We start from the raw sequence: 226,753 nt of genomic DNA on the forward strand, positions 1-226,753 counted from the left end.
GCGCGCCCGGTCCAGGCTGCCGGTGCAGAGCGCCAGCACGCCCAGCTCGTGGTGGAAGTAGGCCTCTTCGGCGACCTCCCCGGCCAGCCGTGCGGCCTCCTGGCCGTGCCGCAGGCTGCGCTCCCACGCGTTCCACTGCAGGGCGGCGGCGAACGCCGGGGCGGCCGTACGGGCGAGCAGCACGGCCGCGCTGGCGTGCCCGCTCTCCCGGCTCCCGGTCAGTGCGCCCATGGCTGCCAGTGCCACATCGGATTCGGCGGCGGCCCGCTCGGGCGTGACCGAGGGGTGACCGGCCCACCAGGCGTAGTGCTGAGCGGTGGTGTGCGCCCGTGCGGCCGCGCCCTCCGCGTAGCCGGCCGCCTCCAACTGCTCCTGGACGGTGGCGGCGAGCCGGTAGTGGCCGCCGACCGGGGTGATCAGGCCGCAGGCCAGCAGCTCGCCGAGGGCGGCGTCGGCGTGGGTGTCCTGGGTGAGGGCCGGCAGATGCGCCTGGTGGGGCAGCTCACCGCCGAGCGCGACGGCGAAGCGCAGCGTCTCCTGGGCGGCGTCGCCCAGCCGCGACGCGAGCAGCGGGGCGGGCGCGGCGGCCTCGCCGAGGGACGGCAAGGGCACCTCGGCCTGCTCGCCGGGCTCGGTGTCGGCGTCGTCGGCCGCAGTACGGGTATCGGCGGGGGTGCCGGTGTCGGTGCCGGCCGCCCCCTCCTCGGGGAAGAGGCCGTAGCCGTTGTCGAGGGCGCCCGGTGCACCCCGCATCCGGTCACGCTGCCGCAGCAGGGCGGCGGCCTGGACGAAGCGCAGCGGCAGCCCCTCGGACTCGAACCAGAGGTCGGCGGACCAGGCCTCCTCGTCGTCGGTCAGCGGCCGGTCCACGGCGCGCTCCAGCAGCCGGGCGCAGCCGGCCCGGCCGAGACCGCCGAGGAAGACCTCTTCGAGGTGCGAGCCGGGGCTGGGGGCCGCGACGTCGGGAGTGGCGGCGATCAGGAAGGCGCATTCGGGGGTGGCGTCGAGCAGTTCGTCGAGCGCGGCGCCGCCGAATTCCAGGTCGTCCAGGACGACGATGGCGCCGATCTCGGCGATCATGCGCAGCAGTTCGGGCCGGTCGGGGCGGTGCTGCGGGGCCCGGTACACGGCGGCGAACAGCGCGTACAGCAGGTCGGTGGCGGTGCGGTGGTAGCCGGAGAGCCGGATGACGCCGTCGGGGGCGAGGTCGGCGCAGGCGGTGGCGACGGCGTCCAGCAGCCGGGTGCGGCCCGAGCCGGAGGGGCCGGTGACGCGTACCGAGCGGCCGCGGGAGAGCAGCCGGACCAGGCGTTCGGTGTCCTCGGTGCGCTCTTCGAGCACGCCCTCGTGACCGGCGGCCCCGGGCAGGCCCGCGGGCACCGGGGGCGCGGCGGCGCGGGCGGCCGCGGCGCGCTCCTGCGGGTCGAGCCTGCTGGGGGCCTCGGGGCGCTCCCCGGGCGGGCAGGGTTCTATTTCGCTGCCGTCGACGGGGTTGACGGTGACGAGGTAGGGGCCCGAGACGAGCCGGGCGACGCGGGCGGGCCCGCCGGAGCCGCTGCGCGCGCCGCCGAACGCGGGGGCCGGCGGCTCGGCAGGGCTGCCCTGCTCGCCGAATTCCTCAGGTCCCCGGTGGCTGTTCGGGTCCATGCTGCAAGCTCCCAGATCTGGCGTGCCGACTGCGCTTCCGGCCGTCCGCACTCCCCCGGCTCCGGCAGGTCGTCCTCAGCCGTCGCGTCTGGTCCGGTGCCGCCGCGGATGATGACATACGGGCGGGAACCGAACCTTAGCCCCGGAGAGCGGGCAGGCGCACCGCCGGGGGGCGGCTCTGACCAGAACTTCCTGGATTGGTCGGTATCGCGCGGTTTACGACATTTCCGTGGCCCTGCTCTTCAGTTTTCGTCATGCTTCGGGCGCGATCCTGATCGCCCGGGGGACGCCTCGGACCCGGGTGCGGGAGGCCGGACCCGGGCGCGGGAGGCCGGACCCGGGCGCGGGACACCGGGCCCCTGCACGGGACGCCGGGCGGCCCGCCGCGCCCGCCTCACACCCGGGGAAGCGATTCCGCCTCGATGCCGCCCTCGATGGCCAGGATGCGGTGCAGCCGGGTGGCGACGAGCAGGCGCTGCATCTGGGGCGGCACTCCGCGCAGCACCAGCCTGCGGCCCACCCGGCCGGCGCGGCGGTGCGCACCCATGATCACCCCGAGGCCGGTGGCATCCCAGGAATCCAACTCGGTCAGGTCCAGCACGAGATCGCCCCGACCGGAGTCGACGGCGGCGTGCAGGGCCGTACGGGCGTCCGCCGCGCTGCGGACGTCGAGGCGGCCCCCGACAACCAGCTCGGCGTGGTCGCCCCTGATGTGCATATGCGCTCCCCGATGTCATGGGTGGTGACGCCTGAACGTCTACAGAACTGACTGCCTCTCATGCGGCGAAGTTGCCGCCTGTAAGCGAACCGATACCGAATTCACCCCTCGGGGCGACACCGCCGGCCCGAGGGGGCTGACGCGGCCTCAGTGCTCGTAGAAGCCCTGCCCACTCTTGCGACCGATATCGCCCGCATCGACCATTCGCCGCATGATCTCCGGCGGTGCGAACTTCTCGTCCTGGGACTCGGTGTAGATGTTGTCGGTGGCGTGCAGCAGGATGTCGACGCCCGTCAGGTCGGCGGTGGCCAGCGGTCCCATCGCATGGCCGAAGCCCAACTTGCAGGCGGTGTCGATGTCCTCGGCGCTGGCGACGCCCGATTCGTAGAGCTTGGCGGCCTCGACGACCAGCGCCGAGATCAGGCGCGTGGTGACGAAGCCGGCCACATCGCGGTTGACGACCACGCAGGTCTTGCCGACCGACTCGGCGAACTGCCGGGCGGTGGCCAGGGTTTCGTCGCTGGTCTTGTAGCCGCGGACCAGCTCGCACAGCTGCATCATCGGCACCGGCGAGAAGAAGTGCGTACCGACGACCCACTCGGGACGGGAGGTGACCGCGGCGATCTTGGTGATCGGGATGGCCGAGGTGTTGGAGGCCAGCACCGCCTCGTCCTTGACGAGCTTGTCCAGCGACTGGAAGATCTCGCGCTTGACGTCGATCCGCTCGAAGACGGCCTCGACGACGATATCGGCGTCGGCGGCGGCCTCCAGGTCGGTCGTGGTGGTGATGCGGGCCAGCGCCTGCTCGGCGTCGGCCGCCGACAGCTTGCCCTTGGCGACGAACTTCTCGAACGAGGCCTCGATACCGCCCTTGCCCCGGGCCAGCGCCCCGTCCGTCACATCGCGGAGAACCACGTCCCAGCCCGCCTGGGCGGAGACCTGCGCGATACCGGACCCCATGAGTCCGGCCCCGATGACGGCGAGCTTCTTTGCCACTGCTGTCCCCTCACACCCTGTGCATTTGACGGTCCTGAGTGACGTTAGCGCCCGTGAGCGATCGTTTGGAGGGTAAGAGATGCGCGTCACGCCCGCCCGTCACCCGACCACCGCCCCGTAACGAGGCCCTTCGGGCCACGGCGCCGACTATCCATGACGGACGTCACACCGCCGGGACCTGCGGGCGGCGCACGGAGGGGGACAGCCCGCCGTCAGCCGGACGCCCGTACGGCGTAGTTGAGGACCTTCTCCCCCAGCAGCTCCGCCATCTCGTCGAGGAGGACCAGAGCCTCGCGGGAGGCCTCGGCGGGCTTGCGGCCGGCGAGCATCTGGTGCGTGATCCAGCCCATCAGGCTCTGGTGCACCCAGCCGATCTGGCCCGCCATCAGGCCCGGCAGCGGATCGTCGGCCGTGGCGCCGGTCTCCTCCCGGAGCGTTTCCTCCAGGTTGAGGTGGGTCTCCTGCTGCATGTACCAGAGGCGGGCCTTGAGGGTGGGCGCCCCGTGCACCACCCTCATGAACTGGTCGTAACCCTCCATCAGACCCACCCGCGGCGAGACCGCCTCGACCTCCTCGCGCAGCTCCCGCAGCACGGCGGCGGCCGCCGACTCCCCGGCCGCCCGGCCGCGTACAAAGCGCGAGAGCCGGTCCACGACGCCCTCGCTCCGGTCGAAGAAGAGGTCTTCCTTGGCCGGGAAGTAGTTGTAGACGGTGTTCACGGAGACGTCCGCGGCCCCGGCGACCTCCGCAATGGTCACCGCGTCGAAACCGCGCGCCAGGAACAGGCCGGTGGCCACGTCCGAGATGTACTGGCGGGTCTGCCGCTTCTTCCGCTCCCTGAGCCCCTCTGCCATGCCCTCACCCTACCCTTCCCTGGGCACGATGAAATTTTGGAGGCATTGCAATTTTTCAGTCGCCCTGTTTTTCTATGGGCATGTCCGTCATCCACACGTCCGGACTCGCCCGGACCTTCACCACCCCACGCGGCACCGTCGAAGCGGTACGCGGGATCGATCTCACCGCCGAGCGCGGCGAGATCCTCGGCTTCCTCGGCCCCAACGGCGCCGGGAAGACCACGACCCTGCGGATGCTCACGACCCTGCTGGCGCCCACCGGAGGCACCGCGACCGTCGCCGGCTGCGACCTCGTCCGCGACCCGGCGGGCGTACGCCGCGCCGTCGGCTACGTCGCCCAGTCCGGCGGCGTCGACCCCCACGTCTCGCTGCGCGAAGAGCTGGTCACCCAGGCCCGCCTCTACCGTCTCGGCAAGGCCGAAGCCCTCGCCCGCGCCGAGGAGTTGGCCGCAGGCCTGGGCCTGGACGAACTGCTCGACCGCAAGACCGCCACGCTCTCCGGCGGCCAGCGGCGCCGGCTCGACCTCGCCATGGGCCTCACCCACCGCCCCCAGGTGCTGTTCCTCGACGAGCCCACCACCGGGCTCGACCCGGGCAGCCGCGCCGACCTGTGGGACCTCGTCCGCCGGATCCGCACCGAACACGGCACCACCGTCTTCCTGACCACCCACTACCTCGACGAGGCCGATGCACTGGCCGACCGGCTGGTGATCGTCGACAAGGGCGTGGTGGTCGCGGAGGGCACTCCGGACGCCCTCAAGCGCGCCCATGCCGGCTCCCCCGACGCACCCTTGCAGGACGCCTTCCTCGCTCTCACCGGGCGCGGCGCCACGCCCCACGACCCGGCCCCCGTCGCCGTCTAGGAGCCCCCTTGTCCTCCTCGCCCTCCTCGCCCTCCTCGTCTCCCGTGCCCCCCTCATCCCCTTCCTCCCCCTCGCCGTCCTTCTCGTCCTCCTCGCCCCTCTCCTCCTTCCTCTCCGACACCGCGCTGATCTTCGGGAGGTACGCCCGCCAGACCCTGCGCTCCAGGCTCCAGATGCTCTTCGGCGTGCTGATGCCGCTGCTGTATCTGCTCTTCTTCGGGCCGCTGCTGACCGATCTGCCGCTGTCCTCGCCCGGCAGCTCCTGGCAGGTGCTGGTACCCGGGCTGCTGCTCCAACTCGCCCTCTTCGGGGCCTCGTTCTGCGGCTTCGGCATCATCGTCGAGAAGCAGTACGGGGTCGTGGAGCGGATGCGGGTGACGCCGGTGAGCCGGCTGGCCCTGCTGCTGGGGCGGGTGCTGCGGGACGCCGCGCTGTTCGTCTTCCAGGCGGTGCTGCTGGTGCTGGCCGCGCTGGCCATGGGGCTGCGGGCACCGCTGCCCGGCATCCTCATCGGCTTTGCGTTCGTCGCCGTGCTGACCGTGGCGCTGGCTTCGCTGTCGTACGCGCTGGCGCTGAAGGTCAGCACACCGCAGGAGTTCGGACCGGTCATCAACTCCGTCACCATGCCCTCGATGCTGCTGTCCGGGCTGATGCTGCCGATGGCGCTGGGGCCCAAGTGGCTCGATGTGCTGTCGCACTTCATGCCGTTCCGCTATCTCGTGGACGCGATGCGGGCGGCTTTCGTCGGCTCCTACGCCTCCTCCGCCGTGCTCTACGGCGTGCTGGTGGCGGCCGCCTTCGCCACCCTGTCCGTGAGCTACTGCACCCGGGTCTTCCGCAGGTCCGCGGCGTAGGCTCGCCCTATGGTGAATCTGACGCGCATCTACACCCGCACCGGCGACAAGGGCACCACCGCCCTGGGCGATATGAGCCGTACCGCCAAGACGGATTCGCGGATCTCGGCCTACGCGGACGCCAATGAGGCCAACGCGGCGATCGGCGTCGCCCTGGCGCTCGGCTCGCTCCCCGAGGACGTCGCGGCGGTGCTGCTGCGGGTGCAGAACGACCTGTTCGACGTCGGCGCCGACCTGTCGACGCCGGTGGTGGAGAACCCGGAATTCCCGCCGCTGCGCGTCGAGCAGAGCTATATCGACAAGCTGGAGGCGGACTGCGACCGCTTCCTGGCGGAGCTGGAGAAGCTGCGCAGCTTCATCCTTCCCGGCGGGACGGCCGGCGCCGCGCTGCTGCACCAGGCGTGCACGGTCGTCCGCCGCGCGGAGCGCGCGACCTGGGCCGCCTTCGAGGAGCACGGCGAGACCATGAACCCGCTGACGGCCACCTACCTCAACCGCCTCTCCGACCTCCTGTTCATCCTGGCCCGTACGGCCAACAAGGAGGTCGGGGACGTGCTGTGGGTGCCCGGCGGAGAGCGCTGAGCGGCGGCGGCCGGGCAGGCGGGCCGGCGGGCCGACAGACAGCAGGCGGGCCGACGGACAAGGGGGCAGGCGGCGGGGACGCGTCCTAGCGGAGCGTCTTCTGCTGCGGCCGAGGCGCTTCCTCGGTGCCCCCGGTCCGGCCGCGCGGGTCCTTCTTCTGCCAGATGAGGTAGGTCAGCGCGATCACCGCGTGGATGCTGACGATCTTCAGCGAGGTGCCCTGCCACTCGTGCAGCGAGGTCGTGTCACCGCCGTCGCCGACGTACACGATCGCGGCCTGCAGCAACCCGCACGCGACCACGGCCATCAGCACCGTACGCAGCCACAGCTTCCCCTCGTGCTTGGCATAGTCGAGTCCGTACCGCTTCACCGGCGGCGGGCCGCCCGCGAACCGGTGCGCGAAGTGCCCGTCGACCCACTTGATCGTGTAGTGGCCGTACGCGACCGTGAAGCCGATGTAGACGGCGGCCAGGCCGTGCTTCCAGTCCGCCGGTGCACCGTTCTTCAGGTCGATCGCCGTGACGATCAGCAGGATCAGCTCCAGCAGCGGCTCCATCAGGAGCACCGCCGCTCCGGTCCGCGGCATCTTGGCCAGGTAACGCAGCGCCAGGCCGAGGGCCAGCAGCACCCAGAAGCCGACCTCGCAGGCGATGATCAGCACGACGATCACGGCTGTCTCCTTTCAGGGTTCTCCACCGAACACCTCAAGCCTTCCAGCGGCCGCCGCCCGCCACGTCGTCGCGCGCGATGATCCGGGACTGCATCTTTCGATGTAGCGCACGGCTCACGGGGATGCCCCGGACATGGAGGCATCAGGCCCCGGCGCCGTGTTTGATGGGGGCGTGACCGCCAGATCCCCCGCCGCCCCCGGCCGGCCGCACCGTCTCGATGTGCTCATCGCGGGCGGCGGGCTGCTCGGCGGGCTGCTGCTCTGGGCGATGAATCTGCACGGCGGTCCCTCGCCCCTGGGACTGTCCCCCTCGCTCACCCTGGTCGCGCTCACCGTGATGTCGGTGGCGGCGCTGATGCGCCGCACGGCCCCGATGGCGGCGCTGGCCCTCGCGGTGCCGGCCCTGGCGCTCGACATCGGTGCCGGCACCCTGGTCGCCACCGTCCTGATGTTCACGGACGTGGTCTATGCGGCGGTGCTGTACGGACCGGCGAACGCGGCCCGCCGGATCCCGCTGCACTCCGTCCTGGTCACCGTACTGGCGGCCATCGCACTGACCGCGGCCTGGCAGGACCCGCAGGTCGTGATGGTCATCATCAGCATCGCCCTGATCACCATCGCCCCGGCCTGGACAGGCTTCATCATCCGTAATCACCGCGACGCCGCGCAGGCCGCACAGCTGCGGGCCGAGCAGATCGCACTGCTGGCCGAGATCGACCGGACGCAGGCCGTGGTCGGCGAGCGGGCCCGGATGGCACGCGAGCTGCACGACATGGTCGCCAACCATCTGTCCGCCATCGCGATCCACTCCACCGCCGCGCAGTCCATCGACGACCCGTCGGCGACCCGCGAAGCGCTGGGGGTGATCCGTGAGAACAGTGTGCAAGGTCTGGCCGAAATGCGCCGTCTGATCGGGCTGTTGCGGGACCCCAAGACGGCCGACGGGGACGAGGAACCCGCGGCGACCCCCACACTCGACGGGCTGGACGCCCTGATCGACCAGGCCCGTACGAGCGGCGGCAGCAGCGGACTGACCTTCGAGCTGGAGGACGCCCGCAGCCCGGACGGGCCCGGAGCCGGGCCGAAGCCGACGGCGCCGGTCGCACTGGCCGCGTACCGCATCGTCCAGGAGTCGCTGACCAACGCGCTCAAGCACGCCGCGCCCGGCGAAGTGCGGGTGCGTCTCGCCCATGACCGCGGCGGGGCGCTCACCGTCGCCGTCCGCAGCCCGTTCGCCGACCGCCACGGCCCCCGTGCGCCCGGTTCCGGCAGCGGCCTGGTCGGGATGCGCGAGCGGACCGCCCTGCTGGGCGGGGCATTCGAGGCCGGCCCGGAGAGCGGGCCGGCCGGCAGAGTCTGGCTGGTGCGGGCAGCGCTGCCCGCCGCCGAGGAGGAAGAACAACGATGACAGGCGCCGACGCGCAGCCGATCCGGGTTCTCGTCGCCGAGGACCAGTCCGCCGTACGGGCCGGGCTGGTCCTCATCCTGCGCTCCGCCCCCGACATCGAGGTGGTCGGGGAGGCCGAGGACGGCGAGGAGGCGGTACGGCTCGCCCGCGAGCTGCGCCCCGCCCTCGTCCTCATGGACATCCAGATGCCCCGCCTCGACGGGGTCTCCGCCACCCGGCAGGTGGTCTCCGAAAAGCTGGCGGACGTGTTGGTGCTGACCACCTTCGACCTGGACGAATACGTCTTCGGGGCGCTACGGGCGGGGGCGGCGGGCTTTCTCCTCAAGGACAGCGACGCGGCCGCGCTGCTGACCGCGGTGCGCACCGTGGCGTCCGGCGAGGGGCTGATCGCTCCGGCGGTGACCCGGCGGCTGATCGCGGAGTTCGCCAGTCCGCGTACGGCCCTCCGGCGGCCTGCACGGGACGGCGGGACACCGGATCCGGCGGTCCTGGACGCACTGACGCCACGCGAGCGGGAAGTGCTGGGGTGCCTGGGGCGGGGGCTCTCGAACGCCGATATCGCGCTGCGGCTGGCCATGGCGGAGGCCACCGTGAAGACACATGTCAGCCGGCTGCTGGCAAAGCTGGATCTGCGCAGCCGGGTACAAGCGGCCGTACTGGCGCAGGAGTTGGGGGTGGACGGGCCGTAGAGGGCGGGGCGGGCCCGGGAGGGGTGGCGACGGGCCGAGGGGGCGGCGCGGCGGCGACGACGCACAAGGCCGCGGCGGCGGACGCCGTAGGGGCCGGCCGAACGCATCCCGTAAGGGACGCACGGCCCCCCTGCGGGGCCACAATCCGGCAGCGACCGAGGATATTCCCCGGGCCGCCCGAATCAAGCCACGTTCACCCTCCCCCAGACTCCGTCCGGGGGCACCCCCATCCAGCGAGGCGCTTTTTTCTAGGCCACATTGACCCTCCCCCAGACTCCGTCCGGGGGCACCCCCATCCAGCGAGGCGCTTTTTTCTAGGCCACATTGACTCGCTGGCCGGGTGGTGCCGCCTCCAGCCAGGCGAGGAAGCCGGTGAGCGCGTCCTCGCTCATCGCCAGTTCCAGGCGGGTGCCGCGGTGCCGGCAGGCGAGCACGATGGAGTCGGAGAGCAGCGCCAGCTCTTCCTCACCCTGCGGGGTGCGGCGCTCCAGGACCTCGATGGCGGAGCGCTCCAGGAGTCGGCGCGGCCGGGGCGCGTACGAGAACACCCGGAACCATTCGACCCGGTCGCCGTTGTAGCGCGACACACCGTAGATCCAGCCCTTGCCACCGGTCTCGTTCTCCGGCACGTGCCAGCGCAGACTGCAGTCGAAGGTGCCACCGGACCGCTGGATCAGCCGCCGCCTCAGTCCGAAGACGAACAGCCCCAGCAGCACCAGTACCACGACCACGCCGCTCACAAGCAGAGCGAGGACCATCTCGACCGACCTCCTCGCCTCGATGGGGGTTCCCCCGCGCCGGTCGGGCGTGGAGGAGAGTAACGCATCTGCATTGCCTCAGCCGCGGGCCGCTCCGGACAACTCCGGGCAGCCCGCGGCTGAGGATCGATCTCGTCGGCGACGGGGCTCAGTGAACGCCCGTCACCGAACGCAGCCGGACATCGGCGCGACGCTCGGCGGCCGCGTCAGCGTCCGACTTCGCTCGCTCCAGGGCCCGCTCCGCGCGCTGGACATCGATCTCATCCGACAGTTCCGCGATCTCCGCGAGCAGAGACAGCTTGTTGTCGGCGAACGAAATGAAGCCGCCGTGCACCGCGGCGACGACGGTGCCGTCCCCGCTCTCGCCGGTCGTACGAATCGTCACCGGGCCCGACTGCAGCACGCCGAGCAGCGGCTGGTGTCCGGGCATGACGCCGATGTCGCCCGACGAGGTGCGCGCGACGACCAGGCTGGCCTCGCCGGACCAGACCTGACGGTCCGCGGCGACCAACTCGACGTGCAGCTCAGCCACGATGGCTCCTCGGGTCTCCACCTGCCTGGCTCGGCAGATGTTGGGTCAAATACTAGTGGTCGTACGGGCCGGGGGCGGCCAGGGCCGCCCCCGGGACCGGTGCCGGGGTCAGGAGACGCCCAGCTCCTTCGCATTGGCCTTCAGGTCCTCGATGCCACCGCACATGAAGAACGCCTGCTCGGGGAAGTGGTCGTAGTCGCCGTCCGCGATCGCGTTGAACGCGGTGATCGACTCGTCGAGCGAGACGTCCGAGCCGTCGACACCGGTGAACTGCTTCGCCACGTGGGTGTTCTGCGACAGGAACCGCTCGATACGACGGGCGCGGTGGACGGTGAGCTTGTCCTCCTCGCCGAGCTCGTCGATACCCAGAATCGCGATGATGTCCTGGAGGTCCTTGTACTTCTGCAGGATCGTCTTGACGCGCGAGGCGCAGTCGTAGTGCTCCTGCGTGATGTAGCGGGGGTCCAGGATCCGGGACGTCGAGTCCAGCGGGTCGACCGCCGGGTAGATGCCCTTCTCCGAGATCGGGCGCGACAGAACGGTCGTCGCGTCCAGGTGGGCGAAGGTGGTGGCCGGCGCCGGGTCGGTCAGGTCGTCCGCGGGGACGTAGATCGCCTGCATCGAGGTGATCGAGTGACCACGGGTCGAGGTGATGCGCTCCTGCAGCAGACCCATCTCGTCCGCCAGGTTCGGCTGGTAACCCACCGCGGACGGCATACGGCCGAGCAGCGTGGAGACCTCGGAACCCGCCTGGGTGTAGCGGAAGATGTTGTCGATGAAGAAGAGCACGTCCTGCTTCTGCACATCGCGGAAGTACTCCGCCATGGTCAGACCGGCCAGGGCGACGCGCAGACGGGTGCCCGGGGGCTCGTCCATCTGACCGAAGACCAGCGCGGTCTTGTCGATGACGCCGGAGTCCGTCATTTCCTCGATGAGGTCGTTGCCCTCACGGGTGCGCTCGCCGACACCGGCGAACACCGACACACCGTCGTGGTTGTTGGCCACGCGGTAGATCATTTCCTGGATCAGAACGGTCTTGCCGACACCGGCACCACCGAACAGACCGATCTTGCCGCCCTTGACGTACGGGGTCAGCAGGTCGATGACCTTGACGCCGGTCTCGAACATCTCGGTCTTGGACTCGAGCTGGTCGAAGGTCGGGGCCTTGCGGTGGATCGCCCAGCGCTCGGTGACCTCGGACGCCGCCTCCGGCTTGTTCAGGATCTCACCGAGGGTGTTGAACACCTTGCCCTTGGTGATGTCGCCGACGGGGACGGTGATCCCGGTGCCGGTGTTGGTCACCGTGGCCTGGCGGACCAGACCGTCGGTGGGCTGCATGGAGATCGCACGGACCAGGCCGTCACCCAGGTGCTGGGCGACCTCGAGGGTCAGGGTCTTGAGCTTGCCCTGCTCGGCCGGGTCGGCGACCTCGACGGTCAGCGCGTTGTAGATGTCCGGCATCGCGTCGACGGGGAACTCCACGTCGACGACCGGGCCGATGACCCGGGCGACGCGGCCCGTTGCCGTGGCCGTTTCAACAGTGGTGGTCATAGTGGTCAGTCACTCCCCGCGGTCGCGTCGGCCAGAGCACTGGCGCCACCGACGATCTCGCTGATTTCCTGGGTGATTTCGGCCTGTCGGGCCGCGTTGGCAAGCCGCGAGAGCGACTTGATGAGCTCTTCCGCGTTGTCGGTCGCCGACTTCATCGCACGACGCGTGGCGGCGTGCTTGGAGGCGGCGGCCTGCAGAAGCGCGTTGTAGATCCGCGACTCGACGTACCGCGGAAGCAGGGCGTCGAGGACGTCCTCGGCCGACGGCTCGAATTCGAACAGCGGAAGGATCTCGCCCTTGGCCGACTCGTCCGACTCCGCCACCGCCTTGTCGAGGCTGAGCGGCAGCAGCCGGTCGTCGAGCGCCGTCTGCGTCATCATCGAGATGAACTCGGTGAAGACGATGTGGAGTTCGTCCACGCCGCCCTCGGCGGTGTCCTGCTGGACAGCGCCGATCAGCGGTGCGGCGATCGCCTTGGCGTCCGCGTACGTCGGGTTGTCGGTGAAGCCGGTCCACGACTCCACGACCTTGCGCTCGCGGAAGCTGTAGTACGACACGCCCTTGCGCCCGACGATGTAGGCGTCGACCTCCTTGCCCTCGGCCTTGAGCCGCTCGGTGAGCTGCTCGCCGGCCTTGAGGACGTTGGAGGAGTAGCCGCCGGCCAGACCACGGTCGCTCGTGATGAGCAGCAGCGCGGCCCGCGAGGGACGCTCCACCTCCGTCGTCAGCGGGTGCTGGGTGTTCGAGCCCGTGGCAACCGCTGTCACCGCGCGGGTCAGTTCACTCGCGTACGGCGTCGACGCCGCCACCTGGCGCTGCGCCTTGACGACGCGCGAGGCGGCGATCATCTCCATCGCCTTGGTGATCTTCTTGGTCGCGGTGACGGAGCGGATGCGACGCTTGTAGACCCGGAGCTTGGCTCCCATGGATCAGGTCCCTTCCGTCGTCACTTGCTGGTGCCGGCCGGGGCGTCCTCGCCGAGCAGCTTGCCGTCCGAGGTCTCGAACTGCCGCTTGAAGCCGTCGACGGCCTCGGAGATCGCACCGATGGTGTCGTCGGACATCTTGCCGCCCTCGACGATGCTGGTCAGGAGGTCCTTCTTCTCCCGGTGCAGGTGGTCGAGGAGCTCCCGCTCGAAGCGGCGGATGTCCTGGACCGGAACGTCGTCCATCTTGCCGTTGGTGCCGGCCCAGACGGAGACGACCTGGTCCTCGGTGGGGTACGGGGCGTACTGACCCTGCTTGAGCAGCTCGGTCATCCGCTTGCCGCGCTCCAGCTGCTGCTTGGAGGCCGCGTCCAGGTCGGAACCGAAGGCGGCGAACGCCTCCAGCTCGCGGTACTGGGCGAGGTCCACACGGAGGCGGCCGGAGACCTGCTTCATGGCCTTGTGCTGGGCCGAGCCACCGACACGGGAGACCGAGATACCGACGTTCAGCGCCGGGCGCTGGCCCGCGTTGAAGAGGTCCGACTCCAGGAAGCACTGGCCGTCGGTGATGGAGATGACGTTGGTCGGAATGAACGCCGACACGTCGTTCGCCTTGGTCTCGACGATCGGGAGGCCGGTCATCGAGCCGGCGCCCATCTCGTCGGAGAGCTTGGCGCAGCGCTCCAGCAGACGCGAGTGCAGGTAGAAGACGTCGCCCGGGTAGGCCTCACGGCCCGGCGGACGGCGCAGCAGCAGGGACACGGCGCGGTAGGCGTCGGCCTGCTTCGAGAGGTCGTCGAAGATGATCAGGACGTGCTTGCCCTGGTACATCCAGTGCTGGCCGATGGCCGAGCCGGTGTAGGGCGCCAGGTACTTGAAGCCCGCCGGGTCGGACGCCGGGGCGGCGACGATGGTGGTGTACTCCAGGGCGCCGGCCTCCTCCAGCGCACCGCGCACGGACGCGATGGTGGAGCCCTTCTGGCCGATGGCGACGTAGATGCAGCGGACCTGCTTCTTCGGGTCGCCCGAGCGCCAGTTGTCGCGCTGGTTGATGATCGTGTCGACGGCCAGGGCGGTCTTGCCGGTCTGGCGGTCACCAATGATCAGCTGACGCTGGCCACGGCCGATCGGCACCATCGAGTCGACGGCCTTGTAGCCGGTCTCCATCGGCTCGTGGACCGACTTACGGACCATGACGCCCGGGGCCTGCAGCTCCAGGGCGCGGCGGTCCTCGGACTCGATCTCGCCGAGGCCGTCGATCGGGTTGCCCAGCGGGTCGACGACGCGGCCGAGGTAGCCCTCGCCCACGGCGACCGAGAGCACCTCACCGGTGCGCTGCACCGGCTGGCCCTCCTCGATGCCGCTGAACTCACCGAGGACCACCGCACCGATCTCGCGCTCTTCCAGGTTCAGCGCAAGACCGAGCGTGCCGTCCTCGAACTTCAGCAGCTCGTTCGCCATTGCCGAGGGAAGGCCCTCGACCTTCGCGATGCCGTCTCCGGCCTCGCTTACCGTGCCGACCTCCTCGCGCGAGGCCGCGTCCGGCTTGTACGCCTGGACGAAGTTCTCCAGCGCGTCCCGGATCTCCTCCGGCCGGATCGTGAGCTCCGCCATCTGGGTTCCCTGCTCTCCTTGTTGGGCCCGAAGTTACTTGCGGGTGTCCGGGGGTCTGTCCCCCGGGGGGTTTCCGCTTACGGCCCAACTCGGGCCGCCGTCATGCTTGTGCTGGTCCCCGGGGCTTCGTCCGGACCGCAAGCCGGACCGCGTGGTCCGGCCGGCTGGTCCGGCGTCCGACCGCCGGTTGTGCAGCTCTTGAGTTGGTGTGGCTGGGTCAGCCGGCCATCCGCCGGTCCGCCTCTTCGAGGCGCGCCGCGATGGTTCCGTTGATGACCTCGTCGCCGATCCGGACCTGGACTCCGCCGAGGACCTCGGGGTCCACGTCGAGGTTCAGGTGGACCTGCCGTCCGTACAGCTGCGCCAGGGAAGCGCCCAGGCGCTGCCGCTGCCCTTCACTGAGGGGCACCGCGGAGGTGACCACCGCGACCATCCGGTCCCGGCGGCTCGCCGCCAGCTTGGAGAGGGCGTCGAGCCCCGCTTCCAGGCTACGGCCCCGCGGCTGTACGACAAGACGGATCACGATGCGCTCGGTGACCGGGTTGGCCCGGCCGCCCAGCAGCGCACGCAGCAGCTCCGTCTTGGCGGCAACCGTCGCGTTCCGGTCGGTCAGCGCACCGCGCAGCTCACCGTTGGAGCTGACGATGCGGCCGAACCGGAAGAGCTCGTCCTCGACGTCGTCGAGCTGGCCGGCCCGCTGCGCGGCGACGAGGTCGGCGCTGTAGGCCAGCTCCTCGAGCGAGTCGGTCAGGTCACGCGAACGCGACCAGCGGGCGCGGACCATGCCGGACACCAGGTCGACGGCCGGGCCGCCCACCTGGTTGCCCAACAGGCGTCCGGCCAGTTCGGCGCGCGCCTCGGCGGCCTGCGCCGGGTCGGTCAGGACCCGACGCAGCGACACCTCGCGGTCGAGCAGAGCGGTGACGGCAGCCAGCTCCTCGGCGAGCTTCGCGGCGTCGACGGAGGTGTCATCCGTCAGCGCGTTGAACTGCTCGCGTGCGGAGGCGAGTGCCTCGCGGCTCGCTCCGTTCATCGTCCGGCCTCAGCCTTCGTCGCGTCCGACGCCGCCTTGGCCTCGACGTCGTCGAGGAAGCGGTCGATGGTCCGGCTCTGCCGGGCGTGGTCCTCGAGGGACTCCCCGACGAGCTTGCCGGCCAGGTCGACGGCGAGCTTGCCCACGTCCTGGCGCAGCGCCTGCGCAGCCTGCTTACGGTCCGCCTCGATCTGGGCGTGACCGGCAGCGATGATCTCCTCGCGCTGCCGCTGGCCCTCGGCGCGCATCTCAGCGATGAGCGTCGCGCCCTGCTCCTGCGCCTCCTGGCGCAGTCGCGCGGCCTCGTGGCGGGCGTCGGCCAGCTGTGCACGGTAGTCCGCGAGCACCTGCTGAGCCTCGGCCTGATTCGCCTCGGCTTCCTCCATGCGGCCTTCGATGAGCGTCCGGCGCTCTTCCAGAACCTTGTTGATGTTCGGGAGGAGCTTCTTGGCCAGGAAGCCGAAGACGATGAAGAAAGCGATCAGGCCGATGACCAGCTCTGGAATCGGCGGGATCAGAGGGTTCTCAGGAACCTCCGTCGCCATGTTGAAGCCCAGGGCGTTCACATCAATGCCTTCCGTCGGTGATTGCAGCAGTCCGTCAGGCCTTGAAGAGGAAGCCCATGACGATGCCAATCAGGGCGAGCGCCTCACAGAAGGCGAAACCCATGATCTGGTTGGTGCGGATGAGGCCGGCGGCCTCGGGCTGACGGGCCAGGGCCTGGGTGCCGTTACCGAAGATGATGCCGACGCCGACGCCGGGGCCGATCGCGGCGAGGCCGTAACCGATCGAGCCGAGGTTGCCGGTGACGCCGGCGGCGAGGTTGACAGTCTCGAGAGCAGCGGACATGCCGTTACTTCCTTCTCTTTCACGGACCGGTGGGGGTTGGCCACCGGGCGTCTATAGGGGCTGGGAAAGCGGGGGCTCAGTGGTGCTCGGCGAGCGCGCCCTGGAGGTAGTTCGCGGTCAGGAGCACGAAGACGTACGCCTGCACGGCCTGGATGAACAGCTCGAACGCGGTCAGCAGGACGGTCATGACGAACGAGGCGCCGGCGTAGACGATGCCGATGCCGTTCAGCAGGTACCAGGTGCCGATGGTGAACATCAGCAGCAGCAGGTGACCGGCGAACATGTTCGCGAAGAGCCGGACCGCGTGAGTGAAGGGCCGGATGATCAGGTTCGAGAGGAGCTCGATGACGATCAGCATCGGCAGGACCGGGCCGAGCGACTTGTCGTAGCCGCTGAAGTTCTTCAGCGCACCCACGAAGCCGTGCCGCTTGAAGGTCAGAGTGACCCACGTGATGTAGACGATGGCGGCGAGACCGGCCGGGAAGGCGATGACCGACGTCACCGGGAACTGGGCGACCGGCACGATCGACCACAGGTTCATGATCCAGACGAAGAAGAACAGCGAGACGATGAAGGGGACGTACTTCTCGCCCTCCTTCTTCCCGAGAGCGTCATAGACGATCCCCCGGCGTACGAAGTCATAGCCCGCTTCGCCGATCATCTGCAGCTTGCCCGGGACCACCTTGGCCTTGCCGAACGCCGCCCAGAAGAACCACACGACCACGACGGTGCTGAGCAGCGCCAGCAGCATGATCTTGTTGAACTCGAAGCCGTTGATGGTGAACAGCGGCTTGAAGACGAACGAATGAAGCCCGGGAGCTGGGAAGCCGCACCCGGAAAAGATGTGGCAGTCGGTCTCGAAGGCGAGCATCGTTTCAGCACTCACCGCGAGCTCCTTCAGCGTGGCGCATGGGTACGGCAACCTCGTTGTGTCGGCGCGGCGTTGAGCCACGGAGCGGCACTGGACTGGTCTTACGGATTAGGGGGCGGCTGGCGGGCATGGGGCCCGGCCACATCACAGGCATCGGCCGCGAGAACTTCCCGTTCCATCGAGTGGAACCCGGGAGCTCAGCCGCCTGCGCCAACTGTGCCGCAGTTGAAACCGGACGATAGCAGGCCCGCAAGTGGGCATTTATCTCGGCCCTACGTGTCACGTCGGCGACCCCGCCGTCTCCGCCTTCTTCTGCTCGGCGGAGTCGGGTTCCACGTACAGAATCTTCGCCTTCATATGCCCGCGGGTCTGCGCCGCGATCCATACGAGGGTGGCGCCGAGCAACGTGAACGCAAATGCCTTGGTGTCGAAGAACGTGGTGTTCTTGAACGCGATCAGGAAGACCGCCACGAAAAGGATCTGCACCGTGTACAGCAGCAGTCCCATCATCTGGAACAGCTGCGGGTGGTTCTTCGCCGTCTTCTGCAGCACGAGCAGGCCGGCTCCCATGACGAGCAGCACCAGCACCGTGCCGACGACGGCGCCGAGCGCTCCCGGCACGCCCGCGACCACACCGCTCACGGCAACGGCGACAACGCCGGTGGCGAGGGTGGGCACAACGGCGTGAAGGAGTAGTCGGGCGTCATTCGACTGCATGGCGGCGCTCCGGCAAAAGATGTGGGGTGTGTCGTCATGGACGAGCGTAGACCCGGCCTGAGGCGGAACCTGCGGCCCAAGGGCAGTCGCACTACGGCCCTTCGGCTCTATCGCCGGGTTTCGTGAACGGTATCACAAACTATTTGATGAGGTCTTTACCTGGTTCGTGTGGACCCTGTCACACCTGAGCGTGAACCTGCGCGTTGGTGCACTGACAGCCAGCTTTTTGTCTGGTATGGGGTCAACGATCCCGATTCTCGTCGCACGTTCGGGCGATCAAAACCGTGGATCAGTGGTGACTGTCCGCCCTGCGGTGTTCCACGAAGCGTGAGCGGTCGCCGATCGCCGTGGCCCCGTTGATGCCCGCGGGGACCGGTTCCCGTTCCTCCTGCGGCCCGGCGACGCCCTCCTCGTCCCACTCCGCGGCCGGCGCCTCCGGAGCCGTTGCACGGGAGACCCGGCGGTAGCGCGGCGGCACCATCCACTCCGCCCAGCGCGGCGTGCGCGGGGTGAAGCGCGGCAGCAGAAGCAGCACCAGCCCGACCGCGCTCAGCAGCACGATGCCCAGCACGATCCACATGCTGGCGTTGTTCACCGAGTAGGCGACCGCGCCGAACGCGATCAGGGCCGACCAGAAGTACATGATCAGCACGGCCCGGCTGTGCGAGTGCCCGATCTCCAGCAGCCGGTGGTGCAGGTGCCCGCGGTCGGCCGCGAACGGCGACTGGCCCTTCCACGTACGCCGCACGATCGCCAGGACCAGGTCGGCCACCGGCACCGCGATGATCGTCAGCGGCAGCAGCAGCGGGATGTAGACCGGCACCATCGCGTGGGTCGCCTCACGCAGACCGCCCGCCTTCACATTGAGCAGGTCCGGGTCGACCTGGCCGGTCACCGAGACCGCGCCCGCGGCCATCACCAGGCCGATCAGCATCGAGCCCGAGTCCCCCATGAAGATCCGCGCCGGGTGCATGTTGTGCGGCAGGAAGCCCAGGCACATGCCCATCAGGACGACCGAGAACAGGGTGGCCGGCGCGGCCGCCTCGATGCCGTAGCCGAACCACATCCGGTACGCGTACATGAAGAACGCCGCGGCGGCGATGCAGACCATGCCGGAGGCGAGGCCGTCCAGGCCGTCGACGAAGTTCACCGCGTTGATGGTGATCACGACGAGGGCGACCGTCAGCAGGGTGCCCTGCATCGGGGTCAGCGAGACCGTGCCGACGCCGGGGATCGGGATCCAGAGGATCGTCAGGCCCTGGAGGACCATCACGCCCGCGGCGATCATCTGGCCGCCGAGCTTGACCAGTGCGTCCACGCCCCACTTGTCGTCCAGGACGCCGAGGAGCCAGATCAGGGCGGCGCCGGAGAGCAGCGCCCGGGGCTCGTCGGAGTTCTCGAAGACGCTCTGGAGGTTGGTCAGGTGCGAGGCCACCAGCAGACCGGCGCACAGCCCGCCGAACATGGCGATACCGCCGAGCCGCGGTGTCGGCTCGCGGTGCACATCGCGGGCGCGGATCTCCGGCATCGCACCGGCCGCGATCGCGAACTTCCGTACCGGCCCGGTCAGCAGGTAGGTCACCGCGGCCGTGACGCACAGCGTCAGCAGGTATTCACGCACGGGCTGCCCCATCGGTATAGCTGGCCATCACAGCCCCACACCCTATGCGTGTCAGCCCCCTGGCCGTGAATACAGGAATAGACGCCTGGCGTCAGCGGATGGTTCCACCGTCACCCGCGATCGGGATAAGGCGGAAAGCCATGGACCAGAGCGACGGTCCTGGAGCGGGCCGTCCCGTCCTCCTCCAGTGCCGCCACGATCAGCTCGGCGACCGCTGTCATCTCCGCCTCGCCCATCCCCTGCGTGGTCACCGCGGCGGTGCCCAGCCGCAGGCCGGTCCGGCGGGCCGCCACCTCGTCGGGGGCCTCGGCACACGGCAGCGCGCAGGTGTCCAGCACGATCCCGGCGGCGGCCAGCCGCCCCCGGGCGGTGCGGGCGTCCAGGCCGCGGGGAGCGGTATCGGCGGTGATCAGATGGGTGTCGGTGCCACCGGTGGTGACCGTCAGGCCCTGTGCGGCCAGTGCCCCGGCGAGCACGCGGGCATTGGCGGTGACCTGATGGGTGTACGCGGCGAAGGCGGGTGTGGCGGCCTCCCCGAAGGCGACGGCCTTGGCCGCGACCGCGTTCATCTGGGCGCCGCCCTGGGTGAAGGGGAACACCGCGCGGTCGATGCGCTCGGCCAGCTTCTCGCCGCACAGGATCAGCCCGCCGCGCGGTCCGCGCAGCACCTTGTGTGTGGTTGCGCACACCACATGCGCGTACGGGACGGGACTGGGCGCCGCTCCCCCGGCGATCAGCCCGAGCGGATGCGCGACATCCGCGATCAGATAGGCGCCGGTCTCGTCGGCGATATCGCGGAAGGCGGCGTAGTCGATGTGCCGGGGGTAGGAGATCGAACCGCAGACGATGGCCTTGGGCCGGCGGGTACGGGCCAGCTCCCGGATCGCGTCGTAGTCCAGCAGTCCGGTCTCCTCGTCGACGCCGTAGCCGGCGAAGTCGAACCAGCGGCCGGAGAAGTTGGCGGGCGAGCCGTGGGTGAGGTGTCCGCCGTGCGGGAGGGACATGGCCAGGACGGTGTCACCGGGGCGCAGCAGGGCGGCGTAGGCGGCCAGTACGGCCGAAGACCCGGAGTGTGCCTGGACGTTGGCGTGTTCGGCGCCGAAAAGAGCCTTGGCGCGTTCCACCGCGATCCGTTCGGCGAGGTCGACGATCTCGCAGCCGCCGTGGTGGCGGGCCCCCGGGTAGCCCTCGGCGTATTTGTTGCCCAGGGGGGAGCCGAGGGCCGCGAGGACGGCCGGTGAGGTGAAGTTCTCCGCGGCGATCAGCTGCAGCCCGTCGCTCTGCCGGGCGCTCTCACCGAGCAGTACGCCGGCGATCTCGGGGTCCTGGTGCAGCAGGGCGGCGAAGTCCGGGGCGCCGGCCGGCCGGGCGGCGGCGTCACGGGCGGCGGCCCGTGCGCGGTCCTCGGCGGTCTCGGCCGCCCCGGCGGTCTCGGCGGCCCGGGAGGGGCCGGCCGGGGTCTCGTGACGGGGTGACGCGGTGGTGGCAGGCATCGCTTGCTCCGGGCCTCGTACGGGGACGTAGTCCCAATGTAGGCGCGGCGGGGCGTTCGGGCGCGGTGTGCGGGCCGACCGGGTCCAGCCGCCCGCACAGGGCCCCTGAGGGCCGCTCTCCCCGGTCTGTGGGCAGCCGGGCCTCAGGCCCGCGCCGGGACCCCGGTGAGGGCGGTGACGACCGGGTCGAGCGCCTGGTTGATCTCGTCGCCGATGGAGCGGAAGAAGGTGATGGGCGCCCCGTAGGGGTCGTAGACCTCGTCGGACTCCGGGTTGGGCGCCAGCAGCCAGCCGCGCAGCGCCGCGGCGGCGCCGACCAGCGCACGGGCGCGCTCGACCAGCCCGCCGTCCGGCAGATCCGGGTCGGGCTCGGGCAGCGTGGCCGGATCTATGGCCCGCACCAGCCGGTTGAACTCCTTGAGCGTGAAGGTGCGCAGCCCCGCGGAGTGCCCCATCGAGATGACCTGGGCGCGGTGGTCGCGGGTGGCGGTGAGCACCAGGTCGGCGCGGATGACGTGCTCGTCGAGCAGCTCACGGCCGAGGAAGCCGTCCGCGTCGGCGCCGTAGTCGGTGAGCACCGTCGCGGCGTGGGTCTCCATCGGCGCGCCTTCGTGGCCCCACGTGCCGGCGCTCTCCACGAGCAGCCCGCCGCTGCGGGAGTCGCCCAGCCGCAGCTCCAGGGCACGGCGGTGCAGCCGCTCGGTGATCGGCGAGCGGCAGACGTTGCCGGTGCTGACGTGGAGGATCCGAAAAGGGGGTGAGGGGGGTACAGGGGGGTGGGTACCGGTGCCTGGTCCCGCTATGCCACGCCCCGGGGGCGCCATCAATTGGCCACCTCGAGCTCGGGTACCACCTTGCGCAGCTCCTCCGCGCTGAGCGCGCCCTCGCGCAGCAGCACCGGGATCTTGCCGGTGACATCGACGATCGAGGAGGGCACGGCGGCGGGCGTCGGACCGCCGTCGAGGTAGACGGAGACCGAGTCGCCGAGCATTTCCTGTGCGGCGTCGCAGTCCTGCGGGGACGGGTGGCCGGTGAGGTTGGCGCTGGAGACGGCCATCGGGCCGAACTCGGTCAGCAGCTCGATCGCGACGGGGTGCAGCGGCATCCGCACCGCGACCGTGCCCCGGGTCTCGCCCAGGTCCCAGGTCAGGGACGGCTGGTGCTTGGCGACGAGGGTGAGCGCCCCGGGCCAGAAGGCGTCGACCAGCTCCCAGGCCTGCTCGGAGAAGTCGGTGACCAGCCCGTGCAGGGTGTTGGGGGACCCGACGAGGACCGGGGAGGGCATACCGCGGCCGCGGCCCTTGGCCTCCAGCAGGTCGCCGACGGCCTCGGCGCTGAAGGCGTCCGCACCGATGCCGTAGACGGTGTCGGTGGGCAGCACGACCAGCTCACCGCGGCGGACGGCCGAGGCGGCCTCGCGCAGACCGGTGGTGCGGTCGGTCGCGTCGCTGCAGTCGTATCGCCGTGCCATTACGGGACCTCCTCGTGCGAAACGAATACTTCGGATGCATCGGCTGCATCAGGCGCCGAAGCGGAACGCGTCATGGCGTCGCCCGGCGCGCGGTGGCGAAACGGGGCCTGTTGTTGAGGTCCGGGTGGTCGGCCGCATCGGCCCAGCCCCGCTCCTCGGTGAAGATCCACGGCACCTGCCCGCCCTGGGTGTCGGCATGCTCGATGACGACCACGCCGCCGGGGCGCAGCAGGCGGTGTGCGGTCCGCTCGATGCCCCGGATGGTGTCCAGGCCGTCCTGGCCCGAGAACAGCGCGAGCTCGGGGTCGTGGTCGCGTGCCTCGGGTGCGACGTACTCCCACTCGGTCAGCGGGATGTACGGCGGGTTGGAGACGACCAGGTCGACCTGCCCGTCCAGTTCGGGAAGCGCGGTCAGCGCGTCGCCCTGATGGAGAACGACGCGGGACCCCTCGACGTTCTTGCGGGCGTAGTCCAGCGCCTGTTCGGACAGCTCCACGGCGTGCACCCGCGAGCGGGGCACCTCCTGGGCCAGGGCCAGCGCGATGGCCCCCGAGCCGGTGCACAGGTCGACGATCAGCGGCTCGACGACGTCCATGGCCCGTACGGCGTCTATCGCCCAGCCGACCACCGACTCGGTCTCCGGGCGGGGCACGAACACCCCGGGCCCGACGGCGAGTTCGAGGTAGCGGAAGAACGCCCGGCCGGTGATGTGCTGGAGCGGTTCACGCGCCTCGCGGCGGGCGACGGCCTCCCAGTAGCGGGCGTCGAAGTCCGCGTCCTTGACGTGGTGCAGCTCCCCCCGCTTGACGCCGTGCACGGACGCGGCGAGTTCCTCGGCGTCGAAGCGCGGCGAGGGCACACCGGCGTCGGCCAGCCGCTGGGTGGCCTGGGCCACCTCGGCGAGCAGAAGGTTCACGGGGCCTTCCTCCTAGTGCGCTGCGTCTTCATTGTGCGGTGCCGGGGCCTGCGGCGCCCCGGTGACGGGGCCCGGGGCCGGGGCCGGGGTCCTGCGGGCCTACTGGGCGGCGGCGAGCTTGGCGGCCGAGTCGGCGTCGACACACGCCTGGATGACCGGGTCGAGTTCGCCGTCGAGCACCTGGTCCAAGTTGTACGCCTTGAAGCCGACCCGGTGGTCCGAGATGCGGTTTTCCGGGAAGTTGTACGTACGGATGCGCTCGGAGCGGTCAACCGTGCGGACCTGGCTGCGCCGGGCGTCCGACGCCTCCCGCTCGGCCTCTTCCTGGGCGGCGGCCAGCAGCCGGGAGCGCAGGATGCGCAGCGCCTGCTCCTTGTTCTGGAGCTGGCTCTTCTCGTTCTGGCAGGAGACGACGATGCCGGTGGGCAGGTGGGTGATGCGCACCGCGGAGTCGGTGGTGTTGACGGACTGGCCGCCGGGCCCGGAGGAGCGGTAGACGTCGATCCGCAGGTCGTTGGGGCCGATCTCGACCTCGACCTCCTCGGCCTCGGGCGTGACCAGCACGCCGGCCGCGGAGGTGTGGATGCGGCCCTGCGATTCGGTGGCGGGCACGCGCTGGACGCGGTGCACCCCGCCCTCGTACTTCAGCCGCGCCCAGACGCCCTGCCCCGGCTCGGTGGCGCCGCCCCCGCCCTTGGTCTTCACGGCGACCTGGACGTCCTTGTAGCCGCCGAGGTCGGACTCGTTGGCCTCCAGGATCTCGGTCTTCCAGCCGGCCCGCTCGGCGTAGCGCAGGTACATCCGCAGCAGGTCACCGGCGAACAGCGCGGACTCCTCGCCGCCCTCACCGGCCTTGACCTCGAGGATGACGTCCTTGTCGTCGCTGGGGTCGCGCGGGACGAGCAGCAGCCGCAGCTTTTCGGTCAGCTCCTCGCGCCGGGCGTCGAGCTCCTTGACCTCGTCGGCGAAGTCCGGGTCGTCCGCGGCGAGTTCGCGCGCGGTCTCCGTGTCGTCGCCGGTCTGCTTCCAGTCGCGGTACGTCGCGATGATCGGGGTGAGCTCCGCGTAGCGCTTGTTGAGCCGCATGGCCTCGCGCTGGTCGGCGTGGACCGCGGGGTCGGCCAGCCGCTTCTCGAGATCGGCGTGCTCGCCGATCAGTTCCTCGACCGCCTCGAACATCGTGGGTTCCTCTACTGGCTGCTGTGGTGACCCGGGTACCGGGGCGCTGGCACATCTGCGGCTGCGCCGCGGGCCCCGGCCCCCCGTACGGGAGCCAAGGGCCAGGACGACAAAACGCCGGTCCGGTCACCCCTGGGCAGGGGCGACCGGAGACCGGCGCCGTGCGGGTCGCTACTTCTTGGCGGCTGCAGCGCCCTTGCCGAAGCGGGCCTCGAAGCGGGCCACGCGGCCGCCCGTGTCCATGATCTTCTGCTTGCCCGTGTAGAACGGGTGGCACTCGGAGCAGATGTCGGCGCGGATGGTGCCGCCGGCGACCGTGCTACGGGTGGTGAAGGACGCGCCACAGGTGCAGCTGACCTGGGTCTCGACGTACTCCGGGTGGATGTCGCGCTTCAAGGGATTCTCCTAGGTTCGGGAGTGCACCGGGTCGTGCTGCGGGTTGCGTCACGTGAACCGGGGCCGACGGTCCAGTCTGCCAGGACTAGCCGTATCTCCCAAAACCGGGGTACGGCCGCAGCTATTCCCCGGGCCGGTTCCGGGGCCGCCGGGCCCCGGAACTCCCGCCTTCCGGCTACTTCACGTACTTGTCCGTGCCGCCCTGGTCACCGGCCGAGCCCTTGATCGCGGACTGGGGGATCTCCTGGTCCTGGCGCAGCGCGTCCCAGACCTGCCCGCTCTTCTTCATCAGCGGCACCACACGGTCGGGGTTGGCCGGGTCGTACGTCACCGGCAGCGTCACCATGTTGATGTGCTCCGACCCGATGCCGCCCAGGCTCTTGGCCAGGCCGGTCAGTTCGCTGACCGAGTTGAGGTCGGTGTCGGTGGTGATGGCCTTGGTGGCCGTGTCGGCGATGTCGTAGAGCTTGGTGGGGTTGGTGAGCACCCCGACGTTCTTGACCTGGTTCATCAGGGCCTTGATGAACGTCTGCTGCAGCTGGATGCGGCCCAGGTCGCTGCCGTCGCCGCCGGGCACCCCGTGCCGGGTGCGGACCAGGCCGAGTGACTGCTCGCCGTTGAGGGTGTGCTTGCCGGGCTGCAGATGCAGATGGCTGTGGTCGTCGTCGATCGCCTTGCTGGTGGTGATGTCCACCCCGCCCAGCGCGTCGATGAGCTTCTTGAAGCCGGTGAAGTCGACCTCGATGAAGTGGTCCATACGGACATCGCTGATCGACTCGACGGTCTTGACCGCGCAGGCCGGCCCGCCGACCTCGAACGCCGTGTTGAACATCGCCCGCTGCGCGCCGGGGGCGTCCTTGCCGTCCTTGGTGGTGCAGTCGGGGCGCTTGATCATGGTGTCCCGGGGGACGCTGACCACGCTGGCCTTCTTGTGCCCCTTGTACACGTGCACGATCATCGCCGTGTCCGAGCGGGCGCCGCCCTCGTCCTTGCCGTACTCACCGTTCTTGCCCGCGCGGGAGTCGGACCCCATCACGAGGATGTTCATCGAGCCGTCGTCGATGTTCTTCGGCCGGTCGTGTCCGAGGGCGGCGTTGATGTCGACGCCCTTCAGATTGCCGTTGAGCTTGAAGTAGACGTAGCCGAGTCCGGCCCCACCCAGCAGTACGACGCTGGTCAGCGTGCACAGGGTGATGGTCACTGCTCGGCGGCGTCGGGTCGGGCCCCTGCGCCGGCGGCCCGTGGCACGTATGCCGCGGGCACGGCTTTCGGCCGTCTTCGCGGTCCCGTTGCTGTCCGCCATCTGCTCCTCAGTCCTCATTCGCTCGGCTGCCCCTCGCCGCCGCCGTGCTGTGTGCTGACACGGCCCGTTGCTCCTTGTCAGACGGGAGGTCGACGGGAAGGGTTGCACAGCGAGTCATGAGCGATTTCTTAGAAATGCGCGGCGGTCCGCTCCGCAGGCCCGGGACCTTGGTCCTTCCCACCTGGGCTTTCGGCCGTTTTCCCAGCTTGGCTGAAACCATGCGGCTTACACGGATCTGTGCGGAAGGTCTCAAGCGCGGCATGTGTAGGCCCGCGGAGCGCGGGCACTCACCCGGCGCCGTACCGCGGCACGCGCCGCCCAGCACACAGCCCCCCTCACCCACAGAAGGGTGAGGGGGGCTGTGCGGTACGGCGCCGTGCGCCCTACGGGCGTCAGTCGTTGCCGTTGCCCGCGGTCGGCGTCGTCTTCTGGATCTGCAGCAGGAACTCCGCGTTGGACTTCGTCTGCTTCATCTTGTCCAGCAGCAGCTCGATGGCCTGCTGCTGGTCCAGTGCGTGCAGCACCCGGCGCAGCTTCCACACGACGGCGAGCTCGTCGCTGCCCATGAGGATCTCTTCCTTACGGGTGCTGGACGCGTCGACGTCCACCGCCGGGAAGATGCGCTTGTCCGAGAGCTTGCGGTCGAGCTTGAGCTCCAGGTTGCCGGTGCCCTTGAACTCCTCGAAGATCACCTCGTCCATCCGCGAGCCGGTCTCGACCAGCGCGGTGGCCAGGATGGTCAGCGAACCGCCGTCCTCGATGTTGCGCGCCGCACCGAAGAAGCGCTTCGGCGGGTAGAGCGCGGTCGAGTCGACACCACCGGACAGGATGCGGCCGGAGGCCGGGGCGGCGAGGTTGTACGCACGGCCCAGACGGGTGATCGAGTCCAGCAGGACGACCACGTCGTGACCCAGCTCGACGAGGCGCTTGGCACGCTCGATGGCCAGCTCGGCGACGGTGGTGTGGTCCTCGGCCGGGCGGTCGAAGGTCGAGGAGATGACCTCGCCCTTCACCGACCGCTGCATGTCGGTGACCTCTTCCGGACGCTCGTCGACCAGGACGACCATCAGGTGGCACTCGGGGTTGTTGCGGGTGATCGAGTTGGCGACCGCCTGCATGATCATGGTCTTGCCGGTCTTCGGCGGGGCCACGATCAGACCGCGCTGGCCCTTGCCGATCGGCGTGACCAGGTCGATGATCCGGGTCGTCAGACCGCCCGACTCCCCCTCCAGGCGCAGTCGCTCCTGCGGGTAAAGGGGCGTCAGCTTCCCGAACTCCGGCCGTCCGCGGCCCTGTTCGGGCGCCACGCTGTTGACGGTGTCGAGCCGGACCAGCGCGTTGAACTTCTCGCGCCGCTCGCCGTCCTTGGGCTGGCGGACCGCGCCGGTGACGTGGTCGCCCTTGCGCAGGCCGTTCTTGCGGACCTGGGCGAGCGAGACGTACACGTCGTTCGGACCGGGCAGGTAGCCGGAGGTCCGGATGAACGCGTAGTTGTCGAGGATGTCGAGGATGCCCGCGACGGGGATCAGGACGTCGTCCTCGGAGACCTGCGGCTCGTTGCCGAAGTCCTCGCGGCCCCCGCGGCGGCCACGGCGGTCGCGGTAGCGGCCGCGACGGCCCCGGCGTCCGCCCTCGAAGTCGTCGTCGTCATCGGTACGGCGGTCGCGCTGGCGCTGGCCGCCCTGACCGCCCTGGCCGCCGCCGTCACCGGCGTCGCCCTTGCGGCGGTCACCGCGGTCACCGCGGTCACCGCGGTCGCCGCGGTCGCGCTGGCGCTGGCCACGGTCGCCGCGGTCGCCCTTCTGGCCGCGGTCCTGGCGGTCGCCGCGGTCCTGACGCTCGCCGCCCTTGCTCGGCCGGCCCTCGCCGGACTCCTGCGGGGCGGTCGCGGTGTCGGTCTTGGCGTCCGCCTTGACCTCGGTCTTCGTCTCGACCCTGGTCTCGGTCTTGACGTCGCCCGAGGCGCCCTCGGGGCTGCCCGCGGCGGCGGTGGCACGGCGCCGGCGGCGCTCACCGGCCGGCTGCTCGGCGATGGGGGCACCTCCCTGGTCGAGCGAAGCCGAGACCTCGGGGGACGGCTGGCCGGGGATGTCGATCTGCTGCTGGGCGCCGGACTTGTCCGCGGCCTTGCCGCCCTTGGCGGCCTTGCCCGCGGTCCGCTCTGCGCTGTCCTCGCCGGTACGGGCCTTGGAGGTCGTACGGCGCTTGGGCTTGGTCTCGGTGTCGGCGGGCGCGTCGGCCTTGGCCGCGGAGCCCTGGCCGGAGGCCTGCTTCTCCTTGATGACCTCGATCAGCTGGCTCTTGCGCATCCGCGCGGTGCCCTTGATACCGAGGCCGGAGGCGACCTGCTGCAGCTCCGCCAGGACCATGCCGTCAAGGCCGGTGCCGGAACGGCGGCGCCGTGCGGTAGCAGGAGCGGCGGGAGCGTCCGCGGCGGGCTCGGTGGCACTGCCATCGGTGCGCGCGCCCATCAGATCGGTGGTGTCGCTCACGAAGGGTCCTTCCCTGGAGCGGGCGTCGGCCTGTCTGGCTCGGCGACCGGTTGTGCTGTCCGGCTGGGTCCTTGGTCTTGTGGACCGGGCCGGGGCGGTGGTCCCGCCGGAAGTGGCGGAGAGAATCAGTTCATGGCTCCGGCGTGAAGAGATGCAGACTGGCCATGTCGTCACGCCGATTCCGGAGCGTGCTCACTCCTGCTCAGGCCATGGCTCCAAGCAGTTTGGGAGGCTCCCGGAAGAAGGTGGTCCCTATGGGGGACACGAAGCACCGCGCCGCTCAGGCGTCGAGTACTGACTTGAGGTTAACACTACCGGGTCCAACAAACATTCCCCCTCTCCAAGACCGGCAATCGTCGATCACCCGCGTGATCACCCGGCGAGCGGCAGCACGCAGGTGCCCGCCGCGTCGAGGGTCAGCCGGTTGGCCGCCCACCCCTCTCCCGCCAGCGCCGCGACCTTGTCGGCCGCCGCTTCCTCGACCAGCGCGAGCACCGTCGGGCCCGCACCGGACACGACTGCAGGGACGCCGTCCGCACGCAGTCGGTTCACCAGGGCCACGCTCTCCGGCATCGCGGGAGCGCGGTATTCCTGGTGGAGTCGGTCCTCGGTCGCGGCGAGCAGCAGCTCGGGGCGCCTGGTCAGGGCCTCGACGAGCAGTGCGGCGCGGCCGGCGTTGGCCGCGGCGTCCACATGGGGGACGGTGCGCGGCAGCAGTCCACGGGCGGTCTCGGTCAGCACCGGCTTTCCGGGGACGAAGACCACCGGAACGATGGAATCGGCGGGATCCATCCGGATCGCGCGGGCGGTGCCGGTGTCCGTCCAGGCGAGCGTGAAACCGCCCAGCAGACAGGCGGCGACATTGTCGGGGTGGCCCTCGATCTCGTTGGCCAGCTCCAGCAGCGCGGTGTCGTCGAGCTTTTGCTCACCACCTATCGTCACCGCGCGGGCGGCGACGATGCCCGCGCAGATGGCGGCGGAGGAGGACCCCAGGCCGCGGCCGTGCGGGATGCGGTTGGCACAGACGATTTCCAGGCCGCGCGGCTGTCCGCCGAGCAGCTCGAAGGCGGTGCGCATCGACCGGACGAGCAGATGACTCTCGTCGCGCGGCAGGGAGTCGGCGCCCTCACCTGCGATGTCGATGTGCAGGCCGGAGTCGGCGACGCGCACCACGACATCGTCGTACAGGCCCAGGGAAAGACCCAGGGCATCGAAGCCGGGACCGAGATTGGCGCTGGTAGCGGGGGTGCGCACCCGGACGGCGGCGGCGCGGAACGCGGGACCGGCCATCGCTCGATGACTCTCCTTGATTGATACTGCGGCACTGCCCCACACAGCGCCGCGGCACCGAAGTGCCCGGCCGGCTCGTGGGGTCTGTTCTGACCTGCCCTGAACGCCACTGCGTTATGCCGTGGGGAGGGGAGTTGGCTCCAGCCTATCGAAGGAAGGTTCTGTCGCGACATAGGGCGCACAGGAGGCGCACGATGCGTGTCGCGCGCCTTCCTGTGCCCCGACGCTGCCTTCCCGGGCTTTGCAGCCTTTGCACACTTTGCTGCGAGGGGCGACGGGACCTCCGCGGCCCCGTCCCCGGCCGCCGTACGCACAGGTCCTGCCGTACGGCTGCGCCCCCGCGCGGGGGCGCCGGTCCGCCTAGACGAGGCCGAGGCGCTCCGCCGCGGCGTCCGCGTCGATCGGAACCGTGACCGGCTGCGGCGCTCCGGCCACCGCCCAGTCCGGGTCCTTGAGACCGTTGCCGGTCACCGTGCAGACGATGCGCTGGCCGGGGTCGACCTTGCCCTCCTCGGCGGCCTTGAGCAGACCGGCGACGGACGCGGCCGAGGCGGGCTCCACGAAGACTCCCTCCTGCGCAGCCAACAGGCGGTAGGCAGACAGGATTTGACGGTCGGTCACGGAGTCGATGAAGCCGCCGGACTCATCCCGCGCCCGCTCCGCGAACGACCACGAGGCAGGGTTGCCGATACGGATGGCGGTGGCAATGGTCTGCGGGTCCTTGACGACCTCACCGCGCACGATCGGCGCGCTGCCGGCGGCCTGGAAGCCCCACATCCGCGGGGTGTGCGAGGCGATGCCGTCGGCCGCGTACTCCTGGTAGCCCCGCCAGTACGCCGTGATGTTGCCGGCGTTGCCGACGGGCAGCACATGGATGTCGGGCGCGTCGCGGAGCATGTCGACGATTTCGAAGGCCGCGGTCTTCTGACCCTCGATCCGCACCGGGTTCACGGAGTTCACAAGTGCGACCGGGTAGTTGTCGGACAGCCGCCGGGCCAGCGTCAGACAGTCGTCGAAATTACCCTCGACCTGCAGAATCTTCGCGCCGTGGACCAGCGCCTGGCCCATCTTGCCGAGCGCGATCTTGCCCTGCGGGACGAGCACCGCGCAGACCATCCCGGCCCGGACCGCGTAGGCGGCGGCCGAGGCGGAGGTGTTGCCGGTGGAGGCGCAGATGACCGCCTTGGCGCCCTCCTCCTTGGCGCGGGTGATGGCCATCGTCATGCCACGGTCCTTGAAGGAGCCGGTGGGGTTGGCGCCCTCGACCTTGAGGTGCACCTCGCAGCCGGTGCGCTCGGAGAGCACCTGGGCCGGTACGAGAGGCGTGCCGCCCTCGCGGAGGGTGACGACCTCGGTCGTGTCGCTGACCGGAAGCCGGTCGCGGTACTCCTCGATGATTCCGCGCCACTGGCTGCTTGCCGTGGTCACAGTGGAATTGGCAGACATGGGTTCCTTTACTCCCCTTCGACCCGCATGATGCTGGCGACACCACGAACGGTGTCGAGCTCGCGCAGAGCCCCGACGGTCGACGACAGGGCCGCGTCCGCCGCTCGGTGGGTGACGATGACGAGGGATGCCTCGCCGTCCTTGCCCGACTGACGGACCGTATCGATCGATACGCCGTGTTCCGCGAAGATCGTGGCGACCTGAGCGAGAACACCGGGCTTGTCGGCCACGTCGAGGCTGATGTGGTACCGCGTGACGACCGCGCCCATGGGGCTGACGGGCAGCCGGGTGTAAGCGGACTCACCCGGCCCGGTGGCACCGGCGAGCTTGTTGCGGCAGACCGCGACGAGGTCGCCGAGGACCGCGGAGGCGGTCGGCGCGCCGCCCGCGCCCGGCCCGTAGAACATCAGCCGGCCGGCCGCCTCGGCCTCGACGAAGACCGCGTTGTACGCCTCGCGGACGGAGGCGAGCGGATGCGTCAGCGGAATCATCGCGGGGTGCACCCGCGCGGTCACGGACGCCCCGTCCGCGGCCCGCTCGCAGATGGCCAGCAGCTTGACCGTGCACCCCATCCGCTTGGCGGAGGCGATATCGGCCGCGGTGACCTCCGTCAGGCCCTCGCGGTGCACATCGTCGATGGTCACGCGGGTGTGGAAGGCGATACCGGCCAGGATCGCGGCCTTGGCGGCGGCGTCGAAGCCCTCGACGTCGGCGGTCGGGTCGGCCTCGGCGTATCCGAGCGCGGTCGCCTCGTCCAGCGCCTCGCTGTAGCCGGCCCCGGTCGAGTCCATCTTGTCGAGGATGAAGTTGGTGGTGCCGTTGACGATGCCGAGCACCCGGTTGACCGTGTCGCCGGCCAGGGACTCGCGCAGCGGCCGTACCAGCGGGATCGCCCCCGCGACGGCGGCCTCGTAGTAGAGGTCCGCGCCATTGGCCTCGGCCGCCGCATGCAGCGCCGCACCGTCCGCCGCGACCAGCGCCTTGTTGGCGGAGACCACACTCGCGCCGTGCTCGAAGGCGGTGGTGATCAGCGTACGGGCCGGCTCGATACCGCCGATGACCTCGATCACGACATCAATATCGCCCCGTTTGACGAGTGCGGTCGCGTCGGTGGTGACCAGCTCGGCCGGGACGCCCTCGCGCACCTTGTCGGGGCGGCGGACGGCGATCCCGGCGAGCTCCACGGGCGCACCGATCCGGGCGGCGAGGTCATCGGCGTGCGTCGTCATGATGCGCGTCACCTCTGAGCCGACCACACCACAGCCCAGGAGCGCCACCTTCAGCGGACGCGTACGCATCATTTGACCTCTGCTTCTCATCGATCAGCGAATTCCAGCTTGCTCATGCATAAGTCTCACGCACCGGACGGCGGTTTCCGCCTTACGTCCAGATGCCGAGACATTTATTTCATCCGGGTCCGGGACCCGGCGATCCGGCCCTACCCGACATCCAACCGCAGGAGATCTTCCTCCGTCTCCCGCCGGACGATCACCCTGGCCCGACCATTCTTTACCGCGACGACGGGCGGCCGCAGCGAGTGGTTGTAGTTGCTCGCCATGGAACGGCAGTACGCACCGGTGGCCGGCACCGCGAGCAGATCCCCGGGCGCCACATCGGCCGGCAGGAAGGCATCGCGTACGACGATGTCCCCGCTCTCACAGTGCTTGCCCACCACGCGCGAGAGCATCGGCGCGGCATCGGAGGTCCGCGACACCAGCGCCACGCTGTACTCCGCGTCGTAGAGCGCCGTGCGGATGTTGTCCGACATCCCGCCGTCCACGGACACGTACGTCCGCAGGCCTTCCAGCTCCTTGACCGTGCCGACCTCGTACAACGTGAAGGCCGTGGGGCCCACGATCGCCCGTCCCGGCTCGACCGACAGCCGCGGCACGCCCAGCCCCGCCGCCGCACACTCCTTGCTCACGATGTCGCCCAGCGCCGACGCGATCTCGTGCGGCTCCCGCGGATCGTCGTCCGAGGTGTACGCGATGCCGAGCCCGCCGCCCAGATCGATCTCGGGCAGCTCGATTCCGTGCTCGTCGCGCACTTCGGTCAGCAGCTGCACCACGCGGCGCGCGGACACCTCGAATCCCGCCATATCGAAAATCTGCGACCCGATATGGCTGTGAATCCCGATGAGTTCGAGCCCGTCCAGCTTGAGCGCACGGCGCACGGCCTCCGCGGCCTGCCCGTCCGCCAGCGCAATTCCGAACTTCTGGTCCTCGTGCGCGGTCGCGATGAACTCATGCGTATGCGCCTCGACACCGACCGTGACCCGGATCTGTACGCGCTGCCGCTTGCCCAGCCGCTGCGCGATATGGGCGACCCGCACAATTTCCTGGAACGAGTCGAGCACGATCCGCCCGACCCCCGCCTCCACGGCCCGGGTGATTTCCTCGGTGCTCTTGTTGTTCCCGTGCAGGGCGATCCGCTCGGCCGGCATTCCGGCCGCCAGCGCCGTGGCCAGTTCACCGCCGGAGCAGACGTCGAGATTCAGCCCTTCCTCGTGCAGCCAGCGGACGATGGCCCGCGACAGGAAGGCCTTCCCGGCGTAGAACACATCCGCCCCCGGCCCGAAGGCGTCCTTCCACGCCCGGCAGCGGGCCCGGAAGTCGTCCTCGTCCAGGAAGTACGCCGGAGTGCCGAACTCCGCGGCGAGCGCGGTGACATCCAGGCCGCCGACGGTGACCACACCGTCGGCATTGCGGGAGACCGTACGGGACCAGACCCGCGGGTCGAGGGTATTGAGATCGGCGGGCGGCCCGGCGTAGTGCCCCTCGGGCAGTACGTCAGCGTGCCGGGGCCCTGCAGGGTGCGCGGAGCGGCTCATGGCTGTGGAGATCCCATCGAAGTCGTTCAGAGGTGGGCGGGAGCGGAGACGCCGAGCAGACGCAGGCCGTTGGCGAGCACCGTCCCGCCGGCCTCGGCAAGGGCCAGGCGGGCACGGTGCACGGCCAAGGGTTTCTGCTCCCCGACGGGCAGCGGCGGAAAGTCGTCATGCCACCGGAAGAACGCGTCGGCCGTCGACTCCAGATGCCGCACCACACGGTCCGGTGCCCGCAGCCGCGCGGCGACGTCGATGACGGAGGGATAGGTGGCCAGCAGGGTCTGCAGAGCGTGCAGGCTTCGCGAGGGCGCAGGGGCGGCTGTGGTGTGCCGTGGCGACGGCTGCGATGCGTGCCGCGCGCCGGCCGGGACCGCGTCACCCGCCGCCGGATGCCCCACATCCCCCGGCTCGCTCACCAACCCCAGCTCACCCGCGTTCCGCACCAGCGCCCGCGCCCTCGCGTAGGCGTACTGCACCCGGAAGCGCGGGTTGCTCTCGCGCTGCACGGGCCGCTCGGGCACCCGCACCGGATCATGCGCGGCCGGCCGCAACAGCACCCAGCGCGCCTCGTCGGAGCCGAGCCGGGCGGTGAGGGTGGCGAGGTCGTACGGAACGGGCGCGAGGGCGGGGCGGCCACCGTCCCGGCGGCCGCCGAGCCCGGCCGCCGCGTCGATCCGCCCCAGCACCTCGCCGACCACGGCCTCACGGGCACCGCCCGCCGGGGAACCGGCCACCGGACCGAAGACTCCGTCGAAGGCATCACCGGAGACCTCGCCGAAGCCATCAGGGCTCTGCGCCGCCCACGTCCCGCCGTAGCCGTCCCCCTGCGCCAGCACGTCCCGTACGAGCGCGATCAGCGCCCCGTCCCCCAGGGTGAAGTTCAAAAAACCCGGCCCGGCGATCTCGACCCGGACGATCCCGGCGCTCCCGGCCAGCCGCTTCCGCAGAATCTCGGCGACCTCGCGGGCCGGCTTCCCCGCCGGCCCTGCGAGCTGCAACGCGACATTGGAGGCGTAGTCCCCACACCCGGGCCGCGGCGGCGGCTCGACAACGATCCGCGCCGGCACCGGCACGGAGAGCTCCTGCTCCTCCACCGCACCACGCACGGAGCGCAAGACGGTACGGGAGAGCTCAGCGGGGGTCACAGGACAAGCGTATGGGAGACCAGGGGGAGGTCTGCGACCCGGTTTCGCCCTGTGGACACTCCGCGCGACGATCCAGGGCGGGTCCGGCACACACCTGAGCACGGCCCCCCGGGCTCACAACCCGCGGACCGCGCTACTCCCCACCCGCATCCACCATGCCGACCCCACCGGACGCTGCGACTCCGCCGGACACCGGAACCCCACCGGACGCCGCGACCCTGCCGGACGGAGCACCACGCTCCGCCGCACGCCCGCCCCCGTCGCTCTCCCCGTCCTCGTCCTCGGCCCCGCCCTCGGGCCCACGCGCCCGCTGGCGCCTCTCACGCACCAGCATCCTCACGGTCCGCACCAGCTCCGCCGGCTCGAACGGCTTCGCAAGAAACGCGTCCACCCCCACCGACTCGCCGTTGTCCACCTCGCCCTGGGTGCACGCGCTGACGATGGCGATCGGGATGTCCCACGTCCGCGGATCGGAACGCAACCGCGCCGCGGCGTGCAGCCCGTTGAGCCGCGGCATCACGACATCGAGGGTCACGACATCAGGTCTCACGTGGTGCACCACGTCCAGACATTCGGCACCATCAGCCGCGGTCACGACCTCGAAGCCCTCCAGCTCGAGATTGACCCTGATCAACTGCCGGATCACCTTGTTGTCATCGACAACGAGGATCCGACCGGACAAGCCAGGCACACCATGAGACTAGGACCACGCCTGAGACTGCGTCCCGGTTTTCCCCACTTCCGCCCCCGTGTGAGGGACCTTTCCGCGACCGCCACCGCCACCTCCCCGCGATGCGCTACAAGCTCCGGCACACGGCCCCGCGACCCCTCCCGCCCCCTCCCCCGCCACCCACGAAACCTGTTCATGAACACCCCATCAGAGCTGGTAGGGTTCTACCCGTCGCCACAAGAACACAGGCGGCAACGCCCCCGTAGCTCAGGGGATAGAGCAACGGCCTCCGGAGCCGTGTGCGCAGGTTCGAATCCTGCCGGGGGCACTCCAGCCAGACCAGCGTGATCAATCCGCTGAGCCGCTGAAGTGCCAGACTTCAAGAGCCGGACCCAGTCCCACTGGGTCCGGTTCTTTGTCGTTGCTACGCACTGATCACGAGTGAGCGGCGAGTGAAGGCTCAGATGCCGGCCGTCACCTCCAGTCGGCCCCAACTGCGCGTCGACAAGCAGACGTTCCCCCTTCCAGCCGAGTCTCGGCATTTCGGCAACACCGCCTAGCGGGGCATGGTGAGATGGCACCGCCCCTTGCCGTCCCTGACGCAAGCGTCTACGCCAGAGACCTATCGGATGGTGCATAAGTGAGCGGAATCAACTCGGACGAACTCGACAAGGATCAGCTCGATCAACTGCATGCGGCGACATTAAAGGCATCCGAAGCTTGCCTTGAGCTTAAAAAGCTCTGCGCTGTGATCCTCATCCCTGTCGGGACCCTCCTGGCTTCGTTCGGCGATAAAAAACCTGGCACTTCCGTATTCATTGCGGGATTACTTGTCATCATTGCCTTCTGGATGGCAGACAGCTTCAGCTACTTCTTTCAGCGGAAGCTCAGAGGCGTCATGATCCCAATCTGGCAGCGTCGAGCCGCCCGTTGCCCCGGCGGGTATCTCCATGTCCCCACTTCAGGAGCCGTCAGCCCGCTACGCGCGGCATTCAACGCTTCAATGGCCTACTATCTGATCCTGGGGTTGCTCGTCGGGATCGCAGCCTGGGCATATTCGAATGGCTGGCTCGACAGTTAGGCTTCGCAGATGCGCTACTTTGTAAGTTACGCAAGGCAAGACCATACACTTGATCAACTGCGAATCATGGGGGAACGCCTGCAGGGCGCGAGCTCCGTTTACATCGATGACCTAGAAAACCACGGAAAGGCCACAGACCGAGTTCGAATTGTCGTCGATGCACTTACTCGAGCTGATATTTTCCTAGCCGTACATTCAACGCACTACCTCAGAACTGAGTGGACCCGCTGGGAACTCGATAAAGCATTGAGTGAGGGCCTGGAAGTTGTCGCTCTGCTGCCCAGCGGAGAACAGGTGCGCTGGGGGAGCCCTCAATGGCCTTGGCCGGTCAGCCGGGTCGATTCAGACGCTGCCGTTGCTTCGTAACGGGAGCAGGGCCTGCTGCCGTAACCAGCAGAACTGCCAACCTGATCGCTGACCCTCCAGCAGCCGGAGGTCCCTGGTACACCGCCGCTCTCGTTGGCGAAGAGCCTGCCGTCCTTGGCCGTACCGAACTCCTTGATGTGCTCCTGGAGCATCGCGACCAACATCGGTTCCGCCCCCGCAGCCGCGTGGTCCAGCCCGCGCTCCGCCCAGGTAAGGGCTTCGTCGACGCGGCCCGCCGCGTCCAGTTCTCCGGCGATCAGCAGGTGGGTACAGCCGTTGCGGTGGAGGTCCGCAGCGTGGATGGCGATCAGTTCGCGGGCGGCACGCAGCGAAAGCGCCTGCTTGAAGTCCGGGTCCTCGGCCAGCCGTTCTTGCAGCAGAGCGGTTCCGGCGGAAGCCGGGCACCGGGCCCCTCGGCCGGGTGCCCGGTCGGATCCGGGACGCGGGGCAGGGGTTGCGGTCAGCCGTCCAGCCGGACCGGGAGGGATTCGATTCCGTAGACGATCGAGAGTTTGCGGAATTCCAGTTCCTCCGGTGTGGCGGCGAGGCGCATGTTCGGGAAGCGGCGCACCAAAGCGGGGTAGGCGGCGCGGAGTTCCATGCGGGCCAACTCAGCGCCTACGCAGCGGTGGATTCCGTAACCGAAGGCGAGGTGGGAGGGGACATTGCGGGTGGGGTCGAACTGTTCCATTTCCGGGCCCAGTTTGCCGTCCCGGTCCGCGCCGCTCAGGGAGCACAGCACCACATCTCCGGAGGCGATCCGGACACCGCCGATTTCCAGGTCCTCACGGGCGAAGCGCGGGAAAGCGACCTGGACGACGGTCAGGTACCGGAGAAGTTCCTCGACGTAGCCGTCGACGACGTCGTCGCCGTCGAGGAGGGCCGCGAAGTGCTTGGGGTCCTGGAGGAGGACCAGGGCACCGAGGGCCAGCATGCTGGCGGTGGTTTCGAAGCCGCCGGTGAGGACGCCGTCGGCGAGGCCCGCGAGTTCTTCGTCGCTGACCGAGTCGCCGTGTTCCTTCACGATCATCCCGAGCAGGCCGTCGCCCGGATTTTCGCGCTGCTTTTTGACGATGTCCCGGAAATAGGAAAGGGATTCGGATATGGCACCGAAGGAGGCGTTTGCGCCACTGAAAAGGTCGAAGCGGGCGGCACTGAGGCGTTCGAAGTCGGCGCGGTCTTCATAGGGGACGCCGAGGAGTTCACAAATAACGAGGGACGGGATGGGGAGGGCGAAAGAGTGGACGATGTCGACCGGATCTCCGTTTTTCCCCTCCTTTTCCATGGCGTCGAGGCGTTCCTCGACGATCTCGTGGATACGGGGGGTGAGCCGGCTGAGGCGGCGCATGGTGAATTCGGGCGTCAGGAGACGACGGAGCCGGGTGTGCACCGGCGGGTCGGCGAATCCGAGTCCACCGGGGTTCTGTTCGGCACCGGCGCCGGCCTTGCCGACGAGGTTGGTGAAGTCCGAACTGAAGGCATTGGCCTTCCCCAGGACGGCCTTGACCTCGTCGTAGCCGGTGACCAGCCAGACGTTGGCGGCAATCGGCACGGGGAGCTTGCTGACGGGCTCCCGCTCCCGGACGGCGGCCAGATCGCCCACAGGGTCGAGCCCATCGCGTCGCAAGGGCATCAGGACGGACTCGGGCAAGAAAGACATCCGAGACAGGTCGAAGCCTTTCTTCCGGGTTCTCGCCAGATACATACGGCCGGCCCAGGCGATGATCCGGGAACGGAGAGTCGTCATGACGCTAATACTGCCTTTCGTCGAGGGGGACGGTCCCCCGCGCTCCGCGACCCAAGGCGGCCGGGGCGGCACGGAACCTCCACTCGGCGTGCACCGGTGTGACGTACGCCATAGCCCCTCGCTTACGGTGGTCATGGCACTGGTCCATGCCATCGACCGATGTCTTCGGTCGCCCGCATCAGCGTGACGAGCTCGGCCTCGGCCTTCTTCTTCTATTCGGTCTGGACGAGTTTACAAAGTGCCATTGGGCGCGTTCACGGAACAACCCGGAATGACCCCGAGTGGGCCCTGAGGTGCCCCTGAGATACCCCCGATGTGCCCCCGGGACGCCCTTGAGATGCCCTTGAGGCGTCCTTGATTCCTTCTCGGGCACACCCCTCCGCAGCCCCCGCGGCCGCCACCCTCCTTCATTGGCCTGCACCCGTCGCCGCCGCGCCCCCCCTGCCGGCCCCGGGGGGGCAATCCGTGGTTCCGGGCGGCGGGTTCGCAGTGGCGGGTGCGACAAGGGTGCTGCCCTGAGGGCTCGTTGGGGCATGGAGGGAGAAGGAGCGGAGGCAGGCAAGAAAGGGGAGGGAGGGGGCGATTCCGGTGTCCGGTGAGAGCGACCGGAGCCGAGTGGGTGAGACCTGCCAACTCGCATCATTACGGATTGTGATGAGTTGCGGACCCTCCGGAGCCTGCTTAGCGTGAGGAGGGAACGAAAGTGAGCGGCGGGACCGGCGTGGCGCCAGAGAGCGGCGCGGTAGCGGGAAGCCGCACTCACAGCCGGGGAAGGGTGCGACAGGCACCGCACCGGCGGGGCACAGGCCCCGACCCGTCCGTCAGGCGACGCCCGGCAGCTTCGCTCATCTCGTCCCGCAGGGAATCCCTCCCCGGGGACTCTCCCCTTCGCAGGAGGAAGCGCATGTTTCCGCAGTCGAAGTCCGGCAAGTGCGGCCTGTTCGGCCTGTTCGCCCTGTGTGTTCTTTCCGGTGTGCCGGCCGGAGTCGTCGCGGCCGGCCCGGCCCTGGCGTCCGACGGGAGCGAGGGCGACAACTTCGCCGTACACGAGGGCCATGTCGTCGCCGAGGACGGGCTGGTGGTGCGCATCGGCCCGAGCACCCGCTACCGCGTGGTCGGTTCGAAGGAGTACGGGTCCAGGGTGGGGATCGTCTGCCGGGTCAAGGCGGAGCGCATCGAGGGGAACCCCGTCTGGTACAAGCTCTCCGATGCGTCGTACGCCTGGTCCTCCCGGCGGGACATCGTGAGCGACGGGGAGGCCCCTCGCTGGTGTTGAGGCCGAGGCCCGATCTTGCGGCCCGGAACACCAAGACCCCGAGTCGCGCCTCAGCTCACCGCGAACTGGGCGACGTACTCGTCGAAGGGCTCGATACCCACCTCGCCTCGCAGGACGTCCATGCGCTCGGGGTCTTCGCAGGGCCACGGGACGGGTGCGCCCCCGACGATGCCCGCGATCTGTGTGCCGTAGATCTGTTTGCGGCCCTCGTTCACCAGCGTCCGGTCGCGCAGGAAGGCCAGCTCGCGCGGGCTTGCCGAGCCCGCCTCCACCGCCTGCTCCATGAGCCGGAGCGCACGCCGCTGCACATCGAGCTGACGGTCGGCGTGCTGCGCCACCAGCCAGGCGCCGCGAGCGGCATCGGCACCGACGCGTTCCGCCGTCGGCCAGCCGTACTCGTCCATGATCTGGTGGAGCCGGTCGCCGTGCTGCGCGGTGAGGCGGCGCCAGGCCAGTTGCTCCGCGGGGTTCTCGCTGTTCGCGCCGGGTGAAGCGCTCTGGTCCGCCTGAGCCATGCGGATGAGTTCCGCCGACAGGGCCGCCGTGTTGTTGTCGTGTGTCACGTTCGCTCCTCGGTCCGTGCACGCGGTCTGCGTGCACGGTCTTCGCCTGGGGTCGGCGCCCGTGGTCTGCGCCTGTTCCGGTCCACCACGCTAGGGGCCTTTCGCGGCGCGAAGATCATTCCGGAGAACGGTGACGGAGAGGGCCGGATCGGGGGATACTGGATCTACGCCGGAAAGAGTGCCGGAACGAGTGCGGCCCTGTCCGGTGCGGTGAGGTGGCCCGCAGCCGCGGCGACACATGGGCGACCCACAGACGCGACACACAGGCGACCCACAGACGTAAGCGCCCACGGGGAGCCGTCTACGCGCGGACGCCCGAACGTCGTATCCGACATAACGGAAATAGCGGCCGCCGCTTGCTACGTTGCCAGGCATGACGGCAATGGCAAGGGCGACGGCTGCCGCGCGCCCGGCGGACACTCCCCCACCCTTGCCGTCACTCCCCAAGCGGCGGGGCGTCGAACTGGCCCTCCTCTTAGGCGCCGTCCTCATCAGCGTCTGCGGATATGTGGCGGTGGGGCTGGCCCGGTGGCATGCCCTGCCGGGTGGTGCGGTCCGCTATGGCGCGGGGCTCGGCGGGCTCGCGCTGCTCGCGCATCTCGCCGTACGCTTCCGCGCCCCGTACGCCGATCCGCTGCTGCTTCCCACTGCCGTGCTGCTCAACGGCGTCGGGCTGGTGCTGATCTTCCGGCTCGACCAGGAGACGCCCCGCAACCACGCCGCACCCACCCAGCTGCTGTGGTCGGCCGTCGGCGTCGCACTGTTCACGGCGGTGGTGGTGCTGCTGCGGGACCACCGCATGCTGCAGCGGTACGCCTATGTGTGCGCGGCACTGGCGCTCGTGCTCATGGCGGCGCCGATTCTCTTTCCCGCCGTCAACGGGGCGAAGATCTGGATCCGTTTCGCCGGATTTTCCCTGCAGCCGGGCGAGTTCGCCAAGGTGCTGATCACCGTCTTCTTCGCGGGCTACCTCGCCGCCAATCACGGCGCGCTGGCGCACACCGGGCGCCGGATGTGGCGGCTACGGCTCCCGACCGGCCGGGTGCTCGGGCCGATCGTCGCGATCTGGCTGGTCAGCGTCGCCGTGCTGGTGCTCGAACGCGACCTGGGGACCTCGCTGCTGTTCTTCGGGATCTTTGTCGTCCTGCTGTACGTGGCGACCGGGCGGACCGGCTGGATCGCGATCGGGCTGTTCCTGGCGGGCATCGGGGCGGCCGCCGTCGGCACGCTGGAGCCGCATGTGCACAGCCGGGTCGAGGACTGGCAGCACCCGTTCGCCGGTATCGCGGCGGGCAAGGGGCCCGGTCAGCTCGCCCAGTCGCTGTTCGCGTTCGCCGCCGGCGGGATGTTCGGCACCGGCCTCGGCCAGGGCCACTCGTATCTGATCGGCTTCGCCATGAAGTCCGATTTCATCCTGGCGACCTATGGCGAGGAGCTGGGGCTGGCCGGGCTGACCGCGCTGTTCCTGCTGTACGCGCTGCTCGTGGCGTGCGGTTACCGTGCCGCGGTCGCCGTGCGGGACCCGTTCGGCAGCCTGCTCGCCGTGGGCCTCGCGGCGCTGCCCGCCATCCAGGTCTTTGTGATCGCGGGCGGGGTGATGGGGCTGATTCCGCTCACGGGGATGGCGATGCCGTTCCTGGCGCAGGGCGGGTCGTCCGTCGTCACGAACTGGATCATCATCGCGCTGCTGCTGCGGATCAGTAACAGGGCGCGGATGCCGGCGGGTGCGGAGGGGGAGGGGACCGGCCGTGGGAGGAGGGGCGGGAGGAGGAGCCGGAGGGCGGGGAGTGCTGCCGGGCCTCCCTCGGCGGGCGGCAGCGCGGCGGCCGGGCCGGCGGGCGAGTCCACGGACGAGACGGCGGACGAGACGGCGGACGAGGCCAGGAGCGGTGTGGCGCATGCCGCCGAGACTGCGGGCGCCAGCGGCGGCAGGAGCGCGGGCCGGTACGAGGGCAGGAGTGCGGGTGTGCACGACGGCAGGAGTGCGGGTGTGCACGACGGCAGGAGTGCGGGTGTGCACGACGGCAGAAGTGCGGGCACGCAGGGCGGCAGGAGCAGTGCGGCGAGCCTTCCCGGGAGCGGCGCGGGACTCGGGGCCGGGAGTTGGGTGGCCGGTTTTCTGAAGCCGGCCAAGCCGCAGGTGCCGGAGGCGGTGAGCGGGGCCGCGGAGCAGAGGGGGGCCAAGGAGCAGAGAGTTTCCGGGGAGCAAAGGGGGTCCGGGGAGCGGAGAGGGGCCGAGGAGAAGAGCGCGTCGCGGGCGCAGGGCCGGCCGCCGGCCGCCCCGTCGCCGGCGCCCGTCGAGGACGCTCGCTCCCCGGAGGCCGGCCGTTGATCCGCTGTATTCGCCTCACCGCGGCCTTCTCCTTCCTCCTCCTCGTGGCGCTGCTGGTCAACGCCACCCGGGTACAGGTCGTCGACGCGGAACGCTTCAGCGCCAGTCCGGCCAACCGCCGGGGGCCGATCGTCCGTTACGCACAGCCGCGCGGTGCCGTGCTCGTCGCCGGCCGCGCGGTCACCGGTTCCCGGGACAGCGGGGGGCGGCTGCGCTACGAGCGCACCTATACCGACGGGCCGCTGTACGCGCCGGTCACCGGCTACTCCTCGCAGACCTACGGGACCTCCCTGCTGGAGAGCGCCGAGGACGGCGTCCTCTCCGGGGCCGACGACCGGCTCGCCACCTTCCCCTGGTGGGACCGGCTGACCCACGCCCACCGGCCGGGCGGCAGCGTCCACACCACCATCAACCCACGGATGCAGCGCGCCGCGTTCGACGGGCTGGGGGACAAGAAGGGCGCGGTGGCCGCGATCGAGCCGCGTACCGGACGGATCCTGGCGCTGGTCAGCACACCGTCGTACGACCCGGGCGAGCTGTCCGGCAACGGCGCCGGGGTCACCGAGGCCTGGCACCGGCTGAACGGCGCCGAGCAGCAGCCGATGCTCAACCGGGCGCTGCGCCAGACCTATCCGCCCGGCTCCACGTTCAAGGTCGTCACCGCGGCGGCGGCGCTGGAGAGCGGCAAGGTCACCGATATCGACGCGCCCACCGATTCGCCCGACCCCTACCCGCTGCCCGGCACCGACACCCGGCTCGGCAATGCCGCGAAGGGCTGCGAGGACGCGTCGCTCAAGGACGCCTTCCGGGCCTCGTGCAACACCGTCTTCGCGCGGCTGGGCGCGCAGATCGGACTGCGCCGCATGGCCGATACGGCCCGGAGGTTCGGCTTCAACGACCGGCGGCTGTCCATCCCCGCGCCCGTCGCGCCGAGCAACTTCGATACGCGGATGGACGCCTCGCAGGTCGCGCTCTCCGCCATCGGGCAGTACGACACCGCCGCCACACCGCTCCAGATGGCGATGGTCGCGGCGGCGGTCGCCGACGGGGGCCAGCTGACGGCGCCCTCGCTCATCGACAAGGTGACCGATGCCAGGGGTGTGGTGGTCGCGGGCGATCCGCACCGCCCCACCCGCCAGGTGACCAATCCGGTCACGGCGCAGCAGCTCCAGGACATGATGGTCGACGTCGTCGAGCACGGCAGCGGGCGGCTCGCCGCGATCAAGGGCGTCACGGTCGGCGGCAAGACCGGCACCGCGCAGCACGGCGTGCACAACGAGGGCACGCCGTACGCCTGGTTCATCTCCTGGGCGCGGCAGAAGGACGGCTACGAGCCGGCCGTGGCCGTGGCCGTGGTGGTCGAGGACGCGGCCGCCGACCGTGCGGACATCAGCGGCGGGGGGAGCGCGGCGCCGATCGCACGGGCGGTGATGGCGGCCGCTCTGGGCTGAGGTTCTTCGCGGTGTGACCCCTTGCCCGTCCCGGCGTCACAATGGCCGTATGGCTGATGCGATCCCGTCCATGGAACCTGCTCCGCCCCCGCTGTTGTCCCTGGCCGAGGTGGCGGCGCTGGCCCGGCGCGCGCACTCGGGTCAGACCGACAAGGCGGGCCGCCCGTATGCCGAACACCTGGCCGCGGTCGCGGCGGGGGTACGCGAGCGGGGCGGCAGCGATGAGCAGATCGCCGCGGCCTGGCTGCACGACGCGGTCGAGGACGGGGCGCTGAGCCGGGAGTGGCTGGCCGGTGCGGCGCTGGGCGAGACGACCAAGGCGATGATCCTGGCCGTCACCAAGCGGGTGGACGAACCGGTCGAGGAGTACACCGCGCGCATCCTGGCCACGCCCGGGGCGCTGCTGGTCAAGGAGTCCGATCTCGCGCACAACGCCGACCCGGAGCGGCTGGCCGCGCTGGACGCGCCGACGCGGGAGCGGCTGACGGCGAAGTACGCGCGGGTGCGGGAGCTGTTGGGGCTGCCCCGGCGGTAACGGGCGCCGGGCTATGCCCCTTTGCCGGTTTCCGTTGCGATTTCCGTCGCCGGTTTCCGTTTTCGGCTTCCGTTGCCGGTTTGCGTTGCCGGTTTGCGTTGCGGCGGTGGGGTCCACACATCGGACACCTCCGCAGAAAGGTGTCGTACGCAGCTAGTCTGCGGCGATGAGCTCTACGCAGCCTTCGACACAGCCGTCGCAGCCGCCGCAGCCCCGGGAGTCCGTGCCGTCCGCGTCGTCCCCGGCGCGGCCCGCTCCGCAGCCGACCGCCGGAGAAGCCCGCGTGATCGCCGCCCTGGAGGGCGTCGGCGTCCGGCGGTACACCACCGGCCAGGTCATCCTCGACGCCGTCGACTGGAGCGTACGGTCCGGTGAGCACTGGGCACTGCTCGGTGCGAACGGCGCGGGCAAGACCACCATCCTGCGGCTCGTCGGGGCGCTGATGTTCCCGACCGTCGGCAGCGTCGAGGTGCTGGGGCACCGGCTCGGCTCGGTGGACGTCCGCGAGCTGCGCGCCGTCATCGGACTGGTCTCCGGCGCACAGAAGGTTCCGCAGGACGCCACGGGCCACACGGTCGTCCTGACCGGGGCGACCGGCACCGTGCAGCCGTTGTGGCGCAAGTACGACGAGGCGACCCGTGAGCGCGCCCATGAGCTGCTTGCCGAGCTGGACTGCAAGGAGCTGGCGGAGCGGCCGTTCGGGGTGTGCTCGGGCGGCCAGCGGGCCAGGATCCTGATCGCCCGCGCCCTGATGGCCGACCCCCGGCTGCTGCTGCTCGACGAGCCGTTCAACGCGCTCGATCTGCCCTCCCGCGAGGATCTGATCGATGCGCTGCACCGGCTGGCCCTGGCGCGGCCGGAGTTGGCGACCGTGACGGTCACCCACCATCTGGAGGAGCTGTCGCCGTCCATCGGCCACGCCCTGCTGCTGCGCGAGGGCCGGGTGCAGGCGCGCGGCCCGGTGGACGAGGTGCTGACAGGAGCGCGGATGACCGCGTGCTTCGGCCGTCCGATCGAGGTGTCCCGGCACGAGGGGCGGTGGCTGGCCCGGTCCGGCAGGCGGTAGTCCTCTCTCCCTCCGCCCGCCACCCTCCCGGCGGGCGCCTCCTACCCTTCCCCGGCCGCGTCCCGCACCCCGCTCAGGAACCGCCGGATCGCCGCCTGTTCCCCGGCCTCGAAGGTGGCGAGCAGGTCGATCGTGCGGTCGATCAGCGGGCCGAAGAACGACTGGACCCGTTCAGCGAGATACTTGCCGAACGAGGGGTTGGCGAGGCTCTCGTTCGCCGCTCCCGACCGTTTCCGGGGGTGCCCCATGACTGCAGCCCGCGCCACACGCTCTCCCGCGCACTCCCCCTCCGCCGCCTTTCGCGCCGCCTACGAGCAGGCCATGGCGCTCTGGCCGGTCCCGGTGGAACGGCTCGATCTGCCATCGGAGTTCGGCAGCACCCGGGTCAATGTCTGCGGGCCGGCCGATGCCCCGCCGCTGGTCCTGCTGCACGGCGGCGGCACGACCTCGGCCCTCTGGTACGCCCAGGCCGCCGAGCTCGCCCGTACACACCGGGTCCATGCGGTGGACCAGATCGGCGCGCCGGGACTCAGCGTGCACTCCGGACGGGCGCTGCGGCGGCCGGAGGATCTGTTCGCCTGGCTCGACGGTGTGCTCAGCGGCCTCGGCCTGGAGTCGGCCGCGCTGCTCGGGCACTCGTACGGCGGCTGGCTCGCGCTGAGTTATGCGGCGCACGCCGCCGGGCGACATCCCTCCCGCTCCCCCGGGACGCCGAACAAGGTGGAGCGGCTGGTGCTGCTCGATCCCACCCAGTGTTTCGCCGGGTTCCGGCCGTCGTATCTGCTGCATGCGCTGCCGCTGTTCGTACGGCCCGGCGAGCGGAGCACCCGGCGGTTCCTGGAGTGGGAGACGGGGGGTGCGCCGCCCGCCCCGGAATTGGTGCGGCTGATGGGCCTGGGCGGCGCCGAGTTCCGCACCGCGAAGGTGGTCACGGGGCCGCGCCCGGACATCGCCGGGCCGGGCGGAGCGCCGGTGCCGACCCTGGTGCTGCTGGCGGAGCAGAGCCGGGCACACTCCCTGCGCCGGGTCGCCGCACAGGCCGAACGGACGCCGGGCGTACGGATCGGGACCGTGACGGGCGTGGGCCACCACTCCATGCCGTACGGCCAGGCCGCCGAACTCGGCCGCCGGGTGCGGGACTTCCTGCAGGACCGGCTCCCGGACGGCACGGCCCCGTAGGCACGGCTCCCGGACGGCCGGGCCCCGTAGGCACGGCTCCCGCTCAGCCCTCGTCCGCGCCCTCCGCGATGGCCGCCGCGACCTCCGCCGTACGGGCCTCCTCCTCGGCCGCGAAGCGCTCCGCGTCGAGCTTTTCGGCGATTTCTTCGTCCTCGGCCATGAGCAGATCGAGATTGGAGTCGCCCATCTCGAAGACACCCATGTCCACATAGGCGCGCTGGAGACGTTCGCCCCACAGGCCGATGTCCTTCACACAGGGCACGATCCGGCTGAAGAGCAGCTTGCGGAAGAGGTGCAGGAATTCGGAGTTCTCGGTGAATTCGGCCGCTTCGTCGTGCGGAATGCCGAAGTTTTCGAGGACTTCCAGGCCGCGCAGGCGGTCGCGCATCAAGTAGCAGCCCTCGATGACGAACTCCTCGCGTTCGCGCAGTTCGGCGTCGGTGAGCTGCTTGTAGTAGTCGCGCAGCGCCATGCGGCCGAAGGCGACATGGCGCGCCTCGTCCTGCATGACGTAGGCGAGGATCTGCTTCGGCAGGGGCTTGGTGGTGGTGTCGCGGATCATGCCGAAGGCGGCCAGCGCCAGGCCCTCGATCAGCACCTGCATGCCGAGGTACGGCATGTCCCAGCGGGAGTCCTTGAGGGTGTCGGAGAGCAGCGCCTGGAGATTGTCGTTGATCGGGTAGAGCATCCCGATCTTCTCCCGGAGGAAGCGGCTGTAGATCTCGGCGTGCCGCGCCTCGTCCATGGTCTGGGTGGCGGAGTAGAACTTCGCGTCGAGGTCCGGGACGGATTCCACGATCCGTGCCGCGCAGACCATGGCGCCCTGTTCGCCGTGCAGGAACTGGCTGAACTGCCAGGAGGTGTAGTGCTGACGCAGTTCACCACGGTCCTTATCGGTCATTTTGTCCCAGTACCTGGTGCCGTACAGGGACATGGACTCGTCCGGGGTGCCGAGCGGGTCACCGGGGTCGACCTCCTGGTCCCAGTCGATCCGCAAGGTGGCGTCCCACTGCTTGTCCTTGCCCTTCTGGTAGAGGGCCAGCAGCCGGTCGCGCCCGTCGTCGTAGTCCCAGCTGAAGCGTGCCGCGCCGGAGGCGGGCACCTTCCACACGGGGTCGCCAGGGCCTTGTACGTAGAGATCTCGGGTCGACACGGACGCCTCCTCGGCTCGCCAAACGCCTTGTCATGGGCGGTCGTTGGCAGGCTCACACGTTTCTTACCGACGGGTCAATAAGTCGCGCACAGGGGATTGACGCCCTTACTGACACGGAGTCTCATAAGAGGTGACCGCAGGCCGGCCCTGATCCACCAGCGAGGTAGCCACAGCCATGACGAGCGCACCCACCGAGATGACCGCGAAGGACACCGGGCTCCTGCGGGACGCCCTCGGCCTGCTCAAGGACCGGGAGCAGGTCGCCGAGCGGCTGCTCGACTCCTCCACCAAGCACTCCTTCGACCCCGACACCGCACTCGACTGGGACGCCCCCCTCGAAGAGGGCAAGTGGTTCTGGCCGCCGGAGCTGGTCTCGCTCTACGACACCCCGCTGTGGAAGCGGATGTCGCTCGAACAGCAGCAGGACCTCTCCCGGCACGAGGCCGCCTCGCTCGCCTCGCTGGGCATCTGGTTCGAGATCATCCTGATGCAGCTGCTCGTCCGGCACATCTACGACAAGCCGGTGACCAGCGCGCATGTCCGCTACGCCCTCACCGAGATCGCCGACGAGTGCCGGCACTCCAAGATGTTCGCGCGCATGATCCAGAAGGGCGGCGCGCCGGCGTACCCGGTCTCCCGGCTCAACCACCAGCTCGCCCGCGTCCTCAAGACCGTCTCCACCACCCCGGGCTCGTTCGCCTGCACCCTGCTCGGCGAGGAGATCCTGGACTGGATGCAGCGGCTGACGTTCCCGGACGAGCGGGTGCAGACGATCGTGCGCGGAGTGACCCGCATCCATGTCGTCGAGGAGGCCCGGCATGTGCGCTACGCCCGTGAGGAGCTGCGCCGCCAGATGGTCACCGCGCCGCGCTGGGAGCGCGAGTTGACCCGCATCAGCTCCGGCGAGGCGGCCCGGGTCTTCTCCGTCGCCTTCGTCAACCCGGCCGTCTACACCCACGTGGGCCTGGACCGGCGCGAGGCCGTCGCCCAGGTCAAGGCCAGTGGCCACCGCCGCGAGGTGATGCAGTCCGGCGCCCGGCGGCTGACCGATTTCCTGGACGAGATCGGCGTACTGCGCGGTGTGGGCCGCAGGCTGTGGCGCAGCTCGGGACTGCTGGCCTGAGGCCCCGGCATGGACCCCGTACACCCCGAGCACCTGTGCGAGCCCGAACCCGGGGCGGTTACGCTGCTGTTCATGAACGGCAGCGGCACCGCCCCAGCAGTACCCCGACCCGCCTACCGCAGGCTGAGCGTCGAGCAGCGCCGCAGCCAACTGCTCACCGCCGCGCTGGGCCTGTTCGCGCACCGCGCGCCCGAGGACGTCTCGCTGGACGATGTCGCCACCGCCGCCGAGGTCTCGCGCCCGCTGGTCTACCGCTACTTCCCCGGCGGCAAGCAGCAGTTGTACGAGGCCGCGCTGCGCAGCGCGGCCGATGTCCTGGAGCGCTGCTTCGCCGAACCGGACACCGGACCGCTGACCCGTCGGCTCTCGCGCGCTCTGGACCGCTATCTGGCCTTCGTCGACGAGCACGACGCGGGGTTCAGCGCGCTGCTGCAGGGCGGCAGCGTCGTGGAGACCACCCGTACGTCCGCGATCGTGGACGAGGTACGGCGCGCCGCCGCCGACCAGATCCTGCGGCATCTGGGCGAGCCGGAGCCGGGCCTGCGGCTGCGGATGACCGTGCGTATGTGGATCACCGCTGTCGAGGCCGCCTCGCTGATCTGGCTGGACGAGGACAAGCAGCCGGCCCTCGACGAGCTGCGGGACTGGCTGGTCGACCACTTCATCGCGCTGCTGACCGCCACCGCGGCCACGGACCCGCAGACCGCGCGGGTGACCCGGGCGGCGCTGAAGCTGGAGACCGCCGACGGCCCGGCCGGTGACCTGGCCCGCCGCATCCTGCCCGTCGTGAGCGACGCCGCGCATCTGCTGTGACCGGCGCCTGCGCGGCGGCGGTGTGACACTGAGGGCGTGAGAAGCGAGAACACCCTCTTCGTCGGGGGCCCGCTGGACGGCCGGGTACTGCCCGTCCTGGTCGGCGCGACCGGCCAGCCGCCGAAGACGTACGAGGTCCCGGTGCCGCACGACGACGGCCGGCCGCCGACGGTGCACGTCTACCGCCGCGTCCCGGCACGGGTGGGCCGCCTGGGCCTGCCCAGCGGATGGAAGTACGAGTACGCCCCGGAGGGCAAGGCGCCGGACGACGGGCCCAAGTGGCCCTGGCGCAAGCCCCGTTGAACCGGCAGCCGCCCTGCCGCAACCCCGCTGAACGGCCCCGCGCCCGAGCGAGAACCGCATCCCTTCCCCACGGACAGCCGCCGCCCCACGCGAGGTGATGGGCCGGAGGCGGTGGGTTGCGGGACGTAAAGCGCAGCAGTCCCGCAACCCACCGCCGGAGGCCCGTCACCGCCACCACGATGAAACACGCGCCGCGGCGACAGCCCGCAAAAAACACCCCTCCCCACCGAAGGTGGGGAGGGGAAAGCACGGCGGTGCACACGCCCACGTGGGAAGACAGCCCCCGCCGCAGGCGGTTATCAGCCGGTCAAAGACGCCAGATACGCATTCGTCTTCTCCGGCTCGTAGAAGAAGTTCTCGAAGTCGGACGGGTCGTTGAACCCGTTGGCGAAGCGGTCGGCGACGGGCTGCAGCTGGCCGGCCGCGCCGATGAGGTTCAGGATGTGCTCCGGCGGCGGGGCCAGCATCGCGTTGGTCCACTTGGTGACGTGCTGGGCGGTGTTCCAGTAGCGCTCGAAGGTGCTCTGCATCCACTCCCCGTCGAACGGCCGGTCGCCGCGCTCGACGATGGAGGCCAGGTAGGAGGCGGCGCACTTGGAGGCCGAGTTGGAGCCCTGGCCGGTGATCGGGTCGTTGGCGACCACGACGTCCGCGACGCCGAGCACCAGACCGCCGGAGGGCAGCCGGCCGACGGGGTTGCGCACGGTGGGGGCGTAGCGGCCGGCCAGCGTGCCGTTGGCGTCGGTCAGTTCGGCCTTGGTGGCGCGGGCGTACTCCCAGGGCAGGAACTTCTTCATCAGCTCCAGCGTCAGGGCGAGGTGCTCGTTGGGGTCCTTGACGCCCTGGAAGGCGTCCAGCGGACCGCCGGGTATGCCCTCCCAGAAGAGGATGTCGGCGCGGCCCGAGGTGGTGTACGTCGGCATGACGAACAGCTCGCCGACGCCGGGCACCAGGTTGCAGCGCACCGCGTCGAACTCGGGGTGCTCGGGGCGCGGGCCCATGCCGTGGACGTAGGAGACGGCGAGCGCGCGCTGCGGGGTGTCGTACGGCGAGCGGGAGGCGTCCCGGCCGAACATCGACACCAGCTCGCCCTTGCCGGCCGAGACCAGCGTCAGGTCGTAGCGGCTCGCGAAGAAGTCCAGGTCGGAGACGGAAGCGCCGTGGATGACGAGCTGGCCGCCGCGCTGCGCGAAGGTCTCCATCCAGCCGGCCATCTTCACCCGCTGGTCGACGGACTGGGCGTAGCCGTCCAGCATGCCGACCCAGTCGATGGCGCGCTGCGAGCCCTCGGGCGCCTCATGGCTGCCGGGGGCGGCGACCGAGACGCCAAGGCCCTCGATGCGGGGGGCCTGGCTCTCCCAGAAGTTGATCTGGAGGTCGCGCTCGTGCTGGAGCGCGGTGTGGAACATGCACTGCGTCGACATGACACGGCCGGCGCGGATCTCGTCGGCGGTGCGGTTGGACATGAGGGTGACCTCGTAGCCCTGGGACTGGAGGCCGAGGGCAAGCTGGAGACCGGACTGGCCGGCTCCGATGACGAGTATTTTCCGCATGGCGGCACTCTTCTCTAGCTACTGCTGGTGTTCTGAGGGGGGACGTGGGGGTGAGGGTGGCCCGTACGGGGCCGTGGCCCCGTACGGGGGCCGGTTACTCGGGCGCGGTCTCCAGAGCGTGGCCGACCAGCACGAGCAGCGACTCGATCACCGTGACCCGCTTCCGCGCGTCCATGATCACGACGGGCACGTGCGACGGCACGGTCAGTGCATCGCGCACATGCTCGACGGCGAAGCTCTCGGTCCCCTCGAAGTGGTTGACCGCGACGACATACGGCAGTCCGCAGCTCTCGAAGTAGTCGAGTGCCGGGAAACAGTCCTCCAGACGCCGGGTGTCGGCCATCACGATCGCACCGATCGCGCCGCGCACCAGGTCGTCCCACATGAACCAGAACCGCTGCTGTCCGGGCGTGCCGAACAGGTACAGCACCAGCTCCTGGTCGAGGGTGATCCGCCCGAAGTCCATCGCGACCGTGGTCGTGGTCTTGTCCGGGGTGGCGGTCAGATCGTCCGTGTCCGCGCTGGCCTGGGTCATCACCGCCTCGGTCTGGAGCGGGGTGATCTCCGAGACCGATCCGACGAAGGTGGTCTTTCCGACGCCGAAACCGCCCGCCACCACGATCTTGGTGGAGATCGGCGCCCGCGAACGGTCCGTCTGCCAGCTCTGCAGTCCCGCGTCGGCGGCCGGGTCGGACGGGCTCACGGAACCGGGGGTCGCCGTCGGCCCGGCCGATATCGTGTCAGAGCCTGTGAAGTCCACTCAGCACCCTTTCGAGCAGCGCGCGGTCGGGCCGGCCGGAGCCGTGCCCGGTGCCGTAGACGCGAATCTTTCCCTGGTCGGCGAGGTCGCTGAGCAGTACACGTACCACGCCCAGCGGCATCTTGAGGAGCGCGGAGATCTCCGCGACCGAGCGCATCCGGCGGCACAGCTCGACGATCGCGCGCATCTCCGGCATCACCCGGTCGCCCCAGCCGCCGGAGGTCAGCTCGCGCCGCTCCTCGGGCGCCTCCAGCGCGGCCACGAACGTCTCGACGAGCAGGACATGGCCGAACCGCGTCCGGCCGCCGGTGAGCGAGTACGGCCGCACGCGCGAGGGTTTCCGCTCCCCGCCGCGTACGGGGAGCTTGCGGGAACTGCTCATGCCGAAACCTCGCTTCGTCCGCCCTCGCACTCGCTCGGGGCGCACCTCTCCATGGTTCGCTCACTACGTTCGCTCACTGGGGGCTCTCCATCGACTTACGCAATTCACTGCGGAGTTCGGGGGTGAGGACATGGCCGGCCCGGCCGACGAACAGCGCCATGTGGTAGGCGATGACGCTCATATCGCAGTCCGGGGTGGTATGCACCCCGAGCAGCGAGCCGTCGCTGATCGACATGACGAACAGGCTGCCCTCGTCCATCGTGACCATCGTCTGCTTGACCGCCCCGGCGTCCATCAGCTTCGCGGCCCCCTGGGTGAGGCTGCCCAGCCCGGACACGATGGTGGCCAGGTCCGCGCTGGATCCCCGCGGACCGCCTCCTCCGCCCGGCCGGGCCGCCTCCTCCGCCCGGCCGGGGTCGGACGACAGCAGCAGCAGGCCGTCGGAGGAGACCACCGCGACCGAGTGGATGCCCGGTACCTCGTCGACCAGGTTGGTCAGCAGCCAATGCAGATTCCTTGCCTGACTGCTCAGACCTTGTCCGTAAGCAGTGGGTGCTTGCGCCTTCAATCGCGTGCCTCCTCGACAACGTGGCTCTCTCCCGGGGCCCCCGCTCCGTCGGTGTCCGTCTGTGGGATGGTCAGCTCCGCTGTACGTTCCGCGATCTCGGCTTCGACGTCACGCCGGCCGCTTCGCGCTCCCGCCTGAAATCCGCCGAGGCGGCGCCGCAGCGCCTCGGCATTGGCCGCACCGCTCTTGCGCGGTGCGGTCGGCGCCTGTTGCTGCGCCACGACCTTGGGGGTGCGCTTGGGCAGCCCCATGGAGGTCGTCCGCCGCTCCCCCGCGGGCGGGGCGGCGGCGGTCTGTGGGTCGGCCGGTGTCCCGGCCGGGGACACGTCGGCGGGTGCCGCGTCCGTGTCCGTGGGTGCCGCGTCCGTGGGTGCCGCGTCCGTGCCGGGGCCCGTGTGCTGGTCCGGACCGATCGCGTAAGGGTCGGACGAGGGCGCGCCGGCTCCGGAGGGCTCGCGGGGCGGGGCGGCGTGGCGGCCGGTGCCGGCCGGCGCCTGGTCCGCGGAGCGGCGCGCGGCCGGGTCCGCCGCCGGGGTGGCGGCCGGGGCGGCGTCGTCCTCGGGCCGGCGGTGCTCGCCGGCGCCGCTGGTGGTGGCGGCATAGGGGCCGGGCGACTGCGGGCCGTACGGGCTCTGCTCGGAACCGGAGTACGTGGTGGGGCCCGCGGGCTGCGGTTCGGTGGGTGCCGGCCCGTCCGGCACCCCGAGTCCGGCCGCGTCGATCGCGCGCTCCGCGGCGGCGACGAGCGGGTCGGTGGCGGGGGCCGCGTCCGGGGCACCCTGGGCCGGGCCCTGGCCGGGCTCATGGGCCGGGGCCGCGGCGGCAGCCGGCGGGCCGGCCACGGCTGCCGGGTCCCTGCGGGCCCCCCGGGTCGGCAGCGCGTTGGAGTTCGCCTCGGCGACCGAGCCGGGCAGGCCCGGGGTGTGCGCCACGTCCTGGTGCGCACTCGCCGCGGAGGCCGACGGTGCCGGTCGGGTCGGCAGGATCGAGCCGGGCAGGACGACGACGGCCGTGACGCCGCCCTGCTTCGCGTCCCGCAGCTGGACCCGGACACCGTGCCGGGCGGCCAGCCGCACCACGACGTACAGGCCCAGGCCCAGCGCCTCGTCGACGGTCTCGGAGGACGAGGCGGCCTCGGCGTCGGTCAGCCGCTCGTTGAGCTCGGCCATCCGCTCCGAGGTCATCCCTATGCCCTCGTCCTGGACGGAGAGCATGACCTCGCCGCTCTCCAGCAGCCAGCCGGAGAGCTCGACATGGGCGTCCGGCGGCGAGAAGGCGGTGGCGTTCTCCAGGAGTTCGGCGACCAGATGGCTGAGGTCGTCCGCGGCGAATCCGGCGACCTGGGAGTGCGGCGGCAGCGACTGGATACGCACCCGCTCGTAGCGCTCGATCTCACTGATCGAGGCGCGCAGCACGTCCAGCAGCGGTACCGGACCCGGGTGGTTGTTGCTGTACTGCTCGGCGCCCGCCAGCACGAGCAGGTTCTCGCTGTTGCGGCGCATCCGCGCGGCGAAGTGGTCCAGCTTGAAGAGGGTTTCCAGCCGCTCCGGGTCCTGCTCGCTCTCCTCCAGCGACTCGATGACGCCGAGCTGGCGCTCCACGAGGCCGAGGGTGCGCAGCGAGAGGTTGACGAACCGGCCGTGCACACCGGCGTGCAGGGCCGCCAGCCGCTCGGTGAGATCGGCGATCTCCTCCTTCAGGCCCTCGCCCTGCTCCTGCAGCACCTCGCGCTCGGCGACCAGCCGCTGGCGGCCGCTGATCAGCCGCTTGCGCTCGCTCTCCATCTCGGCGGTGCGCCGCGCCAGCTCGCCGACCTGGGCGTGCAGCGCATTGACGGACCGCACGGTGGTGGCGAATTCGTCGTTGCGGCCCTTGTAGGTGAGGGGGTCCTCGTGCGCGGGGTCGGCGGCCAGCCGCTTGGCGCCGATCCGCAGCGCGGCCAGCGGCTGGGTCAGGGAGCGGGCGGCCCAGATGCCGGCGCCGACGGCCAGCAGCAGGCACAGCCCTTCCAGGCCGATGCGGATCTCCAGCTCCGTGACGTCGTCGTCGCGCAGCGCGCCGAGGTGCTGGATGTCGGCGGTGGCCATGGCGGATTCGACGCCGCGCATCAGTCCGATGCGGCTGGTGAGCGTGGCCTGGACCCGCTGGCGGCTGAGCCGCAGGTCGAGGGCGTCCAGCCGGGGCTGGTCGGTCAGCCGGGCCAGATAGCGCTCGGCGGTGTTGACGTCCTCGCCGTTGACGGTGCGGACGTAACGGTCCCTGGCGCCCTGGCTCGCGGCCTGCTGGAAGTCGCCGAGCGCGCCCTGCTCGCGCAGGTGCGCGACCTGGGCGAGGTTCGTCAGCCGGGGCTGGCTGCCGCCCGCCTTGAGCGCGGCGAGCAGCAGGGCCCGGGTGCCCGCGGCCTGTTCGACGGCACGGCCGAGGGCGGGCAGCGCATGGATGTCGGCGTCGGCGGAGTTCGCGCGGGCGGGCAGTTCACGGGCGATGTCGTCGCTGATCGCACCGAGCGCCTGGATCGTCTCGGTGTAGGCGTTATAGGTCTGCTCGGCCGATCCGCCCGCGGACAGCACCTTTTGACGGATGTGCGGCAGCGTGCCCAGGAGCTTGGCGGCGGCCTTGTACACCGCGGTGTCGCCCGAGGCGTCCTGGGCCTCGGAGCGCAGTTCGCCGATCTGCCGGTCCACGCGGGCCCGCTGGGCCCGCAGGGCCGCGGCGTCGTTCGTCCGGGCGGCCCGGGCTCCGTTGACCGCGGAGTTCACCGGTCCCGCGGCCGTACGGCTGCCGTGCCCGGTGGCGACGTAGGCGGTCATACCGTCGCGTTCGTCGGCAAGGGAGTGCGCCAGCGCGATGGCCTGCGCGTTCAGCTCGGCCAGATCGACCAGTTGCTGACTGTGGTTGGCGTCGTCGGCCGTGGCCGTCAACCCGGGGACACCGGAGCCGAGGACGGCCGCGGCCACTACGGCCACCGCCCCGACAAGCCGGTTGCGCACCCGCGCGGGACGCCGGCCCGCACGGTCCTCGCCGCCGTCCGTCATACCCGGACCCTGGCCAGGACCCGAGCCCGTATTCGGTCCCGAGACCGAACCGGCCGGTGATCCCGGCTTCCTTGCGCCGCCTCGAAGCCGCATCTTCCGCACCGCTGCTCGCATTCCTGTCTCGCCTGTCCACGCCATATGGCGTCGCGGACCCGGCTCGCTCTCCGCTCACGGGGGCGGACCTGCGCGAAGACGCAGCAGCACACACTTCCGCGAGGGGAAACAGCCCGGCTCTGCGCGTCGCGACGAACGTCCTGGCCCCGCCCCATGACCGGGCAACGACCATTCCACCGGCGCCGCGCAGTGGCTCGGCAACACATGCCCGGCCACCTGAAGGAGTGAACATCAATCGGAGTTTGACCATCAACTTCCGTGCGCCAACGTTTTCGGCCGCACCCTGGGCCCGCCCCCGAACGGGTTTGGAGATGCGTCCGGCTCCTGGAAGGATGCGCGCCCGCACGCCGCCGCCCCGGCGGTCCTTACCTCCGGTACGCCGCCGCCCGGCCGCCCTCCGGCGCCGCTGTCAGCGACTGCCACCGGGGGCGGAGCCGGGGCCTCCGGCAGACTGGCGGCCATGCGCATCGAACTCGCCACCGAGCCGGGCGACCCCCAACGCCCAAACGAGGACTACGCATCGGTCGCCCTGCCGGCCGCCGGCCAGGGCGGAGCTCTCGTCCTGCTGGACGGGGTGACGCCCCCCGAGGAGGACTACGGCTGCCGCCACACGGTGCCGTGGTTCACCGCGCGCCTCGGTGGCGCAATGCTCGAACTGTCGGTTTCACACCGGGATATGACGCTCGCTGAGGTTCTCTCCTCGGCCATCTCCCGGACGGCCGATAACCACCGGGCGACCTGTGACCTTTCTCACGCCCGCACTCCGCAGGCAACCGTGATCGCCGCACGGTGGTCGGGGGACACCGTCGAATACCTCGTCCTGTCCGACTCGGTGCTGCTCCTGGAGCGGGCGGACGGCTCGGTGCAGCCGGTGCTCGACCCGCGGCTGGACGAACTGCCGCCCGCGGTCCAAGGCCGGCGCGCGGCCGTACGGGCACTGCCCCGCGGCTCGGCGGAACGGGCCGCGGCGGGCCGGAAGTACGCCCGCGCGGTCGAGGCGCTGCGCAACGCGGAGGGGGGCTTCTTCACCGCGGCCGCCGATCCGGCGGTGGCCGCCCGTGCGGTGTCCGGCACCGTGCCGCGCTCCGGGCTGCGTTCGCTGACCGCGCTCAGCGACGGTGCGAGCCGCTGGACGGAGGTCTTCCACGAGGGCTCCTGGGCCGACTGCGTGGCGCTGGTGGCCGGGCAGGGCCCGCAGGCGCTGATCGACCGGGTCCGGGCGGCGGAGGCGGCGGACCCGGAGGGCGCGGCGTATCCGCGCGGCAAGGCACGGGACGACGCGGCGGTGATCTTTGTGGCGCCGTGACGCCATGGCATGTAATGCCGTGATGCCGTGATTGATGTGGTGCGGTGGGGTTTCCGGCGCCCGGCTTCGGGGGTTGCCGGGCATTTTGCGGCGCCGGATTTTTTGTGACGTCGTGACAATCACCGGCGGGGCGGGAAAATTCTCCCGGCGCCGGGGAACGGCACCATGGCGGCATGGGTCCGGGGGGGGCGAGGCGGGCCACTCCCCCGCCGTGAAAGACGACGCCCCCAGGGGAGACCCCCTAGAGCCTGTCTTCAAAGTCCCGTCGTTCGCCCGCAGGGCGGGCCTCGCGGTGTCTGGTGCACTTCACTCGCTCCGCTCGCTCCGTCTCGGCTCCTTATGAAGTCCGTGGATGCCGAGCGCGATCGCAAGGCGGAGGGTCTTCCCGGTACTGGGTGTACCGGGGAGATCCCGACAACGCGGCGAGCGCGCGTGCCAGGCGCCGCGAGGCAGGCGGGACTTTGAAGACAGGCTCTAGACCCAACGCCGTTCAGTTAGGCGCGGAGGTCGTTCGTCAAGGCTGGTGAACGAGGCAGCGGAGCTGCTGTAGAAGAGGGCTGTCCTCCAAGACATCCTCACTACGGGAGCTCCGCTGTTGGAACAGGCTGCCATCACCAGGACGGCCCGGGTAGCGGCCGGGGTGTTCGCGCCGGGGCATATCGGTGAGCTGACCCGGATCGTGCCGTTCGAGATGGTCGATGCGGTGCTGGCGGAGACCGGTGCGGTGCAGCGCAGGGTCCGGCTGGTGCCGGCGCGGGTCACGGTGTACCTGCTGCTGGCCGCGGCACTCTTCAACGGGCTGGGCTACCAGCAGGTCTTCGACCGGCTGTGCGCCGGGCTGGCGGGCCTGCCGCTGCTCCGGCCCAGCGGCAGTGCTCTTCGCCAAGCCCGCCAGCGGCTGGGTCCGGCACCGATGAAGGCGCTGTTCAACCTGGTGAGCGGACCCGCGGCCACGACCGCTGCCGCCGGGCGGTGGCGGGGACTGAGGGTCGTCGCGGTTGACGGCACCCTGCTGCCGGTCCCGGACTGCCCGGCCAACCTCGCGGTGTTCACCCGGCAGCGGCTCGGCAACGGGACCTCGGGCTACCCGCAACTGCGTCTGGCCGCGCTGGTGGCCTGCGGCACCCGGTCGGTGATCGGGGCCGTGTTCGGCCCGGCCACGCATGGCGAGCTGGAATACGCCCGCTGCCTGGCAGACAGCCTGCGGCCCGGAATGCTGCTGCTGGGCGACCGGAACTTCTCCTCCGCCGCCCTGCTGAACCAACTGGCCGCCACCGGCACCCATCTGCTCGTCCGCTGCAAGGCCAACCGGAAACTGCCCGCGGTGGCCCGCTGCCACGACGGCTCGGTACTGACCCGGATCGGACCGCTGACCATGCGCGTCATCGACGCCGAGATCACCATCCGCACTGCCCAGGGCACCCGCACCGGCCACTACCGGCTGCTGACCACCCTTACCGACCCGGCCACCCACCCGGCTGGTGAACTCGTCCGGCTCTACCACGAGCGCTGGGAGATCGAGACCGCCTACGCCGAGCTGAAGTCGACGACTCTGGGCGGACGTGTCCTGCGGGCCCGCACTCCCGACGGCATCGAACAGGAAGTCTGGGCCCTGCTGACCGCCTACCAGGCATTACGCACTGCGATGACCGACGCCACCGACAGCGCCCCGGGCACCGACCCGGACCGGGCCGGCTTCACCACGGCCCTCGCCGCTGCCCGAGACCAACTTGTCCTGGCCGCGGGCGTCATCACCGGCACCGACATCGATCTCGTCGGCACCATCGGCCGTCACGTCCTGGCTCACCTCCTGCCGGCCAGGCGGGTCCGCACCAAAGACCGCATCGTCAAACGCGCAATCTCCAAATACAACGCACGCGGACCCGCCATCGACCGCACCACCTACAAGGCCACCATCAGCATCACCATGCTCACAAGCAGCCCTTGACACCACCGAGCCCGCCCTAACTGAACGGCGTTGGCTCTAGACCTCGTCCCCCTCCTGCTCGGCGTTCAGCCGGTGCAGCAGGCGGGCGAGTTCGGCGACCTCCATGCGGTCCCAGGAGGCGAGGCGGCGGGCGTACTGGGCGCGGCGGCCGGTGCGGACGCGGGTGAAGCGGTCGCTGCCCTCGTCGGTGAGGCGGACCAGGACCGCACGGCCGTCGGCCGGATCCGGCTCGCGGGCGATAAGTCCGAGCTTTTCCAGGGCGTGCAGCTGGCGGCTCATCGTGGCCTTGCCGACGCCGAAGAAGCCGGCGAGGCCGGTGGCCCGCTGGGTACCGGCGTCGGCCAGCCGCATGAGGAGGCCGTACGCGGAGGGCTCCAGGTCGGGATGTACCTCTCGTGCCAGTTCGCCGGACGAGGCACGGGCCCGGCGGAGAAATACCGCCAATTCGCGTTCCAGGGCCAGAAATACGTGGTCCACACCAATCGGTTCGCCGTCCGCCGTCGTACCGTCGGCTCCGGTGTTGTGCACGTCAGCGCCCCTTCTCGCTTTCCCTCACCTGAAAGTTTCCGCCATCGGCGGCTGAAGCCGCAGCTCGGCCAGTATTTCGCAGGAGTAGACCAACGGCAGCACGGTGCCCCTCTTTTGTCACGTCGTTCTACGCGCGTACGGTGCTTCTGGCATGGGCATAACAAGAGCCCGGGCTGTCAACGGTCCGCCGCGCGTCCTGCCCGTCGCACCGCCGCGCCCGCACGCCTGCGCCATGCCGTCAGTTCCCCCCTCAGTTCCCCCCCCAGTTCCTCCCCCCCTCAGTTCCTCCCCCCTCAGGTCACCCACCGAGATCTTCGGAGGCACGTATGTCCGTGCTCAGATCCGGCTTCCCCCACCGGCCCGCGCGTTCCCTCACGGCCCTGGCCGGGGTCCTTCTCGCGGTCCTCTCCCTCCTCCTCGGGCTGCCGGGCACCGCCGGCGCCACGGCCGGCCGGCGCGCGCCGGAGCCCCGCCACCCCGGCCAGGACTGGGCCGGTTCCCAGATCGCCCGGCACGAGGGCACCGCGGCCGGCACCGCACCGCCGGCGTCGTCGCTCGCGTCCGTCGAGGGCGTGGACGTCAGCAGTCACAACGGCAGCGTCGCCTGGTCGACGCTCTGGAACAGCGGCGTCCGCTTCGCCTATGTCAAGGCGACCGAGTCCACCAGCTACACCAACCCGTCCTTCGCGCAGCAGTACAACGGCTCCTACACCACCGGCATGATCCGGGGCGCGTACCACTTCGCCACACCCGACACCTCCAGCGGTGCCGCGCAGGCCGCCTACTTCGTGAACCACGGCGGCGGCTGGTCCAGGGACGGCAAGACACTGCCCGGCGCGCTCGACATGGAGTACAACCCCTATGGCGCCACCTGTTACGGGCTGAGCGCGGCCGGCCTGGTGAACTGGATGAAGGACTGGTTCGCCACCTACAAGGCGCGTACCGGCCGGGACGCCGTCATCTACACCTCCACCGGCTGGTGGAAGCAGTGCACCGGCAACTCCGCCGCCTTCGGTGCCGTCAACCCGCTGTGGATACCGCGCTACGGTTCGTCGGCCGGCGAACTCCCGGCCGGCTGGGGCTTCCACACCCTCTGGCAGTACACCTCGTCCGGCGCGACGGTCGGGGACCACAACCGCTTCAACGGCGCGCTGGACCGTCTCAAGGCCCTCGCCAACGGCTGATACGCGGGCGTGCGGCCCCTCTCCACGCCCGGGCCGTACGCACGAGCGGGCCCCTGCCGCACACCGGGTGCGGCAGGGGCCCGTACCGTTTCCGCCCGCCGTCAGGCCGCGCCGTCAGGCCGCGACCTGCATCTCCGGGGCGGCCCCGTTCGCGGCCGGGGTCAGCGCCAGTTCCAGCACCTGGCGGACGTCGGCGACCGGATGGACCTCCAGGGAGTCCAGGATCTCGGCCGGTACGTCGTCCAGGTCCGGTTCATTGCGCCGCGGGATGATGACGGTGGTGATACCGGCCCGGTGCGCCGCCAGCAGCTTCTGCTTGACGCCGCCGATCGGCAGCACCCGCCCGGTCAGCGAGACCTCACCGGTCATCGCCACGTCCGGCCGGACGTGCCGGCCCGACAGCAGCGACGCCAGCGCCGTCGTCATCGTCACGCCCGCGCTCGGCCCGTCCTTGGGGACGGCGCCCGCCGGTACGTGCAGATGCACACCGCGCTCCTTCAGGTCGGCGACCGGAAGCTCCAGTTCGGCGCCGTGGGAGCGCAGGAACGACAGCGCGATGTGCGCGGACTCCTTCATCACGTCACCGAGCTGGCCGGTCAGCTGGAGCCCGGAAGCGCCGGTCTCCGGATCGGCGAGCGAGGCCTCCACATAGAGGACATCGCCGCCGGCGCCGGTGACCGCGAGTCCGGTGACCACCCCGGGGACCGCGGTGCGCCGCTCGGCCGGGTCCTGTGCCGACTCGGGGGTGTGGTGCGGCCGCCCGATCAGCGGGCGCAGCTGGTCCACGCCGACCGTGAACGGCAGCTCCCGCTCGCCCAGTTCGTGCTGTGCGGTGACCTTCCGCAGCAGCCTGGCGACGGCGCGCTCCAGGTTCCGTACGCCCGCCTCGCGGGTGTACTCCCCCGCCAGCTTGCGCAGCGCGTCGTCCTCCAGGGTCACCTCGCCGGTCTCCAGACCGGCCCGCTCCAGCTGGCGCGGCAGCAGGTGGTCCCGGGCGATGACGACCTTCTCGTCCTCGGTGTAGCCGTCCAGACGCACCAGCTCCATCCGGTCGAGCAGCGGCCCGGGGATGGCTTCGAGGACATTGGCGGTGGCCAGGAAGACCACATCGCTGAGGTCGAGTTCAACCTCCAGGTAGTGGTCACGGAAGGTGTGGTTCTGCGCCGGGTCCAGGACCTCCAGGAGGGCGGCGGCGGGGTCGCCCCGGAAGTCGGAGCCCACCTTGTCGATCTCGTCGAGCAGCACCACCGGGTTCATCGACCCGGCCTCCTTGATCGCGCGGACGATCCGGCCGGGCAGTGCGCCGACGTAGGTGCGCCGGTGGCCGCGGATCTCCGCCTCGTCCCGGACGCCGCCGAGCGCGACCCGGACGAACTTGCGGCCCATGGCCCGCGCGACGGACTCGCCGAGCGAGGTCTTGCCGACCCCGGGCGCCCCGACGAGCGCCAGAACGGCGCCGCCCGCCCGCCGCCCGCCGCTGCCCCGGCCCGCATCGCCGCGCGACGTCCCCTCCGACGGCCCGCCGACCGGCCCGAGGCCCCGCTCGGCCCGTCGCTTGCGGACGGCCAGGTATTCGGTGATCCGCTCCTTGACGTCGTCCAGACCGAAGTGGTCGGCGTCCAGCACCTCCCTGGCGCCGGTGATGTCGTAGGCGTCCTCGGTGCGTTCGTTCCAGGGCAGTTCCAGGACGGTGTCCAGCCAGGTGCGGATCCAGGAACCCTCGGGGCTCTGGTCGCTGGACCGCTCCAGCTTGTCGACCTCCTTGAGGGCGGCCTTGCGGACGTCCTCGGGCAGGTCGGCGGCCTCGACCCGGGCGCGGTAGTCATCGCCCTCGTCCTCCGGATCGCCGTTCAGCCCGGCGAGTTCCTTGCGGACCGCCTCCAGCTGCCGCCGCAGCAGGAACTCCCGCTGCTGCTTGTCGACGCCTTCCTGGACGTCCTTGGCGATGGATTCGGCGACGTCCTGCTCGGCCAGATGCTCGCGCAGCGTCTCGGTGGCGTACTTCAGCCGGGCGACCGGATCGGCGGTCTCCAGCAGGTGGACCTTCTGTTCGGTGGTCAGGAACGGCGAGTAGCCGGAATTGTCGGCCAGCGTCGGGACGTCCTCGATCTGCTGGACGCGGTCGACGACCTGCCAGGCGCCGCGCTTGCGCAGCCAGCTGGTGGCCAGCGCCTTGTACTCCGTGACGAGTTCGGTCACCGCGCCGGGCAGCGGGTCGGGGACCGTCTCCTCGACGGTCGTGCCCTCCACCCAGAGCGCGGCCCCGGGCCCGGTCGTGCCGGAACCGATCCGTACCCGCCCCAGGCCCCGGATCAGCGCGCCGGGGTCGCCGTCGGACAGCCGCCCGACCTGCTCGATCCGCCCGAGCGTGCCGATGCCGGCGTAGGCGCCGTCGACGCGGGGAACGAGCAGCACCCGCGGTTTGTTACCCGGGGTGGCGGCGGCCTGCGCGGCCTCCACCGCTGCCCGTACATCCGCGTCGGACAGGTCCAGGGGCACCACCATGCCGGGGAGCACGACCTCGTCATCGAGGGGCAGCACGGGCAGAGTGAGCGGTGTGGACGTCGAAGCCATGATCTCCCCTTCGGCAAGCAAGTTGAGCTTTACCCACTCAATGCAGCCGGGCCGGGAGATGTTCCCCGCTGTGCGTTCGCTGTGAGCGATCAGACGCGGCGCGCTACCAGTGGGCAGGGCGGGACAAGCCCTGCGGCAGCTTGGTCGCCGTGTCGCCCCTGGCCGCGTTGAGCTGCGCCTGGGTCAGGAAGAGGGCGCCGGTGAGATCGGCACCGCCGAGGTCGGCGTCCCGCAGATCGGCGCCGATCAGGTCCGCCGTGCGCAGATCGGCGCCCTTGAGGTCGGCGGCGATGAGGCAGGCACCGCGGAGACTGGCGCCCCGCAGATGCGCCCCCTTGAGGCGCGCCCCCATGAGATCGGCCCCCCGCCGCTCCTTCTTGCGGCCCGGCACCCCGGCCCGTACGAGTTCGCTGGTGCGCAGCAGCAGGGTGTTGACCTCGCCCCGGTGGGCCGGCACATCGAGCGCCGTGAGCTCCTGGGCGCCGGCGCGGGTGAGGCCTTCGGTCTTCTCCAGCGCGGCCCGCAGCTCGGCGTGCACCGGACGGGCCGCAGGGCGGGACAGCGCCTCGGCCAGGTACCGGAGGAGTTCGTGCAGCTGCCGCATGACGGGGAAGACGTCGAACATCTGCCGGGCGGTCTCCGGTGCCTGCCGCCAGTCCCGACCGCCGAAGGTGACCTGGGAGACCTTCTGTCCGGCGCCGAAGCAGTCGAAGACGGTGCAGCCGGAGAAGCCGCGCGGGCGGAGGTCGGTGTGGATGCCGCAGCGGAAGTCCGTCTGCAGGTTCGGGCAGGGCCGGCCGGCGTCCTTGTCGATCGCGAAGTCCGCCGAGGCCGCGAACGGCAGCGCCACACAGCAGAGCCCGAAGCAGCTGCCGCAGTCGGACTGCAGGCCGAGTTCGGCGGTGTCCGGAATCGGTTGCTCGTGGTCGGTCGATGGCATGCGCTCTGGGGACAAGGCGGGTGCACTCCTGCGGGACGGCAAGCGCCGCACGAGGCCGCGCTCGGAAGGAGCCGCCATTCTCCCAGGCGGCCACGGCACAGCGCGCCTGACCGGATGCGCTCGCCGCGGAAGGGCAACGGCCCCTTCGCCGACCTGCGTTGTCAGTGGTCGCCTCTAGCCTCGGGACCATGAGCATGATCGGTGAGTACGCACGTGTCACCCCTGCCGAACTCGACCGCGCCCTGGGCGATCCCGAGTGGGCGCTGGAGCTGGTCGGCGGGTGGATGGAGGCGGAGGCGGAAGCGGCCGGGGCTGCGCAGTCCGCGCCGGCCCGCTGCATGGACGTCGACAAGGCCTGGGACGCGCTCGGATTCCTGCTGCGCCGGGCGGCCTTCCCGGTGGACATCGTCCACGGCGAGGAGGCCGTCCCGGATGCCGACGACTGGGGCTACGGCCCGCCCCGCTACCTCACCCCCGAGCGGGTGCGGGCCGCCGCCGCGGCGCTGGCGGAGATATCCGGTGAGCGGCTGACGGCCGGCGTCGGCCCGGAGGATCTGGCCGCGGCGGAGGTGTACCCGGCGATCGTCTGGGAGCGGGGCGAGTCCCTGGACTATGTGCGCGAGCATTACGAGCAGCTGCGGCCGTTCTTCCGCACGGCGGCGGACCAGGGGGACGGCATGCTCGTGTGGCTGGGTTAGCGGGGCGGCCGGGTCCGGGTACCGCTCGGGCAGGGCGTCGGCCGCAGCCGGGGCGGACCGCACGGAAAATCCCGGCGTCTGCGTCCTCACACCCCGTCATGACTGCTACCTTCACCGCATGTTGCAGCGGATGTCCGGAGTCTTCATCGGCGCATTCTTCGGCACGGTCTTCGTGGTCGCCAATGCACACGCCCCGCTGAATCCCACGCTCGGCATCGCCCTGCGGGTGCTCGCGGTGCTCACCTTCGCCGGGCTGCTGACGCTGGCGCTGCGGACCGGGCGCCTCGGGCAGCCCGCCGACGGCGCCGGGAGTCCCCGGGCGGACTGGTTCCGGGGGCGGTTCGCGTTCGTCGTGGGGGCCGAGGTCGTGCTGCTGATCGGCGGCAATCTCGCGCTGCGCGCCGCGGGCGCCCCCGAGCCGACCGCCGTGGCCTGGACCGCGCTGATCGTCGGTCTGCACTTCGTGGCGCTGTCGGCGGTCTGGCAGCGGCGCAGCATCGCCGTCCCCGGAATCGCACTGACCGCGCTCGGGGTGACCGGGCTGGTCATGGCGGCGACCTCCGCCGTGGCATGGGTGCCGTTCGTCAGCGGTGTGCTGTCCGGCGTGACGCTGCTGGGCGGCTGCGCCTACGCCATCACCCATACATACCGCTCGGCCGTGAGCCCGCGGCCGCCGGGCGCTCAGTAGGTGCGCACACCCCGCAGCGCCGGATGCCCCAGGTCGCCCAGGAGCGGCGCGGGCCGGGCGTGCCGGGTGCGCCAGCGGCGCAGCAGCGGCCAGCTCGCCATCCCCAGGGTGAGCGAGAGCAGATGGCCCCAGTCGGTCATCGGGTCGATATAGGCGAGCAGATCGGTCACGGCCACGTATCCGACGCCGGCCAGCACGGGCCAGCGCAACCAGGCGGGCAACAGGCCCGCGAGGGCTCCGATGCTGGTCATCACGCCGAAGCTGATGCCGTAGTCGAGACGGTGCAGCGAGCTCTCCGGCAGCCGGCCGGCGGCGACCGAGAAGGCGACGGGCAGCTCGGTGGCGAGGGTGGCCAGCGCATGGCCGCCGAAGAAGACGGCGGCGGTGCGCAGCCCGCCGATCCGCCGCTCCAGCGCCGTCAGGACGAAGAGGAAGCCGATGGCGTACGCGGAGGTCATACCGCCCGCGATCCACAGTGCGCTGGCGACGAGCACCAGCAGCGGGGCCTGTGCCAGGTGGACGACGTCCGTACTGGAGCCCTGGAGCAGGTCGGAGACCAGCGCCGGGTCGGCGTACTCGGCGAAGAGCGAGGTGGCCACGAGGAGGAGGGCGTAGCCGAAGGTGAAGGGGGTGCCGGCGGGCGTGGGCAGCAGCCGCCACGGCCGTCGGCGCGGGGGCGCCGGAAGGGCTGCCTGCTCCTCGTCCACGAGGGCCGGCCGGGGTGCGCGCTGCCGGGGGATGCCCGGCAGCAGGCCCGGCGGGACGGCCGGTGCCGCACCCGGCCCGTCACCCGTCCCCGGTATGGCGGACGGCCCGCGATCGACCCGTGCTCTCGCGGCGGTTCCCAGCCAGCTCACTTGTCCGAGGCCCCTTCCGTCCCTGGCGCATCCGGTCAGCCACGCCCGTCCCCCCGGCCGTGATTCCCCTGCCTTGCCCTACGTCGCGGACCAGCCTGCATGCTCAACCCATGAAGAAGCTGTGTGAGTGACATCCCTCACATAAGGCAACCGTCCGAAGGGGCGTCACGTCCGTGCCGCCGGCGGCGGAATCCTCCACCCTGGCGTTGGACCGGCGCGGCCCGTATTGGCCACCATGGCGCCATGGCTCCCGTTACTCCGACGCAGGCAACGACCGGCCTCCCCGAGGCGCCGCGCACCGTCGACCGCCGCGAGGGCCCGTACGGCGAAGTGGTGCTGCGACAGCGGGGCGGACCCCCCGCAGGCCCCGGAGTTGAGGCCTCCGGCGCCCCCGCCGCGCCCGCGGTCTACGAAATCATCGCCAACGGCTGCTTCCTGATGGACACCTCCGACGGCCGGTCCGAGCGGCTGCTGATCGACGCCGCACTGGCCGCGCTGCCGGCCGGCCGCGCACGGCCTTCCGTACTGATCGGCGGCCTCGGCGTCGGGTTCTCCCTGGCCCGAGCGGCCGAAGTGCCGCGCTGGGGCCGGATCGTCGTGGTCGAGCGCGAGGAGGCGGTCATCGACTGGCACCGCACGGGCCCGCTCTCGGCGGTCTCGGCGGCCGCGCTGGCCGATCCGCGCAGCGAGATCCTGCACACCGACCTGGTCGCCCACCTGCGGACCCCGGCGGGCCAAGACACCTACGACGCCCTGTGTTTGGACATCGACAACGGCCCCGACTGGACCGTCACCGAGGACAACCACAGCCTCTACTCCCCCGGCGGACTCGCCGCCTGCCGGGACCGTCTGACACCCGGCGGGGTGCTCGCCGTCTGGTCCGCGCAGCCCTCGCCGGCCTTCGAGGAAGCCTTGCGAAATGCCGGATTCAGCGGGGTACATACGGAAGAGATCCCCGTTGTCCGAGGCGTCCCTGACGTGGTCCATCTCGCGCGGAAGGGCGCGTAGCCGACACTCACACCATGCCCGTACGCTGCTGCCCAGCAATACGCGACCACGCAGGGGATGCAGGGGCGGGCGATGGACCAGACTCAGACAACGCAGGGCGGCGCCGCCGCCACGCCGGGCGCCCAGCGCCGGGTACTGGTCGTGGAGGACGACCCGACGATCGTCGAGGCGATCGCGGCCCGGCTGCGCGCCGAGGGCTTCCAGGTGCAGACGGCGACCGACGGCCCGGCCGCGGTGGAGACCGCGGAGGCCTGGCAGCCGGATCTGCTGGTCCTCGATGTGATGCTGCCGGGCTTCGACGGCCTGGAGGTGTGCCGCCGGGTCCAGGCCCAGCGGCCGGTGCCCGTGATGATGCTCACCGCCCGGGACGACGAGACCGACATGCTCGTCGGCCTCGGCGTCGGCGCCGACGACTACATGACCAAGCCGTTCTCGATGCGGGAACTGGCCGCCCGGGTGCACGTCCTGCTGCGGCGGGTCGAGCGCGCGGCGCTGGCCGCGCACACCCCGCGCACCGGCATCCTCCGGCTGGGCGAGCTGGAGATCGACCACGCCCAGCGCCGGGTGCGGGTGCGCGGCGCGGACGTCCATCTGACGCCCACCGAGTTCGATCTGCTGGTCTGCCTGGCGAACACCCCGCGCGCGGTGCTCTCCCGTGAGCAGCTGCTGGCCGAGGTGTGGGACTGGGCGGACGCCTCCGGGACCCGCACGGTCGACAGCCACATCAAGGCGCTGCGCCGCAAGATCGGCGCCGAGCGCATCCGTACGGTCCACGGCGTCGGCTATGCCCTGGAGACCCCGGCCGCATGACGCGGCGCTGGTGGCACACGCCCGTACGCGAGCTGGGGCGGCGGGTCTGGGAGGGCCTGCGCCCGCTCGACCCCTACCGCTCGGTGAAGGCCGCGCTCGGCGCGCTGGTCAGCGTCTCGGTGATCATCACCACGCTGCTGGTCTTCGTCGCGATGCACTCGGCGACCGAGCTGCGGGTGATCACGATCTTCTCGGTGATCGCCTCGCTGCTGATCACCCAGTTCGTGGCCAACAGCCTGACCGCTCCGCTCGACGAGATGACGGACGTCACCCGGTCGATGGCGCACGGTAACTACAGCCGCCGGGTCCGCTCGGAGCGCCGCGACGAGTTCGGCGATCTGGCGAACGCCTTCAACCGGATGGCGGCCGATCTGGAGGCGGTGGACACCCACCGCAAGGAGCTGGTGGCGAATGTCTCGCACGAGCTGCGCACCCCGATCGCCGCACTCCGTGCCGTGCTGGAGAACGTGGTCGACGGGGTCAGCGAGCCGGACCCGGAGACCATGCGGACGGCGCTGCAGCAGACCGAGCGGCTGGGGCGCCTCGTCGAGCACCTCCTCGACCTGTCCCGGCTGGACAACGGGGTGGTGCCGCTGCACGCCCGGCGCTTCGAGGTCTGGCCGTATCTGTCCGGGGTGCTCAAGGAGGCCAATATGAGCCGCGGCGCCTCCACGCTGTCGGGGCCGTCGGGGGTCGCCGGCTCCGGTACCCACACCCGTACGGATGTCCATCTCCACCTCGATGTCTCGCCGCCCGAGCTGACCGCGCACGCGGACGCCGAGCGGCTGCACCAGGTCGTGGCCAATCTCATCGACAACGCGATCAAGCACAGTCCGCGGCACGGCCGGGTCACGGTGCACGCGCGCCGTGGCGAGGGCCCCGAGAGCCTGGAGCTGGACGTGCAGGACGAGGGGCCCGGCATCCCCGAGTCGGAGCGCTACCGGGTCTTCGAGCGCTTCAACCGCGGCGGCCCCGCCCCCTCCGGCCCCGGCTCGGACGGGGGGACGGGCCTGGGCCTGGCCATCGCGCGCTGGGCCGTCGACCTGCACGGCGGGCGCATCGGCGTGGCCGAATCCCCCCGCGGTTGCCGGATCCGGGTCACTCTTCCGGGGTTGGAGTCAGCTCGAAGCTGACGGCCGCTGACGTAGGGTCGGTGGTGGGAGCACTCCGGCGCGGGTCTCACGGTGATCAGCCCTACCCGCATACAGGCAAACCCCGTGTGTTTCCCGCCAAGTCCTGCCCCGAAACCCGTCCGGGAATGTGACGTACGCGACGAGTGACCCTCCCGGCCTGCATCCTGGGTCCCAACAGGCGTAGCCTTTATTCCCGCTGTCCACCACCTTAGGAAGCGGAAGAGGGCGGTTGCCGCCGTGTCGCTACAGTCCCCCAACAGCTCGAGCATCTCGACCGACCAGGAGGGGCAGGGTAAGAACCCTGCCGCTGCGTTCGGTCCCAATGAGTGGCTCGTCGACGAGATCTACCAGCAGTACCTCCAGGACCCGAACTCGGTAGACCGAGCCTGGTGGGACTTCTTCGCCGACTACAAGCCGGGCGGCGCCACCGCGCCGGGCCAGCCGGCGGAGGGCTCCGCCCCCGCTCCGGCCGCCCCGGCGCAGTCGTCCCCGGCGGCGCCCGCCGCCGCCGAGCCCAAGCCTTCGGCCGCCGCGCCGGCCACCCCGGCGAAGCCGGCCGCGAGCGCGCCGGCCCCGGCCAAGGCCGCTCCGGCGAAGGCCGCCCCGGCCAAGCCGGCCGCCAAGGCCGCCACACAGAAGGCCGACGGCGAGGTCACTGCCGGTCCCGAGTTCGTCACCCTGCGCGGCCCGTCGGCCGCCGTTGCGAAGAACATGAACGCCTCCCTGGAGCTGCCGACGGCCACGTCCGTCCGCGCGGTCCCGGTGAAGCTGCTCTTCGACAACCGCATCGTGATCAACAACCACCTCAAGCGCGCCCGCGGTGGGAAGGTCTCCTTCACCCACCTCATCGGGTACGCGATGGTGCAGGCCCTCAAGGCCATGCCGTCGATGAACCACTCCTTCGCGGAGAAGGACGGCAAGCCGACGCTGGTCAAGCCCGAGCACGTCAACCTCGGTCTGGCCATCGACCTGGTGAAGCCGAACGGCGACCGCCAGCTCGTCGTCGCCGCCATCAAGAAGGCCGAGACGCTGACCTTCTTCGAGTTCTGGCAGGCCTACGAGGACATCGTCCGCCGGGCCCGCGACAACAAGCTGACGATGGACGACTTCACCGGAGTCACCGCGTCGCTGACGAACCCGGGCGGCATCGGCACCGTGCACTCCGTGCCGCGTCTGATGCCCGGCCAGTCCATGATCATGGGCGTCGGCGCGATGGACTACCCCGCGGAGTTCCAGGGCACCTCCCAGGACGCCCTGAACAAGCTGGGTGTCTCCAAGGTCATGACGCTGACCAGCACCTATGACCACCGCGTGATCCAGGGCGCCGCCTCCGGCGAGTTCCTGCGCATCATGAGCCAGCTGCTGCTCGGCGAGAACGGCTTCTTCGACGACATCTTCAAGTCGCTGCGGATCCCGTACGAGCCGGTCCGCTGGCTGCGGGACATCGACGTCTCGCACGACGACGACGTCACCAAGGCCGCGCGGGTCTTCGAGCTGATCCACTCCTACCGGGTCCGCGGCCACGTCATGGCCGACACCGACCCGCTGGAGTACCACCAGCGCAAGCACCCCGACCTCGACATCACCGAGCACGGCCTCACCCTGTGGGACCTGGAGCGCGAGTTCGCGGTCGGCGGCTTCTCCGGCAAGTCCATGATGAAGCTGCGCGACATCCTGGGCGTGCTGCGCGACTCGTACTGCCGCACCACCGGCATCGAGTTCATGCACATCCAGGACCCCAAGCAGCGCCAGTGGATCCAGGACCGGGTCGAGCGCTCGCACAAGTCGCCCGAGCGCGAGGAGCAGCTGCGCATCCTGCGCCGGCTGAACTCCGCCGAGGCGTTCGAGACGTTCCTGCAGACGAAGTACGTCGGCCAGAAGCGCTTCTCGCTGGAGGGCGGCGAGTCCGTCATCCCGCTGCTGGACGCGGTCATCGACTCCGCGGCCGAGTCGCGCCTGGACGAGGTCGTCATCGGCATGGCCCACCGCGGCCGCCTCAACGTCCTCGCCAACATCGTCGGCAAGTCCTACGCGCAGATCTTCCGGGAGTTCGAGGGCAACCTCGACCCGAAGTCGATGCACGGCTCCGGCGACGTGAAGTACCACCTGGGCCAGGAGGGCGTCTTCACCGGTCTGGACGGCGAGCAGATCAAGGTCTCGCTGGCCGCGAACCCCTCCCACCTGGAGGCCGTCGACCCGATCGTCGAGGGCATCGCGCGCGCCAAGCAGGACCTCATCAACAAGGGCGGCACGGACTTCACCGTCCTGCCGATCCAGCTGCACGGTGACGCGGCGTTCGCCGGCCAGGGTGTGGTCGCCGAGACGCTGAACATGTCCCAGCTGCGCGGCTACCGCACCGGCGGCACGGTGCACGTGGTCATCAACAACCAGGTCGGCTTCACCGCCGCTCCGGAGTCGTCGCGTTCGTCCATGTACGCCACCGACGTGGCCCGCATGATCGAGGCGCCGATCTTCCACGTGAACGGCGACGACCCCGAGGCCGTCGTCCGGGTGGCCCGTCTGGCCTTCGAGTTCCGCCAGGCGTTCAACAAGGACGTGGTCATCGACCTCATCTGCTACCGCCGCCGCGGTCACAACGAGTCGGACAACCCGGCCTTCACCCAGCCGCTGATGTACGACCTGATCGACAAGAAGCGCTCGGTGCGCAAGCTCTACACCGAGTCCCTGATCGGTCGCGGCGACATCACGCTGGAAGAGGCCGAGCAGGCGCTGCAGGACTTCCAGGGCCAGCTGGAGAAGGTCTTCACCGAGGTCCGCGACGCCACGACGACGCCGGCCGCCCCCGAGGTGCCGCAGCCGAAGGCCGAGTTCCCGGTCTACGTCGACACCGCGATCTCCCAGGAGGTCGTCAAGCGGATCGCCGAGTCGCAGGTCAACATCCCCGAGCGGGTCACCGTCCACCCGCGTCTGCTGCCCCAGCTGCAGCGCCGCGCGGCCCAGGTCGAGGACGACACCATCGACTGGGGCATGGGCGAGACCCTGGCCATCGGCTCGCTGCTGATGGAGGGCACCCCGGTCCGGCTCGCCGGCCAGGACTCCCGCCGCGGCACCTTCGGCCAGCGCCACGCGGTGCTGATCGACCGCGCGACCGGCGACGACTTCACCCCGCTGCTCTACCTCTCCGAGGACCAGGCCCGCTTCAACGTCTACGACTCGCTGCTGAGCGAGTACGCGGCGATGGGCTTCGAGTACGGCTACTCCCTGGCCCGCCCGGAGGCGCTGGTCATGTGGGAGGCGCAGTTCGGTGACTTCGTCAACGGCGCCCAGACCGTCGTCGACGAGTTCATCTCCTCGGCGGAGCAGAAGTGGGGCCAGACGTCCGGCGTCACCCTGCTGCTGCCGCACGGCTACGAGGGCCAGGGCCCGGACCACTCCTCGGCCCGGATCGAGCGCTTCCTCCAGCTGTGCGCGCAGAACAACATGACGGTCGCCGCGCCGACCCTGCCGTCGAACTACTTCCACCTGCTGCGCTGGCAGGTCCACAACCCGCACCACAAGCCGCTGGTCGTCTTCACCCCGAAGTCGATGCTGCGTCTGAAGGCCGCGGCGTCGAAGACGGAAGAGTTCACGACGGGCGGCTTCCGCCCCGTCATCGGTGACTCCACGGTCAAGGCCGAGGATGTCCGCAAGGTCATCTTCTGCTCCGGCAAGGTCTACTACGACCTGGAGGCCGAGCGCGAGAAGCGCGGCGCGAACGACACCGCGATCGTCCGCATCGAGCGCCTTTACCCGCTTCCCGGCAAGGAGCTCCAGGCGGAGATCGCCAAGTTCCCGAACGCCGAGAAGTACCTGTGGACCCAGGAAGAGCCGGCGAACCAGGGTGCGTGGCCGTTCCTCGGCCTCAACCTGATCGACCACCTCGACCTGGCCGTCGGTGCCGATGTCCCGCACGGCGAGCGCCTGCGCCGCATCTCGCGGCCGCACTCCTCGTCGCCGGCCGTCGGCTCCGCCAAGCGCCACCAGGCGGAGCAGGCACAGCTGGTCGCGGAGGCCTTCGACGCCTGAGGCGTCGGGCCGCCGGGGTGACCGGTGGTGAAACAGCGGAAGGGCCCGTCCCCGGTGGGGGCGGGCCCTTCCGCTGTCCGGGTCCCGACGCTCTGACGCCTGGGGCTAGGGGGTGTCGTTCGGATCATGGCGGGCTCGCGGGGTCTGGCACGCACTCCCCCAGGCCTGAACGGCGCGGGGGGACCCCCATCCGCGTTGTCGTCACTCGCCGACGCTCCGCGTCGACTCCCTCCTCCGCCTTGCGATCGCACGCACCAGACCCCGCTCCCTGATCCACCATGATCCGAACGACACCCCCTAGACCGGCTGCGGTTCGAAGTCCCAGTACGGACGGCGGCGGCGCCGGGCGGAGAGGGTGTGCGGGTGCTCGGCGCCCAGCGTCCCGGAGAGCTGCCCGATCGCCTCTTGCTCCAGCTTCGCCGCCTCCTGGCCACGGCGCAGCGCCCGCAGGTCCTCGGCCAGTGCGGTCTTGGCGGAGAGGGTCAGCGGGTGGGTGTCGCCCAGCGTCGCCCTGGCCCGCTCCAGTGTGGCGCGGCCCAGCTGCACGGCGCCCTCCTCGTCGTCCATCCGGTTACGGGCGGCACCGGCGTTCAGCGCACAGCCCAGCGTCCAGGGATGGTCGGGGCCCATTGCCTCGGTCATCCCGCCGAGCGCCCGGTCCGCGAGGTCCAGCGCCTGTGCCGGGTCGCCGAACTCGGCGCGGACCAGCCCGACGTTGCCCAGGGCGCCGACGGTGTACGGGTGGCGCTCGCCGGCCAGCGCCCGGTAGCGCTCGGCGACCTCCTCGGCGAGGTCGCGGGCGTGCCCGAGGTCGCCGTGCTCCCGCAGGAAGGTGGCGTGGTCGGCACGCACCATCAGCGTCTCGGGGTGGCGGGGGCCCTGCACCCGGCGGGAGCGCTCGACCAGGTCGGCGAGCAGCGTGGCGGCGCGGGCGGTGTCGCCGGAGCGGCGCAGGCACAGCGCGAGGTTGTGCTCGGCGCGCAGCGTCTGCGGGGTGTGCGGGCCCATCACCTGCAGATGCAGCCGGGCGTTGAGCTCCTGGGCGGAGGTGGCGTCGCGGTAGCGGCCGAGCAGGCGCAGCGTACGGGCGTATGCGGTGCCCGCGTTGAGCGTGAGGTGGTGCCGGGCGCGCAGCTCGCGCTCCCTGAAGGCCAGCACCTCGCGGTGGGTGACCAGCGCTTCCTCGTAGCGGCCGAGCAGCGCCAGGACCGTGCCGAGGTTGTGCCGCGAGGAGAGGGTGCGGGGCGCCTCCGGGCCGAGCAGGTCGGTGTAGGCCCGCCAGACGGCGTCGAAGAGGTCATAGGCCTGTGCGTACGAGCCCAGCGCGATCAGGGTGCCGGCCAGGCCGTCCTGCGCCCGCAGCAGGTCGGCGTCGGCCGCGTCCCGCTCGGCGGCGAGCTGGTCGACGACGGCGCTGCCGACCGCCTCGGCCTCGCGGTAGCGGCCGAGCCTGCGCAGCATGTTGGCGTGCTGGTGGGTGAGCACCAGCATGGTGCGCTGGGTGGCCGCGAGCCGGGTGCGCCAGCGGGACATGAACTGTTCGCACAGGCGCAGGCCCATGCGGTACTCACCGCGGACCCGGAGGTATTCGACGCAGTTGAGCAGCAGCTGCTGGACCGCGGGCTCGGGGCTGTCGAGAACTCCGGCCGGCTCCAGATGCGGGATGAGTTCGGCGTAGCGCTCCCAGCAGCGGGTGTCGGCGGGGTTCTGCGGGTCGGCGGTGACCAGCACCCGGCAGGCGGTCGCCGCCATCAGGTCGCGCTCGTCCTCGGTCATGTCACTGCGCAGGAACCGGTGGTAGAGCCGGTGCATCAGCGCGGTTTCCACGGCCGGGTCGGCGTCTTCGGAGACCTGGTAGTCGAGGCGTACGGCGGTGGATTCGGTCAGCCGGCGCAGGGCGGTGTTCCAGCTGATCGGCTCGGCGGCCAGGTCGGCGAGGTGTTCGGGCAGGTCGCCGCGGCGGGCCTGGGCGAGCATCGGGACGGGGATGGTGTCCGGGGCGAAGAACGCGAACAGCTTGAGGAGTTCGACCGCGGCGGGGCTGCGTTCGCGCAGGGTGTTGAGGGTTATGGCCCAGCTGGTCTGGAAGGCCATGGGGTAGTCGGAGGAGATCCGGATGCCGACGAGGCTGGGCTCGCCGCGGCGGATCAGCTCGATGTACTCCTTGGGCGACATCGGGTTGGCGTCGAGCCAGGCGGCGGTCTGGGCGAGCAGCAGCGGCAGGTCCTGGACGGCGTCGGAGAGCAGATCGGCCTCCATCGGCGTCAGCCGCGGTGCCCGCCGCCGGGCGTAGGCGACGCTCTCGACGCGCTGGAAGGGCAGTACCTCGATCTCCTGGGCGCTGCCGGAGCCCGACCAGTCGCGGGTGAGGGTGGTGATCAGGACATGGCCGCGGCCGTCGGGCACCAGGTCCTCGATCTGCTCCATGTCGTCGGCGCTGTCGAAGATCAGCAGCCAGCGGCGGTAGGGGCGGCCGACGCGGAGCGCTTCGTGGACGGCGCGGATGCGGTCGCCCAGCTCCCGGCCGACGGGCAGGCCGAGCCGGGTGGCGAGTTCGGCGAGCTGTTCGCGGGCGGCGCCGCGGTTGGTGGCGCTGATCCACCACACCACGTCGTAGTCGTTGCCGAAGCGGTGGGCGTATTCGGCGGCGATCTGGCTCTTGCCGACGCCGGAGGTGCCGTAGAGCGCGATACGGGTCTCCAGCGGCGGGCCGGCGCCGGCCCCGGAGCCGGCCAGCTTGCCGTGCAGCTCTTCGAGGACGTTGTCGCGGCCGGTGAAGCGGTTGTTGCGGCGCGGGATGTTCCACACCTCGGGCGGGTTGTTCGGGAAGCGGGGCGCGCCGGGCGCCTCCTCGTCCACGGCCCGGCCCTGCCCGGCGATGCCGAGCCGTTGCAGCACCCGGCGGTTGGCCTCGCGGGCGTCCAGGTCGCGCAGGTCGGCGGGCCGCAGCAGGGACGCGGTGGCGGGCAGGGACTGGGTGGCCACGCTCACCGCGGCGAACCGGTCGGCGTGCGGGGAGACCACCTCGCGCAGCGCCGTCGTCCACTCCTCCTGCGTCTTGGGACCCAGCCGGAAGTACCAGTCGTCGAGCACGATCAGCAGCCGGCCCTCGGCCTCCAGCAGCCCCGACAGCTCCGCCACCAGCGCGGTGTCCGCCCGGGGGTCCCAGCGCAGCAGGGTGGTGCCGTGGCCCTGCGCTTCCAGCTGGTGGGAGATCCACGCCGCCCAGGGCCGGGTGAAGCCCGCATAGCTGATGGTGATGTGCTCGCCCGAGCCGGTGGGACCGGAAAAGGTGGCCTGATCGACCATGCGACCGTCTCCCTGGGATGCGATGGTGCGCGCTGCAGAGGCTGTCTCATCCGGCACGCCCTGGCTGTTCGGCACGATAGCCCAAGTGTCCCCCCATATGACGACAGTGCGTCAGGACATGTGGACGGCACGTCAGTTGAGGGCGATCGTGGCGTCCAGCCGGGCCGCGATATGCCGTATCAGGCGTTCCAGATCGGCACAGTAGACGGACGGGTGGGCGAATCCGCCGGTGTCCGCGCGGTAGCGGTGCGCGTAGTTGCCGCCGCCGCACACCTCCACCAGGGCGCAGCCGCGGCACTGCGCCCCGAGGCCGTCCCGGCCGCTGCGGCGGGCGGCCATGCCGGGGTGGGCCAGGGCCTCGTCGAAGGTGTGGTGGAAGACGTCGAGGCCAGTGGCGGCGGCGCCCTCGTAGGCGGACTTGAGCGAGTCCACCTGTTCGATGGCACCGTCGGTGTCGACGACCAGGGCGACGACGGGGGAGAGACCGACCGCCTCGCTGGAGCTCGGGCGGCCCAGGAGGAGGCCGAGGATTTCGGTGAACACCCGCACCCGGGGTCCGGGGCCGCCATCCCACCACAGGTCGAAGACGGTGCACAGCCAGTCGCCGTACGGGGTGCGGCCGGCCGCGGGCCAGGGGCCTCTCCCGGTGCCGGCAGGGGGAGGGCTGGACCAGTTGGCGTGCGGGAGGAGGAAGTCGACCATCGGGGGGTCCAGGGCGCGCAGCGAGTCGTGGACCTCGGCGGGGTCGGCGGTGATGTCGATGGTGCACAGGATGCCCGCGAACACCTCGGGCCGGTCGCGGAGCAGGCGTACGGCGCGGGAGACCGCGGGCCAGGAGGGCCGCCCCGCGTGGTCGGTCCGGCGGCGGTTGAGGCCGGGGGTGCCGCCGTCCAGGCTGAGGCCGAGCCGGAAGCCCGCGGCCGCGAGGGTGTCGATCCGCTCCCGGGTGAGGAGCGTGCCGTTGGTCTGCAGGCCGAACTCGGCGGTGCAGCCGCCGGGCAGCGCGGCGCGGATCGCGGCGGCCTGTTCCAGGAGCGGGCCGGGGCCGGTGAGCAGCGGCTCGCCGCCGTGCAGGTCGATACGGACCTCACGCAGCCGGTGGGTGCGGGCGTGTTCGGCGATGCGCAGGGCGGTCTGCCGGACGGTGGCGGCCGGGACGGTCGGCGGGCGGGAGCGCCAGCTGCGGTCGGGGCCGGTGTAGATGTAGCAATAGGTGCAGGCGAGGTTGCAGCGGCTGTGGACCTTCAGGACGAACTGCCGGAAGGGTACGACGGCCGTCCGGCCGGTCTTCTCCCCCGCCACGGCATCGCCCCCTGCACTCGGCCTGCACTCGTCTGCCTGCGTCGAGGTGCGGGACCGACAGCTCCCGCCCGCTGACTGGTACTTGGCTCGGCCCTCGGCCGGGGAACCGGATTCCCTCGGCAACTGGCCGGTTCCCTTGCACGTTTGCCCAAAAACCGTCGTTCCTGCCTGTCAATGCAAGGCTTTTTCCGGGCCGTCCTCGTAGTACGCCACAGCCTCGTCCGCCGACGGCCAGTTGCGCAGCAGCAGTGCCGCCACCTCTCCCAGCACCGCATGATCCGTCCGCGCCGCCAGAACGCCCACGTCAACCCCGGCGAAATCCGGCAGCCGTTCGGCCGTCGGCCCCGGCCGGGCGGCCACCACCGGTTCGGTGCGGGGGGTAGTCGCCACGCTGCTCTCCTCTGGCCGGCTGGACGGGTGTGTTCCCGGACTCCCGTCCACAGAAACACGTTCCGGTGCGGACGGCCAGGCAGCCGGACGGGCGCTCGGGGGCGGTCAGGCGGTGGATTCCAGGGCGCGCATCCGGGCGCGGGTGCGCTGGGCCTCGGCGCCGGTCTCCCCCGCGGCGCGCTGCCACTGCTCCCAGCTCTCGCGGTAGGCGTGCAGCGCGGAACGGGGACCGGCCGTGACCTCCAGGACCTCGCCGCGGCGGTGGTGGGCCCGGGCGGCCAGCAGGGGGCTGCCGGCCCGCCGGGCGGCCGCGGCGGCGCGGCGGAAGCAGGCGGCGGCCCGGTCATGGCGCTCGCGGGAATCGAAGCGGCGGTCCAGCAGCAGCTGGATGTCGCCCACTTCGAGCCAGGCCTCGGCCGACACCGCATCCGGTACGTCCACCCCGCGGGCGGCCAGCTCCAGGATCCAGTCGGCCTCGTGCAGATCGGCGAGGGAGGGCTGGCGTTCGTAGCGCAGGCGCAGGGCGCGGCCGAACAGCAGGCGGTGGTGGCCGAGGTCGGGGTCCTGCGGCCCGGCCCGGCCCAGCGCCTCGCGCAGGACGTGCACCGCCTCGTTGGCGAGGCGTTTGCCCGGTCCGCCGGCCGGCTCCTGCCGGGCGCGCAGCAGCAGCGCCGCGCCGCGCTCGGCCAGCAGCGCGCTGTGCTCGGGCGAATCGGGGGTGGCCAGGCGGAGCGCGGCGGCCAGTGCGGCGAGCGCGGCGTCGAGGGCGGTCAGGTCGCCGGTGCGGGTGTGCACGGCGCGCTGGACGGCGGCCGTACGGCGCAGGGCGGCCGCTTCCAGCGCCGGGTCGTCGAGGGCACGGGCCATCTCCCGGGCGCGTTCGAGGAGGGGCAGCGCGGACGGCAGGCCCGCGCCGTCGTGCAGTTGGCGGGCCGCCGCCAGATCGAGCAGCGTCTCGCAGACCAGCCGGTCGGCGGCGCTGCCGCGGCGGCGCAGCAGGACGGTGGCGGTGTCGAGGTCGTCGGCGGCCCGCACCGCGAGCGCCTGGGCGGGGTGCGGCCCGGCCTCGTGGCCGCGGGCGGCCCGGCGGGCCTGGTCGAGCAGGACACCGCCCCGGGCGGCGTAGACCTCGCCGGGCACCTGCTCGCCGCTGGGCCACTGGTCGAGCAGGGTGGTCAGGCAGCGTTCCGCCTCGTCGAGGGGGTCGTCGGCGGCCAGGTCGTCGGCTCCCGGCAGTTCGTCGGTCCCCGGCACGGCGTCGGGGGCGGGCAGGGCGGCGAGGCGGCGCAGGACCTCGGTGCGCAGCACCATGCACTCCAGGACGCGGGGGTCGAGCAGGCTCATCAGCCCGCAGGCGGCGTGCAGCCGGCGGGCGGCGTCGGCGAGCGCGCCGCGTTCCTCGTCCGGTGTGCCGGCGCTGTGCCGTTCCCGGGCACGGGCGTGGCCGACCCGGCCGAGCACGATCAGCGCCCGGGTGCGCTCGGCCTCGCGGGCGGCGGTGGCCTCCTGGTCGCCGGCGGCCCCCTCGGCCGTGGCCCGCTCCGCGGCGCGTGCCGCGCGCTCCGCCTCCTCCAGGGCGTCCGGCTGGCGCCACTTCGCCCAGGCGTGCAGCAGGGCGCGGGCGAGGTCGGTACCGGCCACGGGCAGCCGCTCGGTGGCGGCGCGCAGCAGCCGGACGGCCTCGATCAGGTCCCGGACGGCGCGGTCTTGTTCGTAGCGCTCCAGGAGGGCTGCGCCCTCCGCTGCGGGACCGTCGGGCGCATACGGCCGCCGGGCGGGCGGGCGCAGGGCCGGTTCGAAGCGGCGCAGTACGCGCTCGGAGACCCGGGCGAAGGGTTCGGGGACGGCGCGCTGGCCGGTCTCGGGCTCACGGCCGCTGCCGGAGAGCATGGCGACCGCGACGGCCGGGAAGTTGCGGGCGCTGCGGCCGAAGGTGCGCTCGATGTAGAGCGAGCAGTGCTTGAGGACCAGGGCGGCCTCGCCCGCACTGAGCCGGCCGAGGAGTTCGTCGCGTACGCCGGGCACGAAGTCGTACCACGGACCGCTCACCCCGGCCTGCTCCCCCGACGTCCCCCCGTCCGCGGGAAGTTGGGTGACCAGGCCGCTGAGCAGCACCTCCGCCAGCTCGGCCGGGCCGGTCTGGGGCAGCATCGCGCGCTGGACGAGCTGGATGACGGGCAGCGCGAGCGGGACGGCCGAGAGGTGGACGGCGAGCAGCCGGGCGGCGGGCGAGGCCTGCTGGTCGAACGCGCGGACCATACGGGCGGGTGCGGCGCGCTCGGGCTCGGGCGGCGGCGGGGCCGGCTGCCCGGCGCCGTGGTCGGCCCGTACGACACAGGCCGCGCCGCGCAGGGAGAGACCGGCGTCGGCGGCGGCCAGCCGGGCCCAGGAGCCGAGGGCGGAGGGGGTGGCGGAGAGGACCGGGATGGCGCGTTCGCGGGGCGCTTCGTGCGGGGCGCCCGGTGCCGCGGCGGGGCGCCGGCGACGGCGGGACGGGCGGAAGCCGAGGGCTTGGTAGGGGCCCTGGCGGCGGACGAGGGTGCCGGCCACGGCGGGCAGGAGGGTACGCGCCCACATCCGCTGCGGCAGCGGCTGGACCACGGCGAGCGGGGCGTCGGCCGCCCAGCGGTAGAGCAGCCGCTGCATCCGGCCGTCCCGCCACAGCGGGCCCGCGCAGTCGCTGACCACGAGGGTGAGGTGATGGCCCGTCGGGTCGTGCAGCTGGTCGGCGGGGCGCAGCGGGCGGCCGGGTCCCGGGGCCGCGGCGACGCCGATGTCCTGGCCGTGCGGATGGAGGTAGTGCACCGTCACATCGCGGAAGGCGCCGACCCGTTCGCAGACCTGGCGCAGGTCGTGCAGCATCTGCTCCCAGACGGCCATCGAGGACGAGCCGTCCATCAGCAGCCGCAGCGCGGCCGCCCGGCGGTGCACCCCGCGCAGCACCGGGATGATCATTTCGGCGTGGGCGGAGAGTTCGGCGGTGGCGGGCTCGTCCAGCTTGCGGCGGGCCGGGGCGACCGGCGGGCGGTAGCGCTGGATGGGCCGCAGCGCCCGCTGCAGCGGCAGCAGCCCCGGGAACGCGGAGGCGATCGGGACCGCGACCTCGCCCAGGCGCTGCCGGTCCGGGTCGGGGAGCCGTTCGTCCCGGGTGGGCAGCAGCTCCGCGACCCGGCGCCGGGCGCCGTCCCGCAGGACGGACGAGGACGGGTCCGCGTCCGCGGGGCCGGGGCCGTCGCCGCCCGGCGGGGTCCCGCGGGCGTCCCCGGGGTCCGTGGAGACGGCCGGTCCCACCCGGAAAGTGGCCGGATCCGGACCACCGGGCTCCCGAGTGCGGGCGGGTCCGGCCGCCGCGGGGCCGTCGGCCCGTGTGGCGTCCGGGGTGATCCACTGGGCGAGCCAGAGGGCGTCGGCCATCGAGCGGGCGTCGGCCGGCACCCCCGCCGCGGTCAGCCGGGCGACGAGTTCGTCGAGGGGGCCCGGGCCGGGCTCCCCGAGGGGCACCGCACTCACCTCGTCCGATCGAGAGGCCGCATCAGCTCCGCCGTCAGACGCCGCCGGGTCTCCTCCTCGTCCTCGTCCGTCCAGCCGGCCTTCTGGGTGAGGTGGATGGCGTTGAAGAGCTGGTCGACGGCGCGGACATCGCCGGGCTCGCGGTCCAGGAAGCCGTCGATCACCGCTTCGTAGCGCTCGGCCGCGCCCTCGCCGAAGTGGGCCCGCACCATGGCGGCCAGCCGTTCCTTGTCGGGCACCGGGATGTGGAGGTGGATACAGCGGCGCAGCAGGGGCGCCGGGAAGTCGCGTTCGCCGTTGCTGGTGAGGACGATGAAGGGGAAGGCGTGGCAGCGCACCCGGCCGTCGCGCACCGTCACCCGCGCGCCGTCGTCGCTCAGCACCTCCACCTCGGGGGCGGATCCGGCCAGCCGCTCCAGCTCCGGAATCCGGAACTCCCCTTCCTCCAGCACATTGAGGAGGTCATTGGGCAGGTCGATATCGCTCTTGTCGAGCTCGTCGACGAGCAGGACGCGGGGCCGGGCGGCGGGCAGCAGGGCCGTGCCCAGCGGGCCGAGGCGGATATAGCGGCCGATGCCGCCGCCGGGTTCGTCGGTGGGGTCCGCGTCGGCCGCCGCGTCGCCGTCCGCGGCGGTCGGCGCCGCGCGGGCGATCTGGAGGTCCTGGAGCCGGCCGATGGCGTCGTAGTCGTACAGGCCGTCGCGCAGGGTGCTGCGGCTGACGACCGGCCAGCCGAGCACCCGGCCGAGGCCGAGTTCGTAGGCGACCGAATGCGCCAGGGTGCTCTTGCCGCTGCCCGGCGCGCCGGTCACCAGCAGCGGACGGCGCAGATAGAGGGCGGCGTTGACCAGCTCGCGCTCGGTCTCGCCGGGGCGGTGGTGGCTGGCTTCGCGGTGCTGCACGCCGAGCCTGCGCTCGGAGGAGGGGTCGAGGGCGGCCGGCGGCGCCACCAGAGGGCCACCGTCGAAATCGCGCCATGGGGGTGGCGGCGGAAGGTGCTCAATTCCGTCGTGCGGTGCCCCCGCGCCACGGTAGATGAGCCAGTCGCTCACGTCGGAACTCCTCGTCGCCGGCCAGGCCTCGGTCAGGAGCGATGGTCATGGCGGAGCGCCGGAGACGTCGGCATCGTCCACCCCGGCCTCCCCCACGTCCGCCACCCGCCATCACGCAGGTGCGCCTCACGGACAAGTCTTCCACGACGCTATGACAGTACTCAGCCGGACGGAAGCGCACGGGGCGGTTTCCGGTCTCCCGCAGGGGCATCGCGGGCGTTCAAGTGCCGTGCACAGGGCGCTACTTGCCGCGAGAGGGGCGGACGCGGCAGGGGCGGGCACCGGGCGCGTGCGAGGCGCAGGGGGGCGTGCGCGGCGCCCGGAGGGCCGAGGGGGCGGCTCCGTGCCCCGTTCATCGGGGGGACAGCTGGGGGCGCTCGGTGAAGAGCGGCGGAATCGGGTCCTCCGGGTCGTCGTACAGGAGCACCAGATCGCGGGCCCAGTGCATGCCCTCCGCGGCGGCGCCGGCGGCCTTGGCGCGCAGCTGCCGGACCAGCTCGGGGAGCCGGGCCAGCCCGCCCGAGCCCTGCAGCAACTCCCTCACCCCGCGGTGGAATTCCTCGCATCCGGCATCGCAGTCCCGCTCCTCGCCGTGGCCGCCGGCCGGCCACAGCCCGGCGGGGAAGCCGGTGTCCAGGACGGCGCCGACCGCATCCCGCCCGAAGCCGTCGGCGACCGTATGGCACAGTGCGGGCAGCGCGCCCTCGGCGGCCGTCTCCAGCAGCCGCCAGACCGCCTCGTCGGAGCCGCGCGCCGCGCCGCCGCCCGGGTGCGGCGCAATACGCAGCGCCTGCAGTTCAGGGGCGGCGGCCAGGCCCTGCCAGCGGCGCAGCCAGGCCGGGTCGACCTGTTCGCGCCGTCCCTGGTCCCGCAGGATCACGGCGCGTCCGGAACCCACCGGCCGCAGCCGGGCGGTGCGCCGGGTCGAGGCCGCGACCTCCCACTGGCCGGCGGCGGTGTGCCAGTGGCCTTCAGGGACGGCGACCTCCAGACGTACCCGGGCGCCCGGCCCGGCGTCACCGTCGGCCCGCAGCAGCCGCCCGCCGAGCCGCCGCAGCACCTGCTCCCGTGCCTGCTCGAACGGCACCCCGCCGGCCGACTCCTGGACGTCCACCCGCAGCCACTGCCCCTGGCCGTAGCCCTCGCTGACCGACCAGTTGAAGAGCTCCGGCCCGCCCTCGTCGTAGAACAGCGGCTCGAACTCGACGAGTACGGAGCGCGGGCGGCGGCGTACCGGCCCTATCCTGCGGCGGTCCTGGGGCTGCAGCACCACCGCCTTGGCCTGGACGAACTCCGCGAGGCGGAGCGCCTGTCCGCGTACCGCGGCGGCCTGTTCGCCCGGTACGTCGCGCACCTCGTCGGCGGTCAGCTGCGCCACGATCCGCAGGTAGTGCACAAAGGCGCGCAGCTCCGTGTACGGGTCGCTGCCCTGGTAGAGCGCGCCGTGGCCGTCCCGCCAGGTACGCAGCGCCCAGGCCCCGGGCCCCTGCCCGCGGTCCAGCACCTCGCCGACCGCGGCCTCCACGAGCAGCGGATCGCGCGGCGCGGGCAGCCGGGCGAGCAGGTCCAGCGCCTGCAGCCGCTCCTGTACGCCCCACAGGCGGCCCCGGCCCGACATGATCGCGTGCTGGGCGTCGAACCAGGTCGGCCCGGCAGCACGGCCGAGCTCCTGACCGGCCCAGTGCCAGCGGTCGTGCAGGCTCATCAGCGCGTGGTACGGGTCGGGTCCCAGGCCCTCGGCGCCCGGGACCAGGTGTTCGGGCCCCAGCCCGCGCAGCGCGGTGACCGGTACCGCGAGCCCGACGTGGTCCTGCTGGTGGCGGCCCTTGACGATGCCGACCACCTCGCCGCGGTCACAGTCGATCAGCGGCCCGCCGGAGGCGCCCGGGGTGACCCGTACATCGCTGCCGAACTGCAGCCCCCGGGCGTCCCGGGCACCGAAGCGGACGGCGATGAAGGGGTCGACGGGGGTGGTGGGGAGGGTGGGGGCATGCCGGCCCGCGGGATCGGCAGGTACACGGCGCCCGTCGCGCGGCACCCATGGGGCGCGGTCCCCGTCCGGCTCCCGCAGGCCGTGCCCGTCTTCCTCCCCCCTCCCCCGTACGCCGCATCCGTCCCGCAGGGCGTCTCCCCCGCGCGCGCGTGCGCCCCCGCCCGCGCCGGGGCCTCCCCCCGCGCCGGGTCCTCGGTCGGCGCCGGATCCTCCGCCGACGCCGGAGCCTCCGTCGTTGCCCGCGCCCGACGCATCGTGGCCGCGGAAGATATAGGCGTCCTCCAGGAGCGTCGCCGGCTGATCGCTGAGCCAGGCGCAGGGGTGCTCGGCCTCCGGGTCGAGCAGCCGGACCAGCGCGAGATCGGCACGGGCGGCGGCGGGCCCGGCCGCCGGGTCGGGCCGGCTCAGGTCGTAGGCCGGCCGTGCGGGCACCACCCGGCCGCCGAACGCGACCCCGAAGACGCCGTCCGGGCCCGTGCCGCGGCGCCGCCCGTCGCCCGCCGCGAGCACATGGGCGCAGGTCAGCACCCACCCCGGGGCGATCAGCACCCCGCTGCCCCACGGCCGTCCCGCGGTCGCGCCCGGTGCGGCACGCAGGGCGACGGTGGTGCGCCCGGCATGGTCGAGGAGCTGTGCGTAGTGGGCACGGTCACCGCGGCCGGCGGCCTGGCCCTCGGAAGTCGTCATCAGCGGCCCGCATCATCCGGCTCCCGGCGGCCGGCCGCAGGTTCCCCGTGCGGCTGTGCCGCCGACGGCGCCTCGTCCGCGCGGCGCCAGGTGAGCGTGACCGAGAGGTTCGCCTTGGCCTCGCCGTCCGCGAGCAGGGCGACGGCCTTGCCCGGCTTGGCCGACAGCTCCACGCCGAAGGTCACACTGGTCTCGTGCGGCGCAACCCGCTCGGTGGCCTGGCGGACGCTGGCGGCGACCCCGCCGACCACCTCGCGCAGTCCCTCGACGCGGGCGCCGAGCGCGTCCCAGGCTCCGACGTCCTCGAATTCGCCGTCGGTCCCGTCCATGCCGTCCGGCCCGTCGAGCCCCGGGGCATCGAGCCGGGAGACCCGGGCCCAGACCTCCGTACCGTCGGGCAGTTCGATGCGCTGCGCGCGCTCGTGCATCACGGCCTCCTGCTCCCCGTGGGCGGCAATTCCCCGATCACCGCGGGACCGTTGACAAGGTGATCAGGCTAGCCTTCGGGTGCCTGTGGCGCGAGAGGTCCATGAGCCTGCCTATCCTGGCCGGGAATGACCCATGACCCCTGGTGGAGAGCGCGTGTATTTCACTGACCGTGGCATCGAAGAGCTGGAGAGCCGGCGCGGCGAGGAGGAGGTCTCCCTCGGGTGGGTGGCCGATCAGCTGCGGACGTTCGTCGATCTGAACCCGGACTTCGAGGTGCCGGTGGAGCGGCTGGCCACGTGGCTGGCCCGGCTGGACGACGAGGACGAGGACGAGTAGCCGGCCGGTCCCTGCCCCGCGTACGGCGTGGCAGGGGCCGGCACCGGCACCGGACCACGCGGCGGCTGCCGCCCGGTCCGCGCGGGCTCACGCGCGTCTGCGGCCCACCGCCGCGCGGGCGGCGGGCCGCAGACGAACAGACCTGGATCAGGTGTGGCGGAGCGCGGTGCGCATCCGCATCTTCACGTCTTCCTCATCGTTGAACGCCGCCCGCCCGGCCCGCGGGTCGTGCTCGTAGTAGGCCCTCTTGTTGTTCAGCTCGGCCCTCCTCGCCCCTTGCCGGGCGGCACGGAGCGCGTCCCGGATCTCCTCCGCGTGCCGCGCGTGCCGGCAGGCCCCCTGCGCCTGGACGGCGTACTTCTGGGTCGCCTCGTTGTAGCCGATGGCCTTCTTGTAGCTGTGGGCGCCGTCGGCCGACAGTGCCTTGCCGTTCGCCGAGTCCGCCTTGACGACCAGGCTGTGACAGCTCGCGGCGGCGGAGACGGAAGCGGTGGCGGGCGCGGCGTGTGCCGACGCGACCGGCCCGGCCACCGCGGCACCGAGCACCAGAACCGAGAGCAACCCCGTTGTTTTACGCACGTGTCCGACTCCTTCATGGCTTGCGCCACGACATCAAGTGACACCACCGAGGACTCCGCCACCGCACCGGACGGTTCCGCTCTTCCGCACCTTGGCGATCAAGGACGCGAGGGAAGAGAGCACTCCGGACACCCTCCGAAGGCACCCCGGACGCCCTCGCGACGTATCCCGGCCCCCGAACGAGGCACTTGACTTCCCCCATCCGCGATATATCGTGTCTGTTGTAGACGCGATATGTTGCGTTGCCGCAGATCAAGGGGAGGCAGGCATGTCAGCCGGGACCGAGTGGTCGCACCAACCGACGCAGGTGACCTCACCACGCACTCTGGAGGTCACCGAACCCGTCGACGCCTTGACCGTGCGCGTGGTCAACGGCACCGTCAATGTCGTCGGCACCACGGACGACGGCCCGGCCCGCGTGGAGATCGGCGAGGTGCACGGCCCGCCGCTGACCGTCTCGTACGGGGGCGGCACCCTGTCGGTCGCCTACCAGGACCTCCCCTGGAAGGGCTTCTTGAAGTTCCTCGACCGCAAGGGGTGGAACCGCAGCGCCGTGGTCTCGGTGACCGTGCCGGCCGGCACCCGCGTCGAGGTCGGTGCGGTCGGCGCCGGCGCCGTGGTCTCCGGCATCTCGGGACGCACGGACATCCGCGGAGTCACCGGAGACAGCACGCTCGTCGGACTGACCGGCGGGGTGCGGGCCGATACGGTCTCCGGCAATGTCGAAGCGCAGTCGGTCACCGGCGATCTGCACTTCCACTCCGTCTCGGGGGATCTGACGGTCATCGACGGGGCGGGCGGGGCGGTGCGCGCCGACTCCGTCAGCGGCGACATGGTCCTCGACCTGGACCCCGGGCAGGGCGCCGACATCGCCTTGACCACGGTCTCCGGGGAGGTCGCCATCCGGCTTCCCGACCCGGCCGATGCCAAGGTCGAGGCCAACACCGCGAGCGGCACCGTCTCCAACGCCTTCGACGGCCTGCGGGTCAGCGGCCAGTGGGGCACGAAGAAGGTCACCGGCTCGCTCGGCGCGGGCACCGGCACGCTCAAGGTCACCACCGTCTCCGGCGGCCTGGCCCTGCTGCGCCGCCCCTCCCCGGCGGACGAGGACAGCCGGCCCGGCGGCCGCGGCCCCGCCCCCGGTCCGCACGACCACTCCCCCACCGGCCCGCCCGCCGGGAAGAAGGTGCTCTGAGCATGCCCCCCGTCTTTGCCCATGGCCGCCTGCGCCTCTACCTCCTCAAGCTGCTCGACGAGGCGCCGCGGCACGGCTACGAGATCATCCGTCTCCTGGAGGAACGCTTCCAGGGCCTCTACGCCCCCTCCGCCGGCACGGTCTACCCGCGGCTGGCCAAGCTGGAGGCCGAGGGCCTGGTGACGCATGCGACCGAGGGCGGCCGCAAGGTCTACTCGATCACCGATGCGGGACGGGCCGAACTCGCCGACCGCGGCGGCGAGTTGGCCGATCTCGAACTGGAGATCCAGGAGTCGGTCGCCGCCCTGGCCTCCGACATCCGGGAGGACGTGAGCGGTTCGGCGCGGGATCTGCGCCGCGAGATCCGGGAGGCCGCCCAGCAGGCCCGCAAGGACGCGGGAGGGCCGGGGAAGGCCGGACGGAACGGCGGCGGGGCGGCGGACGCCACGCAGGACACGGCCGGCCGTCCCTTCCCGGAGGCCGCCGACTACTTCGACGCCGCCTTCGGCGACAAGGATTCCTGGCGGCAGGCGAAGGAGGAGTTCCGGCGCGCCAAGGAGGAGTGGAAGGAGCAGGCCCGGCGGGCCAAGGAGGAGAGCCGGCGCGCCAGGCAGGACGCCCAGCGGGCCCGTAAGCAGGCCAGGGACGCCCAGGTGTTCGCGCGCGAGGAGGTCCAGCGGGTCATCAAGCGCGTCCAGGAGCAGACCCAGGGGGCGGTGCGGTCCGGCGACTGGTCGGGGGCGGTGCGCGAGGCGCTGTCCGAGGTCTCCCGCGAGGTCGGGCGCTTCACCGGCGGCCAGCCGGGCGCCGGTCGTGGCGACGAGCCGCGCGAGGCCGGGCGGGACGGCGCGGACAACGGGACCCGGGTGACGGTCGAGCGCGTCGACCTGACCGGGGAGAAGCCCGAGGAGGGCCCGGAGGCCGGGGCTCCGCCGGCCCCGCCGGCCCCGGAGTGGGCGAAGGAACCGGCCGGCGACCACCCCGCCCGCGACTTCGACCGGCTGCTGGACCGATTCCGCGACGATCTGCGGGACGCGGCGCGCGATCACGGCGTCACGGCCGGACAGCTGGCGGAGTCCCGCCGCCGGCTGTCGACGGCCGCCGCCCACATCGGCGCGCTCCTGCGTCATCCGGAGCAGTACGGCTCCTTCACGGACCGGGACGACTGAGACGGATCTTTCAGGACCGGGACGGGCAACGGCCGAATCGGGACTTCACCGCCGGGACGACTCGGCGGCCGGGGACACCGAGCCACCGAAGCGACTCAGCGGCCGAGGAGACCGAGCCGCCGGGACGGCTCAGCGGCCGGGGCGGGCGCGCATCGAATGCGCGCCCGCTCCACCACGTCCACGGGGCCACGGGGCCACGGGGCCACGGGGCCACGGGGCCACGGGGCCACAGCCATTCACTCAGCCCCGACACACTCCCGCAGCGCCCCGATGAGCCGCTCGGCCCGCTCGTCACCAGGGCCGCCCATCCGGTTGGCGGTGTACGCGAAGCCGACCCCGAACTCGTCGTCCCCGAAGGCGAATTGGCCGCCCGCCCCGCTGTGGGCGAAGGAGCGCGGACCGAGCAGCCGGCGGAACGGCGAGTCGAGGAGGACGCCGCTCCCCCAGCGCGCGCCGAGGTCCGGGAATCCGGAGAACGAAGGCCCGCCCGACAGCTCGGTGACCGCGTCGGTGACCGTTCCCTCGGACAGCAGCCGCGGCCCGCCGTCCAGACCCGTGGCGACCGCCGCGTACAGGGCCGCCAGGCTGCACGCCGACGACACCGCGCCCGCACCGGGGAATTCGGCGGTCAGCAGGGCGGGCGAGTTGTAGCCGTGCGGATCGTCGAGTCCGGGGAAGGGCAGGGCGCCGTTCATCGTCACGGCCCGCATGGGCAGCAGATCGGCGCTCGGCAACGGGGCCCGTCCCTCCGCCTCGACGAGGCGGGCCAGCCTCGGAACCTCTTCCTGCGGCATACCGATCCAGGTGCGCAGCCCCAGGGGGTCACCGATTTCCGCCCGGAAGAAGCGGCCGGGCGTGCGGCCGGTGTGGCGCCGGATCACCTCGCCGACGATGAAGCCGAAGGCATGGGCGTGGTACTCGAACGCCGTACCGGGCTCCCAGAGCGGCTTCTGTTCCTCCAGGGCGCGGATCACCGGCGTCCAGGCGGTCAGCTCCTCGAACGCCAACTTCCGCTCGATGAGCGGGATTCCGGCGGTGTGGGCGAGCACCATCCGGGTGGTGATCCCCTCCTTGCCGTGGCGGGCGAACTCCGGCCAGCAGGCGGCCACCGGGGCGTCGAGATCCAACTGCCCGTCCTGCGCCACCAGATGGGCCAGGAAGCTGACGACGGCCTTGGCGAGGGACATGACGGGAAGGACGGTGTCCTCCTGCCACTCCCGCCCCGTCCGGTCATCGGCGATACCGCCCCACAGGTCCACCACCTTGCGCCCGCCCACGAACACGGCAGCGGCGGCGCCGAGTTCACCGCGCTCGGCGAAGTTCCGGGCGAATTCGTCCGCGAAGGCCCCGTACCCCTCGTCGGCCCATCCTCGGTACGGCATCGGGCGCTTCCTCTCCACAGGCGCAGCGACCCCCCGTGGGCCGTCGGCCGGGCCACCCTACGCACGGGCGCCGCCCGGACTCGATCGAATATCCGGCACACGGGGCACATGCGGTCGCCGCCCGGACGCCGCGAGCGCCACGGCGGCCGGGCGGCGGCCGGAACCGGATCCCCTAACCAGCCCTTGACTACGCACGGTTGCCATCTTCGCTCTGGATTTACGCCGCGTAATCGGGGAACTCACTACTGCGCACGGCTTTCCGTCCGGCGCCGGGCTCCAGGGAGCCCCCGCTGCCCGCCTTTGCGGACCGGTGGCCGTGTTCCCGACCACGGCCCACTCCCTGTCTGCGCACGCATCGTGAAGGCCATGAGGTAAAGCGATGTCGGAATACCTTTCGGTCGCCCGCCGGATGTGGCACCTGCTGGAGCCACTGCACGCCACGCTGTACTTCGCCCCGGAGGCCCGCCAGGTCGCCGCCGGCCTCGGCCATGACGTGTCCTCCCGCTGGCCCAGCTATTTCGCCTGGCGCACGGCTCCGCTGGGCGCCGCCGGGCCGGAACTGGTGGCCGCGACGTACTACACCTTCAGCCCGCGGATGATCGCCCGGCACCTCCCGCGGATCTGGACCGTTGCGGACCCGGCCAAGGTGCTGGACGCGCGGCTGCTGGCCATGGACCGTGCGCTGACGGCGCTGACCGACGGCCGGCTGAGCGCCGCGCAGCTCGCCGAGGCGGCCCGGCTCGCCCGCCAGGCCGCCGAGAACGCGGGCTGTGCCGCCCGCCCGCTGGCCGCCGCCAACCGCGATCTGCCGTGGCCGGACGCACCGCATCTGGTGCTCTGGCAGGCCGCGACGGTACTGCGCGAACACCGCGGCGACGGCCATCTGGCGGCCCTGCTGACCTGCGGACTCGACCCCTGCGAGGCTCTGGTGTCGTTCGCCGCGATCGGTGCCGCGCCGGCCGCCGACTTCGTGGGGCGCGGCTGGAGCGCACAGGAGTGGAGCGACGCCCGGCACCGCCTCGCCGCACGTGGCTGGATCGCGCCGGACGGCGCCGCGACCGAGCGCGCCCGCAAGGAACGCGAGGCGATCGAACGGACCACGGACCGGCTGGCGGCCGGCCCGTGGCGGGCGCTGGGCCACTCACGTGCCGAACGGCTGGCGCAGCTGCTCCATCCCGTCCTGAGCGCGGTGTTCGAGGCCCGATACCTGCCCCGGCACAGCACGCTGGGCATCGGGACGGTGAAGGTCGGCTATCCGTAGGGCGCGCGCGGCCCGTGTCGGCGCACCTCCCGGCAGCCAACGGGGGGGGCGCGCCTCGCGTACGGGCCGGCCCCCGGTCCTCCCTCAACCCGCGCGCCGGCCCCGCTCCTCGTCCAGCGCCCGCAGCACCTCGCCGTAGGTCACCCCGTGATCGGCGAGCACCGCCGCGGCCGGTCCGGGCCTGGCCACCAGCGCCATCAGCAGATGCTCGTCACCGAGGGACCGCTCGCCACGTCCGACGGCGATCCGCAGGGCACGCTCCAGTACGGACTTCGCCTCCGCCGTGAACAGCCGGCGCGTCCGCTTCCGGCGCCCGGCCCGTCCGCCTCCGGCCAGCGCGCCCACCCCGTGCGCCTGTTCCACCCGCGTCACGACCTCGTCGATATCGATCCCGAGACCGGCCAGCGCCGCCGCGTCGGCCGGGGACACCCCGCCGCGCCGGCGCACCGCCGCGAGGGCATCCGCCACCGACTCCCGCCGCGCGTGGACACCGAGCGCCGCGAGCACCCTGGCGGCCGGCGAGTCCGTACGCTCCAGCAGCGCGAGCAGCAGCTCCGGTTCGCCGACCGTGCCGCTGCCCGTACGGTCCGCCTGTTCCGCGGCGCCGCGCACCACCGCGCGTGCGTCGGCCGTGAACTTCTCGAACATCAGCGCCTCCCGTGCTTCTTGTGCACTGCCTGCCTGCTGACACCCAGCTCCGCCGCGATCTCCTGCCACGACCAGCCCTTCGCGCGGGCGCTGCGCACCTGCACGGCTTCGAGCTGTTCCAGCAGCCGGCGGAGCGCGGCCACGGCGCGGAGCCCGACCCGGGGATCCCGGTCACCGGCCCGCTCGGCAAGGTCCGTTGCATCGGTCATATTGTCAATCTACGTTGACACACCGGGAGTGTCAACCATCATTGACACGCACGGCATTGGCGCACACGGACAGGCAGAAGAGACAGAAGACAGAAGGCAGAAGGTCGAAGACCGAAGGCCCAAGGACGAACGAAAGCGCTAAGACCGAGCGGGAGCGGTCACGGACAAGGCGATCACCGCCGCGGTCCCGTCCGTCCACAGCGCCGCGGCCGCCGCGTCCGGCGCCGTCAGCAGCGCCGCGTCGAACCGCTCCAACTGCGCCTCCTGGGCGCCGGACGCCCCGAGCCGGGTGCGTCCCTCGACCGCCACCACCATGACCTCGTCGGGGTCCCGGTCATGGCCGGGGTCACGGTCACCGTCCGCGGGGCCGTCGCCGGCCGGCCACACCATCCGGCTCCCCCGCACCATCTCCACCGTCGCCGCCGCCCGCCCCTCCCGGAGCATCACATTGAGGTTGACGACGGGACGGCCGTCCAGCAGCCGGGAGTCGGTGGCGGCACCGCCGGGGAAGGCGAACGGGCGGTAGCGCTCCGGGAGGAGTTGCGCGGTGCCGTCCACCGTCAGCTCCAGCCCGGCGCCGTCGACGACGGTGAGGATCCGCCGGACACCGGGCAGCGGCGAGTACGGCCCGTCCCGGGTGACGTCCGCCAGGCTGACGCGCCAGGCGAAGGCGTCCCAGCCGGAGCCCGGCGGCTGGACGGCGACCTCCCGGGTCACCCCGCCGCCGTTGCTCCACGGCGCGGCGGCGCGCCCCTCTGCCCGCAGGATCCGCACTCTTCCCGGCCTCCTCGCCGAAGGGACTTCACGAGTTCACACCACGCACCGATGGGACGCCGGCATCAGACGGGCCACCGAAGAGACCGCACGCCAGGCGTCACACCGTCAGCACGATCTTGCCGAACAGCTCGCCCTCCGCCATCTTTGTGAAGCCCTCACGCGCCCGGTCCAGCGGCAGCGTCGAATCGATGACCGGCCGGATGCCCTTGGCCGCGCAGAAGCTGAGCAGCGATGCCAGCTCCTCCTTGCTGCCCATCGTGGAGCCGACGATCTTCAGCTCCAGGAAGAAGATCCGGTTGAGCTCCCCGCTCTTGGGGGTGAAACCACTGGTGGCGCCCGAAATGACCAGACTGCCGCCGGGGCGCAGCGACTTGACGGAGTGCGACCAGGTGGCGGCGCCGACCGTCTCGATCACCGCGTCCACCCGCTGCGGCAGCCGCTCGCCGGTCGCGAACACCGCCTCGGCGCCCAGCTCCAGCGCACGCTTGCGCTTGCCCTCGTCCCGGCTGGTGGCGAAGACCCGCAGCCCCGCGGCGGCGCCCAGCACGATGGCGGCGGTCGCCACGCCCCCGCCGGCGCCCTGCACCAGGACGCTATCCCCGGGCCGTACGCCCGCGTTGGTGAACAGCATCCGGTACGCGGTCAGCCAGGCGGTCGGCAGACAGGCCGCCTCCTCGAAGGACAGCTCCTTCGGCTTGGGCAGCACGTTCCAGGAGGGGACGGTGACCTGCTCGGCGAAGGTGCCCTGGTAGCGCTCGGTGAGGATGGAGGGCTTCTCCTTGGCGCCGACTCCGTGGCCGGTCTGCCCGATGACGGAGTGCAGGACGACCTCGTTGCCGTCCGCGTCCACTCCGGCGGCGTCACAGCCGAGGATCATCGGCAGGCTGTCGTCGGTGATCCCCACCCCGCGCAGCGACCACAGGTCGTGGTGGTTGAGGGAGGCGGCCTTGACGTTGACGGTCGTCCAGCCGGGGCGTACGTCGGGGGCCGGGCGCTCCCCCAATTCGAGGCCGTTCAGCGGCTGGTCACGGTCGATGCGGGCGGCATAGGCAGCAAACATGATCCCAACGTAGGCCGCGGCCGGGCGCTGCGGTACCGCACAGGGGTGTGACACGCGCCGCGCCGCCGTGCCGCGTCGAGGGGCGTCAACCGTGTCGTGCCGCGTCGAGGGGCGTCACCCGTGTCGTGCCGCGCCGCCCGTGGTGCGCCGCGCCGCTCGTGCCGCGTCACGGCAACGGGCCGGGCCCGCACCTGTGTGGGGTGCGGGCCCGGCCCGTTGGCGGACGACTCCGGTGGCGGCGCGGTCAGCGACGGGCCACGCCCTCGGCGCGGGCGGCGGCCGCGACGGCGGCGGTGACGGCCGGTGCGACCCGCTCGTCGAACGGCGAGGGGATGACCCGGTCGGAGCTGAGCTCATCGGCGACGACGGCGGCCAGGGCCTCGGCGGCGGCGAGCTTCATGCCTTCCGTGATCCGGGTGGCCCGCACCTGCATGGCTCCGGCGAAGATGCCCGGGAAGGCCAGCACGTTGTTGATCTGGTTGGGGTAGTCGCTGCGCCCGGTGGCCACCACGGCCGCGTACTTGTGCGCGATCTCCGGGTGGATCTCCGGGGTGGGGTTGGCCATCGCGAAGATCAGCGAGTCCTTCGCCATCTTCGCCACCGCCTCCTCCGGCACCGTGCCGCCGGAGACCCCGATGAAGACATCGGCGCCGTCCAGCGCGTCCTCCAGCGACCCGGTCAGCCGGCCCTTGTTGGTGAAGCCGGCCACGTCGCGCTTGACGTCCGTGAGGTCGCCGCGGTCGGTGGAGACGATGCCCTTGCGGTCGCAGACCGCGACGTCCCCGATGCCCGCCTCGATGAGGATCTTGGCGATGGCGACACCTGCCGCACCGGCGCCCGAGATGACCGCCCGCAGCTGGCCGAGCGAGCGGTCGGTGAGCTTGGCGGCGTTGCGCAGCGCGGCCAGCGTGACCACGGCGGTGCCGTGCTGGTCGTCGTGGAAGACCGGAATGTCCAGCCGCTCCTGGAGCCGGCGCTCGATCTCGAAGCACCGCGGCGCCGAGATGTCCTCCAGATTGACGCCGCCGAAGGACGGGGCCATACGGACGACGGTCTCGATGATCTCGTCGGTGTCGGTGGTGCCGAGCGCGATCGGCACCGCGTCGACGCCGCCGAACTGCTTGAAGAGGATGGCCTTGCCCTCCATCACGGGGAGCGAGGCCTCCGGGCCGATGTCGCCCAGGCCCAGCACCGCGGTGCCGTCCGTGACCACGGCGACGACCTGGGACTTCCAGGTGTAGTCGTAGACGAGCTCGGGCTGGTCGGCGATGGCGCTGCACACCTTGGCGACGCCCGGCGTGTACGCGAGGGACAGGTCGTCCTTGTCGCGGACCGGCACGGTCGCCTGGATGGCCATCTTGCCGCCGCGATGCAGCGCGAAGGCCGGGTCGAAAGCATCGTCGGGCGCACTGCCCGCGCCCGCGCCGGTATTGCTGTCGCTGCGAGGATTGACGATCTCCGCTGCCACTTGTCTTACCCCTTTAATCGAAATTCTGTTGAGGGTGGCCACCCCCTGGTTGAGGGGTGGGCGGGCACCGCGTCCGCGCCCTGCACAGCGGATGACCGCCGCGCGCGGGGAGGTTTTCGGACGCCGGGCGCGCCGCACACGCGCCCTGAGCCCCGGATGAGGGGTGTAACCAACCTTTCTACCCGACGGGCGCGGGCCCCGACGAGTCAGATTCCTTACCCTCGAGTTCAGAGTTCCGACAATAACCGCGAAATACACAAAAATCGCAGAAGGGTCATCCCCCTCCGGTCCGGATCCCGAGACGCCGGGAACGGGGCGGGAAGGCCCGGCATCAGCGGAGGCGGGGGCTCCCCTTGTGCCACAAGGGCGTCACCTTGCCTTCTCCGTCCGTTATCCGATTTTGACCATTACGACAGTCCGAATACCGGAGCACGGATGGCAGGATTCCGTCACCAACCGAGGTCGCGACGCTCGACGGTGTGCCCCCGGCCCTTTGTCACGTCGGCTTCTCCGTCGGCTTCTCCATTCGCAGGAGGCTCAGCATGACCGCAAGCACCACCCGTCGCACGGCCGCCGGCAGGTCCCGCACGGCCGTTGCCGCGGCGGCCGCGGTCGCCGCCTCGCTGCTGCTGCTCAGCGCCTGCGGCGACCAGACGGACGCGGCCATCGCCAAGCGCGAGGCGAAGAAGAACCGCGACGTCAATGCGCCGCTGTTCAAGAAGCTGCCCAAGGACGTCCAGGAAAAGGCGATGCTCCAGGTCGGCTCGGACATCACGTACAAGCCGGTGGAGTTCCGTTCCAACGGCGTGATCGAGGGCATCGACCCGGATCTCGCGGAGGCGATGAGCAAGGAGCTGGGCATCAAGCTCAACTTCAACAACGCCACCTTCGACACCCTCATGGGCGGCCTGAAGTCCAAGCGCTACGACATCGCGATGTCGGCGATGACGGACACCAAGGAGCGCCAGGAGGGCATCGACAGCAACACCGGAAAGAAGATCGGCCAGGGTGTCGACTTCATCGACTACCTCAACGTCGGTGTGTCGCTCTACACCCAGAAGGGCAAGACCAAGGGCATCGACGGCTGGGAGACGCTGTGCGGCAAAAAGCTCGCGGTGCAGCGCGGCACGGTCTCGCACGACCTGGCCAAGGACAAGTCGAAGGCCTGTGAGAAGAACGGCGAGCAGCCGATCTCGATCGAGGCCTTCGACAACGACTCCGAGGCCCAGACCCGGCTGCGCACCGCCGGTGTGGACGCCGTCTCCAGCGACTACCCGGTCGCGGCGTATGCGGTGAAGGTCTCCGGTCACGGCAAGGATTTCCAGATGGTCGGCGGCGCGCCCCTCAAGGCGGCCCCGTACGGCATCGCGGTCCCCAAGGACAAGGAGCAGCTGCGTGACGCGCTGCAGGCCGCGCTGGAACTCGCGATCAAGAACGGCTCGTACGCCAAGGTCCTGGACAAGTGGGACGTCAAGGATGCCGCGGTCAAGAAGGTGCAGCTCAATGGCGGCTCCTGAGCCGTCGCACGCCCGCCCCTCCGCTCCGCGCACCTCCCGCCGAATGCTGAAAGGCAACACCCGTGTCAGTTGACGTCGACAAGTCGGCCCAGCCGCCGGCGGACGCTCCGCCGCCCCAGCCCGAGCCGATCAAAGCCATCCCGGTCCGCCATTACGGCCGCTGGGTGGCGGCGGTCGTCGTCCTCGGGCTGATCGCCCTGCTCGGCCGGGCCTTCGCCGCCGGGAACGTCAACTGGGACGCCATCCCCCAGTACATGTTCAACGCGGACATCCTCAAGGGCCTGCGCAACACCCTGCTGATCACCGTGCTCTCGATGATCATCGGCATCGTGGGCGGCGTGATCCTGGCCGTGATGCGCCAGTCCAAGAACCCGGTCACCTCGACGGTCGCGTGGTTCTACGTCTGGTTCTTCCGCGGTACGCCGGTCTACGTCCAGCTGTTCCTCTGGTTCAACCTGGGCCTCGTCTTCCAGTACATCGACATCATGCCGATCTACAAGGACGAGTGGTCGGACTTCATGACCCCGTTCCTGTGCGCGCTGCTGGGCCTCGGGCTCAACGAGGCGGCGTACATGGCGGAGATCTGCCGGGCCGGCCTCAACGCCGTCGACGAGGGCCAGACCGAGGCGGCGCACGCGCTGGGCATGAGCCACGCCAAGACGCTGCGCCGGATCATCGTGCCGCAGGCGATGCGGGTGATCGTGCCGCCGACCGGCAACGAGGTCATCAACATGCTCAAGACCTCCTCCCTGGTCATCGCCGTCCAGTACTACGATCTGCTGCAGGCCGCGCAGAACGTCGGACGGGACTCCGGTGTCGTGGTGGAGATGCTGATCCTCGCCGCCGCCTGGTACCTGATCGCCACCACGGTGCTGAGCATCGGCCAGTACTACCTCGAGCGTTACTACGCCCGCGGCTCCAGCCGCCAACTGCCGCTCACTCCGCTCCAGCGCGCCAAGGCGAAGCTGTCCGGCGGCTTCAACCGCCCCGGAGGTGTCGGATGACCAGCAAGATCACGACGAGCAAGGCGGCCGGTACGAGCGGCGGCCCGATGGTCAAGGCCGAGGGCGTCCACAAGTCCTTCGGCGCGGCCCACATCCTCAAGGGCATCGACCTGGAGGTCGCGCCCCGGGAGGTCTTCTGCCTGATCGGCCCGTCCGGCTCCGGCAAGTCGACGTTCCTGCGCTGCATCAACCACCTGGAGAAGGTCAACGCCGGCCGGCTGTCCGTCGACGGCGAACTGGTCGGCTACCGCGAGCACCACGGCAAGCTCTACGAGCTGCGCGACCGCGAGGTCGCCGCCCGCCGCCGCGATATCGGCATGGTCTTCCAGCGCTTCAACCTCTTCCCGCACATGACCGCGGTGGAGAACATCATGGAGGCGCCGATCCAGGTCAAGGGCGAGTCGAAGTCCGCCGCCCGGGAGCGGGCGGTGGGGCTCCTGGACCGCGTCGGGCTGTCCGACAAGGCCGGGAACTACCCCTCGCAGCTCTCCGGCGGCCAGCAGCAGCGCGTCGCCATCGCCCGTGCGCTGGCGATGGAGCCCAAGCTGATGCTCTTCGACGAGCCGACCTCGGCCCTGGACCCGGAGCTGGTCGGTGACGTCCTGGACGTCATGAAGGACCTGGCGGCGGACGGTATGACGATGATCGTCGTGACCCATGAGATGGGCTTCGCCCGCGAGGTCGGCGACTCGCTGGTCTTCATGGACGACGGGGTGGTGGTCGAATCCGGCCACCCGCGCGAAGTGCTCGGCAACCCGCAACACGAGCGGACGAAGTCGTTCCTGTCGAAGGTGCTGTAGTCGAAGGCGCTGCAGTCGAAGGTGCTGCAGTCGAAGGCGCTGAAGCGGTAGGGGCCCGTGCCGGGCTCACCGGGCCGCGGCGAGACCTGCTCCCCCGGGAGAAGGCCCGCCGCGGCCCTTCTTCCGTCGCCGCCCTTCGCCTCCGCCCTCCTCCGGCCCTCCTCCGCCCGTCCCTCCCTCGTCACCGGCCGGTGCAGCGGTGCGCCATGCCCCTACTTCAGGCCCAGCACCAGCGCATCCGTGGGCGAGGCCCATACCGGCCGCGCCTCCGCGAACCCCGATTCGCGCAGCACGGCCGCGTGCCATGCCGCCGAGGGGGTGTCGCCGTCCGCGTGCTCGCCGTAGATCTCGAAGCGCTCGGCGGTCGGCCCGGCCAGCCGCGGGTCGGCGGCCGCCAGCCGCCACCACTCGGCCCAGTCGACGGCGCCGGCCGCCTTCGCCGCGTCCATCCGCGCATGCCGGAACGCCCGCTCGGCGGCGTTGATCCGCGGGGTGGCCTCCTCGGGCATGTGGTCGGCGTTCAGGAAGACCCCGCCGTCGCGCACCAGGGTGCCGAGCTGCCCGTACAGCCCCCGGAGGTCTTCGGTGTGCAGCCAGTGCAGCGCGGTGGCGGTGAGTACCGCGTCGTACGAGTCGTGCGGCAGCCGGTCCGTCCAGGCCGGGTCCTTGAGATCGGCGCGTACGAAGCGGACCCGGCGCTCGCCGGCGAAGTACCCTTCCGCGATGGCCAGCAGCGCGGGATCCAGATCGACGCCCACACTCTCGGCCTCGGGGAACCGCTTCAGCAGCCGGTCGGAGATACTTCCCGTGCCGCAGGCGAGATCCAGCACCCGGGGCGCGGGACCCACCAGGGCCTCGACCATGTCCAGCATCACCCGGAACCGCTCCTCGCGGTCGGGGAGGTACCACTCCTGCTGGCGGTCCCAACTGTTCTGCCACGCCTGCCAATCGGCGCCGGCAACGGTCTCGGTCATCGCTTCCCCTTCAAGACGTAATACCCTCGTAGCTACAACACCCATTACCTCACGCAAGCACTCCGCACCTTAGCCCCCGCCCGTAAGGACTACAAGTGGAACTGGCCTATTACTCGGACTATGCCGTGCGACTGGTCAACACCGAGCAGCCCGAGCGCGGCACCGACAGCCTCACCACGGTCGAAGCCGTACGCGACCTCTTCGGCCCCGCCCAGCAGGCCGCCCGGCGCGCGACCGAGAGCGATGTGACCCGGCTGCGCACGGTCCGCGCCCGGCTGCGCGCCGTCTTCGAGGCCGCGGCCGGCGGCGACGAGGTGCGCGCCGTGGACCTCCTCAACGCCCTGATGATGGAGTTCCCGGTCAGCCCGCAGATCTCCGGCCACGAATACCGTGACGACAACGGCCGCCCCGACTGGCACATGCACATCGCCGACCACGCGGCCAACGCCACCGCGGGCTACACCGCGACCGCCTGCATGGGCCTGGCCTTCCACCTCACCGACCTGGGCGTGGACCGGCTCGGCATCTGCGAGGCGCAGCCCTGCCGCAACGTCTACCTGGACACCTCGACCAACCGCTCGCGGCGCTACTGCTCCGACCGCTGCGCCACCCGCGCCAATGTCGCCGCCTACCGCGCCCGCAAGCGCCTGGCGAGCGAGCGCTCGGGCCTCACCGGCCGGACCGCCGCGACCACCCAGGAGAGCACCCCGGTGACCGAGCGCTGAATCCCCCGCGGGGGCCGCACCCGCACCCAGGCACGGGCGATGACCAGTTCGTCGGGAACGACCCCGAATTCCCGGCTGTCGTTCTCGACGAACGGATTGTCGCCCTGCACCCACCAACCGCCGTCCCGCCGCCGCACGACCCGCTTGACGATCAGCAGATCCTGCCGGAACGGGTGCCGCAGCACGACGACGTCACCGGGCCGCACCACCGCCCCGTACTGCACCACCAGCTGGTCCCCGGGCTGCAGCGTCGGCACCATCGACGGGTTGTAGACCTCGGCCAGCCCGAAGGCACGGAGGAGCCCGCCCCGCCCGCTCCCCGCGTCCGCACCCCCGCCCTGCTCCGGCCCACGCTCATGCACCCGCTCCGGCATCCCGTACCTCCCGGTCCAGCCCCGGTCCGTCCCGCTCACCGGTCCATCCTCCATCAGCCCCACCCCGGCACCGGACTTTTGCCCTAAGACCCCCGGCCCGGCCAAGAAAAGCCTTCCCGCACCGAGTAATCTCGCACCTGAGAAGACGATCACGAGGAAGGACTGAACATGCTTTCGCGCCTGTTCGCCCCCAAGGTGAAGGTCAGCGCCCACTGCGACCTGCCCTGCGGCGTGTACGACCCGGCCCAGGCCCGCATCGAGGCCGAGTCCGTCAAGGCCGTCCAGGAGAAGTACCAGGCCAACGAGGACGCGGACTTCCGCACTCGCGCCGTCCTGATCAAGGAGCAGCGCGCCGAGCTGGCCAAGCACCACGTCTCGGTGCTGTGGAGCGACTACTTCAAGCCCCCGCACTTCGAGAAGTACCCGGAGCTGCACCAGCTGGTCAACGACACCCTCAAGGCCCTCAGCGCGGCCAAGGGTTCCAACGACCCGGCCACCGGCCAGAAGGCCCTGGACTACATCGCCCAGATCGACAAGATCTTCTGGGAGACCAAGAAGGCCTGACCTCAGGCTGGGCCGCTCGACCTGCGGTTTCGCAGGTCACCTCGCCCAACTGTCCGCACCCGGTCCGCACGCCGCCCAGCAGGGCGCCCGTGACGGAGCGGGTGCGGTCTTCTTTCCGTGGGTGGATCGCGGGCCCGTTCCGGTCCGCTCGTACACCGTCACCCGCCGGCCGCGTACCTGCTCGTCCGACACCACCGTGAAGTGCTCCTTCAACATGGCGGCCTTCGCCCTGTCCCGCTCCGCCGACACCGGCTTCGCCACCTTCGTTGCGTCCGTGACCAGCAGGATCCGTCGCTGGGCCGCTATCGCAGCCCGTATCCGGGCCGGGTCGGCCTCCACCCCCTTCAAGGTCCCCGACTCCTCCGGGCCCTCCAGGAGAGCGATGTCCCTCAGGCCGGTGAAGGCGTCGGGGGAGACCAGCTCGGTGTCGCGACGCGCCGCCGGTATGAAGAGCACGGCGCCACCGGCCTCTTTGAGCCGCCGCACCTCTGCTGCCACTGCCAGGACGTCGTCCACCCGGCTGTCCGGGGAGCGCTTGGCCAGCGATTGCGGCACCAGCGCCGCCATCGCCACGGCGACCACCACGGGGAGGATCCACGGAGATGCCCTGGGGAACCGTGGCGCGGCAGACCGTACGGCTGCCCCCAGTCCGCCCCCGATCAGCAGCGCCAGCCCCAGCATGCTGAACAATATGTCCTCCACGTCCCGCGACCGGCCCCTGCCCAGGCCAGAGTTGCCAGGTGCGCGGGCAGCATCAGCAGCGACAGCCAGTTCAGCAGCCCGCACACCAGGACCGTTCCGCCGTACGCAGCCCAGCGCATCGCGCCGCCACGCCCCGCGAGCACGGTCACGAGCAGCAGGGTCGAGAGCGCGGCCCCGGCCGTGACCAGTGCAAACGGGCGGCCCTCCTGGAGGTGGAACTGCACGGCCGGGAGCAGGCCGAACGCCAGCCCTCCTGCTAACCCCCCGCCCAGGTCCCGGCCAGCCGCCGGCCGATGACCATCACACAGGCCGCCACCGCCATGGCCGGCACGGACGGCAGCCGCAGGGTCGTGGTACCGGGCCCGAAAACTTCGAAGAGGCCATGCATCAGCAGGTAATAGAGCCCGTGCACGACATCGACCTGCCCCAGCATGTGCCAGATCTCATCGGCGGTCCGTTGGGCCACCTGCCAGGTAGCGGCCTCGTCCCGCCACACGCTGTGCTGCCGGGAGAGCCCCCACAGGCCGAGGGCGAGGGCCCTTTTCCGGCCTGCGGCGGGAATGGAATCGGCGACTCCACGAGCGTCACAAACGGAGGGACCTTCATCCTTTCCACTGCCATCCAGCGCTGTTCATTCCGTCGGCGGCAAAAAGAGCATCACATTCCGCGGAGAGACGGCTTCTTGCCGGTGCCTGCCCGGACGTCTGCGGTCTCGTCTTTTCAGCCACGGCCGGCCTGCGGCGTTACCAGGATCACGTGGATACCGGCTTGCACCCGGCCGCTGTGGAGATTCAGGCGAGTCGAGTGGCGTTCACGACGGCGCCGGGCCGCCGCGGCGCCGGCCGTGGCCGTGGCCGTGGTGCAGGCCGCCCGCCGCCATGCCCCTGACCGGGAGTTCGTCCGCCGTGGTGCCGGCCGGGCCGATGCCCTTGGCCGCCGCCGCTTTGCCGTAGCGGTTCGCCAGGGGTGCGGAGGTGAGGCCGTGGGCGAGGACGCTGAGCAGGACGGTGAGGGTGACGACCGGGACCACCGCTCGGGTGTCGGGGGCCGCCAGCTCCTCGACCGCCAGCAGGCCGAAGATGATCGAGGCCAGCCCGCGGGGGCCGAACCAGCCCACGAACAGGACCGTTTTGAGGTCCAGTCCGCTCCCGATCAGGGACAGGGCCACGGGCAGCATCCGGATCACCGTGAGGCTCAGGACGGCGTAGACCGCGGTCTGCCAGGTGAGGTGGGCGAACACCTCCGGCAGCAGGAGGGCGCCGAAGACCAGCCAGACCAGCACGGAGAGCAGTGCGGCGGACTGCTCGACGTACAGGAGCACCCGCTGCGGCGCACCGTGCGTCGATCCGAAAGCCAGGCCCGCGACGAAGGCGGCGATGAACCCGTTGCCGCCGAGCGCGAGCGCGGAGGTGTAGCCGAGGAGGGCCAGGGCCAGCACGCCCGCGCCGGCGAAGTCCTCGGCCGCCCAGCCGTTGCGGAGTGTGGTCCGCAGCAGCCACCCGGCGGCCAGTCCGACCACCGCGCCGTACGCCGCGCCGACGACGAGCTGCACCACGGCATGACCGGTGGCATCCGGCGGGGCGGTGTGCTCGGCCGCGGACACCCCGGCCAGGGCGAGCACCACCAGGGGCGTGACGATGCCGTCGTTGAGACCGCTCTCGACATTGATGAGCCGGCGGATCTTCGCGGGCACGACGGGGTTGACCATCATCGTGGCACCGAGCGCGGCGTCCGTCGGAGCGAGCGCGGCCCCGACGTACAGGGCGGCCCACCAGGAGACACCGGGGAGCAGGGCGGCCGCCAGCACCGTGCCGAGGGCCACGCACAGCGGCAGCCCGATCCCCAGCAGCCGTCCGTAGAGGCCGAGCTCCGGGCGCAGGGCCCGGAAGGAGAGCCGGGCGGCGTCGGTGAAGAGCACCCAGACCAGGGTGACCTCCGCGAGCAGCTTGACCGTCTCGTGCGGGAGGGCGAGGTGGAGGACCCCGGTGCCCTCGCCCAGCAGCAGCCCCAGCAGGACGAAGGCGGCGGGAGCGGTCAGCTCGTAGCGTTCCATCCGCCGCGAACACAGACACCACAGGAACAGCAGGAGCAGGACCAGGGAAGAGGTGCCATCCACACGGGTCTCCAGGGCTTGGCCGCGCCGGCTTTCGGCACCCCCACTCTCGGCCATCGCCTCACGGGCCGGTCGGCCCCCGGCGGCCGGGACCGCGGCTTTCACACGGTTGGTGGACAGGCCCGGCCGGCGGGGCGGAGTGCGTGCGGCATCCGGACCGCCGGCGCACCCGGGAGCGGGCACCGGCACAGGGCAAGGGCAGGCGGTCGTGGCCGTCCGGCGCCCTACCCACCGACCGGCAGCGGCCCGTTGTGCTGCACCAGCCAGGTCCGGTAGGCCTCGCTCGCCCAGGCGGTCTCCATGTACGAGGCGGTCAGGTCGGCGAACAGGTCGTCGGCGGAGGCGGCGGGGGTGCCTTCCTGGCGGCAGGCCATGAAGAGGCGGACGGCCAGCGGGTCGCCGTACAGGGGGCGGATCGCCATGCCGTGCCGGGAGCGCGCGGTCGGCTGGCAGGGGGTGACCACCTCGCCTGCCGTGACCAGATCCACCGTGGTGAGGTAGTCGCCGTGCACGACACGGGGGTTGATACCGGCCGCGGCCCAGATGCGGCGCAGTCCCGCCCATTCGCCGTCCACGGTCGGGTCGACCATCCACTGGTCGTCGGCGAGGTCCGACACCCGGATGACCGTCCGCCCGGCCGCGGGATGGGCGGCCCCCACGGCGATGAACTGCGGTTCCCTGGCGATGAGTTCATGCTCGACCAGGCCGTCGGGAACCCGTAGGGGCGCGCCCTCGACCTCGTGGACGAAGGCGGCGTCGAGCTGTCCCGTCGCGACCATGTGGAGCAGCGCATTGGCGGACACATCGGTTCTTATCGTGGTGTCGGTGTCCGGCAGCCGCACCCGGAGCCGGCGCAGCCACCCGGCGACCGCGGGGCTGTTGGTACTGCCGATGTGCAGCCGCGTGCCCTGGTCGCGGTGCGAGGCCGAGGCAACCTCGTCAATAAGTGCGCGCATTTCGGCCACTATCGGCCGGGCCCGGCACAGCACCGCATGTCCCAGGGGCGTGGGCCGGCTGCCCGTCGGTTCACGGAAGAAGAGCTGGCCGCCCAGGGCCTTCTCGATGCGGTGGAGCTGGGTCGTCAGGGAAGGCTGGGTCATGCCGAGCTGCCGGGCCGCCTTGCGTACGCTGCCGGAGTCCGCGATGGCGCACAATGCGCGAAGATGCCTTACCTCGAGCTCCACGTCCGGAGCATAACGACGTAGGCATACGTCACACCAGACTCTCAAACCTGCCGGAACGCGCTCTTTTTTCCGGGGTATTGGCCGGTGCTATCGCCACCTGGCATCTCTGTCTTCCGGGTGAACTCCGTCCAGACTCAACTGCACCAAGAAATCCGCAGGGCCCCGGTCGCCGCCCCACACGGCGACCGTACGGCCCTCGGAGTCAAAGGAGCCCCCACATGAGATCTCCCAAGACGGCGCTGTCGGCGGCGCTCGGACTGGGCCTCGTCGCCGCGCTCGCAGCCGCGGCGCCGGTTTCGGCAGCTTCCCCCTCCCCCACCAACTCCTCCCACAGCACCCCCGCTTCGATCGCGGCCTACAACGGCTCGGCGGCCGAGAAGGCCGACACCAAGGCGTTCTTCGAGGCCGTGGTGAAGTCGGCCAAGGCCAAGATGAAGGCCCATCCCCACGCCGCCTCGGTGACCGTCACCTACGACGCCGGCGCGGCCCCGACCTTCGCGAACCAGATAGCCCAGAGCGCGTCGATCTGGAACAGCGCCGTGTCGAACGTGAAGCTGCAGGCGGGCAGCGGCGGCGACTTCCAGTACCGCGAGGGCAACGACCCGCGCGGCTCGTACGCCAGCACCGACGGCCACGGCAAGGGCTATGTCTTCCTGGACTACCAGCAGAACCAGGAGTACAACTCCACCCGCGTGGCCGCGCACGAGACCGGCCATGTGCTGGGCCTGCCGGACCACTACGAGGGCCCGTGCAGCGAGCTGATGTCCGGCGGCGGCCCCGGCACGTCCTGCCAGAACACCCAGCCGGACGCGAACGAGAGCGCCAAGGTGGACCAGCTCTGGGCCAACGGCCTGGCGGGCGTCCACTTCGGCAAGGCCTCCTGAAGTACCCCACGGGCCTTGTGACGTAACGAAGTTCGGCGGTGGCCGGCGGATGCGACCGAGCTGACGGTGGTCGGATCCGCACGGCCGGGGGCTGTCGAGAGCCGGGACCTGGCGGCCGGCGCTCGTACCCCACCAGCCCTCGCATCTCCAGCCGCCGCCCGTGCGGTGGGGCTCTCCGGAGCCCCACCGCTTTCGTCTGCCCGCGGCCAGGGAGGCGTCAGCCCCAGATCGCCTGTCCGGCGGCCACCCCGGCGAACGCCGCCGCCAGTCCGGCCGCCACGGTCACCACGACATTGGCCGCCGCACTCGCCCGGGCCCGGTCCGCGGCCAGCCGGAGCGTTTCGTAGGAAAAGGTCGAGTAGGTGGTCAGGGCACCGCACAGCCCCGTGCCGAGCAGCAGTTGGACGTGCGAGGAGGCGGCGCCGGCGGAGGCCGCGCCGGTCAGCAGGCCGAGGATCAGGGAGCCGACGGCGTTGACGGTGAAGGTGCCCCAGGGGAAGACGGTGTCGTGGCGGGACTGCACATAGCGGTCGGTGAGGAAGCGCAGCGGTGCCCCGACCATGGCACCGGCCACCACCAGCAGCCAGTTCACCCGCGTCCGCCCTCACCGGCGCCCGTACCGCCCGTACCGCCATTTCCGCCCGTACGCCGGTAGGAGATCATCTCGCACGGGTCGAGGGTCACCAGCCCGCCGTCCGCGAGGAGTTCGTCCAGCTGCGGGAGGAAGGCCCGCACCCGCTCCTCCGTGTCGACGACGACGATCGCCACCGGCATTTCCTCGCTCAGGGAGAGCAGGCGCTGGGTGTGGACGATGCCGGCGGAGCCGAAGCCCTCGATCCCCCGGAAGACGCTGGCCCCGGCCAGCCCCGCATGGCGCGCGCGGTGCACGATCTCCGCGTAGAGCGGTTTGCGGTGCCATACGTCCTCTTCGCCGACGAGGACCGTGAGCCGCAGCGCGGGGGCGCCGCCCGGATGTGCCGTGCCGTGTGTCATGCCGTCCGCCGCCTCAGTTGGAGAAGTGCCCGGGTGCCGGTCACCCCGGCCCACACGGCCGCGAGCGTGACCAGCACGGTACCGACGAGAGTGGCCAGGGCCGCGGCCGCCCGCCCGGCGGCGACCAGCCGCTGGATGTCGACGGCGTAGGTGGAGAAGGTGGTGAAGCCGCCGAGGATCCCGGTGCCGAGGAAGGGGCGCACCAGCCGGTGGGCCGCGCGGACCTCGGTGATGATCACCATCAGGACGCCCATCAGCGCACAGCCGGCGGCGTTGACGGTGAACGTGGTCAGGGGGAAAGCGCCGTGGGCCGTGGGCCACAGCAGCGCGGCGCCGTAACGGGCCGTGGCGCCGATCGCGCCGCCCGCCGCCACCACGCCGATCACCGGCCACTGCCCCTGCCAGGGCGCCGCCGGCCGGCCTCGCTCATCCATATCTCTCCCGAGATCATCGCCGCCTTCAGGCTAACCCTGTGCGTTTGACACCGCTAAACATGGGATGTTCCCATCACCGGTGGAATGCCATCCCCAGGAGCGCCGGAAGAACCGGCCTCCTGCGAAGACGGAGGAGGCCGGCGCCGATGCCGCTGCGCAGCACCGCCCGCACCAGCCTGGTCGATCTGGTCATCGAGCAGATGGAGCGGCTGATCGCCGACGGCGAGTGGGAGGTCGGCACGAAGATCCCCGCCGAGCCCGTGCTGGTGGAGCAGCTGGACGTCGGGCGCAACACCGTCCGCGAGGCGGTGCGCGCGCTGGTGCACACCGGGATGCTGGAGCCGCGGCAGGGCGACGGGACCTATGTCCGCGCCGGCAGCGGCTTCGGCGCGGCCGTACAGCGGCGGCTGCAGCGGGCCGAGAGCCTGGAGGCGTACGAGGTGCGCGCCAGCCTGGAGCGCGATGCCGCACGCTATGCCGCCGAGCGCCGTACCGACGAGGATCTTGCCGCGCTGCGCGGTGCGCTGGCCGAGCGCGGCCGGGCCTGGGAGAGCGGCGAGGTGGCCGCCTTCATCGATGCGGACATGCGCTTTCACCGTGCGGTGGCGGCCGCCGCGCACAACAGCGTGCTGGCCGAGCTGTACGAGCACTTCAGCGATGCGCTGCGCGGGACGCTGCAGACCGTGCTCGGCACGCCGCTGCCCGAGGCGGTCCGCCATCAGCTCGACGCGCACACCGCCATCGTCGACGCCATCGAGGCGCGGGACGCCGAGGCCGCCGAGCGGGCCGCGCTGGCGCACCTCACGGAGGCGATGAACGCCCTGCGCGAGCCCGCCCCAAACCCCCGCGGCCGGGGCGGCCGCACCACCCCTGACCCTGGAGACGACGCACGTGCGTGACGAAGGAGGACCGGCAGCCGTGGAGGCACGGCCCGCCGCCGGCATATCCGAAGGCCCGGCAGCCAGGGCGGACGCGTCCGTCACCGGCAGGTCCGGGCCCCCGGGCACCTCCGCTGCCGGCCTGCCAGGAGGCCCGGACGCCGCACCGGCGCCGGCTCCGTCCGGCGTCGCCGGGCGCCGCGCCCTGTACCTCGGCGCCGGCGTCGTCCTGCTGGCTCTGAACCTGCGTCCGGCCCTGGTCGCCGTCTCCCCGCTCGTCGGCACCATCCGCGGCGACAGCGGGATGTCGGCCGCCGCCACGAGTCTGCTCACCGCGCTGCCGCTGCTCTGCTTCGGCCTGCTGGCGCCGGTCGCGCCGCGGCTGGGGCGGCGGCTGGGCATGGAGCGGTCGCTGCTCGGCACGATGGCACTGATCTGCGGCGGAACCGCGCTACGGCTGCTGGACTCGACCGTGGCGCTGTTCGCCGGAACGCTGGTGATCGGCGCCGGGATCGCCGTCGCCAATGTGCTGCTGCCCGGCCTGATCAAGCGGGACTTCCCGGCCAGGGCCGGGCTGATGACCGGGCTGTACTCGATGTCGCTGTTCGGCGGCGCCGCGCTCGCGGCCGGCGTCACGGTACCCGTCCAGCAGGCCGCCGGTCTGAACTGGCGTGCCACGCTGGCCTGTTGGGGCGCACTCGCGGCCCTCGCGCTGGTCTGCTGGCTGCCGCAGGCCCGGACCCGTACGCGCGTGCCGGGGGCCGCGGCCCACGCTGCGGCCCACCCGGTGCGCGGACTGTGGCGCGATCCGCTGGCCTGGCAGGTGACCGGCTATATGGGCCTGCAGTCGCTGAGTTACTACGCGGCCGCCGCCTGGCTGCCGACGATGCTCACGGACGCCGGGATGAGCGCGGGCGACGCCGGGTGGATGCTCTCCTTCTCCTCGCTGCTGGGCATCACCGGCTCGTTCCTCGCGCCGGTCGTCGTGGGCCGCCGGCTGCGGGCCGGCGTCCTGGCGGCCGCGGGCGCGCTGTTGTGCGCGGCCGGTTTCCTCGGGGTGCTGGTCGCGCCGGCCTCCGGCGCCTACCTCTGGATGGTGCTGCTCGGCCTGGGCCAGGGCGCGGCGATCAGCCTCGCGCTGCTGTTCATCGTGCAGCGCGCACCGGACGCCCGGCACGCCGCCCAACTCTCCAGCATGGCCCAGTGCTTCGGCTATGTCCTCGCGGCGGCCGGCCCGGCCGTCCTGGGCGCCGTGCACGACCTCTCCGGGAGCTGGACGGTCCCGCTGACCGTCCTGCTGGCGCTGCTGCTGCCGCAGATCGCGGCGGGGTGGTGCGCGGCCCGGTCGCGGCAGGTGGCGGGGCGGTAGCGGCGGGGCGGGACGGACGGGACACCCTGGCACCCCGTCCCGCTCCGTCCCACTCCACCCCCTCCACCCCGCTCCGCGCGGGTCACACCGGGACGGTCTCCCGTACGGGGTGGTGCCGGCTGATGTTCCGGGCCAGCAGCTCGGTGGCTTCCTTGACCCCGATCCCGCCGCCGCTGCCCCCGGTGGCGGGCAGCCGTCCGTCCGCGTACTTCAGCTCGGCCATCGCGGTCTCCATCGCCCGGTGCGCGGCGAACAGACAGGGGGTGCTGTAGATGGCCACATCGACGCCGAGCTCGGTCAGTTCGGTCAGCGAGAGCCGCGGGGACTTCCCGCCCGCGATCTGGTTGAACAGCAACGGCTTGGTGCCGAGGACCGCGCGGATCCGGCGGATCCCCTCGACGCTGCGCACCCCGTCGACGAGCACCACATCCGCGTCGGTCCCGGCCAGCGCCGCCGCCCGCCGCAGCATCTCGTCCTCCTCCGTGGCGTCCGTGCGGGCCACGACGAGCAGATCGGTACGGCTGGCCAGCACCAGGTTCAGCTTCTCCAGGTACTCCTCCAGCGGCAGCAGCAGCTTGCCGTCCGCATGGCCGCAACGGCGGGGCCGCTTCTGGTCCTCCAGGATCACCCCGGTCGCGCCGGTCCGCTCCAGGCGCTGCACCACATGGCAGGCCACTTCGGGGTCGACATAGCCGTCGTCGATGTCCACCAGCAGATGGTGGCGCGGGAACGCGCCGCGCAGCCGCTCCACGAAGGCGACCATGTCGGGCCAGGCGATGAACCCGATGTCCGGAAGCCCGTAGTACGACGCGGCGAAGCCGAAGCCGGACACGAAGAAGCCGTTGTAGTGCGCGGCGGCGATCGAGGCCGAGTGCATGTCGTGGACGCCGATCAGCGGCGTCGTCCCTTCGGCCGCGATCTCGTCACGCAGTGCTCGTCCGTACCGCATTGTGCTCTCCTCACAGAACCGGCGGGGACCGCGGTCCGGCGTCCGGGGGCGCGTTCGGGGACGCGCGGAAGGGTCCGGCGCCGCGATCACCCGCCCACTGGGGAACTGGTCAGAGCATGCTTATCCGGCGCATCGGCACCATGCCCTTAACACGCCACGGTCTTACCCAACTTTCTCTTTCTTCTTCCCCGCGTGCGCACCCGACGGGCTCGCGGGCCCACCCCGGGGCCGTCCGTGCTCCTCGGACGGGCTTCAGAGCCAGCCGTTGCGCTTGAAGCCGCGGTGGATCACCCGGCAGAGCGTCACGATCAGCCCCATGACCAGCGGATAGCCGAACGTCCAGTGCTTTTCCGGCATATGGTCGAAATTCATGCCGTACACACCGCAGACCATGGTCGGCACCGCCAGGATCGCAACCCAGGCACTGATCCGGCGCATGTCCTCGTTCTGGGCCACGGTGACCTGGGCGAGATGGGCCTGGAGTATGGAGTTGAGCAGTTCGTCGAATGCGGTGATCTGCTCGGTGACCCGGTCGAGATGGTCGGCGACGTCCCGGAAGTACGTCTTGATCCGGGGCTCGACCTGCGCCATCGGCTGGGTCGCCAGCTCCTGCATCGGCCGGTCCAAGGGAGCCACCGCGCGCTTGAGTTCCAGCAGCTCACGCTTGAGCTGGTAGATCCGGCCGGCCCCGCCGCTGCCGCGCGCGGAGAAGACCTCGCTCTCGACGTCGTCGATATCGACCGAGACGGCGGCGGCGACATCGAGGTAGTCGTCCACCACCAGGTCGGCGACGGCGTGCAGCACGGCGGACGGACCGAGCGCCAACTGCTCGGGCACGGACTCCAGTTGCTCGCGCAGCGGGCCCAGCGAGCCATGCCCGCCGTGCCGTACGGTGATCACGAAGTCGGTGCCGGTGAAGACCATGATCTCGCCGGTCTCGACGACTTCGCTGGTGTCGGTGAGCCGGTCGTGCTCGACATAGCGGACCGTCTTGAAGACGGTGAACAGCGAATCGTCGTAGCGCTCCAGCTTGGGCCGCTGGTGCGCATAGACCGCGTCCTCCACGGCGAGCGGGTGCAGCCCGAACAATTCGACAATTCCGGCGAATTCCTTCTCGGACGGCTCATGCAGGCCGATCCACACAAATCCACTGCCGGATTCGCGGACCCGGCGGATCGCCGCCTCGGCCGGATGGTCGCCGTCCTGCCGCACGCCGTCCACGTACACCGCGCAGTTCACCACGGCGGTGCCGAGCGGCGAACGCGCCGGGTGGCTGAGGTCGACCCCCCGGGTGCGCGGCTGCGGCAGCCGGACGGCCTTGCGGAGGTTGCTGATCATCGACACCGGGCCAGTATGGCCCGCGGGAGCGCATGAGCGGTACGGCGCAGCGGCTGTTTTACCCAGCGCGGCGGGGCGAAGACGCTGGGGAGCGGACGACGGCATGGCGACACCCCCAACGGAATACCCTAGGGGGGTATATCGTTCACCGGGGGACGGGCACGGGCACGCGCAGCACACCGAGGAGCAACCATGACGACCGCGGTCGGAGAGCACGGAGTCGAATTGGAGATCGGCGGGATGACCTGCGCTTCGTGCGCCGCCCGCATCGAGAAGAAGCTCAATCGCATGGAGGGGGTCACCGCCACGGTCAACTACGCCACCGAGAAGGCGAGGGTGACCGTCGCGCAGGGCAGCGGCGTCGAGGCCGCCGACCTGATCGCCACCGTGGAGCGCACCGGCTACACCGCGGCCGTCCCGGAGCCGCCTGCCCCGGCCCCGGCGTCGGTCACCGTCGGACCCGCCGGTGACGAAGGCCACGGCGGGACGGCCGGGCAGACGGACGGCCGGGCGGACGGCCGGGCCGAGGGCCGCCGGGCGGACGGCCGGCCCGGCGGCGACGGGCTCGCCGCGCTCCGTCAGCGCCTGCTGATCTCCCTCGCCCTCTCCGTCCCGGTGGTGCTGCTGGCGATGGTGCCGCCCCTGCAGTTCACCAACTGGCAGTGGCTCTCGCTGACCCTGGCCGCGCCGGTGGTGGCGTACGGCGCCTGGCCGTTCCACCGGGCCGCCTGGACCAATCTGCGGCACGGCACTGCCACGATGGACACCCTCATCTCCATGGGCACCCTCGCGGCGCTGGGCTGGTCTCTCTGGGCGCTGTTCTTCGGCACCGCGGGCATGCCCGGGATGACGCACCCCTTCGAGCTGACCATCGCCCGCACCGACGGCAGCGGCAGCATCTATCTGGAGGCCGCGGCCGGTGTCACCACCTTCATCCTGGCCGGGCGGTACTTCGAGGCGCGCGCGAAGCGGAAGGCGGGAGCGGCGCTGCGGGCGCTGCTGGAGCTGGGCGCCAAGGACGTCACCGTGATCCGGGACGGCCGTGAAGTCCGGGTCCCCACCGCGGCGCTGCAGGCCGGCGACCGTTTCACCGTACGGCCCGGGGAGAAGATCGCCACCGACGGGACGGTGCTGGAGGGCGCCTCCGCCGTGGATGCCTCGATGCTCACCGGTGAGTCCGTCCCCGTCGAGGTGTCCCCCGGCGACACCGTCATCGGGGCCACCGTCAACGCGGGCGGCCGGCTGGTCGTCGAGGCCACCCGGGTCGGCGCGGACACCCAGCTCGCCCGGATGGCGCGGCTGGTCGAGGACGCGCAGAACGGCAAGGCCGCGGCCCAGCGGCTGGCGGACAGGATCTCCGCGGTCTTCGTGCCGGCCGTGATCGCGCTCGCCCTCGGCACCCTCGGCTGCTGGCTCGCCACCGGCGCCGGCGCGGTGGCCGCCTTCACCGCCGCCGTCGCCGTCCTGATCATCGCCTGCCCGTGCGCCCTCGGGCTGGCCACGCCCACCGCGCTGATGGTCGGCACCGGACGCGGCGCCCAGCTCGGCATCCTGCTCAAGGGGCCCGAGGTTCTGGAGTCGACCCGGCGGGTGGACACCGTCGTCCTGGACAAGACCGGCACGGTCACCACCGGCGTGATGACACTCACCGGGGTCCACCTCGCCGAGGGCGTCACCGAGCCGGAGGTGCTGCGGCTGGCCGGCGCCCTGGAGCACGCCTCCGAGCACCCCGTCGCCCGTGCCATCGCCACCGGCGCAGTGCAGCGGACCGCGGCCGGCGCATCGGGCGCAGCACCGGCCCCCGAGGGTTTCCTTCCCACCCCCGAGGACTTCGTGAACGTCCCCGGCCTGGGCGTCCGGGGAGTGGTCGAGGGACACACCGTGCTGGTGGGCCGCGAGCAGCTGCTGAACCAGGCGTCCCAGTTCCTGACGCCCGAGCTGGCGGCCGCCAAGGCCGCGGCCGAGGCCGAGGGGCGTACCGCGGTCACCGTCGGCTGGGACGGCGCACCGCGCGCGGTGCTGGTGGTGTCCGACGCGGTGAAGCCCACCAGCGCCGAGGCGGTGCGCCGGCTGCGGGCGCTGGGGCTGACGCCGGTCCTGCTGACCGGCGACAACCGCGCCGTCGCGGCGGCGGTCGCCGCCGAGGTCGGGATCGACGAGGTGATCGCCGAGGTGCTGCCCGAGGACAAGGTGGCGGTCGTCGAACGGCTGCAGTCCGAGGGCCGCTCGGTCGCGATGGTCGGTGACGGCGTCAATGACGCGGCCGCGCTGGCCCGCGCCGACCTGGGGCTGGCGATGGGAACCGGCACCGATGCCGCCATCGAGGCCGGCGACCTCACCCTCGTACGGGGCGATCTGCGCGCCGCGGCGGACGCCATCCGGCTGGCCCGGGCGACCCTCGGCACCATCCGGACCAACCTGTTCTGGGCATTCGGCTACAACGTCGCGGCGCTGCCGCTGGCCGCCGCCGGACTCCTCAACCCGATGATCGCCGGGGCCGCGATGGCGTTCTCCTCGGTCTTCGTCGTCGGCAACAGCCTGCGGCTGCGCCGCTTCCGGGCCCTGGCCGGGTAGCAGGCCGGACCGCCGGCGGGAGCTGCCGCGCACGGGCCCCGGAAGGCTTCCGGGACGCGCCCGCGAGGGGAGCAATACGCCCCGGGCGCGGTAGCTCTGCCGTTGGATCGGGCGGGCTGCTGCCCCTGCGGGCTGCCGCCCTCCGCCCGCGGGCGCCCCGCCCCTGCGGGCCGTCCGCGGGCCGGACCCGGGCCGGACCCGGGCCGGACGCCGGGGGTGGACCTCCGGGGGCGGATCTCCGCGGTTCTGACAAGTGTCTCCAGTTCTGGCGACGGAACATTGGCAGTTCACGCAGCCGCCGGCCGGCAGTGAGGGGTGAGACTGGTGACCTACCGCCACCCACGTACAGGGGATTTCATGACCGGGTCACGCGTCCTGGCTCTCGGCCATTACCAGCCCTCCGGCGTGCTCACCAACGACGACCTCGCCACGATGGTCGACACCGACGACGCCTGGATCCGCAGCCGGGTCGGCATCCGCACCCGCCATGTCGCCGCCCCGGACGAGACCGTGGACGCCATGGCGTCCGCCGCCGCGGCCAAGGCCCTGGCCGCCAGTGGCCTGGCCCCGCAGGACATCGATCTGGTGCTGGTCGCCACCTGCACGGCCACCGACCGCAGCCCGAACACCGCGGCCCGGGTCGCCGCCCGGCTCGGGCTGGACGCACCCGCCACGATGGACCTCAACGTCGTCTGCTCCGGCTTCACCCATGCGCTGGCCACCGCCGACCACGCCATCCGGGCCGGTTCCTCGACCCATGCGCTGGTCATCGGAGCGGAGAAGTTCACCCAGGTCGTGGACTGGACGGACCGCTCGACCTGCGTACTGGTCGGCGACGGGGCGGGTGCCGCGGTGGTCAGCGCCTCGCCCGAGCCGGAGATCGGTCCCGTGTTGTGGGGCTCGGTGCCGCAGATGGGCGGCGCGGTGCGCATCGAGGGCGAGCCGGCCCGCTTCTCCCAGGAGGGCCAGACGGTCTACCGCTGGGCGACCACCCAGCTGCCGGCCATCGCCCGCACGGTGTGCGAACGCTCCGGGATCACGCCCGCCGATCTTGCCGGCGTGGTGCTGCACCAGGCCAACCTGCGGATCATCGAGCCGGTCGCGGAACGGCTCGGCGCGGTCAACGCGGTGGTCGCCAAGGACGTCGTCGACTCCGGGAACACCTCAGCGGCCTCCGTGCCGCTCGCCCTGTCCAAGCTGGTCGAACGCCGGGAGATCAGCTCCGGCGCTCCGGTGCTGCTGTTCGCCTTCGGCGGCAACCTCTCGTATGCGGGACAGGTCATCCGCTGCCCCTGAGGCGGGCGCCGCCGCGTACGGGAGGCAGGCGCCGCCGCGTCCGATTCGTTCAAGACCGCGGCACGGCGGACACCCTACGCTCGCCGCATGACCAGCACCCCTTCCTCCAGCACGCCTTCCTCCAGCACCCCTCCCTCCACGACACCGCCCTCCACCACACCGCGGTTCGCCGCCATCGGCATCGTCGTGGCCGACATGGCCGCGGCCCTCGCCTTCTACCGCCGCCTCGGCCTGGACGTCCCCGCCGACGCGGACCGCGCCCCGCACGCCGAGGCGCAGCTCCCCGGCGGTCTGCGGCTGATGTGGGACACCCACGAGACCGCGCGGGCCGTCGACCCGGACTGGACTCCGCCGCAGGGCGGCACCCCGACGGGGCTGGCCTTCGAGTGCGCGGGCCCCGCCGGGGTCGACGCGGTCTACGCGGAACTCACCGCCGCCGGCTATACGGGCGAGAAGCCGCCGTGGGACGCCTTCTGGGGGCAGCGCTACGCCGTCGTACAGGACCCGGACGGCCACGGAGTCGATCTGTTCGCGCCGCTGCCGTAGGGGGCCTGTCCGCCATGGGACACGTTCGCCCTAGCCGATGTCCCCGGGGTGCTCGCGCAGGTACATCGCGCCGCAGCTGTGGCAGAAGGGCTCTCCCCTGGGCGTGCCCCAGACGTCGGCCGTCTGGGTGGCGGCCGCCGGCGCCAGCTCCCGCCCGCACATCGCGAGGGTGCCGTCCAGCCGCACCATGTGCCAGATCTTCACCGGCGTGTCCGCGTGCGGCAGGACGCCTTCCTCGTACTCGGCGCGCATCTCGTGCTCCATGGCGGTGCACCTCCTACGCCCACGATGCGCCAGCCGCCGGGCGGCCACAACGGCAAGGGGGCGCCGGGCCGACGGCCGAAGGACGCGCACGGGGCGGTGCCGGGCCGACGGCCGAAGGAGCCACACCGGACGGCGCCGGGCCGACGACCGGAGGACCCGCGCAGACGGCACCGGGCCGTCCGCCCGTCAGAACACCGACCATCCCGTCAGCGTCGTGAAGTGGTCCAGTGCCGCGGCGCCCGCCACCGAGTTTCCGCGGGCGTCGAGCCCGGGACTCCATACGCACAGCGTGCAGCGGCCCGGGATCACGGCGATGATGCCGCCGCCGACCCCGCTCTTCGCGGGCAGCCCGACACGGTAGGCGAACTCCCCTGCCGCGTCATACGTCCCGCAGGTCAGCATCACCGCATTGATCCGCTTGGCCTCGCGGGCCTCCAGCAGGCGGCGGCCGTCGGCGCGCAGCCCGTGGCGGGCGAGGAACCCCCCGGCGACGGCCAGATCCCGGCAGCTCATCTCGATCGAGCACTGCCAGAAGTAGTGCTCGATGACGCTGGGGACGGGGTTCTCCAGGTTGCCGAAGGACGCCATGAAATGCGCCAGCGCGGCATTGCGGTCGCCGTGTTCGGCCTCGGAGTCGGCCACCGCCTGGTCGAAGGCGAGGTCCGGGTTGCCGCTCTCCTCACGCAGGAAGTGCAGCATCGAGGTGCTGGCGTCGCCGGTGAGGGTCTGCAGCCGGTCGGTGACCACCAGGGCGCCCGCGTTGATGAACGGGTTGCGCGGGATGCCGTCCTCCGCCTCCAGCTGGACCAGCGAGTTGAACGGCGTACCGGACGGTTCGCGGCCCACCCGCTTCCAGATGTCGTCGTGTCCGTCATGGCTCTGCGACATCACCAGCGCCAGCGAGAAGGCCTTGGAGATGGACTGGACGGAGAACGGGATCTCCCAGTCGCCGACGCCGTACACCTCGCCGTGGATATCGGCCACCGCGATCCCGAAACGGTCCGCTGACACCCGTTCGAGGGCCGGTATGTAGTCGGCGACCCTGCCCTGTCGCACATACGGCCTGGCGTGGGCCGCTACCTCCTCGAGAACGGCCTGGTAGTCCATGACGGACACGCTAACCCGGGGCGAGCAGCACCCCCATCGGGGCCCCCGCCAGCGCCTTCACCTCGCGGGCGAGATGCGCCTGATCCGCGTATCCGGCGCATACCGCGACCTGTGCGCGGGGCATCCCGGAGCGCGCCAGACCGAGCGCGCGGACGAACCGGAGCACCCGGGTCAGGGTCTTGGGGCCGTACCCGAACGCGTCCAGGCTGAGGCGGTGCAGCTGGCGTCCGCTCAGCGCGACGGACCGCGCCACCTCGGCGACGGGGCGGCCGCGGGCGAGTGCCGCGGCGACGGCGGCGGTCCGGCCCCCTGTCGTGGTGGCATCAGCGTCCTGGAGACGAACCCCGGCTGCCTCCTCCAGCACGCGTCCGACGCCGCCGACACCGCCCACGTCCCCCACACCGCTCCCGTCGCCCGTCGCCCGTGCCGCCGCCAGCCGCCCGGCGAGCTCCCGTACCCGGCCGGCGGGCCACAGGTCCGCCAACGGCACCCGCCGGTTGCGCAGTTCATGGGCCGGTACACCGAAGACGGCCGGCCCCTGCCCCGGTGCGAAGCGCAGCCCGACGAAGGGGGTGCCTCCCGTGCCCTCCAGGCCATGAGAGCCCTCCAGGGCATGGGGGCCCTCCAGGGCATGGGGGCCCTCCAGGGCATGGGGGCTCCCCGGACCATGAGCAAGAACGCCGGGGACGACACCCCCCGGGAAATGCGGCCCGGTGTCCGGCCCGGCCACCAGCAGCCGTCCGCCCTCGCTCCAGATCAGGTCCATACAGCCGTCGGGCAGCACCGGCCGGGCCGTGGGAGGTGCCGTGCGGGTCCACAGCACCGCGCCGGCCGGCCGCGACGCCCGCTCCCGGTATCCGCCGGACACACCGCATACACCGGATGCGCCGGATACGCCGGGTGGCCCATCCGAGTAGCGCTCTTCGTCCATATCCCCCAGCCTGGCACGGGAACCCCACGGCCGTCCGCGCCGTTGATCCCTTACGACACGGACCTCACGGAGGTGGCACATGTCAGGGTTTCTCGACCGCGCGAAGGAACAGGCCCAGAGCGCACTGAACCAGGGCAAGCAGAAGGTCGACGAGGTGCAGCAGAACCGCGCCGGCAACGAGCTGCTGAGAAAGCTGGGCGCCGCGTACTTCGCCGAGCGGCGGGGCAGCGGCTCGCCCCAGGCGACCCAGGACGCACTGAACACCCTGGAGGCACATGTCAATGCGCACGGGGACGCGTTCCTGCACACGAGCGGGTAGCGCACATCCCGTCAGGAGGCAGGGCACGGTCCGCCCCACCGGCAGCCGGGACACCACCGGCGCCCGGGACAATGGGCAGTGTGACCAGCACCGCCCCCGGCCCGCTGCCGGATCCGCACGCCCTGCGCCCGCGCCTGCCCTCGCCCCTCCAGGAGATCGAGGACGAGCCGTTCGCGCGCCGCGGCGTGCGGCTGCTGCTCAAGCGGGACGATCTGATCCACCCGGATCTGGCGGGCAACAAATGGCGCAAGCTGGCGCCGAACCTGCGCGCCGCGGCCGCCGCCGGTGACCGCGCGCTGCTGACCTTCGGCGGCGCGTACTCCAACCATCTGCGGGCCACCGCCGCGGCGGGCCGGCTGCTCGGCTTCGCCACCATCGGTGTGGTCCGTGGCGACGAACTCGCCGGCGCCCCGCTCAATTGGTCGCTGGCCCGCTGCGCCGCCGACGGTATGCGGCTGTACTTCCTCGACCGGGCCCGCTACCGCCGCCCCGGTGACCCGGACGTGCTCGCCGCTCTGCACGACCGCTTCGGCGCGTTCCGCGTCATACCCGAGGGCGGCAGCAACTCCCTTGCCGCACAAGGCTGTACGGAGCTGGGCCGGGAGCTGCACGGCGCCGCCGACACCGTCGCGGTGGCCTGCGGAACGGGCGGCACCCTGGCCGGGCTCGCCGCGGGGCTGGCGCCGGGGCAGCGCGCCCTGGGGGTCCCCGTACTCAAGGGCGGCGACCCGCACTTCCTCCAGGAGGCGGTCGGGGAACTGCAGCGCGCGGCGTTCGGCGGACCGCGCGGCGACTGGCGGCTGGACGGCCGCTTCCACTGCGGCGGATACGCCCGCCGCACCCCGGAACTGGACGCGTTCGCGGACGCCTTCGAGGACCGGCACGAACTGCCCCTGGAGCGGATCTACGTCGCCAAGCTGCTGTACGGGCTGACGACGCTGGCCGAGGAGGGCGCCTTCTCCCCCGGCAGCACGGTGGCCGCAGTGATCACCGGCACGCCCTGAGCGCGAGCCCGGCCGAGCCCCGGGCCGGGCCACGGGCCGGGGACACCGGCGCCGCGGGCCACGGCAGCAGGTCCGGCGACCGCCGGAGGGGCCCGGTCCCCGCCCTGCCCCACCCGCCTACGAGGCCTCCTCCCGGTAGGCCGCCGCCTCCTCCAGGTCCAGCCTGCGCAGCAGCGTCCGCAGCATCTCGTCATCGATCCGGCCGGCGTCCCGCAGCTGGACGAACACCCGCCGCTCGGCGTCGATCATCTCGCGGGCCAGCCGCCGGTAGGTCTGGTCGGCGGACTCCCCGGTCACCTCGTTGACCGCGCCCAGCCGCTCCCACACCGAGTTGCGGCGCCGCTCCATGATCGTGCGCAGCCGGTCGGCGAGCGGCCCGGGCAGGGCGTTGCGCTCGTCCCGCAGAAGCTCGTCCAGGCGCTCCTCGGCGGCCCGCGAGGCCTCGTTCTGCGCCTGCGCCTCGGCAAGCGTCTCCCTCTGGGGGTCCGGTCCCGGCAGCTTCAGCGCGCGGATCAGCGGGGGCAGCGTCAGCCCCTGGACGACCAGGGTGGCGATGACGGTGGTGAAGGTCAGGAAGAGCACGAGGTTGCGGGCCGGGAAGGACCCGCCGCCGGGCACGGTGGCGGGGAGGGAGAACGCAATGGCCAGCGACACCACGCCGCGCATCCCGGCCCAGCCGACGACGACCGGGGCCTTCCAGTTCGTGTCCGGCTCACGGGTACGGATCCGGGCCGACAGGGCACGGGGCAGATAGGTCGCGGGAAAGACCCACACGAAGCGTGCCAGGACCACGGCGAGGAACATCACGGCCGCGTACCAGAGGGCCTGCGCCGCGCCGAACTCCCCGAGCCCGCGCAGCACGACCCGCAGTTGCAGCCCGATCAGCGCGAAGACCGCGGACTCCAGGACGAAGGAGACCACCTTCCACACGGCGGCCTCCTGCAGCCGGGTCTCGAAGTCGACCTGCCAGGAGCGGTGCCCCAGATAGAGGCCGACCACGACGACGGCGAGCACCCCGGAGGCGTGCAGCTGCTCGGCCGCCGCGTAGGCGAAGAACGGGATGAGCAGCGAGAGGGTGTTCTCCAGCAGCGCCGACTCGCGCAGCCGGACGCGCAGCCAGTGCAGCGGCACCATCAGGACGACACCGATGCCGATGCCGCCCAGCGAGGCGACGGCGAATTCCCTGATCCCGTCGCCCCAGGTGGCGCCGGCCCCGAGGGCCGCGGCCAGCAGCACCTTGTAGGCGGTGATCGCGGTGGCGTCGTTGAACAGCGATTCGCCCTGCAGGATCGTGGTGATCCGGTGCGGCAGCCCGAGCCTGCGGGCGATGGCGGTGGCCGCGACGGCGTCCGGCGGGGCGACGACCGCCCCCAGCACGAGCGCGGCGGTCAGCGGCAGCCCCGGGATGACGAGGTACGCCACACCGCCGACCGCCAGCGTCGCGAACAGGACATAGCCGACCGACAGCAGCGCCACCGGCCGCAGATTGGCCCGCAGATCCAGGTACGAGCTGTCCAGCGCCGCGGTGTGCAGCAGCGGGGGCAGCACCAGCGGCAGCACGATGTGCGGATCGAGGGTGTAGTCCGGGATGCCCGGGATGTAGGAGGCCGCGAGTCCCGCGGTGACCAGCAGCAGCGGCGCGGGGACGGGGGTACGGCGTGCCAGCCCGGCGACCGCCGCGCTCCCCGCGACCAGCAAAAACAGCGGCATCACTGCCATCGGACCCGTCCCGTCCCCGAACCCTTCGCCACCCGTCCCGGCGATCTAACCTGGCCATCATGAGCGAGTGCACGCATGTTCCCGAACTGCCGCGCCCCGTACCGGCCCCGCTGAGCGCCACCTGCCTGGAGTGCCTGGCCGCCGGCAGCCATCCCGTACAGCTGCGGAAGTGCCTGGTCTGCGGCCATGTCGGCTGCTGCGATTCGTCGCCGTACCGGCATGCCACCCGGCATTTCGAGGAGACCGGTCACCCCGTGATGCGGACGCTGGAACCGGGCGAGTCCTGGCGCTGGTGCTTCGCCGACCAGAAGCTGGTGTGAAGCGTCCCCGGACGCCCGTTTAGCCTTCACCCATGATCCGCGAAGCGACCCCCGACGACGTCCCTGTCATCCTGGCCATGATCGGCGAGCTGGCGGCGTACGAGCGCGAGCCCGAGGCCGCGCAGGCCACCGCGCCTCAGCTGAAGGAGGCCCTGTTCGGGCCGCAGCCGGCCGCCTTCGCGCTGATCGCGGAGGACGGCGGCGCCCCGGTCGGCTTTGCCCTGTGGTTCCGGAACTTCTCCACGTGGACGGGCACGCACGGTGTCTACCTGGAGGATCTGTACGTCCGTCCCGAGGCGCGCGGCGGCGGCCACGGCAAGGCGCTGCTCGCGGCCCTCGCGGAGATCTGCGTGGCCCGTGGATACGAGCGTTTCGAGTGGTCAGTCCTGGATTGGAATGAACCGTCCATCGGTTTTTACCGGTCGATCGGTGCTCAGCCCATGGACGAATGGACGGTCTTCCGGCTCACTGGAGAGGCACTGCACAACCTTGCGGGCACCTCGCGTGTCAACGGAGCGTAATCGGCATCGATTTGACAGTGCACACCCCTAGCCACTGTCCGTACCCGTGGCTTTACAATCAGTGACAGTGAGGGCGCCGGGCGGACCGGGGCCGGATCGCGCCGGACGACAGCCGCGCATCTTCCGGGCGACACCGGCCCGCAGATCGCGATAGCGTCACAGCCGAACCATGTGTCGCGCCGGATCGTTCTCCTTTCGTCCGAGGGGAGAAAAACCCGGCAGGAAATATCCCGAACAACGCGAATATCGCGCATTTCCAGCTCAACCAGCTTGTGCCACCTTGGAGGTGAGGGTGTCCCAGATCGCAGGCGAGCCCGGGACTCAGGACTTCGTGGAAGTCCGTCTGCCCGCTGCGGGTGCCTACCTGTCCGTGCTGCGTACGGCCACGGCCGGACTCGCAGCCCGCTTGGACTTCACCCTCGACGAGATCGAGGATCTGCGCATCGCGGTCGACGAGGCGTGCGCGATCCTGCTGCAACAGGCCGTCCCCGGCAGTGTGCTGAGCTGCGTCTTCCGTCTCATCGACGACGCACTGCAGGTGACCGTGTCGGCCCCGACAACCGACGGCCGCGCTCCCGAGCGCGACACGTTCGCCTGGACGGTGCTCTCCGCACTGGCCGGCAAGGTCGATTCCACGGTCGCCGAGGACCGAACGGTCACCATCAGTCTGTACAAGGAGCGCGGCGCCGGTCCCGGACCGTCATGACCGAACAGGGGGCCCCGTGAAAGATCTCGAACGCGGCGGGCGGATGGCGTCCAGTGCGACCATCCCCGAGCAGCAGGCCCGGCCGCATCCGGTGGGCGTAGACGAACACGGCGGCCGGTTGGATGCGGCGGAGCAGGCAGAGCGGGCGGACCACATGGAGCAGAGCGAGCAGCCGGGGCAGCAGGCGCATCAGCACGATGCGCCGGCCCCCGAACACCAGCCGCAGGATCACCAGCATGCGCAGGAGCCGCACGACCGCAGCGGCGCCCGTGCGCTGTTCTACGAGCTGCGCACGCTGCCCGACGGCTCGCCGGAGCGCGCCGAGCTGCGCAACACCCTCGTGCGGATGCACCTCCCGCTCGTCGAGCATCTGGCCCGGCGCTTCCGCAACCGTGGTGAGCCGCTGGACGATCTGACCCAGGTCGCCACCATCGGTCTGATCAAGTCCGTGGACCGCTTCGACCCGGAGCGCGGCGTGGAGTTCTCCACCTACGCCACCCCCACCGTCGTCGGCGAGATCAAACGGCACTTCCGCGACAAGGGCTGGGCGGTCCGCGTCCCGCGCCGTCTCCAGGAGCTGCGGCTGTCGCTGACCACCGCGACCGCCGAGCTGTCCCAGCGGCACGGCCGCGCGCCCACGGTCCACGAGCTGGCCGAGCATCTGGCGATCTCCGAGGAGGAGGTCCTGGAGGGGCTGGAGTCGGCCAACGCCTACAGCACCCTCTCCCTGGACGTCCCGGACACCGACGACGAGTCCCCGGCCGTCGCCGACACCCTCGGTGCGGAGGACGAGGCGCTGGAGGGCGTGGAGTACCGCGAATCCCTCAAGCCGCTGCTGGAGGACCTGCCCCCGCGCGAGAAGAAGATCCTGCTGCTGCGCTTCTTCGGCAACATGACCCAGTCGCAGATCGCCCAGGAGGTCGGCATCTCCCAGATGCACGTCTCCCGCCTTCTGGCCCGCACCCTCGCCCAGCTGCGCGACAAGCTGCTCGTCGAGGAGTGAACGGGAACTGAGCGGGGCGGGCGGGGCTCTCACGGGCTCCGCCCCTCGCACGTCCGGCCCCGGACCTCGTGTCAGGCCCGGTCCTTCCCGTCAGGGCCCTGCGCCCCTCGCGTCAGGCCCGGTTCCCTCCCGTCAGGCCCGGCCGTCCGGACGGGCCGCCCACGGGACGGTCCTCAGGGCGTCTCCCGCGGCCCGATGCCCAGTGCCTCGGTAGCCGTCGGATTGACCAGCAGGACGAGCACCACCACCGCGGCCACGGCCAGTCCGATACCGGCCGCGATCAGCGCACCGCCGCCGTGGACCAGCGTCCAGGCCACCGGCAGCGCCACGATCTGGGTGATCAGCGAGGGGCCCCGGCTCCAGCGGCGGCGCAGCCACAGCCCCCGCGCGGCCACCAGCGGCAGCACCGCGAGCGCCAGCACCGTCAGCCCGCCCATTTCCGCCTGCTGCGGACTGTCCGGCGAACCGGCGAGACCCATGAACAGCATGTACCCGCCGAGGGCCGCCAGCGCGAGCCCTTCGACCGCGGTGAGTGCCGCCGCGGCGCTCAGCCGGGCGGGCCGCGGGCCGGTCGGCTCGGGCGCGGTGGTGGGGGCGCCGGCGGCTCGGGACACGGACTGCTTCTGCTGACTGCTCACCCCAGCAGGGTAGCGCCGGCACCCCGGCCGCCGGGGCAGCCCCGGAGCCGGACGGGACGCATGGCCGGTACCGGCAGGTAGGTACGCTGCTCCATATGCGCGCACTTCTCGTGGTCAATCCGGCAGCAACCACCACCAGTGCCCGCACCCGTGAGGTGCTCACCCACGCGCTCGCCAGCGACCTCAAGCTGGAGGTCGCGCAGACGCAGTACCGCGGGCATGCCCGTGATCTTGCCCGGCAGGCCACCGAGAGCGGGGAGATCGACCTGGTGGTGGCGCTCGGCGGCGACGGCACGGTCAACGAGGTCGTCAACGGCCTGCTGGCAGGCGGCCCCGATCCGGACTCCCATCCCCGGCTGGCCGTCGTCCCCGGCGGCTCCACCAATGTCTTCGCCCGCGCGCTGGGGCTGCCCAATGACGTCGTGGAGGCGACCGGCGCCCTGCTGGACGCGCTGCGCGACGGCACCGAGCGCACCATCGGCCTGGGACTGGCCGCGGGCACACCGGGGACCGAGGACGAGGGCGTGCCGGAGCGCTGGTTCACCTTCTGCGCCGGCTTCGGTTTCGACGCCGGCGTCGTCGGCCGGGTCGAGCAGCAGCGCGAACGCGGCAAGCGTTCGACCCACGCCCTGTACGTGCGACAGGTCGTACGGCAGTTCCTGGTGGAGGCGAACCGCCGGCGGGGCATCCTCACGCTCGAACGCCCTGGCGGGACCGAGGGTACGGCGGAGATCGTCGAGGACCTCGCGCTGGCCATAATCTGCAACACCGCTCCGTGGACCTACCTGGGCAATCGGCCGATCTACCCGTCCCCGGACGCCTCGTTCGACACGGGCCTGGATCTGTTCGCACTGAGCAAGCTCTCGCCGCCCGCCGTGACCCGGTATGTCACCCAATTGCTGACGTCAACACCCGAGCGCGGCCCCCGGGGCAAGCACGCACTCTCACTTCACGACCTCACGAACTTCACCTTGCATTCGCAGGTCCCCCTGCCGTTCCAGATGGACGGTGACCACCTGGGACTGCGTACGAGTGTGACGTTCACAGGCGTTCGCCGTGCACTGCGTGTGATTGTGTGAGCAGTAGGGCCTAAAGTCCTTTCACTCGAACGTTTAGACTGGTTTCCACCCCCTGGAATGACGGCTGTGAGCTAGGCGACACCAAGGAATCAAAAAAAAGTTTCCGGAAGGGGTTGTATCCGCAGCCGAGGTTTGCGAGTCTCTTCATGGCGATCGGGACGGCCGCTTTACCGGCCCCCTTGAGAGCCCGAATCCCCCTCCTCATTCCACAGGACCGCACCAGTTCGCAACTGGAGTTCGGACCTTTGCTTGCGGAGGGATTCGTGAAAGCGTTCACATTCACAAGCAACGATCCCGTCATCACGAGGAGATGGAGCAGCCATGGACTGGCGTCACCGCGCCGTTTGCCGCGAAGAAGACCCCGAGCTCTTCTTCCCTATCGGCAACACCGGTCCTGCGCTCCTGCAGATCGAGGAAGCCAAGGCCGTCTGCCGCCGCTGCCCCGTCATGGAGCAGTGCCTGCAGTGGGCGCTCGAGTCCGGCCAGGACTCCGGCGTCTGGGGTGGTCTGAGCGAGGACGAGCGCCGCGCGATGAAGCGCCGTGCCGCTCGTAACCGGGCGCGCAACGCCAGCGCCTGAGCCAGTAGCCCCGTGGCCCCCGAGCCGCAGCGCGCAGTACCCCCGATGCACCTCCGGAGCTCACAGGCCCGGTCGTAATCGCATCGCAATAGCTTTGAGCCCCGGACCGGATGGGTCCGGGGCTTGCTGCTGTTCGGGGCCGGGCGGCAGCCGGCGGACCCGTCGGCCGCCGCCCGGTCTCAGTGCTGCTTCTCGGCGCGTACCGGTACGTCGAGGATGACCTGGGTACCGCGCTCGGGCGCCCGCACCATGTCGAACTTTCCGCCCAACTCCCCTTCCACCAGGGTCCGTACGATCTGCAGCCCCAGGTTTCCGGCGCGATGCGGATCGAAGCCCTCGGGCAGGCCGCGGCCGTTGTCCTGGACGGTGACCAGCAGCCGCGGTTCACCACGGCTGCCGCCGCGTACCGCGCCGACCTCGACCGTGCCGTGCTCCGCCTGGTCGAAGGCGTGCTCCAGGGCGTTCTGCAGCACCTCGGTGAGCACCATCGACAGCGGGGTGGCCACCTCGGCGTCCAGGATGCCGAAGCGCCCGGTGCGGCGGGTGGTCACCTTGCCGGGGGAGATTTCCGCGACCATGGCCAGCACCCGGTCCGCGATCTCGTCGAACTCGACCCGTTCGTCGAGGGTCTGGGACAGCGTCTCGTGCACGATCGCGATCGAACCGACCCTGCGCACGGCCTCGTTGAGGGCGTCGCGGCCCTGCGCGGAATCCATCCGGCGCGACTGCAACCGCAGCAGTGCGGCGACCGTCTGCAAATTGTTCTTCACCCGGTGGTGGATTTCCCGGATGGTGGCGTCCTTGGTGATCAGTTCCCGTTCGCGACGTCTCAGTTCGGTCACATCGCGCAGCAAAACCAGTGAACCGCTGTGTGTCCCCTTGGGTTTGAGCGGAATGGCGCGCAATTGAATGACGCCTTCGTCACCTTCGACCTCGAATTCCCTGGGGGCCCAGCCGCTGGCGAGCTTGACCAGTGCCTCGTCCACCGGGCCGCGGGCGGGCGCCAGTTCGGCGGTGGCCTGGCCGAGGTGATGGCCCACGAGGTCGGCGGCGAGGCCGAGCCGGTGGTAGGCGGAGAGCGCGTTGGGGCTGGCGTACTGGACGATGCCGTCCGCGTCGAGCCGGATCAGTCCGTCGCCGGCCCGCGGCGAGGCGTCCATGTCGACCTGCTGGCCGGGGAAGGGAAACGTTCCGGCAGCGATCATCTGGGCAAGGTCGGACGCGCTCTGCAGGTAGGTGAGCTCCAGCCGGCTGGGGGTGCGCACGGTCAGCAGATTGGTGTTGCGGGCGATCACACCGAGCACCCGGCCCTCGCGGCGCACCGGGATGGACTCGACGCGTACCGGCACCTCCTCGCGCCACTCCGGGTCGCCCTCCCGCACGATCCGGCCCTCGTCCAGGGCGGAATCGAGCATGGGACGGCGGCCACGGGGAACGAGATGGCCGACCATGTCGTCCTGGTAGGAGGTGGGGCCCGTATTGGGCCGCATCTGGGCGACCGATACGTACCGGGTGCCGTCGAGGGTGGGAACCCACAGCACGAGATCGGCGAAGGAGAGGTCGGAGAGCAGCTGCCACTCCGAGACCAGCAGATGGAGCCACTCGAGGTCGGTGTCGCTCAGAGCGGTGTGCTGGCGTACGAGATCGTTCATGGAGGGCACGTCTTGGAGCCTACCGGCGTACCGTGTACCTGTTGTCTCTGCATGGCCATGGACAAGTGAGAATGGTCTAGTCCAGAATTCAGCAAAAGGCCTCCGCTCTCCCCGCACAGGAGGGCGGAACGAGGCCGAAGCGCTCTCTGCCCTGACTGCGCCGAGGCCTCCGATCGACCGGTCCCTGGACGGGACCGTGCCCCTACCGCACACAGGGGCGCCTTCCGCCCGCAAGGCGGGGCCGGCCGATGTCAGCTCCGGGCTGCGGTGCCGGACAGGTTGAGGGTCCTGTCCCGGCGCCGCGGCCCGCGGGTGTTTCCGGGGGCTTGCCGGTGCGTGTCACCCCTCCTTCCATGGGCGGACGGCCTCGACATCCTGGTCAACGATGTCGGCACGACCGGCAGGCGGGAGCGGACCGCCCAGGTCACCGAAGCGGACCCCGGCCACCTCTTCGCGGTCAACACCAAGGCGCCGTTCTTCCTCACCCAGTCGCTGCTCCGACGACATCCGGCGGTACCCGAGGGCAGCCGGTGGCACCTGCGGGCAGCCGCCTGCCACGGACGACAGGTTGCCGACGTGTCATCACCCCGAGGGGAAAATGTGCCCCTTTGTTCGGAAGTGCCGCCGGGTCCGGAGGGCTTCGCTCTGTTAGATTGGTCTATACCACATGAGACCATTCTCCAGAACGGCAGGCCAAGCGTGGAAGTTGTCATCGTTCCGGACGCCACGGCAGGCGGCGAGCTGATCGCGGGGGCCCTCGCCGCCCTGCTGCGCCGTAAGCCCGACGCGCTGCTCGGTGTGGCCACCGGCTCTACCCCGTTGCCCATTTACGAGGCGCTGGCGGCGAAGGTCCGGGCCGGCGCGGTGGACGCGTCCCGGGCGCGCATCTGCCAGCTCGACGAATATGTCGGCCTGCCGGCCGGGCACCCCGAGTCCTACCGTTCGGTGGTCCTGCGCGAGGTGGTCCGGCCGCTCGGCCTCGGCGAGGGCTCGTTCATGGGGCCCGAGGGGTCGGCCGAGGATGTCCAGGCCGCCTGCGAGGCGTACGACCGTGCGCTGCGGGAGGCCGGCGGTGTGGACCTCCAGCTGCTCGGTATCGGCACGGACGGGCACATCGGCTTCAACGAGCCGTGCTCGTCGCTCGCTTCGCGTACCCGTATCAAAACGCTGACCCAGCAGACCCGGGCGGACAATGCCCGGTTCTTCGAGAGCCCGGACGAGGTACCCCACCACGTCATCACCCAGGGCATCGGCACCATCCTGGAGGCCCGCCACCTGGTGCTGCTCGCCACCGGCGAGGGCAAGGCCGACGCCGTGGCGCGTGCCGTCGAGGGCCCGGTCGCCGCGCTGGTCCCGGCTTCGGCGCTGCAGCTCCATCCGCACGCAACGGTCGTCGTGGACGAGGCCGCGGCCGCCAAGCTGAAGCTCGCCGACTACTTCCGCGCCACCTACGCGGCAAAGCCGGAATGGCAGGGCCTTTAGGAGCACGGACCGGCTGGGCGCGAGCGGGTTCACTCCCCGTGCGACGGCCCCCGGAGGCCGGTGAGGATTTCGGCGGCGGCGCGGCCGCAGACGCGGGCGGCGCCGTGGGTGGCGAGGTGCGGGGCGCCCCGGGGCGGGGCCTGGGGGACGCCCATTTCGACGACCGCGGTGTCGGGGCGGGCGTCGAGGAGGGCGCGCAGCGCGTCGGCCATCCACGGGTGGCGGTGGACGTCGCGGACCACGGCGACGACGCGGCGGTCCCCGGCCGCCGTGAGCAGACCGCCGATCAGCGCGGCGGTACCGGCCGCGGCGGCGGACTCGGCGGTGCAGGTGGTGGTCTCGGTGCCCGGGAGCAGCCGGGCCAGTTCGGCGGCGACGCCCCAGGGGGTGTCGTCCCCCACGGCGATATTGGCGAGCGGGGTGAAGGCGGCGACATACGCGGGCGAGGTCAGGGGCTCGTACGGGCCGTCGGCGGTGAGGCGCAGGGCGCGCCGGGCCGCGGTGAGACCGATCCCGGGCGCGGGCCCGGCCCCCTCCCCCGCACCCGCACCCGCGCTCCGGGTCCAGCGCGCCAGGGCCTGCACGCGTGCCGCGGCGTCGGCCAGCCGGCTCTCCGGCAGCTCGCCGTCGTGCACCGCCCGCACCAAGGCGTCACGCAACCGCAGCACGGTGTCCTCGTCCGCCAGTCCGCCGCCCACGCACAGGGCGTCGGCACCGGCCGCGAGGGCCAGCACACTGCCGCGTTCGAGGCCGTAGGTGGCGGAGATGGCCTGCATCTCCATCCCGTCGGTGACGATCAGCCCGTCGAAGCCGAGGCCGCCCTCGGCGGCGGGGGCGCGCAGCAGACCGTGCAGCGCGGCCGGGCTGAGGGTGGCGGGGCGGTCGGTGTCCAGGGCGGGCAGCAGGATGTGGGCGCTCATCACGGCCCGGGTGCCGGCGGCGATGGCGGCGCGGAACGGCACCAGCTCCCGTTGGCGGAGGGTGGCCAGATCGGCGGCGATGCGCGGCAGGTCGTGGTGGGAGTCGACGGCGGTGTCGCCGTGGCCGGGGAAGTGCTTGGTGCAGGCGGCGACACCGGTGGACTGCAGGCCTTCGACGTAGGCGGCGGTGTGCCGGGCGACCAGGTGCGGATCGGCGCCGAAGGAGCGGACGCCGATGACCGGGTTGGCGGGGTTGGAGTTGACGTCGGCGGAGGGGGCCCAGTTGAGGTTGATGCCGCAGTCGGCCAGCCGCCGGCCGAGTTCCCTGGCGACCTCGCGGGTCAGTGCGGTGTCGTCGACGGCTCCGAGCGCATGGTTGCCGGGGAAGGAGGAGCCGCCGCGCACTTCGAGGCGGGTGACATCGCCCCCTTCCTCGTCGATCGCGACGAGAAGGTCCTCCCGTTCGGTGCGCAACCGGTCGGTCAGGGCGGCGAGTTGTGCGGGGTCGGCGACATTGCGGCCGAAGAGGCCGACCGAGGTCAGCCCCTCGCCGAGCCGGCGCAGCAGCCAGTCGGGGGCGGTGGTGCCGGTGAAGCCCGGCTGGAGGACGGCGAGCGCATCGCGGGTGAGGGTGTCGGTGGAGCGTACCGGGCGTGCAGCGCCCGCAGAGCCCGCAAAAGAGGTCATGTGCGGCGTTATCCCTTCACTGCGCCGGAGGTGAGACCGCCGACCGCCTTGCGTTGCAGGAACAAGAAGAGGACCAGGATCGGGACGGCGAAGATCGAGGCCGCGGCCATGGTGGCACCCCAGTCGTCCCCGAACTGGCTCTGGAACCGCGAGAGCCACAACGGCAGGGTGCCCATGGCCGGTTCCTTGTTGAGGACCAGCACCAGCGGGAATTCGTTCCATGCGGTGATGAAGCCGAAGAGCGAGGTGGCCATCAGACCGGGTGCCAGCAGGGGGAAGACCACCTTGCCGAACGCCTGCCGCCGCGAGCAGCCGTCGACCATCGCGGACTCCTCCAGCTCCTTGGGCACCGCGGCGACATAGCCACGGAGCGTCAGCAGGGTGAACGGCAGCACCATGAGCATGTAGAAGCAGGTGAGCGGCAGCAGGCTGTTGAGCAGGTCCGCGTCCCGGACGATCAGGTAGACGGAGATCACCATGACCTCCCAGGGCGCCATCTGGGCGATCATGAAGGTCAGCAGGATGCCCCGGCGGCCCCTGAAGCGCATCCGGGTCAGGGCGAACGCCCCGCAGAGCGCGATCACCAGCGACAGGCCGACGGCGAGTACGGTCACCACGACCGAGTTCCGGACCAGCGCCCAGAAGTCGGGGGCGTTCACCGCCGTCGCGAAGTGCTCGACGGTGCCGTGGAAGGGGAACCACACCGGGTCTTCGGTGACGATGTCCCGGGTCGGTTTGAAGGCCGTGCTGAACATCCAGTAGACGGGGAAGGCGAAGCCGAGGGCCAGCACGAGCGCCGTGGCGTTGGGCCACAGGCGGCGGGCCGCCGCGGAAGCGGTGCGCTTCACAGCTCGTTCTCCTCGTGTCGTTCCTGCCTGAGCGTCAGACGCAGGTAGTGGGCGGTCACGGCCAGCAGCACCACGATCGTCAGCAGGGAGATCGCAGCGCCCATGCCGAAGTGGAGGTTGCCGACGCCCTCGGTGAAGGCATAGATCGGCAGCGTCTCGGTGAGCCGGTCGGGGCCGCCCTCGTTGATCGCGAAGATCTGCGGGAAGGCCTTGAAGACCCAGATGATCTCCAGGAACGTCGTGGCCAGGAAGAAGGGCCGCAGGAAGGGGAAGGTGACGGAGGTGAAGACCTGCCAGGTGCCGGCGCCGTCCATCCGGGCCGCTTCGTAGAGCTCCCTGGGGATGGTCGTGGTGGCGGCGTAGAGGTTCAGGGCCACGAAGGGCAGCGACTGCCAGACGATCAGCACGGTGATCACGGAGAAGGTCGACAGCTGGGTGCCGACCCAGTCGTAGTGGGCCATGGCATGCCAGCCGGCGTTGTCCAGCAGCCAGTTGACGACGCCGTAGCGGGAGTCGAAGAGCCACTGGAAGACGGTGGTGGCGGCGATCACCGGCATGGCCCAGGCCAGCACCAGCGCGAGGGACAGCGTCAGGCGCATCTTCTTGCCGAGCCGGGCCAGCAGCAGTCCGATCAGCACCCCGAGGACCATGATGAGGACGACATTGACCGCGGTGAAGACCAGGGTGCGCAGGGTGACCCGCCAGAACTGCTCGCTGCCCAGGATCTCTTGGTAGTTGCCGGTCCCGCGCCAGTCGGTGAGGTGCTGGATCAGCTCCTTCATATTGAGGTTCTGGAAGGAGAGCAGGAGGTTGCGCACCATGGGCCACCCCAGGAAGACCGCGGTGGCGAGCAGGGCCGGCAGCAGCAGGAGGTACGGGGCGCGGCGGGCGGGGAGGCGAGGGATGCGGCGGGCGGACGGATGAGGGGCACCGGGCCCCGCCCGCCGGCTGCCCGGGCCACGCCGCGCGGGCGGGGCGCCTCCCCCGCCGGTCTGCGGCACGGCGCTTCCCACCCCGTCGTCGAGCTGCGCTGCCATGGGTCCCCGCTCCCCCTCGTTCCGTGAAACCTCGGTGCACCTGGTGCCGCGCCTGCGTCCGTGCCGGCGGGGCCGTGCAAGGACGGCCCGCGGACGGCCGCCGGTTACTGCCGGGCGAGCCGTGCGTTGATCTCGGATTCGACGTCCTTGGCGGCGTCGGCCGGGGACTTACCGCCGAGAACGGCCGTCATATAGCTCTTGATCGGGTTCGGCAGGTTCTCCACCGCGGCCCACTGGGGAATCAGCGGAGTGGTGCCGCCGGACTTCTCCGCGGCGGGTGTGGCGGCCGCGGCGGCCGGATTCTGCTGTGCGACGCCGGCCAGATCGGCGGATTTCGGGGTCCAGCCGGCTTCCTTGACCATCTGTCCGTCGTTCTGCTTCGAGAGGGCGACCTTCAGGAATTCCTTGGCGAGTTCCTGGTTCCTGCCCATACCGGCGACGGCGAAGTTGGAGCCGCCGAGGAATACGCCTTCGGGCTTGGCCGCGGTCTCGCCGGGGATGGTGAAGAAGCCGATGTCGTTCTTGATGTCCGGATTGGCCTTGACGGCGACGGCGGCCTCGTAGCCCATGGCGATGACGGCGCCGGTCTTCCCCTTGGCGAAGATCTCACCCTGCTGCGGAGTGGCCTCGTCCTTGTTCTTGGGAGCGGTGCTGAAGTCCTGGTACTGCTTGTAGATGTCCATGGCCCGGGAGACCTTGGGGTCGCCGAGGTTGGAGACCCACTTGCCGCCCTGCTTCTTCACCAGCTCGGCGCCGGTGCCGAGGGTCAGGCCGTCGAGGAAGTACCAGTTCTGGCCGGGGAGATACAGCGGCTCGGCGCCGGTCTTCTTCTTGATGGTGCCAAAGGCCTGGAAGAGCTCCTTGCGCGTCTTGGGGATGCCCTTGAGTCCGGCCTCGGCCCAGATTTTCTTGTTGTACATCACCACGCGGTTTCCGGCGAACCACGGAAGCGCGTACTGCTTTCCGTCCACGAGCGAGGCCTTGTTGAAGGCGTCGTTCCAGTCGGAGCCGATCTCCTTCTTCAGATCGCCGAGATCGGCCAGGGCTCCGGCCTTGGCATAGGCGGCGGTCTGGGTGTTGCCGATTTCGACGACATCGGGCGGGGTGTCCTCGGAAAGGGCGGTGCTCAGCTTCTGCTGGATACCGTTCCACTGCTGGACCTTGAACTCGACGGTGGCGCCGGTCTTCTTCTTGAACTGCTCGGAGACCTGTTCGGTCCACTGCGCCGGATTCGAACCGCTCATCACCCAAACGGTCAGCTTCCGCCCCTTGAAGCCCCCGGCACCCGCCGTGCCGCCGCCACCGGCCCCACAGGCGGCGACACTCCCCAGCATTCCCACGACCGCCGTCGCCGCTATGAGCCCACGCTTCATTGCGCTCTCCCCCCAAGACCGGGTGTGGTCTTTAATGGTTTAGACCAGCGCCCCGCAGCTTGGCCTAGACCTTTTGGGGTGTCAAGGGTGTATAAGAGTCGCTGTCAGGTCCGTTACCGGACCGACATCTGACGAGCGGGGACCTGCACGGGAGCGCGGGAACCCACCCGTGCCACGATGTGAGCCGCTACGTACGGAGGAGCCGGTGACGGCAGCGCGACAGGAGTCGGAGAGGCGGGTCATGGAGACGGACGGGGGCAACGGTGCCGAGAGCGGCGGCGGCACACGGACCGCGCGGGTACCCAAGTACTACCGCCTGAAGCGGCACTTGCTGGAGATCACCGAGACCCTGCCACCCGGCACCCCGGTCCCGCCCGAGCGCACCCTCGCCGCGGAGTTCGACACCTCGCGCACGACGGTGCGCCAGGCCCTCCAGGAGCTGGTCGTCGAGGGCCGGCTGGAGCGCATCCAGGGCAAGGGCACCTTTGTCGCCAAGCCCAAGGTGTCCCAGGCGCTGCAACTGACCTCCTATACGGAGGACATGCGGGCCCAGGGCCTGGAGCCCGCCTCCCAGCTGCTGGACATCGGCTACGTCACCGCCGACGACCGGCTCGCCGGCCTGCTGGACATCGCCACCGGCGGCCGGGTGCTGCGCATCGAGCGGCTGCGGCTGGCCAGCGGCGAGCCGATGGCCATCGAGATCACCCACCTGTCGGCGAAGCGCTTTCCGGCGCTGCGCCGCAACCTCGTCAAGTACACCTCCCTCTACACCGCGCTGGCCGAGGTGTACGACGTCCGCCTGGCGGAGGCCGAGGAGACCATCGAGACCTCGCTGGCCACGCCACGCGAGGCCGGCCTGCTGGGCACGGACGTCGGCCTGCCGATGCTGATGCTCTCCCGGCACTCGCTCGACGCACAGGGGCAGCCGGTGGAGTGGGTGCGCTCGGTCTACCGGGGCGACCGCTACAAGTTCGTCGCCCGACTGCGCCGCCCCACGGACTGAGCGCCGCGCGGGAGGGCCGCCCCATGGGCCGGCCCTCCCGACGGACCGACCCGCCGCCCCCGCGGCCACGGGGGTGCGGCGCGCCCCTCAACGCCCCCGCCCCGCCCCCCGATGCGGCAATTACTCCCCAATCGGGACGAACCAGGTCATCGGCCGCGCCACAGGGCTGTCCCCAGGTGGATTCTCCATACCGATATGCGGACAGCTAGTGACGCGCGCCACGCCCCTGCCATAGATTTCCAGCCCATTACACAGGAGACAGCCACAGCCAGGGGACGGAGCCATGGCCATGACACAGTCAGTCGAATCGCCGGATCGCAGACAGGTGGTCACCCCCACGCGCGTGGTGGCCGGGGTCTGCCTGATCGCTCCGTTCGTGGCGATGCTGTGGGTGAGCTCGTACGCCAGGATCGAGCCGAAGCTCATCGGGATCCCGTTCTTCTACTGGTACCAGATGGCGTGGGTGCTGGTCTCGACGGCGCTCACCATGATCGCGTACAAGCTCGTACAGCGTGAGCAGCGCGCCCGCAAGGGCGGTGCGGCCCAGTGACTGTCACCGCGACCGCGACGGGTGCCTCCGAGGTGCTTGCCGCTTCCTCCGCCAAGGGCATCGACGGCGTGGCGCTCGCCGTCTTCGTCTTCTTCTTCCTGGCCGTGACGGTCATGGGATTCCTGGCCGCCCGCTGGCGCAAGGCCGAGCAGTCCGCCAACCTCGACGAATGGGGGCTGGGCGGCCGCAGTTTCGGCACCTGGGTGACGTGGTTCCTGCTGGGCGGTGACCTCTACACCGCGTACACCTTCGTGGCCGTCCCGGCGGCGATCTACGCGGCGGGGGCGTCCGGCTTCTTCGCCGTCCCGTACACGATCCTGGTCTACCCGCTCATCTTCACCTTCCTCCCCCGCCTGTGGTCGGTCTCGCACAAGCACGGCTATGTCACCACCTCCGACTTCGTGCGCGGCCGCTTCGGCTCCAAGGGCCTGTCGCTGGCCGTGGCGCTCACCGGCATCCTCGCCACGATGCCGTACATCGCACTCCAACTGGTCGGCATCCAGGCCGTCCTGGACGTGATGGGCATCGGCGGCGGCGAGCACACCAACTGGTTCGTCAAGGACCTGCCGCTGCTGATCGCGTTCGCCGTGCTGGCCGCGTACACCTACTCCTCGGGTCTGCGGGCGCCGGCGCTGATCGCGTTCGTCAAGGACGGACTGATCTATCTCGTGATCGCCGTGGCCATCATCTACATCCCGATCAAGCTCGGCGGCTTCGACGCGATCTTCGACTCGGCCGGCAAGGCGCTCGCCCAGCCCGGCCCGGTCCCCGGCAAACCGCGGGGCGAGCTGGTCAGCAGCGCCAACAACCAATGGGCGTATGCGACCTTGGCGCTCGGCTCGGCCCTGGCGCTCTTCATGTACCCGCACTCGATCACCGCGACGCTGTCCTCGCGCAGCCGCAATGTGATCCGGCGCAACACCACCATCCTGCCGCTGTACTCGCTGATGCTGGGCCTGCTGGCGCTGCTCGGCTTCATGGCCGTCAAGGCCGGCACGGACATCCAGGGCAACCCGCAGCTGGCCATCCCGCAGCTCTTCGAGGACATGTTCCCGAGCTGGTTCACCGGCGTGGCGTTCGCCGCGATCGGCATCGGCGCGCTGGTGCCCGCGGCCATCATGTCCATCGCCGCGGCCAACCTGTTCACCCGCAACGTCTACAAGGACTTCCTCAAGCAGGACGCCACGCCCGAGCAAGAGCACAAGGTCGCCAAGCTGGTCTCGCTGCTGGTGAAGGTCGGCGCGCTGGTCTTTGTCCTCACCATGGACAAGACCGTGGCGATCAACTTCCAGCTGCTGGGCGGCATCTGGATCCTGCAGACCATGCCGTCCCTGGTCGGCGGCCTGTTCACCCGCTGGTTCCACCGCTGGGCGCTGCTGACCGGCTGGGCGGTCGGCATGCTCTACGGCACGCTCGCGGCCTACGGCGTGGCCAGCCCGACCCAGAAGCACTTCGGCGGCTCCAGCAAGGAGATCCCCGGCATCGGCGAGATCGGCTACATCGGCCTCACCGCCTTCGTGCTGAACGTCGTGGTCACGGTCGTCCTGACCTTCGCCCTGAAGGCCGCGGGCGCCCCCGACGGCATCGACGAGACCAGCCCCGCCGACTACACGGCGGACGCCGGTGACAAGGGCGTCACCGTCGAACTGCCGCCCGCCGCCGAAAAGGCGCCGGCCGGGCGCTGAGCCACCCGCTGCCGCACCGTCACGGGCCGCCGCGTTCCTCCGGGAGCACGGCGGCCCGTTGGCGTGGGCCGTTCAGTTCACCCAGTTCTTCAGCTGCTCGGTTTCGAGCGTGATGCCCACTGGGTCCGGCAGGTGGAGCGCCTTGCCGAACGGCACGGTATGGACGGTCTCGTAACGGCCGTCATCGGGTTCGCTGTAGACCACGATCTGACAGGCTTGGCGGTCGATCAACAGGTACAGCGGGATACCGGTCTTCGCGTACGCACGGGGCTTCTCCACTCGGTCGCGCTGGTCAGTGTCCGAGTCATGTGAAGTGACTTCGACGACCATGAGCACCGGGTCGGGGTCCGCCCATTCACCCTGGCCCACGAAGGCATCGCACGGCACGAGCGAGGCGTCCGGACGAAGGCGGCCCTTTCGGTAGGTCTCCGCCTTCAGGCCCTGATTCGGATCGAGGAAGAGCTCCGGCCTGTGTTGCATGCAGATGCGAAGCAACCACTGGATGATCCGTCCGTGATCCCCGTCCGGCATGGGCTTGCTCTTGACCTTCCCGTCGATGAGTTCCAACCGCGCACCTTCTTCCAGGCGGGCGAGTATCCGGGCGGCCTCTTCGAAATGCTCGGTCTCCATGATGTGCGGACGGTCGGCGAGCGCGGTCATGAGGCCTTCTCCTTCTTCCACGGGACGGAGCAGAGAACGTAAAACCGACCATAGCCGAGGCCACTGACAGGCACTGTGTGATCACTCACGACACACTAGATATGGGGGTGCACCTGATGGGCCACCACCACATGTATGCTCGTCCTCGCTGTCGCCGCAGGGGAATCCGGTGCGAATCCGGAACTGTCCCGCAACGGTGTGGGAGCGCGCTCGACCGGCCGGACACCGGCTTTGGCGTGCGCTCGTGTAGTCCGAGGACCTGCCGATGGTACGTCCGCACCGCCATGGGTGCGGGTGTCGATACGTCCGGGCCCCGAGGGTTGGGCCGGTGGACGCCGCGCGGTGTGCCCGCGCACCCCTGACGTTTTCGGGGTGCCGCATGCCCGCGTGCGCCCGTCGCGTCCCTCCCCTCCCGGCCCCCGCCGAATGAGGGAGAGCAGCACGTGACCATCGCGCCAACGGAGCCCGCGTCAGACGCCGAGGTCGTGCCCCCCGTGGTGGCCACGCCTGCCGGATCCGCCGACGGCGGACCGGGCGAGGACGGTCCGGGTGTCGCCCTGCTGCGCACCCTGACCGAGCTGACCGAGGACCTGACCGCGACCGACCCCGGCAAGGTGGCCGCCGCCGCCCTGCGCGGCCGGCACCCGGGTTCCGACGAGGCCGAACTGCGGGCGCTGGCCATCGATGCCGCGGCCGGTCTGATCGGTGACGAGCCGCAGTACTCCAAGCTCGCCGCGCGTCTGCTCACCCTCGCCATCGCACAGGAGGCGGCCGGACAGGGGGCGGTCTCCTTCTCCGCCTCCGTCGAGGCCGGCCACCGCGAAGGTCTGATCGCCGACGGGACCGCGGAGTTCGTACGCAGCCACGCGGCCCGGCTGGACGCGCTGGTCGAGCGGGCGCTGGCCGACGGTGCCGATGACCGGTTCGGCTACTTCGGGCTGCGCACCCTGCACTCGCGCTACCTCCTGCGCCACCCCACCACCCGTCAGGTCGTCGAGACCCCCCAGCACTTCCTACTGCGGGTGGCCTGCGGCCTCGCGGAGGACCACAGCGAGCGCGCGCTGGACGACGTCGCCGAGCTCTACCGCCTCACCAGCTCGCTGTCCTACCTGCCCTCCTCCCCCACCCTCTTCAACTCCGGCACCCGCCACCCGCAGATGTCGTCCTGCTACCTGCTGGACTCGCCGCTGGACGAGCTGGACTCGATCTACGACCGCTACCACCAGGTCGCGCGGCTCTCGAAGCACGCGGGCGGCATCGGCCTGTCGTACTCCCGCATCCGCGCCCGCGGTTCGCTGATCCGCGGCACCAACGGGCACTCCAACGGCATCGTGCCGTTCCTGCGCACCCTGGACGCCTCGGTCGCGGCCGTGAACCAGGGCGGCCGGCGCAAGGGCGCCGCCTGCGTCTACCTGGAGACCTGGCACGCGGACATCGAGGAGTTCCTGGAGCTGCGCGACAACACCGGTGAGGAGGCCCGCCGCACCCACAACCTGAACATCGCCCACTGGATCCCGGACGAGTTCATGCGCCGGGTGGAGGCGGACGCCGACTGGTCGCTGTTCTCGCCCTCGGACGCCCCCGAGCTGGTGGACCTGTGGGGCGACGAGTTCGACGCCGCCTACCGCAAGCTGGAGGCCGAGGGCCGGGCGCTCAAGCAGATCCCCGCCCGGGTGCTGTACTCCCGGATGATGCGCACCCTGGCGCAGACCGGCAACGGCTGGATGACGTTCAAGGACGCCGCCAACCGCACCGCCAACCAGACCGCCGAGCCCGGCCAGGTCGTGCACTCCTCCAACCTGTGCACCGAGATCCTGGAGGTCACGAACGACGGGGAGACCGCGGTCTGCAACCTGGGGTCGGTCAACCTGGCCGCCCACCTGGGCGAGCACGGCGAGATGGACTGGGAGCGGCTGGACGCCACCGTCCGCACCGCGGTCACCTTCCTCGACCGTGTCGTGGACATCAACTTCTACCCGACCGAGCAGGCCGGGACCTCCAACTCCCGCTGGCGCCCGGTCGGTCTGGGCCTGATGGGCCTGCAGGACGTGTTCTTCCGGCTGCGCCTGTCCTTCGATTCGCCCGAGGCGCAGGAGCTGTCCACCCGGATCTCCGAGCGGATCATGCTCGCCGCCTACGAGGCGTCCGCCGACCTGGCCGAACGGCACGGCCCGCACCCAGCCTGGTCCGCGACCCGCACCGCCCGCGGGGTGCTGCACCCCGACCACTACCCCAACGCCGAGCCGCGCTGGGCGGACCGCTGGGCGGCGCTGCGCACCCGTATCGCGGCCACCGGCATGCGCAACTCCCTGCTGCTGGCGATCGCGCCGACCGCGACCATCGCCTCCATCGCGGGCGTGTACGAGTGCATCGAGCCGCAGGTCTCCAACCTCTTCAAGCGCGAGACGCTGTCCGGTGAGTTCCTGCAGGTCAACGCCTACCTGATCGAGGAGCTGAAGGCGCTGGGGCTGTGGGACGCCCGGACCCGGGACGCGCTGCGCGAGGCCAACGGCTCGGTGCAGGACGTCGCATGGATCCCCGAAGAGATCCGGGCGCTGTACCGCACCGCCTGGGAGATCCCGCAGCGCGCCCTGATCGACATGGCCGCGGCCCGTACGCCCTACCTCGACCAGAGCCAGTCGCTCAACCTCTTCATGGCGTCGCCGACCATCGGCAAGCTCAGCTCGATGTACGCCTACGCCTGGAAGCGCGGCATCAAGACGACGTACTACCTGCGGTCGCGGCCGGCGACCCGGATCGCCCAGTCGGCGCGCGGCACCTCGGCCGCCGCCCCTGCCCCCGTACCGCAGCAGGCCACCGACCCCGAGGCGGTCGCCTGCTCCCTGGAAAACCCCGAGTCCTGCGAGGCCTGCCAGTAATGACCACCGCACCCGAGACGAACGCAGCCGCCGCCCACACGGCCACCACCGGCACCAAGAACCTCCTGGACCCGGGCTTCGAGCTGACGCTGCGCCCCATGCGGTACCCCGAGTTCTACGACCGCTACCGCGACGCGATCAAGAACACCTGGACCGTGGAGGAGGTCGACCTCCACTCCGACGTCGCCGACCTCGCCAAGCTCTCGGCGGGCGAGCAGCACATGATCGGCCGGCTGGTGGCGTTCTTCGCGACCGGTGACTCGATCGTCGCCAACAACCTCGTGCTGACGCTCTACAAGCACATCAACTCCCCCGAGGCGCGGCTGTACCTGAGCCGGCAGCTCTTCGAGGAGGCCGTGCACGTCCAGTTCTACTTGACGCTGCTGGACACCTACCTCCCCGACCCGGATGACCGCGCCGCCGCCTTCGCGGCCGTGGAGAACATCCCGTCCATCCGGGAGAAGGCCCAGTTCTGCTTCCGGTGGATGGACTCGGTCGACAAGATCGACCGGCTGGAGGACAAGGCCGACCGGCGCCGCTTCCTGCTGAACCTGATCTGCTTCGCGGCCTGCATCGAGGGGCTGTTCTTCTACGGCGCCTTCGCGTACGTGTACTGGTTCCGCTCGCGGGGCCTGCTGCACGGCCTGGCCACCGGCACCAACTGGGTCTTCCGCGACGAGTCCATGCACATGGAGTTCGCGTTCTCGGTCGTGGACACCGTCCGCGAGGAGGAGCCCGACCTCTTCGACGACAAGCTGGAGCAGCAGGTCACCGAGATGCTCAAGGAGGCCGTCGAGGCGGAGCTGCAGTTCGGCCGCGACCTGTGCGGTGACGGCCTGCCGGGCATGAACACCGACTCGATGCGCGAATACCTCCAGTGCGTCGCCGACCAGCGGCTGCAGCGGCTCGGCTTCGCGCCGGTCTACGGCTCACAGAACCCGTTCTCCTTCATGGAGCTGCAGAACGTCCAGGAGCTGACCAACTTCTTCGAGCGCCGGGCTTCCGCCTACCAGGTTGCCGTCGAGGGTTCGGTCTCCTTCGACGACGACTTCTAGAAGCAACGCCGTTCAGTTAGGGCGGGCTCGGTGGTGTCAAGGGCTGCTTGTGAGCATGGTGATGCTGATGGTGGCCTTGTAGGTGGTGCGGTCGATGGCGGGTCCGCGTGCGTTGTATTTGGAGATTGCGCGTTTGACGATGCGGTCTTTGGTGCGGACCCGCCTGGCCGGCAGGAGGTGAGCCAGGACGTGACGGCCGATGGTGCCGACGAGATCGATGTCGGTGCCGGTGATGACGCCCGCGGCCAGGACAAGTTGGTCTCGGGCAGCGGCGAGGGCCGTGGTGAAGCCGGCCCGGTCCGGGTCGGTGCCCGGGGCGCTGTCGGTGGCGTCGGTCATCGCAGTGCGTAATGCCTGGTAGGCGGTCAGCAGGGCCCAGACTTCCTGTTCGATGCCGTCGGGAGTGCGGGCCCGCAGGACACGTCCGCCCAGAGTCGTCGACTTCAGCTCGGCGTAGGCGGTCTCGATCTCCCAGCGCTCGTGGTAGAGCCGGACGAGTTCACCAGCCGGGTGGGTGGCCGGGTCGGTAAGGGTGGTCAGCAGCCGGTAGTGGCCGGTGCGGGTGCCCTGGGCAGTGCGGATGGTGATCTCGGCGTCGATGACGCGCATGGTCAGCGGTCCGATCCGGGTCAGTACCGAGCCGTCGTGGCAGCGGGCCACCGCGGGCAGTTTCCGGTTGGCCTTGCAGCGGACGAGCAGATGGGTGCCGGTGGCGGCCAGTTGGTTCAGCAGGGCGGCGGAGGAGAAGTTCCGGTCGCCCAGCAGCAGCATTCCGGGCCGCAGGCTGTCTGCCAGGCAGCGGGCGTATTCCAGCTCGCCATGCGTGGCCGGGCCGAACACGGCCCCGATCACCGACCGGGTGCCGCAGGCCACCAGCGCGGCCAGACGCAGTTGCGGGTAGCCCGAGGTCCCGTTGCCGAGCCGCTGCCGGGTGAACACCGCGAGGTTGGCCGGGCAGTCCGGGACCGGCAGCAGGGTGCCGTCAACCGCGACGACCCTCAGTCCCCGCCACCGCCCGGCGGCAGCGGTCGTGGCCGCGGGTCCGCTCACCAGGTTGAACAGCGCCTTCATCGGTGCCGGACCCAGCCGCTGGCGGGCTTGGCGAAGAGCACTGCCGCTGGGCCGGAGCAGCGGCAGGCCCGCCAGCCCGGCGCACAGCCGGTCGAAGACCTGCTGGTAGCCCAGCCCGTTGAAGAGTGCCGCGGCCAGCAGCAGGTACACCGTGACCCGCGCCGGCACCAGCCGGACCCTGCGCTGCACCGCACCGGTCTCCGCCAGCACCGCATCGACCATCTCGAACGGCACGATCCGGGTCAGCTCACCGATATGCCCCGGCGCGAACACCCCGGCCGCTACCCGGGCCGTCCTGGTGATGGCAGCCTGTTCCAACAGCGGAGCTCCCGTAGTGAGGATGTCTTGGAGGACAGCCCTCTTCTACAGCAGCTCCGCTGCCTCGTTCACCAGCCTTGACGAACGACCTCCGCGCCTAACTGAACGGCGTTGCTTCTAGAAGACGTACCGCGACGCCCCTTCGCCCCGCCCACCCGCCTTTTGTGAGCGTTCTGTTACCCCGGCAACCGGAGCCGGGGCTGCCACATCTACTCGGGTATGAAGGGCACGAAGGGGCGTCGTCGGTTCATCGACTATCCGCGTCAGGGACGGGAAGGCCTGCGCCGTTGGCTGCCGTCATGGAGACAGTGGCTGAGCGCCGTCGCGCTCTGCACGGGCGGCCTGGCGGGACTGTTCGCCGTGGTGTACGCACAGGTCGGCATACCGAGTGAGAATGCGCTCGCCGGCCAGGAGGCCAGCGTCTATTACTGGGCGGACGGCAGCCAGATGGTGAGCGTCGGCGCCGTCAACCGGCAGAACGTCACCCTCGACAAGGTGCCCGACTCCGTCGAGAATTCCGTGATCGCGGCGGAGAACGCCACTTTCTACAGCGACTCCGGTGTTTCCGTCCAGGGCATCGGCCGCGCCGTGGTCAACATGGTCTCCGGAGAGGAGACCCAGGGCGGCTCCACCATCACCCAGCAGTATGTGAAGAACACCTATCTCTCGCAGGACCAGACCCTCACCCGCAAGGTGAAGGAACTCATCATCTCGCTGAAGGTGAGCAACCAGAAGTCCAAGCAGGAGATTCTGCGCGGCTATCTCAACACCAGCTGGTTCGGCCGTGGTTCGTACGGTATCCAGGCCGCCTCCCATGCGTATTACGGCATTGACGCCAAGGACCTGGACCCCAGTCAGGGTGCCGTGCTGGCGGCCTTGCTGAAGGGGTCGGAACAGTACGATCCGGGGCTGAGCACGGCCAATCACCGGCGGGCGGTGGCCCGGTGGAAGTGGATTCTCGACCGGCAGGTCGCCACCGGGAAGATGAGCCAGGAGGAGCGGGCGAAGTACCGCACCTTCCCCGAGCCCCGAGGGCTGTCGAAGCCCACCAGCCAGGCCGGCCAGACCGGCTATCTCGTCGATGTCGCCAATAAGTTCATCAAGGCCGAAACCGGCCTGACCGACAAGGAATTGGCACGCGGCGGCTACCGCATTCACACCACCTTCGACAAACAGCGCACCCACCGGCTGGAAAAGGCCGTGAAGGACGTCCGCCGGGACACCATCGATCCCAAAAAGCGCGCGGCCGACAACCATGTGGAGTTCGGCGCGGCCTCCGTACGCCCCAAGGACGGGGCGATCGTCGCCCTCTACGGCGGCGCGGACGCCACCCGGCACTTCAGCAACAACGCGGACACCACGGCGGTCCCGGCCGGCTCCGCCTTCAAGCCGTTCGTGCTGGCAGCCGCGCTCCAGCGGCCGGACGACGAGGCCGCGGACACGTCGGAAAAACAGGCGGCGGTCCAGAAGACCGGGTTCGGGAATCTGACGGAAGCCCTGGTGAAGGGCCAGAACCCGCCGTTCGTCCAGGCCGGGCAGCGGCTCGGGCTGGAACGGATCCGGGATCTCGCGGTGGACGCGGGCCTGCGCGAGGAGAGCATGGCCCGCCTGGAGCAGACCTTCCCGCTGGGCACCTCGGCGCCCAGCGCGATACGGATGGCGAGCGCCTACACCACCTTCGCCAACGGCGGTCTGCACACCGACCCGTACGCGGTGACCTCGATGACCCACGACGGCAAGAAGGTGCCCGGCTTCGACCGCCGCGAGACCGTACAGGTCCTCGACGCCGGGGTCGCCCAGCAGGTGTCCACCGCTCTGGAGGGAGTCGGCTGGCGCACCGTGGGGCAGCCGGACGCGGCGTCCCCGCAGGCGGTCGCGGCCGGTCGCACGGAGCCGGGCGACCGGATGAAGTCCGCGTGGTTCATCGGCAGCCCCACGGGCGCCGGCCCGGACCTCGGTTCCTCTCCCGGCACCGGACCGGAGGAGGGGGGCGGTGTCCGCCCCGAACCGACGCCCAACGCCGGTGACGGAAACGAACCGACCACCGCCGTCACCATGTTCCGCAACAAGCCGGGCGCGCCCGATCTGCTGCCGATGCAGGGCGTCGGCGGTTCCGGCACCGGGCTGGGGACGGCCATCCCGCCGAAGGTCTGGAGCGCCTACCAGCAGGGCTCGTGAACCGGTTCCCGTCTGCCGGGCGCCCGGCCGCCGGCCGGGCGCCCGCTCGCGTCAGTCGTTGGCGACGACGGGGTAGCGCGGCTCCAGCTCGGCCATCTGCTTCAGCGCGTCCTTGCGGTCCCGCTTGCTGAGCCGGTCGATGTAGAGGTAGCCGTTGAGGTGATCGGTCTCGTGCTGCAGGCAGCGCGCGAAGTAGCCGGTGCCCTCGATGGCGACCGGCTCGCCCTTGGCGTCCTGACCGCGGACCACGGCGTAGTCGGGGCGGGCCAGCGAGGCGTAGGCGCCGGGCACGGACAGGCAGCCCTCGTTGGAGTCGTCCAGGATCCGGCGCTCGGCGGGCAGCTCGTCCAGGACCGGGTTGCAGATCGCGCCGACGTGCCGGACGCCCTGGTCGTCGGGGCAGTCGTAGACGAAGACCTTCAGGTCCACACCGATCTGGTTCGCGGCCAGGCCCACGCCCTCGGCGGTGCGCTGGCTGGCGAACATGTCGTCGATGAGCTGGGCGAGCCGGTCGTCGAACTCCGTGACGTCCTTGCACTCCTTGTGGAGCACGGGGTTGCCGACGACCGTGATCGGCCGCGAGGTGCCGCGCTCGCGGTGGGCGGTCTCCCGCTCCTCCGCGTCCGTGACGTCATCGATGAATGCTTCGTCCACGCGCTGGTCACCGTCTTGATCAAAAACAGGCTGCTGGGCCATCTCCGCCGTACGCCTTCCTGAAAACCCTGAGTAGTCGCCCTACAGCCTACGGGGGCGCGCCCCGGCGCTCAGCAGACCTCTTCCAGATCCCGCCACTCGCGGGTGTCCGGGCTGTCCGCGACCCAGCCGTCCAGCAGACCGCGCACCAGGGCGGACGGCGCCGCGATACCGCACTCGCGCTCGGGCACCCACAGCGAGCCCGAGCCCGCCGTGCGGTGGCCCAGCGGTCCGGGGTGGCCCGGTTCACTGTGGTCGTGCGGGTCCAGATGCTCGCCGTCGCCCTCGTCGCTGGGCATCCGGCTCTCCGAGCACGTCCGGCACAGCAGCCGGACCGATGACGACCAGTCCTCGGCGGCGAAGCCCGCATCGGCCGCCAGCCGCTCCAGGGCGTCCCGGTCGGCCTCCGTGGCGGCCTCCAGGAGCACCACCCAGGTGGGGACCGGGGAGGGCGCCCACAGCTCGATCTCGTCGAAGACCGGATAGGCCCGGGTGGCACCGTCGGCACCCGACGCAATGGTCCGCTCGCCGTGCGGGACGCCGTCGTGCAGCACCACCTCGCCCCAGCGCCGCCCGGAGGAGGGCAGCGGGATGGAGAGCACCTCGATACGGGCCGGGTCCAGCCGGCGGCCCCAGACCACCTCGGCCTCGCCCTCCGGGGAGAGGCGGACGGCGGCGCTGCCCAGGGCCATACCGAGCGGTTCGCCGGACGGCGAGCCCTCACCGGGGACCTTGAGGCCATACGCCTGCCAGGCGCGGCGGGCCAGCGGCCAGTCCTGCAGGGCGGTGGCGGCGATGCCGACGTTCCACCAGTCGGGCGCCCCGGCCTCGCGGTCCAGCAGCGCGACCGCGCGCAGACCGGCGGCCCTGGCCTGGTCCCAGTCGTGCCGGAACTTGTGCAGCAGGGCGAGGTTGAACCAGGACTCGGACAGCCACGGCTCCATGTCGGCGGCGCGGGTCAGCAGCGCCCCCGCGTCCTCGTAACGGCCGTCGCCGATCAGCGTGAAAGCGCGGTCGGTCGCCTGCCGCCACGAGGCGGAGGGCCGATGCCGTACCTTGCCGAAGATCTTCACGATTCCCGCCTGCTGGTTGCTCTTGGTGCCGCTGCGGTGGGGTGCCGAGCGGCGTCCGGGGCCGTCTGAGGGGCCCACTCGACAACCTGCCACAGATTGCCGTCGGGCTCAGCCTGGTTTGCCGGCCCCCCTGCGGCTCCTTGCCCTTCGCCGACCCCCTGAACCCCCTGAAAGGGGCTTCCTTCGCATCCAACCATGCCCATCTCGGAGGCCGCTCATTACCCATGGGTTCCGTGACATACGGCGCTCTGTGACAGCGGGGCGGCGGCGATGCGGGGGCGGGAGCGGGGAGACGGGCTCCCCGAGGCGGCTGTTGACCGGCCGGGAACCGTTTCCCGCCTTACCGGGGCATACAGATCCGGGGCGGGGCGGCGTACGCCGGACGACCGGGCACCGCCCGTCCCGCGCCGCCGGAGGAGTCGGCCATCTCACACCGGCAACGCACACCGGCGCCTCGCACGGCCCGCCCGCACCGACGTCTCGCACGGCCCGCCCGCACCGACGTCTCACACCGCCCGCACACTCTGCCGTCTCACACCGCCCGGCCGCCGCACGCCAGGACCCTGGCCAGCGCCTCGACGACCCGGGGCTCGTGGTCCTGCGCGGTGGCCAGCCGCAGCCGCTCCAGGGCGCGCAGCGAGCCGCCCGGCCCCGCCGGCTCCCCCGACAGATCGTCGTAGGCGTTGACCGTGCGGACGATACGCGCCGTGACCGGCTGGTCCCGGTACGGATCGGCCTGCCGCTCGACGATCACCGCGACCTGGGCGGGAACCCCGGTCTGCCGGACCACGGCGCCGCCCAGCAGCGCGATCCGGCGCTGCTGGGCGGGCGGCAGCGGCGCGGTGGCACCGTCCGGCACCGGGTCGAGGAGCGAGAGCTGGCCGATGTCATGCATCAGCGCGGCGTATTCGAGCACGTCCAGGTCCGGTTCGTTCAGACCGAGTTCACGGCCCACGGCGCGGCTGAGCGCGGCCACCCGGCGGGCGTGGCCGTGGGGGGTGTAGCCGGCGATCTCGGTGGAGCGGGCCAGCGAGGCGATGGTCTGGCGGTAGGTGGTGCGCACGGCCGCGAACCGGCGGAAGGCGAACTGGGTCAGCAGCAGCGGCAGACAGAAGACCGGCAGCGCCCAGAGCCCGGCGACCGCGGTGGCCAGCGAGATCACCACTCCGGTGGCACAGATCGCCGAGCCGATACCGGGCAGCGCCCGCAACTCGTCGCGCAGCAGCGGCCCGTACGGCCAGCCGGTGCGGGCGCGGGCCAGCGCGGCCGCCAGCACCGCGTCGCACAGCGCGGTCAGCGCCATCAGGCCGGTCAGGAACAGCGGGTAGACCGGTCCTGAGGCCACCCAGCTGCTCAGGGTCCCGGTGTTGTAGAGGGGCTGGAAGCAGGTGGCGGCGAACCCGATGGTCAGTATCCGGCGGGCGAGGTGGTCGAGCGCCGGTTCCCGGCCGCGGGCGACCTGCGGGACGAGTCCGACCAGACCGGCCGCCAGGACCACGGCCACGGTCTGCGGTACGCCATGGGTCGTCGGCCGTCCGCCGGCCTCACCGAGCAGCGCGTACGCGAGGGCGCCGGCCGCACCGAGCGGGGCGCCCTCCCGCTCTCCCGGCCCCCGCCCCCCGGCCGTCGGTGCCACGCCCCGGCCCACCAGCTCGCCCACCGCTATCAGCAGCCCGAAGGCCAGCGCGATCCCGGGCTCGGCCAGGCCCTCCCAGAGCGTCCGGCCGAGCGACCAGCACGCCAGCGCACCCGCCGGGGCGTAGACGGCGGCGATCACGGCGCCGCCCCGTGCGGCAGGCGCCCCGGGGCGGGTGGCGCGGCCGTCCGCCGCCCGGCTCCCGGACGGCCAGGACGGCCGGGTCTGCTCCGGGGCGCCGCTCATCGCGCGCCCTTCCGGCCGGCTTCTTCGGGGCGCGGCTCGGACCGCCGGACCGGTCGCCGCCCGCCGGCGCCCGGCTCCCCGGCCCCCTGCACCGCGGCCGCTCCCGGCACCTCGTCGGCTCCCGGCACCGCACCGGCCCCCTCCGCCGCACCGGCTCCTTGCGGGCCGACGGCTTCCGGCCCCTCCCGCACCGCACCGGGCTCCGCGTCCGCCGCCGTCACCAGGTCCGGGTGCCAGCCGTACCGGTCGAGCGACGCCGCCAGCGCCCGGACCATCCGCGGGTCGAACTGCGCCCCGGCGCACTTGCGCAGCTCCGCCACGGCTGCCGGCACCGGACGGGCCCGGCGGTAGGAGCGGGTCGAGGTCATCGCGTCGAAAGCGTCCGCGACCGCCACCACCCGGGCGCATTCCGGGATCTGATGCCCCGTCAATCCGTAGGGATAGCCGCGCCCGTCCAGCCGCTCGTGGTGGTGCAGGATCGCCGCCCGCGCCTCCCCCAGGAAGCCGATACCGCGCACGATCTCGTGTCCGTACTCGGGATGCAGCTCGATGACCCGGCGCTCCTCGGGCGTCAGCGGCCCGTCCTTGCGCAGCAGCCGGGTGGGGACGCCGAGTTTGCCGACGTCGTGCAGGATGCCGGCGAACCGCAGCACCTCCACCCGGTCCTCCGTCATGCCCAGCTCCCGGGCGATCATCACCGAGGCGCGCCCGACCCGCTCGCTGTGCCCGCGGGTGTAGCGGTCCTTGATGTCCACGGCCTGGACGAGGGCGCGGAGGGTGGCCTGGTGGGCGGTGCGTTCACGGTGGTACTGGGCGAAGACCCAGCAGGACAGGCACATCGGCAGCAGCACCAGCAGTGCCGCCGTCGGCCCGTACGAACTGCGCCACAGGACCGCCATCATCAGCCCGGCCAGGCCGTGCACCAGATGCGGCCCCAGCGAACGGGGCAGCGCCCCGCGCCAGGCGGTGCGCAGGGGGTGCCGCTCGGCGGCGGCCAGCACGCCGCCGTCGAGCGCCACGAGCACCGCGCAGAAGGTGGCGGCGGCGGCCGCGGCCGGCAGCAGCAGAACGGGGAACTGCGGTGCGGACAGCGGGTGATGGCCGAGGGAGCGGAAGACCAGGGCGGCCGCGCAGCAGGCCAGTGCGGCCTCGGCGGCGTGCCAGAGCCTGCGGGCGCCGGCCGAGCGTTCCTTCGCCGGACCGGTCAGCGCTCCGGGGACGGCGGCCAGTGCGGCCAGGGGCGGCGGCAGCAGAAAGACCCCGGCGAGCAGGACGGGGCTGGCCCAGCCGGTGACCAAGGCCCCGGGCGCCCCTGCGGAACCCGCGCCGTACGGTATCCGGCCGCCCGCCAACGGGCAGCGGTGCAGCTGTTCGCACAGTGTGTACAGGGTGGCCAGGGCCAGTGTGCTGCTCCAGGGGGCGTCGGCACCGAGCCGTGACGCCGGAGCGGCACACAGCGCCGCGGCCAGTACGGCGCAGCCGATATACCCCCGCGCGGCCGCCGGAAGTCCCCGCATCGCGCCCTCCTCACCGTGCCCACCGCTCCCCTGCGCTCTTGGGGAGCAGAGGGACCCCTCGCCCTGCCTCCGCAGTGCGTCGGGGTCCGGTGAGAATAGAGGGGCTGGGGCACCGGGGAAGGTGCATCAGCGGATCGGGCGGGACGAATCGGCCCGCCCCTCACCCCTTAGGGTGATGAGCCACGTTATTCGGCTCGCGCGGTACGGCTCCGTGCATCGGTGGAACCGGTCGCCCCGTCCGGACCGGTCCCCTCCTCGGATGCCGCCGCCTGCTCGCGCTGCGCCTGTTCCTTCTTGGCCTGTTCGAGCACGCTCACCTCGGGCACGGTCTCCCCGGCCCGGATGAGGTCGATCCGGCCCATCACCTTGGAGCGCAGGTCGCTGGGGACGTCGTCATGGCCGCAGCAGCGCTTGACGAGCTTCTTGACCGCCTGCTCCAGGCCGTACTTCTCCAGGCACGGCGAGCATTCGTCGAGATGCACCTGGAAATCTGCGCACTCCCCTTCGGGCATCTCCCGGTCGAGATACTCGTAGAGGTGGTCAAGGACCTCTGAGCAGTCCTTCTCGTGCGGCTCTCCGCAGCTCATGATCCCGAGCCTTTCCGGTCGTGCGACTCCGTCGTGCGCGCGGACTGCGGGTCCGCGGTCGCCGCCCCCGCCGGGACCAGCCCGCGCTCACGAGCGTAATCCTCCAGCATGCCGCGCAGTTGGCGCCGGCCTCGGTGCAGTCGGGACATCACCGTGCCGATGGGTGTCCCCATGATGTCCGCGATCTCCTTGTACGCAAACCCCTCGACATCCGCCAGGTAGACCGCGATACGGAATTCCTCGGGGATCGCCTGGAGCGCGGCCTTCACATCGGAGTCGGGGAGGTGGTCGAGCGCCTGGGACTCCGCGGAGCGCAGGCCCGTCGACATGTGCGACTCGGCGCGCGCCAGCTGCCAGTCCTCGATCTCCTCGGCGGCGCTGCGCTGGGGCTCGCGCTGCTTCTTGCGGTAGGAGTTGATGAAGGTGTTCGTGAGGATGCGGTACAGCCAGGCCTTGAGGTTGGTGCCCTCCCGGAACTGGTGGAAGGACGCATACGCCTTGGCGTATGTCTCCTGCACCAGGTCCTCCGCATCGGCCGGATTGCGCGTCATGCGCAGCGCGGCGGAGTACATCTGGTCCAGGAACGTCAGCGCGTCCCGCTCGAAGCGCGCATTGCGTTCGGCGGCGCTCTCCTGAGCCTTGTCCTCAGCCGTGCCGTCGGTCCCTGCGTCGGTACCGGTGACCGGACCCACCTCCTCCAACACCGTCCTGGATCCGGATGCGGACCCACCCGATTCGGAGAATAGACGACGATCCGGTGCGGCCGCCGCTCCAGCCAGGGCGGGCTGCGTCACCTGCATCTGCGACCACGGCAGGTCGGCGGCCGGGCGGGCCGGGCAAGCGATTCCCATGCGGCGGACTCCTCTTCCTCGTGCTTCACCGGACGTACTCGAGTACTACGCCTGGCACAACAGCCGCATGCGGCGCGGCATTCCCGGAAGCGGGGCCCAAAGGGCCGACGGGCGGCTGCGGGCGGAGTGGCAAGCCCGCTTGCCACTCCGGCAAGGGGGCGCGCACGACGGGAAGCGCGCACGGGGGAAGCGAGCCGTCAGCCGAACATCCCGTCCAGCCAGGCCGCCACGGCGTCCGTGATCACGGCCATCGACTCCGCCTCACCGACACCCGCCCTCTTCGGCACCGCGAAGCCGTGGTCGGCGTGCGCCACCTCGGTGATCTCCGTCCCGGGCGGGAACTCCTCGGGCCGTCCGAACGGATCCCGGCCGCCCTGGACCACCAGCGTCGGCACCCCGGCACCGGTCAGCTCGTCCACCCGGGACTTCTCCGGCCGGCCCGGCGGATGCAGCGGGAAGCTGAGCGCCAGTACGGCCTGCGCACCCAGGTCCCGCGCCGTACGGCAGGCCACCCGGGCGCCGGCGCTGCGGCCGCCGGCGACCACCGGCAGCCCCGGCTTCTCCAGCACCGGCCACAGCGCGGTCCATCCGGAGTCCAGGGTCTTCGGCGCGGGCGCCAGCTTCTTGCCCGCCACCCGCCACGGCTGCTCGACCAGCGCCACGGTGTACCCGCGGGCCGGCAGGGCGGCCGCCAGAGCCCTCAGGTCGCGTGCCTCGATGCCCCCGCCGGCGCCATGGCTCACGGCCACCACGGCCCGTGCCGGTGTGGCGTCGCGGTGCCAGGTGATCCGGGCGTCGCCCGCCGGTGTGCCGACCGTCTCGGTCTCCATCGCGCCAGTGCTCATACGCCCATCCTGCCCGTGCCACGGCCGGACGGGCACCGCGGACACCCGCGCGGCACGACAGACACCCCGCACGCCACCACAGACATCCGCGCGGCACCACGGGCACACGGGCGCGCCGCCCCGCCACCGGCGCCCGCCACCGGCCGGACCCGCCTCAGAACAGCGTGCCCACCTCCGGACCGTCGAGCTCGGCGACCAGCTCGGGCCCGTTGTTGCGGACGTTGCTGACACCGGTCGGGACGGGATGGGCGCGCATCATCCCGGCCGGCGGCGGCGCCAGCAGTGCGCGTATCTCGTCGGGGCCGGTGCGGGACGGGTCGAGCCAGGCGTCCCAGCGGTCCGGTGTCAGCACCAGCGGCATCCGGGGGTGGATCTCGGCCAGCGACTGCGGTCCCCCGTCGCCGGCGGCCCCCGCCAGCGGGGTGGTCTCGGCCTCCGTGGTGACGACCGTGCAGCTCACCCACCAGGCCAGCGGGTGGTCGCCGGGCAGCGTCCGGTCCCGCCAGAATTCGTAGAGCCCGGCCATCGCCATCACGGACCCGTCGGCGGGCGTCACGAAGTACGGCTGCTTACGGGGCCGCTTCTTCCTGCCCTGCTCCTCCAGCTGCCGCTCCGCGGCGTCGGTGACCCACTCGAAGTAGCCGTCCCCCGGGAGCAGGCACCGCCGGGTCGCGAAGGCCTGCCGGAAGGACGGCTTCTCGTGCACCGTCTCGGCCCGCGCATTGATCATCTTCGCGGCGGCCTCGGGTGACTTCGACCACGACGGGACCAGGCCCCACTTCAGCGTCCGCAGCTGGCGCACCGGGCCGTCCGGCGCGGCGGCGCCGGCCGCCGCGCCCTTGAGAGGACGTTCGAGCACCGCCTGCACCCGGTCCGTCGGCGCCACGTTCCAACTGGGCGCCAGGGTCTCCGTCGGCTCCCACTGCTGAACGCCGAAAGTCCCCACCAGGTCCTCGGGCCGACGACTCGCTGCATACCTGCCACACATGCATGCCACACTGCCATGCCACACGAAGGGGAGACATGGACACCGACCACCTCACCGACATATGGAGCCGAGTCTTCGGGACCCAGCCCGCCCCGTCGCTCTGGCTGGTGATCATCACGGCGGTGCTCGCCCTGGGCGCCGTCGTCCCGCACACCGCCTGGCGGCTGTCGCGGAACGCCGTCACCATCGCCCACGAGGGCGGCCACGGACTGATCGCCCTGCTCACCGGCCGCCGTCTGGACGGCATCCGGCTGCACTCGGACACCTCGGGCCTGACCGTTTCGCGCGGCAAGCCGACCGGTCTGGGCATGGTGCTGACCGCCGCGGCCGGCTACATCGCCCCGTCCCTGCTGGGTCTGGCGGGTGCCGCGCTGCTCGCCGCGGGCCACATCACGGCGCTGCTGTGGGGCGCGACCGCACTGCTGCTGGCGATGCTCATCATGATCCGTAACGCGTACGGCGTGCTCACCGTGGTACTGACCGGCGCCGCGTTCGTGCTGGTCTCCTGGCTGACGACGGCCCAGGTGCAGGCGGCGTTCGCCTATGCGGTGGTGTGGTTCCTGCTGCTGGGCGGGGTGCGGCCGCCGTTCGAGCTGATGGGCAAGCGGCGTCACGGGGGTGCGGTGGACTCCGATCCGGACCAGCTGGCGCGCCTGACCCATGTCCCGGCGGCCGTCTGGCTCGGCCTGTTCCACGTGGTGACGCTGTGCTCCTTGACGGGCGGCGGCCGCTGGCTGCTCGGCCTCTGACGCCCACCGCCCCGGGCGCCGGCCGGATCCCGTACCGCCATGCCCGGGGTTTTTGCCCCCACGCCGGGGTGTCCGCCGCCACGCCCGCGGTGTCCGCCGCCACGCCCGGGGTGTCCGCCGCCACCCCGCTCCCGGCAGGCGAGCGCACCACCACTGCCACGTTTCTGCGGGGTTGCGCCGCTTTTGATCAAGATCGGCACCCTTGCCCAGCCATTAAAGTAAGGGGCATGACCGAGAGCCCCGCACACCCCGCCCTCTGGCCCGCCCCGCTCGCCGCCGGGGCCGTGGATGCCACCGTCACCGTTCCCGGCTCCAAATCGGTCACCAACCGCGGCCTGGTCCTGGCCGCCCTCTCCTCCGAGCCCGGCTGGCTGCGCCGGCCGCTGCGCTCCCGGGACACGCTCCTGATGGCCGAGGCGCTGCGCACCCTGGGCGTCGGCATCGAGGAGACCGCCTCCTCCAGCTCCGCCGGCGCCGCCGCGCAGCCCGGCGGCGGTGAGGCCTGGCGGATCATCCCGGCGGGTCTGCACGGCCCGGCCACCATCGACGTCGGCAACGCCGGCACGGTCATGCGCTTCCTCCCCCCGGTCGCCGCGCTCGCCGACGGCCCGGTCCGCTTCGACGGCGATCCCCGCTCCTACGAGCGCCCGCTCGGCGGCGTGATCGACGCGCTGCGCGCCCTGGGCGCCCGGATCGACGACGACAACCGCGGCGCGCTGCCCATGACGGTCTTCGGCAGCGGCGGCCTGGACGGCGGGCCGGTCGAGATCGACGCGTCCTCGTCCTCCCAGTTCGTCAGCGCTCTGCTGCTGTCCGCGCCGCGCTTCAACCAGGGCGTCGAGGTCCGGCACGTGGGCGCGGCGCTGCCCTCCATGCCGCACATCCGGATGACCGTCGACATGCTGCGCAGTGTCGGCGCGCAGGTGGACACCCCGGAGGCGGGCGGCGAGCCGAACGTCTGGCGGGTCACCCCCGGCGCGCTGCTCGGCCGCGATCTGGTCGTCGAGCCGGACCTGTCCAACGCCCAGCCGTTCCTGGCCGCGGCGCTGGTCACCGGCGGCCGGGTGACCATCCCGGACTGGCCCGAGCACACCACCCAGCCCGGCGACGCGCTGCGCGAGATCTTCACCACCATGGGCGGTTCCTGCGAGCTGACCGAGCAGGGGCTGACCTTCACCGGCAGCGGCCAAATCCACGGCATCGACGTCGACCTGAGCGAGGTCGGCGAGCTGACCCCGGGCATCGCCGCGGTCGCCGCCCTGGCCGACTCCCCCTCCACGCTGCGCGGCGTGGCGCATCTGCGGCTCCACGAGACCGACCGGCTGGCCGCGCTCACCAAGGAGCTCAACGAACTCGGCGGGGATGTCACCGAGACCGCGGACGGGCTGCACATCCGGCCGCGCCCCCTGCACGGCGGGATCTTCCACACCTACGAGGACCACCGGCTGGCCACCGCCGCGGCGGTCATCGGCCTGGCGGTCGACGGCGTGGAGGTGGAGAACGTCGCCACCACCGCCAAGACCCTGCCCGACTTCCCCGCGATGTGGACGGACATGCTCGGCCCGGCGGCCGTCCCCGCCCGGAGAGCGTGAGGGCCCCGCCGCCATGCGCCGCTACGGAAAGAACCCCGACGAGGACGACATCCGCGTCCGCCCCAACCCCAAGGGCAACCGCCCCCGGACCAACATCCGCCCCAAACACGAGGACGCCGGCGAGGGCCTGGTGCTGACCGTCGACCGCGGCCGGCTGACCTGCCTGGTCGACGGCCGTACGGTCACCGCGATGAAGGCCCGCGAACTGGGCCGCAAGAGCGCAGTGGTCGGCGACCGGGTCGCCGTCGTCGGGGACCTGACCGGCGCCAAGGACACCCTCGCCCGGATCGTCCGGGTCGAGTCGCGCTCCTCGACGCTGCGCCGTACGGCCGACGACGACGACCCGTTCGAGCGGGTCGTGGTCGCCAACGCCGACCAGCTCGCGATCGTCACCGCGCTGGCCGACCCCGAGCCGCGCCCCCGGCTCATCGACCGCTGTCTGGTCGCCGCCTACGACGCGGGCCTCGACCCGCTGCTGGTGCTGACCAAGTCCGATCTGGCCTCCGCGGACACCCTGTTGGAGTCCTACGGCGCGCTCGGCGTCCCCTACCTGGTCACCAACCGCGACGAACTCGCCGACGGCAGCGCCGCCGAGCGGGTGCGGGCCGCGCTGACGGGCCGTATGACGGCGTTCGTCGGACACTCCGGAGTGGGCAAGACCACCTTGGTCAACTCCCTGGTCCCGGAGCGCCGCCGGGCCATCGGCCATGTCAACGCGGTCACCGGCCGCGGGCGGCACACCACCACCTCCGCGCTGGCGCTCCCGCTGCCCGGCGACTCGGGCTGGGTCATCGACACCCCGGGCGTACGGTCCTTCGGGCTGCATCACGTGGATCCGTCCCGGGTCATCCACGCCTTCCCGGATCTGGAGCCCGGCACCGCGGGCTGCCCGCGCGCCTGCAGCCACGACGAACCGGACTGCGCGCTGGACGCCTGGGTCGCCGACGGGCACGCCGATCCGGCCCGTCTCTACTCCCTGCGCCGCCTCCTGGCCACCCGCGAACGACGCGAGGGCGACTGACCTTTGACGTTTGCCGCCGCCCATCGGAGGTAAAGGCATAATCACACCAAGGTCGGCGTAGCGCTCAAGCAGGCCCTGATCGCCCGGACGGGGCCCGGACGAGTGATTCTGACGCCCCGTCGTCGCTCATGTAAGACAGGCTCTGGCTGACGGAGGCAATGGGACATGGCGTGGCTGCTGGTCGTGGTGGCGGGGATCCTGGAGACCGGCTTCGCGGTCTGCCTCAAGCTTTCGCACGGCTTCACCCGCCTCTTCCCGACCATCGCCTTCGCGGCCTTCGCCCTCGGCAGCTTCGGCCTGCTGACGCTGGCGCTGCGCAAACTCGACGTCGGCCCGGCGTATGCGGTGTGGACCGGGATCGGCGCGGCCGGGACGGCGATCTACGGCATGGTCTTCCTCGGCGACGTGGTCTCCACTCTCAAGATCGTCTCCATCACGCTGGTCATCGTCGGCGTGGTCGGTCTGCAGCTGTCGGGGTCGGCGCACTGAGCCATCGGCGCACCGGACCGGGAGCGCCGGTCCGCACGGCGGACGGCGCGGTGGCCTGGGGGGGGGCACCGCGCCCGTCGCCGCCGGCGCGCGTGCGGCCCGTCCACCGCGCGGTCGTCACGCCCCGCTACCCCGCCGCGCGGCACGGTCGTGACGCCCCGTCACCCATGGCCTGCCGACGGCGCACCGGCCACCATCCGGGCGAAGGCACCCCGTACGAGCCGGGACACCGCCTCCGTCTCCAGCTCCCGGCGCGGCCTCTGAGCCGGTAGGCACCCGGGGACCTGTGCCGCGCCGGGGGCCGGCGGGGCGACGACACAGGCCAGGGTCAGCCGCGCCGCGGTCTCGCAGGCGGTGCCCAGGGCGGGCAGCTCCTCCGCGGGCCAGTCGGGCTCCAGCGCCGCGACCGCCTGGTCGCAGAAGCGGCCGACGAGCTCCGCGGGCCCCGGCAGCGGCCCCTCGACGGGCGCCGCGGCGCGCTGCACGGGGACGCCGGAGCGGTCGGCCCGTACCGGCACCGGGTCGGCCGACGGCCTGGAAGGGGCCGGCAGCCGGTCGCTCCAGCAGCCGGTCAGTACGGCCCTGACCAGGGGGTTCGCACGGGCGGTCCGGAGTGTCCAGGCGGCTGCGGCCACCACCCGGCCGGCCGCGTCGCCCCGCGCCCCGGCGGCCGAGGCGCCCCGGGACAGCGCCCGGGCGACCCCGGCGAGGTAGTTCTCGGTCTCCCGGCGGACCAGGGCGCGGGCCAGCCCTTCCTTGCTGCCGAACTCGTTGTAGAGCGTCTGCCGGGAGACACCGGCGGCGGCCGCGACATCGACCATCCGGATGGCCGTCCAGGCGCGTTGCGTCAGCGCCGTATAGGCGGCATCGAGCAGGGCTTCACGCGCTGCGGGCATCCGTCGCCTCCCCGGCCGCCGGCCCAGGTGGCCGGTGTGCGCACAGAATTGACGTGGCGCCAGATGCTGTCAAGGGCCCTCGCGGCACACCCGCACCGGCGGGGCCCGGGGCCGTCACACGCCCGGCGGCGCATGGCCGTGTGGCTCCTGCCTATACCAGTCGATACTGTTCGCCCATGCCCGACTATCACGATGATCTTCGCCTCGGCCATGTTCTCGCGGACGCCGCGGACGCCGCCACCATGGAGCGCTTCAAGGCCCTCGACCTCAAAGTCGAGACCAAACCGGACATGACGCCGGTGAGTGAGGCGGACAAGGGCGCCGAGGAGCTGATCCGCAGCCACCTCCAGCGGGCCCGGCCACGGGACGCGGTGCTCGGCGAGGAGTTCGGCAGCGAGGGCGCGGGACCGCGGCGCTGGATCATCGACCCGATCGACGGCACGAAGAACTACGTCCGCGGGGTGCCGGTCTGGGCCACACTGATCGCGCTGATGGAGCGCGGCGAGGGCGGCGACCGCCCGGTGGTCGGCATCGTCTCCGCCCCGGCGCTCAACCGCCGCTGGTGGGCCGCCGACGGCCTGGGGGCCTTCACCGGCCGCAGCCTGACCTCCGCGACCCGGCTGCAGGTCTCGCAGGTCGGCCGCATCCAGGACGCCTCGTTCGCCTACTCGTCACTGACCGGCTGGGAGGAGCGCGGCAAGCTGCCCGGCTTCCTCGACCTGAGCCGGGACTGCTGGCGCACCCGCGGCTACGGGGACTTCTGGCCGTACATGATGATCGCCGAGGGGTCGGTGGACATCTGCGCGGAGCCGGAGCTCTCCCTGTGGGACATGGCGGCGTGCGCCGTGGTCGTGAAGGAGGCCGGCGGACAGTTCACCGGACTGGACGGCAAGCCGGGCCCGCACAGCGGCAACGCGGCGGCCTCCAACGGTCTGCTGCACGAGGATTTGCTGGGTTATCTCGGCGACTCCCCGCGCTGACCTGCGGCGGGGCGGATATTCGGACACCCGTCCCGCAGTTGCCCCTTGTTGCATCGACACAGGCATGTGAACATGAGAATCCCCCACTTTGTGAACTTGTGAATCCCTTCGCAAGGCACATTCACCAAGGAGGTGGCTCCACTCCATGCCCATGCACGTCAAAGACGCCATGAGCACGGTGGTCCTCACCATCGGGCCCGCTCACACCCTCCGGCAGGCGGCTCAGCTGATGGCGGCCCGCCGCATCGGCGCGGCCGTGGTCCTCGACAACGACAACAGCGGCATCGGCATCCTCACCGAGCGCGACATCCTCAATTCCCTCGGCGCGGGCGAGAACCCCGACCGGGAGACCGCCCAGACCCACACCACCTCGGACGTGGTCTTCGCCGCTCCGCACTGGACCCTCGACGACGCCGCGGACGCCATGGTGCGCGGCGGCTTCCGCCATCTGATCGTGCTCAACGACCATGAACCGGTCGGCGTGGTGTCCGTACGCGACATCATCCGCTGCTGGTCGGCCGCCACGGAACGGGCCGACGCCGTACCGGCCTGAGCACGGGGCCGGACGCACGAAGAGGCCGGAGCCCACTGGCATCCGGCCTCTTCGCTTATGTACGGCAGCGACAGTTGAGCAACCCCCACGGCGCGCCACCACCTCCGCGAGAGCGGCTGGGGGCACCTCCCAGCGGTAGCTGGGGGAGGCTTAGCCGCAAAAGGGAGCCCAGCTCAGCCGCGCAGGGCCTGGACCGCGGCTTCCAGCCGCTTGCCGTAGTCCGCGTCCGCCTTGCGGAAGTTCTCGATCGCCCGCTGGGCGATGTCGTCGCGGGAGACCTGGGAGATGAAGCCCGCCAGGTTGTCGATCAGGCGCTCCCTCTCGTCCTCCGACATCAGGCGGTAGAGCGTGCCGGCCTGGACGAAGTCGGTGTCCTCGGCATGCGAGGGCGCGGCCTGCTCGCCGGTGGGGCCGGTCACGGTGGCCGGCTGCCACAGGGGGCGGCCGGTCTCGCTCGGGCCGCCGAAGCTGTTGGGCTCGTAGTTCTTCGCGCCCGCGTGCCGGCCGTCGTAGAGCACACCGTCCCGGCCGTGGCTGCGCGCCTCGGTGGCGTGCGGGCGGTTCACCGGGAGGTGGTCGGCGTTGATGCCGACGCGGTAGCGGTGGGCGTCGCCGTAGGCGAAGAGACGGCCCTGGAGCATCTTGTCGGGAGACGGGCCGATACCCGGCACGAAGTGGTGCGGGGAGAAGATCGACTGCTCGACCTCGGCGAAGATGTTCTGCGGGTTGCGGTTGAGCTCCAGCTTGCCGATCTCGATCGGCGGGTAGTCCTCGTGCGGCCAGACCTTGGTCAGGTCGAACGGGTTGAAGCGGTAGCTGGCCGCGTCGGCCTCGGGCATGATCTGCACCTGGACGGTCCAGCTCGGGAAGTCGCCCCGCTCGATGGACTGACGCAGATCGCGCTGGTGGCTGTCGGCGTCGTCACCGGCGAGCTTGTCGGCCTCGGCCTGGGTGAGGTTCTTGATGCCCTGGTCGGTCTTGAAGTGGTACTTGACCCAGAAGACCTCACCGGCGGCGTTGTTCCACTGGAAGGTGTGCGAGCCGTAGCCGTTCATGTGGCGGTAGGAGGCGGGGATGCCGCGGTCTCCGAACAGCCAGGTGACCTGGTGGGTGGACTCCGGCGACAGGCCCCAGAAGTCCCAGACGTTGTCCGCCTCCTGCGAGCCGGTGTACGGGTCGCGCTTCTGGGTGTGGATGAAGTCGGGGAACTTGATGGCGTCCTTGATGAAGAACACCGGGGTGTTGTTGCCGACGAGGTCGTAGTTGCCCTCTTCGGTGTAGAACTTCAGCGCGAAACCGCGCGGGTCACGCACCGCGTCGGCCGAGCCGAGGTTGCCCGCGACGGTGGAGAAGCGCAGGAAGGTCTCGGTCTGCTTGCCGACCTCGGAGAGGAAGTGGGCGCGGGTGTACTTGGTCACATCCGCGGTCACCGTGAACGTGCCGTACGCGGCGGCGCCGCGGGCGTGCACGATGCGCTCCGGGATGCGCTCGCGGTTGAAGTGCGCGAGCTTTTCGATCAGGAGCTGGTCCTGGATGAGGCCGGGACCGCCGATGCCGGCCGTCTCGCTGTTCTGGTTGTCCCCGACCGGAGCCCCGGACTCCGTGGTCAGCGGTCCGGTGGTGCTCTCTACCGACACTTGCGCCTCCTGGAAAGTCTTCTGCACCTGCCCTTGGCTTGCGCCGATCACGATCCTACATTGGACAATGTCTAAGTCAAGAAGAATGCGAAAGCAGTACTCGATCCGGTCATGGACCTACCACTGCTACCCTGGCTTTATCTGACTGATAGGTGAATGGCATGAGTGACCTGCTGGAACGGCTCCGAGGACGCGGCTGGCGGCTGACCGCGCAGCGACGCGTCGTCGCCGAGGTCCTCGACGGGGACCACGTCCACTACACCGCCGACGAGGTGCACGCGCTGGCATCCGACCGGCTCCCCGAGATCTCCCGCGCCACGGTCTACAACACCCTGGGCGAGCTGGTCTCGCTCGGTGAGGTGATCGAGGTGAGCACGGACGGCCGGGCCAAGCGCTACGACCCCAACGCCCACCACGACCACCAGCACCTGATCTGCTCGCGGTGCGGCACGATCCGCGACGTCCACGTCCAGGGCGACCCGCTCCTGGCCCTGCCCGAGCCGGAGCGCTACGGCTTCCAGGTCTCCGAGGTCACCGTGACCTACCGGGGCATCTGCCCCGCCTGCAGCGCCCCGTCCTGACGCCGGGGCACACCGGCGCCCGCCCCGGCCGCCCGTGCACCCCGCCGCGCCATACGCACCGTCGAGCCCGCGCCCACCCGGCCGCGGGCTCCTTCGCGTGCCCGGCCCGCCCGCCGACCGCCCTCCCGTCACCACACCCCCCGCACCGGCCCGTCCCGCGCATCGGCCCATCCCGCATACGCCCCATCCGTACATCAGCTCACCCCGCACCCATGCCCGCACGACCCCTGCCTAAATCTGACGGGCCGTCATATCGTCGGCATGCCGCGCTTTCCGGCCACCGGGCCTGCGGTCCCGCGCCCTGGCCCGCAGGGCCGGCCGCGGCAGCAAGGCGCCGGCCACCCTCGACCCCTGGGCGGCGCCCCGTACGGCCCGAATCTGGTCCCGACCTCGGTGCCGTCGCTCCGGACGGACTGGGAGATCAGAAAGGGCGCCGCGGACCGGCCCCAGAAGGCCTACCGCGAGGCCGGCGTCACCAGGGGTGCCCCGCTTCCGGAGAACCGGCTCGTCGACCGCAGTCTCTACGCCGAAGCGGTCGGCCACCGGATACCGGGGTAACCACGGCAGCACGCACGACGAAGGCCCGGATCCTCAAGGATCCGGGCCTTCGTCTTCAGTAGCGGGGACAGGATTTGAACCTGCGACCTCTGGGTTATGAGCCCAGCGAGCTACCGAGCTGCTCCACCCCGCGTCGTTGTTGCCCTTACTCTAACCCCGGGCCGACGACCAGCGCAAATTCCTTCCGCGCGGCCCGGGACCCGGCCCTGTGGACCGGCCCCGGGCATCCCGGACACCCCCGGGGCGCACGCTACGCGCTGAGCTCCTCCTGGAGCGCCGCCCGCAGCCGCGCCGCACGCTCCGCCACCTCCGGCGGCCCCAGTTCGACGGCGCGCGCACACCAGCTCTGCGCCTCCGCGAGCGCACCGCGCCGGGCGGCGAGCAGCGCCAGCCGCAGCGCCGCCCGGCCATGGCCGGTCTCGGCGGCACGCTGCCACCACAGGGCGGCCTCGGGAAGGCTGCCCTCGCGGGCCAGCAGCAGCCCGAGGTTGAAGGCACCGTTGCGGCTGCCGGCCTCGGCCGCCGCGCGGTACCACTCGGCGGCCTCGACGGCGTCCCCGCGGGCCGCCGCGAACATGCCGACCCGGACCTGGGCGCGCCGGTGGCCCTGGCGGGCGGCTCGCTCGTACCACTGCACGCTCTCGTCGTCCGCCGTGCGCTCGCTGTCCGCCAGCCCCTCGCCCGCGGCCGCCGCCCGGCGGTCGAGCAGGTCCGCGAGCCGGAAGGCCGCCTCGGAGCTGCCGCCACCGGCCGCACAGCGCAGATTGCGCTCCGCGTCCTGCAGCGCACCGTCCCGCAGCTGCACGATGGCGACCTGGAGGGCCGCCTCCGTGTGCCCGGCCGCGGCCGCCCGCTCGTACCAGGTGTGCGCCATGCGCTCCGCACCACGCCCGGCGAAGAGGATGCCGAGGTTGAACGCGGCATCGACGCTGCCCGCCTCGGCCGCCTTGGAGAACCACGGCTCGGCTCCCGCGGCGTCACCGCGCTGCAGCAGCAGGATGGCCAGCGCGTTGGCGGCCTCGCGGTGCCCGGCGTAGGCGGCCCGGCGGTACCACTGCTCGCCGCGCCCCTCCCGGCCCTGCTCGGCGCAGAGCAGCCCGATGTTGTAGGCGCCGTTGACGTCCCCGGCGTCCAGCGCGACGCGGTACCAGCGCTCAGCGGTCTGCAGTTCGCCCCGGTCGGCGTGCAGCGCTCCCAGCGCGTTGGCAGCGTTGCCATCGCCGTCCTGGGCCGCCCGCCGCCACCATTCGGCGGCGCTCTCCTCGTCCCCCGCATCACGCAGCAGGAAGCCCAGCGCACAGGCCGCGCGCGCCTCGCCGTCCTTGGCGGCGGACAGGTACCAGCGGCCCGCCTCCTGGACGTCGCCGCGGTCCTCCAGCAGCGCACCGAGCTGCAGCGCGGCCCGCCGGTGCCCCCGCGCGGCGGCCTGGCGGTACCACTGCTCGGCCTCCTCCTGCCGGTTCAGCTCGCCGTACGCGGGGACCGCACGCCGGTCCGTGTCGCGGCCGTCCTCGATGAGCCGGGCCAGGCGGTACGCGGCCTCACGGTGGCCGCGCTCGGCGGCCGTACGGAACCAGCGCTCGGCGCCGATGTCGCCGCGGTGCTCCAGCAGGTCGGCCAGGGCGTACGCGCCCAGGCAGTGCCCGGACTCGGCGGACTGGCGCAGCCAGTACTCGGCGGCCGGCTCGTCGCCGCGCTCGCGGTAGTGGCGCCCGAGGGCGTGCGCCGCGGCGGCGGAGCCCGCGACGGCCGCGATCCGCCACCAGCCCGCCGCCTCGTCGCCGTAGCCCCGCTGGTGCAGCAGCACGCCGAGGTTGTTGGCCGCGGCGCGGTCGCCGGCGGCGGCCGCGGACCGCAGATGCGGCTCGGCGCCGTCGAGGTCACCGCGGCGCAGCAGCATCGCACCCAGGGCGCTCATGGCGGCGGTGTCGCCCGCCTCGGCGGCCCGGCGGTGGCCGGACTCGGTCACGGCATCGGACGCTTCGGCGGCCTCCGCGGCCTCCATCGCGTCGATCGGCAGCTCGGATTCGCGCCCGTCGTCGGGCGCATGCACAAACCGGTCCGTCTCCAACAACCTTGCCTTGTCCCCCATAAGACCCATCGTCGCATCACCTGTAACCCGCGTACACCTGGTATACCGCAGCCAGTGAGGTCACTTCAGCGGTTTGTCGACTTCCCGACACGACGACTTGGCAAACTCAAGCACACACCTTCCCCACATCGGCCGCGCGACCCGGCTTTGACCGGTAACGAACCCGAAGACATGACGGGATGACGGCATGAAGACATGACGAAGGCCCGGATCCCTGAGGATCCGGGCCTTCGTCTTCAGTAGCGGGGACAGGATTTGAACCTGCGACCTCTGGGTTATGAGCCCAGCGAGCTACCGAGCTGCTCCACCCCGCGCTGTTGTGTCCTCAACGTATCACGGCTGCGGGACGGCTCTGCACCACCGCGGCCCCGCGGCCACCGGCGCGAACCGGCGGCCACGGGGCCAGGGGGCGGACGGCGGGGTCAGCCGGCCGGCTTGCCGCCCTTCTGGGACGCCTTCGCCGCCCGGTCCAGCGCCGCCTTGAGCTTCTTCTGGGCCTCGCCGTAACCGGCCCAGTCGCCCGAGGTGCGCGCCCTCTCGCCTTCCTCGTAGGCCTTCTGTGCGTCGCCCAGGGCCTGCTGCACCGTCTGGCCCGACGGGGGCTGCTGTCCGGTCCCGGTGTCGCCGCCGCCCGGCGGGTTCTGGGAACCCGTACTGGGCGCCTTCTTGCCGAAGACCACGTCCAGCGCGTCCTTGAGGGAGTCCTCCAGGACGGGCTTGTTGTCGCCGTAGCTGACCAACACCTTCTTCAGGAGCGGGTAGTTGGTGTTGGCACCGCGCAGATACACCGGTTCGACGTAGAGCAGTCCGCCGTCCAGCGGCACGGTCAGCAGATTGCCGTACTCGATCTCCGAGTCGCCGAGTTTCTTGAGGATATTGAGCTCATTGGCGATGTTCGGATCGGAGTTGAACTTCGACTGCACCAGCTGCGGGCCGGGCACCGGCGTCTGCGAGGGCAGTTTGAGCAGTCTGATCCTGCCGTAGTCGCCGCTGGTCGCATTGGCGTCGACGGCCATGAACGCACCGAGGTTGTCGCGCTTGTTGGGCGTGAAGCTCGTCGTCAGGGAGAACGCCCGGTTCTTCTGGTCCGGCATTTTCATGCTCAGGTAGTACGGCGGTACCGCGTTGCCCGACTTGGTCGTCGGGTCGTTCGGAATCTGCCAGCGCTCCGAGCCGGTGTAGAAGGTGCCCGGGTCCGTGACGTGGTAGGTGGTCAGCAGTTGGCGCTGCACCTTGAAGAGGTCCTGCGGGTAGCGCAGGTGCTCCTTGAGCGCCGGGCTGATGGCGCTCTTCTTCTCGACCGTGCCCGGGAACGACTTCATCCAGGTCTTGAGGACCGGGTCCTTCTCATCCCACTGGTAGAGCTTCACCGAACCGTCGTAGGCATCCACCGTCGCCTTGACGGAGTTGCGGATGTAGTTGACCTGGTTCTGCTGGGCCACCACCGCCCGCTGGCCGTCGGTGAGCGAATCGGCCGTGCTGTCCCCGAGCGTGGTGCGCGAGGCGTACGGATAGCCGTTGCTGGTGGTGTAGGCGTCGACGATCCACTTGATCCGGCCGTTGATGACCGCCGGGTAGGCGTCGCCGTCGATGGTCAGCCAGGGGGCGACGGCTTCGACGCGCTCCTTGGGCGTGCGGTTGTACAGGATCCGTGAGCCCTTGCCGATCGCTCCGGAGTAGAGGATCTGCGGCTCCCCGAACGCCGCCGCGTAGGCGGCGCGGTTGACCGGGTTGGAGAGGCTGACGCCGCTGTTGCCCCGGTAGCTGTAGCTCTTCTCACCGCTGTCGTCGGAGTAGTCCAGTTCCTTCTGCGGACCGCCGACGATGGAGTACTGCGAGGTCTTCTCGCCGTAGTACACCCGCTGCTGGTACGAGCCGAGCTGCCCCTTGGCCGGCAGATCCGACTCGGTGTACTTGGGGCCGCCGCCGTCGGCGGCCTCGGTCCCCTTGGCGGCGACCGCGCCGTAGCCGTGGGTGTACTTGAAGTGGTCGTTGATCCAGTTGCGCTCGGGGATGCCCGCGATGTTCAGCTCACGCAGACCGATGACGGTGTCCTGCTCGGCACCGTCCTCGTCCTTGTAGCGGTCGACGTCGAGGGTGGAGGGGAACTGGTAGTACCCGCGCACCTGCTGCTGTTGCTGGAAGGCCGGTGAGACCACGTTCGGGTCGAGCAGACGCATGCTGGCCGTGGTGTCGGCGTCATCGCGCAGCCGCTGACTGTCCGCCTTGTCGGCGGGCTTGTAGTCGCCCTTGTACGGCGTGACCTCGGAATTCTGGATGTCGTAGGCGTCCCGGGTCGCCTTGATGTTCTGCTTGATGTACGGCGCTTCCTTGGCCTGCTCGTTCGGCTGGACCTGGAACTTCTGCACGATCGCCGGGTACAGCCCGCCGATGAGGATCGCGGAGAGCACCATCAGACCGAAGCCGATCACCGGCAGCTGCCACGTCCGCCGCCAGAGGGTGGCGAAGAACAGCACCGCGCAGATCGCCGCGATGAAGAACAGGATCGTCTTCGCCGGGAGGTAGGCATTGGCGTCGACGTACCGCAGGCCCGTCCAGTTGTCGGCCGACTTCAGGCCGCTGGACTTGACCGCCAGGCCGTACCGGTCGAGCCAGTACGCGATCGCCTTGAGCGAGACGAAAATGCCCAGCAGCACCGACAGATGGCCGGTGGCCGCCGCGGTCGCCCGCGAGCCGGGGCTGGTCAGCCGCAGTCCGCCGTAGAGGTAGTGGGTCAGCGCCGCGGCGACCAGACACAGCACCGCGCAGGCGAAGCCGAAGCTCAGCAGGAAGCGGTACCAGGGCAGGTCGAAGGTGTAGAACGCGATGTCCATGCCGAACTGCGGGTCCGTCTTGCCGAAGGGCACGGCGTTGACCCACTGCAGATAGGTCCGCCACTCCCCGGAGGCGGAGGCACCGGCGATCAGGCCGATCACCGCGGTGACCGCGATCAGCGCCCACTTCTTGAAGGGCGCGATACCCATCCGGTAGCGGTCCAGGCTCTGCTGCTCCACGGACATCGCGCTCAGCGGCGGCCGCAGCCGGTACGCGAGCCAGACGTTGACCCCGACGGCCACGGCCATCAGGACGCCGAAGGCGAAGAACAGGCCGATCTTGGTCCACAGGGTGGTGGTGAAGACCGAGGAGTACTTGACCGAGCGGTACCAGAGCCAATCGGTCCAGAACCCCGCAAACATCACGAAAAGCATGGCCAGTACGGCCAGCACACCCAATGTCATGAGCAGGGTCCGGATCCGCCGCGATGGTCGGCCGACTCTGATCCGTGGCCCTGTCGGGCCTCCGCCGCGGTCCGGCATCTGGAAAGCCAAGGTGCGCACCTCGAAGTTCGCTGTCGTGTGGAGCAGGCCCGGCGATAGTAGGACCCACCGATGCAACTTACGAAGGCTTTACTCAGTTCCCGCTTTCCGGGGTACACAAGGCACGATGTTGAGCATGACCAACCTCCCCGTTGACGGCACCCCCCTCGCCGCCGACCCCCTGACCCGCGCGGTACTCGAGATCGACGAGTACAGCGCCGGGCTCGGCTGGGATCAGCCCGCCCGACTGTTCGCCCTCGTCGACACCGCCAAGCTCCGTGCGCAGGAGCCCTCGCTCGCCGCCCAGCTCGGCATCGACGACTCCACCACCACGTCCCTGACCCCCGTGGAGCAGGACGAGATCCCGGCGGGCGTCCCGCTGGACGAGTTCCTGGCCACCATTGCCTGGCCCGACGCCGTCACCGGCTGCGCGCTGACCGTGGAGCGGCTGATGCTGCCGCCGTCCGCCGAGGACTCCGAGCCCTCGGGCATGGACGAGGCGCAGCTCGCCAAGTGGGTCGCCGAGCACCCGGACCGCCAGGAGGTCCGGATGACGGTGGCCGTGCTGCGGGACGGCCGGCGCGACTCGGCGCTGCGGCTGCGCGAGAAGGACTCCACGTCCGAGGTACTCACCGGCTCGGCGCTGGTGCCGGGCCTCGCGGAAGCGCTGGCGGCGACGTTCGAGGGCTGACGGCGGCCTGCCGGGCGGCGGCCCGGGCCTGACGTGCGCGTCGTGGCCCGGGCACCGGCCCGGTATTCAGGACCTAGGGGGTGTCTCCCCGGTCATGCCGGGCTCGCGGGGTGATCGGGGCGACACCCCCCTAGGCGTGGCCCGCGGGGCTGCTGCAGCTCGGCAGGCCCGCGGCGTCGCCCTTGCGGATCTTCTCCAGCGCCTTGACGGCGTCGCCTATGGTGCCGACCTTGACCAGGGCGAGCCCCTTCGGGGTGTCCTTGGCCGCGGCGGCGCAGTTCTCCTTGGGCGTCAGGAAGTACTGGGCGCCCTTGTCGCGCGCACCGACCGTCTTCATCGAGATGCCACCGATCGGGCCGACCTTGCCCTTGTCGTCGATGGTGCCCGTGCCGGCCACGAACTTGCCGCCGGTCAGGTCCCCGGGCGTGAGCTTGTCGACGATGCCGAGCGCGAACATCAGCCCGGCGCTCGGGCCGCCGACATCGGCCAGCTTGACGTCGATGGGGAACGGGAAGGTGTGATCCACCTGGGCCTGGATACCCACGATGGCGCGGCCGTCGTCCGCCTTCTGCGTGCTGACCGTGATCTGCTTCGCGCCGGTCACGGGCTTCTTGCCCCGCTTCTCCGCCGCGGCGGCGTCCTTGGCCGGGATGATCGTGAAGACCACCTTCTCGCCCGGCTTGTGCCGGGTGACGAGCTTGGCGACGTCACCGGCCTGCTTGACGTGCGTGCCGTCCACCGCCTTGATCACATCGCCCGCGTGCAGCCGCCCGTCGGCCGGCTTGTCCTTGACGACGGAACCGACCACGGTCTGGGTGGCGACCGGGATGTGCAGCTGGTTGAGGGCGGAGGCCTTGGCGCTCTCCTGGGACTGGCTGAACTCCTCGGCGTTCTCCTGGTCGGCCTGCTCGGCCGTCTGCCCCTCGGGGTAGAGCGTCTTGTGCGGCACCACGGCGTTGTCGTGGTCGAGCCAGCCGTACACCGCTTCGAGGAGATTCATGCGGTAGTCGGGGCCGGTGACGCGGACGGTGGTCATGTTGAGATGACCGGTCGTCGGGTACGTCTTGCGTCCGGAGATCTGCAGCACTGGCTCACCGTCGTGATCACCGAGGGTGTTGACCGTCGGCCCCGGTGACATCTCGGAGTAGGGCACGGGGATCAGCACCCCGGCGCAGAGCAGCGCGATCAGCATCAGGATCGAGGCGAGCAGCGTCGCGGTGCGGCGTGGCATGGAACGACAGTACGGGACGGGTATGACAACCGGCCCGCGGGGCCGTCCGTACGAGGGCGAACGCCCGGCCGTGGGCCCGCCCGTACGCCAGGGTCATCGCAAGAAGTCCGGGTTCGGCTTTCGCGCACCCGGCGCGGGAACGTCAGACGGGGTCCGAGGCGGGGTCGGGAACGGAGTGCTCCTTTTCCATGGCGTCACGGAACCGGGCGTAGCCCGCGAGTTCCGCGACATCCCCGGCCTTGCGGTGCCGTAGGGCCCAGCTGCTCCACACCGCGGCAATCAGCCCCGCACCGACCGGAATCAGCAACCAGAGGAGCGCACCCATCAGCGACCTCCCAACCCCTTGTACGACCGCGATCGACGAATAAGCAGATTAACCATCTGCTGGGTCAACGCTCACGCCAGGGGGCGGGTTACGCAACCGGAACACAAGGCACCGGTTCAGCCTCGCGTTCGGAGGCCACCACCCCGTGGCCACAGGGCCACTGCCTGCGCGTCTGTCCTGTCGCCTGCCCCGGGAAAGCGGCCTTACGCACCGGGCCGGACCTCCGGTGCCGGAGCGCTGCGGCCCCCTCCGGTCCCTGGGCTCCGACCCGCCCTCCCGTCGCCCGACCTCCACCCCCCGATGAGGGGCTACGCCCCCACCCGCCCTCCCGTCGCCCGACCTCCACCCCCCGATGAGGGGCTACGCCCCCACCCATTCTTCGGTTCCGTCGGAGAACGTCTGGTGCTTCCAGATCGGCACCTCGTGCTTGAGGTCGTCGATCATCCTGCGACAGGCCTCGAACGCCTCGCCGCGGTGCGGGCAGGACACCGCGACCACCACCGCCAGATCACCGATGCGCAGATCACCCACACGGTGGACGGCGGCCAGCGCCCGCACCGGGAAGTCGGCGATCACCTTCTCGGCGATCCGGCGCATCTCCGCCTCGGCCGTCGGGTGCGCGGAGTAGCCCAGGCCCTCGACGTCGGCGCCGTTGTCGTGCGAGCGGACCGTCCCGACGAACAGGGCCGTACCGCCGGCCGCCGAGTCCCCCACGGCCGCGAACACCTCGTCCACGGACAGCGCGCGCTCGCGGATCTCCAGGAGCCTGACCGGGTCCGGCGCAGCCTGCTCACCGGGGTGGTCGCGGCCGGGGGACGAAGGGGAGCGCATGCCAGACATACCCCCATCGTGCCGTACGCGGGCACGGTGGGGGTATTGCCGGTTCCGCCGGTCGTCCCGGGCGCCGTATGGAGACTTCTCCAGCCCGGCGGGCCCGGTTGCGCTCAGATACGGCGGCGGGCCTTACGGGCACGGCGTACCAGGGCGGCGGTGCCCAGGAGGGCAACGGTGGCTCCGGCGGCGCCCGCGGCGGTGGCGTCCTTGCGGCCCAGCCTGCGGCCCGCGACGGTGTGCCGTCCGGCGACCTCCTCCAGGAGCTCGGCGAGCACCTCCTCGTTCGTCCACCGGGGGCGCCAGCCCGCATCGTGCAGCCGGCTGCCGCTGACCACCCATGGATGCATCGTGTACGCGAGGTCGCCCGCGGGGGACGGCGTCAGGCCGATGCGGTGCAGGCGGGCGGCGGCGCCCAGGGCCACCGAGGACGGCAGTTCCATGCGCCGGATACCGGAGAGCTCTTCGACCTCCTCCTGTTCCAGCCAGCCGTCGCAGCCCACCGCCAGCTCGCCGTCGACCTTCTCCAGCGCGGCGAACTCCAGGGCGCTGACCAGGTCCTCGACGTGGCAGAACTGCCAGGCGGGCCGGGATCCGGCGACGACCAGGAGTCGGGGCGATTCGAAGTAACGGGTCAGCGCGGTGTCCGTGCCGCCCACCAGGACGGTGGGGCGCAGCACGGTGACGTTCAGGCCGGGGTGCGCGCGGGGCGCACGGTGCGCCAGGTGCTCGATCTCCAGGAGGTCGCCGACACCGGTGGCGTCCGCAGTGGCCCGCAGTTCGGCGTCCTCGGCCAGGGGAACGTCATTGTCGGGCAGCGCCCCGTACACCATGGCGGAGGTGCACAGCACCACCCGGTGGATGCCGGCGGCCGCGGCGGCGGTGAGCACGGTCTGGGTGCCGCGCACGTTGTACGCGGTGCGCGCCGCGTCGTCGGTCTCCAGGTCGAGGTCGAGCGCCAGGTGGACGACGACGTCGGCGCCGCGCAGCTTGTCGGCGATGGCCGGGTCCCGGACGTCCAGGACGTGCCAGTGCGCCTCGGCGACGTCGCCGCGCCGCTCGTCGATGGCCACCACCTCCTTGACCTCGTCGGAGGCGACCAGGGCGCGGGTGAGCAGCGCACCGACTCCGGAGGCGGCTCCGGTGACGGCCACCACGGGCCGGCGCAGTGGCCGGTCCATGGCCCCACCTGCGCCATTGCCTGCCTTCTCGGTCTGGGCCGCAGCGTTTCGCGCTGCGCGAACGGTCGGATCTGGGGAACTCACCGGGCGTCTCCAGCGGTTGTCTTCAGTGCGGACGTGTGGTCATGCGTGCGCACCAGGTGGCGTCCATCCTGCCCCAGCCACCGGGACAGCGAAGCACCGAGCCCCGAAGCGGTCCGGGTGTCTACGCTGGAGGTGATGTCGGGCAGCCGCCGTCGGCCACCTGGTCGGCGGCCCTACGAGCCGAGGAAACCCGTGAGTGACACCCCATTTGGATTCGGCCTTCCGCCGGAGGAGCCGGAGGACGGCGACAACGGCAAGAAGAAGGGCGGCCAGGGAGGTAGCCAGGGCCCCGCGGACCCCTTCGGGTTCGGCGGCGGGAGCGGTGGCGCGGACAATCCGTTCGCGGCGCTCTTCGGCGGCATGGGCGGCCCCGGCGGCGAAATGAACCCTGGCGACCTGGGAGCCGCCTTCCAGAAGCTCGGACAGATGCTCTCCTACGAGGGCGGCCCGGTGAACTGGGACATGGCCAAGGACATTGCGCGGCAGACCGTCGCGCAGGGCGCCGAGGACGGCAGCAAGGACGCGAGCCTGTCGCCGGGTGAGCGCAGCGCGGTCGAGGAGGCCGTACGCCTCGCCGACCTGTGGCTGGACGGTGTGACGTCGCTGCCGTCGGGCTCCGGCTCCGTGGTGGCCTGGAGCCGCGCGGAGTGGGTCGAGGAAACCCTCCCGGTATGGAAGGACCTGGTCAACCCGCTCGCCGAGCGCGTCGGAGCGGCCATGGGTGATGTCCTGCCCGGGGAGATGCAGGCCATGGCGGGCCCGCTGCTCGGGATGATGCGTTCCATGGGCGGCGCGATGTTCGGCACCCAGATCGGCCAGGCGCTGGGCGTGCTGGCCGGCGAGGTCGTCGGTTCGACGGACATCGGGCTTCCGCTGGGGCCGGCCGGCAAGGCCGCGCTGCTGCCGGGGAACATCGCGAGGTTCGGCGAGGGCCTGGGCGTGCCGGAAGAGGAAGTGCGGCTGTATCTGGCCCTGCGCGAGGCCGCCCACCAGCGGCTCTTCGCCCATGTGCCGTGGCTGCGCTCGCATCTGTTCGGTGCCGTCGAGGGCTATGCGCGCGGCATCAAGGTCGACACCACCAAGCTGGAGGACGTGGTCGGCCAGATCGATCCGCAGCATCCCGAGGAGCTGCAGAACGCCCTTCAGCAGGGCATGTTCCAGCCCGAGGACACCCCGGAGCAGAAGGCGGCGCTGGCCCGGCTGGAGACCGCACTGGCCCTCGTCGAGGGCTGGGTGGACGCGGTGGTGCACGCCGCCGCCAAGCCGCATCTGCCGTCGGCGGACAAGCTCCGTGAGACGCTGCGGCGGCGCCGGGCCAGCGGTGGCCCCGCCGAGCAGACGTTCTCCACGCTGATCGGTCTGCAGCTGCGTCCGCGGCGGCTGCGGGACGCCTCGCGGCTGTGGGCGTCGCTGACGGACGCGCGGGGCCTGGAGGGCCGCGACGGCCTGTGGGAGCACCCGGACATGCTGCCGACGGCGGCGGACCTGGACGACCCGGACGGGTTCGTCCACCACGAGCAGCCGGACTTCTCCGAGCTCGACAAGATGCTCGGCGAGGCCGCGAGCGGCGGCAAGCCCGATCTGGGCAAGCCGGACCCGGGCACGTCCGCCCGGGAGGACGACGGCCCGGACGAGGCGTCCGGCGAGAGCAAGGGGGACGGCGGCAAGTGAGTCTGCGCGAGGACGCGGCGCGGGTGCTCAAGGAGTGGCCCGCGCCGTCGCCCGAACAGGAACAGCTGCGGCTGGCGTATCTGGACCATCTCGCCGCCCATCAGGACGGCATGTGGAAGCCCTGCAAGGACGGGCACCTCACGGCCAGCGCGCTGGTGATCGATCCGGCCGGCGGCCGGGTGCTGCTGACCCTGCACCGCAAGCTGGAGATGTGGCTGCAGATGGGCGGCCACTGCGAGCCGGAGGACGCCTCGCTGGCCGAGGCGGCGCTGCGGGAGGCACGCGAGGAGTCGGGGATCGCCCGGGGTCTGACGCTGCTGCCCGGCGGCCCGGTGCGGCTGGACCGCCATCGGACGCCGTGTGCGGTGCATCTGGACGTGCAGTACGCGGCGTCGGCTCCGGCGGACGCCGTGGCGGCGATCAGCGACGAGTCACTGGATCTGCGGTGGTTCGCGTACGACGAGGTGCCCGGCGTCGCCGATGCGTCGGTGGTGCGGCTGGTCGAGCGCACCCGCGCTCTTCTCTAGGCGGCACCTGCGCGCTCCACTGGACAGCAGCGACCCTGGCCCGCTGGACGGGTGGCGACCTGGCCGACGGACGGCGGCGCCCCGGCCGCGCACGCGCTGCGGCGCCCGCCCTTTCCGGGGCGGGCGCCGCAGCGCATGCGTCAACGGCACTTCGCAGGCGCTCAGTTGGTGAAGATGTTGCCCTGGTTCATGCCCCGCGCGCCCTGCTGGCCCATACCGAACTGGGCGGCCACACCGGAGCCGACGACGGCGTTCTGCGGCGGCAGCAGCTCGCTGGGCTGCACCAGTGCGTAGCCCTGGCCGAGGAAGCTGAGTTCCCAGCCCTCGCCCGTGTTGCCGCGCCGGCGCAACACCCCGGAGGAGTGCGTCTGCGCCTGCATCTGCACCCGCAGCGAAGCGGACCAGGCCACCACCGCGTCGGCGTCGGCGTTGACGTACTTGTCGGGCGTGACCTGCAGCATCAGCGGCTCGCCGGAGGTCATCAGGACCACCTTGCCCCGCCCGGAGATGTTGAGCTGGTACTTGCCGGTGCCGGAGATGCCGTACTGGCTGTCGACGGAGACGACCTCCCAGTGGAGGCCGGAGTCCAGCGCCAGGACGTAACTGCTGTCGACGGTCAGGCCGTCGTGGTCGACGTCGACCACATGGACGTACTGGGCGAGGTTGGCCAGATAGACCGTGCCCTGCCCGGAGACGCGCATCAGATCCAGGCCCTCGCCGGAGTGCGCGCGGGCGCGCTGCTGGCCGGGCGTCGTGTAGTTGCCGTCGAATTCGAGCAGCCCCTGGTAGGCGACCATGGCGCCCTTACGGGCGAGGAGGTCTTCGTGGCCCTGGAGGGCGACGCGCAGCAGCTGACTGTTCTGCAGGACGTAGCGGTCCTGGGTCTGCGCCTCGGTGAAGGCGAAAAGCGGACTCTGCATGGCGTGTTCGGTCCTCCCCCTCAGCCCCGGGCCCGGAGCCGGTCGGTGCTGTCCTCGCTGGGCTGGACGACGACGAACCCCTGGCCGGAGAAGCCCAGTTGGTATGCCTCGCCGCTGCCGCGCCCGATCATCGAGGACGCCTTGAAGCTGCGCTTGCCCTTCATCTTCAGGTGGGTCGACCAGGCGACCAGGGCGTCCGGGTCCACATAGGTCTCGTCCTCGCCGCGGCCGCAGTCGACGACGATGGGCGTGCCCCGGGAGGTCAGGGCGACCCAGCCGGTGCCGGAGATCCCGACGTTGAAGAGGCCCTGGCCGGCGAACTTCGCCATGCCCTTGACGCGCTGCACGCCCCACTGGAGCTGCGCGTCGAAGGCGAGGAGGTTGGTGCCGTTGACGGAGAGCGAGTCGCCGTCGAGGTTGATGCAGACCACGTCGGCGCCGTAGTCGGCGAGGTAGAGCAGACCGTCTCCGGAGCACTTCATCAGGGGTGCGCCTTCGCCGGTGAGCCACTGGGAGGCCATCTGGCGTACGGCGGGCGGGTTCGGCTCGTACTGGACGAAGCCTTCGTAGGCGACCATCGAGCCGGTGCGTGCGAAGACGTCCTGGCCGCTCTGCATGGCGATCTTCACCATGGCGCTGCCGTGGTTCTCCATGCGGGCGGCGGGCGGAGTCGGGGCGTAGCCCGACAGCTGCTGCTGGTTCATGACGTGCGGGCTCCCTCAGACCTCGTAGGGCTGGACGACGATGAAGTTGCCGGGCGCACCGCGGAACTGGAGGTTCACGGTCTCGCCCGAGTGGCCGGGGAAGGCGTGCCGCCGCAGGCTCACCTGGCTGGAGATGATCACCTGCGAGCCCGCGGACCAGGCCACGATGGCGTTGGCGTCGGCGAAGGTGGTCGGGGTGACCGGCAGCACGACCGGGGTGCCCTGGGTCTTGACGACGAGGGTGCCGGTCCCCTGGAACTGCATGGTGAACAGGGCGCCACCGGGGATGCCGTGGCCCTCGATCCTGCGGACCTCGTGCTGCAGCGACTCGTCGAAGGCGAGGACGCTGTCGGCGGACACACAGATGGCGTCACCCTGCAGCTCGATGGGGTGGACGTGGGCGCTGTTCTCGGCGAGGAAGACCTGGCCCTGGCCGGTGCAGCGCATCAGCTGCATTTCCTGGCCGGTGGCGTTGCCGACGATCCGGCCGCGGAAGCCGGCGCCCTTGTAGCCGAAGTCGACCTTGCCCTGGTAGAGCACCATGCTGCCCTGACGGGCGAGCACCGGCTGGCCGTCGACGCCGAGGTCGACGCGGATCAGCTTGCTGTTCTGCGGGGTCCAGCGCTGGCCGGTGGGGGCCTCCTTGTACTTGTCCAGCACGACACCGAGGCCGGGGCCGCCGCCCTGGGGGACGGCCGGGGCCTGGCCGCCGCCGTACGGGGCGCCCGGAGGCTGCTGTCCCGGCTGGCCGTACGGGGCGGGCCGGCCCTGCGGGGGCCCGTATCCACCGGGCGGCGGGGCGGGCTGGCCGTAGGGCGGTGCCTGCGGGGCCTGCTGACCGGGGAATCCGCCGGGTGCGGTCTGCTGCTGGCCGTACGGGTCCTGCCCCGGGGCCGGCTGGCCGTACGGGGCCGGCGGCTGCTGGCCGGGCGGGCCGGGCACACCGGGCGGGGCCAGCGGCGCGGCGATGGTGGGCGCGTGGTGCACCTGCGGCTCGGTGGGCTGCGGCGCGGCCGGGGGCGCTTGCGGCGCGCCCTGGGGCGGGCCGAAGTCGGGCGCGGGCTGCTGCGGATCGGGGGCGGCGGGCACCCCGAAGGACGGCGCGGGGGCCGCCGCGCCGGGCGGCGGCGCGAAGCCGGGCGCGCCCTGTGCCGCAGGGGGCGGCGCAGGGGCCTCGGCCTCTTCGGCGACCTCGCCGCCGAAGTTCTTCAGCAGCGCCTCGAGGCCGCCGTCGAAACCCTGGCCGACGGCGGCGAAGCGCCAGACGTCCTTGAGGTAGAAGTCGCCGAGCATGACGGCGCGTTCGGTGCTGAACTCGCTGCCGGTGAAGGAGTAGCGGGCGACCTCTTCGCCGCCCGCCACGATCCGGAGGTAGCCGGGGCCGATCTGCGAGACCTGGCCCGCGCCGTCGAGCGCGGCGGTGAAGGAGAGCTTTTGGATGTGCGGCGGGATCTTGTCGAGGGTGACCCGGAAGGACTCGCTGTCGCCGGCCTGCGCCCCGAGCAGCTGGACCGACTCCTCCGGTGTCTTGGGCTGGTTGAAGAAGACGAAGTACCGGTCGTCGGACAGCCGCTCGTCGGCGTCCAGTCCGAAGCAGCTGATGTCGAAGGTCAGGCCGGGTCCGGCGATCTGCACGCCGACGTACAGATCCGTTCCCGCCGTCAGATCACCGATCTTGGCCTTGTGGCCCCGCTGGAATTCCCTGGCCATACGTAACGCCCGTCCCCCGCTCCCGCTGTGAGTTCCTTCTGCGCGGCCAGGCTAACCGCTGGTGCCGACAGCAGGCGATGGCGGGGCGCGGCGGATGTCGTCCGGTGCCGCGTCAGTCGTCGCGGGCGGCGGGCAGATGGGGCAGCCGGTCGGCCGCGACCACCCCTTCGAGGTAGCCGCGGGCCCGCTCCGTACGGGGGTAGGCCTCCAGCAGCCGCCAGAACCGGGGGCCGTGGCCGGGAACGAGCAGGTGCGCGAGTTCGTGCAGCAGGACGTAGTCGACGACGTACTCCGGCATGCCCTGGAGACGGTGCGACAGGCGGATGCTGCCCTCCGCGGGGGTGCACGATCCCCAGCGGGTGTTCTGGTTGGTCACCCAGCGCACCGACGCGGGGCCGGCGCGGCCGTCCAGATACTGGGCGGACAGCCGCTCGGCACGCCGGGCCAGCTCGCCGTCGCCCAGCATCCGCTTGCTCTCCTGGGCGGCGAGCTTGTCGAGCATGACGGTGACCCAACGCCGCTCCTCGGCCTCGGACATACGGGCCGGAATCAGGACCACCGTGCGGTTGCCCTCGCGGTACGCCGAGACCGTTCTGCGCCGCCGTGAGCTGCGGCGCACCTCGACGGCGCTGGTGCCCGACCCGCGGGCCTGGGGGCTCGAAGGAGCCCCGCGCGATGTGTCGGCGGCGCGGCGCAGGGGTGTTTCCCCTGGGCCGTGGGAAGGGTCGGCGGGCACGCGCCCGACGTTACCCGCTGGCAGTGCGGGAAGTCCCGCCCCGCGGACGGTTCGCCCGCCGAACCACTCCATGGCGTGCACCGCTTGTACGACCGGCACCCCCTGCCTGTGGATAACTTCCGCAGGAATCCGCGGCACGGCGCATGCTGGGAGCCGGACGACGAAGGACGGGGGCGGATATGCGGCATCCGATGCTCAAGCCCGCGCTGCGGCGCGGCTGGCGGGACAGGGAGACGGTGCGATTTGGTGTGGCGCCGGCGCATGCGCTGGTGGTCGGCCCGGTCGATACGGCGACCGGAAGTTTCCTCTCGCTGATCGACGGCACCCGCAGCCTGCAGCAACTGATCGAGGAGGCCGCGTTACTGGACCTCCCGCCCGAACATGTACGGGGTGTGGTGGACCGGCTCGGCGCGGCCGGGCTGCTGGAGGCCCCGACTGCCGGCGGCCCGCCGGCCGAGGCGGTCCGGGCGGACCAGGCCGCCTTCGAACAGCTGCGGCCCGACCTGGCGTCCCTCTCGGTGCGGCATCCGGAGCCCGCGGGAGCGCTGAGCCGGATGGGGGCGCGTCGCGCGGTCCGGGTGCGGGTCAAGGGGGCGGGGCGGGTCGGCGCCGCGATCGCGGCGCTGCTCTCGGCCTCGGGGGCCGGCCGGGTGGAGGTGGTCGACGGCGGCACGGTCCAGCCGTGGGACGTGCTGCCCGGCGGGCTGCCGGCCGAGCAGACCGGTGAGCGGCGTGCCGCCGCGGCGCGACGGCTGGTCACCCGCTGCTCCCCCTGGGCCCGTACCCCGCGGCCGAGGGTCCCGGTCAGCGAATCCGGCGAACCCGGGCTGTCCCTCGTGGTGCTCGCCCCGCGCGACGGGCTCGGCGCGTACGCCCCCGATTCCGTGCTCTCCGAGCCGCTGCTCACCGCCGGCATCCCGCATCTTTACGCGGGGGTGATCGAGGGCACGGGTGTGGTGGGTCCCTTGGTACTGCCCGGAGGTTCGGCCTGTGCCCGCTGCGATGAACTACGCCGTACGGACGCGGAGCCGGCCTGGCCTCGGCTGCTGGCGCAGTGGCGGTCGGGACGTGGTTCCCCCGCGGTGCCGGCCTGCGATGCCGCGCTGGCGACCGCGGTCGCGGGGGTCGCCGCCGTCCAGGCGCTGACGTTCCTCGACGGTGAACTGCCGCCGTGCACAGGGGCGCGGATGGAGCTCGCCGCACCGTGTGCCACCGTGCGGACGGTGCGGATCGAGCCGCATCCGGAGTGCGGCTGCGGCGCTGCCGGTTCGCCCGGAGCGGCGGGCGCCTCGGATCCTCGGCCGTGACACGCCACAATGACGGAGTAACCCCGGTTGGGGGACAGTGTGAGTTGGAGGGGCACATGTCTGATCTTCCCCGCAAGGCGGTCACCCGCACCGCCAAGCTGGCCGCGCTGCCACTGGGGTTCGCCGGCCGTGCCACCTGGGGCCTCGGCAAGCGGATCGGCGGCAGATCCGCCGAAATCGTCGGCCGGGAGCTGCAACAGCGCACCGCGGAACAGCTCTTCAAGGTGCTCGGTGAGCTGAAGGGCGGGGCGATGAAGTTCGGGCAGGCGCTGTCCGTCTTCGAGTCGGCGCTGCCCGAGGAGATCGCCGGCCCCTACCGCGCCGCCCTGACGAAGCTTCAGGAGGCGGCGCCGCCGATGCCCACCAGCACGGTGCACTCCGTACTGGCGGAGCGGCTCGGCGAGGACTGGCGGGAGCTGTTCGAGGAGTTCGAGGACAAGCCGTCCGCGGCGGCCTCGATCGGGCAGGTCCACCGTGCGGTGTGGCACGACGGCCGCGAGGTGGCCGTCAAGGTGCAGTATCCGGGTGCCGGCCAGGCGCTGCTGTCGGACCTGGCACAGCTGAGCCGGTTCGCCCGGCTGCTGGGCCCGCTGATCCCGGGCATGGACATCAAGCCGCTGATCACCGAGCTGCGCGACCGGGTGTCGGAGGAGCTGGACTACTCCCTGGAGGCAGCGGCCCAGCGGGCGCATGCCGAGGAGTTCGCCGACGACCCGGACGTGGTGGTGCCGGCCGTGGTGCACCAGTGCGACGAGGTGCTGGTGACGGAGTGGATGGACGGGGTGCCGCTGTCGGAGGTGATCGCGGACGGCACCGACGAGCAGCGGGACCGGGCCGGTCAGCTGCTGGCCCGCTTCCTCTTCTCCGGCCCCGCCCGGACGGGCCTGCTGCACGCCGACCCGCACCCGGGCAACTTCCGGCTGCTGGCCGGGGACTTCCCGGACGGCCCGGTCGAGGAGTGGCGGCTGGGGGTGCTGGACTTCGGCACCGTCGACCGGCTGCCCGAGGGGCTGCCGCCGACGATCGGGACCTCGCTGCGGATGACGCTGGAGGGCGAGGCGGACGCCGTCTACCAGCTGCTGTGCGACGAGGGCTTCGTCAAGGAGTCCATCGCGCTGGACCCGGACGCGGTGCTGGACTATCTCCTGCCGATCATCGAGCCCGCCCTGGTGGACGACTTCACCTTCACCCGGAGCTGGATGCGCCATCAGGCCACCCGGATCGGGGATCCGCGCTCCCCCGCCCACCAGTTGGGCAAACAGCTCAATCTGCCGCCCGCGTACCTCCTGATCCACCGGGTGACCTTGAGCACGATCGGGGTGCTGTGCCAGCTGGGCGCGACGGTACGGCTGCGCGACGAGCTGGAGGCGTGGCTGCCCGGCTTTGTGCCCGAGGAGGAGCCGGCCGCCCCGGACGTCGCCGGTGTCGGCACCCCCGGGGACGACGAGATCACTGCGGACCTCGGGAAGGAGTCCGTCGAGGAGACCACGGTCTGATCCGGGCCCGCCGCGCCGCACAGGCCCCCGCACAGGCCCGTCCCGTCCGCTCCGGCCGGCGGAGCGGACGGGACGGCCCCGGGTCAGTCGGCCCCGGGGGCGGCCGGCCTCACCACCAGCTGGAATCCAGGCGCCCTTCGATGGCCCGGATATTCTCCCGGGCACAGGTGTCGCAGAAGTAGCGGCGCTCACCGTTCTCGACGGAGCAGGTCCAGGTCGGCCCGGCGCCCTCGGCGACCGCGCCGCAGCCGGCGCACACCGTGTTCCCGTCGGCCAACTCCGCGCGTTCATGCGTCTTCTGGTCCACCAGCCGACGATATCCCCGCCGGACCCGCGAAACGGGATACAACGCACCGCGGGGCCCGCCCTGTCGGGCGGACCCCGTGGGTGGCGGCATCAGCGCCTTACTGCATCACGGCCATCGCCAGCGCCCGGCGGGCACGGAGCGACGCGCGCTCGGCGCGCCGCTGCATACGCCGCGCGGCCGCGAGCCGATGCGCCCTGCGTTCCGATTCGGCCTCCTGCAGGCGTTGGTGCATATGCGCACGCGCCAGGGCTTCTGGGATGAGTTGCATGGCGAGGTTCCTGTTCTGACGCGACTCGGTCGCGTCGGTGTTCACAAGGACGGGGGTGTCGGTGAGGGAGGGGTTCATCGTGAGGTCCTGCTTCTGGGGGTCCCGGGTGAGGGGACGGTCGATCGTTCCTGTGCCGATGGTGTTCATGCCGCGACCGGGTTCTTGCGCGGACGGCCACGCGGACGCTTCCGCGGCACGACGACGCCCTGGACGAAGAGCTCGCCGCCCCAGACGCCCCACGGCTCACGGCGGTCCTTGGCACCGGCGAGGCAGGCCTCACGGACCGGACAGGTCTGACACAGCGTCTTGGCGTACTCGACGTCGGCCGGGGACTCGGCGAAGAAGACCTCGGGGTCGTAGGTGCGGCACGGAACGGCGGCGCCGAGGCGGTCGATCTCGTCGTCGAGCTCGGTGAGGGGAAGCAAGGAGTTCTCCTGAGGGTCGGGCGGAGGGATCAGGTCGGTGGCTACGGACGGGGTGTGCGTCTGCAGTTGCACGGTGGTGTGTTCCTCGTCTGTTCGGCCCGGCTGGTGGCGGGCGCGTGGGCAAACAAAAGGGCCGCGGATCCCGGTGTGGGTTCCGCGGCCCTGGAAGGTGCCGACCTGATCGTGCCGATCAGGCTGGATCTCTCCAGGGTTCGTGGCCGCGGTAGGCCCACGTTTCATGCTGCGTCTGGTACTGCTTCCGGGATCCGGCACCATTGGCCGCCGCGAAGACAAAGGCATTCGCCGATGCCGCCGCTGCTACCGCAGGTGCCTCGGTCGGTCGCTCGCTCCGCTCGCCGCGCGTCAGCACAGCGAGGGACTCGGGACGCGCGACTCCCATACCGGACAGGCGGCCGAAGCCGGACATACCGGTACCAAGGAGCGAGGAGCCGAGCGGGCAGGTGGCGACGACCGAGAGATCGGTCATTTTGTTGGTCTCGATGATGCTGATCACTGGGCTCGCCTCCTCTCGGCGTCTCGGTGGACCGGGAATCCCGTTCCAGGGTGTTCAAGTACAGCACGGATCCATCGGATCTCGGAAAGAAACCGTTGTCTCCGTTGCTTGTGAAGGCTATGGGGATGCGCTCCGCGCGCGCAAACTATTTTTCCGACGAGTTTTCCGCGGCGTCCCCGGGCCCGTCCTCCGAGGCCCCCACGAGCTCCTCGCCGGCACAGATTGCCAGCACGTCACTGCCGTAGCGGTCGAACTTCCGCCGCCCCACTCCTGAGATGACCGCAAGCTCCGCTTCGGTTCCCGGCACGGCCTCCGCGATCGCCATCAACGTCTTGTCGGTGAAGACGCAGTAGGCGGGCTGCCGGGAACGCGCCGCCTGCTCGGCCCGCCACGCGCACAGCCGCTCGTAAAGCGCCTCGTCGAGCTCCGAGGGACAGTCCTCACACCGCATCAGCTTCATCTCGCCCGCGTCGGTGAGGGTCTTGTTGCAGACCCGGCAGCGGGCCGGGCTGCGGTGCCGGGGGCGCCGCGCCACCGCCGCCGCCCCGTCGCCGCGCTCGACGCCCCCGGAGAGCGCGCCCGGCGTACGGCGGCCGGCCGCCGCCCCGGACCCGGGCCGCAGGCCGCTGAGGAAGCGGCTGGCGCGGCGGGAGGCCCGCCCGCCGGGAGAGCGCGCCAGCGACCAGGACAGGCCCAGATGCAGCCGGGCGCGGGTGACGCCGACATAGAGCAGCCGGCGCTCCTCCTCGATCTGCTCGTCGGTCTTGGCGTAGGTGATCGGCAGCATGCCCTCGGTGAGGCCGACCAGGAAGACGGCGTCCCACTCCAGGCCCTTGGCGGCGTGCAGGGACGCCAGGGTCACCCCTTCGACCGTCGGGGCGTGCTGGACGTTGGCCCGCTCGTCCAGCTCGGCGACGAGGTCCGCGAGGGTGGCCGCGGGCCGGGCCTTGGCGAAGTCCTCGGCCAGCCGGACCAGGGCCGCCAGGGACTCCCAGCGGTCCCGCACCGCCCCGGAGCCGGCCGGCGGCCTGCTCGTCCAGCCCATGTCGCTGAGCACCGCCCGCACCTCGGACGGCAGGTCCATGGCGTCGTCGAGCAGCGCGTCGTTGGCACCGAAGCGGGCGGCGCCGCGCAGCTTGACGCCGGCCTCACGCACCTCGGGCCGCTCGAAGAACCGCTCGGCGCCCCGCAGCTGATACGGCACCCCCGCGTCTGCCAGCGCCTGCTCGTAGACCTCGGACTGGGCGTTGATACGGAAGAGCACGGCGATCTCCCCGGCGGGCACGCCGGAGGCGATCAGGTCGCGGATCCGGCGGGCGGTGCCCTCGGCCTCGGCGGGCTCGTCGGCGTACTCGGTGTACACGGGCTCGGGGCCGGCCTCGCGCTGCGAGACCAGTTCCAGGCGCTGCTCGGCGGCGCGCCCCTTGGCCTGGGAGAGCAGGCCGTTGGCGAGGTGCACGACCTGGGGGCTGGAGCGGTAGTCGCGGACGAGCCTGACGACCGTCGCGTTCGGATGGCGGGTGCGGAAGTTGAGGAGGTGGTCCGGGGTGGCGCCGGTGAAGCTGTAGATCGTCTGGCCGGCGTCGCCGACCACGCAGAGGGTGTCGCGGTCCCCCAGCCACAGCTCCAGCAGCCGCTGCTGGAGCGGGCTGACGTCCTGGTACTCGTCGACGACGAAGTGCTGGTACTGGGCCCGGACCTGCTCGGCGATGTCGTGCCGGTCCTGCAGCACACCGACCGTGAGCAGCAGCACATCCTCGAAGTCGATGCTGCCGCGCTCGCGCTTGAGCTGTTCGTAGGTGCGGTAGATCTGCCCGACCTCGGCCGGGTCACGAGGGGCCTCGCGGCCGGCCTTGACGACGGCGGCGGGATAGTCGGCCGGCACGGTCTGGGTGACCTTGGACCATTCGATCTCGGCCGTGACGTCGCGCAGCTCATTGCGGTCCAGCCGGATGCCGCAGCGGGCGGCGGCCTCGGCGACGAGCTGGATCTTGCGCTCCAGCAGCCGCGGGACGTCACCGCCGACGGCCTTCGGCCAGAAGAACTGGAGCTGCCGCAGGGCAGCGGAGTGAAACGTCCTGGCCTGGACCCCGCCCGCGCCGAGCTGCCGCAGCCGGCCGCGCATCTCGCCGGCCGCGCGGGCCGTGAACGTGACTGCGAGCACACTCGCGGGCTGCAGGATCCCGGCCCGCACGCCGTAGGCGATCCGGTGGGTGATCGCGCGGGTCTTGCCCGTGCCGGCACCGGCCAGCACGCAGACGGGACCGTGCAGAGCCGTGGCGACCTCGCGCTGCTCGGGGTCGAGCCCGTCGAGCACCCCGTCGGCCGAGTCCGGCACCTGCGGGAAAAGAGAGGAGTCCGTTGCTGCTGTCACCCCGCCATGCTGCCAGGTCCGCGCGGCCGCCCGGGAAGCCCGTCCACAGCCGCCGCACCCCGGTCATACGCATCACGGCTCCTGTGGACAACGGACGGCACGCGGCCGCGGAGGGTGCTTTGCTTTTCTCAGCGGCGAGTGGCGAGCGCGGAGAGCGGCAGCGGCAGCGGCAGCGGCAGCGGCAGCGGCAGCGGCAGCGGGTGGACGGTAGCGCGGTGGAGGCTGAGGCGGGGCGGGGCCGGTGGAGACGGTCTCGCAGGGGGGTGAGGGTGGGGAGGGGGCCGGGGGCGGGGGGGGGTGGCCCCCCGGGAATGCCCCGGGCACGTCGTACGTTGTGGTCCTTGGCCGCGCCGAGTGCCGAGTACGGCGTCGGGCGGTTTCGGATCAAGACTTAACGAAGGAGCGCGGGACGCATGGCGGGCACTGTGACGATGTACAGCACGACCTGGTGCGGTTACTGCCGTCGGCTGAAGGGCCAGATGGACCGCGAAGGCATCGCGTACACCGAGATCAACATCGAGCACGACCCGGAGTCCGCGGCGTTCGTGGAGAAGGCGAACGGCGGCAACCAGACGGTGCCGACCGTGCGGTTCCCCGACGGCTCGACGCTGACCAACCCGTCCCTGGCGCAGGTCAAGGAGAAGGTCGGGGCCTGACAACCGGATGGCCGGAGGGCTTGACGGCCGGAGGGCTTGACGGCCTGACGGCTGCGCTCCGTGTGCACGCGGCAGGCCGTCGGCCGGATCCCCCGTGGGGACCGGCCGACGGCCTGCTGACTGCTGCGTACAACTGCTGCGTACAACCTGCCCGCAGCCTGCTGCCCGACGGCATCAGGGGCGCGGCGGGCCGCCGTGCGGCTGCTCCCCCGCTCACCCGTCCGGCGGCGTTCAGGGCTTGGGCAGCGGCTTGCCGTACCAGAGCTCGATGAGGCGGGCGGCGATGGAGATGCCGTAGGGCGGGAGGACCTCGCCGGACTCGAAGGCGGCGCGCAGGTCCTCGCGGGAGAACCAGCGGGCCTCTTCGATCTCCTCGCCGTCGACCTGGATCTCGGAGGACGTGGCGCGTGCCATGAAGCCGAGCATCAGGCTGGAGGGGAAGGGCCAGGGCTGGCTGGCGATGTACTCGACATCGCCGACGACGACACCGGCCTCCTCGAAGACTTCACGCGCCACCGACTGCTCGATGGACTCACCCGGCTCGACGAAGCCGGCAAGGGTGGAGAAGCGGCCCTCGGGCCAGTGGACCTGCCGGCCCAGGAGGGCGCGGTCCTCCTCGTCGGTGACGAGCATGATCACGGCCGGGTCGGTGCGCGGGTAGTGCTCGGCGCCGCACGCCGGGCAGCGGCGGATGTGGCCCGCCGCGGCGATGCCGGTGCGCTCGCCGCAGCGTGAGCAGAAGCGGTGCAGGCGCTGCCAGTTTTCGAGGGCGACGGCGTGCACGAGGAGGCCCGCGTCGCGGGGCGACAGCAGCAGACCGGCCTCGCGCAGGCCCGCCGGGCGCGCGGACTGGTCCATGCGGCCGGGCAGCGAGTCCTTCTGGAGGGCGAAGTAGCTGACGCCCTCGTCGTCGGTGCCGAGGTAGTAGCGGTGGGCCTCGGTCAGTGGCGCCTCGAAGGACGGCGTCATGATCAGCTCGGTGCGGCCGTCAGGGGTGTCGTCGATCAGCGCCTGTCCGCCGGACACCACGAAGACGCGCGTCGTCGGGTGGCTCCAGGCCGCCGCCAGCCATGCCTCGTCGAGCCGGTGATGGGCGGAGCGGTCAATTCCGCTCGGCGCGCCGAACGTGAGCGGCCGGCCGGCGGTGTGGTCGGTCCAGGTGGTCACTGCTGTTTCCAACTCCCCCTGTGGCGTGGGTGATTGCTGCGTACGGGCGCGGAGCGGTACGGGGGTGCGCGGTCAGGCCGGGCGCCAGGTCTCCGCGAGGTCGCCCCACAGAAGGGCGGCGGTCTCGACGCCCTTCATCAGCAGGTCGAGCTCGACCTTTTCGTTCGGTGCGTGCCAGCCGTCGGACGGCACGGAGATGCCGAGGAAGAGGACCGGGACGCCGAGGACGTCCTGGAGGTCGGCCGCCGGTCCGGAGCCGCCCTCGCGGGTGAAGCGGATCTTGTCCTCGAAGGCCCGGCCCATGGCGCGGACGAGGGACTGGAGCGCGGGGTGGTCGAGCGGGGTGAGGCAGGGGCGGGTGGCGCCCCAGAAGGTGATCTCGTGGCGGATGCCGGCCGGGAGGCGTGCGGCGACCCAGTCGCGTACGGATTGCTGCACGGCGGCCGCGTTCTGGCCCGCGACCAGCCGGAAGGACAGCTTGAGCTGTGCGGTGGACGGCACGATGGTCTTGCCGCCGGGGCCCTGGTAGCCGCCGCCGATGCCGTTGACCTCGGCGGTGGGGCGGGCCCAGATGCGTTCGAGGGTGGTGGTGCCGGCCTCGCCGAGGGGGGCGTGGGAGTGCGCGGTGCGCAGCCACTCCTCCTCGTCGAAGGGCAGCTCGGCGAAGAGTTCCCGCTCACGGTCGGTGAGCTCGATCACGCCGTCGTAGAAGCCGGGGACGGCGACCCGGCGGTCGGCGTCGTGCAGCGCGGCGGCCAGCCGGGCGGCCTCGGTGGCGGGGTTGGGGACGGCGCCGCCGAACGAGCCGGAGTGGAGGTCCTGGTCGGGGCCGTAGAGGTCGATCTGACAGTCCGTCAGGCCACGCATGCCGGTGCACACCGTGGGGGTGTCCCTGGACCACATGCCGGTGTCGGAGACGATCACCGTGTCGCAGGCGAGGCGGTCGGCGTGCTTCTCGATCAGGGCCGGGAAGTTCGGTGAGCCGGACTCCTCCTCGCCCTCGACGAGCAGCTTGAGGTTCACGGCGGGGGCGGTGCGGCCGGTCGCGGCGAGGTGCGCGCGCACGCCCAGGGTGTGGAAGAACACCTGGCCCTTGTCGTCGGCGGCGCCGCGGGCGTAGAGCTTGCCGTCGATGGTCTGCGGTGCGAAGGGGTCGGTGTGCCAACCGTCCTCGCGGGCTGCGGGCTGTACGTCGTGGTGGCCGTAGACGAGCACGGTCGGCGCGGACGGGTCCCCCGAGGGCCACTCGGCGAAGACCGCGGGCAGGCCGTCGGTCTCCCAGATCTCGGTGGTGGGAAAGCCGGTGTCGGAGAGCTTCGCGGCGAGCCATTCGGCGCTGCGGCGTACGTCGCCGGCGCGTTCGGGGTCGGCGGACACGGAGGGGATGCGCAGCCAGTCGGCGAGGTCCGCGAGGAACGCTTCGCGGTGCAGGGTGATGTACGCGCGGACGGCGCTGTCCGGGGTTGTGCTCATACGCCCGAGCCTATCGGCCTTGTGGGGGAGGCCGGTCGGCGGTCTCGCCGAGCAGGATGCGTTCGAGTCCGGTGCGGCCGGGCAGCCGGGCGGGGCGGACCACCTCGCCGCTGCGGACGTAGAGGAAGGCGGCGCCGACGGCGGACGGCTCCAGGCCGTACCGCTCGGCCCAGGCGAGGCGGTAGACGGCCAGCTGGAGGGGGTCGGCGCTGTGCGCGCGGCCGGTTTTCCAGTCGACGATCTCGAAGCGGTCGCCGTCGGGGCCGGGCTCTTTGTAGACGGCGTCGATCCGGCCGCGGATGACCCGTCCCGCGAGGGTGAGCTGGAAGGGGGCCTCGACGCGGAAGGGGGTGCGGTGGGCGTAGGGGGTGCGGGCGAAGGCTTCCTTGAGGGTTTCGAGGTCGTGTTCGTCGACGATGGCGGCTTCCTCGCCCGCTTCGGCGCCGGGCAGCTCGTCGGGGCCGAGCAGGGGCAGCGTCAGCTCTTCGAAGCGGGACTCGACCCAGGCGTGGAAGCGGGTGCCCCGGCGGGTGCCGGGCTGCGGCGGGCGCGGCATGGGGCGGGCCAGTTCGCGGGCGAAGCCGTCGGGGTCGGCGGCGACGCGGAGCAGCTGGGTGGCGCTGAGTGCGGAGGGCAGCGGGACGTCGCGGACGGTGGCGCGGGAGCGGCGCAGTTCGGCGGCGAGGGCGTCGAGGTCGCGGTCCCAGGAGCCGACGGTGCGCCGCTCCTCGGGGAGGAGGGTGTGCGGCGCGGTGTCGCCGGGGTGGGCGGTGCCGGGGCCGGCGGGTGCCGTGAGGTCGGGCTCGGTGGAGCGCTGGGCGCCGATGTGGGCAGGGAGCGGGGCCGGGCCGGCCTCGGGGGTGTCGTACGGCGGGGCGTCGCCCAGCGGCTGCGGGCCGGGCACGTCGTACGGCGGGGCGTCGCCCAACGGCCCAGGACCGGCCTCGTCGAACGGGTCGGCCTCGTCGAACGGGTCGGCCGGCATGTCGTACCGCTCGGCCTCCGGCCCGTCGAACGGCCCGCCCTCCGGCACGTCGTACGGTCCGGCTTCCGGCCCGTCGAACGGATCGGCGTCCGGCACGTCGTACGGCCCGGCCTCCGGCCCGTCGAACGGATCGGCGTCCCAGGGATCATCGGCCGGTGGCGGCGGCCAGTCGGGGTCGTGGGCGGACCGGGACGGCGCGGCGGCGGCAGAGGCGGCGGGCCCCTCCCCCGTGCGGCGCTCCAGGTGGGCGCGGACCGTGGCCGCGGCGGCGCGGCGGCGGGCCGTGGCAGTGGGGTCGAGGGGCAGCGGCCAGGCCTGTTCCGTGGCGGCTTCGGAGAGGGCGGGGTTCTCCTCGCCGTCTCCGGGGGCACCGGCCCAGTGCTCGATCTCGCCGTGTCCCGCCTCGCAGTGCTCGCGCAGCGCCTCCAGGAAGGCGGAGGGGCCGCGCGGTCGCTTCTGCTGGGGGCCCCACCAGTGGCCGGAGCCGAGCAGCAGGGAGCGGGGGCGGGTGAAGGTGACGTAGCCGAGGCGGAGTTCTTCGGTCTCCTGGTGCTGCTTCATCGCCTCCTTGAAGGATTTCAGGCCGCGGGCGGCCCATTCCCCGACGTCGGGGAGGGTGGCGGCGTCGCCGCGGAGGGCGTGCGGGAGGACCTTGGACCGGCTGGTCCAGGACTCACGGGCCTGTTCGCTGGGGAACTGTTTGGCGACCAGGCCGGGGACGGCGACCACGTCCCATTCCAGGCCTTTGGACTTGTGGGCGGTGAGGACCTTGATGGTGTTGTCGCCGCCGGGAAGGGAGCTGTCCAGGCCCTTTTCGTGCTGGACGGCGGTGCGCAGAAAGCCCAGGAAGGCCAGCAGGGTGGCGTCGCCGTCGAGGGATTCGCCGCCTTGTTTGGCCGCGAATCCGGCCGCGGTGTCGAGGAAGGTGCCGAGCGTTTCGCGGCGGCGCGCGGCGAGGGCGTGCGGTGACGCGGACAGCTCGACTTCCAGGCCGGTGGCGGCGAGCACCCGGTGGAGCACGTCCATGAGGGGGTCGCCGAGGGAGCGGCGCAGGTCGCGCAGTTCGGTGGCCAGGTAGGCGAAGCGCACCCGGGCCTCGGGGGAGAACGGGAGCCCGTCGTCGGGTCCTTCGGCCTCCAGGAAGGTGTCGAGGGCGTCGGCGAGCGAGATGGTCTCGGCCGGGTCGACGCCTTCGACGGCTTCGGCGAGGCGCTGCCCGGGGTCGTCGGAGGGGGCGGTGTGGTGGACGAGGGTGCGGGCGCGGCGGCCCAGGAGCGCCAGGTCGCGGGGGCCGATCCGCCAGCGCGGGCCGATCAGCAGGCGGACCAGGGCGGCGTTGGCCGTGGGGTCCTGGAGCACTTCGCAGACGGCGACGAGGTCGGCGATCTCGGGCAGGTGCAGCAGCCCGGAGAGGCCGACGACTTCCACGGGGAGGTCCCGGGCGACCAGTTCGCCCTGGATGCGGGCGAAATCACCGGCGGTGCGGCACAGCACGGCGATCTCGCCGGGCGGGGTGCCGGTGCGGACGAGGTGGGCGAGGGAGTCGGCGAGCCAGCTGAGCTCTTCGGCGTGGGTGGGCAGCAGGGCGCAGCGGACGGTGCCGTCGCGCTCGGCGCCGGGGGCGGGGCGCAGCGCTTCGACGCCCTCGTGCATATGGCGGAGCGGTGCGGCGAGGCCGTTGGCGAGGTCGAGGAGGCGGCCGCCGCTGCGGCGGTTCTCGCTGAGGGCGTACCGGCGGGCGGGGGTCCCGTCCGGGAAGGGGAAGTGGACGGGGAAGTCGTCGAGGTTGGCCACGGAGGCGCCGCGCCAGCCGTAGATGGCCTGGCAGGGGTCGCCGACGGCGGTGACGGCATGCCCGGTGACGGTGTCGCTGCCGGCGCCGAAAAGGCCGGACAGCAGCAGGCGTTGGGCGACGGAGGTGTCCTGGTACTCGTCGAGCAGGACGACACGGAATTCGTCGCGCAGGATCCGGCCGACTTCGGGGCGGGTGGTGGCGAGGGTCGCGCAGTGGGCGATCTGGTCGCCGAAGTCGAGGAGGTCGCGGCGGCGCTTCTCGGCCCGGTAGGCGGTGACGAGGTCGAGCAGTTCCAGGCGGCCGCGGGCGGTTTCGGGGGCTTTGCGCAGGTCGGCGTTGGTGAGTTTCACGCCGTCGAGGACGGCCAGGAGCTCGGTGTCGTAGGAGCGGAGCGCGGCGGGGTCCACGAGGTGTTCGGCGAGCTCGGCGTCGAGGGCGAGCAGGTCCTCCACGAGGGAGGGCAGGGAGGTGGTGAGCGCGGGGTAGGGACCGGGGGCGGCACGGAGCGTACGGGCGGCGAGCTGGAAGCGGGTGGCGTCGGCGAGGAGCCGGGCGCTGGGCTCCAGGCCGATGCGCAGGCCGTGGTCCTTGAGGAGCTGACCGGCGAATGCGTGGTAGGTGGAGATCCGCGGCTCTCCGGTGGGCTGCTCGTCGGGACGGCCGGGGGCGCCGGCATCGGCCGGGGGCGCGTCGGGGTCGGTGACACCGGCGGCGAGGAGCGCGGCCCTGACGCGTTCGGCGAGCTCGCCGGCGGCCTTGTTCGTGAACGTCAGCCCGAGGACCTGGTCGGGGGCGACCTGGCCGGTGCCGACCAGCCACACCACGCGCGCGGCCATGACCGTGGTCTTGCCCGAACCGGCTCCGGCCACGATGACCTGCGGGGCGGGCGGGGCGGTGATGCACTCCGTCTGCTCCGGCGTGAACGGGATGCCGAGAAGCTCTTTGAGCTGCTCGGGGTCGGTGAGGCGAGCTGACACAGCGAAAACCGTAGCGGGCGCCACTGACAATCCGCTGCGCTGGGCCGGCCTCCCACGTGTTCGGCGTCCGCGCCGTAGTGGTTCCTCGCCGGTGCGCCTGCGGCGGGCGGGGTCCGCTGCGCGGGGCTGTGGGTGCGGTGACGGACCTCCGGGGCCGGCGTGTGGGACTGCTTCGCTTGACGTCCCACACACCGGCCCCTCCGGCCCGTCACCTCCCGTGGGTGGGGATGAAGAGCGGTGGGGGTGCACGCAGGCCGTGGTCCGCGCGCAGTGGAGGGATCGCGCCCGCCCCCACCGGCCCCTCAGCCCCCACTCACGGGAGGAGCCGCGCCGCAGGACGAAGTCCGGAGGAGCGGCACCGCACCCGACAACACCACGCCCGCCGCAGGCGCGCCGGCGAGGAACCACCACGGCGGGAGAGCCGAAAACGCGGGAGGGCCGCCACAGCGCAGCGGAGCCGCTCACTCCACGACATGCCGCCCCTCCGGCTGTGCGCTGCACGACGCCCGGAATGTGCAGTGGGTGCAGTGCGTGCCGGTGGTCGGCGTGAACCGCTCCTCCAGTACGCGGCCCGCCGCGGTGGCGAGCAGTTCGCCGACCCACTCTCCGCCGGTCTCCGCCGGGGGGACCCCGTCGTCCGCCGAGGGAGCGCCGGCCTCGGCGCACGCCTCCAGCGGCTGCTGTGCCTGTACGGCGGGCAGCGCGTCGCCGCCTTCCTTCTGGGCCGCGCCCAGCCGCAGATGTACCAGTTCCGCGCCGCCCAGCTGCGGTGTGCGGCCGTCGAAGGCGTCGTCGACCGCGCCCTCGCGCACCGCGAGCTGGTAGACGGCGAGCTGGGGGTGGCGGGCGACCTCGGGGCCGGTCGGTTTCTGTTTGCCGGTCTTGAAGTCGACGACGTACGCCCGGCCCTGCGCGTCCCGGGAGACGTGATCCATGCTGCCGCGGATGCGGACCTCGTAGGCGCCGGCCTGCAGGGTGAGGTCGAAGCCGTGCTCGGTGGCGGCGGTGTCCCGGCCACGGGTCTCGCGTTCCATGACGTGCCAGCGCAGGAAGCGCTCCAGGGCGGCGCGGGCGGACTCCTTTTCCTGGCGTGACTTCCAGGGGGCGTCGAAGGCGAGCGAGTCCCATACGGAGTCCAGTCGCTCCATCAGGACGGACAGGTCGGCGGGGGCACGGCCGGAGGCGACCTCGTCGGCGAGCACATGCACCACGTTGCCGAAGCCCTGGGCGGCGGTGGCGGGGGTGTCCGCCTTGACCTCGCGGCCCAGGAACCACTGGAGGGAGCAGGTGTTGGCGAGCTGGTCGAGGGCGCTGCCGGAGAGGACCACGGGACGGTCGCGGTCGCGCAGCGGGACGGTGCTGTGGGTGGGTTCGGACAGGCCCCACCAGTTGTCCGGGTGGGCGGCCGGTACCAGGGGGTGGTGATCGTCGTCGTGCAGGGCGGCCAGTTTCGCGAGCCGCTGGGCGGCGGCCTCGCGCAGCGCGGGGGTGGCGTCCGGGTCGACGGTGGTGGCGCGCAGTTCGGCGACGAGCGCGGCCACCGAAAGGGGGCGCCGCGGGCGGCCGGTGACGTCCTGGGGGGTGACGCCCAGTTCGGTCAGGAAACGGGAGGGCTGGTCGCCGTCGTCGGCGGCGGCCTTCACCGCGGTGACGACCAGGCGTTCGCGGGCGCGGGTGGCGGCGACGTAGAACAGCCGGCGTTCCTCGGCGAGCAGCGCGCCCGGGGTGAGCGGTTCGGCCAGTCCGTCGCGGCCGATCCGGTCGGCTTCCAGGAGCGAACCGCGGCGGCGCAGGTCGGGCCAGAGGCCTTCCTGGACTCCGGCGACGACGACGAGCCGCCATTCCAGGCCCTTGGCGCGGTGCGCGGTCATCAGCCGTACGGCGTCGGGGCGCACCGCGCGCCGGGTGAGGGTGTCGGCGGCGATGTCCTGGGCGTCGAGTTCTTCCAGGAAGTTGAGCGCACCGCGGCCGCCGGTGCGCTCCTCGGCGCGGGCGGCGGTCTCGAAGAGGGCGACGACGGCGTCCAGGTCCCGGTCGGCGTTGCGCCCGGCGGCGCCGCCGCGGTGGGCGGCCCGCTCCAGGCGCTGCGGCCAGGGGGTGCCGTCCCACAGTTCCCACAGCGCCTGTTCGGCGGTGCCGCCGCCGGCCAGCAGTTCGCGGGCCTTGCGCAGCAGCAGCCCGAGCCGCTGGGCGCCGCGGGCGTAGGCGGGGTCGTGCGCCACCAGGCGCTGCGGTTCGGCGAGCGCCTGGGCGATCAGCTCGTCGGAGGGCCGCGGCAGTGCCTGTCCGGCGGCCCGTTCCTCCTCGCGCAGGGCGCGGCCCAGCCGTCGCAGATCGGCGGAGTCCATGCCGCCCAGGGGGGAGGTCAGCAGGTCGAGGGCGGTTTCGGCATCGAGGGCGGGGCGGGCGCTGTCCCCGGGGGCGGTCTCGGCGGACGGGGCGTCATCGGGGGCGGCCGTACCGGAGGGAGCGTCATCGGGGGCGGCCGTGCCGGAGCGGGCGTCTCCGGAAGCGGCCTCACCGACGCCGCCCGCGGCGGATCCCGCCTCGCCGGGACCACCGGGACCGCCAGGACCGGTCCCGTCCGTCCCTGCCCCGTCCGACCCGGCCCTCGCCGGATCCTGCCCCAGGGCAGCCCGCGCCGCCACCCGTAGCGCTGTCAGCAGAGGAGCTACCGCGGGTTCGTGGCGCAGCGGCAGATCGTCGCCGTCGATGTCGAGGGGGACCCCGGCCGAGGTGAGCGCACGGCGTACCGCGGGGAGCGAGCGCCCCCCGGCGCGGACGAGGACGGCCATCTCGCGCCAGGGCACGCCGTCTTCCAGGTGGGCGCGGCGCAGGATGTCGGCGATGTTGTCCAGTTCGCTGCCGGGTGTCGGGTACGTGTACACCTCGACGCGGCCGCCGTCCCGTACGGGCACCGGTTCGCGGTGGGCGCGTACCGCCTTGGCCGGGAGGCGGGTGAGCGGCATCCGGCGGGTCAGCAGCCGGGTGGCCGCGAGCAGGGCGGCGCCGGAGCGCCGGGAGGTGCCGAGCACGGCCACCGGGGCGGGGGTGCCGTCCCCGCGGCGGAAGGTCTCGGGGAAGTCGAGGATGCCGCCCACGTCGGCGCCCCGGAAGGCGTAGATCGACTGGTCGGGGTCGCCGAAGGCGACGAGCGTGCGCCCCGGGGAGCCCGGCGCCGCCGTCGCTCCGTGGTTGCCGGCGAGCGCGCGCAGCAGCCGTACCTGGGCGACGTCGGTGTCCTGGTACTCGTCGACGTAGACCGCGTCATAGGAGGCGGCCAGGTGCGCCGCGACGTCGGTGCGTTCGGCGAGCAGCACCGCGCGGTGCACCAGCTCGGCGTAGTCCAGTACGCCCTGGGCGTCCAGCACGTCGAGGTATTCGGCGAGGAAGCCGGCCGCGGCGTTCCAGTCGGGGCGGCCGGTGCGCCGGGCGAAGGCGCCGAGGGCGTCCGGGCCCAGGCCCAGTTCGCGGCTGCGGGCGAGCACGGCACGGACCTCGTCGGCGAAGCCGCGGGTGGTCAGGCAGGCCCGCAGCTCGTCCGGCCAGCTCACCGGGGAACGGCCGGCGCCGGCCAGTTCCGCCTGTCCTGCCAGGAGCTCGCGGACGACGAGATCCTGCTCGGGTCCGGACAGCAGCCGCACCGGGTCGGCGAAGAGGTCGGCGTCCTGGTGGGCGCGGACCAGGGCGTAGCAGAAGGAGTGGAAGGTCGTCGCCTGCGGGATGCCCGCCCGCGGTCCGCCGCCCGCCGCGCCGCGCGGCCCTTCGGAGTGTCCTTCCAGGTCGGCCGGCCGGGCCGCGAGCCGGTCGCGGAGTTCGACGGCGGCCTTGCGGCTGAAGGTCAGGACGAGGATCCGCTCGGGGTCGCCGCCGGCCCGCACCCGGCGGGCCACCGACTCCACCAGTGTCGTGGTCTTTCCGGTGCCCGGTCCGGCCAGTACCAGCAGCGGCCCGTGCCGGTGGTCAACCACGGCGCGCTGGGCTGCGTCCCACGCAGGAGGAGTCACCCGCCCCGGCGGGGTGCGCACCAGCCGGTACGTGCCTGCGGCACCCCGCGGCGCCACCCGGTGGGGCTGCTGCGCCGGCGGGATGGCCGGGAAGGCCGAGAAGGAGGAACTCACGTGGATTCGCCGGTCCTGAGGAGGTGCTGGTCGTGGTGCGTGCGTGGTGCGCGGCGCCGCGGGCCGCCGGTCAGGGATGGTCCGGCTGCGCGGCGCGCGGCGGAGCCGTCGTCGTGACGGCAGTGCCCGACGCTACGCCAGGTCGCGTCCGGGCCGCTGTGCCTCCCACGGCCCGTCGCGCAATGCCACCGGCGCTACGGGGCCGTGCCCGCGTCCGCGCCGCCCTCCGCATCACCCTCCGCGCCGCTGTCCGGACCGCCGTCCTGGCGCCCGTCCCAGCGGGCCCGCCGCATGTCGAGCCGCGGTATGTGGTCCTCGGCGGCGTGCGGAGCCGTACGCAGGGGGGTGCCCTCGTCGCGGTAGTTCCCCAGGGCGCGCACTTCACTGCCGGGCAGCAGCCGGCCGTCCGCGCGCACCACCCGCCACCAGGGCACGGCGGCGCCGTAGAGCGCCATCACCCGCCCCACCTGCCGCGGGCCCCCTTCCTCCAGCCACTCCGCAACATCGCCGTACGTCATCACCCGGCCCGCCGGAATCAGCTCGGCAACGGCCAGGACCCGTTCCGCGTACTCCGGGAGATCCGGGCACTCCGGGCCTCCCGGACCTGCTGGACCTCCCGGACCTCCCGGACCTGCCAAGCCTTCCGGATCTTCCGGCCCTTCCGTTCCTTCCGGGCTTTCCGGTTTTGCGGGGAATTCACCCGCCGCCTCATCTCCGGTCCCACTCATTCGGTCCATCCTGCCGCACGGCACCGACAATGGGATCGGACACACGGTCCGGCGCCCCCGGGAGGTCGGTGGCACGGCGAGTCCGCCCCGGTCCGGGGAGGGCGTTCCGCTTCCCGCACCCCCGAAATGCACCCTGATGCCCCCCTCCACCGGTCGGCCGTGCCACCATCTTCCGGACGGTGACTGGTGATACGAGATCAAGAAGAGACAGCCGAGCAGCAGGGTGCGGCGCCTCCACGGGAGGCGGGCACCCCTGAGGCACTGGCCGTCGACGCCGCAGGCACCGCGCCCGGACCGGCCGCACCGACCGAGCGGCCGAAACGGCAGCAGGCGGCGCCACAGGGGACGCACCAACGGAGGCCGGGCACGGCTTCCGCTACCGAAAAGGCGAGCACGATCGAGAAGGCCGAACGACCCGGGGCCTCCGAGAGGCCGGAAGAGCCCAAGGAGCCCGAGCCAACCGAGCGGCACGAGGAGGAGCACCGCAGCAAGGAGGAGCGGAGCAGCGAGGAGCGGGCCGGCACGGAGCCCGAGCGTGGGCAGGACGGACCGGCCGCGCGCGACCAGCGCGAGGAGCCGGCGCCCGGCACGCCTCAGGGCACGTCCCCGGGCACACCCCCCACGGCTCCGGACAGGCCCCACACGGGCTCGCACCGTTCCGACCTGAGCTCCGACGAGTACGGCGAGTTCCACGTCGACCGGGTCTCCGGCGACGAACCGCTGCTGCCCGCCCGGGTGCACCGCCCCGCCGACCTGCTGCGGCTGCTGCTCGGCATCGCCGGGATCGCCCTCGTCCTGGGGCTCGCCACCTTCGCCCACGGCACCACCCAGGGCCTGGCGCGGGACATCGGCACCGGCGCGAAGGCGGCGCCCCCGCTGCTGATCAACCTGGCGGGGCTGACCTCCAGCGTCGCGGTGCTGATCGTGCCGGTGGCGTTCGCCGTGGAGCGGCTGATCAAGCGCGACGGGCTGCGGATCGCGGACGGGGTGCTGGCCGCCGTCCTCGCCCACGGGGTGTCGCTGGCCGCCGATCTGTGGGTGGCCGATGCCGCACCCGTCTCCATCCGGAACGCGCTGACCCAGCCCCTGGAGAACGGTTCGCTCTCCGCTCCGGTGCACAGCTACCTGGCACCGGTGATCGCCTATATGACGGCGGTGGGCATGTCCCGGCGGCCGCGCTGGCGGGTCGCGATGTGGTGCGTGCTGCTGCTGGACGCGTTCGCGGTGCTGGTCGGGCGGTACACCACCCCGTTCGCGATCATCACGACCGTGCTGATCGGCTGGACCGTCGCCTACGGCACCCTCTACGCGGTCGGCTCCCCCAATGTCCGCCCCACCGGCCAGAACCTCCTCGCGGGGCTGCGCCGCGTCGGCTTCCACCCGGTCTCCGCGCTGCGTGCGGAGGACGCCGGCACCACCGACCACCCCGACCGCGGCCGCCGCTACCTCGTCACGCTGGAGGACGGGCCGCCGATCGACGTCACCGTCGTCGACCGCGAGCAGCAGGCACACGGCTTCTTCTACCGCGTGTGGCGCCGGCTCTCGCTGCGCGGCATCAACCAGCGCCGCAGTCTGCAGTCGCTGCGCCAGGCGCTGGAACAGGAGGCGCTGCTGGCGTATGCGGCCATCGCGGCCGGCGCCCACGCCCCCAAGCTGATCGCCACCTCCGAGCTCGGCCCGGACGCGGTGATGCTGGTCTACGAGCACATCGGCGGCCGCACCTTCGACTCTCTGGCCGACGAGGAGATCACCGACGCGCTGATGCACAGCGCGTGGCGGCAGGTCGAGGCGCTGCAGTCACGGCGGATCGCGCACCGGCGGCTGGTCGGGGACGCGCTGCTGATGGATCGTTCCGGCACCATCGTCCTGACCGAGCTGCGCGGCGGCGAGATCGCGGCCGGTGACCTCGTGCTGCGGATGGACATCGCCCAGTTGCTGGCCACCTGCGGTCTGCGGGTCGGTGCCGAGCGCGCGGTGGCTGCGTCCGTCGAGGTGCTGGGCCCGGACGCGGTTGCCGACAGCCTGCCGCTGCTGCAGCCGATCGCACTGAGCCGCACCACCCGCGCGACGCTGCGCCAGCGCGCCCGCGAGCGCGCCAAGCGGGAGCGCGAGGCGGTGCTGGAGGCGTCGCAGGCGGCCAAGGAGGCTCGGGAGGCACGCGAGGCGGATGGCCCCAAGGACCGCAAGACGATGCGGGCCGAGCGGCATGCGGAGAAGACCGCCGAGAAGCGGGCCCTGGACGAGGCCTCGGAGGAGGCCCGCGAGGAGGACCTGCTCGCCCAGATCCGCCGGCAGGTGCTGCTGATCCGTCCGACGGCGGTGATCGAACCCGCGAAGCTGGAACGGCTCAGCCCGCGCATCCTGGTCACCTGGATCGCCGGCGCGTTCGCGGTGTACCTCCTGCTGTCCCAGCTCACCAACTTCAACCTCGGCGACATGGTCAACAAGGCCCGCTGGGAGTGGGTGCTGGTCGCGATGTTCTTCTCGGCGCTGACGTATATCGCGGCGGCGATGAGTCTGCTGGGGTTCGTCACGGAGCGGGTGTCGTTCGTCCGGACGGTCATCGCGCAGATCGCGGGCAACTTCGTGAAGCTGGTGGCGCCCGCCGCGATCGGCGGAGTGGCGCTCAACACCCGCTTCCTGCAGCGCGCCGGGGTCCGGCCCGGGCTGGCGGTGGCGAGCGTCGGCGCGTCCCAGCTGTTCGGTCTGGGCAGCCATGTCCTGCTGCTGCTGGTCTTCGGCTACCTCACCGGCACCCAGGAGCAGACCCCGTCGATCTCGCCGTCCCGTACGGTCATCGCCGGACTGCTGACCGTGGCCGTACTGGTCCTGATCGTCACGGCGGTGCCGGCGCTGCGGAAGTTCGTCTCGACCCGGGTGCGGTCGCTGTTCGCGGGGGTGGTCCCGCGGATGCTGGACATCCTGCAGCGGCCCGGGAAGCTGGTCACCGGCATCGGCGGGATGCTGCTGCTGACGGCGGCGAACGTGATGTGCCTGGACGCCTCGATCCGGGCGTTCGGCGGCGGCGACACGATCAGCTACGCGAGCATCGCGGTGGCCTTCCTGGCCGGTAACGCGCTGGGCTCGGCCGCGCCGACGCCGGGCGGTGTGGGCGCCGTCGAGGGCGCGCTGATCGGTGCGCTGACGGTCTCCGGGCTGGCCGCCGATACGTCGTTCCCGGCGGTGCTGCTGTTCCGTCTGATGGTCTTCTGGCTGCCGGTGCTGCCGGGCTGGGTGGCCTTCAACTACCTCACCCACAAGGGCGAGATCTGAGCGGAAGCCGCCGCCGTGCCGGCCGGGAGACCCCGCCCGCACGCGCGGCGCACCACGCAAAGGGCGCCGGTCCGTGCAGTACGGACCGGCGCCCTTTGCGCTGGGCGGGGGCGGCCTGCCGGAGCAGGTCCCGCCGGAGACCCAAGAGACCTGGCGGCCCCGGAAGAACCTGCCGGACCGTGAAGACCTGCCAGGCCCGGAACCCCTAGTAGACCGGCTTCTCCGGCTCGACGGTGTTGACCCAGCCGATGACGCCGCCGCCGACGTGCACGGCGTCGGCGAAGCCCGCGGACTTCAGTACGGCCAGGACCTCGGCGGAGCGGACACCCGTCTTGCAGTGCAGGACGATCTTCCGGTCCTGCGGCAGGTCCTGGAGGGCGGTGCCCATCAGGAACTCGTTCTTGGGGATCAGCTTGGCGCCGGGGATCGAGACGATCTCGAACTCGTTCGGCTCGCGGACGTCGATGATCTCGATCTTCTCGTCGCCGTCGATCCACTCCTTGAGCTGCTTGGGAGTGATCGTCGAGCCGGCCGCCGCCTCCTGGGCCTCCTCGGACACGACGCCGCAGAAGGCCTCGTAGTCGATGAGCTCGGTGACGGTCGGGTTCTCACCGCAGATGGCGCAGTCGGGGTCCTTGCGGACCTTGACCTGACGGTAGGTCATCTCCAGCGCGTCGTAGATCATCAGCCGGCCGACGAGCGGGTCGCCGATCCCGGCGAGCAGCTTGATGGCCTCGTTGACCTGGATCGAGCCGATGGAGGCGCACAGCACACCGAGGACGCCGCCCTCGGCGCAGGAGGGCACCATGCCCGGCGGCGGGGGCTCCGGGTACAGGCAGCGGTAGCAGGGGCCGTGCTCGCTCCAGAACACCGACGCCTGGCCGTCGAAGCGGTAGATCGAGCCCCAGACGTACGGCTTGTTCAGCAGCACGCAGGCGTCGTTGACCAGGTAGCGGGTGGCGAAGTTGTCGGTGCCGTCGACGATCAGGTCGTACTGGGCGAAGAGCTCCATGACATTGGTGGAGTCAAGGCGCTCTTGGTGCAGGTTGACCGTGACGTACGGGTTGATGCCCAGGACGGTGTCCTTCGCGGACTCCGCCTTGGAGCGGCCGATGTCCGCCTGGCTGTGGATGATCTGGCGCTGCAGGTTCGACTCGTCGACCTCGTCGAACTCCACGATGCCGAGCGTGCCCACGCCCGCCGCGGCCAGATACATCAGCGCGGGCGAGCCCAGGCCACCGGCGCCGACACACAGCACCTTGGCGTTCTTCAGCCGCTTCTGCCCGTCCATCCCGACATCGGGGATGATCAGGTGGCGGGAGTACCTGCGGACCTCATCGACGGTGAGCTCGGAAGCGGGCTCGACCAGGGGTGGCAGCGACACGGGAACTCCGTTGGTCGGTCTAGATGGGGTTCCCCCGCACGGGCGGAGCCGAGAGTGGGGGAGCTTGCTCTCCCCGCAACACTGCCACGCCCTTCTTCATTCCGAGACACCTGTTCCGATGCGCGAGACGAATCCGTCCCAGTAACCGGGCAGTGACGCCCAGGCGTCTGTGAGCGGGCCAGCTGCCGCCCCGGTGGCCCGGCGACCGGTCAGATACGGCATGCGGCCTCCATCCAGATGTCGGCCAGGGACTCCTCCAGCCCGATCCGCGGACGCCAGCCGAGCCGGTCGCGGGCAGTGCGGACATCCGCCTGCTGCCAGGTGCCGCAGCCGTCCGGGTAGGGGTAGGTGGCGGGCGGTGAGCCGACCGGGTGCTCGGGGGACGGGCCGGGGATGACCAGCCGGGCCGGCGGGGAGTCGATCTCGTGCAGCGCGCCGCCGAAGCCGGCGACCCGGGCGAGCACGGACGCGGCCTCGCGCAGCCGTACGGCCCGGCCGGTCCCGATGTTGACGACGCCCTGCGCGGCGGACAGCGAGGCGGCGTGCACCGCCCGCGCGACATCGCGGACGTCGACGAAGTCCCGCTGCACGCCGAGCCCGCCGAGCTTGAGCTCGTTGTCGCCGGACTGCATGGCGCGGCGCATCGCCTCGGCGAGCCGGCCCAGCGGTGAACCCGCCGGGGTGCCGGGGCCGACCGGCGAGAAGATCCGCAGCACGACGGCGTCGAGGCCGGAGCCCAGGACCAGTTCGGTGGCGGCGAGTTTGCTGACGCCGTACGGCCCCCCGGGGCGCGGCACCGCGTCCTCGGCGGTGGAGGATCCGGGCTGGGAGGGCCCGTACTCGGACGCGCAGCCCAGGTGGACGAGCCGGGCGCCACAACTGCTGCGGCGCAGCGATTCACAGATGGTGGCGACCGCGACGGTGTTGTGCCGGGTCAGCTCGCGGGCCCCGCCGCGGGTGGCCCCCGCGCAGTTGACGACGACACCGGGGTGGACCGCGTCGAGGAAGCGGGTGAGCGCACCGGGGCTGCCGGTGGCCAGGTCGAAGCGGACGTCGGCGTCGTCGCCCCGCCCGAGGGCGGTGAGCTGGACGGCGGGGTCGGCGAGCAGGCGGTCGGCGACATAACGGCCCAGGTAGCCGTTGGCGCCGATGAGCAGCACCCTCATCGTGCGACCCCCCGGTCCGCGTGGCGTGTGGTCGGCTGGACGTTCATATGTCGTGCTCCTAAGGCGGATCGAGGGAAGTGCGTCGGCTTCCGCGGAGTCGGCCTCCGCCCCGGAGGCGGGGGCCAGGTGGGGGGCGAGGTCCGCGGGTCAGGGGTCGAAGCGGCCGTTTCGGGGTGCCGCTTCGGGGGTGGTGCGTGGTGGGGGTGCCCGTGTGGGGGAACGGGGAGCCGGGAAACGGGGAGCCGGCGGCCGGGGTGCGTGCGGAGGGTCACGGCCGGTGCGCCTCCGCCGGGCCGGAGGGAGCCGGCCAGTGCGCACAGGCGCCGGTGAGCGCCCGCAGGCCGTGGACGAGGAGCCCGGCGGCGGCGGCCGTGCAGGCCACGGCGGGTACAGCGGCCGGTCCCACGGCGGTGGTGAGCGCTTCGACCGGTACGTCGAGCGGAGGCAGGCCGGGGAGCCGGGCGATGAGCACCAGGGACAGGGCGAGGGCTTCCAGGGCGGCGGCCGAGGCCAGGCCGGTCGCGGCCGCGTCGGGGAAGCCGTGCACGGCCAGCAGCCGGGCGAGGAAAAGCAGTACCCCCAGTGCGGCCGCCGCGGCCAGGGCCGTCGCGCCGTCGCCCCCGAAGGCGGCGTCCGCGCCGAGGAGCAGGGCCACCAGTGCGCCCAGGAAAAGCAGGGTGGCGGCGAGCAGCAACGGCCGGACCCGGGCGGCGAGTTCTCCGAGGCCGCGGCTGGCGGCCGCACCGCGCCGCCCGCGCGCCGCGAACCAGCGGGCGCAGCCGGCCGCGGGGGCGAGGGCGAAGGCCAGGGCCACGGCGGTGGCGACGGCGGCCCGGGGCGTGGTGCCGGACAGGTCGGGGCCGCCGGCCAGCAGCTGTCCGAGCAGCCAGTCGCCGTAGACCGCGTATCCGGCCGTCCAGCAGACCCACAGGCCGGCGGTCCACGACCCGGCGCCGCGGTGGCGCAGTCGCAGCGGCCCGGACCGGACGGCCAGCCGGACGGCGAGGGCGACCAGCGCACCGCCCGCCGCGCCGACACCGGTGCGTACGGCGGGAGCCGCCGTACCGGCCGAGGCGAGGGCGGCGACCGCCGCGACGCAGACGGCGCCGGGCAGCAGCTGCAGCACCGCGCGCACGCCGCGCGAGCCCCGCGCGGTGACGGGCGCGGGCGGGTGAGGCTGCCCGTCCGGCCGGGCATCCGGCGCGTCGGCGCGGGGCACCCGGGCGTAGAGCTCTTCGGCCAGTGAGAAGACGTCGCGGTGCCGGAAGCGTGCGGCCGTCCGGTCGGTGACGCCGTGCGCCTCCAGGCCGGCGGCGATCTCCAGCGCGTCGACGGCGCGTGCGCACAGCTCCTGGTGGCGGTGCATCAGGGACCGTACGGGGTCGGCGGGGCCGCGGCGCGCGGGGCGGGCGGCGGCCTCCTTGCCCGGTGGCGGGGTACGGGGGGTGTTCCCGTCCGTGTGCGCCGTGGCCGACGCGCTGCGGGCGGTGTCCCCGTCCGCCATGGCCGCCGCGGCGCGGGTGGCGCCGGTGTCGGGTGTGGTCACCGCCCGTCTCCTCTCCCCCGGGCCGCCGCCGCGCAGCCGGCCCGGCCGGGGTGGGGGTGCGGCACACGCCGCCGGACCCGGCGGCCCCGGTCGTCGGGGGCCGCGTGGCCGGCATACACCGGGCGGCCGGGACGGCGGTCGCGCCGCAGGCTGTGCCCGAGTCCGGGCCGCCTCCCGCCGTGCGCCACATCCGTCATGCCCGTCACCAGTGCCACGCCCACCAGGCCCATCGCACACATCACGTCCAGCACAGCCGTCACCATCACCACTGCCCTCTCTCCTTCGCTCTCTCCTTCGCTCTCTCCTTCGCTCCGGTCACGCGGCTCCGATCGTCGGCCCCTCCCCATCTCACCGACCGTCTCGCTCCTCGGACACCGGCCGCTCCCCCGCCCTCCGCACCTCCGCCGGCCGGCACCGGCAGCGCGGCGGTCCGCTCCTGTGCGGGGACCGCCCAGCTCGGCGTGCGGCCGGCGGGAGCGGCGGCCGAGGTGGCTGACACGGCGTCCCCGGCGGCGGGCACGGCGTCCCTGGCGGCGGGCACGGCGGCGCGGGTGGCGGCACCGGTCGCGGCCCAGCGGCCGGGGACATGGGACTCGGCGGGACGGGCGAAGGGCTGCGGTACGCCCCGGGCGTCCCGCGCACCGCAGGCGGCCGGGCGGGCCGGGGCATGGGAGATCAGCTCCAGGTAGATGCCACGAAATGCCGCGACGTTCTGCTCGACGGTGAACAGCTCCAGCGCCCGCGCCCGGGCCGCCGCGCCCAGCCTGGCCCTGCGGTCCGGGTCGCCGAGCAGCGCGGTGCAGGCCTCGGCGAGGGCGCGGGGATTACGGTGCGGAACCACCAGGCCGGTGCCGCCGATGACCTCACAGACCGCACCGGCGTCGGTCGACACCGTGGCGCGGCCGCAGAACATCGCCTCCACCAGGGAGCGCGGAAAGCCCTCGATGACGCTGGAGAGCACCACCACGGCGCCGGAGGCGTAGGCGTCCGCCAGGGTCGGCACCTCGGGGCTGCCGACCTCCTCGAAGCTGACCGGGCTCTCGCCGACGCTGTGGGTGTCGGCCGCCTCGTCGGGGAAGAGCTGGGCGGCCAGCGCCCGGCAGTGCGCAAGATATCCCGGCGCCTGCGGGTCGCGGCCGACGCCGCCGACGATCCGCAAGGTGGCCTCCGGTTCGGCCTTGCGGATCTCGGCGAAGGCGTGCAGCAGCGCGATGAGGTCCTTGGCGGGCTCGATGCTGCCGACCCACACCAGCGTCTTGGAGTCGTCCGCCGCGGCGTCCGCGACCGCGCCGAAGGGGGCGGCGTCCATGCCCGGGTAGACCGTGCGCAGCCGGGCGCGGTCGGCGCCGCAGCGCTCCTGCCAGCGCCGGGCGTGGGTGTTGCCGGGGGTGATCAGCGCGGCCTGCGCATAGGTCTCGGCGGCCAGCGCACCCTGGAAGGCGGCGAGCAGTGCGCGCACCGGCGCACTCAACGGTGCGGCGGCGCGCGCGAGATAGTGCTCGCGCAGCCGTACGCCGTACTCGGTGACCAGCAGCGGGGTGGCGAAGAAGTGCTTGGCCAGCAGTCCGGGGAGGGCGGCCGCACCGCCGGAGGTGGCATGACAGAGGTCCACACCGCCGAGCCCGGGAGTGTGCCGGTCGCCGTACCAGTCCAGGGACAGCGGCCGCAGCGCACGGGCGAGCCCGGCGGTGACGGCCAGCAGATCGTTGACCTGTGCGCCCGGCGCGGCGGGCAGGGCGTGCGGCCCGTGGCAGGCGGCCTCCAGGAGGCGTACGGCGTCCTCGGAGTGCAGCAGTGCGGGCAGTCCCCGGTGCTCGCGGGCGAGTTCGGCGAGCCCGTAGAGACCGCTGGCGAAACGGTCCGCCTTGCTGGTCACGACGTGCTCGGGGGCACCGCCCGGGACGGCGGGCGGACACCCGGCCGACGCTCCCCCGTGGGCGGCGCCCCGGGCGTGGACCACAGGGGTGGCCGGCTCTCCCCCTGGAGGCGCCGTGGCGAAGGCCGCCACGAGAGCGCCGAAGCACTCGGCGAAGCGGCGGCGTTCGCGCCGTCCGGGGGTGCGGCCCCGGCGCGGCTCGCCGGCCAGGCGGCGCCCGGCGGGAAAGCCGCTCCCCAGGGGGGCGCTGTGTACCAGCCGTACGTGGCGCGGCAGTTCGGGCCGTGGCGGCGCGTCCCGGCGGGGCTCGGCGCTCAGGGCGTAGACCTCGAAGTCATGGCCGGTGAGCCCGCGCACGAGCCGGTCGCACCACGCGTGCGACTCACCGGACGCATACGGGTAACCACCTTCGGTGAGCAGTCCGATCCGCACGGGTGCACCCCCGTCCTCCCATATCAGCCACATCGGCGTCCTGGTGTGCCGGCGGCACGGCCGCCACCTGCGGGAAGAAGCTATGCAAAGGGCCGGTGGCGCGATGGACGGTTGTCCATCGCGCCACCGGAAGGGGTGAATGCACGTAACTTTCCGCCCCTGAGGGCGTTTCGACGCGCTATGCGAGTGTCGCGGGCCACCGCCCGAAGTGCCCGCCGTTGCGCCGCCCGCTCACTTCTGGGTGGGGAACGGCCAGGAGTTGGGCCGGCAGGTCACCCCGTCCGTCGTCAGGAACTTCGTCTGCTGCATCATCACCGGAGCCAGTGCGCCCTGCCGGGAGCAGACCTCGTGGTTGTGCCCGAGACGGTGGCCGACCTCGTGATTGATCAGCATCTGGCGGTAGGCGAACATCTTGTCGTGGCCATAGGTCTTGGCGCCCTGTGCCCAGCGGTAGGCGTTGATCATCACCCGGTCGGTCGCCGCCGAGTCACACGAGACATTGTCCTGGCTGGTGTCGAGACCGGACTTGGCGCACCACGTCGCCGTGGTCCCCGGGCTCGCCAGCGTGATCACGAAGTCGGCGTCCCCGGATCCCACCCGCTGGAAGGTCCGCTGCCCGCCGTGCGCCCAACTGCGTTCGTCGTTGAGGGTCTTGTGCACCGCCTCGGCGAACAGCTTGCCGTCCAGCGGCAGCCCCTCCTCGATGTCGACGCGGTAGCGCAGCACCTTGCCGCGGCCGGGTGCCTTGGCGTCGCCGCCGGTCGGCGTGAAACGGCCGCTGCCCGTCAGATGCGCATCCAGCGGGAAGACCTGCGCCATCTGTTCGTCGTAACCGGCCGGCTTGGCGTCCTGGGTGGGCCGGGAACGCGACCGGGAGGCTTCGTCGCCGACCCCGTCGGTGCGGTCGTTGCCGCTGCGCGTCTGCGGGTCGCCGCCGTCCTTGTGCTGTTCGGCGACCTGGCCCGCGATGACGACGGCGAGGACGGTGGTGACCGCGGCGGCCGCCGCACCGGTGAACGTCCGGCCCATGCCGCCCTTCTTGCTGCCGTGCCGCGACTCCTCCACCGGGAAACCGTCGGCCGGGTCCCGGTCCGCCGGGTCGCCCGGCTCGCCGCCGTCCGCGCCGGATGCGGTCAGCGGGTCCGGCCCTTCGGCCTCGTCGCGGCCGAAGACCACCGACCGCCCCGTGAAACGGCCGCCGGGGGGCACACCGTCGCCGCCGGCCCCGTGCGGACCGGCCGCCGGTCCCGCCGTCCGGGGCGCACCGGCCCGGAACACATCGTCGTCCGGTTCGTCCGCGCCGCCCCGGCCGCCCGGGAACGACCTGGCGTCGAAGGCGTCCACGTAGTCGCGCCGCGGCCCCGGGCCGGTGCCCGGCGGGGCGACCAGCGGGGCACCGGGCATCTCCGCGCGCGGCCGGGGAATCCTCGGCGCGCCCTGGCCGGAGGCCACCGGCGACGACGGCGCCCCGGGCAGCGCGCCCCAGCCGCCGCCCGGCTCATGCTGTTCGGGGTGTCCGCCGCGCACCGCATCGCCGTCGAACGGCTCGCGTCTGCGGCGTCCGGAGCCCCGACCGGGGCCGGGCGCACCGTCTCCGGAGGGGGTGTTGCCGGGCGGACCTGCCGTCTCCGGGCTTTCCGCAGCGGTCTCGGGCCGGCCTCGGCGGCTATGGCGTCCCACGGGGCGTGTCAGCTCCTGCCCGCATCAGCGGTCACATCGGTCACATCACTGTCGAGCAGTTCGCGGACGGCCCGCGCCACTGTCTCCGGGTATTCCATCATCGCCACATGCCCCGCCTCCGGCAGCGTCAGCAGTCGCGAACCGCGGAACGCCGCGGCCGCCCGCCGCGCCATCCGGAAGGAGACCAGGCGGTCGCGTCCACCGTAGACGAGAAGGGTGGGGGCGAGAACTCTCTCTGCCTGACGCCACAAATTATGCTGTCCGCCCAGCGTGTAGGCGTTCACCAGACCGCGGGCCGAGCGCTCCATCACCTCCCAGAAATACGGGAGTTCCAGCCGTCGCGCATATTCCTCGGCCGCGGCGTTGAACCCTTCCGGGCTGACCCGGCCGGGGTCGCCGTAACAGAGCGCCAGCACCTCGCGGGTGCGGCGCTCGGGCGTCCAGTCATGGGTGAGCCGGCCGAAGAGCCCGGCAATACCGGGGACGGCGAGCAGCGCCGTGGGCACCGCGGTCAGCTGCGGCGGCACTTCGGGCAGCGCCGGGGAGATCAGCGTCAGGGTGCGGACGAGGTCGGGCCGCGCCGCCGCCACCCGGGTCGATGCGGCACCGCCCATGGAGTTGCCGATGAGGTGGACGGGGCCGCGCCCGGCCCCGTCGAGGTACCGGATGACCGCGCGGGCCTGGGCGGAGACGGAGTAGTTGCCGTCGGCGGGCGGCGGTGAGTGGCCGAAGCCGGGCAGGTCGATCGCCTCGCCGTCCACCCGGTCGGCGAGCAGCGGCATCAGGTCCGACCAGTTCTGCGAGGAGCCGCCGAGGCCGTGGACGTAGAGCGCGGGCTCGCGTCCGGCCGCGGCGCCGTCGCCCGCGGCCTCCTCCGCTCCGTCGTCGCCTTGCGCGGGCCGCCCGTCCGGCGCCCGTACGGCCAGCGTCAGGCCCGGCAGGGTCACGGTGCGCACCGTCTCCGCCCCGCCGCGCCGGCCGGGGCCGGCCGGTGGCACCGGGAGAGCGGCGGTCGCGGTGTCCGGCGACTCGGTCGAAGACATGGGGACGATGTTACGAGACGATCACACCCCCGATCGTGTGTCCGCGGTCACACACCGCATCGCGCTGCCGCGGCCACTCTCCTACGCTCGTAGGCGAGGGCAGCCGCCCCGGCCCCTGCTTTCATGCCAGGCACCAGCCGACGAACGAGCACGCGGAAAAGGGAGCCACCATGCGCGTCGACCCGACAGACCCGGAGACCTTCTCGGACGAGAGCGACGCCACCGATATCGACGTCGAAGCCCCCGAAGCGGACACCGCCGAGCAGCACGCCGATCTCGCACCGCGGCGGGACGAGACGGTGACCGTCCACGATCCGGACGAGGCGAACGAGGCAGATCTCGCCGAACAGGCCCGTGTCGTGGAGCTCAACGAAGACGAATACCGATGACCTGGGACGTTATGTCGGCTTCCGGGAGGGGTGCCGGGCAGAAATTCTCGGCCTCGACCGCGCACAGCCGGGTTACCCAAAAGTACGATGGCGGGCGCGGTGCACCACCTTGTACGGACCGCGTACGGAACAACTTCTGGGAGGCAGCGTGAGCGCCATCGAGCAGACCGAGGCGGCGCGCCCGCGGGGCACACGCCTGCCACGACGGGCCCGGCGCAATCAGCTTCTGGGCGCCGCCCAGGAGGTTTTCGTCGCACAGGGCTACCACGCGGCCGCGATGGACGACATCGCCGAGCGGGCAGGCGTCAGCAAGCCCGTGCTCTACCAGCACTTCCCGGGCAAGCTGGACCTCTACCTCGCCCTGCTGGACCAGCACTGCGAGGCCCTGCTGCACTCGGTGCGTGCGGCGCTGGCGTCGACGACCGACAACAAGCAGCGGGTCGCCGCCACCATGGACGCCTACTTCGCGTACGTGGAGGACCCGGGCGGCGCCTTCCGACTGGTGTTCGAGTCGGACCTCACCAATGAGCCGTCGGTCCGCGAGCGCGTGGACAAGGTGTCGCTGGAGTGCGCCGAGGCCATAAGCGTGGTGATCGCCGAGGACACCGGCCTCTCGCGGGACGAGTCGATGCTGCTCGCCGTGGGCATGGGCGGCGTCTCCCAGGTGGTGGCGCGGTACTGGCTGTCCTCGGAGAGCAAGGTCCCGCGGGACACCGCGGTGCAGCTGCTGACCTCGCTCGCGTGGAAGGGCATCGCCGGCTTCCCTCTGCACGGCAGCGACACGCACTGACCGTGTTCGCTGCAGGCGTGCTCCAGGGCGTCCTGCGCATCCCCGGACCGGGCTAATGTGTGCTGCGTACGGCGCGATGACCGCGCATCCTCCCCCAGCTGACGCTGGGGATCCCCGGACCGTCGGAGGGACAAAAGCCGTGGAGGTCAAGATCGGCGTGCAGCACGCACCCCGCGAGATCGTTCTGGAGAGCGGGCAGTCTGCCGAAGAGGTCGAGAGCGCGGTGTCCGACGCGCTGGGCGGCAAGTCACAGCTGCTGAGCCTGGTGGACGACCACGGTCGCAAGGTCCTGGTCCCGGCGGACCGGCTGGCCTATGTGGAGATCGGCGAGCCCACCGCCCGCAAGGTCGGCTTCGGCGCGCTCTGAGCAGGGGGCGCCGGCTGCGGCGCCCGCAGGTGACAAGGGCGGCGGCCCGGAGATCGCTCCGGGCCGCCGCCCTGTCCTGCGTTTTGCCCCGCGTTTTCCGTGCGTTTCCCCGGATGTCTCCGCTGCTTCCGGACGTCGGCCCACCATGGTGCCGTCGCCCCCTGCCGGTCCCCGTCCGCCGCTTTTCCGCAGATCAGGCCGTTCGAGTCGGTCCGGCTGGGCTGATCAGGCACGGGACCTGCGCCGGGAGGGTTGCTGCGGGTGCCCCCTGGGTACGACCGCCTGTGACCGATTTGTTCAGCTGATCGGCATCGTCACACGGGAGGGAACAGCATGATCTGGGAAGCACTCGGCGCCGTGTTCATCGGCTTCGCCATCGCCCTGTCCGCCACGCGATGGCTGCCCGACCGTTTCCCCGAACGCACCCTCACCCTGGCGACCGGCCCGGTCGCGGCGCTGCTCGGCGCACTGCTGACCCGCTCGATCCTCGGCCCCGGCCACCCCGTACAGGTGATGGTGGCCGCGATCGCCGTGGGGGCGGCCCTGCTGTCGGTCGTGGCGCGCCCGCCGCACCGGCGCTTTCGGCGGCCGGCCACCCCCTTGAAGGGGCACCGGACGGCCTGAACCGCCCGGCGCGCCCCTCGCGGGTCAGGCCGCGAGGCCCAGCGCGGCCATCCGCTTGGTGTGCGCCTCGGTGATCCGCGAGAACATCCGGCCCACCTCGGCCAGGTCGAAGCCGTCGGCCACGCCGCCCACCAGCATGGTGGAGAGCGCATCGCGGTCCGCGACGACCCGCTGCGCCTGCGAAAGCGCCTCGCCCATCAGACGGCGCGCCCACAGTGCGAGACGGCCGCCGACCCGCGGCTCGGCCTCGATGGCCGCGCGCACCTTCTCCACGGCGAACGTGGCGTGCCCGGTGTCGTCGAGTACGGCCAGCACCAGATCACGGGTGTCGGAGTCCAGCCGGGCCGCGACCTCGCGGTAGAAGTCACTGGCGATCGAGTCGCCGACATAGGCCTTGACCAGGCCCTCCAGCCAGTCCGACGGCGCGGTCTGGCGGTGGAACTCGTCCAGCGCGGCGGCGAACGGCTCCATCGCCTCGTTCGGCTCCGCCTCGATCTGCGCCAGCCGCTCCCGCAGCCGCTCGAAGTGGTGGAACTCGGCCGAGGCCATCTTGGCCAGCTCGGCCTTGTCGTCCATCGTCGGCGCGAGCTTGGCGTCCTCCGCCAGGCGCTCGAAGGCGGACAGCTCGCCATAGGCGAGCGCGCCGAGCAGGTCGATCACAGCGGCCCGGTACTGGGGGTCGGCGGATGCCTGCGCCCAGTCCTGGGCGGCGATCCCGGTATGTGTGTGCGCGTCAGCGGCGGCGTTGTCAGGCGTTCCCATGACCGGCACAATAGCCCGCTCGGCCGCCCGGGGAAGGCCCTGGTCAGCCACTCCGGTTCCCCCGTACGAACAGCGGTCGGAGCCCGTGTCCCGGTGCCGCTTCGGGCCGTGATGTATTCCTCACTCATACAAGCCTTCGGATGGGCGCGCCATATCCGGGGTACAGTGGTATTTGGACCTGCCGAGTATCGGTGGGTCGTTCCACGAAGCGGATGCCCGGTCGGTGGCCCGATCGGCTCCAAACCGACCGCCCTCTGACGCGGCGCGTAGCAGACATACGCACGGCAAGAGGGACACCGCTCGCGGCAGGAGTGCCTGAGCGTTGGCAGTGGTCCCGCCCCACCGGCCGCATCATCAGGCCGGCCCGTACGAACTCGTACGAAGGTGCGGTACGACCCCCTTCGCCGCCTCACGCCGCGTCTCACAGAAGAGGCAAGATTCTGTCTACATTTCGAGACCTCGGGATTTTCCCCGAGACGGCCGAGGCCCTGGAAGCCGTCGGCATCATCTCTCCCTTTCCCATCCAGGAACTGACGCTCCCCGTCGCCCTCTCCGGCAACGACGTGATCGGCCAGGCCAAGACCGGCACGGGCAAGACGCTGGGCTTTGGCCTCCCGCTCCTGGAGCGCGTCACGGTCCCCGCCGACGTCGAGGCCGGCCGCGCCAAGCCCGAGCAGCTGACCGAGGCCCCGCAGGCCCTGGTGGTCGTGCCCACCCGTGAGCTGTGCCAGCAGGTCACCAACGATCTGCTCACCGCCGGCAAGGTGCGCAATGTCCGCGTCCTGGCGATCTACGGCGGCCGTGCCTACGAGCCGCAGGTCGAGGCGCTGAAGAAGGGCGTCGACGTGGTCGTCGGCACGCCCGGCCGCCTCCTCGACCTCGCCGGTCAGCGCAAGCTCAACCTCTCCCAGGTCAAGAGCCTGGTGCTGGACGAGGCCGACGAAATGCTCGACCTGGGCTTCCTGCCCGACGTCGAGAAGATCATCCAGCTGCTGCCGGCCAAGCGCCAGACGATGCTGTTCTCCGCGACCATGCCCGGCCAGGTCATCTCCCTGGCCCGCCGCTACATGTCGCAGCCCACGCACATCCGCGCCACCGCGCCGGACGACGAGGGCCAGACCGTCCGCAACACCGCGCAGCACGTCTTCCGGGCCCACTCCATGGACAAGCCGGAGATGGTCGCCCGCATCCTGCAGGCCGAGGGCCGGGGCCTGGCGATGGTGTTCTGCCGTACGAAGCGGACCGCCGCCGATATCGCCGACCAGCTCGCGCGCCGCGGCTTCGCCTCCGGCGCGGTGCACGGCGACCTCGGCCAGGGCGCCCGTGAGCAGGCGCTGCGCGCCTTCCGCAACGGCAAGGTCGATGTCCTGGTCTGCACCGACGTCGCCGCCCGCGGCATCGACGTCGAGGGTGTGACGCACGTCATCAACTACCAGTCGCCCGAGGAAGAGAAGACCTACCTGCACCGCATCGGCCGTACGGGCCGGGCGGGCGCCAAGGGCACCGCGGTCACCCTCGTCGACTGGGACGACATCCCGCGCTGGAAGCTGATCAACAAGGCGCTGGACCTGGCGTTCGACGAGCCGGAGGAGACCTACTCCACCTCGCCGCATCTCTACGAGCAGCTGAACATCCCCGCGGGCACCAAGGGCGTGCTGCCGCGCAACGAGCGCACCCGCGCCGGGCTGGCCGCGGAAGAGGTCGAGGACCTGGGCGAGACCGGCGGCCGCGGCCGTGGCCCCCGTAAGGGCGCCGTCGTCGAGGAGGAGCGCCCCCAGCGCACCCGTACGCCGCGGCAGCGCCGCCGTACCCGTGGCGGTACATCGCTGGACGGGGCGGCCGCCGCCGAAGCGCCGGCGACCGCGTCCCCTGCCGTCGCCGAGGGCACCGAAAGTGCGGAGAACACCGGGCCGCGTCAGCCGCGCCGGCGCCGCCGTACCCGCGGCAGCCAGACCTCGGGCGCAGCGGCCGTCCCGGCCCCGGCCGCCGAGGCCGGGGGCGCCCCGGCCAAGGTGACCGAGGCCGCCCCCAAGGTGACCGAGGCCGCCCCCAAGGTGACCCAGGCTGCCCCCAAGGTGACCCAGGCTGCCGCCGTGGCGGCCGAGGCTCCGGCCGAGCCCGTCAAGCCGCGCCGGCGCCGGGCCCGCATCGTCCGTCCGGAGGACACCGGGAGCTTCCAGACCGTGGAGAGCGCGGCGAGCGCGCTCGCGGCGGCGAAGGGCGCGGCGGTCGTCGCCGAGTCCGCGGCCGCGGCCGAGCCCGCCGAGGCGCCGGCCAAGCCGCGCCGCCGGACCCGCAGCACCGCCAAGGCCGCCGCGGCAACGGCAACGGCACCGGCCGCGGTGACGGAGACCGTCACGGACGCCGCGGTGGAGGCTCCCGCCAAGCCGAAGCGGACCCGTAAGGCAGCGCCCAAGGCCGCCGAGGTCGTGGCGGACACGGCCGAGGCCACCGTGGAGGCGCCGGCCAAGCCGAAGCGGACCCGCAAGGCCGCAGCTGCCAAGCCGGCCGCCGAGAGCGCCGTCGACACCGCCGAGGACGCACCGGCCAAGCCCAAGCGCACGCGGAAGGCCGCGGCCACCACCAAGGCCGCGGCGGACGCACCCGCCGCCGAGGACGCCCCGGCCAAGCCCAAGCGGACCCGTAAGGCCGCGGCCAAGCCGGCCGCGGAGGCGACGGAGACCGCCGAGGCCAAGCCGGTGCGCCGCCGCACCCGCGCCAAGGCGCCCGCCGCCGAGGCCACGCCGGAGAGCTGAGCCTCCCCCGGCTGACGCCGGAATCCCGGCGCGACGACCCGGCGCCCGCACTGTGCGGGCGCCGGGTCGTCGGCGTCCCCGGCCCGGTTTGCCGCCCGGCCCGGATAACCTCACCCCATGAGCAGGCCGCCCACCCTCACACTGCCCCCGTGCGCCCGTGCGTACCGACTCGACACCGAGCGCGGCGCGTTCGCCGTGCAGGACGCCCGGCCCGATGCCGCGCCGATCGGGACCGCCCTCCTGGTGCCCGGATTCACCGGCAGCAAGGAGGACTTCATCGCCTTGCTGGCCCCGCTGGCCGCGGCGGGATTCCGGGCGGTCGCGGTGGACGGGCGCGGTCAGCACGAATCCGCCGGCCCGCGCGATGAACGGGCTTACACGCAAAGGGAGTTGGCTCTCGATGTGCTGGCCCAGGCGCAGGCCCTGCGGGAGCCGGACGGCGGGCCGGTGCATCTGCTGGGGCACTCGCTGGGCGGGCTGGTCACCCGGGCCGCCGTGCTGCTCGACGCCGCCCCGTTCCGCTCGCTGACCGTGCTCAGCTCCGGGCCCGCCGCCATCGAGGCGTCCCAGCAGGCCCGGGTGCGGATGCTGATCGAGGCGCTCGGCACGCTCGACATGGAGAGCGTCTGGCGGGCGATGCGCGAGCTGGATCCCCCGGAGGCGGCGGCCGCGTCGACGCCGCCGGAGATCGGCGCGTTCTTGTACCGCCGTTGGCTGAACACCGTTCCCGAGCAGCTGATCGCGACCGGCCGTCAGATGCTGGAAGAGCCCGACCGGGTGGCGGAGCTGGCCCGTACGGGGCTTGCCACGCATGTGGTCTCCGGCGCCGTCGACTATGCCTGGCCGGTGCCGTCGATGGATGCGATGGCCGAGCGGCTGTCCGCCCGGCGCACCGTCATCGAGGGCGCCGAACACTCCCCCAACGCCGAACGGCCGCAGAAGACGGCCGAGGCGCTCGCCGGCTTCTGGAGCGGTGTGGGCTGAGCGTCGCCCGGCCGTCGGGTACCGCCGCCGGCCCGTGTGGGCCGAGCGGACGGCGTCGCCAGGACAGCACGGGGTGGTTCGGCGAGCATCGAGGGAGGCGGGCCCCCACCGGCGCCCGGCCGGCACCGCTTCGCACGAAGGGCCCGACCATGACCGAGAATCCGTCGACTTCCCCGGCCGGCGCCGAGGACGCCCCCCACGGCATTGCGCTCAACCGGACCTTCGACGCCCGCCGTGAGCTGGTCTTCGAGGCGTGGACGACGCCCGAGCACTTCGCGTACTGGTTCGGCGGGGAGCTGGCGGTGCCGGTCGAGCGGATGGCCATGGACGCCCGGCCGGGCGGGGTCTGGACGCTGGTCATGCGCACCCCGGACGGCGGCGAGCTGCCGTTCTCCGGGGTCTACCGCGAGGTGGCCGCCCCGGAACGGCTGGAGTTCACCCTCAAGGACACGTCCGCACCGAGCTCCGAGGGCGAGATCGTCCGGGTCACCCTGACCGATCTCGGCGACCGTACGGAAATGGCCTTCCGCCAGCTCGGCGGCAACCTCACCCCCGAGCAGTACCGCCAGGCGGAGGCGGGCTGGGCGGGCTTCTTCGACCGCCTCACCGAGCTGCTGGCGAGGGCCTGAGCGGCCTGCGCCGCGGCGCCGCGGGGAAGTGCGCGGCGCCGCGGGGAGCGGTGCCGACAGAAGCCTTCCACGGGCGCTGACGCCTGCCCGGCACCGGCCTAGTACTGCGCCTGGACGTGGTCCCAGAAGCCGTCGCGCAGGACCCGCCGCAGATCGGCATGGCTGCGCAGGGAGTGCCGCAGCAGCACCTCCGCGGCGGTGAGGAGTTCCTGGTCGACGGTGCCGGGCAGATACGGATGGCCCGGCAGCAGCCCGGCCACCCACTCGCGGCCGCGTTCCGACAGCCACTGCGCGGCGACCTGTGCCCCGACGAAGCGGACCTCCGCACGGCTGGGCGCGGGCCCCTCACCCGTCATCTGGTCGCTGTACTCGACGCCGATCCGCCGGGTGACGTACGGCTTGCAGAACTCCAGGTCGAAGGTGCGCGCGCTGTCGACCTCCCACAGCAGCGGCTCGGCCTGATTGCGGCCGCCCGGGGCTTCGATGCCCCACAGGTGCACCCGTGCGCCATAGCCCTGCGCCGCCTCCACCGCGGAGACCAGGTCCTCGTCGCCGCCGATGAGCACCGCATCGCTGATCGCGCGGTGCCGGGCCAGCGACTCCAGGTCGGAGCGGATCAGGGAGTCGACGCCCTTCTGCTGGTTGTTGGCGTTGAGGTTGCCGAGCCTGACCTTCACATCAGGCAGCTCGGCGATCCGCTGCTGTTCCTGGGTGTGGATCCGGCGGCGGGCGCCGTCGTACCAGTAGACGCGCAGCAGCCGGCTGTCCGGGAAGATCATCCGGGCCTTGTCGATAAAGGCCTCGATGATCCCTTCGGCGTCGAGATCGAAGGCCTTGCGGTCCTCCGTGCCGGTGACCAGCCGTCCCGCCGCGGCGTAGACATAGCCCGCGTCCACGAAGGCCGCATGGGTGGACGGCGTGGTGGAGACCTCCGCGAGCACCCGGGTGAGCAGCTCGTTGGTGCGCTCGATCCCGGCGGCGAGCGTGGTGAGGTCGGTGTGGCCCGTGGGCTGGACGTCGTTCATACCGGACCCATTCTCCGGGCGGTCACTCCGCGGGCACAACCGCGCTACCGCTCCGTACTTAGGCCGTCGAAATTTTTCTTTAGCGTAGGGAATGATTGCCCTGGGCAGGTCGTTATACATGGTGGAGCGCCCGGCAGCGACGCCGGGCCGCTCGTATACCCAAGAGTTCTCCGCAGGAGGATCAGACGAAGGGAGAAGCCGTATGCGCTTCGAGATCATGCGCCTGGACGATGTCGACGGTGTCGCCGTGGACAGCACCGTCGTGGACGCCGCCTCCGTCAACCGGATCGTGCAGCAGGCCGCCGCAACGGGCCAGCGCATCTACATCCGCCCGGCCGGCACCGCCGTCCGTTAACGCCCGCTCCGCCGCCCGACGACGCGAGCACCCCGCCTGCCCGGGCCCCCGGGAGCCGGCCGCACCGCACGAGCGCCCCCGTACGACGACTGGAATCAGCACGTCGTACGGGGGCGCTGCGGTGTCCGCGGCCGGCTCCCGGGGCCCGGGCGGGCGTCAGGCTCCCTGGATCACCTGCAGCACGCCGTTGATGATCTGCTGCACCGCGAGGGCGGAGAGCATCATGCCCGCCAGCCGCGTCACCAGGACCACTCCGCCGTCCTTGATCACGCGGATGATCACCAGCGAGAACCGCATCACCAGGTAGAGCACCACATGGATCGCCGCGATCGCCGTCCAGACGGAGAGCTGGGCGGCGAAGCCGTGGGCATGCTGCACCGCAAGGATCACCGACACGATCGCGCCGGGCCCGGCCAGCAGCGGCATGCCCAGCGGCACCAGCGCCACATTGACGTCCTTGGTCTGGGTCGGCTCCTCCGACTTCCCGGTCAGCAGATCCAGTGCGACCAGCAGAAGCAGCAGCCCGCCCGCGATCATCAGCGCGGGTGTCGAGATGTGCAGCCGCCCCAGGATCTGCCGGCCGAAGAGGCCGAAGACGGCGATGACGCAGAACGCGACGGTGGCCGCCTGCCAGGCCATCCGGCGCTGCACCTTGGCGGGCCGGCCGGAGGTCAGGCCCAGGAAGATCGGGGTGATACCCGGCGGGTCCATGATCACGAAGAGGGTGACGAAGAGCGTACTGAAGACAGCGATGTCGAACACGGTGAAGGCCTTGCGAGAGGTGGTACGGGACGAGCGCTCACGGGCGGCGCGCGGGCGCGGGTCCGTAAGGCGGCCAAGGAAGGAAAGGGGAGGAGGAGGTGGGCGGGCAACGGCGGACGGAAGGCGGCATCCGCACCGTCGCCCGGCGGCACCGGGCAGGTGCCGGCGGAGTGCCGGGATACGGGGCGTGCGCGGCGGCCGCCGGCCGCGGCGGGCTCAGCCGCCCGTGCCGGGAACGGGGAAGGCGCCGGTCGCGCGGCGCACGATCTCGCCGTAGATCTCGGGGTCGGTGGTGTATTCACCGAGGCGGCAGGTCTTGCGGCTGCCGTGGTAGTCGCTGGAACCGGTGGTCAGCAGGCCGAGGTCGGCGGCCAGGCCGCGCAGCCGCGCGCGGGTCGGCTCCTCGTGGTCCATGTGGTCGACCTCGATGCCGTCGAGACCGGCCGCGGCGAGCGCGGCGATCGCGCTCTCCGGTACGCAGGAGCCGCGCTTGACGGCCAGCGGATGCGCGAAGACGGTGACCCCGCCGGCGGCCTTGACCAGCCGGATCGCGTCGAACGGGTCGAGCTCGTGCTTCTCCACGTACGCCCGCCCGTCGCCCGCGAGCCACTCGGAGGTGAAGGCATCCGAGACGGAATCGACCACGCCCAGGTCGACGAGGGCGGTGGCGATGTGCGGCCGTCCCACGGCGCCGTCGCCGGCGATCCGGGCGACCTGCTCCCAGGTGACGGGCACACCGAGCTCCCGCAGCTTGGCGACCATTGCCCGGGCCCGCGGCACCCGGTCGTCCCGCACCAGCTCGCGCTCACGGGCGAGCTCCGGCTCCTCGGGGTCGAAGAGGTAGGCGAGCATATGGAGGCTCACCCCGTCGAGCCGGCAGGAGAGTTCGGCGCCGGTGACCAGCGTCAGCCCCGCGGGCAGCGCGGCCCGCGCCTCGGCGTGCCCGCCGACGGTGTCGTGGTCGGTCAGCGCAACGACGTCCAGCCCCGCGGCCGCGGCGCCGCGCACCAGCTCCGCGGGGGTGTCCGTACCGTCGGAGGCCGTGGAGTGGGTGTGCAGATCGATGCGCACGACGCGGACTCCAGACTGCTGCGGGACGGATACGGGACAGATACGGGGCGCGGCCCGGCAGGAGGCCGGGGAGCCCCGTAGGGGACACCGGAAGGATACCGGGCGGCCGGTAGCGCCCATGGCCCGTCGGACGGTGAGGGACGCCACCCCGGCCGTCCACGCCCCCGGCGTCCGCCTCTCCGTCCCCGGCGACCGGCGCCGACGCCGTCTCCGGCGGCCGGCCCTCAGCCCAGAATCCGCGGCGAGATGGCCCCGCACGGCAGCAGATCCACCTCGGCGCCCGCCTCGCGCAGATCGGTCAGCACCAACTCGTCGTACAGCAGCAGCCCCGACTGCTCGGGCCAGGCGATCGCCCAGAGCCACAGCCCGCGCGCCTCGCCCGCGAAGACCGCACGGTCCGCGGGCGCACCGTCGACATGCCACAAGGCGGTCGGGCGGCCGGCGGCGAGCACCTTGGCGTGCGGCGGTTTGTCCACGCACATGTGGGGGCCGGGGTCGGGGCCGTCGATACCGGCGTAGCGCGCGCCGAGGCCGACGCCCAGCTCCTCGGCGATCAGCAGCAGTTCGCCGGGGCCGCCGAGCGGGCCGGGGCCGGTGCAGGCCACCGCGGTCGCGCGGCCGCCGCTGCGGTCGTCACCGGCACAGGCCACGCCGGTGAACAGCCAGCCGACCGGCAGCGGCCAGGGCATCCACACGGGCACCTGCGCGCGCTGCACGACAACGCCGAGCGCTTCGACGCTCGGCGGGACGACGGGCTGGAGTGGGTGCACGGTGCCGTGCAGCGCACACTGCCAGGTGTCGGAGAAGAGACCGGGCGCCCGTACCCGGCCTCCGCACTTCGGACAACTGGGTTCGCCCCTCATAGGCATCCACGGTCCTCCAGCCCCGCCGCCGCGTCAAGGACGATCACCTCACCGGTGCGCCCCGAATCACGTACTCCGCCGTGTAATTGACCGCTTCCCGGCCGCCTGCCCCGTTCAGCCAGGAAATTAGTTGCCACTTGCACTCTTTAGCGTGCCTAACTTATTGTGTGTAAACGTCAACGATCCCGGCGGTCCGGCGGGACCGCGGTGACCAGGGGTACGCAACCGGCAACGGGAAGGGGATCCGCAGCATGAGCGGCACGAAGGGCAGCGGCCACGGCAGCGGCGCGGACGATCCGTCCGGCGAGGGCGGCACCTCCGTCCTCCGCCAGCCGACGGCCGTATGGGCCACGGCGGGCGCCTCGGTCGTGGCCTTCATGGGCATCGGCCTCGTCGACCCGATCCTCCCCTCGATCGCCCGGGGCCTGCACGCCACCAACAGCCAGGTCTCCCTCCTCTTCACCTCCTACTTCCTGATCACCGCCGTCGCGATGCTCGTCACCGGCTTCGTCTCCAGCCGCATCGGCGGCCGTCGGACGCTGCTGGCCGGCCTGGCACTGGTGGTGGTCTTCGCCGCGCTCTCCGGCATGTCGGGGTCGGTCGGCGAGCTCGTCGGCTTCCGGGCCGGCTGGGGCCTGGGCAACGCCCTGTTCGTCTCGACGTCGCTGGCGGTCATCGTGGGTGCGGCGGCCGGGGGATCCGCGGCGGCGATCCTGCTCTACGAGTCCGCGCTCGGCCTCGGCATGGCCTGCGGCCCGCTGCTCGGCGCGCTCCTCGGCGACATGAAGTGGCGCTACCCGTTCTTCGGCACCGCCGCCCTGATGGCCATCGGCTTCCTCGCCATCACCGCCTTCCTCGAGGAGCAGCCGAAGCCGGCGATCAAGACCTCGCTCCTCGACCCGCTCAAGGCGCTCGGCCACGGCGGCCTGGCCTCCACCGCCGTGGCCGCGTTCTTCTACAACTACGCGTTCTTCACGGTGCTGGCCTTCACCCCGTTCGTGCTGAACATGTCGCCGTACAAGTCCGGTGGGGTCTTCTTCGCCTGGGGCGTACTGCTCGCGGTGTTCTCGGTGATCGTGGCGCCCCGGCTGCAGCACCGCTTCGGCTCGCTGAAGGTGCTGGGCGGCTCGCTGCTGCTGCTCGCGGCCGACCTGATCGTGCTGGGCTACGGCGGCCACACCACCGCCGTCGTCTGCACGGTCCTCTCCGGCGCCTTCATCGGCCTGAACAACACCGTCTTCACGGAGCTGGCCCTGGGCGTCTCAAACGCGCCGCGCCCCGTGGCGAGCGCCGGCTACAACTTCGTCCGGTGGTTCGCGGCGGCGGCCGCGCCGTTCCTCGCGCCCAAGATCGAGGAGTGGACCGATATCCACCTCCCCTTCGTGGTCGCGGCCGCCGCCGCGGTGACCGGCGCCGGCGTCGTCGCCGTCCGGCGCCGGGCGCTGACCACCGAGGCCGGGGCACCGGCGCCGCGGCACGCCGGACAGGACCCGGTCGCGGTCCTCGCCGACTGAGGCGGACCGGGCACCGCGCACACCCCGTGGCCCGCCCCCGCACGGAAACTGACGGGGCGTGCGCCGTCGTACCGCCGCGCGCGGCTCAGTCGAGCGGTACGCCCGTACGCAGCGGGTCGCGCAGATCCGTGCCGTGCTCCAGCCAGCGCTTCTCCAGGGCCTCGGCGCCGTGCACCCGCTTCCAGGCGGCCTCGTTGGGCGTCATCGGCAACAGCGGCAGAAAGCGGACCGGCTCCCTCGGCTCATCGAGCGTCAGGTCCTCGACAAGCCCCCCGGGCGAGGCGACCAGGACCGAGGTGAAAGCCGCCCCGGGCC

Annotated in this window: 198 protein-coding genes, 3 tRNA genes, 3 pseudogenes and 1 riboswitch (2 of these 205 cut by a window edge); of the genes and pseudogenes, 80 read left to right on the top strand and 124 right to left on the bottom strand. The window is 71.7% G+C overall.

The genetic code is table 11. The annotated features are described in order from the left end of the window. The 4 genes from OHS81_RS10840 to OHS81_RS10855 form a co-directional block, all read right to left on the bottom strand. On the bottom strand, positions 1-1,647 hold the 5' portion of the coding sequence (locus OHS81_RS10840; RefSeq protein WP_328384605.1) for an ATP-binding protein. It extends 1,032 nt beyond the left edge of the window; 1,647 of the gene's 2,679 nt are visible here — the first part of the coding sequence; it begins with the start codon at positions 1,645-1,647; its stop codon lies beyond the left edge, outside the window. Between the two features lie 394 nt (positions 1,648-2,041). After that, positions 2,042-2,365, bottom strand: coding sequence for an STAS domain-containing protein (locus tag OHS81_RS10845; RefSeq protein ID WP_086718276.1), 324 nt, complete (start codon positions 2,363-2,365; stop codon positions 2,042-2,044). 147 nt (positions 2,366-2,512) lie between these two features. Continuing rightward, complete coding sequence (locus tag OHS81_RS10850) at positions 2,513-3,361, bottom strand: 3-hydroxyacyl-CoA dehydrogenase family protein (protein WP_328384606.1); 849 nt, start codon at positions 3,359-3,361, stop codon at positions 2,513-2,515. A gap of 212 nt (positions 3,362-3,573) precedes the next feature. Beyond that, a complete protein-coding gene (locus OHS81_RS10855; protein ID WP_328384607.1) occupies positions 3,574-4,215 on the bottom strand; it encodes a TetR/AcrR family transcriptional regulator in 642 nt (213 codons plus the stop codon). Between the two features lie 80 nt (positions 4,216-4,295). On the opposite strand from OHS81_RS10855, the gene OHS81_RS10860 reads away from it, so the two are divergent. The 3 genes from OHS81_RS10860 to OHS81_RS10870 all read left to right on the top strand — a co-directional run bounded on the left by OHS81_RS10860 (position 4,296) and on the right by OHS81_RS10870 (position 6,514). Then, positions 4,296-5,078, top strand: coding sequence for an ABC transporter ATP-binding protein (locus OHS81_RS10860; RefSeq protein WP_328384608.1), 783 nt, complete (start codon positions 4,296-4,298; stop codon positions 5,076-5,078). 125 nt (positions 5,079-5,203) lie between these two features. After that, positions 5,204-5,932: an ABC transporter permease gene (locus OHS81_RS10865; protein WP_328391041.1), complete on the top strand. Its 729-nt coding sequence runs from the start codon at positions 5,204-5,206 to the stop codon at positions 5,930-5,932. Positions 5,933-5,941: 9 nt separating this feature from the next. Continuing rightward, positions 5,942-6,514, top strand: coding sequence for a cob(I)yrinic acid a,c-diamide adenosyltransferase (locus tag OHS81_RS10870; protein ID WP_088800066.1), 573 nt, complete (start codon positions 5,942-5,944; stop codon positions 6,512-6,514). An 85-nt stretch (positions 6,515-6,599) separates the two neighbouring features. On the opposite strand, the gene OHS81_RS10875 is transcribed toward OHS81_RS10870, so the two are convergent. Beyond that, the gene (locus OHS81_RS10875) at positions 6,600-7,184 is read right to left on the bottom strand and encodes a hypothetical protein (protein ID WP_328384609.1); all 585 of its coding nucleotides are present in this window, start codon (positions 7,182-7,184) and stop codon (positions 6,600-6,602) included. Between the two features lie 133 nt (positions 7,185-7,317). On the opposite strand from OHS81_RS10875, the gene OHS81_RS10880 reads away from it, so the two are divergent. Then, the gene (locus OHS81_RS10880; RefSeq protein ID WP_443058680.1) at positions 7,318-8,592 is read left to right on the top strand and encodes a sensor histidine kinase; all 1,275 of its coding nucleotides are present in this window, start codon (positions 7,318-7,320) and stop codon (positions 8,590-8,592) included. After that, positions 8,589-9,281, top strand: coding sequence for a response regulator transcription factor (locus tag OHS81_RS10885; RefSeq protein ID WP_328384611.1), 693 nt, complete (start codon positions 8,589-8,591; stop codon positions 9,279-9,281). Before OHS81_RS10880 ends, OHS81_RS10885 begins: the two co-directional genes overlap by 4 nt. Before the next feature lie 314 nt (positions 9,282-9,595). Here the strand turns inward: OHS81_RS10885 and OHS81_RS10890 are convergent, their stop codons facing one another. The 25 genes from OHS81_RS10890 to OHS81_RS11010 form a co-directional block, all read right to left on the bottom strand. Next, positions 9,596-10,039: a DUF2550 domain-containing protein gene (locus OHS81_RS10890; protein WP_088800059.1), complete on the bottom strand. Its 444-nt coding sequence runs from the start codon at positions 10,037-10,039 to the stop codon at positions 9,596-9,598. A 148-nt stretch (positions 10,040-10,187) separates the two neighbouring features. Next, positions 10,188-10,571 carry a F0F1 ATP synthase subunit epsilon gene (locus tag OHS81_RS10895; protein ID WP_085922935.1) on the bottom strand — a complete coding sequence of 128 codons (384 nt, stop codon included), beginning with the start codon at positions 10,569-10,571 and terminating at the stop codon, positions 10,188-10,190. Positions 10,572-10,679: 108 nt separating this feature from the next. After that, positions 10,680-12,122, bottom strand: a complete 1,443-nt coding sequence (gene atpD / locus OHS81_RS10900) for a F0F1 ATP synthase subunit beta (protein WP_129294174.1) — start codon at positions 12,120-12,122, stop codon at positions 10,680-10,682. A gap of 5 nt (positions 12,123-12,127) precedes the next feature. Next, positions 12,128-13,048, bottom strand: a complete 921-nt coding sequence (locus OHS81_RS10905; RefSeq protein ID WP_328384612.1) for a F0F1 ATP synthase subunit gamma — start codon at positions 13,046-13,048, stop codon at positions 12,128-12,130. Between the two features lie 20 nt (positions 13,049-13,068). Next, positions 13,069-14,661, bottom strand: a complete 1,593-nt coding sequence (gene atpA, locus OHS81_RS10910; RefSeq protein ID WP_129294176.1) for a F0F1 ATP synthase subunit alpha — start codon at positions 14,659-14,661, stop codon at positions 13,069-13,071. 217 nt (positions 14,662-14,878) lie between these two features. After that, a complete protein-coding gene (locus OHS81_RS10915) occupies positions 14,879-15,694 on the bottom strand; it encodes a F0F1 ATP synthase subunit delta (protein WP_328384613.1) in 816 nt (271 codons plus the stop codon). Further along, positions 15,691-16,239, bottom strand: coding sequence for a F0F1 ATP synthase subunit B (locus OHS81_RS10920; RefSeq protein ID WP_443058840.1), 549 nt, complete (start codon positions 16,237-16,239; stop codon positions 15,691-15,693). The genes OHS81_RS10915 and OHS81_RS10920 overlap by 4 nt, the downstream gene beginning before the upstream one ends. Positions 16,240-16,294: 55 nt before the next feature. Further along, positions 16,295-16,543, bottom strand: a complete 249-nt coding sequence (gene atpE / locus OHS81_RS10925; protein ID WP_018087389.1) for an ATP synthase F0 subunit C — start codon at positions 16,541-16,543, stop codon at positions 16,295-16,297. 76 nt (positions 16,544-16,619) lie between these two features. After that, positions 16,620-17,414 carry a F0F1 ATP synthase subunit A gene (gene atpB, locus OHS81_RS10930; RefSeq protein WP_328391043.1) on the bottom strand — a complete coding sequence of 265 codons (795 nt, stop codon included), beginning with the start codon at positions 17,412-17,414 and terminating at the stop codon, positions 16,620-16,622. A 279-nt stretch (positions 17,415-17,693) separates the two neighbouring features. After that, positions 17,694-18,131, bottom strand: a complete 438-nt coding sequence (locus tag OHS81_RS10935; RefSeq protein WP_328384615.1) for a hypothetical protein — start codon at positions 18,129-18,131, stop codon at positions 17,694-17,696. Positions 18,132-18,420: 289 nt separating this feature from the next. Then, on the bottom strand, positions 18,421-19,764 hold the full coding sequence (locus tag OHS81_RS10940; protein ID WP_328384616.1) for an MraY family glycosyltransferase: 1,344 nt from the start codon (positions 19,762-19,764) through the stop codon (positions 18,421-18,423). 98 nt (positions 19,765-19,862) lie between these two features. Further along, complete coding sequence (glyA, locus tag OHS81_RS10945; protein ID WP_328384617.1) at positions 19,863-21,245, bottom strand: serine hydroxymethyltransferase; 1,383 nt, start codon at positions 21,243-21,245, stop codon at positions 19,863-19,865. Between the two features lie 143 nt (positions 21,246-21,388). Further along, positions 21,389-22,069, bottom strand: coding sequence for an arsenate reductase/protein-tyrosine-phosphatase family protein (locus OHS81_RS10950; RefSeq protein ID WP_328384618.1), 681 nt, complete (start codon positions 22,067-22,069; stop codon positions 21,389-21,391). Continuing rightward, complete coding sequence (locus OHS81_RS10955; RefSeq protein ID WP_088800044.1) at positions 22,069-22,716, bottom strand: L-threonylcarbamoyladenylate synthase; 648 nt, start codon at positions 22,714-22,716, stop codon at positions 22,069-22,071. The genes OHS81_RS10950 and OHS81_RS10955 overlap by 1 nt, the downstream gene beginning before the upstream one ends. A 70-nt stretch (positions 22,717-22,786) precedes the next feature. Further along, positions 22,787-23,632: a peptide chain release factor N(5)-glutamine methyltransferase gene (gene prmC, locus OHS81_RS10960; protein WP_328384619.1), complete on the bottom strand. Its 846-nt coding sequence runs from the start codon at positions 23,630-23,632 to the stop codon at positions 22,787-22,789. Between the two features lie 99 nt (positions 23,633-23,731). Continuing rightward, positions 23,732-24,811 carry a peptide chain release factor 1 gene (gene prfA, locus OHS81_RS10965; protein WP_088800040.1) on the bottom strand — a complete coding sequence of 360 codons (1,080 nt, stop codon included), beginning with the start codon at positions 24,809-24,811 and terminating at the stop codon, positions 23,732-23,734. A 171-nt stretch (positions 24,812-24,982) separates the two neighbouring features. After that, entirely contained in the window at positions 24,983-25,207 is a 225-nt protein-coding gene (gene rpmE / locus OHS81_RS10970; RefSeq protein WP_086716401.1) for a 50S ribosomal protein L31, read from the bottom strand. A gap of 175 nt (positions 25,208-25,382) precedes the next feature. Then, a complete protein-coding gene (locus OHS81_RS10975; protein ID WP_328391045.1) occupies positions 25,383-26,510 on the bottom strand; it encodes an LCP family protein in 1,128 nt (375 codons plus the stop codon). Positions 26,511-26,902: 392 nt separating this feature from the next. Then, positions 26,903-29,002, bottom strand: coding sequence for a transcription termination factor Rho (gene rho, locus OHS81_RS10980; RefSeq protein ID WP_328384620.1), 2,100 nt, complete (start codon positions 29,000-29,002; stop codon positions 26,903-26,905). Between the two features lie 372 nt (positions 29,003-29,374). Then, positions 29,375-30,292, bottom strand: coding sequence for a homoserine kinase (gene thrB, locus OHS81_RS10985; protein ID WP_328384621.1), 918 nt, complete (start codon positions 30,290-30,292; stop codon positions 29,375-29,377). 360 nt (positions 30,293-30,652) lie between these two features. After that, positions 30,653-31,738 carry a threonine synthase gene (thrC, locus tag OHS81_RS10990; protein WP_328384622.1) on the bottom strand — a complete coding sequence of 362 codons (1,086 nt, stop codon included), beginning with the start codon at positions 31,736-31,738 and terminating at the stop codon, positions 30,653-30,655. 8 nt (positions 31,739-31,746) lie between these two features. Further along, positions 31,747-33,039 (bottom strand): homoserine dehydrogenase, encoded by a 1,293-nt coding sequence (locus OHS81_RS10995; protein ID WP_328384623.1) that lies wholly within the window; start codon positions 33,037-33,039, stop codon positions 31,747-31,749. A 137-nt stretch (positions 33,040-33,176) separates the two neighbouring features. Continuing rightward, positions 33,177-34,568, bottom strand: coding sequence for a diaminopimelate decarboxylase (gene lysA, locus OHS81_RS11000; protein ID WP_328384624.1), 1,392 nt, complete (start codon positions 34,566-34,568; stop codon positions 33,177-33,179). A 26-nt stretch (positions 34,569-34,594) separates the two neighbouring features. After that, positions 34,595-35,710: an ArgS-related anticodon-binding protein NrtL gene (gene nrtL, locus OHS81_RS11005; RefSeq protein ID WP_328384625.1), complete on the bottom strand. Its 1,116-nt coding sequence runs from the start codon at positions 35,708-35,710 to the stop codon at positions 34,595-34,597. 133 nt (positions 35,711-35,843) lie between these two features. Beyond that, positions 35,844-36,401, bottom strand: coding sequence for a response regulator (locus OHS81_RS11010; RefSeq protein ID WP_328384626.1), 558 nt, complete (start codon positions 36,399-36,401; stop codon positions 35,844-35,846). Positions 36,402-36,636: 235 nt separating this feature from the next. On the opposite strand from OHS81_RS11010, the gene OHS81_RS11015 reads away from it, so the two are divergent. The 3 genes from OHS81_RS11015 (at position 36,637) to OHS81_RS37415 (ending at position 37,827) form a co-directional block, all read left to right on the top strand. Then, positions 36,637-36,708: transfer RNA gene (locus OHS81_RS11015), tRNA-Arg, on the top strand. Positions 36,709-37,020: 312 nt separating this feature from the next. Beyond that, positions 37,021-37,461: a hypothetical protein gene (locus OHS81_RS11020; protein ID WP_328384627.1), complete on the top strand. Its 441-nt coding sequence runs from the start codon at positions 37,021-37,023 to the stop codon at positions 37,459-37,461. A gap of 9 nt (positions 37,462-37,470) precedes the next feature. Continuing rightward, positions 37,471-37,827 (top strand): TIR domain-containing protein, encoded by a 357-nt coding sequence (locus tag OHS81_RS37415; protein WP_443058681.1) that lies wholly within the window; start codon positions 37,471-37,473, stop codon positions 37,825-37,827. 460 nt (positions 37,828-38,287) lie between these two features. Here the strand turns inward: OHS81_RS37415 and OHS81_RS11025 are convergent, their stop codons facing one another. Further along, the gene (locus tag OHS81_RS11025) at positions 38,288-39,574 is read right to left on the bottom strand and encodes a cytochrome P450 (protein ID WP_328384628.1); all 1,287 of its coding nucleotides are present in this window, start codon (positions 39,572-39,574) and stop codon (positions 38,288-38,290) included. A 904-nt stretch (positions 39,575-40,478) separates the two neighbouring features. Here OHS81_RS11025 and OHS81_RS11030 point away from each other — a divergent pair. Then, the gene (locus OHS81_RS11030) at positions 40,479-40,850 is read left to right on the top strand and encodes a hypothetical protein (RefSeq protein ID WP_328384629.1); all 372 of its coding nucleotides are present in this window, start codon (positions 40,479-40,481) and stop codon (positions 40,848-40,850) included. A gap of 50 nt (positions 40,851-40,900) precedes the next feature. Here OHS81_RS11030 and OHS81_RS11035 read toward each other — a convergent pair whose 3' ends face one another. Continuing rightward, a complete protein-coding gene (locus tag OHS81_RS11035) occupies positions 40,901-41,413 on the bottom strand; it encodes a DUF6624 domain-containing protein (RefSeq protein WP_328384630.1) in 513 nt (170 codons plus the stop codon). Positions 41,414-41,795: 382 nt separating this feature from the next. Here OHS81_RS11035 and OHS81_RS11040 point away from each other — a divergent pair. From OHS81_RS11040 to OHS81_RS11055, 4 genes and pseudogenes are all read left to right on the top strand, one after another. After that, positions 41,796-43,133: pseudogene (locus tag OHS81_RS11040) on the top strand (FtsW/RodA/SpoVE family cell cycle protein); the annotation flags it as partial. A 608-nt stretch (positions 43,134-43,741) separates the two neighbouring features. After that, a complete protein-coding gene (locus tag OHS81_RS11045) occupies positions 43,742-45,196 on the top strand; it encodes a penicillin-binding transpeptidase domain-containing protein (RefSeq protein ID WP_328384631.1) in 1,455 nt (484 codons plus the stop codon). 49 nt (positions 45,197-45,245) lie between these two features. After that, positions 45,246-45,731, top strand: a complete 486-nt coding sequence (locus OHS81_RS11050; RefSeq protein ID WP_328384632.1) for an HD domain-containing protein — start codon at positions 45,246-45,248, stop codon at positions 45,729-45,731. 283 nt (positions 45,732-46,014) lie between these two features. Beyond that, positions 46,015-46,797: an ABC transporter ATP-binding protein gene (locus tag OHS81_RS11055; RefSeq protein WP_328391047.1), complete on the top strand. Its 783-nt coding sequence runs from the start codon at positions 46,015-46,017 to the stop codon at positions 46,795-46,797. 41 nt (positions 46,798-46,838) lie between these two features. On the opposite strand, the gene OHS81_RS11060 is transcribed toward OHS81_RS11055, so the two are convergent. After that, a complete protein-coding gene (locus tag OHS81_RS11060; RefSeq protein ID WP_328384633.1) occupies positions 46,839-47,045 on the bottom strand; it encodes a hypothetical protein in 207 nt (68 codons plus the stop codon). Here OHS81_RS11060 and OHS81_RS11065 point away from each other — a divergent pair. Then, positions 47,044-47,976: an alpha/beta fold hydrolase gene (locus OHS81_RS11065; RefSeq protein ID WP_328384634.1), complete on the top strand. Its 933-nt coding sequence runs from the start codon at positions 47,044-47,046 to the stop codon at positions 47,974-47,976. The two genes, OHS81_RS11060 and OHS81_RS11065, sit on opposite strands and share 2 nt — an antisense overlap. 43 nt (positions 47,977-48,019) lie before the next feature. Here the strand turns inward: OHS81_RS11065 and OHS81_RS11070 are convergent, their stop codons facing one another. Beyond that, a complete protein-coding gene (locus OHS81_RS11070) occupies positions 48,020-49,129 on the bottom strand; it encodes a ferritin-like domain-containing protein (protein WP_328384635.1) in 1,110 nt (369 codons plus the stop codon). Between the two features lie 175 nt (positions 49,130-49,304). On the opposite strand from OHS81_RS11070, the gene OHS81_RS11075 reads away from it, so the two are divergent. From OHS81_RS11075 to OHS81_RS11085, 3 genes are all read left to right on the top strand, one after another. Then, positions 49,305-50,252 (top strand): AurF N-oxygenase family protein, encoded by a 948-nt coding sequence (locus OHS81_RS11075; RefSeq protein ID WP_328384636.1) that lies wholly within the window; start codon positions 49,305-49,307, stop codon positions 50,250-50,252. A 72-nt stretch (positions 50,253-50,324) separates the two neighbouring features. Continuing rightward, positions 50,325-51,065, top strand: a complete 741-nt coding sequence (locus tag OHS81_RS11080) for a TetR/AcrR family transcriptional regulator (RefSeq protein ID WP_328384637.1) — start codon at positions 50,325-50,327, stop codon at positions 51,063-51,065. A 36-nt stretch (positions 51,066-51,101) separates the two neighbouring features. After that, positions 51,102-51,368, top strand: a complete 267-nt coding sequence (locus OHS81_RS11085) for a hypothetical protein (RefSeq protein WP_328384638.1) — start codon at positions 51,102-51,104, stop codon at positions 51,366-51,368. 299 nt (positions 51,369-51,667) lie between these two features. On the opposite strand, the gene OHS81_RS11090 is transcribed toward OHS81_RS11085, so the two are convergent. From OHS81_RS11090 to OHS81_RS11110, 5 genes are all read right to left on the bottom strand, one after another. Beyond that, positions 51,668-52,921 (bottom strand): styrene monooxygenase/indole monooxygenase family protein, encoded by a 1,254-nt coding sequence (locus OHS81_RS11090; protein ID WP_328384639.1) that lies wholly within the window; start codon positions 52,919-52,921, stop codon positions 51,668-51,670. A 94-nt stretch (positions 52,922-53,015) separates the two neighbouring features. Then, on the bottom strand, positions 53,016-53,624 hold the full coding sequence (locus OHS81_RS11095; protein WP_328384640.1) for a GTP-binding protein: 609 nt from the start codon (positions 53,622-53,624) through the stop codon (positions 53,016-53,018). Positions 53,625-53,661: 37 nt separating this feature from the next. After that, positions 53,662-54,063: a DUF742 domain-containing protein gene (locus tag OHS81_RS11100; RefSeq protein WP_086720132.1), complete on the bottom strand. Its 402-nt coding sequence runs from the start codon at positions 54,061-54,063 to the stop codon at positions 53,662-53,664. A 73-nt stretch (positions 54,064-54,136) separates the two neighbouring features. Beyond that, on the bottom strand, positions 54,137-54,631 hold the full coding sequence (locus tag OHS81_RS11105; protein ID WP_328384641.1) for a roadblock/LC7 domain-containing protein: 495 nt from the start codon (positions 54,629-54,631) through the stop codon (positions 54,137-54,139). Then, the gene (locus OHS81_RS11110; RefSeq protein ID WP_328384642.1) at positions 54,628-57,666 is read right to left on the bottom strand and encodes a nitrate- and nitrite sensing domain-containing protein; all 3,039 of its coding nucleotides are present in this window, start codon (positions 57,664-57,666) and stop codon (positions 54,628-54,630) included. Before OHS81_RS11110 ends, OHS81_RS11105 begins: the two co-directional genes overlap by 4 nt. Positions 57,667-58,240: 574 nt before the next feature. Here OHS81_RS11110 and OHS81_RS11115 point away from each other — a divergent pair. Beyond that, positions 58,241-59,086 carry a protein phosphatase 2C domain-containing protein gene (locus OHS81_RS11115; protein ID WP_328384643.1) on the top strand — a complete coding sequence of 282 codons (846 nt, stop codon included), beginning with the start codon at positions 58,241-58,243 and terminating at the stop codon, positions 59,084-59,086. 595 nt (positions 59,087-59,681) lie between these two features. Next, a complete protein-coding gene (locus OHS81_RS11120) occupies positions 59,682-61,034 on the top strand; it encodes an IS4 family transposase (protein ID WP_328384644.1) in 1,353 nt (450 codons plus the stop codon). A 36-nt stretch (positions 61,035-61,070) separates the two neighbouring features. Here the strand turns inward: OHS81_RS11120 and OHS81_RS11125 are convergent, their stop codons facing one another. After that, the gene (locus tag OHS81_RS11125; protein WP_328384645.1) at positions 61,071-61,562 is read right to left on the bottom strand and encodes a MarR family winged helix-turn-helix transcriptional regulator; all 492 of its coding nucleotides are present in this window, start codon (positions 61,560-61,562) and stop codon (positions 61,071-61,073) included. Positions 61,563-61,888: 326 nt separating this feature from the next. Here OHS81_RS11125 and OHS81_RS11130 point away from each other — a divergent pair, with 326 nt between their 5' ends. Then, entirely contained in the window at positions 61,889-62,746 is an 858-nt protein-coding gene (locus tag OHS81_RS11130; protein WP_328384646.1) for a lysozyme, read from the top strand. 114 nt (positions 62,747-62,860) lie between these two features. Here OHS81_RS11130 and lon read toward each other — a convergent pair whose 3' ends face one another. Then, positions 62,861-65,320: an endopeptidase La gene (gene lon, locus OHS81_RS11135; RefSeq protein ID WP_328384647.1), complete on the bottom strand. Its 2,460-nt coding sequence runs from the start codon at positions 65,318-65,320 to the stop codon at positions 62,861-62,863. A 103-nt stretch (positions 65,321-65,423) separates the two neighbouring features. After that, the gene (locus tag OHS81_RS11140) at positions 65,424-66,260 is read right to left on the bottom strand and encodes a pentapeptide repeat-containing protein (protein WP_328384648.1); all 837 of its coding nucleotides are present in this window, start codon (positions 66,258-66,260) and stop codon (positions 65,424-65,426) included. Positions 66,261-66,448: 188 nt separating this feature from the next. Here OHS81_RS11140 and OHS81_RS11145 point away from each other — a divergent pair, with 188 nt between their 5' ends. Then, positions 66,449-66,958 carry a YfbM family protein gene (locus tag OHS81_RS11145; protein WP_328384649.1) on the top strand — a complete coding sequence of 170 codons (510 nt, stop codon included), beginning with the start codon at positions 66,449-66,451 and terminating at the stop codon, positions 66,956-66,958. Between the two features lie 118 nt (positions 66,959-67,076). Then, positions 67,077-67,646: a hypothetical protein gene (locus tag OHS81_RS11150; RefSeq protein WP_328384650.1), complete on the top strand. Its 570-nt coding sequence runs from the start codon at positions 67,077-67,079 to the stop codon at positions 67,644-67,646. Here the strand turns inward: OHS81_RS11150 and OHS81_RS11155 are convergent. Beyond that, a complete protein-coding gene (locus OHS81_RS11155) occupies positions 67,640-68,503 on the bottom strand; it encodes a rhomboid-like protein (RefSeq protein ID WP_328384651.1) in 864 nt (287 codons plus the stop codon). The genes OHS81_RS11150 and OHS81_RS11155 overlap by 7 nt on opposite strands. A 243-nt stretch (positions 68,504-68,746) precedes the next feature. Here OHS81_RS11155 and OHS81_RS11160 point away from each other — a divergent pair, with 243 nt between their 5' ends. From OHS81_RS11160 to OHS81_RS11175, 4 genes are all read left to right on the top strand, one after another. Further along, the gene (locus tag OHS81_RS11160) at positions 68,747-69,511 is read left to right on the top strand and encodes a spermidine synthase (RefSeq protein WP_328384652.1); all 765 of its coding nucleotides are present in this window, start codon (positions 68,747-68,749) and stop codon (positions 69,509-69,511) included. Positions 69,512-69,583: 72 nt separating this feature from the next. Then, positions 69,584-70,321, top strand: coding sequence for a response regulator transcription factor (locus OHS81_RS11165; RefSeq protein WP_088799975.1), 738 nt, complete (start codon positions 69,584-69,586; stop codon positions 70,319-70,321). Then, positions 70,318-71,454 (top strand): HAMP domain-containing sensor histidine kinase, encoded by a 1,137-nt coding sequence (locus tag OHS81_RS11170; RefSeq protein ID WP_328384653.1) that lies wholly within the window; start codon positions 70,318-70,320, stop codon positions 71,452-71,454. The genes OHS81_RS11165 and OHS81_RS11170 overlap by 4 nt, the downstream gene beginning before the upstream one ends. Before the next feature lie 237 nt (positions 71,455-71,691). Next, positions 71,692-75,480, top strand: coding sequence for a multifunctional oxoglutarate decarboxylase/oxoglutarate dehydrogenase thiamine pyrophosphate-binding subunit/dihydrolipoyllysine-residue succinyltransferase subunit (locus tag OHS81_RS11175; protein ID WP_328384654.1), 3,789 nt, complete (start codon positions 71,692-71,694; stop codon positions 75,478-75,480). A 297-nt stretch (positions 75,481-75,777) separates the two neighbouring features. Here OHS81_RS11175 and fxsT read toward each other — a convergent pair whose 3' ends face one another. The 7 genes from fxsT to OHS81_RS11210 form a co-directional block, all read right to left on the bottom strand. Next, on the bottom strand, positions 75,778-78,789 hold the full coding sequence (gene fxsT / locus OHS81_RS11180; protein ID WP_328384655.1) for an FxSxx-COOH system tetratricopeptide repeat protein: 3,012 nt from the start codon (positions 78,787-78,789) through the stop codon (positions 75,778-75,780). A 132-nt stretch (positions 78,790-78,921) separates the two neighbouring features. Beyond that, positions 78,922-80,091, bottom strand: coding sequence for an FxsB family cyclophane-forming radical SAM/SPASM peptide maturase (locus tag OHS81_RS11185; RefSeq protein ID WP_328384656.1), 1,170 nt, complete (start codon positions 80,089-80,091; stop codon positions 78,922-78,924). Positions 80,092-80,262: 171 nt separating this feature from the next. Then, positions 80,263-80,481 carry a YxD-tail cyclophane-containing RiPP peptide gene (locus OHS81_RS11190; protein WP_328384657.1) on the bottom strand — a complete coding sequence of 73 codons (219 nt, stop codon included), beginning with the start codon at positions 80,479-80,481 and terminating at the stop codon, positions 80,263-80,265. Positions 80,482-80,586: 105 nt separating this feature from the next. Continuing rightward, positions 80,587-83,982: an SAV_2336 N-terminal domain-related protein gene (locus tag OHS81_RS11195; RefSeq protein ID WP_328384658.1), complete on the bottom strand. Its 3,396-nt coding sequence runs from the start codon at positions 83,980-83,982 to the stop codon at positions 80,587-80,589. A gap of 5 nt (positions 83,983-83,987) precedes the next feature. Continuing rightward, positions 83,988-85,043, bottom strand: coding sequence for an AAA family ATPase (locus tag OHS81_RS11200; protein WP_328384659.1), 1,056 nt, complete (start codon positions 85,041-85,043; stop codon positions 83,988-83,990). A 352-nt stretch (positions 85,044-85,395) separates the two neighbouring features. After that, positions 85,396-87,723: a VMAP-C domain-containing protein gene (locus OHS81_RS11205; protein ID WP_328384660.1), complete on the bottom strand. Its 2,328-nt coding sequence runs from the start codon at positions 87,721-87,723 to the stop codon at positions 85,396-85,398. Then, positions 87,723-88,151, bottom strand: coding sequence for a CU044_2847 family protein (locus tag OHS81_RS11210; protein ID WP_328384661.1), 429 nt, complete (start codon positions 88,149-88,151; stop codon positions 87,723-87,725). The genes OHS81_RS11205 and OHS81_RS11210 overlap by 1 nt, the downstream gene beginning before the upstream one ends. Positions 88,152-88,305: 154 nt before the next feature. Here OHS81_RS11210 and OHS81_RS11215 point away from each other — a divergent pair, with 154 nt between their 5' ends. Next, positions 88,306-88,488 carry a DUF6104 family protein gene (locus tag OHS81_RS11215; protein WP_088799957.1) on the top strand — a complete coding sequence of 61 codons (183 nt, stop codon included), beginning with the start codon at positions 88,306-88,308 and terminating at the stop codon, positions 88,486-88,488. A gap of 147 nt (positions 88,489-88,635) precedes the next feature. Here the strand turns inward: OHS81_RS11215 and OHS81_RS11220 are convergent, their stop codons facing one another. Further along, the gene (locus OHS81_RS11220; RefSeq protein WP_328384662.1) at positions 88,636-89,067 is read right to left on the bottom strand and encodes a hypothetical protein; all 432 of its coding nucleotides are present in this window, start codon (positions 89,065-89,067) and stop codon (positions 88,636-88,638) included. Between the two features lie 268 nt (positions 89,068-89,335). Between OHS81_RS11220 and OHS81_RS11225 the strand changes: the two genes are divergently transcribed. Together OHS81_RS11225 and OHS81_RS11230 are read left to right on the top strand one after the other, a co-directional pair. After that, positions 89,336-90,262 (top strand): DUF4097 family beta strand repeat-containing protein, encoded by a 927-nt coding sequence (locus tag OHS81_RS11225; protein WP_328384663.1) that lies wholly within the window; start codon positions 89,336-89,338, stop codon positions 90,260-90,262. A 2-nt stretch (positions 90,263-90,264) separates the two neighbouring features. Then, positions 90,265-91,431, top strand: coding sequence for a helix-turn-helix transcriptional regulator (locus OHS81_RS11230; RefSeq protein ID WP_328384664.1), 1,167 nt, complete (start codon positions 90,265-90,267; stop codon positions 91,429-91,431). A 236-nt stretch (positions 91,432-91,667) separates the two neighbouring features. Here the strand turns inward: OHS81_RS11230 and OHS81_RS11235 are convergent, their stop codons facing one another. Then, positions 91,668-92,813, bottom strand: coding sequence for a serine hydrolase domain-containing protein (locus OHS81_RS11235; RefSeq protein WP_328384665.1), 1,146 nt, complete (start codon positions 92,811-92,813; stop codon positions 91,668-91,670). A gap of 379 nt (positions 92,814-93,192) precedes the next feature. Here OHS81_RS11235 and OHS81_RS11240 point away from each other — a divergent pair, with 379 nt between their 5' ends. After that, on the top strand, positions 93,193-94,074 hold the full coding sequence (locus tag OHS81_RS11240) for an SCO6745 family protein (RefSeq protein WP_328384666.1): 882 nt from the start codon (positions 93,193-93,195) through the stop codon (positions 94,072-94,074). A gap of 84 nt (positions 94,075-94,158) precedes the next feature. On the opposite strand, the gene OHS81_RS11245 is transcribed toward OHS81_RS11240, so the two are convergent. From OHS81_RS11245 to OHS81_RS11265, 5 genes are all read right to left on the bottom strand, one after another. Continuing rightward, positions 94,159-94,722 (bottom strand): Clp protease N-terminal domain-containing protein, encoded by a 564-nt coding sequence (locus OHS81_RS11245; RefSeq protein ID WP_328384667.1) that lies wholly within the window; start codon positions 94,720-94,722, stop codon positions 94,159-94,161. Then, on the bottom strand, positions 94,722-94,931 hold the full coding sequence (locus tag OHS81_RS11250; RefSeq protein WP_093491771.1) for a helix-turn-helix domain-containing protein: 210 nt from the start codon (positions 94,929-94,931) through the stop codon (positions 94,722-94,724). Before OHS81_RS11250 ends, OHS81_RS11245 begins: the two co-directional genes overlap by 1 nt. Positions 94,932-95,069: 138 nt before the next feature. Further along, the gene (locus OHS81_RS11255; RefSeq protein WP_328384668.1) at positions 95,070-95,705 is read right to left on the bottom strand and encodes a HutD/Ves family protein; all 636 of its coding nucleotides are present in this window, start codon (positions 95,703-95,705) and stop codon (positions 95,070-95,072) included. Between the two features lie 100 nt (positions 95,706-95,805). After that, complete coding sequence (locus OHS81_RS11260; protein WP_328384669.1) at positions 95,806-96,768, bottom strand: zinc-binding dehydrogenase; 963 nt, start codon at positions 96,766-96,768, stop codon at positions 95,806-95,808. 244 nt (positions 96,769-97,012) lie between these two features. Next, positions 97,013-98,236, bottom strand: a complete 1,224-nt coding sequence (locus tag OHS81_RS11265; protein ID WP_328384670.1) for an NAD(P)-dependent malic enzyme — start codon at positions 98,234-98,236, stop codon at positions 97,013-97,015. A gap of 542 nt (positions 98,237-98,778) precedes the next feature. Between OHS81_RS11265 and OHS81_RS11270 the strand changes: the two genes are divergently transcribed. The 3 genes from OHS81_RS11270 (at position 98,779) to OHS81_RS11280 (ending at position 101,557) form a co-directional block, all read left to right on the top strand. Further along, positions 98,779-99,753: an ABC transporter substrate-binding protein gene (locus OHS81_RS11270; RefSeq protein WP_328384671.1), complete on the top strand. Its 975-nt coding sequence runs from the start codon at positions 98,779-98,781 to the stop codon at positions 99,751-99,753. 62 nt (positions 99,754-99,815) lie between these two features. Beyond that, positions 99,816-100,757, top strand: a complete 942-nt coding sequence (locus OHS81_RS11275) for an amino acid ABC transporter permease (RefSeq protein WP_328384672.1) — start codon at positions 99,816-99,818, stop codon at positions 100,755-100,757. Between the two features lie 47 nt (positions 100,758-100,804). Next, the gene (locus OHS81_RS11280; protein ID WP_328391049.1) at positions 100,805-101,557 is read left to right on the top strand and encodes an amino acid ABC transporter ATP-binding protein; all 753 of its coding nucleotides are present in this window, start codon (positions 100,805-100,807) and stop codon (positions 101,555-101,557) included. Between the two features lie 212 nt (positions 101,558-101,769). Here the strand turns inward: OHS81_RS11280 and OHS81_RS11285 are convergent, their stop codons facing one another. Beyond that, positions 101,770-102,531: a class I SAM-dependent methyltransferase gene (locus OHS81_RS11285; protein ID WP_328384673.1), complete on the bottom strand. Its 762-nt coding sequence runs from the start codon at positions 102,529-102,531 to the stop codon at positions 101,770-101,772. Positions 102,532-102,626: 95 nt separating this feature from the next. On the opposite strand from OHS81_RS11285, the gene OHS81_RS11290 reads away from it, so the two are divergent. After that, the gene (locus tag OHS81_RS11290; protein ID WP_328384674.1) at positions 102,627-103,256 is read left to right on the top strand and encodes a CGNR zinc finger domain-containing protein; all 630 of its coding nucleotides are present in this window, start codon (positions 102,627-102,629) and stop codon (positions 103,254-103,256) included. Here the strand turns inward: OHS81_RS11290 and sodX are convergent. Beyond that, positions 103,160-103,630, bottom strand: a complete 471-nt coding sequence (gene sodX, locus OHS81_RS11295) for a nickel-type superoxide dismutase maturation protease (RefSeq protein WP_328391051.1) — start codon at positions 103,628-103,630, stop codon at positions 103,160-103,162. The two genes, OHS81_RS11290 and sodX, sit on opposite strands and share 97 nt — an antisense overlap. 168 nt (positions 103,631-103,798) lie before the next feature. On the opposite strand from sodX, the gene sodN reads away from it, so the two are divergent. Then, a complete protein-coding gene (gene sodN, locus OHS81_RS11300; protein WP_030085982.1) occupies positions 103,799-104,194 on the top strand; it encodes a superoxide dismutase, Ni in 396 nt (131 codons plus the stop codon). 36 nt (positions 104,195-104,230) lie between these two features. Here the strand turns inward: sodN and OHS81_RS11305 are convergent. The 3 genes and pseudogenes from OHS81_RS11305 to OHS81_RS11315 form a co-directional block, all read right to left on the bottom strand. Then, a pseudogene (locus OHS81_RS11305) lies at positions 104,231-105,458 on the bottom strand (glycosyltransferase family 39 protein). 249 nt (positions 105,459-105,707) lie between these two features. Beyond that, a complete protein-coding gene (locus tag OHS81_RS11310; protein ID WP_328384675.1) occupies positions 105,708-107,012 on the bottom strand; it encodes a cation:proton antiporter in 1,305 nt (434 codons plus the stop codon). A 221-nt stretch (positions 107,013-107,233) separates the two neighbouring features. After that, complete coding sequence (locus OHS81_RS11315; protein WP_328384676.1) at positions 107,234-108,193, bottom strand: LysR family transcriptional regulator; 960 nt, start codon at positions 108,191-108,193, stop codon at positions 107,234-107,236. A gap of 218 nt (positions 108,194-108,411) precedes the next feature. Between OHS81_RS11315 and snpA the strand changes: the two genes are divergently transcribed. Continuing rightward, a complete protein-coding gene (gene snpA / locus OHS81_RS11320) occupies positions 108,412-109,077 on the top strand; it encodes a snapalysin (protein WP_328384677.1) in 666 nt (221 codons plus the stop codon). A gap of 217 nt (positions 109,078-109,294) precedes the next feature. Here the strand turns inward: snpA and crcB (OHS81_RS11325) are convergent, their stop codons facing one another. From crcB (OHS81_RS11325) to crcB (OHS81_RS11335), 3 genes are read right to left on the bottom strand one after another with little or no spacing between them, the layout of a single operon-like run. Continuing rightward, positions 109,295-109,669 carry a fluoride efflux transporter CrcB gene (crcB, locus tag OHS81_RS11325; protein WP_328384678.1) on the bottom strand — a complete coding sequence of 125 codons (375 nt, stop codon included), beginning with the start codon at positions 109,667-109,669 and terminating at the stop codon, positions 109,295-109,297. Continuing rightward, positions 109,666-110,070, bottom strand: a complete 405-nt coding sequence (locus OHS81_RS11330; RefSeq protein ID WP_328384679.1) for a DUF190 domain-containing protein — start codon at positions 110,068-110,070, stop codon at positions 109,666-109,668. Before OHS81_RS11330 ends, crcB (OHS81_RS11325) begins: the two co-directional genes overlap by 4 nt. Continuing rightward, positions 110,067-110,504 carry a fluoride efflux transporter CrcB gene (gene crcB / locus OHS81_RS11335; RefSeq protein WP_328384680.1) on the bottom strand — a complete coding sequence of 146 codons (438 nt, stop codon included), beginning with the start codon at positions 110,502-110,504 and terminating at the stop codon, positions 110,067-110,069. Before crcB (OHS81_RS11335) ends, OHS81_RS11330 begins: the two co-directional genes overlap by 4 nt. A gap of 146 nt (positions 110,505-110,650) precedes the next feature. On the opposite strand from crcB (OHS81_RS11335), the gene OHS81_RS11340 reads away from it, so the two are divergent. Both OHS81_RS11340 and OHS81_RS11345 read left to right on the top strand, forming a co-directional pair. Then, entirely contained in the window at positions 110,651-111,403 is a 753-nt protein-coding gene (locus tag OHS81_RS11340) for a FadR/GntR family transcriptional regulator (protein ID WP_328384681.1), read from the top strand. A gap of 19 nt (positions 111,404-111,422) precedes the next feature. Then, positions 111,423-112,751, top strand: coding sequence for a CynX/NimT family MFS transporter (locus tag OHS81_RS11345; protein WP_443058682.1), 1,329 nt, complete (start codon positions 111,423-111,425; stop codon positions 112,749-112,751). An 82-nt stretch (positions 112,752-112,833) separates the two neighbouring features. Here OHS81_RS11345 and OHS81_RS11350 read toward each other — a convergent pair whose 3' ends face one another. Together OHS81_RS11350 and OHS81_RS11355 are read right to left on the bottom strand one after the other, a co-directional pair. Continuing rightward, positions 112,834-113,700 carry an isocitrate lyase/PEP mutase family protein gene (locus tag OHS81_RS11350; RefSeq protein ID WP_328384682.1) on the bottom strand — a complete coding sequence of 289 codons (867 nt, stop codon included), beginning with the start codon at positions 113,698-113,700 and terminating at the stop codon, positions 112,834-112,836. 252 nt (positions 113,701-113,952) lie between these two features. Then, a complete protein-coding gene (locus tag OHS81_RS11355; protein ID WP_328391055.1) occupies positions 113,953-115,038 on the bottom strand; it encodes a magnesium and cobalt transport protein CorA in 1,086 nt (361 codons plus the stop codon). A 192-nt stretch (positions 115,039-115,230) separates the two neighbouring features. On the opposite strand from OHS81_RS11355, the gene OHS81_RS11360 reads away from it, so the two are divergent. The 3 genes from OHS81_RS11360 to OHS81_RS11370 all read left to right on the top strand — a co-directional run bounded on the left by OHS81_RS11360 (position 115,231) and on the right by OHS81_RS11370 (position 119,454). Further along, the gene (locus tag OHS81_RS11360) at positions 115,231-117,612 is read left to right on the top strand and encodes a heavy metal translocating P-type ATPase (RefSeq protein ID WP_328384683.1); all 2,382 of its coding nucleotides are present in this window, start codon (positions 115,231-115,233) and stop codon (positions 117,610-117,612) included. 357 nt (positions 117,613-117,969) lie between these two features. Next, positions 117,970-118,908 (top strand): beta-ketoacyl-ACP synthase III, encoded by a 939-nt coding sequence (locus OHS81_RS11365; RefSeq protein WP_328384684.1) that lies wholly within the window; start codon positions 117,970-117,972, stop codon positions 118,906-118,908. Positions 118,909-118,995: 87 nt separating this feature from the next. Next, positions 118,996-119,454, top strand: a complete 459-nt coding sequence (locus OHS81_RS11370) for a VOC family protein (protein ID WP_328384685.1) — start codon at positions 118,996-118,998, stop codon at positions 119,452-119,454. Between the two features lie 30 nt (positions 119,455-119,484). Here OHS81_RS11370 and OHS81_RS11375 read toward each other — a convergent pair whose 3' ends face one another. The 3 genes from OHS81_RS11375 to OHS81_RS11385 form a co-directional block, all read right to left on the bottom strand. After that, positions 119,485-119,718 (bottom strand): hypothetical protein, encoded by a 234-nt coding sequence (locus OHS81_RS11375; protein ID WP_328384686.1) that lies wholly within the window; start codon positions 119,716-119,718, stop codon positions 119,485-119,487. Positions 119,719-119,904: 186 nt separating this feature from the next. Then, the gene (locus tag OHS81_RS11380) at positions 119,905-120,825 is read right to left on the bottom strand and encodes a glutaminase (RefSeq protein WP_328384687.1); all 921 of its coding nucleotides are present in this window, start codon (positions 120,823-120,825) and stop codon (positions 119,905-119,907) included. A 10-nt stretch (positions 120,826-120,835) separates the two neighbouring features. Then, a complete protein-coding gene (locus tag OHS81_RS11385; RefSeq protein WP_328384688.1) occupies positions 120,836-121,693 on the bottom strand; it encodes a helix-turn-helix transcriptional regulator in 858 nt (285 codons plus the stop codon). Positions 121,694-121,835: 142 nt separating this feature from the next. On the opposite strand from OHS81_RS11385, the gene OHS81_RS11390 reads away from it, so the two are divergent. Together OHS81_RS11390 and OHS81_RS11395 are read left to right on the top strand one after the other, a co-directional pair. Beyond that, positions 121,836-122,075 carry a hypothetical protein gene (locus OHS81_RS11390; protein WP_328384689.1) on the top strand — a complete coding sequence of 80 codons (240 nt, stop codon included), beginning with the start codon at positions 121,836-121,838 and terminating at the stop codon, positions 122,073-122,075. Positions 122,076-122,146: 71 nt separating this feature from the next. Beyond that, on the top strand, positions 122,147-123,079 hold the full coding sequence (locus tag OHS81_RS11395; protein ID WP_328384690.1) for a 1-aminocyclopropane-1-carboxylate deaminase/D-cysteine desulfhydrase: 933 nt from the start codon (positions 122,147-122,149) through the stop codon (positions 123,077-123,079). Positions 123,080-123,196: 117 nt separating this feature from the next. Here the strand turns inward: OHS81_RS11395 and OHS81_RS11400 are convergent, their stop codons facing one another. Continuing rightward, positions 123,197-124,798: a Na+/H+ antiporter gene (locus OHS81_RS11400; protein WP_328384691.1), complete on the bottom strand. Its 1,602-nt coding sequence runs from the start codon at positions 124,796-124,798 to the stop codon at positions 123,197-123,199. Positions 124,799-124,857: 59 nt separating this feature from the next. Between OHS81_RS11400 and OHS81_RS11405 the strand changes: the two genes are divergently transcribed. The 4 genes from OHS81_RS11405 (at position 124,858) to OHS81_RS11420 (ending at position 127,348) form a co-directional block, all read left to right on the top strand. Further along, on the top strand, positions 124,858-125,118 hold the full coding sequence (locus OHS81_RS11405; protein WP_328384692.1) for a UBP-type zinc finger domain-containing protein: 261 nt from the start codon (positions 124,858-124,860) through the stop codon (positions 125,116-125,118). A 32-nt stretch (positions 125,119-125,150) separates the two neighbouring features. Further along, complete coding sequence (locus OHS81_RS11410) at positions 125,151-125,639, top strand: GNAT family N-acetyltransferase (RefSeq protein WP_093636763.1); 489 nt, start codon at positions 125,151-125,153, stop codon at positions 125,637-125,639. Between the two features lie 292 nt (positions 125,640-125,931). Continuing rightward, on the top strand, positions 125,932-126,345 hold the full coding sequence (locus tag OHS81_RS11415; RefSeq protein WP_003985353.1) for an anti-sigma factor: 414 nt from the start codon (positions 125,932-125,934) through the stop codon (positions 126,343-126,345). A 43-nt stretch (positions 126,346-126,388) separates the two neighbouring features. Beyond that, entirely contained in the window at positions 126,389-127,348 is a 960-nt protein-coding gene (locus OHS81_RS11420; protein ID WP_328391057.1) for an RNA polymerase sigma factor SigF, read from the top strand. A gap of 173 nt (positions 127,349-127,521) precedes the next feature. Here the strand turns inward: OHS81_RS11420 and OHS81_RS11425 are convergent, their stop codons facing one another. Beyond that, positions 127,522-127,986, bottom strand: a complete 465-nt coding sequence (locus tag OHS81_RS11425; RefSeq protein ID WP_328384693.1) for a hypothetical protein — start codon at positions 127,984-127,986, stop codon at positions 127,522-127,524. Positions 127,987-128,081: 95 nt separating this feature from the next. Between OHS81_RS11425 and OHS81_RS11430 the strand changes: the two genes are divergently transcribed. Then, entirely contained in the window at positions 128,082-129,065 is a 984-nt protein-coding gene (locus OHS81_RS11430) for a diacylglycerol/lipid kinase family protein (protein WP_328384694.1), read from the top strand. Between the two features lie 321 nt (positions 129,066-129,386). Further along, complete coding sequence (locus tag OHS81_RS11435) at positions 129,387-129,644, top strand: WhiB family transcriptional regulator (RefSeq protein WP_003983230.1); 258 nt, start codon at positions 129,387-129,389, stop codon at positions 129,642-129,644. Positions 129,645-129,823: 179 nt separating this feature from the next. On the opposite strand, the gene OHS81_RS11440 is transcribed toward OHS81_RS11435, so the two are convergent. Continuing rightward, positions 129,824-131,296, bottom strand: coding sequence for a sensor histidine kinase (locus OHS81_RS11440; RefSeq protein WP_328391059.1), 1,473 nt, complete (start codon positions 131,294-131,296; stop codon positions 129,824-129,826). 699 nt (positions 131,297-131,995) lie between these two features. On the opposite strand from OHS81_RS11440, the gene nagB reads away from it, so the two are divergent. Next, a complete protein-coding gene (nagB, locus tag OHS81_RS11445) occupies positions 131,996-132,778 on the top strand; it encodes a glucosamine-6-phosphate deaminase (RefSeq protein ID WP_328384695.1) in 783 nt (260 codons plus the stop codon). A 29-nt stretch (positions 132,779-132,807) separates the two neighbouring features. Here the strand turns inward: nagB and OHS81_RS11450 are convergent, their stop codons facing one another. The 4 genes from OHS81_RS11450 to OHS81_RS11465 form a co-directional block, all read right to left on the bottom strand. Continuing rightward, a complete protein-coding gene (locus tag OHS81_RS11450) occupies positions 132,808-134,385 on the bottom strand; it encodes a glycoside hydrolase family 3 protein (protein ID WP_328384696.1) in 1,578 nt (525 codons plus the stop codon). A gap of 8 nt (positions 134,386-134,393) precedes the next feature. Further along, positions 134,394-135,233 (bottom strand): carbohydrate ABC transporter permease, encoded by an 840-nt coding sequence (locus OHS81_RS11455; protein ID WP_328384697.1) that lies wholly within the window; start codon positions 135,231-135,233, stop codon positions 134,394-134,396. Then, positions 135,230-136,270: a carbohydrate ABC transporter permease gene (locus tag OHS81_RS11460; RefSeq protein WP_328384698.1), complete on the bottom strand. Its 1,041-nt coding sequence runs from the start codon at positions 136,268-136,270 to the stop codon at positions 135,230-135,232. The genes OHS81_RS11455 and OHS81_RS11460 overlap by 4 nt, the downstream gene beginning before the upstream one ends. 104 nt (positions 136,271-136,374) lie before the next feature. Next, complete coding sequence (locus tag OHS81_RS11465; protein WP_328384699.1) at positions 136,375-137,643, bottom strand: extracellular solute-binding protein; 1,269 nt, start codon at positions 137,641-137,643, stop codon at positions 136,375-136,377. A gap of 241 nt (positions 137,644-137,884) precedes the next feature. Between OHS81_RS11465 and OHS81_RS11470 the strand changes: the two genes are divergently transcribed. The 3 genes from OHS81_RS11470 (at position 137,885) to mctP (ending at position 140,881) form a co-directional block, all read left to right on the top strand. Then, positions 137,885-138,646, top strand: coding sequence for a GntR family transcriptional regulator (locus tag OHS81_RS11470; RefSeq protein WP_088799881.1), 762 nt, complete (start codon positions 137,885-137,887; stop codon positions 138,644-138,646). Positions 138,647-138,935: 289 nt separating this feature from the next. Then, the gene (locus tag OHS81_RS11475) at positions 138,936-139,196 is read left to right on the top strand and encodes a DUF3311 domain-containing protein (RefSeq protein ID WP_328384700.1); all 261 of its coding nucleotides are present in this window, start codon (positions 138,936-138,938) and stop codon (positions 139,194-139,196) included. A gap of 59 nt (positions 139,197-139,255) precedes the next feature. After that, positions 139,256-140,881, top strand: a complete 1,626-nt coding sequence (gene mctP / locus OHS81_RS11480) for a monocarboxylate uptake permease MctP (RefSeq protein ID WP_328391061.1) — start codon at positions 139,256-139,258, stop codon at positions 140,879-140,881. Positions 140,882-140,953: 72 nt separating this feature from the next. On the opposite strand, the gene OHS81_RS11485 is transcribed toward mctP, so the two are convergent. After that, positions 140,954-141,541, bottom strand: coding sequence for a Uma2 family endonuclease (locus OHS81_RS11485; RefSeq protein ID WP_328384701.1), 588 nt, complete (start codon positions 141,539-141,541; stop codon positions 140,954-140,956). A 160-nt stretch (positions 141,542-141,701) separates the two neighbouring features. Then, positions 141,702-141,768: riboswitch (cobalamin riboswitch) on the top strand. A 216-nt stretch (positions 141,769-141,984) separates the two neighbouring features. Between OHS81_RS11485 and OHS81_RS11490 the strand changes: the two genes are divergently transcribed. Both OHS81_RS11490 and OHS81_RS11495 read left to right on the top strand, forming a co-directional pair. Beyond that, the gene (locus tag OHS81_RS11490) at positions 141,985-144,420 is read left to right on the top strand and encodes a ribonucleoside-diphosphate reductase subunit alpha (RefSeq protein ID WP_443058683.1); all 2,436 of its coding nucleotides are present in this window, start codon (positions 141,985-141,987) and stop codon (positions 144,418-144,420) included. Continuing rightward, on the top strand, positions 144,420-145,475 hold the full coding sequence (locus tag OHS81_RS11495; RefSeq protein WP_328384702.1) for a ribonucleotide-diphosphate reductase subunit beta: 1,056 nt from the start codon (positions 144,420-144,422) through the stop codon (positions 145,473-145,475). Before OHS81_RS11490 ends, OHS81_RS11495 begins: the two co-directional genes overlap by 1 nt. Before the next feature lie 36 nt (positions 145,476-145,511). Here OHS81_RS11495 and OHS81_RS11500 read toward each other — a convergent pair whose 3' ends face one another. After that, complete coding sequence (locus tag OHS81_RS11500) at positions 145,512-146,864, bottom strand: IS4 family transposase (RefSeq protein WP_328384644.1); 1,353 nt, start codon at positions 146,862-146,864, stop codon at positions 145,512-145,514. Positions 146,865-147,083: 219 nt separating this feature from the next. Here OHS81_RS11500 and OHS81_RS11505 point away from each other — a divergent pair, with 219 nt between their 5' ends. Beyond that, positions 147,084-149,042: a transglycosylase domain-containing protein gene (locus OHS81_RS11505; RefSeq protein WP_328384703.1), complete on the top strand. Its 1,959-nt coding sequence runs from the start codon at positions 147,084-147,086 to the stop codon at positions 149,040-149,042. A gap of 51 nt (positions 149,043-149,093) precedes the next feature. On the opposite strand, the gene def is transcribed toward OHS81_RS11505, so the two are convergent. From def to OHS81_RS11545, 8 genes are all read right to left on the bottom strand, one after another. Further along, positions 149,094-149,738, bottom strand: a complete 645-nt coding sequence (gene def / locus OHS81_RS11510; RefSeq protein ID WP_088799875.1) for a peptide deformylase — start codon at positions 149,736-149,738, stop codon at positions 149,094-149,096. A gap of 68 nt (positions 149,739-149,806) precedes the next feature. Continuing rightward, entirely contained in the window at positions 149,807-150,808 is a 1,002-nt protein-coding gene (locus OHS81_RS11515) for a tetratricopeptide repeat protein (protein ID WP_328391065.1), read from the bottom strand. 532 nt (positions 150,809-151,340) lie between these two features. Beyond that, complete coding sequence (locus tag OHS81_RS11520) at positions 151,341-152,690, bottom strand: HD-GYP domain-containing protein (protein WP_328384704.1); 1,350 nt, start codon at positions 152,688-152,690, stop codon at positions 151,341-151,343. Further along, a complete protein-coding gene (locus OHS81_RS11525; RefSeq protein WP_328384705.1) occupies positions 152,687-154,207 on the bottom strand; it encodes an HD-GYP domain-containing protein in 1,521 nt (506 codons plus the stop codon). Before OHS81_RS11525 ends, OHS81_RS11520 begins: the two co-directional genes overlap by 4 nt. Positions 154,208-154,392: 185 nt before the next feature. Beyond that, entirely contained in the window at positions 154,393-154,794 is a 402-nt protein-coding gene (gene rsrA, locus OHS81_RS11530) for a mycothiol system anti-sigma-R factor (RefSeq protein WP_328384706.1), read from the bottom strand. Next, positions 154,791-155,486, bottom strand: coding sequence for a sigma-70 family RNA polymerase sigma factor (locus OHS81_RS11535; protein ID WP_328391067.1), 696 nt, complete (start codon positions 155,484-155,486; stop codon positions 154,791-154,793). The genes rsrA and OHS81_RS11535 overlap by 4 nt, the downstream gene beginning before the upstream one ends. Positions 155,487-155,842: 356 nt before the next feature. Further along, positions 155,843-156,475, bottom strand: a complete 633-nt coding sequence (locus OHS81_RS11540) for an alpha/beta hydrolase family protein (RefSeq protein ID WP_328391069.1) — start codon at positions 156,473-156,475, stop codon at positions 155,843-155,845. Between the two features lie 169 nt (positions 156,476-156,644). Beyond that, positions 156,645-157,478, bottom strand: a complete 834-nt coding sequence (locus OHS81_RS11545) for an SOS response-associated peptidase (RefSeq protein WP_328384707.1) — start codon at positions 157,476-157,478, stop codon at positions 156,645-156,647. Between the two features lie 35 nt (positions 157,479-157,513). Here OHS81_RS11545 and OHS81_RS11550 point away from each other — a divergent pair, with 35 nt between their 5' ends. From OHS81_RS11550 to OHS81_RS11565, 4 genes are all read left to right on the top strand, one after another. After that, positions 157,514-158,227 (top strand): M50 family metallopeptidase, encoded by a 714-nt coding sequence (locus OHS81_RS11550; RefSeq protein ID WP_328384708.1) that lies wholly within the window; start codon positions 157,514-157,516, stop codon positions 158,225-158,227. Between the two features lie 227 nt (positions 158,228-158,454). Continuing rightward, positions 158,455-159,819, top strand: a complete 1,365-nt coding sequence (aroA, locus tag OHS81_RS11555; RefSeq protein WP_328384709.1) for a 3-phosphoshikimate 1-carboxyvinyltransferase — start codon at positions 158,455-158,457, stop codon at positions 159,817-159,819. Positions 159,820-159,832: 13 nt separating this feature from the next. After that, positions 159,833-160,840: a ribosome small subunit-dependent GTPase A gene (rsgA, locus tag OHS81_RS11560; protein ID WP_088799860.1), complete on the top strand. Its 1,008-nt coding sequence runs from the start codon at positions 159,833-159,835 to the stop codon at positions 160,838-160,840. Between the two features lie 165 nt (positions 160,841-161,005). Then, complete coding sequence (locus OHS81_RS11565; protein WP_127155465.1) at positions 161,006-161,329, top strand: DMT family transporter; 324 nt, start codon at positions 161,006-161,008, stop codon at positions 161,327-161,329. Between the two features lie 161 nt (positions 161,330-161,490). Here the strand turns inward: OHS81_RS11565 and OHS81_RS11570 are convergent, their stop codons facing one another. Beyond that, positions 161,491-162,225, bottom strand: coding sequence for a TetR/AcrR family transcriptional regulator (locus OHS81_RS11570; RefSeq protein ID WP_328384710.1), 735 nt, complete (start codon positions 162,223-162,225; stop codon positions 161,491-161,493). Between the two features lie 176 nt (positions 162,226-162,401). On the opposite strand from OHS81_RS11570, the gene hisN reads away from it, so the two are divergent. Together hisN and OHS81_RS11580 are read left to right on the top strand one after the other, a co-directional pair. Next, positions 162,402-163,205 (top strand): histidinol-phosphatase, encoded by an 804-nt coding sequence (gene hisN, locus OHS81_RS11575; RefSeq protein WP_328384711.1) that lies wholly within the window; start codon positions 162,402-162,404, stop codon positions 163,203-163,205. Between the two features lie 151 nt (positions 163,206-163,356). Beyond that, complete coding sequence (locus tag OHS81_RS11580) at positions 163,357-163,758, top strand: CBS domain-containing protein (RefSeq protein ID WP_328391071.1); 402 nt, start codon at positions 163,357-163,359, stop codon at positions 163,756-163,758. Positions 163,759-163,931: 173 nt separating this feature from the next. Here OHS81_RS11580 and OHS81_RS11585 read toward each other — a convergent pair whose 3' ends face one another. After that, a complete protein-coding gene (locus OHS81_RS11585) occupies positions 163,932-165,395 on the bottom strand; it encodes a catalase (protein ID WP_328384712.1) in 1,464 nt (487 codons plus the stop codon). A gap of 161 nt (positions 165,396-165,556) precedes the next feature. On the opposite strand from OHS81_RS11585, the gene OHS81_RS11590 reads away from it, so the two are divergent. Continuing rightward, a complete protein-coding gene (locus OHS81_RS11590) occupies positions 165,557-165,976 on the top strand; it encodes a Fur family transcriptional regulator (RefSeq protein WP_328384713.1) in 420 nt (139 codons plus the stop codon). A gap of 390 nt (positions 165,977-166,366) precedes the next feature. Further along, positions 166,367-166,534: pseudogene (locus tag OHS81_RS37420) on the top strand (ABC transporter substrate-binding protein); the annotation flags it as partial. Positions 166,535-166,593: 59 nt separating this feature from the next. Here the strand turns inward: OHS81_RS37420 and OHS81_RS11600 are convergent. The 4 genes from OHS81_RS11600 to OHS81_RS11615 form a co-directional block, all read right to left on the bottom strand. Continuing rightward, positions 166,594-166,667: transfer RNA gene (locus OHS81_RS11600), tRNA-Met, on the bottom strand. 117 nt (positions 166,668-166,784) lie between these two features. Beyond that, on the bottom strand, positions 166,785-168,635 hold the full coding sequence (locus tag OHS81_RS11605) for a tetratricopeptide repeat protein (protein WP_328384714.1): 1,851 nt from the start codon (positions 168,633-168,635) through the stop codon (positions 166,785-166,787). 231 nt (positions 168,636-168,866) lie between these two features. After that, positions 168,867-168,940 (bottom strand) — tRNA-Met (locus OHS81_RS11610). A 108-nt stretch (positions 168,941-169,048) separates the two neighbouring features. Continuing rightward, entirely contained in the window at positions 169,049-171,865 is a 2,817-nt protein-coding gene (locus OHS81_RS11615; protein ID WP_328384715.1) for a UPF0182 family membrane protein, read from the bottom strand. Between the two features lie 214 nt (positions 171,866-172,079). On the opposite strand from OHS81_RS11615, the gene OHS81_RS11620 reads away from it, so the two are divergent. After that, complete coding sequence (locus tag OHS81_RS11620) at positions 172,080-172,634, top strand: PPA1309 family protein (protein ID WP_328384716.1); 555 nt, start codon at positions 172,080-172,082, stop codon at positions 172,632-172,634. Between the two features lie 130 nt (positions 172,635-172,764). On the opposite strand, the gene OHS81_RS11625 is transcribed toward OHS81_RS11620, so the two are convergent. The 4 genes from OHS81_RS11625 to OHS81_RS11640 form a co-directional block, all read right to left on the bottom strand. After that, complete coding sequence (locus OHS81_RS11625) at positions 172,765-173,865, bottom strand: YlbL family protein (protein ID WP_328384717.1); 1,101 nt, start codon at positions 173,863-173,865, stop codon at positions 172,765-172,767. A 142-nt stretch (positions 173,866-174,007) separates the two neighbouring features. Then, positions 174,008-174,190 (bottom strand): hypothetical protein, encoded by a 183-nt coding sequence (locus OHS81_RS11630; protein WP_088799843.1) that lies wholly within the window; start codon positions 174,188-174,190, stop codon positions 174,008-174,010. Positions 174,191-174,550: 360 nt separating this feature from the next. Continuing rightward, entirely contained in the window at positions 174,551-175,030 is a 480-nt protein-coding gene (locus OHS81_RS11635) for a molybdenum cofactor biosynthesis protein MoaE (RefSeq protein ID WP_328384718.1), read from the bottom strand. 104 nt (positions 175,031-175,134) lie between these two features. Then, positions 175,135-176,286: an SDR family oxidoreductase gene (locus tag OHS81_RS11640; RefSeq protein ID WP_328384719.1), complete on the bottom strand. Its 1,152-nt coding sequence runs from the start codon at positions 176,284-176,286 to the stop codon at positions 175,135-175,137. Positions 176,287-176,478: 192 nt separating this feature from the next. Here OHS81_RS11640 and OHS81_RS11645 point away from each other — a divergent pair, with 192 nt between their 5' ends. Beyond that, a complete protein-coding gene (locus tag OHS81_RS11645; protein ID WP_328384720.1) occupies positions 176,479-177,957 on the top strand; it encodes a zinc-dependent metalloprotease in 1,479 nt (492 codons plus the stop codon). Continuing rightward, positions 177,954-178,484, top strand: coding sequence for an NUDIX hydrolase (locus OHS81_RS11650; RefSeq protein WP_328384721.1), 531 nt, complete (start codon positions 177,954-177,956; stop codon positions 178,482-178,484). Before OHS81_RS11645 ends, OHS81_RS11650 begins: the two co-directional genes overlap by 4 nt. Before the next feature lie 161 nt (positions 178,485-178,645). On the opposite strand, the gene OHS81_RS11655 is transcribed toward OHS81_RS11650, so the two are convergent. From OHS81_RS11655 to OHS81_RS11670, 4 genes are all read right to left on the bottom strand, one after another. Beyond that, entirely contained in the window at positions 178,646-179,404 is a 759-nt protein-coding gene (locus tag OHS81_RS11655; protein ID WP_328384722.1) for an AIM24 family protein, read from the bottom strand. A 20-nt stretch (positions 179,405-179,424) separates the two neighbouring features. After that, the gene (locus tag OHS81_RS11660; protein ID WP_328384723.1) at positions 179,425-180,108 is read right to left on the bottom strand and encodes an AIM24 family protein; all 684 of its coding nucleotides are present in this window, start codon (positions 180,106-180,108) and stop codon (positions 179,425-179,427) included. A gap of 15 nt (positions 180,109-180,123) precedes the next feature. Beyond that, positions 180,124-181,818, bottom strand: a complete 1,695-nt coding sequence (locus OHS81_RS11665; RefSeq protein WP_328384724.1) for a TerD family protein — start codon at positions 181,816-181,818, stop codon at positions 180,124-180,126. Between the two features lie 112 nt (positions 181,819-181,930). Further along, positions 181,931-182,554 carry a M48 metallopeptidase family protein gene (locus OHS81_RS11670; protein ID WP_328384725.1) on the bottom strand — a complete coding sequence of 208 codons (624 nt, stop codon included), beginning with the start codon at positions 182,552-182,554 and terminating at the stop codon, positions 181,931-181,933. 179 nt (positions 182,555-182,733) lie between these two features. Between OHS81_RS11670 and OHS81_RS11675 the strand changes: the two genes are divergently transcribed. Together OHS81_RS11675 and OHS81_RS11680 are read left to right on the top strand one after the other, a co-directional pair. Continuing rightward, positions 182,734-183,861 carry a ThiF family adenylyltransferase gene (locus tag OHS81_RS11675; protein WP_328384726.1) on the top strand — a complete coding sequence of 376 codons (1,128 nt, stop codon included), beginning with the start codon at positions 182,734-182,736 and terminating at the stop codon, positions 183,859-183,861. A gap of 56 nt (positions 183,862-183,917) precedes the next feature. Next, positions 183,918-185,357 (top strand): ABC1 kinase family protein, encoded by a 1,440-nt coding sequence (locus OHS81_RS11680; RefSeq protein ID WP_328384727.1) that lies wholly within the window; start codon positions 183,918-183,920, stop codon positions 185,355-185,357. Between the two features lie 109 nt (positions 185,358-185,466). Here OHS81_RS11680 and OHS81_RS11685 read toward each other — a convergent pair whose 3' ends face one another. The 5 genes from OHS81_RS11685 to OHS81_RS11705 all read right to left on the bottom strand — a co-directional run bounded on the left by OHS81_RS11685 (position 185,467) and on the right by OHS81_RS11705 (position 189,245). Next, positions 185,467-185,664: a hypothetical protein gene (locus tag OHS81_RS11685; protein ID WP_328384728.1), complete on the bottom strand. Its 198-nt coding sequence runs from the start codon at positions 185,662-185,664 to the stop codon at positions 185,467-185,469. Positions 185,665-185,761: 97 nt separating this feature from the next. Next, positions 185,762-186,079, bottom strand: coding sequence for a hypothetical protein (locus tag OHS81_RS11690; protein ID WP_328384729.1), 318 nt, complete (start codon positions 186,077-186,079; stop codon positions 185,762-185,764). Then, positions 186,076-186,429, bottom strand: coding sequence for a WhiB family transcriptional regulator (locus OHS81_RS11695; RefSeq protein WP_026169602.1), 354 nt, complete (start codon positions 186,427-186,429; stop codon positions 186,076-186,078). The genes OHS81_RS11690 and OHS81_RS11695 overlap by 4 nt, the downstream gene beginning before the upstream one ends. A 118-nt stretch (positions 186,430-186,547) precedes the next feature. Further along, positions 186,548-186,871 (bottom strand): hypothetical protein, encoded by a 324-nt coding sequence (locus OHS81_RS11700; RefSeq protein WP_328384730.1) that lies wholly within the window; start codon positions 186,869-186,871, stop codon positions 186,548-186,550. 145 nt (positions 186,872-187,016) lie between these two features. Further along, a complete protein-coding gene (locus OHS81_RS11705) occupies positions 187,017-189,245 on the bottom strand; it encodes an ATP-dependent DNA helicase UvrD2 (protein WP_328384731.1) in 2,229 nt (742 codons plus the stop codon). Between the two features lie 413 nt (positions 189,246-189,658). On the opposite strand from OHS81_RS11705, the gene OHS81_RS11710 reads away from it, so the two are divergent. Next, positions 189,659-189,901 (top strand): mycoredoxin, encoded by a 243-nt coding sequence (locus OHS81_RS11710; protein WP_088799819.1) that lies wholly within the window; start codon positions 189,659-189,661, stop codon positions 189,899-189,901. A 231-nt stretch (positions 189,902-190,132) separates the two neighbouring features. Here the strand turns inward: OHS81_RS11710 and nudC are convergent, their stop codons facing one another. The 5 genes from nudC to OHS81_RS11735 all read right to left on the bottom strand — a co-directional run bounded on the left by nudC (position 190,133) and on the right by OHS81_RS11735 (position 200,937). After that, a complete protein-coding gene (gene nudC, locus OHS81_RS11715; protein WP_328384732.1) occupies positions 190,133-191,068 on the bottom strand; it encodes an NAD(+) diphosphatase in 936 nt (311 codons plus the stop codon). Between the two features lie 72 nt (positions 191,069-191,140). Further along, on the bottom strand, positions 191,141-192,541 hold the full coding sequence (locus OHS81_RS11720) for a dipeptidase (RefSeq protein WP_328384733.1): 1,401 nt from the start codon (positions 192,539-192,541) through the stop codon (positions 191,141-191,143). Between the two features lie 10 nt (positions 192,542-192,551). Further along, complete coding sequence (locus OHS81_RS11725; protein WP_328384734.1) at positions 192,552-196,298, bottom strand: UvrD-helicase domain-containing protein; 3,747 nt, start codon at positions 196,296-196,298, stop codon at positions 192,552-192,554. A 461-nt stretch (positions 196,299-196,759) separates the two neighbouring features. Further along, on the bottom strand, positions 196,760-200,419 hold the full coding sequence (locus tag OHS81_RS11730) for an ATP-dependent helicase (protein WP_443058684.1): 3,660 nt from the start codon (positions 200,417-200,419) through the stop codon (positions 196,760-196,762). 194 nt (positions 200,420-200,613) lie between these two features. Continuing rightward, positions 200,614-200,937 (bottom strand): MGMT family protein, encoded by a 324-nt coding sequence (locus OHS81_RS11735; protein ID WP_443058685.1) that lies wholly within the window; start codon positions 200,935-200,937, stop codon positions 200,614-200,616. Between the two features lie 396 nt (positions 200,938-201,333). Between OHS81_RS11735 and OHS81_RS11740 the strand changes: the two genes are divergently transcribed. After that, positions 201,334-204,420: a lysylphosphatidylglycerol synthase domain-containing protein gene (locus OHS81_RS11740; RefSeq protein ID WP_443058686.1), complete on the top strand. Its 3,087-nt coding sequence runs from the start codon at positions 201,334-201,336 to the stop codon at positions 204,418-204,420. 205 nt (positions 204,421-204,625) lie between these two features. Here the strand turns inward: OHS81_RS11740 and moeZ are convergent, their stop codons facing one another. The 7 genes from moeZ to OHS81_RS11775 all read right to left on the bottom strand — a co-directional run bounded on the left by moeZ (position 204,626) and on the right by OHS81_RS11775 (position 213,547). Further along, positions 204,626-205,804 carry an adenylyltransferase/sulfurtransferase MoeZ gene (gene moeZ, locus OHS81_RS11745; protein ID WP_088799808.1) on the bottom strand — a complete coding sequence of 393 codons (1,179 nt, stop codon included), beginning with the start codon at positions 205,802-205,804 and terminating at the stop codon, positions 204,626-204,628. A gap of 209 nt (positions 205,805-206,013) precedes the next feature. After that, positions 206,014-206,970: an NAD-dependent epimerase/dehydratase family protein gene (locus OHS81_RS11750; protein ID WP_328384736.1), complete on the bottom strand. Its 957-nt coding sequence runs from the start codon at positions 206,968-206,970 to the stop codon at positions 206,014-206,016. A gap of 268 nt (positions 206,971-207,238) precedes the next feature. Beyond that, positions 207,239-208,516, bottom strand: coding sequence for a hypothetical protein (locus tag OHS81_RS11755; protein ID WP_328384737.1), 1,278 nt, complete (start codon positions 208,514-208,516; stop codon positions 207,239-207,241). After that, complete coding sequence (locus OHS81_RS11760; RefSeq protein ID WP_328391077.1) at positions 208,513-208,779, bottom strand: hypothetical protein; 267 nt, start codon at positions 208,777-208,779, stop codon at positions 208,513-208,515. The genes OHS81_RS11755 and OHS81_RS11760 overlap by 4 nt, the downstream gene beginning before the upstream one ends. Continuing rightward, positions 208,779-210,824, bottom strand: coding sequence for a DUF3492 domain-containing protein (locus OHS81_RS11765; protein WP_328384738.1), 2,046 nt, complete (start codon positions 210,822-210,824; stop codon positions 208,779-208,781). Before OHS81_RS11765 ends, OHS81_RS11760 begins: the two co-directional genes overlap by 1 nt. A gap of 231 nt (positions 210,825-211,055) precedes the next feature. Then, the gene (locus tag OHS81_RS11770; protein WP_443058687.1) at positions 211,056-212,504 is read right to left on the bottom strand and encodes a DUF3152 domain-containing protein; all 1,449 of its coding nucleotides are present in this window, start codon (positions 212,502-212,504) and stop codon (positions 211,056-211,058) included. A gap of 8 nt (positions 212,505-212,512) precedes the next feature. Continuing rightward, complete coding sequence (locus OHS81_RS11775; RefSeq protein ID WP_328384739.1) at positions 212,513-213,547, bottom strand: alpha/beta fold hydrolase; 1,035 nt, start codon at positions 213,545-213,547, stop codon at positions 212,513-212,515. Positions 213,548-213,717: 170 nt separating this feature from the next. Here OHS81_RS11775 and OHS81_RS11780 point away from each other — a divergent pair, with 170 nt between their 5' ends. The 4 genes from OHS81_RS11780 (at position 213,718) to OHS81_RS11795 (ending at position 215,717) form a co-directional block, all read left to right on the top strand. Next, entirely contained in the window at positions 213,718-213,936 is a 219-nt protein-coding gene (locus OHS81_RS11780) for a hypothetical protein (RefSeq protein WP_328384740.1), read from the top strand. 148 nt (positions 213,937-214,084) lie between these two features. Then, on the top strand, positions 214,085-214,726 hold the full coding sequence (locus tag OHS81_RS11785) for a TetR/AcrR family transcriptional regulator (RefSeq protein WP_328384741.1): 642 nt from the start codon (positions 214,085-214,087) through the stop codon (positions 214,724-214,726). Positions 214,727-214,865: 139 nt separating this feature from the next. Next, entirely contained in the window at positions 214,866-215,093 is a 228-nt protein-coding gene (locus OHS81_RS11790; RefSeq protein WP_129294298.1) for a DUF3107 domain-containing protein, read from the top strand. A 333-nt stretch (positions 215,094-215,426) separates the two neighbouring features. Further along, a complete protein-coding gene (locus tag OHS81_RS11795; RefSeq protein ID WP_328384742.1) occupies positions 215,427-215,717 on the top strand; it encodes a hypothetical protein in 291 nt (96 codons plus the stop codon). 24 nt (positions 215,718-215,741) lie between these two features. Here the strand turns inward: OHS81_RS11795 and OHS81_RS11800 are convergent, their stop codons facing one another. Further along, entirely contained in the window at positions 215,742-216,479 is a 738-nt protein-coding gene (locus OHS81_RS11800) for a ferritin-like fold-containing protein (protein WP_088799797.1), read from the bottom strand. A 350-nt stretch (positions 216,480-216,829) separates the two neighbouring features. On the opposite strand from OHS81_RS11800, the gene OHS81_RS11805 reads away from it, so the two are divergent. The 3 genes from OHS81_RS11805 (at position 216,830) to OHS81_RS11815 (ending at position 220,848) form a co-directional block, all read left to right on the top strand. Continuing rightward, positions 216,830-219,235, top strand: coding sequence for a DEAD/DEAH box helicase (locus OHS81_RS11805; protein ID WP_443058841.1), 2,406 nt, complete (start codon positions 216,830-216,832; stop codon positions 219,233-219,235). A gap of 117 nt (positions 219,236-219,352) precedes the next feature. Further along, a complete protein-coding gene (locus tag OHS81_RS11810; RefSeq protein ID WP_328384743.1) occupies positions 219,353-220,219 on the top strand; it encodes an alpha/beta fold hydrolase in 867 nt (288 codons plus the stop codon). 149 nt (positions 220,220-220,368) lie between these two features. Next, positions 220,369-220,848: an SRPBCC family protein gene (locus OHS81_RS11815; protein ID WP_328384744.1), complete on the top strand. Its 480-nt coding sequence runs from the start codon at positions 220,369-220,371 to the stop codon at positions 220,846-220,848. A 98-nt stretch (positions 220,849-220,946) separates the two neighbouring features. Here the strand turns inward: OHS81_RS11815 and OHS81_RS11820 are convergent, their stop codons facing one another. Then, on the bottom strand, positions 220,947-221,873 hold the full coding sequence (locus OHS81_RS11820) for an NYN domain-containing protein (protein ID WP_328384745.1): 927 nt from the start codon (positions 221,871-221,873) through the stop codon (positions 220,947-220,949). A gap of 202 nt (positions 221,874-222,075) precedes the next feature. On the opposite strand from OHS81_RS11820, the gene OHS81_RS11825 reads away from it, so the two are divergent. Next, positions 222,076-222,228, top strand: coding sequence for a hypothetical protein (locus OHS81_RS11825; protein ID WP_088799792.1), 153 nt, complete (start codon positions 222,076-222,078; stop codon positions 222,226-222,228). Positions 222,229-222,384: 156 nt separating this feature from the next. On the opposite strand, the gene OHS81_RS11830 is transcribed toward OHS81_RS11825, so the two are convergent. The 3 genes from OHS81_RS11830 to OHS81_RS11840 form a co-directional block, all read right to left on the bottom strand. After that, positions 222,385-222,990: a MarC family protein gene (locus OHS81_RS11830; RefSeq protein WP_129294305.1), complete on the bottom strand. Its 606-nt coding sequence runs from the start codon at positions 222,988-222,990 to the stop codon at positions 222,385-222,387. Positions 222,991-223,206: 216 nt separating this feature from the next. After that, complete coding sequence (locus OHS81_RS11835) at positions 223,207-224,061, bottom strand: PHP domain-containing protein (protein ID WP_328384746.1); 855 nt, start codon at positions 224,059-224,061, stop codon at positions 223,207-223,209. A 224-nt stretch (positions 224,062-224,285) separates the two neighbouring features. After that, on the bottom strand, positions 224,286-224,924 hold the full coding sequence (locus tag OHS81_RS11840) for a DUF6758 family protein (RefSeq protein ID WP_088799789.1): 639 nt from the start codon (positions 224,922-224,924) through the stop codon (positions 224,286-224,288). 251 nt (positions 224,925-225,175) lie between these two features. On the opposite strand from OHS81_RS11840, the gene OHS81_RS11845 reads away from it, so the two are divergent. Then, positions 225,176-226,438: an MFS transporter gene (locus OHS81_RS11845; protein ID WP_328384747.1), complete on the top strand. Its 1,263-nt coding sequence runs from the start codon at positions 225,176-225,178 to the stop codon at positions 226,436-226,438. An 85-nt stretch (positions 226,439-226,523) separates the two neighbouring features. Here OHS81_RS11845 and OHS81_RS11850 read toward each other — a convergent pair whose 3' ends face one another. Then, on the bottom strand, positions 226,524-226,753 hold the final stretch of the coding sequence (locus OHS81_RS11850; RefSeq protein ID WP_328384748.1) for a suppressor of fused domain protein. 355 nt of this gene lie beyond the right edge of the window; only the last 230 of its 585 coding nucleotides appear in the window; its start codon lies off the right edge, out of view; its stop codon occupies positions 226,524-226,526.

Origin of the sequence: Streptomyces sp. NBC_00400 (assembly GCF_036048035.1) — a bacterium.
Classification (GTDB): Bacteria; Actinomycetota; Actinomycetes; order Streptomycetales; family Streptomycetaceae; genus Streptomyces.

Excerpts from the sequence above, each read along its gene's own strand:
- OHS81_RS10880 (WP_443058680.1), top strand. The coding sequence starts at position 7,318 with ATGGAGGCATCAGGCCCCGGCGCCGTGTTTGATGGGGGCGTGACCGCC.
- OHS81_RS11620 (WP_328384716.1), top strand. The coding sequence starts at position 172,080 with ATGACCAACCTCCCCGTTGACGGCACCCCCCTCGCCGCCGACCCCCTG.
- OHS81_RS11505 (WP_328384703.1), top strand. The coding sequence starts at position 147,084 with ATGAAGGGCACGAAGGGGCGTCGTCGGTTCATCGACTATCCGCGTCAG.
- OHS81_RS11065 (WP_328384634.1), top strand. The coding sequence starts at position 47,044 with ATGACTGCAGCCCGCGCCACACGCTCTCCCGCGCACTCCCCCTCCGCC.
- rsgA (WP_088799860.1), top strand. The coding sequence starts at position 159,833 with ATGCGCCGCTACGGAAAGAACCCCGACGAGGACGACATCCGCGTCCGC.
- thrC (WP_328384622.1), bottom strand. The coding sequence starts at position 31,738 with ATGTCTGCCAATTCCACTGTGACCACGGCAAGCAGCCAGTGGCGCGGA.
- hisN (WP_328384711.1), top strand. The coding sequence starts at position 162,402 with ATGCCCGACTATCACGATGATCTTCGCCTCGGCCATGTTCTCGCGGAC.
- OHS81_RS11140 (WP_328384648.1), bottom strand. The coding sequence starts at position 66,260 with ATGCCATCGACCGACCACGAGCAACCGATTCCGGACACCGCCGAACTC.
- OHS81_RS11460 (WP_328384698.1), bottom strand. The coding sequence starts at position 136,270 with ATGGCAGCGCAGCTCGACGACGGGGTGGGAAGCGCCGTGCCGCAGACC.
- OHS81_RS11710 (WP_088799819.1), top strand. The coding sequence starts at position 189,659 with ATGGCGGGCACTGTGACGATGTACAGCACGACCTGGTGCGGTTACTGC.
- OHS81_RS10905 (WP_328384612.1), bottom strand. The coding sequence starts at position 13,048 with ATGGGAGCCAAGCTCCGGGTCTACAAGCGTCGCATCCGCTCCGTCACC.
- OHS81_RS11635 (WP_328384718.1), bottom strand. The coding sequence starts at position 175,030 with ATGTCTGGCATGCGCTCCCCTTCGTCCCCCGGCCGCGACCACCCCGGT.
- OHS81_RS11390 (WP_328384689.1), top strand. The coding sequence starts at position 121,836 with ATGTCAGGGTTTCTCGACCGCGCGAAGGAACAGGCCCAGAGCGCACTG.
- OHS81_RS11030 (WP_328384629.1), top strand. The coding sequence starts at position 40,479 with ATGTTTCCGCAGTCGAAGTCCGGCAAGTGCGGCCTGTTCGGCCTGTTC.
- OHS81_RS11080 (WP_328384637.1), top strand. The coding sequence starts at position 50,325 with ATGAACGGCAGCGGCACCGCCCCAGCAGTACCCCGACCCGCCTACCGC.
- OHS81_RS11100 (WP_086720132.1), bottom strand. The coding sequence starts at position 54,063 with ATGAGCAGTTCCCGCAAGCTCCCCGTACGCGGCGGGGAGCGGAAACCC.
- OHS81_RS11660 (WP_328384723.1), bottom strand. The coding sequence starts at position 180,108 with ATGAACCAGCAGCAGCTGTCGGGCTACGCCCCGACTCCGCCCGCCGCC.
- glyA (WP_328384617.1), bottom strand. The coding sequence starts at position 21,245 with ATGCCTGCCACCACCGCGTCACCCCGTCACGAGACCCCGGCCGGCCCC.
- OHS81_RS11110 (WP_328384642.1), bottom strand. The coding sequence starts at position 57,666 with ATGACGGACGGCGGCGAGGACCGTGCGGGCCGGCGTCCCGCGCGGGTG.
- OHS81_RS11545 (WP_328384707.1), bottom strand. The coding sequence starts at position 157,478 with ATGTGTGGCAGGTATGCAGCGAGTCGTCGGCCCGAGGACCTGGTGGGG.
- snpA (WP_328384677.1), top strand. The coding sequence starts at position 108,412 with ATGAGATCTCCCAAGACGGCGCTGTCGGCGGCGCTCGGACTGGGCCTC.
- OHS81_RS11665 (WP_328384724.1), bottom strand. The coding sequence starts at position 181,818 with ATGGCCAGGGAATTCCAGCGGGGCCACAAGGCCAAGATCGGTGATCTG.
- OHS81_RS10950 (WP_328384618.1), bottom strand. The coding sequence starts at position 22,069 with ATGGCGCCCCCGGGGCGTGGCATAGCGGGACCAGGCACCGGTACCCAC.
- OHS81_RS11225 (WP_328384663.1), top strand. The coding sequence starts at position 89,336 with ATGTCAGCCGGGACCGAGTGGTCGCACCAACCGACGCAGGTGACCTCA.
- OHS81_RS11395 (WP_328384690.1), top strand. The coding sequence starts at position 122,147 with ATGGGCAGTGTGACCAGCACCGCCCCCGGCCCGCTGCCGGATCCGCAC.
- OHS81_RS11760 (WP_328391077.1), bottom strand. The coding sequence starts at position 208,779 with ATGGTGACGGCTGTGCTGGACGTGATGTGTGCGATGGGCCTGGTGGGC.
- OHS81_RS10890 (WP_088800059.1), bottom strand. The coding sequence starts at position 10,039 with ATGGTCCTCGCTCTGCTTGTGAGCGGCGTGGTCGTGGTACTGGTGCTG.
- OHS81_RS11450 (WP_328384696.1), bottom strand. The coding sequence starts at position 134,385 with ATGACCTCTTTTGCGGGCTCTGCGGGCGCTGCACGCCCGGTACGCTCC.
- OHS81_RS11570 (WP_328384710.1), bottom strand. The coding sequence starts at position 162,225 with ATGCCCGCAGCGCGTGAAGCCCTGCTCGATGCCGCCTATACGGCGCTG.
- thrB (WP_328384621.1), bottom strand. The coding sequence starts at position 30,292 with ATGGCCGGTCCCGCGTTCCGCGCCGCCGCCGTCCGGGTGCGCACCCCC.
- OHS81_RS11840 (WP_088799789.1), bottom strand. The coding sequence starts at position 224,924 with ATGAGGGGCGAACCCAGTTGTCCGAAGTGCGGAGGCCGGGTACGGGCG.
- OHS81_RS11240 (WP_328384666.1), top strand. The coding sequence starts at position 93,193 with ATGTCGGAATACCTTTCGGTCGCCCGCCGGATGTGGCACCTGCTGGAG.
- OHS81_RS11075 (WP_328384636.1), top strand. The coding sequence starts at position 49,305 with ATGACGAGCGCACCCACCGAGATGACCGCGAAGGACACCGGGCTCCTG.
- OHS81_RS11655 (WP_328384722.1), bottom strand. The coding sequence starts at position 179,404 with ATGCAGAGTCCGCTTTTCGCCTTCACCGAGGCGCAGACCCAGGACCGC.
- OHS81_RS11360 (WP_328384683.1), top strand. The coding sequence starts at position 115,231 with ATGACGACCGCGGTCGGAGAGCACGGAGTCGAATTGGAGATCGGCGGG.
- OHS81_RS11630 (WP_088799843.1), bottom strand. The coding sequence starts at position 174,190 with ATGGGTGCGCTCCTCTGGTTGCTGATTCCGGTCGGTGCGGGGCTGATT.
- OHS81_RS11525 (WP_328384705.1), bottom strand. The coding sequence starts at position 154,207 with ATGCGGGGACTTCCGGCGGCCGCGCGGGGGTATATCGGCTGCGCCGTA.
- OHS81_RS11605 (WP_328384714.1), bottom strand. The coding sequence starts at position 168,635 with ATGGGTCTTATGGGGGACAAGGCAAGGTTGTTGGAGACGGACCGGTTT.
- OHS81_RS11470 (WP_088799881.1), top strand. The coding sequence starts at position 137,885 with ATGGAGACGGACGGGGGCAACGGTGCCGAGAGCGGCGGCGGCACACGG.
- OHS81_RS11150 (WP_328384650.1), top strand. The coding sequence starts at position 67,077 with ATGTTGCAGCGGATGTCCGGAGTCTTCATCGGCGCATTCTTCGGCACG.
- prfA (WP_088800040.1), bottom strand. The coding sequence starts at position 24,811 with ATGTTCGAGGCGGTCGAGGAACTGATCGGCGAGCACGCCGATCTCGAG.
- OHS81_RS11060 (WP_328384633.1), bottom strand. The coding sequence starts at position 47,045 with ATGGGGCACCCCCGGAAACGGTCGGGAGCGGCGAACGAGAGCCTCGCC.
- OHS81_RS11115 (WP_328384643.1), top strand. The coding sequence starts at position 58,241 with ATGCGCATCGAACTCGCCACCGAGCCGGGCGACCCCCAACGCCCAAAC.
- OHS81_RS11130 (WP_328384646.1), top strand. The coding sequence starts at position 61,889 with ATGTCCGTGCTCAGATCCGGCTTCCCCCACCGGCCCGCGCGTTCCCTC.
- OHS81_RS11285 (WP_328384673.1), bottom strand. The coding sequence starts at position 102,531 with ATGACCGAGACCGTTGCCGGCGCCGATTGGCAGGCGTGGCAGAACAGT.
- rsrA (WP_328384706.1), bottom strand. The coding sequence starts at position 154,794 with ATGAGCTGCGGAGAGCCGCACGAGAAGGACTGCTCAGAGGTCCTTGAC.
- OHS81_RS10915 (WP_328384613.1), bottom strand. The coding sequence starts at position 15,694 with ATGAACGGAGCGAGCCGCGAGGCACTCGCCTCCGCACGCGAGCAGTTC.
- lon (WP_328384647.1), bottom strand. The coding sequence starts at position 65,320 with ATGGCTTCGACGTCCACACCGCTCACTCTGCCCGTGCTGCCCCTCGAT.
- atpA (WP_129294176.1), bottom strand. The coding sequence starts at position 14,661 with ATGGCGGAGCTCACGATCCGGCCGGAGGAGATCCGGGACGCGCTGGAG.
- lysA (WP_328384624.1), bottom strand. The coding sequence starts at position 34,568 with ATGAGCCGCTCCGCGCACCCTGCAGGGCCCCGGCACGCTGACGTACTG.
- OHS81_RS11625 (WP_328384717.1), bottom strand. The coding sequence starts at position 173,865 with ATGCCACGCCGCACCGCGACGCTGCTCGCCTCGATCCTGATGCTGATC.
- OHS81_RS11245 (WP_328384667.1), bottom strand. The coding sequence starts at position 94,722 with ATGTTCGAGAAGTTCACGGCCGACGCACGCGCGGTGGTGCGCGGCGCC.
- OHS81_RS11810 (WP_328384743.1), top strand. The coding sequence starts at position 219,353 with ATGAGCAGGCCGCCCACCCTCACACTGCCCCCGTGCGCCCGTGCGTAC.
- OHS81_RS11205 (WP_328384660.1), bottom strand. The coding sequence starts at position 87,723 with ATGACGACTTCCGAGGGCCAGGCCGCCGGCCGCGGTGACCGTGCCCAC.
- OHS81_RS11400 (WP_328384691.1), bottom strand. The coding sequence starts at position 124,798 with ATGGCAGTGATGCCGCTGTTTTTGCTGGTCGCGGGGAGCGCGGCGGTC.
- OHS81_RS10870 (WP_088800066.1), top strand. The coding sequence starts at position 5,942 with ATGGTGAATCTGACGCGCATCTACACCCGCACCGGCGACAAGGGCACC.
- OHS81_RS11580 (WP_328391071.1), top strand. The coding sequence starts at position 163,357 with ATGCACGTCAAAGACGCCATGAGCACGGTGGTCCTCACCATCGGGCCC.
- OHS81_RS11615 (WP_328384715.1), bottom strand. The coding sequence starts at position 171,865 with ATGACATTGGGTGTGCTGGCCGTACTGGCCATGCTTTTCGTGATGTTT.
- OHS81_RS11410 (WP_093636763.1), top strand. The coding sequence starts at position 125,151 with ATGATCCGCGAAGCGACCCCCGACGACGTCCCTGTCATCCTGGCCATG.
- OHS81_RS11750 (WP_328384736.1), bottom strand. The coding sequence starts at position 206,970 with ATGAGGGTGCTGCTCATCGGCGCCAACGGCTACCTGGGCCGTTATGTC.
- OHS81_RS11690 (WP_328384729.1), bottom strand. The coding sequence starts at position 186,079 with ATGAACACCATCGGCACAGGAACGATCGACCGTCCCCTCACCCGGGAC.
- OHS81_RS11280 (WP_328391049.1), top strand. The coding sequence starts at position 100,805 with ATGGTCAAGGCCGAGGGCGTCCACAAGTCCTTCGGCGCGGCCCACATC.
- OHS81_RS11825 (WP_088799792.1), top strand. The coding sequence starts at position 222,076 with ATGCGCTTCGAGATCATGCGCCTGGACGATGTCGACGGTGTCGCCGTG.
- OHS81_RS10935 (WP_328384615.1), bottom strand. The coding sequence starts at position 18,131 with ATGCAGTCGAATGACGCCCGACTACTCCTTCACGCCGTTGTGCCCACC.
- OHS81_RS11145 (WP_328384649.1), top strand. The coding sequence starts at position 66,449 with ATGAGCATGATCGGTGAGTACGCACGTGTCACCCCTGCCGAACTCGAC.
- OHS81_RS10845 (WP_086718276.1), bottom strand. The coding sequence starts at position 2,365 with ATGCACATCAGGGGCGACCACGCCGAGCTGGTTGTCGGGGGCCGCCTC.
- OHS81_RS11550 (WP_328384708.1), top strand. The coding sequence starts at position 157,514 with ATGGACACCGACCACCTCACCGACATATGGAGCCGAGTCTTCGGGACC.
- atpE (WP_018087389.1), bottom strand. The coding sequence starts at position 16,543 with ATGTCCGCTGCTCTCGAGACTGTCAACCTCGCCGCCGGCGTCACCGGC.
- OHS81_RS11380 (WP_328384687.1), bottom strand. The coding sequence starts at position 120,825 with ATGGACTACCAGGCCGTTCTCGAGGAGGTAGCGGCCCACGCCAGGCCG.
- OHS81_RS11590 (WP_328384713.1), top strand. The coding sequence starts at position 165,557 with ATGAGTGACCTGCTGGAACGGCTCCGAGGACGCGGCTGGCGGCTGACC.
- OHS81_RS10975 (WP_328391045.1), bottom strand. The coding sequence starts at position 26,510 with ATGGCGGACAGCAACGGGACCGCGAAGACGGCCGAAAGCCGTGCCCGC.
- OHS81_RS10860 (WP_328384608.1), top strand. The coding sequence starts at position 4,296 with ATGTCCGTCATCCACACGTCCGGACTCGCCCGGACCTTCACCACCCCA.
- atpB (WP_328391043.1), bottom strand. The coding sequence starts at position 17,414 with ATGCTCGCCTTCGAGACCGACTGCCACATCTTTTCCGGGTGCGGCTTC.
- OHS81_RS11050 (WP_328384632.1), top strand. The coding sequence starts at position 45,246 with ATGGCTGATGCGATCCCGTCCATGGAACCTGCTCCGCCCCCGCTGTTG.
- OHS81_RS11235 (WP_328384665.1), bottom strand. The coding sequence starts at position 92,813 with ATGCCGTACCGAGGATGGGCCGACGAGGGGTACGGGGCCTTCGCGGAC.
- OHS81_RS11250 (WP_093491771.1), bottom strand. The coding sequence starts at position 94,931 with ATGACCGATGCAACGGACCTTGCCGAGCGGGCCGGTGACCGGGATCCC.
- OHS81_RS11485 (WP_328384701.1), bottom strand. The coding sequence starts at position 141,541 with ATGACCGCGCTCGCCGACCGTCCGCACATCATGGAGACCGAGCATTTC.
- OHS81_RS11775 (WP_328384739.1), bottom strand. The coding sequence starts at position 213,547 with ATGTCTTCGACCGAGTCGCCGGACACCGCGACCGCCGCTCTCCCGGTG.
- OHS81_RS11160 (WP_328384652.1), top strand. The coding sequence starts at position 68,747 with ATGGCTCCCGTTACTCCGACGCAGGCAACGACCGGCCTCCCCGAGGCG.
- OHS81_RS11675 (WP_328384726.1), top strand. The coding sequence starts at position 182,734 with ATGCGGCATCCGATGCTCAAGCCCGCGCTGCGGCGCGGCTGGCGGGAC.
- OHS81_RS11845 (WP_328384747.1), top strand. The coding sequence starts at position 225,176 with ATGAGCGGCACGAAGGGCAGCGGCCACGGCAGCGGCGCGGACGATCCG.
- OHS81_RS10940 (WP_328384616.1), bottom strand. The coding sequence starts at position 19,764 with ATGGGGCAGCCCGTGCGTGAATACCTGCTGACGCTGTGCGTCACGGCC.
- OHS81_RS11820 (WP_328384745.1), bottom strand. The coding sequence starts at position 221,873 with ATGAACGACGTCCAGCCCACGGGCCACACCGACCTCACCACGCTCGCC.
- OHS81_RS11435 (WP_003983230.1), top strand. The coding sequence starts at position 129,387 with ATGGACTGGCGTCACCGCGCCGTTTGCCGCGAAGAAGACCCCGAGCTC.
- OHS81_RS11565 (WP_127155465.1), top strand. The coding sequence starts at position 161,006 with ATGGCGTGGCTGCTGGTCGTGGTGGCGGGGATCCTGGAGACCGGCTTC.
- OHS81_RS11260 (WP_328384669.1), bottom strand. The coding sequence starts at position 96,768 with ATGTTTGCTGCCTATGCCGCCCGCATCGACCGTGACCAGCCGCTGAAC.
- OHS81_RS11475 (WP_328384700.1), top strand. The coding sequence starts at position 138,936 with ATGACACAGTCAGTCGAATCGCCGGATCGCAGACAGGTGGTCACCCCC.
- OHS81_RS11230 (WP_328384664.1), top strand. The coding sequence starts at position 90,265 with ATGCCCCCCGTCTTTGCCCATGGCCGCCTGCGCCTCTACCTCCTCAAG.
- OHS81_RS10920 (WP_443058840.1), bottom strand. The coding sequence starts at position 16,239 with ATGGCGACGGAGGTTCCTGAGAACCCTCTGATCCCGCCGATTCCAGAG.
- sodN (WP_030085982.1), top strand. The coding sequence starts at position 103,799 with ATGCTTTCGCGCCTGTTCGCCCCCAAGGTGAAGGTCAGCGCCCACTGC.
- crcB (WP_328384680.1), bottom strand. The coding sequence starts at position 110,504 with ATGGATGAGCGAGGCCGGCCGGCGGCGCCCTGGCAGGGGCAGTGGCCG.
- OHS81_RS11270 (WP_328384671.1), top strand. The coding sequence starts at position 98,779 with ATGACCGCAAGCACCACCCGTCGCACGGCCGCCGGCAGGTCCCGCACG.
- OHS81_RS11540 (WP_328391069.1), bottom strand. The coding sequence starts at position 156,475 with ATGGAGACCGAGACGGTCGGCACACCGGCGGGCGACGCCCGGATCACC.
- OHS81_RS11170 (WP_328384653.1), top strand. The coding sequence starts at position 70,318 with ATGACGCGGCGCTGGTGGCACACGCCCGTACGCGAGCTGGGGCGGCGG.
- OHS81_RS11090 (WP_328384639.1), bottom strand. The coding sequence starts at position 52,921 with ATGCGGAAAATACTCGTCATCGGAGCCGGCCAGTCCGGTCTCCAGCTT.
- OHS81_RS11420 (WP_328391057.1), top strand. The coding sequence starts at position 126,389 with ATGGCGTCCAGTGCGACCATCCCCGAGCAGCAGGCCCGGCCGCATCCG.
- OHS81_RS11340 (WP_328384681.1), top strand. The coding sequence starts at position 110,651 with ATGCCGCTGCGCAGCACCGCCCGCACCAGCCTGGTCGATCTGGTCATC.
- OHS81_RS10885 (WP_328384611.1), top strand. The coding sequence starts at position 8,589 with ATGACAGGCGCCGACGCGCAGCCGATCCGGGTTCTCGTCGCCGAGGAC.
- fxsT (WP_328384655.1), bottom strand. The coding sequence starts at position 78,789 with ATGGTCGATCAGGCCACCTTTTCCGGTCCCACCGGCTCGGGCGAGCAC.
- sodX (WP_328391051.1), bottom strand. The coding sequence starts at position 103,630 with ATGCCGGAGCGGGTGCATGAGCGTGGGCCGGAGCAGGGCGGGGGTGCG.
- def (WP_088799875.1), bottom strand. The coding sequence starts at position 149,738 with ATGGCCCAGCAGCCTGTTTTTGATCAAGACGGTGACCAGCGCGTGGAC.
- OHS81_RS11735 (WP_443058685.1), bottom strand. The coding sequence starts at position 200,937 with ATGACGTACGGCGATGTTGCGGAGTGGCTGGAGGAAGGGGGCCCGCGG.
- OHS81_RS11520 (WP_328384704.1), bottom strand. The coding sequence starts at position 152,690 with ATGAGCGGCGCCCCGGAGCAGACCCGGCCGTCCTGGCCGTCCGGGAGC.
- OHS81_RS11350 (WP_328384682.1), bottom strand. The coding sequence starts at position 113,700 with ATGCGGTACGGACGAGCACTGCGTGACGAGATCGCGGCCGAAGGGACG.
- OHS81_RS11330 (WP_328384679.1), bottom strand. The coding sequence starts at position 110,070 with ATGACACACGGCACGGCACATCCGGGCGGCGCCCCCGCGCTGCGGCTC.
- OHS81_RS11440 (WP_328391059.1), bottom strand. The coding sequence starts at position 131,296 with ATGAACGATCTCGTACGCCAGCACACCGCTCTGAGCGACACCGACCTC.
- OHS81_RS11780 (WP_328384740.1), top strand. The coding sequence starts at position 213,718 with ATGCGCGTCGACCCGACAGACCCGGAGACCTTCTCGGACGAGAGCGAC.
- OHS81_RS37415 (WP_443058681.1), top strand. The coding sequence starts at position 37,471 with ATGCGCTACTTTGTAAGTTACGCAAGGCAAGACCATACACTTGATCAA.
- OHS81_RS11405 (WP_328384692.1), top strand. The coding sequence starts at position 124,858 with ATGAGCGAGTGCACGCATGTTCCCGAACTGCCGCGCCCCGTACCGGCC.
- OHS81_RS11800 (WP_088799797.1), bottom strand. The coding sequence starts at position 216,479 with ATGGGAACGCCTGACAACGCCGCCGCTGACGCGCACACACATACCGGG.
- OHS81_RS11720 (WP_328384733.1), bottom strand. The coding sequence starts at position 192,541 with ATGAGCACAACCCCGGACAGCGCCGTCCGCGCGTACATCACCCTGCAC.
- OHS81_RS11025 (WP_328384628.1), bottom strand. The coding sequence starts at position 39,574 with ATGACGACTCTCCGTTCCCGGATCATCGCCTGGGCCGGCCGTATGTAT.
- OHS81_RS11430 (WP_328384694.1), top strand. The coding sequence starts at position 128,082 with ATGCGCGCACTTCTCGTGGTCAATCCGGCAGCAACCACCACCAGTGCC.
- OHS81_RS10995 (WP_328384623.1), bottom strand. The coding sequence starts at position 33,039 with ATGATGCGTACGCGTCCGCTGAAGGTGGCGCTCCTGGGCTGTGGTGTG.
- OHS81_RS11210 (WP_328384661.1), bottom strand. The coding sequence starts at position 88,151 with ATGCACGAGCGCGCGCAGCGCATCGAACTGCCCGACGGTACGGAGGTC.
- atpD (WP_129294174.1), bottom strand. The coding sequence starts at position 12,122 with ATGACCACCACTGTTGAAACGGCCACGGCAACGGGCCGCGTCGCCCGG.
- OHS81_RS10855 (WP_328384607.1), bottom strand. The coding sequence starts at position 4,215 with ATGGCAGAGGGGCTCAGGGAGCGGAAGAAGCGGCAGACCCGCCAGTAC.
- OHS81_RS11365 (WP_328384684.1), top strand. The coding sequence starts at position 117,970 with ATGACCGGGTCACGCGTCCTGGCTCTCGGCCATTACCAGCCCTCCGGC.
- OHS81_RS11815 (WP_328384744.1), top strand. The coding sequence starts at position 220,369 with ATGACCGAGAATCCGTCGACTTCCCCGGCCGGCGCCGAGGACGCCCCC.
- OHS81_RS11355 (WP_328391055.1), bottom strand. The coding sequence starts at position 115,038 with ATGATCAGCAACCTCCGCAAGGCCGTCCGGCTGCCGCAGCCGCGCACC.
- OHS81_RS11795 (WP_328384742.1), top strand. The coding sequence starts at position 215,427 with ATGATCTGGGAAGCACTCGGCGCCGTGTTCATCGGCTTCGCCATCGCC.
- OHS81_RS11680 (WP_328384727.1), top strand. The coding sequence starts at position 183,918 with ATGTCTGATCTTCCCCGCAAGGCGGTCACCCGCACCGCCAAGCTGGCC.
- OHS81_RS11165 (WP_088799975.1), top strand. The coding sequence starts at position 69,584 with ATGGACCAGACTCAGACAACGCAGGGCGGCGCCGCCGCCACGCCGGGC.
- OHS81_RS11495 (WP_328384702.1), top strand. The coding sequence starts at position 144,420 with ATGACCACCGCACCCGAGACGAACGCAGCCGCCGCCCACACGGCCACC.
- OHS81_RS11370 (WP_328384685.1), top strand. The coding sequence starts at position 118,996 with ATGACCAGCACCCCTTCCTCCAGCACGCCTTCCTCCAGCACCCCTCCC.
- OHS81_RS11465 (WP_328384699.1), bottom strand. The coding sequence starts at position 137,643 with ATGAAGCGTGGGCTCATAGCGGCGACGGCGGTCGTGGGAATGCTGGGG.
- aroA (WP_328384709.1), top strand. The coding sequence starts at position 158,455 with ATGACCGAGAGCCCCGCACACCCCGCCCTCTGGCCCGCCCCGCTCGCC.
- OHS81_RS10955 (WP_088800044.1), bottom strand. The coding sequence starts at position 22,716 with ATGGCACGGCGATACGACTGCAGCGACGCGACCGACCGCACCACCGGT.
- OHS81_RS11375 (WP_328384686.1), bottom strand. The coding sequence starts at position 119,718 with ATGGAGCACGAGATGCGCGCCGAGTACGAGGAAGGCGTCCTGCCGCAC.